The 213,816-nt window shown below is 60.8% G+C and carries 191 protein-coding genes and 14 pseudogenes; 109 read left to right on the top strand and 96 right to left on the bottom strand.

The annotated features are described in order from the left end of the window. The 9 genes from dxs to B0O95_RS07345 form a co-directional block, all read right to left on the bottom strand. On the bottom strand, positions 1-1,038 hold a 1,038-nt coding region (gene dxs / locus B0O95_RS07305), incomplete at its 3' end, for a 1-deoxy-D-xylulose-5-phosphate synthase (protein ID WP_104077310.1). Positions 1,039-1,153: 115 nt separating this feature from the next. Then, positions 1,154-2,233 (bottom strand): 2-aminoethylphosphonate aminotransferase, encoded by a 1,080-nt coding sequence (locus B0O95_RS07310; RefSeq protein WP_104077311.1) that lies wholly within the window; start codon positions 2,231-2,233, stop codon positions 1,154-1,156. After that, positions 2,233-3,402: a phosphonopyruvate decarboxylase gene (gene aepY / locus B0O95_RS07315; RefSeq protein WP_104077312.1), complete on the bottom strand. Its 1,170-nt coding sequence runs from the start codon at positions 3,400-3,402 to the stop codon at positions 2,233-2,235. Before aepY ends, B0O95_RS07310 begins: the two co-directional genes overlap by 1 nt. Continuing rightward, the gene (gene aepX / locus B0O95_RS07320; RefSeq protein ID WP_199180456.1) at positions 3,395-5,089 is read right to left on the bottom strand and encodes a phosphoenolpyruvate mutase; all 1,695 of its coding nucleotides are present in this window, start codon (positions 5,087-5,089) and stop codon (positions 3,395-3,397) included. The genes aepY and aepX overlap by 8 nt, the downstream gene beginning before the upstream one ends. Before the next feature lie 20 nt (positions 5,090-5,109). Continuing rightward, a complete protein-coding gene (locus tag B0O95_RS07325) occupies positions 5,110-5,886 on the bottom strand; it encodes a phosphocholine cytidylyltransferase family protein (RefSeq protein WP_104077313.1) in 777 nt (258 codons plus the stop codon). Positions 5,887-5,972: 86 nt separating this feature from the next. After that, on the bottom strand, positions 5,973-6,998 hold the full coding sequence (locus B0O95_RS07330; RefSeq protein WP_104077314.1) for a lysylphosphatidylglycerol synthase domain-containing protein: 1,026 nt from the start codon (positions 6,996-6,998) through the stop codon (positions 5,973-5,975). Further along, positions 6,995-7,726: a HalD/BesD family halogenase gene (locus tag B0O95_RS07335; RefSeq protein ID WP_233203207.1), complete on the bottom strand. Its 732-nt coding sequence runs from the start codon at positions 7,724-7,726 to the stop codon at positions 6,995-6,997. Before B0O95_RS07335 ends, B0O95_RS07330 begins: the two co-directional genes overlap by 4 nt. A gap of 59 nt (positions 7,727-7,785) precedes the next feature. Then, positions 7,786-8,439: a CDP-alcohol phosphatidyltransferase family protein gene (locus tag B0O95_RS07340; RefSeq protein ID WP_370641781.1), complete on the bottom strand. Its 654-nt coding sequence runs from the start codon at positions 8,437-8,439 to the stop codon at positions 7,786-7,788. Positions 8,440-8,691: 252 nt separating this feature from the next. Beyond that, positions 8,692-10,467 carry a cation:proton antiporter domain-containing protein gene (locus B0O95_RS07345; RefSeq protein ID WP_104077316.1) on the bottom strand — a complete coding sequence of 592 codons (1,776 nt, stop codon included), beginning with the start codon at positions 10,465-10,467 and terminating at the stop codon, positions 8,692-8,694. 190 nt (positions 10,468-10,657) lie between these two features. Here B0O95_RS07345 and B0O95_RS07350 point away from each other — a divergent pair, with 190 nt between their 5' ends. The 9 genes from B0O95_RS07350 (at position 10,658) to B0O95_RS07395 (ending at position 21,063) form a co-directional block, all read left to right on the top strand. Continuing rightward, positions 10,658-11,101 (top strand): hypothetical protein, encoded by a 444-nt coding sequence (locus B0O95_RS07350; RefSeq protein WP_199180457.1) that lies wholly within the window; start codon positions 10,658-10,660, stop codon positions 11,099-11,101. Positions 11,102-11,605: 504 nt separating this feature from the next. Continuing rightward, complete coding sequence (locus B0O95_RS07355) at positions 11,606-12,889, top strand: dicarboxylate/amino acid:cation symporter (RefSeq protein WP_104077462.1); 1,284 nt, start codon at positions 11,606-11,608, stop codon at positions 12,887-12,889. Positions 12,890-12,950: 61 nt separating this feature from the next. Further along, complete coding sequence (locus B0O95_RS07360; RefSeq protein ID WP_104077318.1) at positions 12,951-14,852, top strand: sensor histidine kinase; 1,902 nt, start codon at positions 12,951-12,953, stop codon at positions 14,850-14,852. Positions 14,853-14,898: 46 nt separating this feature from the next. Next, positions 14,899-16,251, top strand: coding sequence for a sigma-54-dependent transcriptional regulator (locus tag B0O95_RS07365; protein WP_104077319.1), 1,353 nt, complete (start codon positions 14,899-14,901; stop codon positions 16,249-16,251). Positions 16,252-16,705: 454 nt separating this feature from the next. Next, positions 16,706-17,422 carry an ABC transporter permease gene (locus B0O95_RS07375; protein WP_104077321.1) on the top strand — a complete coding sequence of 239 codons (717 nt, stop codon included), beginning with the start codon at positions 16,706-16,708 and terminating at the stop codon, positions 17,420-17,422. 19 nt (positions 17,423-17,441) lie between these two features. Then, complete coding sequence (locus tag B0O95_RS07380; protein ID WP_104077463.1) at positions 17,442-18,344, top strand: glycine betaine ABC transporter substrate-binding protein; 903 nt, start codon at positions 17,442-17,444, stop codon at positions 18,342-18,344. A 13-nt stretch (positions 18,345-18,357) separates the two neighbouring features. After that, positions 18,358-19,011, top strand: coding sequence for an ABC transporter permease (locus B0O95_RS07385; protein WP_104077322.1), 654 nt, complete (start codon positions 18,358-18,360; stop codon positions 19,009-19,011). Beyond that, positions 19,008-20,156 (top strand): ABC transporter ATP-binding protein, encoded by a 1,149-nt coding sequence (locus B0O95_RS07390; RefSeq protein WP_104077323.1) that lies wholly within the window; start codon positions 19,008-19,010, stop codon positions 20,154-20,156. Before B0O95_RS07385 ends, B0O95_RS07390 begins: the two co-directional genes overlap by 4 nt. Positions 20,157-20,763: 607 nt before the next feature. Beyond that, positions 20,764-21,063 (top strand): H-NS histone family protein, encoded by a 300-nt coding sequence (locus B0O95_RS07395; RefSeq protein ID WP_104077324.1) that lies wholly within the window; start codon positions 20,764-20,766, stop codon positions 21,061-21,063. Between the two features lie 6 nt (positions 21,064-21,069). Here B0O95_RS07395 and B0O95_RS07400 read toward each other — a convergent pair whose 3' ends face one another. Then, entirely contained in the window at positions 21,070-21,531 is a 462-nt protein-coding gene (locus B0O95_RS07400; protein ID WP_104077325.1) for an NUDIX hydrolase, read from the bottom strand. A gap of 53 nt (positions 21,532-21,584) precedes the next feature. After that, the gene (locus tag B0O95_RS07405; protein WP_104077326.1) at positions 21,585-23,840 is read right to left on the bottom strand and encodes an amylo-alpha-1,6-glucosidase; all 2,256 of its coding nucleotides are present in this window, start codon (positions 23,838-23,840) and stop codon (positions 21,585-21,587) included. A gap of 164 nt (positions 23,841-24,004) precedes the next feature. Between B0O95_RS07405 and B0O95_RS15830 the strand changes: the two genes are divergently transcribed. After that, positions 24,005-24,169, top strand: a complete 165-nt coding sequence (locus tag B0O95_RS15830; protein ID WP_233203208.1) for a hypothetical protein — start codon at positions 24,005-24,007, stop codon at positions 24,167-24,169. Between the two features lie 211 nt (positions 24,170-24,380). Here the strand turns inward: B0O95_RS15830 and B0O95_RS07410 are convergent, their stop codons facing one another. The 5 genes from B0O95_RS07410 to B0O95_RS07430 all read right to left on the bottom strand — a co-directional run bounded on the left by B0O95_RS07410 (position 24,381) and on the right by B0O95_RS07430 (position 30,447). Then, complete coding sequence (locus tag B0O95_RS07410) at positions 24,381-25,547, bottom strand: porin (RefSeq protein ID WP_104077327.1); 1,167 nt, start codon at positions 25,545-25,547, stop codon at positions 24,381-24,383. A 165-nt stretch (positions 25,548-25,712) separates the two neighbouring features. Next, entirely contained in the window at positions 25,713-26,294 is a 582-nt protein-coding gene (kdpC, locus tag B0O95_RS07415; RefSeq protein WP_104077464.1) for a potassium-transporting ATPase subunit KdpC, read from the bottom strand. A gap of 100 nt (positions 26,295-26,394) precedes the next feature. After that, positions 26,395-28,461: a potassium-transporting ATPase subunit KdpB gene (kdpB, locus tag B0O95_RS07420; protein WP_104077465.1), complete on the bottom strand. Its 2,067-nt coding sequence runs from the start codon at positions 28,459-28,461 to the stop codon at positions 26,395-26,397. A gap of 85 nt (positions 28,462-28,546) precedes the next feature. Beyond that, a complete protein-coding gene (kdpA, locus tag B0O95_RS07425; protein WP_104077328.1) occupies positions 28,547-30,355 on the bottom strand; it encodes a potassium-transporting ATPase subunit KdpA in 1,809 nt (602 codons plus the stop codon). Beyond that, entirely contained in the window at positions 30,352-30,447 is a 96-nt protein-coding gene (locus tag B0O95_RS07430) for a potassium-transporting ATPase subunit F (protein ID WP_083813550.1), read from the bottom strand. Before B0O95_RS07430 ends, kdpA begins: the two co-directional genes overlap by 4 nt. Positions 30,448-31,179: 732 nt before the next feature. On the opposite strand from B0O95_RS07430, the gene B0O95_RS07440 reads away from it, so the two are divergent. Next, positions 31,180-31,374, top strand: a complete 195-nt coding sequence (locus B0O95_RS07440; protein WP_104077331.1) for a hypothetical protein — start codon at positions 31,180-31,182, stop codon at positions 31,372-31,374. A gap of 115 nt (positions 31,375-31,489) precedes the next feature. Here the strand turns inward: B0O95_RS07440 and B0O95_RS07445 are convergent, their stop codons facing one another. Continuing rightward, the gene (locus B0O95_RS07445; protein WP_104077332.1) at positions 31,490-31,921 is read right to left on the bottom strand and encodes a CBS domain-containing protein; all 432 of its coding nucleotides are present in this window, start codon (positions 31,919-31,921) and stop codon (positions 31,490-31,492) included. Between the two features lie 226 nt (positions 31,922-32,147). On the opposite strand from B0O95_RS07445, the pseudogene B0O95_RS07450 reads away from it, so the two are divergent. Continuing rightward, positions 32,148-32,786: pseudogene (locus B0O95_RS07450) on the top strand (UdgX family uracil-DNA binding protein); the annotation flags it as partial. Positions 32,787-32,904: 118 nt separating this feature from the next. On the opposite strand, the gene B0O95_RS07455 reads toward B0O95_RS07450, so the two are convergent. The 4 genes and pseudogenes from B0O95_RS07455 to B0O95_RS07470 form a co-directional block, all read right to left on the bottom strand. Continuing rightward, on the bottom strand, positions 32,905-33,210 hold the full coding sequence (locus tag B0O95_RS07455; RefSeq protein WP_104077334.1) for a transposase: 306 nt from the start codon (positions 33,208-33,210) through the stop codon (positions 32,905-32,907). Beyond that, positions 33,207-33,794 carry a hypothetical protein gene (locus B0O95_RS07460; RefSeq protein WP_146064017.1) on the bottom strand — a complete coding sequence of 196 codons (588 nt, stop codon included), beginning with the start codon at positions 33,792-33,794 and terminating at the stop codon, positions 33,207-33,209. Before B0O95_RS07460 ends, B0O95_RS07455 begins: the two co-directional genes overlap by 4 nt. A 92-nt stretch (positions 33,795-33,886) precedes the next feature. Next, positions 33,887-35,677 (bottom strand): cholesterol oxidase substrate-binding domain-containing protein, encoded by a 1,791-nt coding sequence (locus B0O95_RS07465; RefSeq protein WP_104077336.1) that lies wholly within the window; start codon positions 35,675-35,677, stop codon positions 33,887-33,889. Positions 35,678-35,865: 188 nt separating this feature from the next. Continuing rightward, positions 35,866-35,979, bottom strand: a pseudogene (locus B0O95_RS07470) (ATP-binding protein); the annotation flags it as partial. A gap of 103 nt (positions 35,980-36,082) precedes the next feature. Here B0O95_RS07470 and B0O95_RS07475 point away from each other — a divergent pair. The 3 genes and pseudogenes from B0O95_RS07475 to B0O95_RS07485 all read left to right on the top strand — a co-directional run. Beyond that, positions 36,083-36,310: pseudogene (locus tag B0O95_RS07475) on the top strand (IS6 family transposase); the annotation flags it as partial. A 221-nt stretch (positions 36,311-36,531) separates the two neighbouring features. After that, positions 36,532-38,658, top strand: a complete 2,127-nt coding sequence (locus B0O95_RS07480) for a VTT domain-containing protein (protein ID WP_104077337.1) — start codon at positions 36,532-36,534, stop codon at positions 38,656-38,658. A gap of 5 nt (positions 38,659-38,663) precedes the next feature. Beyond that, a complete protein-coding gene (locus tag B0O95_RS07485; RefSeq protein ID WP_233203209.1) occupies positions 38,664-39,491 on the top strand; it encodes an endonuclease/exonuclease/phosphatase family protein in 828 nt (275 codons plus the stop codon). Between the two features lie 50 nt (positions 39,492-39,541). Here B0O95_RS07485 and B0O95_RS07490 read toward each other — a convergent pair whose 3' ends face one another. From B0O95_RS07490 to B0O95_RS07520, 7 genes are all read right to left on the bottom strand, one after another. Further along, entirely contained in the window at positions 39,542-40,249 is a 708-nt protein-coding gene (locus tag B0O95_RS07490; protein WP_104077339.1) for a succinate dehydrogenase/fumarate reductase iron-sulfur subunit, read from the bottom strand. A gap of 212 nt (positions 40,250-40,461) precedes the next feature. Then, positions 40,462-41,220: a 4'-phosphopantetheinyl transferase family protein gene (locus B0O95_RS07495; protein ID WP_104077340.1), complete on the bottom strand. Its 759-nt coding sequence runs from the start codon at positions 41,218-41,220 to the stop codon at positions 40,462-40,464. Positions 41,221-41,248: 28 nt separating this feature from the next. Further along, the gene (locus B0O95_RS07500; RefSeq protein ID WP_233203210.1) at positions 41,249-42,202 is read right to left on the bottom strand and encodes a hydroxymethylglutaryl-CoA lyase; all 954 of its coding nucleotides are present in this window, start codon (positions 42,200-42,202) and stop codon (positions 41,249-41,251) included. Beyond that, entirely contained in the window at positions 42,199-44,217 is a 2,019-nt protein-coding gene (locus tag B0O95_RS07505; protein WP_104077341.1) for an acetyl/propionyl/methylcrotonyl-CoA carboxylase subunit alpha, read from the bottom strand. Before B0O95_RS07505 ends, B0O95_RS07500 begins: the two co-directional genes overlap by 4 nt. A gap of 73 nt (positions 44,218-44,290) precedes the next feature. Continuing rightward, positions 44,291-45,076, bottom strand: a complete 786-nt coding sequence (locus tag B0O95_RS07510) for an enoyl-CoA hydratase/isomerase family protein (RefSeq protein ID WP_104077342.1) — start codon at positions 45,074-45,076, stop codon at positions 44,291-44,293. Between the two features lie 44 nt (positions 45,077-45,120). After that, on the bottom strand, positions 45,121-46,728 hold the full coding sequence (locus B0O95_RS07515; protein WP_104077343.1) for a carboxyl transferase domain-containing protein: 1,608 nt from the start codon (positions 46,726-46,728) through the stop codon (positions 45,121-45,123). A gap of 12 nt (positions 46,729-46,740) precedes the next feature. Further along, positions 46,741-47,922 carry an isovaleryl-CoA dehydrogenase gene (locus tag B0O95_RS07520; RefSeq protein WP_104077344.1) on the bottom strand — a complete coding sequence of 394 codons (1,182 nt, stop codon included), beginning with the start codon at positions 47,920-47,922 and terminating at the stop codon, positions 46,741-46,743. Between the two features lie 200 nt (positions 47,923-48,122). On the opposite strand from B0O95_RS07520, the gene B0O95_RS07525 reads away from it, so the two are divergent. The 4 genes and pseudogenes from B0O95_RS07525 (at position 48,123) to B0O95_RS07540 (ending at position 50,917) form a co-directional block, all read left to right on the top strand. After that, positions 48,123-48,869: a TetR/AcrR family transcriptional regulator gene (locus tag B0O95_RS07525; RefSeq protein WP_104077345.1), complete on the top strand. Its 747-nt coding sequence runs from the start codon at positions 48,123-48,125 to the stop codon at positions 48,867-48,869. Positions 48,870-48,884: 15 nt separating this feature from the next. After that, a complete protein-coding gene (locus tag B0O95_RS07530; RefSeq protein WP_104077346.1) occupies positions 48,885-49,079 on the top strand; it encodes a hypothetical protein in 195 nt (64 codons plus the stop codon). A 38-nt stretch (positions 49,080-49,117) separates the two neighbouring features. Further along, positions 49,118-49,891: pseudogene (gene epsC, locus B0O95_RS07535) on the top strand (serine O-acetyltransferase EpsC); the annotation flags it as partial. A gap of 183 nt (positions 49,892-50,074) precedes the next feature. Continuing rightward, a complete protein-coding gene (locus B0O95_RS07540) occupies positions 50,075-50,917 on the top strand; it encodes a hypothetical protein (protein ID WP_233203211.1) in 843 nt (280 codons plus the stop codon). Between the two features lie 85 nt (positions 50,918-51,002). Here the strand turns inward: B0O95_RS07540 and B0O95_RS07545 are convergent, their stop codons facing one another. Then, a complete protein-coding gene (locus tag B0O95_RS07545) occupies positions 51,003-51,605 on the bottom strand; it encodes a hypothetical protein (protein WP_233203212.1) in 603 nt (200 codons plus the stop codon). Positions 51,606-52,006: 401 nt separating this feature from the next. Between B0O95_RS07545 and B0O95_RS07550 the strand changes: the two genes are divergently transcribed. Further along, positions 52,007-53,407: a GntP family permease gene (locus B0O95_RS07550; RefSeq protein ID WP_104077349.1), complete on the top strand. Its 1,401-nt coding sequence runs from the start codon at positions 52,007-52,009 to the stop codon at positions 53,405-53,407. Between the two features lie 172 nt (positions 53,408-53,579). Here B0O95_RS07550 and B0O95_RS07555 read toward each other — a convergent pair whose 3' ends face one another. The 4 genes and pseudogenes from B0O95_RS07555 to B0O95_RS07575 form a co-directional block, all read right to left on the bottom strand. Then, positions 53,580-54,728: a porin gene (locus B0O95_RS07555; RefSeq protein ID WP_104077350.1), complete on the bottom strand. Its 1,149-nt coding sequence runs from the start codon at positions 54,726-54,728 to the stop codon at positions 53,580-53,582. A gap of 593 nt (positions 54,729-55,321) precedes the next feature. Next, a pseudogene (locus B0O95_RS07565) lies at positions 55,322-55,720 on the bottom strand (transposase); the annotation flags it as partial. Positions 55,721-55,848: 128 nt separating this feature from the next. Beyond that, complete coding sequence (locus B0O95_RS07570; RefSeq protein WP_104077352.1) at positions 55,849-56,346, bottom strand: GNAT family N-acetyltransferase; 498 nt, start codon at positions 56,344-56,346, stop codon at positions 55,849-55,851. Further along, positions 56,343-56,618 carry a type II toxin-antitoxin system TacA family antitoxin gene (locus B0O95_RS07575; RefSeq protein WP_233203213.1) on the bottom strand — a complete coding sequence of 92 codons (276 nt, stop codon included), beginning with the start codon at positions 56,616-56,618 and terminating at the stop codon, positions 56,343-56,345. The genes B0O95_RS07570 and B0O95_RS07575 overlap by 4 nt, the downstream gene beginning before the upstream one ends. Positions 56,619-56,627: 9 nt before the next feature. Between B0O95_RS07575 and B0O95_RS07580 the strand changes: the two genes are divergently transcribed. The 3 genes and pseudogenes from B0O95_RS07580 to B0O95_RS16075 all read left to right on the top strand — a co-directional run. Beyond that, on the top strand, positions 56,628-56,864 hold the full coding sequence (locus B0O95_RS07580; RefSeq protein WP_370641774.1) for an antitoxin: 237 nt from the start codon (positions 56,628-56,630) through the stop codon (positions 56,862-56,864). 14 nt (positions 56,865-56,878) lie between these two features. Next, positions 56,879-57,268: a type II toxin-antitoxin system VapC family toxin gene (locus B0O95_RS07585; protein ID WP_233203215.1), complete on the top strand. Its 390-nt coding sequence runs from the start codon at positions 56,879-56,881 to the stop codon at positions 57,266-57,268. Continuing rightward, a pseudogene (locus B0O95_RS16075) lies at positions 57,199-57,735 on the top strand (helix-turn-helix domain-containing protein); the annotation flags it as partial. The gene B0O95_RS07585 and the pseudogene B0O95_RS16075, both read left to right, overlap by 70 nt. Here the strand turns inward: B0O95_RS16075 and B0O95_RS07595 are convergent. Both B0O95_RS07595 and B0O95_RS07600 read right to left on the bottom strand, forming a co-directional pair. Next, positions 57,717-57,908, bottom strand: coding sequence for a hypothetical protein (locus tag B0O95_RS07595; RefSeq protein WP_199180471.1), 192 nt, complete (start codon positions 57,906-57,908; stop codon positions 57,717-57,719). The pseudogene B0O95_RS16075 and the gene B0O95_RS07595 overlap by 19 nt on opposite strands. 11 nt (positions 57,909-57,919) lie before the next feature. Continuing rightward, positions 57,920-58,531, bottom strand: a complete 612-nt coding sequence (locus tag B0O95_RS07600; protein ID WP_104077356.1) for an alpha-ketoglutarate-dependent dioxygenase AlkB family protein — start codon at positions 58,529-58,531, stop codon at positions 57,920-57,922. Between the two features lie 67 nt (positions 58,532-58,598). Here B0O95_RS07600 and B0O95_RS07605 point away from each other — a divergent pair, with 67 nt between their 5' ends. Next, complete coding sequence (locus B0O95_RS07605) at positions 58,599-58,832, top strand: hypothetical protein (RefSeq protein ID WP_076788704.1); 234 nt, start codon at positions 58,599-58,601, stop codon at positions 58,830-58,832. A gap of 117 nt (positions 58,833-58,949) precedes the next feature. Here the strand turns inward: B0O95_RS07605 and B0O95_RS07610 are convergent, their stop codons facing one another. Continuing rightward, complete coding sequence (locus B0O95_RS07610; protein ID WP_199180458.1) at positions 58,950-59,300, bottom strand: superinfection immunity protein; 351 nt, start codon at positions 59,298-59,300, stop codon at positions 58,950-58,952. A gap of 213 nt (positions 59,301-59,513) precedes the next feature. On the opposite strand from B0O95_RS07610, the gene B0O95_RS07615 reads away from it, so the two are divergent. The 3 genes from B0O95_RS07615 to B0O95_RS15455 all read left to right on the top strand — a co-directional run bounded on the left by B0O95_RS07615 (position 59,514) and on the right by B0O95_RS15455 (position 62,027). Then, entirely contained in the window at positions 59,514-61,343 is a 1,830-nt protein-coding gene (locus B0O95_RS07615; protein ID WP_104077357.1) for an ArnT family glycosyltransferase, read from the top strand. Positions 61,344-61,516: 173 nt separating this feature from the next. Further along, positions 61,517-61,645, top strand: coding sequence for a hypothetical protein (locus B0O95_RS16930; RefSeq protein WP_255779274.1), 129 nt, complete (start codon positions 61,517-61,519; stop codon positions 61,643-61,645). A 187-nt stretch (positions 61,646-61,832) separates the two neighbouring features. Then, positions 61,833-62,027: a hypothetical protein gene (locus B0O95_RS15455; RefSeq protein ID WP_146064018.1), complete on the top strand. Its 195-nt coding sequence runs from the start codon at positions 61,833-61,835 to the stop codon at positions 62,025-62,027. A gap of 215 nt (positions 62,028-62,242) precedes the next feature. Here B0O95_RS15455 and B0O95_RS07620 read toward each other — a convergent pair whose 3' ends face one another. Further along, on the bottom strand, positions 62,243-64,069 hold the full coding sequence (locus tag B0O95_RS07620) for an acetoin dehydrogenase E1 component beta-subunit (RefSeq protein ID WP_104077358.1): 1,827 nt from the start codon (positions 64,067-64,069) through the stop codon (positions 62,243-62,245). 653 nt (positions 64,070-64,722) lie between these two features. Here B0O95_RS07620 and B0O95_RS07625 point away from each other — a divergent pair. From B0O95_RS07625 to B0O95_RS07665, 8 genes are all read left to right on the top strand, one after another. Next, positions 64,723-66,477 (top strand): hydrogenase maturation protein, encoded by a 1,755-nt coding sequence (locus B0O95_RS07625; RefSeq protein WP_233203217.1) that lies wholly within the window; start codon positions 64,723-64,725, stop codon positions 66,475-66,477. Between the two features lie 724 nt (positions 66,478-67,201). Further along, positions 67,202-68,227, top strand: coding sequence for an acyltransferase family protein (locus tag B0O95_RS07635; protein WP_233203218.1), 1,026 nt, complete (start codon positions 67,202-67,204; stop codon positions 68,225-68,227). 304 nt (positions 68,228-68,531) lie between these two features. Then, positions 68,532-68,783 (top strand): acyl carrier protein, encoded by a 252-nt coding sequence (locus tag B0O95_RS07640; protein WP_076788423.1) that lies wholly within the window; start codon positions 68,532-68,534, stop codon positions 68,781-68,783. Beyond that, positions 68,780-70,033 carry an acyl-CoA dehydrogenase family protein gene (locus tag B0O95_RS07645; protein WP_104077359.1) on the top strand — a complete coding sequence of 418 codons (1,254 nt, stop codon included), beginning with the start codon at positions 68,780-68,782 and terminating at the stop codon, positions 70,031-70,033. Before B0O95_RS07640 ends, B0O95_RS07645 begins: the two co-directional genes overlap by 4 nt. After that, the gene (locus B0O95_RS07650; RefSeq protein ID WP_104077360.1) at positions 70,033-70,998 is read left to right on the top strand and encodes an amino acid--[acyl-carrier-protein] ligase; all 966 of its coding nucleotides are present in this window, start codon (positions 70,033-70,035) and stop codon (positions 70,996-70,998) included. Before B0O95_RS07645 ends, B0O95_RS07650 begins: the two co-directional genes overlap by 1 nt. Positions 70,999-71,057: 59 nt before the next feature. Continuing rightward, positions 71,058-72,104, top strand: coding sequence for a DUF1839 family protein (locus tag B0O95_RS07655; RefSeq protein WP_233203242.1), 1,047 nt, complete (start codon positions 71,058-71,060; stop codon positions 72,102-72,104). Between the two features lie 71 nt (positions 72,105-72,175). Then, positions 72,176-74,686 carry a glycosyl hydrolase 2 galactose-binding domain-containing protein gene (locus B0O95_RS07660; protein ID WP_199180464.1) on the top strand — a complete coding sequence of 837 codons (2,511 nt, stop codon included), beginning with the start codon at positions 72,176-72,178 and terminating at the stop codon, positions 74,684-74,686. Beyond that, on the top strand, positions 74,683-76,533 hold the full coding sequence (locus B0O95_RS07665) for an alpha/beta hydrolase family protein (protein WP_104077362.1): 1,851 nt from the start codon (positions 74,683-74,685) through the stop codon (positions 76,531-76,533). Before B0O95_RS07660 ends, B0O95_RS07665 begins: the two co-directional genes overlap by 4 nt. Before the next feature lie 196 nt (positions 76,534-76,729). Here B0O95_RS07665 and B0O95_RS15835 read toward each other — a convergent pair whose 3' ends face one another. Beyond that, positions 76,730-76,903 carry a hypothetical protein gene (locus B0O95_RS15835; RefSeq protein ID WP_158249464.1) on the bottom strand — a complete coding sequence of 58 codons (174 nt, stop codon included), beginning with the start codon at positions 76,901-76,903 and terminating at the stop codon, positions 76,730-76,732. Between the two features lie 583 nt (positions 76,904-77,486). Here B0O95_RS15835 and B0O95_RS07670 point away from each other — a divergent pair. Further along, a complete protein-coding gene (locus B0O95_RS07670) occupies positions 77,487-77,693 on the top strand; it encodes a hypothetical protein (protein WP_104077363.1) in 207 nt (68 codons plus the stop codon). Between the two features lie 309 nt (positions 77,694-78,002). Here the strand turns inward: B0O95_RS07670 and B0O95_RS07680 are convergent, their stop codons facing one another. From B0O95_RS07680 to B0O95_RS07700, 5 genes are all read right to left on the bottom strand, one after another. Next, entirely contained in the window at positions 78,003-78,821 is an 819-nt protein-coding gene (locus B0O95_RS07680) for a helix-turn-helix domain-containing protein (protein ID WP_233203219.1), read from the bottom strand. 132 nt (positions 78,822-78,953) lie between these two features. Next, the gene (locus B0O95_RS07685) at positions 78,954-81,008 is read right to left on the bottom strand and encodes an LTA synthase family protein (protein ID WP_233203220.1); all 2,055 of its coding nucleotides are present in this window, start codon (positions 81,006-81,008) and stop codon (positions 78,954-78,956) included. A gap of 22 nt (positions 81,009-81,030) precedes the next feature. After that, a complete protein-coding gene (locus tag B0O95_RS07690; protein WP_233203221.1) occupies positions 81,031-81,858 on the bottom strand; it encodes an EAL domain-containing protein in 828 nt (275 codons plus the stop codon). Between the two features lie 116 nt (positions 81,859-81,974). Next, positions 81,975-82,982 carry a GlxA family transcriptional regulator gene (locus B0O95_RS07695; protein ID WP_076788709.1) on the bottom strand — a complete coding sequence of 336 codons (1,008 nt, stop codon included), beginning with the start codon at positions 82,980-82,982 and terminating at the stop codon, positions 81,975-81,977. 323 nt (positions 82,983-83,305) lie between these two features. Further along, positions 83,306-84,511: a YadA family autotransporter adhesin gene (locus B0O95_RS07700; RefSeq protein WP_233203222.1), complete on the bottom strand. Its 1,206-nt coding sequence runs from the start codon at positions 84,509-84,511 to the stop codon at positions 83,306-83,308. An 875-nt stretch (positions 84,512-85,386) separates the two neighbouring features. Between B0O95_RS07700 and B0O95_RS07705 the strand changes: the two genes are divergently transcribed. From B0O95_RS07705 to B0O95_RS07710, 3 genes and pseudogenes are all read left to right on the top strand, one after another. After that, entirely contained in the window at positions 85,387-86,115 is a 729-nt protein-coding gene (locus tag B0O95_RS07705) for an HrpB1 family type III secretion system apparatus protein (RefSeq protein ID WP_233203223.1), read from the top strand. 74 nt (positions 86,116-86,189) lie between these two features. Beyond that, positions 86,190-86,288: pseudogene (locus tag B0O95_RS15460) on the top strand (IS66 family transposase); the annotation flags it as partial. A gap of 807 nt (positions 86,289-87,095) precedes the next feature. Continuing rightward, entirely contained in the window at positions 87,096-87,986 is an 891-nt protein-coding gene (locus B0O95_RS07710) for a response regulator transcription factor (RefSeq protein WP_104077369.1), read from the top strand. Here the strand turns inward: B0O95_RS07710 and sctC are convergent. Then, on the bottom strand, positions 87,963-89,873 hold the full coding sequence (sctC, locus tag B0O95_RS07715; RefSeq protein ID WP_338875997.1) for a type III secretion system outer membrane ring subunit SctC: 1,911 nt from the start codon (positions 89,871-89,873) through the stop codon (positions 87,963-87,965). The two genes, B0O95_RS07710 and sctC, sit on opposite strands and share 24 nt — an antisense overlap. 84 nt (positions 89,874-89,957) lie before the next feature. Further along, positions 89,958-91,412 carry a helix-turn-helix transcriptional regulator gene (locus tag B0O95_RS07720; RefSeq protein ID WP_104077371.1) on the bottom strand — a complete coding sequence of 485 codons (1,455 nt, stop codon included), beginning with the start codon at positions 91,410-91,412 and terminating at the stop codon, positions 89,958-89,960. A gap of 334 nt (positions 91,413-91,746) precedes the next feature. Here B0O95_RS07720 and B0O95_RS07725 point away from each other — a divergent pair, with 334 nt between their 5' ends. Continuing rightward, a complete protein-coding gene (locus B0O95_RS07725) occupies positions 91,747-92,457 on the top strand; it encodes a DUF3455 domain-containing protein (protein WP_104077372.1) in 711 nt (236 codons plus the stop codon). 187 nt (positions 92,458-92,644) lie between these two features. Here B0O95_RS07725 and sctT read toward each other — a convergent pair whose 3' ends face one another. The 8 genes from sctT to B0O95_RS07765 form a co-directional block, all read right to left on the bottom strand. Continuing rightward, positions 92,645-93,457: a type III secretion system export apparatus subunit SctT gene (gene sctT / locus B0O95_RS07730; protein WP_104077373.1), complete on the bottom strand. Its 813-nt coding sequence runs from the start codon at positions 93,455-93,457 to the stop codon at positions 92,645-92,647. Next, the gene (locus B0O95_RS07735) at positions 93,454-93,903 is read right to left on the bottom strand and encodes a type III secretion protein SctO (protein WP_233203227.1); all 450 of its coding nucleotides are present in this window, start codon (positions 93,901-93,903) and stop codon (positions 93,454-93,456) included. Before B0O95_RS07735 ends, sctT begins: the two co-directional genes overlap by 4 nt. Before the next feature lie 82 nt (positions 93,904-93,985). After that, positions 93,986-95,365, bottom strand: a complete 1,380-nt coding sequence (gene sctN / locus B0O95_RS07740; RefSeq protein WP_104077375.1) for a type III secretion system ATPase SctN — start codon at positions 95,363-95,365, stop codon at positions 93,986-93,988. Then, positions 95,362-96,426, bottom strand: a complete 1,065-nt coding sequence (sctL, locus tag B0O95_RS07745) for a type III secretion system stator protein SctL (RefSeq protein WP_233203228.1) — start codon at positions 96,424-96,426, stop codon at positions 95,362-95,364. The genes sctN and sctL overlap by 4 nt, the downstream gene beginning before the upstream one ends. A gap of 14 nt (positions 96,427-96,440) precedes the next feature. Then, entirely contained in the window at positions 96,441-97,148 is a 708-nt protein-coding gene (locus B0O95_RS07750) for a type III secretion protein HrpB4 (protein WP_104077377.1), read from the bottom strand. Between the two features lie 5 nt (positions 97,149-97,153). Continuing rightward, positions 97,154-97,909: a type III secretion system inner membrane ring lipoprotein SctJ gene (gene sctJ, locus B0O95_RS07755; RefSeq protein WP_370641775.1), complete on the bottom strand. Its 756-nt coding sequence runs from the start codon at positions 97,907-97,909 to the stop codon at positions 97,154-97,156. 45 nt (positions 97,910-97,954) lie between these two features. Further along, positions 97,955-98,341 (bottom strand): type III secretion protein SctI, encoded by a 387-nt coding sequence (locus B0O95_RS07760; RefSeq protein WP_233203230.1) that lies wholly within the window; start codon positions 98,339-98,341, stop codon positions 97,955-97,957. A 26-nt stretch (positions 98,342-98,367) separates the two neighbouring features. Next, complete coding sequence (locus tag B0O95_RS07765; RefSeq protein WP_104077380.1) at positions 98,368-98,943, bottom strand: HrpB1 family type III secretion system apparatus protein; 576 nt, start codon at positions 98,941-98,943, stop codon at positions 98,368-98,370. A 285-nt stretch (positions 98,944-99,228) separates the two neighbouring features. Here B0O95_RS07765 and sctU point away from each other — a divergent pair, with 285 nt between their 5' ends. From sctU to B0O95_RS07830, 13 genes are all read left to right on the top strand, one after another. Then, positions 99,229-100,311 carry a type III secretion system export apparatus subunit SctU gene (gene sctU / locus B0O95_RS07770; protein ID WP_104077381.1) on the top strand — a complete coding sequence of 361 codons (1,083 nt, stop codon included), beginning with the start codon at positions 99,229-99,231 and terminating at the stop codon, positions 100,309-100,311. A 19-nt stretch (positions 100,312-100,330) separates the two neighbouring features. Then, on the top strand, positions 100,331-102,415 hold the full coding sequence (gene sctV / locus B0O95_RS07775; RefSeq protein ID WP_104077382.1) for a type III secretion system export apparatus subunit SctV: 2,085 nt from the start codon (positions 100,331-100,333) through the stop codon (positions 102,413-102,415). Positions 102,416-102,426: 11 nt separating this feature from the next. Further along, entirely contained in the window at positions 102,427-103,053 is a 627-nt protein-coding gene (gene sctP, locus B0O95_RS07780; RefSeq protein ID WP_104077383.1) for a type III secretion system protein SctP, read from the top strand. Between the two features lie 61 nt (positions 103,054-103,114). Further along, positions 103,115-104,317: a type III secretion system cytoplasmic ring protein SctQ gene (gene sctQ / locus B0O95_RS07785; protein ID WP_104077384.1), complete on the top strand. Its 1,203-nt coding sequence runs from the start codon at positions 103,115-103,117 to the stop codon at positions 104,315-104,317. Further along, positions 104,301-104,951 (top strand): type III secretion system export apparatus subunit SctR, encoded by a 651-nt coding sequence (gene sctR / locus B0O95_RS07790; RefSeq protein WP_104077385.1) that lies wholly within the window; start codon positions 104,301-104,303, stop codon positions 104,949-104,951. Before sctQ ends, sctR begins: the two co-directional genes overlap by 17 nt. Positions 104,952-104,959: 8 nt before the next feature. Continuing rightward, positions 104,960-105,223, top strand: a complete 264-nt coding sequence (gene sctS / locus B0O95_RS07795; protein WP_104077386.1) for a type III secretion system export apparatus subunit SctS — start codon at positions 104,960-104,962, stop codon at positions 105,221-105,223. Between the two features lie 122 nt (positions 105,224-105,345). Continuing rightward, on the top strand, positions 105,346-106,125 hold the full coding sequence (locus B0O95_RS07800) for a hypothetical protein (protein ID WP_233203231.1): 780 nt from the start codon (positions 105,346-105,348) through the stop codon (positions 106,123-106,125). A 153-nt stretch (positions 106,126-106,278) separates the two neighbouring features. Next, positions 106,279-107,478, top strand: a complete 1,200-nt coding sequence (locus tag B0O95_RS07805) for a type III secretion protein SctD (RefSeq protein ID WP_104077472.1) — start codon at positions 106,279-106,281, stop codon at positions 107,476-107,478. 15 nt (positions 107,479-107,493) lie between these two features. Then, positions 107,494-107,727, top strand: a complete 234-nt coding sequence (locus tag B0O95_RS07810) for a type III secretion protein (RefSeq protein WP_104077388.1) — start codon at positions 107,494-107,496, stop codon at positions 107,725-107,727. Between the two features lie 46 nt (positions 107,728-107,773). Then, complete coding sequence (locus B0O95_RS07815) at positions 107,774-108,004, top strand: type III secretion pilus protein SctF (protein WP_104077389.1); 231 nt, start codon at positions 107,774-107,776, stop codon at positions 108,002-108,004. Positions 108,005-108,079: 75 nt separating this feature from the next. After that, on the top strand, positions 108,080-108,535 hold the full coding sequence (locus B0O95_RS07820; protein ID WP_076788468.1) for a CesT family type III secretion system chaperone: 456 nt from the start codon (positions 108,080-108,082) through the stop codon (positions 108,533-108,535). 173 nt (positions 108,536-108,708) lie between these two features. Continuing rightward, complete coding sequence (locus B0O95_RS07825) at positions 108,709-110,364, top strand: winged helix-turn-helix domain-containing protein (protein WP_233203232.1); 1,656 nt, start codon at positions 108,709-108,711, stop codon at positions 110,362-110,364. Between the two features lie 65 nt (positions 110,365-110,429). Beyond that, the gene (locus B0O95_RS07830) at positions 110,430-113,669 is read left to right on the top strand and encodes a hypothetical protein (protein WP_199180459.1); all 3,240 of its coding nucleotides are present in this window, start codon (positions 110,430-110,432) and stop codon (positions 113,667-113,669) included. 64 nt (positions 113,670-113,733) lie between these two features. Here the strand turns inward: B0O95_RS07830 and B0O95_RS07835 are convergent, their stop codons facing one another. After that, on the bottom strand, positions 113,734-114,279 hold the full coding sequence (locus tag B0O95_RS07835) for a PadR family transcriptional regulator (RefSeq protein ID WP_104077473.1): 546 nt from the start codon (positions 114,277-114,279) through the stop codon (positions 113,734-113,736). Between the two features lie 386 nt (positions 114,280-114,665). On the opposite strand from B0O95_RS07835, the gene hfq reads away from it, so the two are divergent. Beyond that, positions 114,666-115,058, top strand: coding sequence for an RNA chaperone Hfq (hfq, locus tag B0O95_RS07840; RefSeq protein ID WP_233203233.1), 393 nt, complete (start codon positions 114,666-114,668; stop codon positions 115,056-115,058). 184 nt (positions 115,059-115,242) lie between these two features. Here the strand turns inward: hfq and B0O95_RS07845 are convergent, their stop codons facing one another. From B0O95_RS07845 to B0O95_RS07875, 7 genes are all read right to left on the bottom strand, one after another. Then, positions 115,243-116,283: an amidohydrolase family protein gene (locus tag B0O95_RS07845; RefSeq protein ID WP_104077392.1), complete on the bottom strand. Its 1,041-nt coding sequence runs from the start codon at positions 116,281-116,283 to the stop codon at positions 115,243-115,245. Positions 116,284-116,320: 37 nt separating this feature from the next. Then, positions 116,321-116,845, bottom strand: coding sequence for a 3-hydroxyanthranilate 3,4-dioxygenase (locus B0O95_RS07850; RefSeq protein WP_104077393.1), 525 nt, complete (start codon positions 116,843-116,845; stop codon positions 116,321-116,323). 96 nt (positions 116,846-116,941) lie between these two features. Beyond that, on the bottom strand, positions 116,942-117,373 hold the full coding sequence (locus tag B0O95_RS07855; protein WP_104077394.1) for a RidA family protein: 432 nt from the start codon (positions 117,371-117,373) through the stop codon (positions 116,942-116,944). Positions 117,374-117,395: 22 nt separating this feature from the next. Then, complete coding sequence (locus tag B0O95_RS07860; protein WP_104077395.1) at positions 117,396-118,886, bottom strand: 2-hydroxymuconic semialdehyde dehydrogenase; 1,491 nt, start codon at positions 118,884-118,886, stop codon at positions 117,396-117,398. 482 nt (positions 118,887-119,368) lie between these two features. Then, positions 119,369-119,905, bottom strand: a complete 537-nt coding sequence (locus B0O95_RS07865) for a hypothetical protein (protein WP_370641773.1) — start codon at positions 119,903-119,905, stop codon at positions 119,369-119,371. Between the two features lie 90 nt (positions 119,906-119,995). Further along, positions 119,996-121,024, bottom strand: a complete 1,029-nt coding sequence (gene tdh / locus B0O95_RS07870; RefSeq protein ID WP_104077397.1) for an L-threonine 3-dehydrogenase — start codon at positions 121,022-121,024, stop codon at positions 119,996-119,998. Between the two features lie 9 nt (positions 121,025-121,033). Then, positions 121,034-122,233, bottom strand: coding sequence for a glycine C-acetyltransferase (locus B0O95_RS07875; protein ID WP_104077398.1), 1,200 nt, complete (start codon positions 122,231-122,233; stop codon positions 121,034-121,036). A 146-nt stretch (positions 122,234-122,379) separates the two neighbouring features. On the opposite strand from B0O95_RS07875, the pseudogene B0O95_RS07880 reads away from it, so the two are divergent. Beyond that, positions 122,380-122,773: pseudogene (locus B0O95_RS07880) on the top strand (helix-turn-helix domain-containing protein); the annotation flags it as partial. A 1,083-nt stretch (positions 122,774-123,856) separates the two neighbouring features. Here the strand turns inward: B0O95_RS07880 and B0O95_RS07885 are convergent. Together B0O95_RS07885 and B0O95_RS16510 are read right to left on the bottom strand one after the other, a co-directional pair. Then, complete coding sequence (locus B0O95_RS07885; protein WP_104077399.1) at positions 123,857-125,026, bottom strand: DNA-binding protein; 1,170 nt, start codon at positions 125,024-125,026, stop codon at positions 123,857-123,859. A 1,335-nt stretch (positions 125,027-126,361) separates the two neighbouring features. Beyond that, a complete protein-coding gene (locus B0O95_RS16510; protein ID WP_146064019.1) occupies positions 126,362-126,544 on the bottom strand; it encodes a hypothetical protein in 183 nt (60 codons plus the stop codon). Positions 126,545-126,917: 373 nt separating this feature from the next. Between B0O95_RS16510 and B0O95_RS07890 the strand changes: the two genes are divergently transcribed. Continuing rightward, complete coding sequence (locus B0O95_RS07890; protein WP_104077400.1) at positions 126,918-128,264, top strand: replication initiation protein; 1,347 nt, start codon at positions 126,918-126,920, stop codon at positions 128,262-128,264. Between the two features lie 38 nt (positions 128,265-128,302). Here the strand turns inward: B0O95_RS07890 and B0O95_RS07895 are convergent, their stop codons facing one another. Together B0O95_RS07895 and parA are read right to left on the bottom strand one after the other, a co-directional pair. Further along, the gene (locus B0O95_RS07895; protein ID WP_104077401.1) at positions 128,303-129,406 is read right to left on the bottom strand and encodes a ParB/RepB/Spo0J family partition protein; all 1,104 of its coding nucleotides are present in this window, start codon (positions 129,404-129,406) and stop codon (positions 128,303-128,305) included. 23 nt (positions 129,407-129,429) lie between these two features. Continuing rightward, positions 129,430-130,089: a ParA family partition ATPase gene (gene parA, locus B0O95_RS07900; protein ID WP_076788492.1), complete on the bottom strand. Its 660-nt coding sequence runs from the start codon at positions 130,087-130,089 to the stop codon at positions 129,430-129,432. A gap of 1,051 nt (positions 130,090-131,140) precedes the next feature. On the opposite strand from parA, the gene arsC reads away from it, so the two are divergent. Beyond that, positions 131,141-131,497 carry an arsenate reductase (glutaredoxin) gene (gene arsC, locus B0O95_RS07905; RefSeq protein WP_104077402.1) on the top strand — a complete coding sequence of 119 codons (357 nt, stop codon included), beginning with the start codon at positions 131,141-131,143 and terminating at the stop codon, positions 131,495-131,497. 1,012 nt (positions 131,498-132,509) lie between these two features. Here arsC and B0O95_RS15470 read toward each other — a convergent pair. Next, positions 132,510-132,908, bottom strand: coding sequence for a hypothetical protein (locus B0O95_RS15470; RefSeq protein WP_146064020.1), 399 nt, complete (start codon positions 132,906-132,908; stop codon positions 132,510-132,512). Between the two features lie 99 nt (positions 132,909-133,007). Next, positions 133,008-134,141, bottom strand: coding sequence for an AGE family epimerase/isomerase (locus B0O95_RS07910; protein WP_104077403.1), 1,134 nt, complete (start codon positions 134,139-134,141; stop codon positions 133,008-133,010). Positions 134,142-134,353: 212 nt separating this feature from the next. On the opposite strand from B0O95_RS07910, the gene B0O95_RS07915 reads away from it, so the two are divergent. After that, a complete protein-coding gene (locus tag B0O95_RS07915) occupies positions 134,354-135,148 on the top strand; it encodes a 5'-methylthioadenosine/adenosylhomocysteine nucleosidase (protein ID WP_104077404.1) in 795 nt (264 codons plus the stop codon). Between the two features lie 221 nt (positions 135,149-135,369). Here B0O95_RS07915 and B0O95_RS07920 read toward each other — a convergent pair whose 3' ends face one another. Further along, on the bottom strand, positions 135,370-135,873 hold the full coding sequence (locus tag B0O95_RS07920) for a Fur family transcriptional regulator (RefSeq protein WP_104077405.1): 504 nt from the start codon (positions 135,871-135,873) through the stop codon (positions 135,370-135,372). Positions 135,874-135,883: 10 nt separating this feature from the next. Then, the gene (locus tag B0O95_RS07925) at positions 135,884-138,157 is read right to left on the bottom strand and encodes a heavy metal translocating P-type ATPase (RefSeq protein ID WP_104077406.1); all 2,274 of its coding nucleotides are present in this window, start codon (positions 138,155-138,157) and stop codon (positions 135,884-135,886) included. 232 nt (positions 138,158-138,389) lie between these two features. On the opposite strand from B0O95_RS07925, the pseudogene B0O95_RS07930 reads away from it, so the two are divergent. From B0O95_RS07930 to B0O95_RS17025, 3 genes and pseudogenes are all read left to right on the top strand, one after another. Continuing rightward, positions 138,390-138,902: pseudogene (locus B0O95_RS07930) on the top strand (efflux RND transporter periplasmic adaptor subunit); the annotation flags it as partial. A gap of 17 nt (positions 138,903-138,919) precedes the next feature. Continuing rightward, a pseudogene (locus B0O95_RS17165) lies at positions 138,920-141,293 on the top strand (efflux RND transporter permease subunit). A gap of 62 nt (positions 141,294-141,355) precedes the next feature. Next, the gene (locus tag B0O95_RS17025) at positions 141,356-141,742 is read left to right on the top strand and encodes a hypothetical protein (RefSeq protein WP_104077407.1); all 387 of its coding nucleotides are present in this window, start codon (positions 141,356-141,358) and stop codon (positions 141,740-141,742) included. On the opposite strand, the pseudogene B0O95_RS17170 reads toward B0O95_RS17025, so the two are convergent. After that, positions 141,699-142,346: pseudogene (locus tag B0O95_RS17170) on the bottom strand (FMN-binding negative transcriptional regulator). The gene B0O95_RS17025 and the pseudogene B0O95_RS17170 sit on opposite strands and share 44 nt — an antisense overlap. 188 nt (positions 142,347-142,534) lie before the next feature. Here B0O95_RS17170 and B0O95_RS07950 point away from each other — a divergent pair. From B0O95_RS07950 to B0O95_RS07960, 3 genes are all read left to right on the top strand, one after another. After that, the gene (locus B0O95_RS07950) at positions 142,535-144,043 is read left to right on the top strand and encodes a DUF1254 domain-containing protein (protein ID WP_158249466.1); all 1,509 of its coding nucleotides are present in this window, start codon (positions 142,535-142,537) and stop codon (positions 144,041-144,043) included. 385 nt (positions 144,044-144,428) lie between these two features. Beyond that, entirely contained in the window at positions 144,429-144,680 is a 252-nt protein-coding gene (locus B0O95_RS07955) for a type II toxin-antitoxin system Phd/YefM family antitoxin (RefSeq protein ID WP_104077410.1), read from the top strand. A 7-nt stretch (positions 144,681-144,687) separates the two neighbouring features. After that, positions 144,688-145,167 (top strand): type II toxin-antitoxin system VapC family toxin, encoded by a 480-nt coding sequence (locus tag B0O95_RS07960; RefSeq protein WP_104077411.1) that lies wholly within the window; start codon positions 144,688-144,690, stop codon positions 145,165-145,167. Between the two features lie 186 nt (positions 145,168-145,353). On the opposite strand, the gene B0O95_RS07970 is transcribed toward B0O95_RS07960, so the two are convergent. The 3 genes from B0O95_RS07970 to B0O95_RS07980 all read right to left on the bottom strand — a co-directional run bounded on the left by B0O95_RS07970 (position 145,354) and on the right by B0O95_RS07980 (position 149,515). Continuing rightward, a complete protein-coding gene (locus B0O95_RS07970; protein WP_104077413.1) occupies positions 145,354-145,587 on the bottom strand; it encodes a hypothetical protein in 234 nt (77 codons plus the stop codon). 104 nt (positions 145,588-145,691) lie between these two features. After that, positions 145,692-146,945 carry a glycosyltransferase gene (locus B0O95_RS07975; RefSeq protein ID WP_104077414.1) on the bottom strand — a complete coding sequence of 418 codons (1,254 nt, stop codon included), beginning with the start codon at positions 146,943-146,945 and terminating at the stop codon, positions 145,692-145,694. Positions 146,946-147,457: 512 nt separating this feature from the next. Beyond that, positions 147,458-149,515, bottom strand: a complete 2,058-nt coding sequence (locus B0O95_RS07980) for a sigma-54-dependent Fis family transcriptional regulator (RefSeq protein ID WP_104077475.1) — start codon at positions 149,513-149,515, stop codon at positions 147,458-147,460. A 476-nt stretch (positions 149,516-149,991) separates the two neighbouring features. Here B0O95_RS07980 and B0O95_RS07985 point away from each other — a divergent pair, with 476 nt between their 5' ends. The 10 genes and pseudogenes from B0O95_RS07985 (at position 149,992) to B0O95_RS17355 (ending at position 158,733) form a co-directional block, all read left to right on the top strand. Continuing rightward, positions 149,992-151,053 carry an ATP-NAD kinase family protein gene (locus tag B0O95_RS07985; protein ID WP_104077476.1) on the top strand — a complete coding sequence of 354 codons (1,062 nt, stop codon included), beginning with the start codon at positions 149,992-149,994 and terminating at the stop codon, positions 151,051-151,053. Positions 151,054-151,080: 27 nt separating this feature from the next. Next, the gene (locus tag B0O95_RS07990; RefSeq protein WP_104077415.1) at positions 151,081-152,064 is read left to right on the top strand and encodes a thiamine pyrophosphate-dependent dehydrogenase E1 component subunit alpha; all 984 of its coding nucleotides are present in this window, start codon (positions 151,081-151,083) and stop codon (positions 152,062-152,064) included. A gap of 132 nt (positions 152,065-152,196) precedes the next feature. Beyond that, the gene (locus B0O95_RS07995; protein WP_104077416.1) at positions 152,197-153,201 is read left to right on the top strand and encodes an alpha-ketoacid dehydrogenase subunit beta; all 1,005 of its coding nucleotides are present in this window, start codon (positions 152,197-152,199) and stop codon (positions 153,199-153,201) included. A 3-nt stretch (positions 153,202-153,204) separates the two neighbouring features. Continuing rightward, positions 153,205-154,317, top strand: coding sequence for an acetoin dehydrogenase dihydrolipoyllysine-residue acetyltransferase subunit (locus B0O95_RS08000; protein ID WP_104077417.1), 1,113 nt, complete (start codon positions 153,205-153,207; stop codon positions 154,315-154,317). 2 nt (positions 154,318-154,319) lie between these two features. Next, positions 154,320-155,303, top strand: a complete 984-nt coding sequence (gene lipA / locus B0O95_RS08005; RefSeq protein ID WP_104077418.1) for a lipoyl synthase — start codon at positions 154,320-154,322, stop codon at positions 155,301-155,303. A 661-nt stretch (positions 155,304-155,964) separates the two neighbouring features. Beyond that, positions 155,965-156,261, top strand: a complete 297-nt coding sequence (locus tag B0O95_RS16100; RefSeq protein WP_199180475.1) for a hypothetical protein — start codon at positions 155,965-155,967, stop codon at positions 156,259-156,261. 199 nt (positions 156,262-156,460) lie between these two features. Further along, positions 156,461-156,788 (top strand): annotated as a pseudogene (locus B0O95_RS08015) (type II toxin-antitoxin system RelE/ParE family toxin). Next, positions 156,781-157,113, top strand: coding sequence for a helix-turn-helix domain-containing protein (locus tag B0O95_RS08020; protein ID WP_370641770.1), 333 nt, complete (start codon positions 156,781-156,783; stop codon positions 157,111-157,113). The pseudogene B0O95_RS08015 and the gene B0O95_RS08020 overlap by 8 nt, the downstream one beginning before the upstream one ends. 603 nt (positions 157,114-157,716) lie before the next feature. Further along, positions 157,717-158,109: a DUF1016 N-terminal domain-containing protein gene (locus B0O95_RS17350; protein ID WP_463605573.1), complete on the top strand. Its 393-nt coding sequence runs from the start codon at positions 157,717-157,719 to the stop codon at positions 158,107-158,109. A 123-nt stretch (positions 158,110-158,232) separates the two neighbouring features. Further along, positions 158,233-158,733 carry a PDDEXK nuclease domain-containing protein gene (locus tag B0O95_RS17355; RefSeq protein WP_463605574.1) on the top strand — a complete coding sequence of 167 codons (501 nt, stop codon included), beginning with the start codon at positions 158,233-158,235 and terminating at the stop codon, positions 158,731-158,733. 25 nt (positions 158,734-158,758) lie between these two features. Here the strand turns inward: B0O95_RS17355 and B0O95_RS08030 are convergent, their stop codons facing one another. After that, complete coding sequence (locus B0O95_RS08030; protein ID WP_146064022.1) at positions 158,759-159,982, bottom strand: MFS transporter; 1,224 nt, start codon at positions 159,980-159,982, stop codon at positions 158,759-158,761. A 157-nt stretch (positions 159,983-160,139) separates the two neighbouring features. Between B0O95_RS08030 and B0O95_RS08035 the strand changes: the two are divergent. After that, positions 160,140-160,893 (top strand): annotated as a pseudogene (locus tag B0O95_RS08035) (AraC family transcriptional regulator); the annotation flags it as partial. 362 nt (positions 160,894-161,255) lie between these two features. On the opposite strand, the gene B0O95_RS08040 reads toward B0O95_RS08035, so the two are convergent. Further along, entirely contained in the window at positions 161,256-161,837 is a 582-nt protein-coding gene (locus tag B0O95_RS08040) for a hypothetical protein (protein WP_104077421.1), read from the bottom strand. Positions 161,838-162,096: 259 nt separating this feature from the next. Between B0O95_RS08040 and B0O95_RS17175 the strand changes: the two genes are divergently transcribed. From B0O95_RS17175 to B0O95_RS08050, 4 genes are all read left to right on the top strand, one after another. Then, the gene (locus tag B0O95_RS17175) at positions 162,097-162,297 is read left to right on the top strand and encodes a LysR family transcriptional regulator (protein ID WP_370641769.1); all 201 of its coding nucleotides are present in this window, start codon (positions 162,097-162,099) and stop codon (positions 162,295-162,297) included. Then, positions 162,281-162,658, top strand: coding sequence for an IS3 family transposase (locus tag B0O95_RS17180; RefSeq protein WP_416171940.1), 378 nt, complete (start codon positions 162,281-162,283; stop codon positions 162,656-162,658). Before B0O95_RS17175 ends, B0O95_RS17180 begins: the two co-directional genes overlap by 17 nt. After that, the gene (locus B0O95_RS17185; protein ID WP_370641767.1) at positions 162,655-163,143 is read left to right on the top strand and encodes an integrase core domain-containing protein; all 489 of its coding nucleotides are present in this window, start codon (positions 162,655-162,657) and stop codon (positions 163,141-163,143) included. The genes B0O95_RS17180 and B0O95_RS17185 overlap by 4 nt, the downstream gene beginning before the upstream one ends. Positions 163,144-163,205: 62 nt before the next feature. After that, positions 163,206-164,123, top strand: coding sequence for a LysR substrate-binding domain-containing protein (locus tag B0O95_RS08050; RefSeq protein WP_104077422.1), 918 nt, complete (start codon positions 163,206-163,208; stop codon positions 164,121-164,123). Positions 164,124-164,177: 54 nt separating this feature from the next. On the opposite strand, the gene B0O95_RS08055 is transcribed toward B0O95_RS08050, so the two are convergent. From B0O95_RS08055 to B0O95_RS08075, 5 genes are read right to left on the bottom strand one after another with little or no spacing between them, the layout of a single operon-like run. Further along, the gene (locus tag B0O95_RS08055; RefSeq protein WP_104077423.1) at positions 164,178-164,747 is read right to left on the bottom strand and encodes a TIGR00725 family protein; all 570 of its coding nucleotides are present in this window, start codon (positions 164,745-164,747) and stop codon (positions 164,178-164,180) included. Continuing rightward, a complete protein-coding gene (locus B0O95_RS08060) occupies positions 164,701-165,519 on the bottom strand; it encodes an ABC transporter permease (protein WP_104077424.1) in 819 nt (272 codons plus the stop codon). The genes B0O95_RS08055 and B0O95_RS08060 overlap by 47 nt, the downstream gene beginning before the upstream one ends. A gap of 3 nt (positions 165,520-165,522) precedes the next feature. Continuing rightward, positions 165,523-166,626 carry an ABC transporter substrate-binding protein gene (locus B0O95_RS08065; RefSeq protein WP_104077425.1) on the bottom strand — a complete coding sequence of 368 codons (1,104 nt, stop codon included), beginning with the start codon at positions 166,624-166,626 and terminating at the stop codon, positions 165,523-165,525. Next, entirely contained in the window at positions 166,623-167,672 is a 1,050-nt protein-coding gene (locus B0O95_RS08070) for an ABC transporter ATP-binding protein (RefSeq protein ID WP_199180461.1), read from the bottom strand. Before B0O95_RS08070 ends, B0O95_RS08065 begins: the two co-directional genes overlap by 4 nt. Further along, positions 167,669-168,433: an ABC transporter permease gene (locus B0O95_RS08075; RefSeq protein WP_233203235.1), complete on the bottom strand. Its 765-nt coding sequence runs from the start codon at positions 168,431-168,433 to the stop codon at positions 167,669-167,671. The genes B0O95_RS08070 and B0O95_RS08075 overlap by 4 nt, the downstream gene beginning before the upstream one ends. Positions 168,434-169,277: 844 nt before the next feature. Here B0O95_RS08075 and ahpC point away from each other — a divergent pair. Beyond that, complete coding sequence (gene ahpC, locus B0O95_RS08080) at positions 169,278-169,841, top strand: alkyl hydroperoxide reductase subunit C (protein WP_104077427.1); 564 nt, start codon at positions 169,278-169,280, stop codon at positions 169,839-169,841. Between the two features lie 116 nt (positions 169,842-169,957). Continuing rightward, positions 169,958-171,556: an alkyl hydroperoxide reductase subunit F gene (gene ahpF / locus B0O95_RS08085; RefSeq protein ID WP_104077428.1), complete on the top strand. Its 1,599-nt coding sequence runs from the start codon at positions 169,958-169,960 to the stop codon at positions 171,554-171,556. 398 nt (positions 171,557-171,954) lie between these two features. Here the strand turns inward: ahpF and B0O95_RS17190 are convergent, their stop codons facing one another. Further along, positions 171,955-172,242 (bottom strand): hypothetical protein, encoded by a 288-nt coding sequence (locus tag B0O95_RS17190; RefSeq protein ID WP_146064029.1) that lies wholly within the window; start codon positions 172,240-172,242, stop codon positions 171,955-171,957. A gap of 107 nt (positions 172,243-172,349) precedes the next feature. Here B0O95_RS17190 and B0O95_RS08100 point away from each other — a divergent pair, with 107 nt between their 5' ends. After that, complete coding sequence (locus tag B0O95_RS08100) at positions 172,350-173,483, top strand: porin (protein WP_104077430.1); 1,134 nt, start codon at positions 172,350-172,352, stop codon at positions 173,481-173,483. Between the two features lie 108 nt (positions 173,484-173,591). Here the strand turns inward: B0O95_RS08100 and B0O95_RS08105 are convergent, their stop codons facing one another. The 4 genes from B0O95_RS08105 to B0O95_RS08120 all read right to left on the bottom strand — a co-directional run bounded on the left by B0O95_RS08105 (position 173,592) and on the right by B0O95_RS08120 (position 179,527). Further along, a complete protein-coding gene (locus B0O95_RS08105; protein ID WP_104077431.1) occupies positions 173,592-174,872 on the bottom strand; it encodes a virulence factor family protein in 1,281 nt (426 codons plus the stop codon). Next, positions 174,869-177,421: a bifunctional lysylphosphatidylglycerol flippase/synthetase MprF gene (mprF, locus tag B0O95_RS08110; protein ID WP_233203244.1), complete on the bottom strand. Its 2,553-nt coding sequence runs from the start codon at positions 177,419-177,421 to the stop codon at positions 174,869-174,871. The genes B0O95_RS08105 and mprF overlap by 4 nt, the downstream gene beginning before the upstream one ends. A gap of 346 nt (positions 177,422-177,767) precedes the next feature. After that, on the bottom strand, positions 177,768-178,193 hold the full coding sequence (locus B0O95_RS15490; protein WP_146064023.1) for a hypothetical protein: 426 nt from the start codon (positions 178,191-178,193) through the stop codon (positions 177,768-177,770). 332 nt (positions 178,194-178,525) lie between these two features. Beyond that, complete coding sequence (locus B0O95_RS08120; RefSeq protein ID WP_104077434.1) at positions 178,526-179,527, bottom strand: hypothetical protein; 1,002 nt, start codon at positions 179,525-179,527, stop codon at positions 178,526-178,528. 653 nt (positions 179,528-180,180) lie between these two features. Here B0O95_RS08120 and B0O95_RS08125 point away from each other — a divergent pair. From B0O95_RS08125 to B0O95_RS08150, 6 genes are all read left to right on the top strand, one after another. Next, positions 180,181-181,719, top strand: coding sequence for an alanine/glycine:cation symporter family protein (locus B0O95_RS08125; RefSeq protein WP_323073987.1), 1,539 nt, complete (start codon positions 180,181-180,183; stop codon positions 181,717-181,719). Positions 181,720-181,728: 9 nt separating this feature from the next. Further along, on the top strand, positions 181,729-182,106 hold the full coding sequence (locus tag B0O95_RS17030; RefSeq protein ID WP_104077436.1) for a hypothetical protein: 378 nt from the start codon (positions 181,729-181,731) through the stop codon (positions 182,104-182,106). Between the two features lie 39 nt (positions 182,107-182,145). Then, positions 182,146-182,385: a hypothetical protein gene (locus B0O95_RS17035; protein ID WP_332908560.1), complete on the top strand. Its 240-nt coding sequence runs from the start codon at positions 182,146-182,148 to the stop codon at positions 182,383-182,385. Positions 182,386-182,714: 329 nt separating this feature from the next. Beyond that, a complete protein-coding gene (locus B0O95_RS08140) occupies positions 182,715-183,110 on the top strand; it encodes a response regulator (RefSeq protein ID WP_076788726.1) in 396 nt (131 codons plus the stop codon). A gap of 352 nt (positions 183,111-183,462) precedes the next feature. After that, positions 183,463-183,699: a hypothetical protein gene (locus B0O95_RS08145; protein ID WP_104077437.1), complete on the top strand. Its 237-nt coding sequence runs from the start codon at positions 183,463-183,465 to the stop codon at positions 183,697-183,699. Positions 183,700-183,819: 120 nt separating this feature from the next. Then, positions 183,820-184,416 carry an AAA family ATPase gene (locus B0O95_RS08150; protein ID WP_104077438.1) on the top strand — a complete coding sequence of 199 codons (597 nt, stop codon included), beginning with the start codon at positions 183,820-183,822 and terminating at the stop codon, positions 184,414-184,416. A 185-nt stretch (positions 184,417-184,601) separates the two neighbouring features. On the opposite strand, the gene B0O95_RS16535 is transcribed toward B0O95_RS08150, so the two are convergent. Next, complete coding sequence (locus B0O95_RS16535; protein WP_233203238.1) at positions 184,602-185,168, bottom strand: DUF2471 family protein; 567 nt, start codon at positions 185,166-185,168, stop codon at positions 184,602-184,604. A 76-nt stretch (positions 185,169-185,244) separates the two neighbouring features. On the opposite strand from B0O95_RS16535, the gene B0O95_RS08160 reads away from it, so the two are divergent. Both B0O95_RS08160 and B0O95_RS08165 read left to right on the top strand, forming a co-directional pair. Further along, positions 185,245-185,520 (top strand): hypothetical protein, encoded by a 276-nt coding sequence (locus tag B0O95_RS08160; protein ID WP_104077439.1) that lies wholly within the window; start codon positions 185,245-185,247, stop codon positions 185,518-185,520. 1,086 nt (positions 185,521-186,606) lie between these two features. After that, positions 186,607-188,712, top strand: coding sequence for an autotransporter outer membrane beta-barrel domain-containing protein (locus B0O95_RS08165; RefSeq protein WP_233203239.1), 2,106 nt, complete (start codon positions 186,607-186,609; stop codon positions 188,710-188,712). Positions 188,713-188,730: 18 nt separating this feature from the next. Here the strand turns inward: B0O95_RS08165 and B0O95_RS16945 are convergent, their stop codons facing one another. Then, entirely contained in the window at positions 188,731-188,856 is a 126-nt protein-coding gene (locus B0O95_RS16945; protein ID WP_255779273.1) for a hypothetical protein, read from the bottom strand. 325 nt (positions 188,857-189,181) lie between these two features. Between B0O95_RS16945 and B0O95_RS08175 the strand changes: the two genes are divergently transcribed. Then, the gene (locus B0O95_RS08175; protein WP_104077442.1) at positions 189,182-189,529 is read left to right on the top strand and encodes a hypothetical protein; all 348 of its coding nucleotides are present in this window, start codon (positions 189,182-189,184) and stop codon (positions 189,527-189,529) included. A 143-nt stretch (positions 189,530-189,672) separates the two neighbouring features. Here B0O95_RS08175 and B0O95_RS08180 read toward each other — a convergent pair whose 3' ends face one another. Next, on the bottom strand, positions 189,673-189,933 hold the full coding sequence (locus B0O95_RS08180; protein WP_104077443.1) for a DUF6356 family protein: 261 nt from the start codon (positions 189,931-189,933) through the stop codon (positions 189,673-189,675). A gap of 166 nt (positions 189,934-190,099) precedes the next feature. Here B0O95_RS08180 and B0O95_RS08185 point away from each other — a divergent pair, with 166 nt between their 5' ends. From B0O95_RS08185 to B0O95_RS08220, 8 genes and pseudogenes are all read left to right on the top strand, one after another. Beyond that, complete coding sequence (locus B0O95_RS08185; RefSeq protein ID WP_104077444.1) at positions 190,100-190,594, top strand: Lrp/AsnC family transcriptional regulator; 495 nt, start codon at positions 190,100-190,102, stop codon at positions 190,592-190,594. Between the two features lie 113 nt (positions 190,595-190,707). Then, positions 190,708-191,136: an HIT family protein gene (locus tag B0O95_RS08190; protein WP_104077445.1), complete on the top strand. Its 429-nt coding sequence runs from the start codon at positions 190,708-190,710 to the stop codon at positions 191,134-191,136. Positions 191,137-191,151: 15 nt separating this feature from the next. Beyond that, positions 191,152-191,778, top strand: coding sequence for a LysE family translocator (locus B0O95_RS08195; RefSeq protein WP_104077446.1), 627 nt, complete (start codon positions 191,152-191,154; stop codon positions 191,776-191,778). A 67-nt stretch (positions 191,779-191,845) separates the two neighbouring features. Further along, the gene (locus B0O95_RS08200) at positions 191,846-192,976 is read left to right on the top strand and encodes a 3-deoxy-7-phosphoheptulonate synthase (protein WP_104077447.1); all 1,131 of its coding nucleotides are present in this window, start codon (positions 191,846-191,848) and stop codon (positions 192,974-192,976) included. A 339-nt stretch (positions 192,977-193,315) separates the two neighbouring features. Further along, entirely contained in the window at positions 193,316-194,812 is a 1,497-nt protein-coding gene (locus B0O95_RS08205) for a succinate CoA transferase (protein WP_104077448.1), read from the top strand. A 120-nt stretch (positions 194,813-194,932) separates the two neighbouring features. Further along, a pseudogene (locus B0O95_RS15840) lies at positions 194,933-195,223 on the top strand (DUF748 domain-containing protein); the annotation flags it as partial. Between the two features lie 48 nt (positions 195,224-195,271). Continuing rightward, positions 195,272-195,520 carry a hypothetical protein gene (locus tag B0O95_RS08215; protein WP_104077449.1) on the top strand — a complete coding sequence of 83 codons (249 nt, stop codon included), beginning with the start codon at positions 195,272-195,274 and terminating at the stop codon, positions 195,518-195,520. A 142-nt stretch (positions 195,521-195,662) separates the two neighbouring features. After that, positions 195,663-195,845 (top strand): RNA-binding protein, encoded by a 183-nt coding sequence (locus B0O95_RS08220; RefSeq protein WP_076787914.1) that lies wholly within the window; start codon positions 195,663-195,665, stop codon positions 195,843-195,845. 292 nt (positions 195,846-196,137) lie between these two features. Here B0O95_RS08220 and B0O95_RS08225 read toward each other — a convergent pair whose 3' ends face one another. Then, positions 196,138-197,094 (bottom strand): EamA family transporter, encoded by a 957-nt coding sequence (locus B0O95_RS08225; protein ID WP_104077450.1) that lies wholly within the window; start codon positions 197,092-197,094, stop codon positions 196,138-196,140. Between the two features lie 854 nt (positions 197,095-197,948). Continuing rightward, a complete protein-coding gene (locus tag B0O95_RS08230) occupies positions 197,949-198,245 on the bottom strand; it encodes an acylphosphatase (RefSeq protein ID WP_104077479.1) in 297 nt (98 codons plus the stop codon). Positions 198,246-198,592: 347 nt separating this feature from the next. On the opposite strand from B0O95_RS08230, the gene B0O95_RS08235 reads away from it, so the two are divergent. After that, positions 198,593-198,916 carry a thioredoxin family protein gene (locus B0O95_RS08235; RefSeq protein WP_104077451.1) on the top strand — a complete coding sequence of 108 codons (324 nt, stop codon included), beginning with the start codon at positions 198,593-198,595 and terminating at the stop codon, positions 198,914-198,916. A 270-nt stretch (positions 198,917-199,186) separates the two neighbouring features. On the opposite strand, the gene B0O95_RS08240 is transcribed toward B0O95_RS08235, so the two are convergent. Continuing rightward, positions 199,187-199,759, bottom strand: a complete 573-nt coding sequence (locus B0O95_RS08240; RefSeq protein ID WP_158249468.1) for a DsbC family protein — start codon at positions 199,757-199,759, stop codon at positions 199,187-199,189. Between the two features lie 183 nt (positions 199,760-199,942). On the opposite strand from B0O95_RS08240, the gene B0O95_RS16950 reads away from it, so the two are divergent. The 3 genes from B0O95_RS16950 to B0O95_RS16540 all read left to right on the top strand — a co-directional run bounded on the left by B0O95_RS16950 (position 199,943) and on the right by B0O95_RS16540 (position 201,336). Continuing rightward, positions 199,943-200,074, top strand: a complete 132-nt coding sequence (locus B0O95_RS16950) for a hypothetical protein (protein ID WP_255779272.1) — start codon at positions 199,943-199,945, stop codon at positions 200,072-200,074. A gap of 9 nt (positions 200,075-200,083) precedes the next feature. Beyond that, on the top strand, positions 200,084-200,242 hold the full coding sequence (locus B0O95_RS15845) for a hypothetical protein (RefSeq protein ID WP_158249469.1): 159 nt from the start codon (positions 200,084-200,086) through the stop codon (positions 200,240-200,242). 638 nt (positions 200,243-200,880) lie between these two features. Beyond that, positions 200,881-201,336 carry a hypothetical protein gene (locus tag B0O95_RS16540; RefSeq protein WP_233203241.1) on the top strand — a complete coding sequence of 152 codons (456 nt, stop codon included), beginning with the start codon at positions 200,881-200,883 and terminating at the stop codon, positions 201,334-201,336. Positions 201,337-201,402: 66 nt separating this feature from the next. On the opposite strand, the gene B0O95_RS08250 is transcribed toward B0O95_RS16540, so the two are convergent. Further along, complete coding sequence (locus B0O95_RS08250) at positions 201,403-202,353, bottom strand: NAD(P)-dependent oxidoreductase (RefSeq protein WP_237577330.1); 951 nt, start codon at positions 202,351-202,353, stop codon at positions 201,403-201,405. An 83-nt stretch (positions 202,354-202,436) separates the two neighbouring features. On the opposite strand from B0O95_RS08250, the gene B0O95_RS08255 reads away from it, so the two are divergent. Then, positions 202,437-203,465 carry an AraC family transcriptional regulator gene (locus B0O95_RS08255; protein WP_104077454.1) on the top strand — a complete coding sequence of 343 codons (1,029 nt, stop codon included), beginning with the start codon at positions 202,437-202,439 and terminating at the stop codon, positions 203,463-203,465. Between the two features lie 36 nt (positions 203,466-203,501). Here the strand turns inward: B0O95_RS08255 and B0O95_RS15850 are convergent, their stop codons facing one another. Beyond that, a complete protein-coding gene (locus tag B0O95_RS15850) occupies positions 203,502-203,669 on the bottom strand; it encodes a hypothetical protein (RefSeq protein ID WP_158249470.1) in 168 nt (55 codons plus the stop codon). A gap of 166 nt (positions 203,670-203,835) precedes the next feature. Here B0O95_RS15850 and B0O95_RS08260 point away from each other — a divergent pair, with 166 nt between their 5' ends. Next, positions 203,836-205,626 (top strand): acyl-CoA dehydrogenase, encoded by a 1,791-nt coding sequence (locus tag B0O95_RS08260; RefSeq protein WP_104077455.1) that lies wholly within the window; start codon positions 203,836-203,838, stop codon positions 205,624-205,626. 79 nt (positions 205,627-205,705) lie between these two features. Next, positions 205,706-206,893 (top strand): beta-ketothiolase BktB, encoded by a 1,188-nt coding sequence (bktB, locus tag B0O95_RS08265; protein ID WP_104077456.1) that lies wholly within the window; start codon positions 205,706-205,708, stop codon positions 206,891-206,893. A 160-nt stretch (positions 206,894-207,053) separates the two neighbouring features. Here the strand turns inward: bktB and B0O95_RS08270 are convergent, their stop codons facing one another. The 3 genes from B0O95_RS08270 to B0O95_RS08280 all read right to left on the bottom strand — a co-directional run bounded on the left by B0O95_RS08270 (position 207,054) and on the right by B0O95_RS08280 (position 209,613). Further along, on the bottom strand, positions 207,054-208,295 hold the full coding sequence (locus B0O95_RS08270) for a hypothetical protein (protein WP_104077457.1): 1,242 nt from the start codon (positions 208,293-208,295) through the stop codon (positions 207,054-207,056). Between the two features lie 150 nt (positions 208,296-208,445). Further along, positions 208,446-208,886, bottom strand: coding sequence for a CBS domain-containing protein (locus B0O95_RS08275; RefSeq protein WP_104077481.1), 441 nt, complete (start codon positions 208,884-208,886; stop codon positions 208,446-208,448). A gap of 175 nt (positions 208,887-209,061) precedes the next feature. After that, positions 209,062-209,613, bottom strand: a complete 552-nt coding sequence (locus B0O95_RS08280; protein ID WP_104077482.1) for a hypothetical protein — start codon at positions 209,611-209,613, stop codon at positions 209,062-209,064. Between the two features lie 38 nt (positions 209,614-209,651). Here B0O95_RS08280 and B0O95_RS08285 point away from each other — a divergent pair, with 38 nt between their 5' ends. From B0O95_RS08285 to B0O95_RS08295, 3 genes are all read left to right on the top strand, one after another. Then, positions 209,652-209,990, top strand: coding sequence for a hypothetical protein (locus B0O95_RS08285; protein WP_104077458.1), 339 nt, complete (start codon positions 209,652-209,654; stop codon positions 209,988-209,990). Positions 209,991-210,005: 15 nt separating this feature from the next. Further along, positions 210,006-210,254, top strand: coding sequence for a hypothetical protein (locus B0O95_RS08290; RefSeq protein WP_104077459.1), 249 nt, complete (start codon positions 210,006-210,008; stop codon positions 210,252-210,254). Between the two features lie 860 nt (positions 210,255-211,114). Beyond that, the coding region (locus B0O95_RS08295; RefSeq protein WP_146064026.1) for a non-ribosomal peptide synthetase at positions 211,115-213,816 on the top strand (2,702 nt) is incomplete at its 3' end.

Raw genomic sequence — 213,816 nt, forward strand, 5'->3', positions numbered from 1 at the left:
CTCCACCAGCCCCGAGCCCTCGCGCATCGCCGGCGTGATGCCCACTACCCGCGGGTCCAGTTCCGCCGCATCGCACAGCCATTCGCCGAAGACCTTGGTGTAGGTTTTCTTAGCGGCGCCGCCAGGCTTGATGCCCTCTTCCGGATTGAACTTGCCCGGACCGTGGTACAGCACCGGATCGGCCTCGGCCAGCTTGTAGCCTTGGCCCTTCTTCGTCACCACGTGTAGGAACTGTGGCCGACTCATCTGCTTCAGGTTCTCGAGCGTCGGGATTAGCGCATCGAGGTCATGCCCATCGATCGGACCGATGTAGTTGAAGCCGAACTCCTCGAACAGCGTCGCCGGCGTGACCATGCCCTTCGCATGCTCCTCGAGCTTGTGCGCAAGTTCCAGCATCGGCGGCGGCAAGATCTTGCGTATGCCCTCCTTCGCACTCGCGTAGAAGCGTCCGGACATCAGCTTGACCAGATACCGGTTCAATGCGCCAACCGGCGGCGAAATCGACATGTCGTTGTCGTTCAAGATCACCAACAACGGGATGTCCTCACACACGCCGGCGTTGTTCAGCGCCTCGAATGCCTCGCCGGCGGTCATCGCGCCGTCGCCAATCACAGCGATCGCACGACAATGCTCACCCTTGAGCTTGCTTGCTACCGCCATGCCCAGCGCCGCCGAGATCGACGTGCTCGAATGGGCGGTACCAAACGCATCGAACTCCGACTCCGAGCGGCGGGGGAAACCTGAGATGCCATTCCACTGGCGCAGCGTGCTCATCTGGTCGCGCCGCCCGGTCAAGATCTTGTGCGGATAGGTCTGGTGGCCGACGTCCCAAACGATTCGGTCCTTCGGCGTGTCGAACACATAATGCAGCGCGATCGTCAACTCGACCGTGCCGAGATTGGACGACAAGTGACCGCCGGTGCGCGACACGCTGTCGAGCACGAAGGCCCTGAGTTCATGGGCCAGCGCCTTCAAATCCGCGCGCGACAGCGAACGCAGCTGGGCGGGATGGTCGATCGTGGAAAGTAGTTTGGTCATCGTGGTTATCCGTACTGACGCCGGTCTGTGCCGGTCTGCTGGGTCGATTCTTCTGTGCCGCCACACCGGAGCCGGGCTGCGCCGCCACGCTTGGGCCGAGGCGATGCACGCCGCCTCACGCCAGCAGCTGCCCGAACGCACGCAGCAACCGGTCCATGTCGTGCGCCGTCAGATTGCCCATCGTCGAGATGCGGAACAACTCAGCCGCCAAGCCGCCCTGCCCCGCATAGATGACGAATCCATGCAGTTTCAACGCATCGTGCAATTGGGCGTAGTCGATCTTCGGCGGCAACCGGTACGCGCGCAGCACGACCGACGATTCCTGCGGCGGCAGTACGCTATCCACGCCCAGTCGCGCCAAACCGTCTCGCACTTGCTCGGCCAGCTTGCGATAACGCGCATGACGCTCGCGCCAGCCGCCCTCGTCCTCAAGCTCGCGCAGTGCCTCGACCAGCGCGTAATACGCGTGCACCGACGGCGTAAACGGCGTATTGCGCTCGTCCTGCAAGCGCGCCAGCCGCCCAAGGTCCAGATAAAACGCCCGGCTTGCTGCGTCGGCCAGCGCCGCGCGACGCACCACGACGAATGACGCCCCGGGCACCCCATGTAAGCATTTGTTCGCTGTCGCCGCGACCGCGACGAGCGCAGGATCGGCAAAGTCGATCGCCTCCGCACCGAAGCTGCTAACGCCATCCAGCAGCACGCCGACGCCGCGTGCGCGGCACGCGTTGAACACGCCCCCGAGGTCGTTCAAGCGGCCCGTAGTCGTCTCATGGTGGACCAGCGCCACGTGGGTGAACGGGCGTTGCGCACGCGCCGCGTCATCTAGCCGTGCCGCCAACGCCTGGACATCCGGCGCGTCGATCCATCGATGTACCGCCACTTCGTGGTTAATCCGATAGTGACGCGCGATATGCGTGATCCGCTCGCCATACACGCCGTTCTCCACCACCAACAGGCGGCCATGCTCCGGTACCAGCGCGGCGACCATGCTCTCCACCGCGCCCGTGCCTGACGCAGTCATCAGGACCGCTTGCCATTCAGCGGGGTCGAGCGCGTAGACGTCCACCAACCGTTCGCGCGCCTCCTGCTGCAAATCGTAGAATTCCGGCTCGCGATGGCACAGGTCGGGCTGCAGCAAGCTTTGTCGCACACGTTCCGTGAGCGTGACCGGTCCCGGGTTCAGTAACAGCATCAGCGGCCTCCCGCACCATGTGCGATGTGGTTCATCAAGCGCCCCTTCACTTGCTCCGGCGTCACGCACGGCCGTGGCAGGCCCTCTGGCGTGCCGGGCCGTATTTTGATACACGCGAAACGCGGCCCGTCGCCGAGCGGCTCGACGTTGAAAACCCGCCGCAGCACACCGAGATCGTCCCCTTCAATCACGAGCCCGTACCCGCACGCCGCGGCCACGCCCGCGAACGACATGCCAGGTGATACGGTCGCCTGGCCACCGGTCGAATCGTGCACGCCGTTGTCCAGCACGATATGCACGAGGTTGGACGCCCCATAGGCGCCCAGCGTCGCAAACGCGCCCATGCGCATCAACGCGGCACCATCGCCATCGAGCGCCACCACACGCAGGTCAGGCCGTGCCAGCGCGAGTCCGAGCGCCATCGTCATCACGCAGCCCATCGAGCCAACCATGTACAACTGGTTTGGCCGGTCGTGCAGCGCATACAGTTCACGACCACAAAAACCGGTGGACGCCAATACCACGCTGCCCTGCACCGGTGTTGCGTCGATCACGCCACGCAGTACGTCGCTGCGCGACGGCAATGCGTCACGGGACGCGCCACACAGCGTCGTTTCGACCGGCACCGCCGCGCGCCGTGCGTGGGCAGTGGTGCCGCGCAGCGGATAGGGCGCGACGCTCCCCTTGTGCATGACCAGCGCATAGGGCCGACCAGTGGCGTCCATATGCGCGATCGCCCGATCCAATGCCGGACCGATATCCGCTGCGTCGGTCGGAAAGGTCTCCCATGCAATCTCCATCGTCTGGAGCATCGCCGGCGTGATCGGCCCCATCAACGCATGCTGCGGCTCGTCGGCCACACCCGGCTGGCCACGCCAGGTGATGATCAACAACTGCGGCAGCCGGAACGTCCAGGTCAGCGAGGTCAGCGGACTGACGGCGTTGCCGAGCCCGGAGTTCTGCATCATCGTGACACCGCGCCGGCCAGCCAGCGTCGCGCCTGCGATCAGTGCGACCGCATCCCCCTCGTTTGCCGCGCTCACATAATGCAGCGATGGAGCCTGCAACACGTAGTTGATGAAAGGTGTCAAAAACGAGCACGGCACGCCCGCGTACCAGTCGAATCCGCGTTCGCGCGCCGCATCGACGAACTGCGCCGCGTCAATCATTGCCGCCTCCGGCGCTCGCCTCCGCGATCGGTACCTGCGTATGGGCGAAATCCGCCGCCCGGCGGAAATCATCCAGATCATTGACGCCACGCCAGTGTCCGTGCACATATTGCACTTCGATCTGCTCGCCGGCGTCAACTAGCGCATTGAGCAGCGCCGGCATATCCAGCGAATCGAAGTCGCCGCGCTCGCGCAGCGTCGCAAACATACGCCGAAGTTTCTCGCGCCCTTCTCCGCGCACGCCCAGCAGGCCGATCCAACGCCCGTGCGGCGCCGTCCCATCCGGCGCGATTGCCTCGCTGCTCACGCGCCGCAGCACGACCTTCTGCCCAAACAGGCCCCGGTCGTCGCCACTCGAGCAGTATGCGAAATCGCGTACGCTCTGGTTGGTCGGCTGCGTCTGCGACGAATCGACGACCACGCAAAAGTGCGCGTCGCTTTCGACCAGGTCGTGCAGGATATAGCTGCGAAACAAGAGATCGCCATACGAGATGACGATATCGTGCTCGAACGCCTGCGTCGCACACGCGAGCGACGCCAGCTCACCGGTCGTCTCGTGCCGCTCGTTGACCACCACACGGATGCCCGCCGTGTCGATCGCATCGGCACGGTAGCCGCCCACGACCGTGATATCGTTCACGCCCTGCTTCTTGAAGCCATCGACAAGCCAGCGCAACAACGGCTTGCCCGCGATCGGCAACATCACTTTGGGCCGCTGTGCGGTGACCGCCTCCAGCCCGCGTCCCCGGCTCGCAGCCAGCACGACCGCCGTGCGCGGCGCACGCGCGGCCAAATAGACCCGCTCGGCGGCTGAATATTCGTCCGCGCCTTGCAAGCGGAAAATCTCGTTGACCGATGCGATCCGGTCCTCGACGCCGACCAGCGTCTCGCTGTCGTGAATTTCTTTGGCGACTGCCTGCATCGCCGACGTGGCCGCGCGTATCAAGTGATTCGCCCAGATCACAATGCTGATACCCGCGTTGCGGAAGACCTGCGTCGGCGTGCTGTAGTACTTCGTCGGCACGATCACCAGCGGCGCGCGATGGGCCCATTCACGTGCGAACGCCACGATTTCCTCGGCCCGCGCCAGCTTGCTGTGGATCAGAATCGCATCGGCCCCAGCCGCGTGATACGCCTCGGCGCGGCGCAGCGCCTCGTCCATGCCCCAGCCGGCAATCAACGCCTCGACCCGTGCGACAATCGAAAAATCCGGGTCATCCTGGGAATCCTTGCCAGCCTTGATCTTGCCGCAGAACTCATCGACGTCCGCCAGCGGCTGCCGTTCGCCGCCGATAAAGCTGTTGGTCTTTGGGAATTGCTTGTCCTCGATGCACACGCCGGCCACGCCGCGCTGCTCCAGCTTTTTGACCAGCCGCCGGACGTTGTTGAAATTGCCGTAGCCGGTATCGCCGTCGAGCAGGATGGGTAGGTCGCTCGCATCGACCATGAATTCCAGCGTGTCGACCACCTGTGTCCAGCTCGCCTCATTGTTATCGCGCACGCCGTATTGCGCCGAGATCGCCAGGCCTGACGCCCAGATGGCATCAAAGCCCGCTTCGCGCACGATCCGCGCGGACAGCCCGTTGTGCGCCTCCATCATGAATTCCAGCTTATCGGAGGTCAGCATGCGGCGCAGCCGCGCCGCACGGCTTTGCGCGCGCGCGACCAAGGTATCGGGGGCATTCATGAGTTCAATAAGCTCCTGTCTCAACGCGACGCGGTCGTACCCGCGGCGAACACCGGCTGCAGCAGGGGCAGCACTTGCGCTCGCGCACGCTCGACGTCCGCGGCAAAATCGATCTCGATCCATGGCGCACCGGTCACGTCGGCCGCTTCAAAGACATGGTTGCGCTCGAGCAGCAGGTCCCGCAGCGCTTCCTCGTGTGGCAAGTTCGCGCGGCCGCTGCCGACATAGTCGGCCGCGATCTGCGCCAGACGCCGCGCGGCCCCCTCGGTCAGGCGGAAAAACCCGACCGACTCGCCCATCGTGTCGTACCGCAGGTCGGCCGCGACCTGCTTGCGCAACTCGACGGGCACACCGTCACGCAAGCATAGCTTGACCGGTTCGTCGCCCGGCTCGAAATCACGATCGATCAGCAACCGATTCGCATGCTCGCCGGCCACCAGCGGCAGCATGAGACGCTCGTCGTACAGCACGTCGGCATCCATCAGCAACACGTCTCCACCCGCGCACAACGCGTCGGATACCGTGTGCACGGTCAGCACGCTGCCCAGCTCGTAGTCCGGGTTAAGCACGAAGCGCGGCGGCGGCGTCCAACCCAGGCGCAGCAGCTCGGCTTCGATCATCTCGTGGTGAAAGCCCAAGGCCAATACGATTTCGTCGACACCGGCCGCCCTGAGTAACCGCAAATGGCGCTCGAGCAGCGTCATGCTGTCGAACTGTAGCAGGCATTTGGGCGACTGCTTGTTCTCGGGCTGGACCAAGCGCAGGCCGCGGCCCGCAGCAAGAATAATGGCGCGCACTGATGCTCCCGTGTGATTCGTCTATGAGTGTTGATTCGCAGCTCCGGGCGAGGCGCTCAAATCAACATGTTGCGCTATCTGGCACGCTAGTCGGCCGCCGGCATCCGCGTAGCCCGGCGGCGTTGCCAGCCGCGCTCAGAAAAATGCAGGTACACCAGGCCCGGCACGCCAAGCAGGATCTCGCGGGCGCGCTTGGCCAGCGACAGCGCGAGGGCCGTGTCCGGCGGCAAGCCGACTAGCGGCGCAAGCAGCAGGTACCCGCCCTCCTGCACGCCGAGCGAGCCCGGGATCATGAACGCCGCGCCGCGGATGGCCTGCCCAATGCTCTCGAGCAGCAGCGCATCGACCCAGCCCACCGGATGTCCAATCAACTGCAGGATCAGCCAGACTTCCCCGGTGCCAACGATCCAGCCGGCCAGGCTCAATGCGAAACTTGCCGCCACCGCACGCGGCTGCCGATACAGCGCGGCCACGTGCGCATCCACCGCATCGGCGCGCTCGAAGAGCACCGACCAGTCGCGCCCCGCCGACAGCTTGGACATCACGCGCGAGAACCGCCCGAACAAGCGCCGCCGTTGCGCCATGTAAAAACCGTACAGCAGCAGCGCAAAGCCCGCGCTCGCGGCCAGCAACGGCGTGCGCAGACCGCCGAGCGCACCATGCGCCGCATCAGCCGCGAACACCGCCAGACCCAGCAACGCGAACACGACTTGTGCGATCGTTTGCCACGTCGTGCTGACGGTCATCACCGCCGCCGATTCCGGCAGCGACAATCGACGCTGCGCCAGATGCCGCACCATCAGCAACGGCCCGCCGATCTGGCCGGCCGGCAGCAGGCTGTTGACCGATTCGCCTGCCCAGCGCGTCAACAGCGCGTCACCGATCGTCACGCCGCCGCGTTCACCCGCCAGCACACCGCCACGCTCACTCGCCAGCACACGGATCGCCGCCGCGTCGACCACCATCGGCAGACCATGGAACGCCGCCACGAGCAGCAAGCCGGAGCCGGCGGCCGACAACGCGGCCATCAACGGTGCGATACCCTGCCATGCCAGCAGCCCGACGAACAGCGACGCGCCGATCGTCAACGAAATCCACGCTGCACGTGTCATGTGCGCGTTCGCTTGCCGTGCCACTGCCGAAATACTTGTCGAAAACCGAAGTAGGCGATTGCGTCCTTCATGTTCGATACGAACCGCTGGAACCGCCCCATGCTCGGATCGGTCACGTACTCGAATGTCAACGATACGCGCCGCTCGTTCGCGCCCAGCGGCGTAATCCGATGATGCAGCTTGTCTCCATCGAAAAAGACCAGAGCGCCAGGCGGCAACTGCACTGCCGCCTCGACGACGGGTATGCCCGGCTCACGAGTGTGCAGCCGGTATTCCAGCTTGCACGACGATTCGTCAACCACGCCCAGCAGCAGCGTGTATCGCCGGCCATTGTAGTACGACGTATCGTAGTGCCAGCCGATATGATCACCGGGCTTGGTATAGAAATAGAGCGCGTATGCGTGAGGATCCGTGTCAGGACAGGCCATCAGGCGGTCCCCGCACAGTGCCTCCAGCCAGCGGATCAACGCCGGCGAACGATACAATTCGGCGATCACCGGTGCAAGCCGGTCGATCGTATGTCTGCTGACACTGCCGCCCTGCTTGTGTCCAGGCAGGTAGTTGCGGTTCACTTCGCCATCGACCCGACGCACTGCATCCACGAGCCGAGCAGTTATGTCCGGCGCCAGAAATGTGTCGAGGAACAGGAACGCGCCCTGGTCAGCGAACGTCTCGCGCAGCAGCTCGGTATCGAGCGCCGCGATGCGCTCGTGCAACGACCTGTCCATTGCCGTGCTGCACTGATGTCCAGCCCCCGCGCCGTCGCGGGCCAATCCGGCCGCGACATTCATGGCGTCGTGCCGTAATGGGTCGCCGCAGCAGCCCCCGTGCCCCGCCGCATTGTGCGGCGATAGTCAATCGCGACCCACACCGCGAACAGCGGTGCGCCGATTGCCGCCGCCAACAGGAACGGCGTCACGCCATCCAGCAACGTGACCAACGGCAGCAGGTAAAGTATGTCCTCGGTTTCAAAGCCGGCCAAAAACGCCTGGCGCGTGCCGGCCTTGCCCGCGCGCTGCTCGATGCGCATGCGCAGAAAGAAAATCAACGCTACGGCTAGGCCGGCCACCCAGCCGAGCCACGCAGGCGCCGCCGGCAGCGATAAGTGCGCATCGGCAGGGACACCCAACCCCATGCCGACGAACAGCCCGATCGTAACCAGCGCGTCCGCCGCGAGGTCGTAGAAGTGGCCCAGGCGGCTCGATTTACCGCTGATGCGGGCCAACTCACCGTCCGTATGGTCAACAAAATTGGACAGCACGATCAGCAACGCGCCGACGTTGGTCCAACCATATCCACCACTGGCCAGCGCGGCCGCGCCGGCCAGGCCGATCAACAGGCGCAGCGTCGTTAGGTAGTTCGGCGTGACCGAGGTGTCCTTCAATGGCATCACGAGCCGGCGAGCGAGCCGCGCATCCCATTGCCGAGGCGGCGGTGGCATGTCGGATGACGTCCCGGATGCCATATTCTGTCTTTTTTCCATCCCGGGAATATAACCCTTCTGTGCGCCCATTGCAGTCCAGGGCCACGTACGCAACGCGGTGATACCGATGAGAACCCCAGATTTACTAGGTTTCGGCTGGGTTCACCACAGGTTTATCCACAGAAACTGTTGATAACTTTTACACGCATTCGGCCAACATTGTCATGCTTCGCCCAATCACTTGACATCCGGTCAAACCCGACGTAGCCATCATCGCGGGTGACCCGACGCACCGGTTGCATCGACACCGCCCACGGTCGCGGCGCTCGTCATCCGCGACAGCACGTGCGAGGTCATGCCGCGCGCCAACTCGCTATCCCCAACAAACACGGTGCCGACTCGTTCCGATTGGAGCAGCGCGGCCTCGTCGTCGTTGTCGGTGCATAACACCGCTTCGATAGACGGGTTCAGCGTGCGGGCGGTGTCAACGATCTTGCGAACATCAAATGTGTCCGGCAACGTCACCACCAGCATCCCGGCGCGAGCGACATGCGCCTGCACCAGCACCATCGGATCGGACGCATCGCCGCACACGGCGGGCACCTGCTCGGCGCGCAGCTTCTCGACGATATCGCGATGCTGCTCGGCCACCACATACGGGATCCGATGTGCGGCCAACGTCTGCGCGACACGGCGCCCGACCCGACCATAGCCGACGATCACGACTTGGCCGGTCAGGTGCGCCTGCGGCACCGTCATCGGCAGCGCGGCAAGCGGATCCTCGCGGCATTCCATCCGTCGCGCCAGGCTGGAACGACTACGGATCCATGCCTGCGCCGGCTCGATCGCGGCGAACACGAGCGAATTCAACGCAATGGAGATCAGCGAGCCGGCCAGGACCAAGTCCTGCCCCTCTTTCGGCAACAAGCCGAGCGACATCCCCAGTCCGGCCAGGATGAACGAAAACTCGCCGATTTGCGCAAGGCTCGCGCCGACGGTCAACGCACTGTTCAGCGGATAGCGGAAGGCGAGCACCAGCGCCACCGCCGCCACTGTCTTGCCGACCATGATGATCGCGACCACGCCGAGCACGTGTAACGGCGCGTTGATCAGCACGTGGGGATCGAACAGCATGCCGACCGACACGAAGAACAGCACCGAGAACGCGTCGCGCAACGGCAGCGTTTCGTCCGCCGCGCGATGGCTGAATTCGGACTCGCGCATCATCATGCCGGCGAAGAATGCGCCCAGCGCGAACGACACGTCGAACAGGCGTGCCGAGCCGTACGCCACACCCACTGCGGCGACGATCACGCACAGCGTGAACAGCTCGCGCGAACCGGTGCGGGCCACCAGGAACAACAGGCGCGGGAACACCCGGCGGCCGACCACCAGCATCAGTGCGATGAAGGCGGCGACCTTCGCGAACGTCACGCCGACCATGGCCCACAAGCTGGGCTGCGGCGCGGCGGCGCGCGCCTCGGTCAGTCCCGCGCCATGATTGCCGTCTGGCGAACCGCCGAGTAGGCCGGCCAACGGCGGAAGCAACACCAGCACGAGCACCATAACCAGGTCTTCAACGACCAGCCAACCGACCGCAATACGACCGTTGGCCGAATCAAGCTGGCCGCGCGCCTCCAGCGCGCGCAGCAATACGACCGTGCTGGCCACCGATAGCGCCAGACCGAAGACGAGCGACACCCCGACCGGCCAACCCCACCACATCGCTGTGCCCATGCCGAGCGCCGTCGCCACCGCGATCTGGACGATCGCGCCGGGCACGGCGATACGCTTGACGGCCAGCAAGTCGTCGAGCGAGAAATGCAGTCCGACGCCGAACATCAACAGCATCACACCGATCTCGGAAAGCTGGCCGGCAAGCGCCACGTCGCCGACAAAACCCGGCGTCGCGGGTCCGCACAGCACGCCGGCCAGCAGGTAGCCGACCAGCGGCGGCATCTTGAGCCACGACGCGGCGTAGCCGAGGATCATCGCGAGCCCGAGCCCGGTTGCGATCAGAGTGATGAGGCTGATGTCGTGAGGCATGCGACTCCTTCAAAAATCCGGGGATAAGCTTACAAAAGCCTTAATGATACGGGAGCTTAGCGCCTTCATGGCGATCGACGTGCTAGAAATGGCTGGAATTACGCACAAAAATGACGCGCGACGAGCTAGCCGGTCGCTGTGCTCGGCACCTCGAGTAAAATTACAGCCTCATCTCAATCAAGGCAGAAGTATGGAGCTTCACGAACAGATCGACGCGGTGCAACGGCTGATTGACCACCTTGCCAGCGCCGGGCCGGCAGCTTCGGCGGCTCTGGCTGACCCGGCAACAAAAACAGCCAATGATTCAACACCGCCTCGGTTGCACTTCAACCGTCCGTCGCAAAACGAAATCGTCGTGACACTCGGCGAGCACTCCGTTACGCTCGGGCCCGCCGATATCTCAGCGATCATTGAGGAGTTAGCGATCGCGCGTGCCTCGATGACGCCTGAGCCGCCCGCTACACTGCCGCCGGGCTGGCGCTTCGCGGCAACGCAGGATCCGGCGATCGCCACGCAATCACATAACAATGGCTCGAAACTGGTCGTGTTCCGCCATACCGGCTATGGCTGGGTGCCGTTCACCTTTACGCCGAACATGGTGATGAACCTGCTGGCCGCGCTATCGGCGAAGTAGCGCATTGCCGCGGCGATACGCCACTTTGCTGCTCGCCGATGCGCCCACCTACGCGCCATACGATCAACGCCGATTCATGCGAAATGCCGCTTCATCTCGCATGAATCGAGGGCCGTGAACGCAACGCTTCAGCGCAGGCTCAGCGCCAACACTCGCGCTATAGCCTTGCCTTTATCCAAGCCAAGGGACTCGTTCAATGCATCTGGATATCCAGATTTTCCCACCGGCATTTTCCGGAAATCCGGAGAACACAGCATTGCACTGCACCCTCATAACCGTTATCAGTCAAATACTTATACCAAACGGACGAGGCTGGCACCGGCCTTGCACATAGAGCGCCCACGGCCGCCAAGCCAGGACACAACTACAGCCAGGAGACATCGCATGTCCGTCCGTCGATCCCGCTCACGCTGAACCTGCCAACGCACGCAACGCGTTATCCGCGCACGCCCGTGACGAAACTGTCCGGGCCTGCGATTCTTGTCACAAACGATAAGGGTATCTATCGTGAAAAAACCCCTCTACAAGGTCCTTTACGTCCAGGTGTTATTTGCCATCGCACTGGGCATCCTGCTGGGCCATTACCATCCACAATTAGCCATACAGATAAAACCGCTGGGTGACGCGTTCATCAAGCTGATCAAGATGGTGATCGGACCCATCATCTTCTGCACCGTAGTGTCCGGCATCGCTGGCATGCAGGACATGAAGAAGGTGGGCCGCGTCGGCGGCAAGGCGTTGCTGTACTTCGAGGTCGTCTCGACGTTCGCCCTGCTGATCGGCCTGGTCGCCTCGCATATCCTAAAGCCCGGTGTAGGCTTGAACATTGATCCGACCACGCTCGACAGCAAGGCGGTGTCAACCTATGCGCAAAAGGCGCATGGCCAGACGACGGTCGATTTCCTAATACACCTAATCCCCGACACATTCTTTAGCGCCTTCGCGCAAGGCGACATCCTGCAGATTCTGCTGATCGCGATCCTGTTCGGCAGCGTGCTGGCCCAGCTGGGCGAGCGCGGCGCCAAGGTGTCCGCATTCATCAGCAGCGTCTCGCAGGTGTTCTTTGGCATGGTGCACCTGATCACGAAGGTCGCGCCGCTCGGCGCGTTCGGCGCAATGGCGTTTACGATCGGCAAGTACGGGGTCGGCTCGCTGCTGCCGTTGCTCAAGCTGATGGGCACGTTTTACCTGACGTCGCTGCTGTTCGTGCTGATTGTGCTCGGCACGATTGCGCGTGTCGTCGGCTTCAGCATCGTGCGTTTTCTCGGCTACATTAAGGAAGAGTTGCTGATCGTGCTCGGCACCAGTTCGTCCGAGGCGGCGCTGCCGCACCTGATGGAAAAGCTCGAGAAGCTCGGGTGCTCGCGCTCGGTCGTCGGACTGGTGGTGCCGACCGGTTACTCGTTCAATCTCGACGGCACGAACATTTATATGACGATGGCCGTTCTGTTCATCGCGCAGGCGACCCATACCGACCTGACATGGGGTCAGCAGTTGACACTGCTGGCCGTCGCAATGCTCACGTCCAAGGGCGCGAGCGGCGTCACTGGTGCCGGGTTCATCACGCTCGCCGCGACGCTAGCGGTCGTGCCGACCATTCCGCTCGCTGGCATGGTACTGATCCTCGGCATCGACCGCTTCATGAGCGAGTGTCGTGCGCTGACAAATATCGTCGGCAACGGCGTGGCAACGGTCGTCGTGTCCGCGTGGGAGCACGAACTCGATCGCGACAAGCTCAAGCGCGTGATGCGCCGGCCGGCAAGCATCGAAGCGGAAGCGACCGCATAGGCGCCCGCACGGCGTTGTGCCACAATGGTGCATCCATCCGCTGCTACCCTGACATCTCGCCGTGCTACGCCGTACCGCCGTATTGCTGGTGCTCGCCGCGGTCGTCATCGCAAGCTGCGTCGCGGCCTGGTCGACCGCGCGCACTCATGCGATCGACCGCTTGCGCGAGGCGTCGGCCGCACGCGCGGCGCGCACAAGCGCCACACTGCAAGCCGCGCTAGACCGCTATGAGCCCCTGCCGTACCTGCTCTCCACGCATCCTCTGGTGCAGGATGCGCTGCGGCAGCCGAACGGTGAAGCGGTCGCCCGCGCGAATCGCTACCTGGAGGAAATCGCACAACGCTCGAAGGCGTCACAGGCCTACCTGATCACCGGCGACGGCCTGTGCGTGGCAGCCAGCAACTGGCGCGAACCCGGTAGTTTCGTCGGAACACGCTATAATTTCCGGCCGTATTTCGTCGCCGCGATCGCGGGACGCGAGGACCACTTTTTCGGGATCGGCACGCGCTCGCATCAGGCCGGCTACTACATTTCCCAGCCGGTCTCACACAACGGGATCCAAGTCGGCATTGTGGTAATTAAAATCGACCTAAGCTGGTTCCCGCCGCAAGACCGGTCCGAGCCGCTGTTCGTCACCGATGCCAACGGTATCGTCATCCTGTCGTCGATCCCATCGTGGAAGTACCATACGACGCACCCGTTGTCGAGCCAGGCTTCGGCATGGATTCGCGACACCGAACAGTACAGCGACGAGCCGTTGACGCCGTTGCCGCTAACCAGGGCGCGCACGCGCGAAGCGAACGCAGAGTTGGTGCGGTTCGGCTCAGGCCAGCTGGCACCGCTGTATCTGCAAACCGAGCAGCCGCTGAGCGAGCTTGGCTGGCGCTTGACGGTACTGTCGCCGCTGGATGATGTCGATGCACGGGCACGCGCCATGACGGTGGCGACCGGCTTGGCGCTACTGATTGCCGCGCTGCTGGGCTTCTACTGGCGGCTGCGAAGGGCCAAGCTGCGCGAAATGGAGTACGGCCGCCGGATGCTGCAGAACGCCTATGCGGAACTGAACCAGCGCGTCGCGGAGCGTACCGCGGACCTGTCGGCGGCCAACGAGCGACTCACGCGCGAAGTCGGCGAACGCACGCGCGCGGAAGCGGAACTGCGCGCCGCGCAAGACGAACTCGTGCAAGCCAGTAAGCTGGCCGCGCTCGGGCAAATGGCCGCTGGCATCACCCATGAGCTGAACCAGCCACTCGCCGCGCTGCGCACCTTTTCCGATAACACACGGGTGCTAATCGAGCGTAACGCGCTGGATGCGGCACGCGAGAACCTACAGGCCATCGCGACACTGATCGACAGGATGGGGCGCATCACGAACCAGTTAAAACTGTTCGTCAGCAAGCGGCGCCCGCGCGATGCGCACGCCGTCGTCGCGCAGGCGCTGCGCAACGCATTGGCGATGTTGCGCGACAAGCTTGCCGGCATCGACGTGCGAGTCGTAAGCGTGCACGCCGGTGGCAAGCGTGCGCCGTTCGATTTGAATGCACTGGATACGTCACCCGCTGTGCGCTGTGATGACCTGCGAGTCGAGCAGGCGCTGATCAACCTGATCGGCAACGCAGCCGATGCGCTCGCCAGCAACCCGGCGGCACGCATTATCATTGAAGTCGACACGCGTCCAGACGTCGTGGCGATCGCCGTCATCGACAACGGTCCCGGCATCGCCGCCGACGTGCTGCCCCGACTGTTCGAGCCGTTCTTCACCACCAAGGAAATGGGGCAAGGGCTGGGGCTCGGGCTGGGGCTCGGGCTGGCGATCGCCGCGTCGATCGTGCGCGACGCGGGCGGCACGCTGAGCGTGGCCACCACGCGCGACGACGATCGCGATGCGCCGGCGCACGGCGCATGCTTCGTGATGACGCTGCCACGCGCGTATGCGCGCTCGGACCAGGACACGCCGGCATGACCACACATCGCCCACGCCATTGTTCACCGCATGGACAACCACAACCATGACCAACGGCTTGCAGGTATTGTTCATTGAAGACGACGAGCTAGTACGGCGCGCCAACGTCCAGAGCTTGATGCTCGGCGGCTTCGACGTGACCGGCTATCCGAGCGTAGAAGCCGCGTTGGACGCGATGCACGCCGCCGGCGCCGGCGTGCCCGGCGCGATCGTCACGGATGTCCGGCTGCCCGGGGCGAGCGGTCTAGAACTGCTGTCGCTGATGCGCGAGCGAGCGCCGGATGTGCCCGTGATCGTCGTCACCGGCCATGGCGATATCTCAATGGCGGTGCAGGCGATGCGCGACGGCGCGTACGACTTCATTGAAAAACCCTTTTCATCGGAGCGCCTCGCCGACGCCGTGCGCCGCGCGCTCGAACGGCGCGCGTTGCAACTGGAGAACCGTGCACTGCGCCGAGAGCTAGCGGCCCAGCGTCCCGGCACCGTGCACATCATCGGCACAAGCGCGGCGATCGAGCAGGTCCGCACGATGATCGCCAACGTCGCGCCGACCGATGCCGCAGTGCTGATCAACGGCGAGACGGGCGCCGGCAAGGAGTTGATCGCACGGGCATTACATGAACAGTCTGCGCGCCGCGACCGGCCGTTCGTCGCGATCAACTGCGCGGCATTGCCCGAGCCAATGTTCGAGTCAGAGATGTTCGGCCACGAGCAAGGCGCCTTCACCGGCGCGACGCGACGTCGCGTCGGCAAGCTCGAATATGCATCGGGCGGCACGCTGTTTCTCGACGAAGTCGAAAGCATGCCGCTCGCACTGCAGGCAAAGCTGCTGCGCGTGCTGCAGGACGGTGTGCTGGAACGGCTGGGCTCGAACACGCCAGTGCACAGCGACGTACGGATCATTGCGGCGGCCAAGGGAGACATGAACCAGCATGTGGCGGTCGGCACGTTCCGACGCGACCTGCTGTACCGCTTAAATGTCGTGACGATCACCCTACCGCCGCTCAGCGAGCGTCGCGAGGACATCGTGCCGCTGTTCGAGCATTTCGTGCTCGATGCCGCAGTGCGCTACCAGCGCCCGGCGCGCGTGCTCACCGACGCGCAGCGGCACGCGCTGATGCAGCAAGACTGGCCGGGCAACGCGCGCGAGTTGCGCAACGCCGCCGATCGCTTCGTGCTTGGCATCGGTTTGGACGATGTGCAGCACGCCGCCCGCCCGGACAACGACGCGCAGCCACTGAAAGAGCGCGTCGAGCAGTTTGAGCGCGCGCTCATCGCACAGGCCCTGGATGCGCACGGCGGCGCCGTATCGACTGCGGCCGAGCGCCTGCAAGTCGGTAAGGCGACACTGTACGAGAAGATCAAGCGCTACGGGCTCGCCACGCGCGGTGAAACATGAGCACAGCTGCCTCTAACGGCGATCGGACAGCGATAACTGCATTTTCCCTGCCAGCGCTGGACTTTTGCGCGGACATTGAATAGAATGTTAGCGTCTGCAATACAAGATCGTGGTAGTTATTGCGTGATCCAAGCCCTTTCGCGCAATTTCAATACGGTTGCATGAAAGATGGGTTCGCATCGGCGGACCCTTTCATCTGCCCGGCCGTACCGGGCGCTTTAGTGGACTCGGCGGCGCGTTGCGCCCGGTCCTTCCGCCAGTCGTCCACGGACGACATCCTGCCCGTGCAGCGGCCATCGTTGCAAATGCGACCGCGCAGCGGGCAACCGTGCAGCATGTGACGGCATTGTGCCGTCCGCCTTCAGCGTGCCGGGCTTCGTGCCCCGCGCGTGGCTCGCTATTATCTTGCTTTAGAGCGCGTGCTGTATCGGCAACCCACGAGGAGAACTCAACGATGACGAGTCGTCGCGCGAAGCTATTGTCGAGCTTCATCGTGCTGACACTGATCGTGACAGCGCTGGTCCGCGCGATCGGACCGGACGTGCTGTGCAAGTATCACACCGACCTGCTGTACTACACCGGCGCACACCTGTTGCTGGTCGGCGCGTCGATGGCGCTCGCGCTGCTCACCGGCATCCCCGCCGGCGTCCTGCTGAGCCGCGCGTCGAACCCGCGGCATGCAGAGCGGCTGATGCAGGTGCTAAACGTGGGCAACACCGTGCCGTCACTGGCGGTGCTCGCGCTAGCACTGGCGGTCCTGGGTATCGGCGCCGCGCCGGCGATCGTCGCACTGTGGCTTGCGTCGTTGCTGCCGATCGCCCGCAACGCATACGAGGGTATGCGCGCGGTACCGCCCGCATGGCGCGAGGCGGCGCGTGGCCTCGGCATGACGTCGCTGCAGTCGATGTTCAAGGTCGAGCTTCCCAACGCGATGCCGATCATCATCGGCGGTGTGCGCACCGCGCTCGCCATCAATGTCGGCACCGCGCCGCTGGCCTTCCTGATTGGCGCCGACAGCCTCGGCACATTGATTTTCCCGGGAATCTACCTGAATGATCCGGCCATGCTGCTGTTGGGCGCCGCATCGACTGCTGCGCTGGCGCTCGCGCTGGACGCACTCGTTGCCGGCATCGCTCGCGCCGCGTTGGCGCGTCGCGGACTGGCACTGTAACGAAAGCGCAGGAGAATTTATGATCCGTTTTCTCAAATGCGTCATGACTTGGCTGCTCGCTGGCTCCGCGCTGGCGAGCGTGGTACCGGCGCACGCCGCGACGCTGGTCGTCGGCGGTAAGAATTTCACCGAGCAATTGCTGCTCGCGGAAATCACTTCACAATACCTGCGCTCTCGCGGCTACACGGTCGAGAGCCGCAGCGGCCTAGGCAGCGTGCTGATGCGCAGCGCGCTGGAGAACCGGCAATTGGATATCGTATGGGACTACACTGGTACGGCGCTGATCGTCTACAACCGAATCCATGAGAAGCTCGATCCGCAAACCGCGTACCGCCGTGTACGCGATCTGGACAAACCGCGTGGCCTGGTGTGGCTCAAGCCGTCGGCGCTGAACAACACATACGCGCTGGCAATGCCTCGCAAGCGCGCCGAACGCGACGGCATCCGCACGATCTCGCAACTGGCCGCGAAGATCCGACAAGACGATCCGCACAAGCGGCACTGGTTTGCGATGGACGCGGAGTTTGCGAACCGGCCAGACGGATTGCGGCCATTGCAGGCGCTGTACGACTTGCGACTGCGCCGCTCGGATGTCAAGCAGATGGACTCCGGGCTGGTCTACACGGCGTTGCACAACGACCAAGCCATGTTTGGGCTGGTCTACACGACCGACGGACGCATCAAAGGCTTCGGCATCACGGTGCTCGACGACGATCTCGGCTTTTTCCCAGCATACAACGCAACGCCGGTCGTGCGCCGTGACGTGCTGGACCAGCACCCGGAACTCGCGAAGCAACTCGATGCACTGTCCGCGCAGATCAACAGCGAAGTGATGTCCGAGATGAACAAGCGCGTGGACATCGACGAGGAGTCGATCAGTGCGGTCGCCGCCGATTTCCTGCGCACACACGCGTTGCCTTAAGCCGGGAGAACCGATGGACCTGATGACCTATTTCTCGAACAATTGGCAGGAACTGGCGTCGCTCACCGTGCAGCATCTCGCACTGGTTGGCACTGCCGTCGGCTGCGCGATTCTCGTCGGCGTGCCGCTCGGCATCCTGATCAACCGATGTGCATGGCTGGCTGGCCCGCTGCTCGGCTGCGCGACGATCGTGCTCACGCTGCCGTCGATTGCGCTGTTCGGCCTGATGATTCCGCTGCTGTCGCGCTGGGGTGTCGGCATTGGCCCCGCTCCCGCGATCGTGGCAGTATTCCTGTACTCGCTGCTGCCGATTATGCGCAACACCTACCTGGCGCTGCGCAATGTCGATCCAAGCATCCGCGAAGCGGGTACCGGCATCGGCATGACGCGGTGGCAACGGCTCACGCTCGTCGAGCTACCGCTCGCCGTGCCGGTGATCATCGGCGGCGTACGGACGGCCGTCGTCATGAACATCGGCGTGATGACCATTGCTGCAGTCATCGGCGCCGGAGGCCTCGGCGAGCTGGTACTGCGCGCGATCAGCCAAAGTAACATGACGCGGCTGGTGATCGGGGCGGTGCTCGTGAGCATGCTGGCCATCGTCGCGGACCTGCTGCTGCACGCGCTGCAGCGTGCATTGACACCGAAGGGAGTAGCGAAAACATGATCGAACTTGACCACTTGACGAAGACCTTCACGCGCAAGGACGGCAGTGCGGTACGGGCGGTCGACGCCGTTAGCCTGACCGTTGCCGAAGGCGAAATCTGCATTTTTCTCGGCCCTTCGGGATGCGGCAAGACCACGACGTTGAAAATGATCAATCGGCTGATTCAGCCGACCGGCGGCCGGGTGCTGCTCAACGGCGAGGACACCGCGAACGTCAACGAAGTGGAACTGCGTCGCCACATCGGCTACGTGATTCAGCAGGTCGGCTTGTTTCCGAACATGACGATCGAGGAGAACATCACGGTCGTGCCACGGCTGCTCGGCTGGGACAAGGCGCGCTATCGCGAGCGTGCGACTGAACTGATGTCGATGGTCGCGCTGGACCCGAAGCTGTATCTGAAGCGCTATCCGCGCGAGCTTTCTGGCGGCCAGCAACAACGCATCGGCGTAATCCGCGCGCTCGCGGCTGATCCGCCTGTAATGTTGATGGATGAGCCGTTCGGCGCGGTCGACCCGATCAACCGGGAGTCGATCCAGAACGAGTTTTTCCAGATGCAACGTGCGCTGAAGAAAACGGTAATCATGGTGAGCCACGATATCGACGAAGCGATCAAGCTAGGCGACAAGGTCGCCGTGTTCCGGCGCGGCCAGTTGGTGCAGTTCGATCATCCCGACACCTTGCTTGCCCATCCCAAGGACGAATTCGTCAGCGCGTTCGTGGGCCACGACAGCACACTCAAACGCCTGCTGCTGGTCAAGGCGAGCGATGCGGCAGCCCACGCCCAGACCGTGCACGTCGATACCCCGCTTGCCCAAGCGCTCGGCGTGATGGACGACACCGACAATCGCTACGTGACGGTCACCGACGACGCACGGCGCGCATTGGGCTACGTATCGCGTCGTGTCGCGCGTGAAGGCGCCTCCACCCCGGCACGTTGCGGCGACAAAATGCGTGAATTCGCGACCACCGTGAATGCGGAGGATAACTTGCGCGTGGTGTTATCAAAGATGTTCGAGGTTAACTCGTCGTGGTTGCCAGTCGTCGATCCGGAAGGCGGCTACCTCGGAGAAATCACGCAGGATTCGATTGCTGAATACCTGAGTTCTGGCCGCTCGCGCGGCGTGCCGACCACCGCTGGCGTGTAATCCTCGCCGGCCTGGCCGGCCGGCAAAGCCCACATCCTCGGCAGACACGCCGGTGATCCGACCGAGGATGCCATGGCGAGGCGCTTTATACTGCGAGCACGTTACTGTACTCGGATTTGACGTAGTCGTGAAATGTGCTTAGATAAAGGTGACTTGTCCAACCACAAGGAGTGCGTCATGTCAGGAGCGAACCGGCCAGCAGGCCCCGCTACCCCAAAATCCCGGCAATTGGCAGAACAGATTACCCGCGACGAGATGGAGCGCAATCTCCCGGATGCATTGTGGGGTCTGGAACGCGACAGTGACAACGGCCACGGCGTACCGGACGACCCTCTGCCTCGCACACGCACCGCCGGTAAGACTCGTCGTTCGGCGAGGACCCCCGACGGCGGTTAAATACAAGGCCGGACAGGGACTAGCTGCCCGTCGCCGCTAGCCCTACCGCTGCGGGCCGCCGGAAAATGCGGCCCGATTCGTTCCCGCTCTGCCCGCCCCGAAGCGTAACTAGAGCGTAACCGAGGCCGACTCGCCTATTCGGTGACAACGCGTCCGCGACACCGCCGGCGCGCTATCATCGCGCATTATTCCACTCGAGCTAAAAAAACTAATGGCAACTTACAAGCAACTCCAACAACAAATCGAAGCGTTGCAGCGGAAGGCCGAGGAGGCCCGTTTGGCTGAGCTAGATGCAGTGATCGCGGACATCCGCGCGAAGGTCGCCGAATACGGATTAAGTCCCCAGGACATCTTTGGCCGACGGCATGCGGCGAACAGCGCGCCGGGAAAGCGTGCCCCCGCGCCGGCGAAGTACCGAGATCCTGCCAGCGGAGCCACGTGGTCCGGGCGGGGACGGGCGCCGGCCTGGATTCACGGCAAGAAGCGCGAACGGTTCCTGATCAAGGAATAACGCAGATCACGCTGCTGCACCGTTCAGTTGGCGGTGCAACGCCGGCAGCGAAAGTTTGGTTTCGAACAGCCTCGTGAGGCTGGCGCTAGTGTAGCGGCTGAGTTCGGTCGGCCGCACCCACCGGAACGCGTCCATTTCGGGAATCATCTTCCCGTTCCGGTGGCTCGGAAACAGGCACGTGCATACGCATTCGCGGATAGCAACGTCGCGCGTCGAGACGCTGGTCGCGAACAAGTGCAATTCCTTGTCAGGGCGATAAGGAAACACCCCCAGCTCGACCAGCGCTGCTGCGTCGAGCACCAAACCGGTCTCTTCGCGGGTCTCGCGTAGCGCTGCATCGATCGGTGCCTCGCCTGGATTGGGTTGCCCCTTCGGGATGTCCCAGTGGCGCGTCTCGGTTGCGTGGCACAGCAACACGCTACCGAGTTCGTTGAGTATCACAACGCCGCACGAGTTCTGTTTTGGCATAACGATCCAGTTTCACGTTCCGGTACAGCTCCGATGCATCAATCCGTACCACGCTAAAGCAACGCGAGCACGCGCGCGTCACCGCGGTCCACAACCGGCACCACCTGCTCCCCCACGCGGCGGAACGTCAACGATACAGTCCGGCTGCCCACGCGCAGATCGCCGACTTCCAGCCAATCGATGCCTGCCGGCAACCGCGGGCGCTCAATGCGGACCTCCTCCCGCTGCGCGTCCACGGTCACGCCCAGGCAAGCCTCGAGCATCATGAACGGCGAACCTGCCGCCCAGGCCTGCGGCAGGCACGCGACCGGATAGGCGGTCGGCGGCTCGCCGCGCCGCCGCGTAAAGCCACAGAATAGCTCAGGCAACCGCATGTCGAAGTTGATTGCCGCCTCGAACAGTGCCTGCAGCAACCGCACCGCCGCGCCCTTTTCGCCGTAGCGCGCCATGCCGCGAGCGCACAGCGCGGTATCGTGCGGCCACACCGAACCGTTATGGTAAGACATCGGATTGAACCGAGGCTGGCCGCCGGCTAGCGTGCGCAGGCCCCATCCGGTGTGGAACAACGCGGACTCGAGAGTATGCGCGACCTGCTCGCCACGCGCCTGGTCCGCTAACCCGAACGCCAGCAGGTGCCCGGCGTTCGAGGCCAGCACACGGCACAACTGACCATGCCCGTCCAATGCCATCCCATAGAAGCCTTCCTGCGGCATCCAGAACATCGCCTCGACTCGTTCGCGCAGCGCTGCGGCACGCGTCGTATAGTTGGCGGCGAGCGTGACGGCGCCACGATGCTGCGCCAACCGCGCCATTGTCTCGAACGCCGCACACGCGTACGCCTGTACCTCGACCAGTGCGATCGGTCCGTCCGGCATGCGCCCGTCTGAGTGAAACACCGAATCGTGGCTGTCCTTCCAGCCCTGGTTGGCTAGGCCGCTGTCCGCCGCGCGCTGATAGTCGAGCAGCCCGAACGGGTTGCGGTCGCATACCCGTGCAATCCATTGCGCGGCCAGCTCCAGCGCCAGCCACAATTCGTCGATTAACGCCGCATCGTCGGTCCTCTCGAGGTAAGCTCCGGCCAACACGATGAACAGCGGCGTCGTATCCACACCGCCGTAGTACAGCGCAAACGGCACTTCCCCAGTCACCGCCATCTCGCTCTTGCGCATCTCGTGCATGATCTTGCCAACCGCGGCATCGCGAAACGCCGAATCCTCGCGCGCCTGATGGGCTGCGAGAAAACGGAGCACGCCACGGGCCAGCGCCGGCTGTACCCACAGCGTCTGCAAGGACGTCATCACCGCGTCCCGCCCGAATGGCGTCGAGAACCACGGAATACCCGCATACGGATAGGGTCCGGTGTCCCGATCCGTGGTCAACAATCCCAAATCGGCAAACGAACGCTCCATCCAAGCATTGAACAACGGATTGCTCGAGCGCAGCCTTGCACTGGCGCGACGCCTATCGCGCATCATCCGGTGCGACTCGGCCAGCGCGGCGCGTACCGCCGCCCGTCCCGCACCGCTCAAGCCGGCTGGCGGCGTCGACACCAGACCGCCGGGCACCTGCGCGGCAGCCTCGTTGATTGGCCGGGTAACGATCGTGACCTGCAGGTAAACCGACAGACACGCCTCGGACGGCAACGTCAATGTATAGTCGGCGCGCCCCGGCAGCAGCTTGTCCGGAGCAGGCGAAAACGCGACGCGCACAACCCGCTCGACGTTGTCCAAACCCTGGTAGCCGAACACGACCTCATCATTGTCAACATAGGGCGGCACCAGCATGCCGCGCCGGCTGCGCGGCGAGCCTCGCACTTCGAATATGTCTAGAAAATCGCTGGCAAACGAAATCGACAGCGGTACGACCGCCGGCTCGGTGCCGTAATGGGTCAGCGCGATCGCCTCGTTTAATACATTACCGCACAGCACCCGCAAACGCTCGACATGGACCACACCCTGCGGCGTATGCTCGCCGCCCAATGGCGGCAGCGACCGGTTGGTCAAGTGCGCGGTAAACGCCGTATTGTCGCTGCTCACGCTGCCCGACAGTAGCGACGGCGCTCGGCCGCCAAATGTGAGCTGCAGTTGCGACAGCACCCGCATGTCGTTGACGAACAAGCCATCGTCATGGCCTAGAATATCGCCGTTCGGATCGTTGACGACAAACGTGTCGCCTGACTTCAGTACATACTGCCGACCGGAGATGACATTCGCGTGCTCCGGCGCAATGAACACGCCGTCGTCGCCGGTCTCAACGCCCTGCTCCGGCAGCTTCGCGAGCCCGCCGGCGATCGGTTCTGGCCCCTGCATGAGTTGGCTCCCCTTTCAAAACACCTGCGTTGTCACAGCACCGCTCGCGTGCTGTCAAGCGTATGACCATTGCACAACGCGATCGTGCGTTCGCACAAGGATGTTCGCCCGCTTCTCCAGTCCCCAAGTCCTCATATAACATGCAAACCCGATACGTTGAATACTTGGCCTTTCCGATGTCGGCCAGACCTCGCACATTGACCGAACATGTTATCGAGCAATTGGTCGTCGCCCTCTCGTCCGGCCAATATCCGGTGGGCACAAAGCTGCCGGCCGGCAGCATGAATCTGGGCGGCGGCTGTGATGCCAAGGCGACTCGCTCGCCGTGAGACCATGACAGGTGACCGTGGCCCAGCGGTAGAACCGGGTGCATGATGCGGCAGTTGGCCACGCAGCGGCAGCCGGCCGCGCGCGGGCCGCGGCAACCGGTCGCCGATGAAAAAAGCAAGCGCAGGTCAAGCCTGCGCTTGCCTGCGCTTTTGTTGCCCCTGCGTCGAACCCGCCACGCCGGTCCCTCCGCAGGAGCAGATTGCGTGTCGCTTAGAACTTGTGGCGCAGGCCCAGCGCAACGTACTCTTGCGCGCCGCCGTTCGCACCGGCAAAACCGTACGAACCGATCGAAGCCTGGGCTTGCGCACCCGCGCCGTCCTGCTGGCCGGTGGCCTTTTGCCATGCGCCGACCAGGTACACGTCGGTGCGCTTAGACAGGCTGTAGTCGGCGCCCAGGCTCACCTGGTTGTACTTGGCCGACGAGTTGCCCGAACCCTTCGTGTAGCTGTAGCCAATGCCCGTGAGCAGCGCCGGCGTGGCCTGGTAGGTCGCGAACACGTTGCCGGTGTTGTACTTCTGCGTCTGGCCGAACGATGAAGCGGAATCCGCCGTGTACTGCGCATTGCTGTACGACGCGCCGACGTTGACCGGGCCGATTGTGTACTGACCAGCGACACGGGCGATCTTGAGCGACGCAGCCGACGTGTAGGCACCGTTGACCGGACCGTTGAAGATCGAGTCGGTCGTCGTGTTGGTCGCCGTCGTGGTGGAACCCGAGAAGTCCCGCACGCCGTTGGTGACTTTGCCGCCGTTGTAGTACTGGTAGCTCGCCGCCACGGCGATCGGGCCGTTCGTGTACGCCAGCGCAGCGCCCCACGCACGGCGGTCGCCGAACGAGCCGGCCTGGTTGCCGAACGCGTACAAGCCTTCGAACTGAAGGCCGGCCCAGACCGGGCTCGCGTACTTGACCGAGTTGTTGACGCGAATGCTATTGTCGTAGTTGTCGACGTCACCCGGCGTTGCGAACGTGGAGCCGAAGTAGTTGTCACCCGTCATGCCTTGTACCAGGTCCGTATCTGGCACGTATTGGCGACCCAGCGTCACCGTACCGTATGCATCGTTCTGTAACCCTACATAAGCCTGACGGCTAAATTCGCGGCCACTTTGGCCCAGACGGCCATCGTTTGGGTTAAAGCCGTTTTCCAACTGGAAGATCGCCTTTAGGCCGCCGCCCAAATCTTCCGCCCCCTTCAAGCCCCAGCGCGACCCCTGCAGGTTGCCGGACACCGTGGACCACTGGTTTTTGCCGCCTTGGTTATGCAAGAAGGTCATGCTTTCATCGATAACGCCATACAATGTCACCGAGCTTTGGGCATGCGCTGCCGAGGTAGCGGCGAGCACGCCGAGCGAAATGGCCGAGAGTACCAGTCGTTTCATCTAATCTTCTCCAAACGGTAGTTCATTTAATTTTCGCTGCGGCCGCAGCATACCTCGACGCCTGGAGAAGAAAGAAATAAAAGCCCGGCCAACGTTGCTAAATTCAGACGGTATGGATTCGCATACCGCCATCTTCAGTAGACGATGTGATAGCCCATGCTGCCCTCAGTGCACCGGCTTGAACTCATCTAGCGCCAGGTTCAGCTTGAGCACGTTCACCCGTGGCTCACCCAGCAAGCCGAACTGCCGACCGGTCGTATTGCGGGCAATCAACTCGTCGACCTGCGCTTGTGGAAGGCCTCGTGCCCGCGCCACGCGGGGGGCCTGGTAGGCCGCCGCCGCGGGGCTGATGTCCGGATCCAAGCCACTGCCTGACGAGGTCACCAAGTCCACCGGCACCGGCGCCGTGTTGGCCGGATCGGCTTTATGTAAGGCGGCAAGCCGTCCCTTCACTTCGTCCGCCAGCGCGGGATGGGTCGGCCCCAGGTTCGATCCGCTCGAGCTTTGCGCGTTGTACGGGTTCGGTGTCGTCGCCGACAGCCGGCCCCAGAAGTAGTCGTTTCTATCGAACTGCTGTCCAATCAGCGCCGAGCCAATCAGCTTGCCGTTCTTTTCGATCAGGCTGCCGTTGGCCTGCGCCGGGAAAACAGCCTGCGCGATCGCCGTGACCGCGGCGGGATAGACGATGCCCGTGATCACCGTCAGCGCAACGAACAACACCAGCACGGGACGCAGTAAAGTGTTCATGATCATGGTTCAAAGTGGAGCAGCGTGCTGCCCCAAAAAAGGCCGGACAAGGGCAAACGAAGAGACGCCGACCCGCCCGGCAAGGGTTTCAAGGAACGGATCAGGCCCAGCCCAAGGCGGTGATCACCATATCGATCAACTTGATGAACGGGAACGGCAGCACAATGCCACCCAGTCCATAGATCAGCAGGTTGCGTCGCAGCAGCGAAGCGGCACCCAGCGGCCGGTATTTGACTCCCTTTAGCGCAAGCGGAATGAGGAACACGATAATCAGCGCGTTGAATACCACCGCCGACAGGATGGCGGAGGAAGGCGAAGTGAGTCGCATCACGTCGAGCACGTGCAGCTGCGGATAGGTGGTCGCGAAGGCCGCCGGAATGATCGCGAAGTACTTCGCCACATCGTTGGCGATCGAGAACGTGGTCAGCGAGCCGCGCGTCATCAACATTTGCTTACCGATTTCCACGATCTCGATCAGCTTGGTCGGATTCGAATCGAGATCGACCATGTTGCCCGCTTCCTTTGCCGACTGCGTGCCGGTGTTCATCGCGACCGCTACGTCGGCCTGCGCCAGCGCCGGAGCGTCGTTCGTGCCGTCGCCGGTCATCGCCACCAGCCGCCCTTCGGCTTGATGCGCGCGGATTGTCGCAAGCTTGGTCTCTGGCGTGGCCTCGGCCAGAAAATCATCGACGCCAGCCTCGGCGGCAATCGCTGCCGCGGTGAGGCGGTTATCGCCGGTCACCATCACCGTCTTGATACCCATCTTGCGCAACTCGGCAAAGCGCTCCTTGATCCCACCCTTGACGATGTCCTTCAGCTCGATCACACCGAGCACGCGAGCCTGGCCATCGGCGCCTGGCTGCCGCTGCGCGACGACCAGCGGCGTACTGCCGCGGCGCGCCACGTCATCGACCGCCGCGCGCACTTCCTGAGGGAAGTGGCCTGCATGCGCGTGGACATACTGCTGGATCGCGTCAGCCGCACCCTTACGGATCTCGCGCTCAGGCAGATCGACGCCGCTCATCCTCGTCTGAGCAGTGAAACCGAGGAACTGCGCATGTAGGCTGGCCATGTCCCGCTCGCGAATGTTGAAACGCTGCTTGGCGAGAACCACAATGCTGCGGCCCTCCGGCGTCTCGTCGGCCAGCGACGCCAACTGTGCGGCATCGGCCAGTTCCTGCTCGGACACGCCCGGCGCCGGCACAAACGCCGACGCCTGCCGGTTGCCAAGCGTGATCGTGCCGGTCTTGTCCAGCAGCAGCACGTCAACGTCGCCGGCGGCCTCGACGGCGCGGCCGGATGTCGCGATCACGTTCGCCTGCATCATCCGGCTCATGCCAGCCACTCCGATCGCCGACAGCAATCCGCCGATCGTGGTCGGAATCAGGCACACCAGCAACGCGACCAGCGCCGTGATCGTCACGACATGACCCGATTTCATCGCAGAGACCGAGAACATCGAGAACGGCAACAGCGTCGCGGTTGCAAACAGCAGCACGAGCGTCAACGCAACCAGCAGGATGGTCAACGCGATCTCATTGGGCGTCTTTTGCCGCTTCGCGCCCTCGACCATCGCGATCATCCGGTCCAAGAAGGCCTCGCCGGGGTTCACGCTGACACGCACCACGATCCAGTCCGACAGCACCCGTGTGCCGCCAGTGACGGACGAGAAGTCTCCGCCAGACTCGCGAATCACGGGCGCCGATTCACCGGTGATCGCCGACTCGTCAACCGACGCGACACCTTCGATGACCTCGCCGTCCGCCGGAATCGTGTCGCCCGCCTCGACCAACACCACGTCGCCGCGGCGCAAATCCGTGGACGTCATGATACGGACCGGCGCTTTCGGGTGAGGCTCGTTCAGCTTCTTGGCCATCACATTGTGCTTGGCACTGCGCAGCGACGCGGCCTGGGCCTTCGAGCGGCCTTCCGCCAGCGCCTCGGCGAAATTGGCGAACAGCACCGTGAACCACAACCATAACGCAATGGCCAAGATGAAGCCGACTGGCGCCTCGGCCTGCCCGGCAAGCGCTGCGATCCACAACACCGTCGCCAGGATGCTGCCCACGTACACACAGAACATCACCGGATTGCGCAGTTGGGTCCGCGGCGCAAGCTTCTTGAACGCATCGACGATGGCGGGCTTCAGCAGCACCGGATCGAACATCGAATGGACTGCGGTACGAGCCTGCCCGAGGTTGTCCGCACGATGAGCAAGCGATGGATTGACGTTAGTCATGCTTTCCTCGAAATCAATGGCCGGCGATCATCATCAACTGCTCGACGATCGGCCCCAACGCCAGCGAAGGCACATAGGTCAGCGCGCCGACCAGCACGAGCGTGCCGAGCAACAACACGACAAACAACGGGCCGTGCGTGGGCAGCGTACCCGGCGTCACGGCAATGCGCTTCTTGTTTGCCAGCGAGCCCGCGATCGCCAACACCGGCACGATCGTCCCGAAGCGGCCAAACCACATCGCGATCGCCAACAACACGTTGTAGAACGGCGTATTGACCGACAGCCCGCCGAACGCACTGCCATTGTTGTTGGCTGCTGAGCTGAATGCATACAGCACTTCGGAGAAGCCGTGCGGCCCGGGATTGGCGATACCGGCCACGCCCAGCGGCGAGAGCGCCCCAATCGACGTGCCCACCAGCACCAGGAACGGCGTAAGCAGCACCACAATCGCCACCATCTTCATTTCGAACGACTCAATCTTCTTGCCGACGTACTCCGGCGTGCGCCCGATCATCAACCCCGCAACGAACACGGCGAGCAACGCGAACACGAGCATGCCGTAGAGCCCAGAGCCGACGCCGCCGAAGATCACTTCGCCCAGTTGCATCAGCAGCAGCGGCACGAAACCGCCCATCGGCGTGAGCGAATCGTGCGTGTTATCCACCGCGCCGCACGATGCCGCCGTGGTCGCCACCGTGAAGATACCGGACTGCGCGATGCCCAAGCGCACTTCCTTACCTTCGGCATTGCCGCCCGCTTGTCGCGCCGACGCCTGCTGGTCCACGTGCAGCGACGCAAACAGCGGATTGCCGGATTGTTCCGCGGAAATTTCCGCAAAGCATGCCACCGCAAATGCGATGGTCATCGCCGCAAGCACCGCATAGCCCTGCCGGCGGTCGCCCACCATGCGCCCGAAGACGATGCACAATCCGGCCGGGATGATCAGGATCGACAGGATCTGCACAAAGTTGGACAGTGGCGTCGGGTTCTCGAACGGGTGGGCCGAGTTCGCGTTGAAGAAGCCGCCGCCATTGGTGCCCAGCATCTTGATCGCTTCCTGCGATGCGACCGGCCCCATGGCCAAGGTCTGCTTGTCCGCCTTCGCGTCCTGCATCACCACATTGCCGTGCGCGTCCTTGACCGGATTGCCTTGTGCGTCGGTCTTGGGCACCGGATAGGTCGTCACCTGCAGCGTCGAGACCTGCTGGTACGGCTTCAGGTTCTGCAGCACGCCTTGGCTCACCAGCACCAGCGACACGACGATCGCCAGTGGCGCGAGAATGTAAAGCGTGACGCGCGTCAAATCGACCCAGAAATTGCCGATGGTGCGCGCGGTATGGCGCGCAAACCCACGGATCAGCGCGACCACCACCGCGATGCCGGTGGCCGCGGACAAGAAGTTCTGCACAGCCAAGCCCGTCAACTGGGTCAGGTAGCTGACCGACGACTCCGGTGAGTAGTCCTGCCAATTGGTATTGGTCACAAAACTGACCGCCGTGTTGAACGCGGCATCGGGCGTCATCGCGCCGAGCCCCTGCGGATTGGCCGGCAAATATTGTTGCAGCCGCAGCAGGCCATACACCACGACGGCACCCAGCGCGTTGAACAGCAGCACCGCGAGCGCATAGTGCTTCCACGACATCTCGGCCTGCGGATCGACGCTCGCGACTCGATACAGCCCGTGCTCCAGCGGGCGGCCCAGCTTGCGCACGAGCACCGACGAGCCATCCAGCACCCCGCACATATAGCGGCCAAGTGGCAGCGCCAGCGCGATCAGCACGATGATGAACAGCGCCGCCTGCAAAAACGAATTGGCGTTCATTCCAAATCCTCCGCGCGCAGCAGCGCATACACGAGGTACACCAGCACCAGCAGCGTCGCAATGCCGGCCAGCCATGTCATCCACGCCATCATGAGCGGCCTCCGGGTGTGCGGCGCAGCTTGTCGCAGCCGGCCGCCAGCGCCATGCACAGCCCCAGGAACAGGACGATGTCGGCGAGGTAGATGAGGTCCATTGTTATGTTCTCCGTTAATGCACCAAGGCATCTGATAGGCTATCCGCAGGGCCATAAATCGTCCGACAAGAGTGGCCCGCGCGGCGTAAAAAGCGCGTAAACGCCGCCCTCCTCCATCACCCCAGACGACGGCACGCATGGTCTCATTAGCCGCTGCGCACGTGGGTGCCGGCGAATCCGTCAACGCGCCGTTGTGCACGGCAATCGCATAGATTCTCGCCAGCATGCATTGCCGCGGGCAGCGTTGCGCTGCATCGTGTGAGATCAGCCGCCCGCACGCGTCGAGATAATCCGAGCCGGTTGCGGTGGCATGCGTAACTGTCACGAGCGCGATATGAATCAGGCGGCGCGGCGGCGGCCTGGATGCCGACGCGCAGCGCGCACTGAATGAGCGGCTCACTACGATTTCCGGCACGATAGCGCGCTAAGCCGCCATGGTGAGGCAGCCAGCCTTCTAACAGCCTGCCCACCACACCAAAGTGAGCGTGACAGTAGCCGTCAACGATGACAGATAGCCGCTAAGATGGCATCTACCGAGTCGGTGCCCAGGGGCGCTGGCCGCTTGGCCAATTGCTCCAGGCACGCCGTTTGCGAAGGCATTGATCGTCTGTCTTATGGAGCCACGACCAATATGTCAACCAAGGAACACATCTCGCGCGAAAAGAAAGAGGAAGCAATCGATAAGTCGGTCGAGGACAGCTTTCCTGCCAGCGACCCGCCCGCGACAGGCGGTGTGACGAAAATCGTGCCCGATGATGATGATAAGTCGCGCGGCAGCCATGACGATAACGGGGCTCCGTCCCCGCAGCCATCAAACAAAAGCTGATCGTTTTCCTGCCCCGTGACGTCGCAATACCGGTGCGGCGGCCGGTCCGGCCGCCGCACCGGCATCGAACACTTGGACCCCATTCGTGCTGGGGCAAGCGCCGCCATCTCCTATACTAGTGACGTCGCGTCTGCGACACACCCTCAAGCGTATTGGCGACCTCGTCATGCGACGCGCCGGCACTGCGCGTGGCAACGTCTCCAAGCGACAGCACGCCCACCAGCTCCTTCTGACGATTGATCACCGGCATGCGACGCAGTTGCGCGTCGGCCATGCGCTTTTGCACGGTATCCAAATCGTCGTCTTCCATACACCATTCAACTTGCGGCGTACAGACCTCACCAACCGGACTGTCGGGGTTTTTACCAGCCGCCAGCGCGCGCACTGCCAGATCGCGGTCCGTGACCATGCCGGTAAGTTTGCGGCTCTCGCATACCGGCAGCACGCCGATATCGTACTGGTCCATCAACTCGGCGGCATGTCGAATCGTGTCGGACGGGCTGATATGGACGACGTCCCGAGACATGATTTCCTGAACGTGGTGCATGGACAACCTCCGTGAACATGAGTGAACGAATGCCTCCATCATCGAGCAACGGACGTGCCGCATGCTCACGCATGCAGTCCCAGCACCGCGTCGCCCGCGACGCCACCGCTTTTTACAATCTTTACAATCCACTAGAAAAATGCACGGCGTACACGCAGCGCCTAGCGTACGGCGACCTGAGACCGCGGGCACGCGTCGTGCAAAGACGTTTGCCAGGAGTTCTGTTATGACCACGCGCAAACCGACGACGCAGGAACACGGAAAGATCGAAATTGAACCGCAACAGCAGCCGCAAGACCTAGACGATTGCCGGCGCTGTGCACTGTGGCACGACGCGTCGCAGCCGGTGCCGGGCGAGGGGCCCGCGCACGCGCCAATTATGATGGTCGGCGAACAGCCCGGCGACCAAGAAGATCGACAAGGCAGACCATTTGTCGGTCCGGCTGGCGTATTACTGGACGACGCGTTACGGGAGGCCGGCGTCGCCCGCGGCGACGTCTACGTGACGAATGCCGTCAAGCACTTCAAATGGGAACCGCGTGGTAAGCGACGCATGCACAAAACGCCCGCACAGCGCGAAATCGAAGCGTGCCACTACTGGCTTGATCGTGAGTTCGATACGGTGGCACCCGCTGTAGTCGTCGCCCTTGGCGCGACAGCGCTCAAAGCCGTGCTGCAAGATCCGACTGTGACACTGCAGCGTTTGTTGGACCACACGATTGAGCACGGCGGGCACTTTGTCATCCCAACTTATCACCCATCGTTCGCCCTACGGGCGCCCGATGAGCCGACGCGGCAGCGCAGCCACCATTTCCTGCCACGAGAGAAACGTGACGTGACTTTCCTTAAAATGCTCACCTCTGGCCGCGCGCTCAAAGGCATTCACGAACCGCTGTCCCATATCACGTGCGCCGCTCACATGGACTATCAGTTTGCTCATTTTCTGCTCCTTTCGCGTTCAACATCCCCCAAAAAGTCTCTCACTATCGGGCATAGCCCGCCGCCGCCCATCTGCTGTTCATATGCCTCACAGTAACGCCAAGCATCGACTTTGCCGGGAGCTTACGCAGTTGGAAGCCGGCGCGGCCATACATTTGGCGCTTGAGGAACTTGAGCCGATTGACATGGCCCTCGACGATACCGTTGCTGTAGGGTGTGAGCCGTGCAGCGTGTACGGCATCGTCGTCGTGGCCAATGCCTGCTGCAAACCGCTGCATTTCTGGTACACCGCTGGCCTGCGCTTGACGCAGCCAGCTTGCCAACGCTTGATGTACGCGGTGCTTGACTATGTCAGTGAATCGAGCGACAGCCGCCGGATTGTTGCTATCTGGGGATTTCGCTCGCCGAGTCGTTGCACAAAGCGCTGGACGTGTCGCTTATTGTCGTTGGTGAGCGACGCCGTGCCCCGACCCATTAACCAGCAGCCTACGCGGCGAGTGCAAGGCACCGCTCGCAACACAGCAGTACGCAGCTGCTGCGTGATTGCACAGGCTTGTCGCCAAGGCTGAAGGGCTTGGCGTACGATGCCGCCACCGCCGTTGAACCCTTGGCTGACGATTTCCCAATACAACCTCGCCGCGTTTTGGCAGCCTTCACGCCAGCGATGGGCAAGATACGCTCGATAGGGATCCAACTTGCTAGCTGCTGGCGGCCGTTGCGCCCGCTCAGCAAACCCACCGGCGTTGATCCAATGCCGCACCGTACGCCAGTCCAATGCCGTAAGGCGCGCAATCGCCCGGATTGCCATCCCGCTTTGATGGTGGCGCATGACCGTCCCATAGCGTGCGAGCCGCGCTTCGCGCCGCTGCGCTTGTTGCTCCTTTGCGCGCGATGTTGTTGCCACGCCGGGTGAATTCGATTCGATCGCTGGCAATGCTAACTTCCTGCGCTTCATTCACTCCGGCTCGCTTCAAGCCTCCGACCTTATTACAACAACACCCGTTATATTTCCAAAAACTCCATCCCTTATACTCCTGAAGGCAATAGCTTGTCGAGCAACGCAGATGAGAAGATACGGTTAGGATCGTATTTATTGAGTGTCTTGATAGCTTTATCCCAATCTTTTTCCTGGCTGATTTGTCCCTCCCTATAAATATTCGGGATTGTTGTGCTAATCGTCGTGTAATCCTCCCAAGCTGCCGAATCTGTATATGCCCAACCCTTAGACCATTCTGGTCGCATTGTCGCATAGGAGCCTGCATAATGTGAAAACATCCACTGTTCTGTTTCGCGATAAAATTTATTCGCGTGAGGTGTTCCAGGCAAAGTCAAAATGTCGAACCAAACCGCAATATCCCAATCTGGTCTATCCAAGCGTGGCTTAATCACAGATAGGGCAGCAGTGGCACTACTAGGGCTCACATCATTCGGGTTATCCAGCCCTGACACCCGAATTTCGAGGGGGCCATTAATTGGGTATTGGTTTTGCTTCTGATACGCATTAATGCGCTCCTGATAGTTCTCGATGAAATCGCTAATGACGCGCTGGACGTTAGCCCGGCTGGTAACCACTGCGTAGCCATTTGCAGTAACTCGCAGTGTACTGGGTCGAATGTATTGTAGTAAGTTTTTTGACCATCCCCAGATATCCAGGCTATGCGTGGCAACCAAGCCTGCAGTTGCAATTGCCAACTGCTTTTGGCCAAAAACCGGGGTAATAGTTACCTCGTTGTCAATGACAATACGCTTGATTAAATCAGATAATTCTATAGAAATCCAGTCTGAAAATGGATAATTATACGCCTTCGTGACAATGCGCGAAAATAATGGCTTATTTGGCCTTACACTCCAGACTTTCAGCCATGGATTGCTTGTAAATGGGAACCATATTACCTCTATCCTACCAGATTTATCAAGAAACGATTCAATGGTTCTCTTGGATCTTCGAAACGATTCAATAGCTCTCCTGGATGCTCCAGGTTTCGCAAATAATTCATTAGCAGAAATATTAATGTAGCTCCGACAGCGTAGGCGCTGATTTTCTCCAACTTGCATCGTTACCTCGACAATGCAAGCTCGTCCGACATGCGCAAGGAATGCACTAATATCTGCCTCTTCACGGGAAAACGTCCTCAATATATATTCTCTCTTTGTTTCATCATACACCACCGCACTTAACGATAGAATAAGATTGCTTAAAGAGCCATAGGTATGCCCTGATAATAATTTCTCCCCTTTTGCTGGCACAGCAGTGCCATGCGCACCAATCGCTAATGCCCCTCCCAACGTAATGTCGCCGGGGGCAGGCACAGCTGTCATCCCCAGGCCTTTTGCTTCCAGTTTTTCGAGCAAAGCCCCCATCGATACGCCTGTTTGCGCAGTTACTCGAGCTGGCTTTGATGCCGTGTCAATTGATACGGCGGTCAGGTTCTTCGTCATGTCAAGCAAAACAACTGAAGAAGCCTTGCTATCCGAGTCCATTGTTAATGGAGACCAGTTATGCATATATCCGCGTGGACGAATCTTATAATCATTTGATCTCGCCCAGTTCACGATGGAAACGATGTCGTCAGGGGTTTTAGGCACCGCTGTCCATACGTTATCTACAAATATTTCCCTGCTCCAGTTCTCGTAAGCCTGCCGATAAATTGATATTCCAACCGGGAAATTCACCAATGTTTCACTTGCGTTGGCTGATATTTGATAAATTGGCGACCATCCTCCAACAACGATACCCGAAGTAGACAACATGACCATATCAGAAATAAACTTCCGGCGGGAACTCGCAAAGCCCTTCTTTTTATAATTCCTTTCCATTTTTAACTCCTATTTTTTAATTAATAAAAAATGAAGAAATGAAGGAAACGAGGCCGTCCGGACGGCCAGTTAAAACCCTTCCACGTTCGGTCGTGCAAATTCCTCTACGTTGTGGGACAGGATGAGGTTGTTATTTAACGCTTTTTGGTCTTTTGTGCAAGGGTTTTAGTAGCCTATTTTTTTGCAGCCTATTTGAGTCGGTAACTGTGTCCGTCGAATTCGAGCAGATGGCAGTGATGCATGAGCCGGTCCGGGATCGTGATACTCATTGTTTTGCTGCCGAAGTAAGCGCCCCAGTCCTGGTCTCGCTATCCATCACGCGAATTGCTTGCCATCAGAGGCGAGACGTGAAAACCATCAGCTTTGTCACGTTGTGTTGTGAAAACGAGGGGATAGGGTTGCGGAATGAAGAAGCCCAAATCTGTCTATCACGGATATCGTTTTCCGTCGTCGATCATCCGCTGCGCAGGCCGGTGGTACTTTCGCTTCAATCTGAGCCTGCGCGATATCGAGGCGTTGCTGCTCGAGCGCGGTGTGACGGTGACGTACGAGTCGATCCGCCGCTGGTGTGAGCGGTTTGGCCCGCAGTTTGTCCACCTGGCCAAAGCGGCACGGTGCAAGCGCGGCTCGACGTAGCACCTTGATGAAATGTTGGTGAATTTGCGCGGCTAGCCGTACGTGCTGTGACGCGTCGTCCCGGCTTGAACCTCATCGCCATCACCGGCATTGCCGACATATTGTCGGCGTCTCCACGCCCCACCGACATATGGCTTACACATCACCGGCACGCAGCTTGCTATGCGCGTTGATAGGGATGCCCGCCTGCGTCATATCCCGCGTTCAGAGGAGTAACGTTGCACATCCGCTCGACCCATGGGCTGCTGGAAGTCGGCCGCAACTGCGATTCGCTGTGCCATGCCGATCGCTTCAGCGTGCTGATCGACGCCGCCGTGTATTTCTCGGCGTTGCGCGAAGCCATTCGCAGCGCGCAGCATACCGTTTTCATTGTCGGCTGGGACATCAACAGTCGAATGAAGCTGGTACCGCAGGGCGCGGCAGACGGCTTCCCGGAGCCGCTCGGTGCTTTTCTGCAAGCCGTGGCCAGCGCCAACCGGCGGCTGCGAATCTACGTGTTGGCATGGGATTTCGCCATGATCTACGCGTTCGAACGAGAATGGTTACCCGTCTATCCGACCGGCTGGCGTTCGCATCGACGAATCCTGTTCCGAATGGATAACACACACCCGCGCGGCGCTTCGCACCACCAAAAGTTTGTGGTCGTCGACGACCGGCTCGCGTTCGTCGGCGGGCTAGACTTGACCCGCGCGCGTTGGGACACGCCGGCTCACGCTGCAAACGATCCTTGGCGCCGCAACCCCGACGGCTCGCCATACAACCCGTTCCACGATGTCCACACGGTCTTCGATGGCGAAGCCGCGCGCGCGATCGGTCAATTGGCGCGAGGCCGCTGGCGCCGCGCGTGCGGCAAGGCGCTGGCGATCCGCGCCGGCTGCAACCTAGACGGCACCGACCCATGGCCGTCGAGCGTGCCGGTGGACGTGCACGACGTCGTGCTCGGCATTGCGTTGACCGCGCCCCCTTACCGCAACGAGCCTGGCGTGCAGCACATCCGTACGCTCACCGTCGACATGATCGAGGCCACGCAACACAATCTCTACATCGAGAACCAGTACTTGACTGCCGCTGTCGTGCGCGACGCGCTGAGCCGACGGCTTGAGAACCCGCACGCGCCCGACGTCGCGGCGGTCGTGCCGCGCAACCACAGCGGCTGGCTGCAGGAAGCCACCATGGGCGCGCTGCGTGCGCGACTGCACCGCGCGCTTACACGGGTCAATCGCCACGGACACTACCGGCTCTGGAGCCCACACATTGACGGGCTGCGCACGGGTTGCCTGAACGTACACAGCAAGCTGATGATCAGCGACAACGAGCGGCTTTGCGTCGGCAGCGCGAACCTGAACAACCGCTCGATGGTGCTCGACACAGAATGTAACGTGGTATTGGACGCTAATGGCAACGACCGCGTGCGTGCGGCGATCGCGTCGGTCCGAGACCGGCTGCTAGCCGAACACCTAGATGTCTCGTCCGAAGCGGTGGCTGCCGCACTGCAGCATCATGGTCGCTTGAACGGTGCGATCGACGCACTGCGGCACGACGGACGCACGCTCACGCCACTGGATCCCACCGTCCCGCCCGAACTCGAGGCGTTGGTGCCGGTCAGCGCGTGGGTGGACCCGGAAGTCCCGGTAGAGCCGGACGCGCTGGTCCGGCAGTTCCTCGACGATGGTCAGGGCGCGCGCCCTGTGGCCCGGTTGCTGATCCTCGGGGCCATCGCACTCGCATTAGCCACACTGGCCGCCTTGTGGCGCTTCACCCCCGCCGGTCAGGCATTGAGCGTGGCCAATATCGTGCATTGGGGTGAACGATTGGCCGCGTTGCCGCTGGCGCCGGCGATCGTGCTGCTTGGCTACGTCGTCGCTTCGCTGGCGGTCGTGCCGATCACATTGATCATCGCCGCCACTGGGCTGGTTTTCGGCGCATGGCCGGGCGCGGCATACGCGCTGCTCGGCACGATGCTGGCTGCGGCGGCCACTTACTACGTCGGCGTCGGGCTGGGCCGCGACGCGGTACGCCGGCTCGCCGGCTCCCGCGCGAATCGCCTGAGCGAGCGCCTCGGCAAGCGTGGTTTGCTGGCCATCATAGTGCTGCGGCTGGTGCCGGTCGCACCGTTCTCGATCGTCAACCTAGTGGCCGGCGCATCCCATATTGGGATACGCGACTTCCTACTCGGCACGCTGCTCGGCATGGCCCCAGGCGCGGTGCTAACCGTGACGTTCGCACACCAACTGATCGCGGCGATCCGGCATCCAAGCGTGGGCTCACTCGCCCTGCTCGTGGGCACCGGCGCCGCGTTGGTAGCGCTGTCGATTCTATTGCACAAGCTGCTGAAGAAACGTTGACCACCATGGCTTACTCAGAACTGCGTATTGCGACCTACAACATCCATGGCGCTGCCGGCCGATGGTGGCAACGCTCAATGCAACGCACCTCAATGCAACGCATCGCTGACGTTATCGCCGAACTGGATGCTGACATCGTCGCCCTTCAAGAGGTCCCGTTGGCCGGGGCCGCCAACGCGCCCGACGTGCTGGACGATTTGCGGCATGCCACCGGTATGGAGGCGGTTGCCGGGCCAACCCTGCAAACCGAGCGTGGAGGCTACGGCAATGCGGTGCTGTCGCGGTTGCCGATTCGCGCGGCACGCACGCTAGACTTGTCGTTCAAGCGGCGCGAACCGCGCGGCGCGCTCGATGCGGACATCGAATATGCGGATGGTGTGCTGCGCGTAGTGGCGACGCACCTGGGACTCTCGGCGATCGAGCGCAGCGCACAGGTCCGCACGCTGCTTGCTGCATTCGACAGCAGCGAAATGCCGGTGATCCTGTTGGGCGACATCAACGAATGGTTCGTGCACGGCCGTGCATTACGCGCACTGGTCGGGCATTTTCGACGGGCGCCGGCGCCACGCACGTTTCCGGCACGCTGGCCGGTCCTCTCGCTGGATCGCATCTGGGTCCATCCCGGGGAATGGCTGGTCGATGTCCAAGTGCATCGTAGTGCGCTTGCGCGCGTCGCGTCCGATCATCTGCCGTTGATTGCGCGCATCCGCGCAAGCGGCAATGGCGCTCATCCTCCCGAGGTGACCGGCGGCGGCGCCCCTACAGGCCTGCGCGGCAGCACAACGCGCACCGGCGAGGATCCGACCGGGGACATCCGTTCGCTGCCGCGATAGCACAGATCAGATTGTCACTGTCACGGACGGGCGAGCCGTCCCGACGACGGCTAGAGCGCACGGCGCGCCAGCATGGAGCGAATATGCCCGATAGCAGCCGCGGGATTCAAGCCCTTTGGACAGACATCCGCACAGTTCATGATCGTCCGGCAGCGGAACAGTCGATATGGATCCTGCAGATTGTCCAGGCGCTCGCCGGTGGCTTCGTCACGCGAGTCCACGATGAACCGGTACGCCTGCAAAAGGCCGGCAGGGCCAACGAATTTGTCCGGATTCCACCAGTATGATGGGCACGCGGTCGAGCAGCACGCACAAAGGATGCACTCATACAACCCGTCGAGCTGATCACGCTCCTGCGGCGTCTGCAGCCGCTCGCGCTCCGGCGGCGGCGTATCGTTGATTAGATATGGACTAACCGAGTGGTACTGGTTGAAAAAGCTGGTCATGTCCACAATTAGGTCGCGCACGACCGGCAGGCCGGGCAATGGCCTGAGCTGGATGTGCGGCGGCAACGATTGCATGTTCGTCAAGCATGCCAATCCGTTCACGCCATTGATGTTCATCGCATCGGAGCCACAAATCCCCTCGCGACACGAGCGACGGTAAGCAAGTGTCTCGTCGAGCGCCTTGAGCCGCCCCAGCACGTCGAGCAGCATCCGGTCCTCGGGCTGCGGCTCGATCTCATAGCGTTGCATGCGGGGGCGCTCGTCCCGGTCGGGATCGTAACGGAAGACATCGATGATGCGTCGCTGGGTCATGGCAACACGCTCCGGAAAATCAAGCAACAGGAAAATGACTGGGCGCAACAACCATTCCCGTGCCGGCGCGGCGTGGCCGCCCCATGGCGACCGTTCGCCCCACCTCGAATGCGTTTGGGTAAGGGCTACCCTGAGCGGGAGCCGCTGCGCAACCCGCGATGCGCAGCACGTCGCGCTCAACGCGATGCTCGATAACGGCCAGTATCGCGAAATCAACCAGAAGTGGCTTGGCGTGGACGTGCGCTGACACTGCCGGGCGGCCCAAACGCGATACAGCCGACATAGCCAGCAAGATCGTCGATCCAGTGCAGCCGCAGTGCCGCGATATCATCCCATTCGCCGCTCGCCGGCGCGTCCACGCGCTGCACGCCCTGGGCAAACGGATCCACCGAAACCTGCTGCAAGCCATACCCGATACCGACGCCCAGCGCCTTGAGCACGGCTTCCTTGGCCGTCCAGCAGCGGAAAAAACCCTGAGCGCCCCGCACGTGGCCGCCCTCGCGCAGCGCACGCTGCTCGGCGTCGGTGCACACCGTTCCGAGCAACGCCTGCCAGTCGATTACACGGTCGATGCACTCGATGTCCACGCCCACGCGGCGCCTGTCCGATAGCGCAATCAGCGCATGCTGGCCTGCATGCGTGACGTTGAACGACAATGTGTCGCCGTAGCCGTCGAGTTCCGGCCGTCCAAACGGCCCCGACGAAAAGCGCAGCGACAGCGGCACACCACCGGTATGCCTGGCGAGCAACGTTCGCAGTACGGCACGCGTCGCGGCAAAGCGCAGCCGATCCTCGTCACGCCGATAGCGCAAGGCCTGCTGCTGTTCATCGGCGGACAACCACGCCTGCAGCCGGTTCCACGCAGTGGGAGCGAGTGGGATTCGCACGTGCCACAGCATCACGTCATCGGGCCAGCACCCGCCGGGGTGCAGCAGGGTTGTCATCGTAATGTGTGTCGCGTCCTCGTTCATCGTTCGTGTGTGGGGTCCTGAGGTTAATCTACGCTGCGTTGGCAAGCAGCGCCCTGCCGGCGCGCGCGCCGTTGGGCTTGCCAATCGCGCGGCTGATGAAGTCGCCCGCCGCGACGACTGCGTTCAGGTCAACGCCTGTCTCGATTCCAAGTCCGTGAAGCAGGTACAACACGTCTTCCGTGGCCACGTTGCCCGTCGCGCCTTTAGCGTAGGGGCAGCCACCGAGGCCCGCAACCGACGAATGAAAAATGGCGATACCGGCCTGCAGTCCCGCGTAGATGTTCGCCAGTGCTTGTCCATAGGTATCGTGGAAGTGTCCGGCAATACGCTCGAGCGGAAAGACATGTGACACGGTCTCAGCCACCTCCAGCACACGGTTTGCAGTACCTACGCCGATGGTGTCAGCAATGTCGATTTCATCGCATCCAAGATCGCGCATCCGGGTCACCACATCGACCACGGCATCGAACGCGACGTCCCCTTGGTACGGGCAGCCGAAGGAGCACGAGATGCTGCCGCGCAACCGCAGTCCGGCCTCTTTGGCGGCCTTCGCGACAGGGGTGAACCGCGCAAGAGATTCAGCGATCGAGCAATTAATATTGCGTTGCGAAAACGCTTCGCTGGCCGCACCAAAAATAACCACCTCATCGAGCCGCGCGGCCAGCGCGGCCTCGAGCCCTTTCATGTTGGGCGTCAACGCCGAATAGAACGTGCCCGCCCGCCGTTGGATGCGGGCCATCACGTCAGCGCCGTCGGCCATTTGCGGCACCCATTTCGGTGACACGAATGACGCCGCCTCGATGTTTGTGAAACCGGCTACGCTCAGCCGGTCGATCAGTTCCACCTTAACGTCGGTCGATACCTGCGCTTTTTCCGCTTGCAGTCCATCGCGGGGCCCCACTTCGACGATCTTCACCCGGCCGGGCAACCCGGGCACGTTGCTGCGGCGCGCGGCCGCCAAGTCGCTCCGTCCCTCCGTCATGCTGTCACCTCTAGAGTCAATAGCTGTGCGCCGTCGGCTACCTGGTCACCGACCGCGTACAAGATCTGCTCGATCTTGCCGGCCGCCGGCGCCGCGATCGTGTGCTCCATCTTCATTGCCTCCATCACGATCAGGGGCGTGCCTTTTTTGACCCGTGCACCGGGTTCGACCAGCACCGCAATCACTTTGCCGGGCATCGGCGCGCTCAGCCGCCCCTCGCCGTGCTCGGCATCCGCCGCGTGGGCCAGTAAATTTTTCCATTCGAACGCAAACGCGTCGCCGCGCGAGAAAACATGGAAGATATCGCGGTCGACGAATACGCGTCCGGTGATGCGCTGTACGCCAAGAGTCATACCCAATTCATGCGCGCCGTCGCCGCCCCACCACGCGAATGGCAAAGCTTTGCCGTTCAGCTCCAGCACCGCGCCATTCGCATCGCACTGGAAACGCACCGCGATCGTCGCATCGTCTGCACGCTCGACGTCGCGCCATTCGATGACCTGCGTGTAGTGGCCATTTAAGCGCCAATGCGACAGCGCGGTCCAAGGCGACGTATCCCGCTCACGCGCCAGCAGCGCGGCGGTGGCGAGCGCAAGGGCTTCGCCAACCGGCTTTTCCCGGCGCGCAAACAATACCGCATGATGGCGCTCGATCAGGCCCGTGTCGAGATCGGCATGCGTGAACGGCTCGCTGGTCGAGATTCGATGCAGGAATTCGATATTCGTATGCGGCCCGACGATCTCGATCTCGCACAGCGCGCGTGACAACCGCGCCAGCGCGTCACCGCGGTCCGCGCCGTGCACGATCAGCTTGGCGATCATCGGATCATAGTGCGGCGTGATTGTATCGCCTTGCCGCACCCCGCTGTCGATGCGCACTGGCGCACGCGATGCCGGGCTGCCCTGTCCGCCGAGTCTGAACTCGACAGCGTCTGGCATCCGCAGATGCAGCAGGGTACCGGTCGACGGCAGGAAGCCGCGCGCCGGGTTTTCCGCGTAGATCCGCGCCTCGATCGCATGGCCACTCACATGCAGCTCGTGTTGTTGCAACGGCAGCTTTTCACCGGCGGCGACGCGCAGTTGCCACTCGACTAGGTCCAGTCCCGTCACCATCTCGGTGACGGGATGCTCAACCTGCAGCCGCGTGTTCATCTCCATGAAATAGAACTCGCCGCCCGGCGTCATGATGAATTCGACGGTACCGGCGCCAACATAGTCGACCGCGCGGGCCACAGCAACCGCCGCCTTCCCCATAGCGCGGCGCGTATCGTCCGACAAGCCGGGCGCCGGGGCCTCCTCGAGCACCTTCTGGTGACGCCGCTGCACCGAGCAGTCGCGGTCAAACAAGTACACGGCGTTGCGATGCTTATCCGCGAAGACCTGCACTTCGACATGGCGCGGGCGCACCAGGTACTTTTCGATCAGCACGCGATCGTTGCCGAAACTGCTTGCCGCCTCGCGCTGGCACGAAGTCAGCGCAGCGGCGAATTCCTCACGCCGCTCGACAACCCGCATGCCCTTGCCGCCACCGCCTGCGCTGGCCTTGAGCAATACCGGATAGCCGATCGCATCCGCTTCGCGCTGCAATCGTGCGCAGTCCTGGTCTTCACCGTGATAGCCCGGCACCAGCGGCACAGCAGCGGCCTGCATCAGAGTCTTAGCCGCTGCCTTCGAGCCCATCGTAGCGATCGCACCGACCGGCGGCCCGATAAATGCGATGCCGGCCGCCGCGCAAGCCTGCGCAAATGCTTCGTTTTCCGACAGAAAGCCATAGCCTGGGTGGACCGCCTGCGCGCCGGTGCGTTGGGCAGCATCGATAATCCGCTCGATGCGTAAGTAACTTTCGGCCGTCGGCGCTGCGCCGATATGGACTGCCTCGTCACAAATACTGACGTGCTTGGCCTTCGCATCGGCATCCGAATAGACCGCCACGCTGTGGATACCCAGGCGGCGGCACGTCGCAGCCACACGGCAGGCAATTTCACCGCGATTAGCGATCAGTATCTTCTTGAACATGGCGTACTATCCCGTTGAACCGCGCCGGCGGCACACCGCAATGGACCGCGGCCAAACCAACGCGCGACCCGTTTCAGATGCACCACCCCGGCGCGCGCTTCTCGAGAAACGACGCCACCCCTTCGCGGCCCTCCGCTGAGGCCCGCACGCGTGCGATCTGCTCGGCGGTCTCAGCCATCAACTCGTCAGTCAATGGCCTGCCGGCGACGTCCCGCACCAGCCGCTTGGATGCGGCGACCGCACCGGGACCGTTGGCCATAAGCGCATCGGCCAGCCGGCGCACCGTCTCGTCCAGCGCGACTTGTGGCACTAGTTCGCTGACCAGCCCGAGCCGCAACGCGGTCACGCCGTCGAACGGCTCGGCGGTCGTGAAATAGCGCCGCGCCGCACGCTCGCCCATCGCGCGAATCACATAGGACGCAATCGTCGCCGGGATCAGGCCGAGCCGCGCCTCGGACAGGCAAAAATGTGCATCTTCCTGCGCGACAACGATGTCCGCGGCCGATATCAATCCCATCCCGCCGGCGTAGACATCGCCATTGACGCGTGCCACCACGGGCTTGGGACAGCGGTAAATCGTTGCCAGCATTCGCGCGAGCGCGCGCGCGTCAGCACGGTTCTCGTCGTCCGAATAGCCGGCCATCTTGCGCATCCAGTTCAGGTCGGCGCCCGCACAGAACGCCACCCCATTGGCAGCGAGCACGATCGCGCGGATTTCGCGGTGTTGGCCCAGCATGTTGAATGCCGACGTCAGCTCGGCAATCATCGTTTCGTTGAATGCATTGCGCACCTGCGGCCGGTTCAACGTCACAGTCGCCAGCGTATCCTCGCAATCGAGTGTCAAGGTGTCGTATTGCATTGCTTCGTCTCCTCGCATCCACTGAACATGGGAGCCGCCAGCGCCTACATGCGGAACACGCCAAAGCGCGTCTCGCCGATCGGCGCATTCATCGCGGCCGACAAGCCTAGGCCGAGCACATCGCGGGTCTGCGCCGGATCGATGACGCCATCATCCCACAGGCGGGCGCTCGCGTAGTATGGGTGGCCCTGATGCTCGTATTGCTCACGGATAAGTGCTTTGAAAGCTTCTTCGTCCTCGGCGGACCAGGTCCCGCCCTTCGCCTCGATGCCGTCGCGACGCACCGTGGCCAGCACGCAAGCTGCCTGCTCACCGCCCATGACGGAGATTCGCGCATTCGGCCACATCCATAGCATCCGCGGCGAGTACGCGCGGCCGCACATCCCGTAGTTACCGGCACCGAACGAGCCGCCGATGATCACCGTAAACTTGGGCACCTGCGCGGTCGCAACCGCAGTGACCATCTTTGCGCCGTGACGGGCAATTCCTTCGTTCTCGTACTTGCGTCCGACCATGAAGCCGGTGATGTTCTGCAGGAAAATCAGCGGGATCTTGCGCTGGCAGCACAACTCGATGAAGTGCGCACCCTTGAGCGCCGATTCAGAAAACAGAATACCGTTGTTGGCGACGATGCCGACAGGATGACCCCACAGGTGCGCGAACCCGGTCACCAGTGTCGTACCGTAGCGCGCCTTGAACTCATCGAACTCCGAATCATCGACAAGGCGCGCGATCACCTCGCGCACGTCGAACGGCTTGCGCGTGTCGGTCGGGATCACACCGTATAACTCGCGCGCGTCGTAGCGGGGCGGCTTCGGCTCACGCAGTGCAAGCGGCTGCGGTTTGACCCAGTTCAGGTTGCCCACAATGCGCCGCGCAATCGCGAGCGCATGCGCATCGTTTTGCGCAAGATGATCGGCGACGCCGGACAGCCGGGTGTGCACGTCACCGCCACCTAGGTCCTCGGCCGTGACGACCTCGCCGGTCGCGGCCCTCACCAGCGGCGGGCCGCCGAGGAAAATCGTGCCCTGATCCTTTACGATGATCGACTCGTCGCTCATGGCGGGAACATAAGCGCCGCCGGCAGTACACGACCCCATCACCACGGCAATCTGCGCGATGCCTTGCGCGGACAGGTTCGCCTGGTTATAGAAGATGCGGCCGAAGTGATCCCGATCCGGGAATACCTCGTCTTGGTTCGGCAGGTTGGCCCCGCCTGAGTCAACCAGGTAGAGACACGGCAGCCGGTTTTCCTGGGCGATCTCCTGTGCGCGCACGTGCTTCTTTACGGTCATCGGGTAGTAGGTGCCGCCCTTGACCGTCGGGTCATTGCACACGATCACGCACTCCTGCGCGGCAATGCGGCCGATGCCGGTGATGATGCCCGCGCCCGGCGCATCGCCGCCGTACATGCCGTATGCGGCCAGCTGCGACAGCTCCAGGAACGGCGTGCCGGGATCGAGCAATTGCGCGATCCGCTCGCGCGGCAACAGCTTGCCGCGGGCCACGTGCTTGTCCCGGGCCGCTTGCCCGCCGCCGTGCGCGAGCGCGGCGATCTTCTCGCGCAGGTCGGCGACCAGCGCCTGCTGCGCCGCCTCGTTCGTACGGAATTCGCCGGAACGCGGATTCAGCTTGGTTTCGAGTACGGGCATCGTTGACCTCCCTCACATCGTCTCGGCAAACAGCTCCCGGCCAATCAGCATCCGGCGGATCTCGCTGGTACCGGCGCCGATCTCATACAGCTTCGCGTCGCGCCACAGGCGGCCAACTGGGAACTCGTTGATGTAGCCGTTGCCACCCAGAATCTGGATCGCTTCGCCGGCCATCCACGTCGCCTTCTCCGCCGTGTACAAGATCACGCCAGCGCAATCCTTGCGCACCTGACGCACGTGCTCGCTCCCGAGCTTGTCCAACTGGCCGCCAATCGCGTACAGGTACGCTCGACAAGCCTGCAACGTCGTGTACATGTCCGCGACCTTGCCCTGGATCAATTGAAACTCGCCGATCGGTTGACCGAACTGCTTGCGATCGTGGATATACGGCACGACCGCGTCCATGCAAGCGAGCATGATGCCGGTCGGGCCGCCGGCGAGCACCGCTCGCTCGTAGTCGAGGCCGCTCATCAGCACCTTCACGCCGCCGCCAACCTGGCCCAGTACATTCTCGTGCGGCACCTCGACGTCCTCAAACACGAGTTCCCCGGTGTGAGAGCCACGCATGCCGAGCTTGTCCAGCTTTTGCGCGACCGAGAAACCCTTCATGCCTTTTTCGACGATGAATGCCGTCATCCCGCGTGCACCGGCCTCCAGGTCTGTCTTGCCATACACCACCAGCGTGTCGCAGTCCGGGCCGTTTGTGATCCACATCTTGGTGCCGTTGAGCACGTATCGGTCACCCTTCTTGTCGGCACGCAAGCGCATGCTGACCACGTCCGAGCCGGCATTCGGCTCGCTCATCGCCAACGCGCCCACGTGCTCGCCGGACACCAGCTTGGGCAAGTACTTGCGCTTCTGCGCCTCATTGCCATTGCGGTGGATTTGGTTCACGCATAGGTTCGAGTGCGCGCCATACGACAGGCCGATCGAGGCGCACGCGCGCGAAATCTCCTCCATCGCCACCATATGAGCGAGGTACCCCATGTTGGCGCCGCCATATTCGTCGGATACCGTCATGCCGAGCACGCCAAGGTCGCCGAATTTTTTCCACAAGTCCATTGGGAACTGGTCGGTGCGATCGACGTCGGCCGCGCGCGGCGCAATTTCCTTCTCGGCAAAATGGGCGACGCTCTGGCGAAGCATCTCGATGTCCTCGCCGAGCGAAAATTGCAACCCGGGAATATGGCTCATCTCTCTCCTCCGAACGGCGCACGACGCGCCAGTGACGTCCACCCGTGCCGTCAACGACATCTTCGCATAGAATTGAGTAACGCTCACCTGCCAAAATGTCCAGCATTGAGCGATTATATAGTGCAATTCTCATACACTCCGGTGCTTGACGCAAAGGTTTTTTGAGTAATACTCACATCACAATCGATTCCACCACTGTCATGAACGACTCGATCGCCGAGCTTACGCCCCCCGCTTCTGGCGGGTCCCCGTCGCCACGGCGCGCCGCCACACGCCGGGCGCCAACGGGCGCCAAATCACAGCAGCGCGTCAAACAGATTCTGAGCGTGGGCCGCGACGTGTTTTCCGAACGCGGCTACGAACATGCGACGACCGCCGAGATCGCCCAGCGCGTGGGGATTGCCGAGGCGACGGTGTTCAGCTATTTCTCCAGCAAGCGTGAGTTGTGCGCACGCGTGATCAGCGATTGGTACGACGAGATCATTGACGCGATCGAGCGCGGCCTGCCGCGCGACGGCTCGGTGCGACAGCAATTCGCGTTCATCGTGCGCACGCACTTGCGGTTGATGCTGCTCAACGGCACCGGGCTATGTTCGCTGGTACTATCCGAGGGCCGCACCAAGCACCACGAATTGAGCAAAACGTTCGTGCAGTTGCAACGCCGCTATACGAAGCCGCTAATGGATGTGCTGGCCCACGGCCAGCGGCTGGGGCAGATCCGGCGCGACGTGCCACTGCGCCTGTTGCACTCGATGATCTTCGGTCCGATGGAGCACGTGTTATGGGATGTGGCACTGGCCAAGCGGGCTGCGGATATCGAGGCAACCGCCGAGCAACTGATCGACATGCTGTGGAGCGCGCTGCAGCCGAGCCACACGGAATGGGCTGCATTGGTGCAATTCCGCGACGACGTCGAGCAGGCGCTGGGACGCCTGCCGGTACGCTGACGTCCCGATATATTCGTGAGCGGCTCGCCCGCGCGCAAGCCGGATGGGACCTACCAGCCGTATGTCGTGATCGCCCGCTGCAGCGACGGGGCGTTGCTGGTCAACCAATTTTTTCCGCCTACCGTACACTTCCCCACTCGAGACGCCGCAATCGAACATGCGCGACAATGGGCGATGGATTGGATCAACCGCGGCGAACCGGCGGTGTAGCGGCCTGGCCGGCCCTGCGCCCTGACCGCCCGAACCACATGGTCGATATCAAACCCAACTACGACTCGACGCACCCGCACTGGAACCTCGATAGCGTCGTCGCCAAGCTTCGCACGTCGCGTGAAGGCAAGCACCGCACCCGGCACCAGAAAGGACTGCGTGAACTGCCGTCGCGCACTGCGTTTTGCCCCGGACAAGGAAGACCTGCCCGAGGACGCGCTGCGCGTGCACGCCGAGACGATCGCGCGGGACTTCGCCGCTTCGCTGCCAGCCACGCGCGCGCTGCTGGTCAGCGACATCCACGCCGCCTATACCGGCGATCCAGCAGCCCAGAACACCAATGAAGTCATGCTGTCCTACCCCGGCGTTGAGGCCATCATCAACCACCAGGTCGCCATACGCTGTACCGCGCCGACGTGCCGCTGCTACCGCGCTTTATCTCGGAGATCGGCCATTCGGCAACGGGCATCGACGTCCATGCTGGCGCGCAAATCGGCAGCAGCTTCTTCATCGACCATGGCACCGGCGTGGTGATCGGCGAGATTGCGATCATTGGCGATCGCGTGCGGCTGTACCAGGCGGTCACGCTCGGCGCAAAGCGCTTCGAGGCCTGCGCAGATGGGGCGCTGATCAAGGGCAATGCACGGCATCCCATCGTCGAGGATGATGTGGTGATCTACGCGGAGGCCACGGTCCTGGGTCGCATCACGATCGGTCGCGGCTCAGTGATCAGCGGCAACGTGTGGCTCACACACAGCGTACCGCCGGGCAGCGCGATCTTGCAAGGCCGCGTGCGGCAAGGCGACACCGACGTGTCCGACGCGGGCGATGCGCTGGGCGCGCGACGGTGCTCGCTGCGGAGGGTAGAGTTGCATAATTCTTTAATAAAGCGCTGGCAAAGCAACTCAATATCGCAGTATTCATAATAGCGTTTTCTGGGCCTGAAAATTGCATGCTCGTTGCATAAGCGAACATCCGCCCAATGGAGTAGTGAAATGAAACACACATTGATCGGCGTGTTCGACAACCGCAACGATGCGATGCGGGCCGAACACGCATTGGCCGAAGCCGGCTTCCCACGTCCAGACATCAAAATCCATGACGCGAGCTGCAGCGCACGCCCACTCGGCGAGAATCGGGAGCAGGCCGAAATGGCGGCGCACGCCGAGCCGGCCCCTGCTGCGCCACGCAATGAGACCGCCACCGAGCACACTACGCGAGACACGCCATCGCCGCTCGGCACCGAACTATCGGCGCCGATTGCGCGTGATGCCGAGACACCGGCAGGCGCTAACGAGCTGCCAGTCCATCTCCCGTGGGAGCCGATCGAGCAATGGCTTGCCGCCGTGTTCCACCACCGACGCTTTCCATTCCAGGCTGCCCGGTATCGGCAAGCGTCGCGTGACGGATCGGTGCTAGTCAGTGTCGACGTCTACGCGCACCTGCAGGTGTCGGTGGCGCGAGACACATTGCTATCCGCCGGCGCACGGTATGTCGACAGCCACATCACCCCGTCACAAAATGACGATGTACTCACGGGCCGCACCGCGCATCCGGCTGCATCACGTGTCGCACGCACGGATGCGTCATGTGCCGAGCCCGCGCCGCCACGGGATCCAGACGGCGCCAATAACACCGCCCGCTCTCTGACCGATGAACTGGGGCTCACCGACCCGCTGGCGGGCAACTCTTGCCGGCTACCGAGTCGCCCGGCCGCGCAGGCCGGCAACGTATGCGCCACACGCGATGCATCACGGGCCGCCCCTGCGAGCGATGGGTGGCACCGTCTGAAAGCGTCGATCCGGCACGGCTGGAACCGCATCGTTGGCCATCGCTGACGCTGACGGTTCAGCGGCGGCGCTCTGAAGCAGCATCTGCGACGTCCGCCTTATGCACGCTCGGGAATCGCCGCGAGCGCCGCGCTCAGGAAGCCCCACGCGCGTCGATGTACGCCTGGCGGGTGCCCATGACCTTGCCAATCTGATAGCCGTACGCCGCACACGCATTGGCCGGCTCAAGGCCGCCCTTCCACTGTAATCGGTAACGTTCATCGGACGGCACGACGGGCGCCGGGTCGAACACCGGCCGGTGCGATGCGCCGTTGTCGGGCGCGCCACCGGAGGCGGCAACCAGGCCATTCCACGTGGTGATATATCCTGTTCTCACACCATCGACGAACGCATCGGCATCGCACACCTGCGCCGGAGGAGTCATTCTCAACGTGACGTGATAGCCCGAATCGCCGCCTACCACGATATCCCGTGCCAAGCCATTCTGTCCTTTTTCGGTATTCGACGACGCGGCTTCGGCGCCAGGTGCCACCGCGAGCGTCGAGGCCGCCGCTGGGGCAGCGGAGGACGGCTGCCCACCGCGCCCAGACCCGGCCCTCAGCGCCGCTACGCCGGCGGGACCCGCGTCGCTCGGGCCGGCGACCGGTGCGCACGCGCCGAGCCACGCCAATGCCGCAACAGCGATCGTTGCGGCCGCGATCGGCCGCCTATGCCGGGAAATCTGCAAAACTGCCACATCCACCTCGCTACTTCGTCAAACAAGGACTCGAAACTTTACCAGCAATCGGCACGGCTTCCGCCACCCGATACCCGATACCCGATACCCGATACCCGATACCCGATACCCCGATACCCCGATACCCCGATACCCCGATACCCAAGCGATTTTGAGTGCCTATCGAAATCCGCGTTCCTGACCCCATCATACCGGCATCATGAGACAATATTGTTGCTTTGCGGCATTATCACCGGTCGATTATCGATACAGCCGGCCTTAGGTGCCCCTTGTCACCGGTGCGATGCGGCTTGCGGCACAATGGCGCGGTCGTGCTTAAGCCAGCGTTGCACCACGCCATGGGCACTGCAAGGAAAATCATACAAGTGGCCTTCGAAGGCCATCATGGAGCGGGAGTCGACATGTCGTTCTTGATCGTAATTGCCGCATTGGCGTTTTTGATGTTTGCCGCCTACCGCGGCTACAGCGTGATCTTATTCGCCCCCGTGGCCGCTTTGGGCGCGGTACTGCTCACCGACCCGACCGCCGTCGCCCCGGTATTCTCCGGTATTTTCATGGAGAAACTGGTCGGCTTCATCAAACTCTACTTCCCCGTATTCCTGCTCGGCGCCGTGTTCGGCAAAGTCATCGAGCTATCCGGCTTCTCCGAGTCGATCGTAGCCGCGGCCATCCGGTACATCGGCCGCTCACGCGCCAACGCCGTCATCGTCGCCGTCTGCGCGCTACTCACCTACGGCGGCGTGTCGCTGTTTGTGGTGGTGTTCGCCGTGTATCCATTCGCCGCCGAACTGTACCGGCAAAGCAACATCCCGAAGCGGCTGATGCCCGGCGCGATCGCGCTAGGCGCGTTTTCGTTCACGATGGATGCATTGCCCGGCACGCCACAGCTCCCGAACATCATCCCGACCACCTTCTTCAAAACCACCGCCTGGGCTGCGCCGGCGTTGAGTATGATTGGCGCAGCATTCATCCTTGTCGTGGGGCTGGCGTATCTCGAATGGCGCCGGCGCACTGCCCTCAAGCGCGGCGAGGGCTACGGCACGTCACTGGTCAACGAACCGGAGCACGTCGAGTCGGCAAACCTGCCACATCCCGCGCTGGCCATCGCGCCGCTAGTGCTGGTGGGAGTGGCCAACTTCGCGCTGACCGAACTGCTCCCACAATGGTACGGCGCCGAATATACAGTGGCGCCCAGCGTGCTGCCCGGCGTGCACCCGCCGCTGAGTATCGCCACCAAGGGGGTGATTGCGATTTGGGCCGTGGAGGGCGCACTGCTGCTGGGCATCGTGCTGGTGCTGCTCAGCGCGTTCAACCGCGTTCGCGAGCGTTTTGCCAGCGGCACCAAGGCTGCGGTGGCCGGCGCGCTGCTCGCTTCGCTCAATACCGCATCGGAATACGGCTTCGGTGGCGTGATCGCGGCACTGCCCGGCTTCTTGGTGGTCAGCGACGCACTGCGCAGCATTCCCAATCCGCTGGTCAACGCCGCGATTTCGGTGTCCTCGCTCGCCGGCATTACTGGCTCGGCGTCCGGCGGCATGAGCATCGCGCTGGCGGCGATGTCCAACATGTTCGTGGAGGCCGCGCAGGCTGCCCAGATCCCGCTGGACGTGCTGCACCGGATCGTGTCCATGGCCAGCGGCGGCATGGACACGCTGCCGCACAACGGCGCGGTGATCACGCTGCTGGCCGTCACCGGTCTGACTCACCGCGAATCCTACCGCGACATCTTCGCGGTCACTGTCATCAAGACGCTCGCTGTGTTCTTCGTGATCGCCGTATTCTACGTCACCGGGCTGGTCTAGAAAAACACAGGCTCTGGCCGTCGCATTCGGTGACCGATACGGCCGGATTGCCGAGATAGAGGCGGGCGGGATCGCGCACGGCATCGGGCGCAACGCCGCGCAGTGCGATCACTACGAATCACGAGCGTGCCACCCGTTGGCGACGCTTCGAGCGAAGCGTCGCGTACCGCGATTAGAACCGATGGCGCAAGCCGACTCCCGCAGCAACCTGGTTGCCGGTAGTCGACGGCGACAGCGTGTTGATTGCGGCGAAGTTCGCGCCGAGCTTACCCAACTGGCCGGACGCATGCTGGTACACGCCTTCGACGTAGACATCGGTGCGCTTAGACAGGCCGTAGTCGGCCTGCAGCGAGACGGTATGCCACTTCGGATCGCCGTTGCCGTTCGCGCCGCTGACGCGCCCGTCAGTGTACGTATAAGCTGCTGCAAGGCTCAGCGCCGGCGTCAGCGCATAGCGGCCGTTGATCTCGTAGTTGTCCATCCCGAGATTCGTGCCACCGAAGCCGCCAAGGGTTTGACCGCCGAGATTTACGCCTTGCATATTGTCAAAGCGCGTATGCGTCCATACGAAACCGACATTCGCCGGGCCGTACGCATAGCTTGCGCCGACGCCATACGTACGTTGAAGCGCGGCAGCTACATTTGCATCGCCATTGTCCAGGGCCACCGCACCGGTATTTGTGCTGCCCGAATTGTTCAATTGCAGATACGCGGCGGCCACGTTGAGCGGACCGTTCGCATAAGACGCGCCGACGCTCCATGCGCGGTTATTCGAGAACTGGCCGGCCGCGTTGCTGAATCCATACAAGCCGCCGAACTGCACGCCGTCATAGTTCGGGCTCGTGTACTTAACCGCGTTCTTGATCGAGAACGAGTGGTCGAGATTGTCGTTGTCGAACGGATGGCCAGCGAGGTTGTTACCATATCCATAGCCCGCCACGGACAGCGGTGCCAAGTAATCGACTACCGAATCGTATTGGCGCCCCAGGGTCAACGCGCCAGACTGATCACTACGTAGCCCGACATAAGCTTGCCGATTGAAGATCGAACCGCTTTCGCTGTATTGCCCATTATTCAAGTTGAAGCCGTTCTCTAACTTGAAGAGGGCATGCAGGCCGGCGCCCAGATCCTCGTCGCCACGCAGTCCGAAATAGGTATTCGATACCGAGCCGCTTGCTTGCTGCCAATTGCTGTGGCCCAGTTGATTGTTGGTATAGACCAGACCTGCATCAAGCGTGCCGTAAAGCGTCACGCTGCTTTGCGCGTGAGCCGAGACAGCAAACGTGCCGCACACCGCGGCAGCCAATAGAGTCTTTTTCATCTGCTTCTCCTATGCTATTCAGATTGAGCCTCCCGAAACCGTGCCGTTTGTGCATTCGGCTAATCGGTAGTCCAGCATGTGCCGTGGGATTGAATCGAGTGTATGCCCACACTGGAAGGATCGCATGCCGCACCGCGCAATAGTCCTTTTCGTTATCTGTGATAAAGCGCCTGACGCGCGTTAACGCCTGAATTTATTGGATTTATCCAAATCATTTGGGCCAGTCAATAACGATATGCAATGCTTTATGTTGCTCGATTGCGACGCTGGGCATCCAGGTTGGAAGTCTGTATCGGTTACCCATTGGATTTTGCAAAACCGAAGAAACCTCAACGAACTAGGATGAAACTGTGACGGCATAACACCATGCTCCGTGCACGAGTGCCCGAGGTCAATCAGTCCATTGCCATTGAGACCCTTCTTGGGGCCACGGCTCAGGCGACGGGCATCCTGAGCCAAATTCGCGACGCGATGCTGGAGCCCTATCCCCGCTAGCATCCACCGACCTTTACCAGTATCCAGGTAACGGCGCTTTGCGGACTAGAGAAGCAGCACTTCCAATATCTCACTACTAAGAGACGGTTTCATAAAGACTATTGCGCTCGCTGAAAGGTGCTCCAGCAGAGCAAGCAACAGCCGAGTTTGAGAAACGCTTCGTGAATGTCAGCGCGACGTTCAAAGCGAATACGCAGACGGCAGAAATGATGCAGCCAAATATGCGTACGTTCAACGACCCAACACACCTTCCCGAGGCCACTGCCGTGTGGGTGGCCTCGTCGAGCAATGCCTGTGGGAATGTCTCGCTCGTGAAGGATGCGTCGGTATTTGTCGTAGTCGCAACCACGGTCGGCATACACACGGCCAGCACGGCTCAGAAGCCGCCCACGTACGCCGCCAATCGGCACGATGGCCTCAACCAGCGGAACCAGTTGTGTTACATCGTGACGGTTGGCGTCGGTCAGGTTTGCCGCGATCGGCGTTCCGTTGGCATCGGACCTTTTTGTGGTTCACACTCGTTTTCGTGCATAAACGCGAACAAACCGTTCGCCGTAAGACAGGCGAGCACTTGGACGAATTCGACGTCGCATTGGCGGCTCGCATCGTCGCAACCAGCGACCCTTTACGGGCGGCTGTCTTGCGGTAAGCGCAGCATTAACGTCATAGGATGCGCTGGCGAGGATTGGAATCCGTAGCGCTCATAAAACTGACGCGCACGCTCATGCAGCGCATGGACAAGCAAGGCCCGAACGCCGACATTTTCCGATACGGCTTGCACCCGGCATACCGCGTCTTGCAGCAAGGCTGCGCCAAGTTTGATGCCCTGGGCTCGTCGATCGACTGCAAGCCGAGCCAGTACCATTACCGGAACCGGGTCCAGCATATTGCGACGAACCGCGCCAGTGGCTTGCTGATGTGAAACCGCCCCTGCTGCCAACGCATAGTAGCCGAAGACGCGATGGTCAGCATTAGCCGCGACAAATGTACGACTGGCCCCGCTCAGGTGGTTGATTAACGCTCGACGCTTAAGCCATTCATTCAAAGCTGACTCGCCACAGTCGAACTCCTCAAGCCGATGCTGAGCGCATAGGGACTGTGGGGCAAAAAGTTCCACACTCACTTCCAGGGGGCTTTAATGTTCATCAAGCGCTTAAGGCCCGGATTGGCACTTTGCGGCGCATCTAAAATTGCCACGAACTGCTGGAACTTGTCAGCGTCCAGATGGAAAAAAACCTGATCCAGCACAGCCGATTGTGCTCGCTCACACGCAACTTCAAGCATGAAGTCAGAGCGGTTCTTGCCGAGTAGGCTTGCGGCATGGTCGATCAGATCGCGCTGTTCAGGCAATGCACGCAGATTGTTGCCAAGCTTTTCAAAAATGGGGCCAGCCAAGCAGTACGCTTGCCGCTGGAATTTCGCTTTGAGGGTGATGAAGTGTACGTCACTCGCGACTATGTGACGGGCGACGTCGTACTCTCCAACCGGCCCGGCGCGAGGACGTGGAACGATTTCTTCGAGTTACTCCGCTCCATTGATATGCCGGACGAATTCCTTGGCGACCGCCCGTTGAACATGGCGCCGCAAGAGCAAGGGATTTTTGACGATGAACTTCCCTTGAAGAAGCAAGGGCACCGGTAACTATGCTGTACCTCTTGGACACTGACATCACCAGCTATCTAATCAAAGGCAAGTCGCCCGCGATTGAGGCCAAATTGGTGAATTTAGTACCAGCGACAGTCTGCATTTCAGTGATGACCCGGGTCGAACTGCTGTACGGCCTGAAGCGTTTGCCTCTCGGGCATCGTTTGCATTTGGCGGTACGTCAGTTCCTCAAAATCGTTCGTACTTTACAGTGGGACGCCGAAGCGGCTGATTGGTATGCTGAGATCCGTCACCAGTTGATCAGCACCGGACAACCTATTGGCGAGATGGACATGATGATTGCCGCGCACGCGCTTTCAGCGGGTGCGATATTGGTCACCAACAACAGTCGCCATTACGATCGGATCGAAGCGCCGCTCATTCTGGAAAACTGGGTATAGTGCCCCGACCAACACTTCGCAAATGGCTACGTCGCTATCAAGAAGCCGGCGAAGCAGGTCTCTAATCCCAGAGCCGCCCGAAGTTCAAGCCAGAAGGTTTCTGAGGCCGATCGAGCAACGATCCTCCGACTGCATGCCGAGCACAAAGGCACGCGGCGGATCCCGAATAAGCTGCGATTGCACGAGCAAAGAGAACTATCCCTCGCGACCATTCACAAGATCTTGTGCGAGGCGCGTGGGAAGCCATTGATTCGACCCAGGCGACCAGCTGGCAGTTCGACTATAACTGGCGCCGCCCGCACGGATCACTCGGTGGCAAGACGCCCGTCAATCGCATAGCAGAACTGGGCGAATTGACACCTCTCGCGCAAGAGGTAGCCTGTGCCTACGACGAACTGAACAGGAATCGACATCAAAGTAGTATCCGTCATTTTCGATTTGATGGACATCACGGTGACAAAGTCAGAAGCCAAGCCGGATAGCCGCATGGGCCTGCCTCATAGACGACGCAGACGTGGCGCGCTTTCGACTGCAGTCGCTTACACAAGTGATCGATGTCCGTCTTCGTGGTGCCGATCTTGCCGAGCAGTTTCACCTCGCCCATGCCGAGCGCATAGGCGACCGTGATCGAGTCTGGCACAGGCGCCGCACTCACGCACGCCCGGCCGCTGTGCGCTGCGTGGGCTCGATCCAACGGAAGGTCAAGTTGAGCCGTTCAGCAGCCAGGCCAGCAGCCTTCGGCACGCGGTGCTTCCATTCAGCCTGCGTCCGGCCTCGCATCACGAGCAAGCTGCCGCTGGTGAGCCTGAGCCTATGCATGACCCCGGTCGCATTATGGCGCAACTCGAAGGTGCGCGCCGCCCCGAGACTGAGTGAGCCAATGATAGGCTGCTGGCCCAGCGACGCTTCGTCATCGGCGTGCCAACCCATGCCATCCTTGCCGTGACGGTAGCGATTGAGTAATACGCTATTGAACCGCGTGACGGCCACGCGCTCCACGATTCGACGCAGCGCCAGCACCGTGGGCGTCCATCGCGCCGGCATGTTCACAATGCCGGAGTATACATAGACGACGTCGGGATCGCCCTGCCAAGCGGTCAACCGCGGCAGCGGAATGCGGCCGCGCGGCGTGTTGATCCAGTCCTGTCGCCACGCGACCTCGTCCGTGAGCTGGCGCAGCGAGTCCGCCGCCACGGCAGGCGTGAGGCAATTCGGATACCAGTCTATGTCCGGTTTCGGAACGTCATCAAAAAGATCCAGCATAGAACGACGAAACGACGTATGAGCCCTGATAGTATCCTTTTTGTCCCAACCATTCAGGATGCACACCATGTCGGTAGAACAGATCCGGGCAGCGGAAACGCGGGCCATGCAGCGCGTGGTGACCGCGACCCTTGGGGTGCAAAGTGCATTCGCCGCGCTGCAGAAACAATTCCCGCCTGAAGGCGACGGCCGCCCATCGGGCTTCGCGCTGAGTACCTTTGACGCGGCACTGCAGGAACTGGAAGACGCCCAACAGGCGTTCGACGAAGTGCTCAGCTCAATGCTCGACGGCTTGGGCTGAGCGCCGCAGCCAGTGTCGCAAGCGCTGCGCCAGCGTGCACGGCGCGATGGGGCGCTGCGCCTGTTTGCCGTGCGGCTCGAGCGGCAACGCGCCGGGGGATGCGGCCGTATTTACGGTTTAAAATTCACCGCGGCGCGCCCGCGCCCGCGCCGCCTTGACGTCCGCTTCCCGTTGCGCGTCGCGCGCATCCGTGCGCCGAGCGCGCTGCGTCAAGCTGATCGACAACATGCGCATGGTCGACGTTCGCCGCCGCACCGTCAACTTGCCGACATCGACCGTATGAGCGACTGGCCCAAGCGCCCATTGCAGCGCAAGCAGCCATCCGAGAACCGTCCACCCCAGGCAGACATTGAACAGAGCCAGCATCAACGTATCCGGCCGCTTGCGCCGGTCAGCCACGATCGACGGGGCAAAATACAACAGCAACACCGCCAGTGCCTGGACCAGTTGAATGATTGTGATCCTCATGTCCGACACTATAGTCGAGCTTGCCCCGTGCCGCAGCACGAGGACCGGCGATGCCCGGCGCCGAACGCCGAAGCCGCGACGAACAGGCGTGCGGTCCGCAATTCGACAAACGGACAGGGCGGCTTCCTGTATGCTCGTCGCTCCCGCCGGCCAACCTGGCCGTCGAAATGGGCAGCAGTACCATCTCACAACGCTGTATGAAGTCCAAGCAGTATGGAATCCAAGCAAATTCGCACGCCGCAGCAGGCGGCTCCCGGCACGCATCCAGTTGCGCCGACGCCGGATGCGCTGTCAGCCACCGGCTCATGGGCCGCGCCACCCCTCGCGCTGCGCCGCACCACACTTATCGTACTCGCCGCCCTGCTATACCTGCTGCCCGGCATACTCGGCCACGCGCCGTGGAAGCAAGACGAGACCTATTCGTTCGGCATGATTCAATCGTTCCTGCACGGCAAGGACTGGATCGTCCCCATCAACGCTGGGCAGCCGTTCATGGAGAAGCCACCGCTGTACTACTGGGTCGCAGCGCTGGTAGCCGGGAGCCTGTCGCGATGGCTGCCGCTGCATGACGGCGCCCGGCTCACGACGGTGCTGTGCGGCGCCGTCACACTGCTGGTGTTAGCGGCGTGGAGCCGCCTGCGCGCGCGCGACAAGAGTCATACCGGCGTCGCGGCAGCGCGTGAGTGCCGCGATCCATGGCAAGCGACGCTCGTCACACTGTCGCTGTTCAGCGGCACCCTGATCATGGTCAAGCACGTACACGACCTGTTCACGGACGTCGCACTGGTAACCGGGACCGTCTGCGCACTGTACGGCTTATATCGGATCGCACTGCGCATGCAGGCCGGTCACAGCGCAACGTTCGCCGACGTGGCATGGTTCGGCATCGGCACCGGCATCGCGCAGATGACCAAGGGATTGTTCATCCCCGGCGTGCTGGCGCTGACCGCGGCCGCATTACCGGCGCTCACGCCCGCGTGCCGCTCGCGCCGCTACGTCGCGGCGGTGGTGGTCGCGGTGGGGCTAAGCATGCCGTTTTTTCTCGTCTGGCCGGCACTGCTCGCCCATCGCTCGCCTGATCTGTTCGTCGACTGGTTCTGGGACAACAACGTGGGCCGCTTTCTCGGTTTTTCGGTGGATCGGCTGGGCTCCGACAACGATCATGCGGTGGTACTGCGCGCGCTGCTGATCGGCGCGTTTCCGAGTGGTCCGCTGGCCCTGTACGCGCTTGCACGCGGCGGCTGGCGCAAGATCACCGAGCCGGCGACCGGCATTGCGCTGATTTTCTGCGTGTTCGGCATCGGACTGCTAAGCCTGTCGGCGACCGCACGGGTGCTGTACTTGTTGCCGTTCGTGGCCCCACTCGCCGTGCTCGGCGCGGATGGCGTGGCCCAATTGCCCGCCGCGCTGCGACGCGGATGGAGCGTGTTGAGCCTCGTGCTGTTTACCGCGTTCGGCGCGTTGGCCTGGTTCGTTTGGGCGGTGATGACGCGGCCGATCGCGGCGCACGGCGCCGCCCGATGGTTACAAAAGTGGCTGCCGCTGGACTACGTGGTTCCGTTCCAGCCGCCAGCGGTGGCGCTGGCCATTGCGTTGTGCATCGCCTGGTTCGCCGCATGCCAATATGCACGACGGCTCGGACCCGCCCAAGCGCCATTTGTCTGGTGCGCCGGCGTGACGCTCGCCTGGGGGCTTGTCTTCACGTTGCTGCTGCCGTGGCTGGACCGCGCAAAGAGCTATACGCCGGTGTTCGAGCAACTGGCCGCGTCGCTCCATGCCGACTGGCGCAGCAGCGACTGCATGACCAGCGTTGGCCTCGGCGAATCGGAAGCGCCGATGCTCGAATACGTGACCGGCATCGTGCATCAGCCTGTGCCGCCCGACATGGCCGCATCGAGCGCCTGCCGCTGGCTGATCGTGCAGGATGATACGTCGATGCCGGACGCAGGCTACGACGGCTGGAAGCGCGTGTGGCAAGGCGCCCGCCAAGGCGATACGCATGAGCGCCTGCGCGTGTTCGTGCGCGAGGACACGCGGTCGTAGGCACACAGGCCGCGGTACGGGCACGCGCAATAGTGTCGAAATTTTAACCAATTAACCAAAACATGCAGAATTGGCGCACATCAAGAAAAAATATGACTGATCTCCGCGCCTCGTTGGCGTACATTCTTACGAATAGCTTTCATCAACGTGGATCACGACTAACTGACCCGACGATGGATCTCGACTTCAACGACGCTTTTAATGCCGTCAAGTTCGCCGTTTATGCCACCGACGGCCGATACTCCGTGCAGGCCGCTGCCGCGCCCCCCGCGGCCCGCGCGCGCCGGCCACGTCGTTTGTAACGCTGCATTGCCCGCGCCAGCAAGCCGGACCACTTATGACGATCTGCCGCCGGAGGTGATCCAGCAAATCGCGTCGTAGCTGTCGTCCGACGATATCGCACAGCTTTCTGCGCTGAACCAACGCTCCTATGAAATCCTGCGCAAATGACGACTGGCATGGCGCAGCTGCCGACGGGCCGAAACGGTCGTGGACCTCGCGTCGCTGCAACAGTTGCTCGACGAAACGCAGGATATCCAGTTCGAGCCCAGCTTGCGCACCGACCCCGTCGTGGCGCTCTGGTACTGGCTGCCACGGCCGCCGAACGGCCGGAGGCCTTCAAACGCCTGTTCCGCGCGGCAGACGGAATCCCCCGACATGGCCATGTCATCCAACAACTCATAATCGTATCGATTGTCCAATACGCACCGCAACAGCGCGTGGAATTATTCGATCGGGACCGTCGCAATTCGCGGCGCGGTAGCAGGGGCGCACGCCTCCCCCGGTGCGCATACAAGCGGTCCACCGGCTGATCGAAACCACGCCCCGGTTCGGCACGCTGTCGCGGCAGGGCAGCGTGCGTATTCTCACGCACGCTGCCCACGCGCACCGTTGAGCGGTTATTTCTCGGGCGAAGCCGGCGGCGTCGGTAGGTTAGGCCAACGCGGCTCTGTCAATTCTGGCTCGACTCGGATCGGCGTCAGCCTTGAGCCCCGTCTGCGCACATCGACGTGACCGGACACCGTCGTCTCCGATACGCTGGTCCGCGGCAGATGGAACGCGCCGTCGTCCCGCGCGAAAACACTGTCGATCGACTGACGTCTTCTCGGCTGGCATGTCGGGCCCGTCCGCAGACAATTTTCGGCTTCTTGCAACAGTGCAAAGGTTACCTGGCACGCTCGTTCGAGGCACTCGTCCTCTGACAGACCTTCCAGGAACGGATTGCTTGGCTGGTCAAGCCAACTGCGGTCCCACTGGCGCGGCGTCAATATCCAGGTGTCCTCCTGCTGCACGGGCACGCTGTCCACCAGTGAGTCGCGCGTCGTGTCACCCATCATGTCCAGCTCCAGGCCGCTATCGCGTTCTTGCAACAATGCATCGGATCGTGCGGTCGTTAGACTTGGCTTCTCCTTATGTAACAAACCGCCAACGGATGCATCGTCGCGCGACGTATAAAGCCACTGGAGGCCTCCTCGGAGTAGTAACCGCGATACTTCGTCCAGGTAAAACAAGTCTCGCCGTGAATCACCCTCTGGAAAGCCGCGATAGCTTTCCACCTGGATTCGATTGACGAGCGCGGGATGCGCATTCAGGCGAATCAGTTCAGACGAAAAAGCCTGCTCCTGGACGTCCGAACCATATGCGATAAACAGCCGAGGCGTGTCGGCTACCGACAACGCATCGACCAGCGCACTTGCCGACCATGACGGTGCCTCACTGCCCGGGACGCAGAACGAATCATTGGTGCAACGCCGGATATCGCCAGCGACGTCGTACGGCGGTTGCCACAGGCGATCGAACTCGGCAGGCAAATGGCGCGTGACGTCAAGACCAAGATCGGCATCCAGGTGTAGGAGCCATTTCACGCCCAGCTCCCACGATATCCTGGCAGGCGGCTCCCGATGTTCAGCACGCCCGTCCGGCCCCAAGACCGGCGAGAGAATCGCCATGCCGGCGAACCCGTGAGGCCTCGTTTTCAATAAATCCATCGCATGACCGGCCACACGTGCACCGTGGGTGACAAGGTACACCGGCGATCCACGCCTCTGATGCGTATCCAGATAGTTATCGATGAAACGCATTGCCGCCCTCCCCGCATGAGGGCTGCCCCAAAAATCGCCAAAGCCCGATCCGGTAGGATGGACGAAAATCAAATCGGACACGTCGAGCAACGTAGAGACGTTGTCATATCGATCCCAGCATTCTCGGCCCGAAAGGTCCCCGACGATAGGACCGACCGTTGCCAGCAACAGATAGCCGGTAGAACGCAGCGGATCATGTCGAACGCTGTCACCGAACAAGAATGTGATTGGGCGGGACGAGAGTTCCGCATCGCGCTGGGTGTAGGCCACGTAGACGATCTGGTCGTCGTCGGATGCGCCCTCAATAGGCACCATGCCGACGGTAGCCGCTAAATCCAGTGTTTCGTCACTGACCTGCATTTGAAAATAACTCGTGACAGCTTCCCCGAACGGCACCGAAGCCGGCTTTTCGGACGACACCGAAGCCGGGTTTTCGGACAACACCGAAGCATGAAGGGCGGTCGCGGTCCGCGTATCAGGCTGACCGGCAACCATCGCGTCGCCGACACCGGATTCGCCTCCCCCTCCGCCACACGCATTCAGGGACAGCGCAACAGCGATCACCATTGCGCTGGAGGATACTCGACCCGGCTTAATCAACCGGCAAAGACATTTATTTAATTTCATTTTCATGATGGTCACCATTTTAAGTGGTCGAAAACAGCCCTCCGAAGACCCGGATAATCTTTAAAAAAACCGATGGCCTTCGATTAAATGTTAGACGCGGAGCAATAGCGCTGCCTCGGCACCGACGTGCGCGTCAACTCATTTGCTGGCTGAACTGCATGTAATGCAATTGAAAGTATGAGGCGCGAAACGTATCACGCGCGAAGCGCCAAGTAAAGATCAATAAGGAAACAATCGTTGCTTATATAACGATTTGGGCGAAATATGTGAACCAATCAAGTCACCCACACCGGTTTTATTGGTATAGTACAAATTGGGTCTGTGTGTTTTGGATTGCTAATTCATCGGACAATATGGATTAATTTTCCGCGACATCACGGTAGCCGGCATGATATGCCTGCTTCGCAGCTCGGTTCCACCGATGTCTCGGCAGTCCGGCCGGGCTGAGCCCTGTACATTTTTCCGGGCATCCGGGCATTACCGGTCGATGTTTCCGAAAGCGGATTTTCTGTTTGCTCAGGCGCCACACAGCACCGTTTCAACGCCCATCACTTCGCCTTCCCGTCGCTTTCTTCGGCATCCCTGTCGTCGCGCGAGGCAGGATTGCTACGCTTCCCGCTGTATTCGCGTTTTCTGATCGCTCAATATCGCAAACACCATCTGGGGGGCGCTTGGATATTCTGCTGTTTGCCTCGGCCTATAACGGCATGGTCCAGCGTGTTCATCGCGAACTCGTTGCACTGGAGCATCGCGTCTGCATTGAATTGTCGCCGGACCCGGACACGATGCTGGCTCGCGCTGAACAGGTCGATCCGGATTTGATCATCTGTCCATTCCTGAAACATCGCATTCCCGACACGGTATGGCGCGCCTGGCCGTGCTTGATCGTGCACCCGGGAATCGAGGGTGATCGGGGGCCGTCCGCGTTGGATTGGGCGATTACCCACCGGCAATCCGAGTGGGGCGTTACCCTGCTGCAAGCCAACGCCGAAATGGACGGCGGCGATGTATGGGGGACGCACCGGTTTGCGATGCGCACGGCCGGCAAAGGCAGCATCTATCGACGTGATGTCATACCCGGCGCGGTGAAGCTCATCCGGCAGGCATTGGTCGATTTCGCGGATCCGCGGTTCCGGCCGCGTCCGCAAGACTATTCTCGCCCGTCGGTCAAGGGCCGTCCCCACGTGCTGATGCGACAGGATACACGCCGCATCGATTGGAGCACAGACGACACCGATACGATCGTCAACCGCATCCATGCGGCCGACGGCTTCCCCGGCGTGCGTGACGAGATCCATGGCCAGCCGGTGTATCTGTTCGGTGCGGTAGCAGATACGGGCATCGCACATGAGGCCACGCCGGGGGCATGGCTGGGTCAGCAGCACGGCGCGGTGTGCCGCGCCACGCGGGACGGTGCCGTATGGATCAAGCAGATGAAGGCGGGGAGCCGCGGTCCAGGCGCCGGCATCAAGCTTCCGGCGATGTTGGCGCTGCGCGCCGCGTTCGGCGACGCAGCCTGGCTCGAGCAGTTACCCGAGATGGACTCGCCTGCTGTCGAGGATATCCGCATCCACGTCGAACATCGGGTAGCATACGTCGAATTCGACTTCCACAACGGCGCGATGAGCACCGGCCAATGCACGCGCCTGACTCATGCGCTTGACGCGCTGAGTCGGCGCCACGACGTGCGCGTGATCGTATTAATGGGCGGCAACGATTTTTGGAGCAACGGCATTCATTTGCACTGCATCGAGGCATCGCCGGATCCGGCCGGCGAGTCGTGGCGCAACATCAATGCGATAAACGACTTGGTGCGCACCATCCTGCTGACCGAACGCAAGATCACAATCGCCGCACTGCGCAATAACGCCGGCGCCGGCGGCGCCATCATGCCACTGGCATGCGACTTCGTGCTGGCCCGCCGCGGCGTCGTGCTCAATCCACACTACCAGACAATGGGCTTGTACGGCTCCGAGTACTGGACTTACCTATTGCCGCGTCGCACCGGCGCCGCACGAGCGAAGGCCCTAGTCGACGCATGCTTGCCGGTGGTAGCGGACGAAGCGCTGGGCATGAACCTCGTCGACCACGTGCTGCCAGAGGATTGGACCGAATATCACGCTTTACTGTCGCGCCATTGCCAGACGATCGCGCAAGATGAACGATTTTCGACGTACCTGAACATCAAGGCGCGCGTGCGAAGCATGGACGAACGGCGCAAGCCGCTGCAGGCCTATCGGGACGAAGAATTGCAGCGGATGAAGGCAGCCTTCGATGATCCGGGTGCCAGCTACCACGCACTGCGCTACCAATTCGTTCACAAAATCCCGTGTGCGGCAACGCCGCCACACCTGCTCGGCGACGTCGACGTGCGGCAGTCGCACGATACGCAGCACCGACGGGAGCCGTCGCCCGTTCAAGCGTAACAGCCGGCCGGCACGGACTCATCGCCATCGCGACATATTGCGACGGCGATGCCGCGTTCAATCCAAAGAACTCGTGGTAACCCTGCCACGCCAGCGACACCGCCAACGCAAGCAATAGATTGGATTCCGACGTCCAGACGGAGCGCACCATCGCTGTCGTGCGCATACAACAGCCACCACGTCCGAAACACCCTGTGTCCAGGCCAACGCGCATCGTAGCATGCTGCATTGTGGCTTGGCGCACAGGCCAAGTTCCGCCCAGCTCGTAAGCTGCAAGCATGCGTAACCTGTTTCGTCCGTTGGCCATCGTGCTGGCCGTGCTAATGTCATTGCATGGCATTGCGTACGCGTTCGCGCCCGGCGCGACGCCGGCGGTGCGCACCCACGGCGCACGCGTTGCCGCGCGCGCGACGGCATGCGCGACGCAAGCGACGGCCCGACCGCAGCGAGCGCACGACAGCGACCGCTGCGGCTGCCCCCACGGACGGCTGTGCTGCGTCGACGCGTGTTGCGCCCTGTCGTGCCGCACGTGCGCCAACGTCCCTCCCGTGCTGTCTGTCCGGCGCTCGCCGCCGGCGGGGACCGATCGGTTCCGTACCTTCATTCCGTCGTTCCCCAAGCGTCCTCCCCGTTTCATTCCCGTCTAGCTCGATCATGGGCGCCCACGCCCGGCATGACCGGGCGTGGGCGGTCCGATATAGGCCACGACGGCCAGCAGCCGGGCGTGCTGCGCGGCGGCGCCAAGCGCTTCTTCGTCAACCGATTGACCAATCTCTATCCCATCCCCTGGATATCGCTGGCGCTGTTCCTGACGGTGGGAGTGGCAGGTGTCAACCCGCTCAACCGCTTTTCGTTGATGACACTGGACAGACAAGCCGGCGGCTTCGAGTACCTGGATGGCATGACCACCTTGGCCATCATCGTCACGACGGTATGGATGCTCCAAGCATGGCAACCGCTATACGAGGCCATCAACCCGCCATCCTGGTCACTGTCCGCGCTGCTGTTCTTCTACGCGTGCTTTCCCTGGCTTGCGCCCCGGTTGCTTTCCCTGCGCCGGCCAGGACTCGCCTGGGTCGCGTTGTGGCTCGGCTATCTGACGCCCGTGGTATTCGCGGTGCAGCACTGGTATGCACCGGCCTCGGTCGGCCTCCTCTATACCAATCCACTGATACGTCTGCCCGAGTTTGCCGCCGGTATCCTGCTCTACGGCCTGTACCGCGAGCGCAGTGTCGACTGGCTCTGCTCGACACCCGCCCGCCGTGCCGCAACGCTCGCTTTCGTCGCGCTGTCCTTCATCGGCGGCGTCAAGGCGCTCGAGCATGGCGGATTTGGCTGGGTCCATAACGGTGCGCTGCTGCCGTCCCAGGCCGCACTGATCCTGGTGTGTGCTCACGTCACAATGCCCGCCGCGGTCGCGCGGCTCACCACCCGGCTCGGCAACGCAGCGCTGTCTCTGTTCGCCATCCATTTGCCATTGTTTCTCATCTTCACCAAGCTGGGAAAGTTGCTGGCGATCGGCATGGACCCGCTGCAATGCGTGCAGCAGTTCACGGCATGTATAAACGCGTCGCGCGACATCGTGCCGTCGATGGCGCTTTACCCGGCCTATCTGGCCGGCGCCGTGGTGACAGCAGTCGTGTTCCAAGAGCAGATCGTCGCACCGTTGCGCGACGCATTGCGCAGCCGGCTGTCGCGCGAACCGCTCCAGCATCGCGCCGCTGACCCCTCAGGCGGGCAGGCCGGGTAATCCATCCCGCTCGCTTCCCGCCGTCTGCGCGACAAGCCATGCCAGGCGGCGGGCGTCACGGTTAAGACATCTAAGCACTGCGCGATTGGAGATGCAGCGCCTCCAAATCGCGTTGCACGGTGCTTCTTTGGCGAATGCTGCGTTTTGCACGCACTTTCTTCGCGCTGTTAGGGGCGCTGGCGTTTTGTCGGGTGCCGCACAGATCTCGCGAGTACGGACTGGTCTACTAGCTTCGCGCACGGGGAGTGCCGCCGCCGGGATTTGAACTACCCGAGCCGGAAAATGATTTATACCGGAGCATCCGATGAAAAACGAATTAAGACAGATCATCCAGGAAGTCGCTCACCTGGAACTATCCGTTGACCGCCTTTCCGACAGTGACGACCTCTACGAAGCAGGTTTGTCGTCGCTGAACACGATTCAATTGATGCTTGCGATCGAAAAACACTTCAACGTCGAAATTCCCGACCGCATGCTGAATCGCCATCTGTTCCAGAGCATCGATTCACTGGCTGAGGCCGTCTCGCAATTGCAGCGCGACGTGCAATCAGCATGAGTGCAATCCAATCCGCCAACAGTGGTGAGCCGGTGCACGCCATTGCATTGCCCGAACCTGACGCGCGCCCTTCGGGCGCCGGCGAGCACGCGTTGGACCAAGCCGCGATCGCGGTGGCGCAAGTCGCGGCGCGTTTCGCCGATGCCGTGGACCGCGAAGCCAGGTTCCCAAGCGAAGCCATCGACGCCATGCGCGAGCATAGGCTGCTCGGCGCGATGGCGCCCGTCGAGTTGGGCGGCATGGGCGCGTCGCTGGAAGCTGTCGCTTCAGCGTGCCGCATTCTCGGCCATGCGTGCTCGTCCGCCGCGATGATCTATGCGATGCATCAGATCGAAGTGATTTGCGTACTGGAACACGCGATGTCGGTGCCGTGGCATCGCGGGTTTCTCCGACAGGTTGCCGAGCATGAGTGGCTGCTGGCGTCCGCGACGTCCGAAGATAGCGTGGGCGGCAATCTGCGCAACAGCCGCTGCGCGATCGAACCCGACGGCGACGGTGCGTTCACATTGCACAAGCTCGCGCCGACGATCTCCTACGGTGCCTATGCCGACGCCATACTGGCGACCGCTCGGCGCTCGCCGGACGCGCCGGCCGTGGAGCAAGTGCTCGTGACGATTCTGAAAGACGACACGACCCTGACTCGCCGCAGCGGATGGGATACGTTCGGCATGCGGGGCACGTGCAGCGAAGGCTTCGTGCTAGAGTCGCGCGGCCGCCAGGAACAGGTCTTCCCCGTACCGTTCGGCGAGATCGCCGAGCGCACGATGGTGCCGGCCTCCCACATCCTGTGGTCGTCACTGTGGACCGGCATCGCCAGCGACGCATTTTCCCGCGCGCATCGCTACTTCCGCACACAGGCACAAGACAAGCCAACCGGCGCATCGCCCGCCGGTAGCCGAATCGCCGAAGCGCTCGGCCTGCTGCAAGCCATGCAGGGACGCATCGACAGCGCGCTGCGCGTCCACGCGCGCGCCAGCGCATCGGCCACGCGCTCGTGGTCCGAGACAATGGCAGACGCGGCTCAGATCAACACGCTCAAGACTTACGTGTCCATCACCGCGCTACAGGTCGTGATGCATGCGGTAATGATTTGCGGCATGGCGGCGTACAAGAACGGCACACCGTTCACGCTGAGCCGGCACATTCGCGATCTCTACTCTGCACCCCTTATGATCAACAATGACCGTATCGATGCCAATACGGCCAGCCTATTGCTGGCGCAACGGCCCGCTTCGCTGGAGAAAGAATAATGGGTGATATCACGTTGCAAAACCCACCGGCGCACGCGGCCGACATCGATGATCGGCACGGCGTGAACGCATTACGCGATGCGCTCGTGGACGCGGGCCTGTTAATCCCGATGGGCGTGCAAGGCCTGTACGGCAGGAGCGAAGTGTTCGAGAACGTGATCGGGGCCATCGATGCATTGGTCACGCGCCTGGGTGCCGATCAGCACGCCGAGGTACTGCGCTTTCCGCCCGCAATGAACCGGACCGATTTTGAGCACAGCGAATACCTGAAGGGATTTCCACAGCTCGCCGGGACGGTCCATAGCTTCTGCGGCTCGGAGCACGAGCATCAACGTGTGCTGCAATGCCTGGACCGGAGCGAGGACTGGACCGAGTTCCAAAAGCCGACCTACGTGGTCATGACGCCGGCGGCATGCTATCCCGCCTATCCGGTCATCGCGCGGCGCGGCGCGCTGCCACCGCAGGGCAGGACGCTGGATCTGTTCTCGTATTGCTTTCGCCACGAGCCGTCGCTGGACGCAACCCGGATGCAGCTGTTTCGCATGCGCGAGTATGTGCGCCTGGGTACGCAAGATCAGATCCTGGCATTTCGCACTGAGTGGATCGAGCGTGGCAAGCGGATGATGGCGATACTGGCGCTGCCGCACGAAGTGGACTTGGCCAATGACCCATTCTTTGGCCGCGGCGGCCGCATTGCCGCGTCGAGCCAGCGTGAGCAAAACTTGAAATTCGAAATGCTGGTGCCGATCGAGAGCGACACCCGACTCACTGCCTGCCTGAGTTTCAACTACCACATGGACCACTTCGGCCTGCTGTGGGGCATTAAGACGAGCGATGCCGACGTCGCGCATACCGGTTGCGTAGGTTTCGGCATGGAACGCCTGGCGCTCGGACTGTTCAAGCATCATGGGTTCGATGTGCAGGCGTGGCCAGAATCGGTACGCAACGCGCTGTGGGGGAGCTAATGAATGACGTCGTCTCGCCCATGGCCACGCCGCACGCACTTGCACGGCCGGCGCCGCCGATGAAGTTGCCGCGCGACCCGGCTGGCTATCGTCCGCATGCGCTACATGACTCAACCATGGTCTGGAAGCAGACCAATTGCTACGTCGACCTGTGGATCGAGCTGCTGGCACAATGGGGTTTCGATCCCCATGCCATGCTGCCCTTCACAGTCACGCAAGACTTTGAGGGAGACCAGTTCACCTTTTTCAAGGTGCCATTGGAAGACTTAGAGCGGCTGTACGGGATTGTCGTGCAAGAGCACGCCATCTTCGAGTCACTGCCGTACCATATCGAGCAGCAGGTCCGGCGCGGCAACGTGATGCTGGTCGAGGTGGACGCGTGGCATCTGCCCGACACCCGTGGCATCAGTTATCAACGCGAGCACACGAAGACGACCATCGGCATCGACGCGATCGACTTGCAAGCCGGCGAAATCGGCTATTTCCATAACGCCGGATACTATCGGGCCGTAGGTGACGACTATCGTGGGCTGTTCGACATCGGCTCCAGTACGTCGCTGGCGCCCTACGTCGAATGCGCGAAGCGGCGCTTCGAGCCGTTGCGCGGCCCGGCGCTGCACGAAACCGCGCTCTCGCTGCTGGCGCGGCACTTCAAACGCCGTCCCGCCAGTAGCCCGATCGCCGCGTTCCGGGCTGCGCTTGCCAAAGACGCTGCAGTCATCGCATCGCGCCCGATCTCGTACTTCCATTCGTATTCGTTCAACACGTTGCGTCAACTCGGTGCGAACTTCGAGCTACTGGGCCGCTGCCTGCGATGGCTGGACGCGCCCGATGCGAACGGTACCGATGGCAACGGGGCCTTTACCGCTTGCGTGGCCGCCTGCAACACGATCGCCTCCGAGGCGATGGTGCTCGAATTCCGGCTCGCCAGGGCTTGCGCACGACGCAACGAGGACCGTTGCGAAAGTACGCTGGAAATCATCGAGCACGCGTACGGGTCGTTGATTGACGAACTGGGTGTGCGGTTGGGCAACAACGACGCACCGCCACGGCTGTGCCGCGACTCGAACACGGCCCGCCCCGACGCCAGGTCCTCGTTGCAATGAATCCGCAGCCTGCCCCGGCCGGGCGCAGCACCACTGGCCCCGGGCCTGTTCATGGGCGCGCGGCTTCGCCCATGTGGCGCTTGTGCACAACCCCGGCCGACGCCGCTACCCGGCCAAGCGATCTGCCGCACGCGGGTGCATCGGAGTGGATCGACGCGCCCGTGCCTGGAACCGTCGGCCAGGCACTCGCGGCCGCGAACCGGCTCACCTCGCTGGGTGCAAGCCGGCTGGGTGAATACGACCACTGGTACCGGCTACCGCTGCGACGCGGCGGCGCCCGCCTGATCCGGTTTGACGGGTTGGCGGGCATCGCGCAGGTCTGGCTGAACGACACTTTGCTGCTGCAGTCGACGAACATGTTCGTCTCGCAACAGGTGCGCATCGACCCGCTGCCTGAGGACAGCGCGTTGTATCTATGCTTTCGGTCACTGGCCCGCCACCTCGATACCATGCCCGCGCCCCGCCGCGCCCGCTGGCGCACGCGTCTGGTCGATGCGCCGGCGCTGCGGGCGGTACGAATCTCACTGTTCGGCCATATGCCAGGCTGGTTTCCGCGCATCGAGCCAATCGGCCCGTGGGGCGCCGTGGCCATCATCGACGCTGACGCCGATACGGCCGCGCAGATCGTGCACCACAAGCTGAGCGCCTCGATCGAAGGCCGCGATGGTATCGTGGACGCGACCATCACATTTGCCGCACCGGTTTCCGGCCATTTGGACGCGGTCCTGGACTGCGAGGGCCATCACGTACGCCTACAGCGCCACGACCGTTTCACGCTGCGCGCGCGGCTCACCGTGCCAAACGCCAGGCGATGGTGGCCGCACACGCATGGCGAGCCGGCGCGCTACGCTGTCTCGCTGCACCTGGGCGACACGACTGTGGCACTGGGATACGTCGGATTCCGCACCATCGAGGTCACGCGCGGCCACGACGGCCAGGGCTTCGCGTTGTCCGTCAACGCGCTGCCGATCTTCGTGCGGGGCGCGTGCTGGAGCACTGCCGATCCGCTGGGGTTGCGTGTGTCGGCGCACGACTATCGCACGTGGTTAACGCTGGCCCGGGACGCCGGCTTCAACATGATCCGCGTCGGTGGCACCATGACATACGAAGACGACGCATTCTATGCGTCGTGCGACGAGCTGGGCCTGCTGGTCTGGCAAGACTTCATGTTCGCCAATTTCGACTATCCGTGCACCGCTCCTGATTTCGTCACATCGGTAAAGCTGGAAGCCAGCCAGTTTCTCGCGCGTACGGCAGGCAACCCTTCGTTGGCCGTGCTATGCGGAGGCAGCGAAATCGCGCAGCAAGCGTCAATGGTCGGCCTGAGTGACGAGCAGCGCGATATGCCGTTGACTGCCAGCTTGCTCGCCGAGCTTGCCGCGACACATCGGCGCGACGTACCGTACGTATCGGACACGCCGTCCGGGCAGGTACTGCCATTTTATCCTCGCACGGGTATCTCGCATTACTATGGGGTCGGCGCCTATCTACGGCCCTTGGACGATGCACGCCGCGCGGCGGTCCGCTTCGCCAGCGAATGCCTGGCGTTTGCACACGTTCCCGCCGATGCAACGCTCGCCGCAATCGGCTCGCCGTCGATGCACGAAATCGCGTGGAAAATGGCCGTGCCGCGCGATCCCGGCGCGCCATGGGATTTCGACGACGTGCGCGATCATTATTTGCGCGAGCTATATGGGCAAGACCCGGCGCGGCTTAGAGGACAGGATCCGTCACGCTACCTCGAACTATCGCGAGTCGCGCTCGCCGACGTCGTATCCGAGACACTGGTGGAATGGCGCCGCACTGCGTCCAGCTGCACGGGCGCACTACTCTGGCAATTCCAGGACGTGATGCCAGGCGCCGGATGGGGCATCGTGGACGCATTCCGGCGTCCCAAGTCAGCCTGGTATGCCCTCAAGCACGTGCTCCAACCGCAGCAGGTATGCCTGTGTGACGAGGGGTTGAATGGACTGGACGTACACGTGTTCAACGACGGCCCCGCCCCGTTGCGGGGACGGCTGGAATTGGTCGCGTTGCGCGACGCCGTCGTGCCAGTCACACGGGCACGCTGCGATCTTCATATCGAACCGCACGGTGCACTCCAGGTCAGCGCGGCGCAGTGCCTGGGACGCTTCTTCGACTTTACCTACGCGTATCGGTTTGGTCCGCGCGAACACGACACGGTCATCGCATCGCTGTACGACCACGAGGAGCGGCTGCTCGCGCAATCGTTCTATTTCCCCGAACGTACCGCGCCGGCCGTCTTCGAACGCGGCGATATCGGTTTGAACGCCTCGCTGGAACAGCGTGACGGCCAATGGTGGGTCAATGTCGGCACGCGCGCGAGCGCGCGCTACGTGCAGATCACTGCGTCAGGCCTGCTGCCGAAGGACGACTGGTTCCATCTGGCGCCCGGCGCGAACGTGTCTGTCCCGCTGCTGCCGGAATCGACACCCTTGCACTCCCCTCTTACGTCATTTCACTTGGGAACCCTGCGTTTGGACACGCACGACGGCCCGAGGACGATCGAGATACGCGCAGTCAATTCCAACAAAGTCATTCGCTTGAGGAAACCATCGTGATACCGATTACATTCGATAATTGCGTCGGATGGCTGCACGAAGGACGCTCGTCACGAGGCGTCGTGCTGTGCACCGCCGTCGGCCACGAAGGCCTGTGGACCCACAAGCTAATGCGTGCGCTAGCGCAGCGGTTGGCGCGCGAGGGCATCTGGGCGCTGCGGTTCGACTACCCCTGCTGCGGCGACTCGGCGGGCGACGACCTGGACAGCGGCCGGTTTGACAAAAGCATTGCCAGTATCGGCCGGGCTGTGCACGCACTGCGCGCCCATGCGCAGCTGACCGATGTCACGCTGGTCGGCCTGCGCACCGGTGCCGCCATGGCGCTATTGGCCTGCACGATGGATACACCTGCCGCCCTGCAGGTCGATGCACTCGTCGCACTGTCGCCCGTCGTACGAGGGCGCACTTATATGCGCGAAATGGCCATGGTCGAGCGTCAATGGCTGGATACGACGCCGCCCGCGGTGCAGCAGGCCCATGCCAAAGAGCCATGCCTGAGCGTGCTCGGGCATCGCTATCCTGCTGACTTCGTCGCCGCGTTGCAAGCAATTGACCTGTGCGCCGCCGTCGGGGGCGCGGCTTCGCTACCACGCTCCGTACTGCTCATCGATACCGATCGTGGTGACAGTGCCGTGCTGCAAACGGCGTTGCAGGCTCGCGGCGTCCAAGCCACCGTGCAGCCGTTTCCCGAGTCCGCCACGACATTGGTCGAAAGCATCCGCTCCCGACTGCCGCTCGCCACCATCAAAGCGAGCGTCGCATGGATCGCCACGCGGCAAATGCACGATGCCCCCGTGGCGCAACCCATGCCGGAACCGGCCGCTTCGTTGCGTACGACGGGTGCGCACCTGGTGCTGCCCGACGCCACCGAGAGCACCGTGCAGATCGGCGTCGCACCGCTGATCGGAACGCTGTGTCGGCCGGCCACCCCGATGCCGGGCCGCTCGGGCATGCCGGCGTTGCTGTTTGCCACGACCGCCTCCAATCCCCGCAGTGCCGATGCACGACTCACGGTGCGTGTCGCGCGGCAACTCGCAGCCCACGGCATCGCCTCGTTGCGCGTGGACGTGAGCGGCGTCGGCGACAGTGGCGCCTGCGTGCTGGACGATCAATCCGTCGTCCCGTACTCCGACCAAGCCGTGACGGACGTGGTTGCGGCCGCGGACTGGCTCGTGGAGCAGGGGTACCGCGATGTCGTGGCGCTCGGTATCTGCTCGGGTGCGTATGCGTCGCTTCAGGCTGCGTCGCGTTCGGCGGCCGTCACCGGGATGATCGTGATCAACTTGCCCCGGTTCATCTGGCCGGCCGGCTTGACGCTCGCGGACGCGATTGCTCAGCAGACCAATTCGGCACGCGGCTACCTCGCGTCAGCACGCAACCCGCAGAAGTGGAAAAGCCTATTGCGACGCCGGCGTGACCTGCGCCCCGTTGTCAAGGCGCTCGTGCGGCTGACGGCCGCCAAGCTACGCGTGCCGGCAATACGGCTGCTCGAACGGGTAGGTTGGCGCCCGCCGGCTCACTCCGAGCGCGGGGTGATGCACGCGTTGGCGCGCCGTGGGGTGAAGGCACTATTGGTCTATGGCGAGTTCGACCCGGGACTGGACGAACTGTCTCGTCACTTCGGGCCTGCTCACCGGGCATTCTGCAGGCAACGGCAGATCGACGTGCAAACCATCGCGCAACTCGATCACTCAGTGTATGGTACACAAGGCACCGATGCGATCATTGAACTATGCATACACACGTTGATACACTGGAGTGCAGAATCTTGCAGCATGAGCAGCTTGCATAGACCAGCACCCGCTACCAACCCCCGTTCGGCGACCGCCTCGATGCATGTCCAATAGTTCGCGCAGCGGATCGGCACGAAGAAGCGCACATTGGATAACTGGCTGCTTTCGCCTGATTCCAGCAGTATCGGAGCATGCCAGTAGTCGCACGCGCCTCAAGCTCACCCAGGCTGCCGAGATTGCCTCTTCATTGTCGCCCTCCGCAAGCAGGAGCGTTTGCCTCGCGCCACGAATGAAGTACTCTGGCGGGTTCTCAATTGTGATCAGGCGAATGCTGTAGTCCGGGCCTTTGAGCGACGCATTCAAGTGTCGTCGACTTGATCGCGCCGGTGAGGCCTGAAATGATGTTGATGCCCTTCGTGCGCCGCGTCATCGTGTTGATCATGGGGATCTGACAACTCGGGTGGTATCCCAGCCCTTCGAGCATCGTCTCTCCTATGCTGCCGTAAAGCAAACGCAGCGCGAGATAAATTTGTCGCGTCCATTAATAGCAAGTTAATTAGCCGCGTAGAATTATTTCAAGATTCAATATGCCGCGGCCCCACCTCATCCCACCGCGCTGCATTTCCGTATCAATGAATGGCAGCAGGATGATTTTTCAAACACCTGCTGGATGTCGAGGTGCCTGCATACAAGTCCCAGTCCACGGTTTGCCGTTCATTTACCTCATTCAAACAGTTCCTACGCTTGTCCATTCATCGCATCGTGTTTTAAGCAATCGTATAATTTCTGGTCAGCTATTGCGGCGCGATTTGGAGAAGATTAATATGCGCTCCTGGCGTCGGAAAACGTTTGTGGTACAACGCAATTCGATCCAGCACATTATTCTGTTCGGGCTGCAATTAATACCTACTCGCTGCGGTTAATCCATTGGATACAGTCAAAAATGCCGTCCAATGGTGGAGGAAGAATTGTTTTCCAGCCACCAGGGGAAATTGGCATATTTAACCGGATTTTTTGCAAGCCCAAGTCATTTCTACAGAACCGGGGTTGTTAGTCAGGAGCCGAAAATGTTGAGTCCACACGAATTCGCGACCCTCATGCTCATCAAGCATTCGCCAGAGCAGATCGATTTGAGTCGCGCCGAACTTGGCACGCTGCTCGAGCGCCAACTCGTCGTATTACACGATCAAGCCTCCGGCGGCCGCTCGCCGCAGCTGACGCGAGTTGGCCAGTCGATCCTCGACGCATGCTCGCGCGTGCGATTTTCCGCGTAGTTCCGCCAGCCAAGTCATCCGAGCCCGCGTTCACCTCTAACGTCCAACAAGCCTATTCATGAGTCTCGTGGCCACGGAACAACTTGCCGATGCGCAAAAATCCGATATCAATACGCTGTTCGGGTTGGCCGGCAAAGTTTTCGATGGTGTCGAAAAGGCGACGGAGTTGAACTCGCAAGCTTGGCGGTACGACGCTGCAACAGACCCAACAAGCCACGCTGCAGGCGTGGTCCGTCACCGGCGTGTGCGAATGGATTGCTCTTATCAGCGCGCCAGACAGCGCCCCCGTCCAGGCGGGCGCCAGCGCACCTAGACGGCGGCGAGCGCAGCCGCATTGAGGATTCGGATGTTCCTGCCCTGCGTGTCGACCAGCCCTGCCCGGCTGAAGCCGGACAATATCCGACTCACGGTTTCGAGTTTCAGGCCCAGATAACTGCCCATCTCCGCCCGAGTCATCCTCAATTGAAACTCGTTCGGCGAATAACCCCGCGCGGCGAAGCGCTTTGATAGGTTCAGCAAGAACGCCGCCACGCGTTCCGCGGCGTTCATCGTGCCCAGCCATACGTTAAGCCCGGATTCGCGCACGATCTCTCCACTGAGCATCCGGTGCAGATGCCGCTGCATCGCCGGCTGCCGATGACAGAACGCCTCGAGCCGAGCAAACGACACCGTACACACCAGGCTGTCTTCGAGCGCAACGGCATCCCAACGATGGCGGTCCGAACACACGCCATCGAGGCCCAGTGCGTCGCCCGGCAAGTAAAAGCCGGTAACCTGCTCGCGACCATCGCGCAGTACCATGACCGTCTTGAACGAGCCGGTCTTGATGGCAAAGATATTGCGAAATGGATCATCGCAACGATACAGCACGTCGCCACGACGCACCAGACGCTTCATGCTGGCAACCTGATGAAACTGCTCGATGTCGTCGCTCGACAATTCCGGCGGCAAGCACAGGTTGCGCAATGCACAGCCCGAGCAGCGCGACACGTCGCGCCGCATCGATTCGCCGCTGTCGACCGCGCCATGCTCATCGACGTGATGCACGCTGTGACAGTTCGCCACATTTGCGCGGTGCGCGGCATCGGCAGGCGGCCCGGCATGGTGTTCGGCTATGGAGAGAATCATGGCGCAAATTATACCGATGCCGGCGGCATGAATCGCGCCCCGCGCCGTGAATGCGACCGCGTGACGCACACAGTTGCCGCCCGGCGCGGCGGGGCGACGCATCGGCCTGCGCCGCAGCCAGCGCGTTATCAGTCAGTATCCTTCTCCCGTGCGCGCACGAATAACCTGGTAGCGCACGTACCAGTCCGCCAGCGCGATCCGCGCCCGCGCCCGTGCGGCCTGCTCACGCAGCAGCGTTGATGGCGCCTCATCCGGCACGAGCGCGTACGTGGGGCCCTGCCAGCGGAATGCGGCTGGCTCGCCGACCAGCGGCATCATCGCGCCGTCGCGGCTGAACATCGTCTTAAAGCCGATCACGGCAAATTGCTCGGTCTGCGGGGCGGGCGCAAACAGACTGTGCCCGAACGCCGGATAGCGCGCGTCGGACAGCGCGAGATGATACAGTGTCGGAAAGAAATCTGCGTGCCCGGCGTATCGTTCCAGATCCGGCACGAAGCGAGGACGGTACGGCGGCGGCACACGGAAGAAACCCGGTACACGATACAGCTCCCGGCTCTGCTCCGGCCGCTGATACCGGAACAGCCCGCGCATGTTGTGATCGCCGGTTGCCGCGATAATAGTCTTGCTGCCGAACGGCGCGGCCTCGACTCGGCTCACGAACATGCCCAGTTGGTGAGTCGCATACTGATAAGTCTGCACCATGCGGCTACCCTTGTCGAAATCGGCCGCAAAATGCCGGCGCATGTCGCTCAAGTCCAGCGGCGGAGGTAAATAATGACTCGGCACCACGTGAGGGGGGCGGTTCGTCGTACTCATGACGAATAGGAAGATCTTCTGGCCCAGCGCGTCGCGAGTGGCCAGCAAATCGAACGCGAATCGAAACAGGTACTCATCGTACACGCCCCAAATCGTGCGTTTTGCATCCGGGTACCTGCCAATGATGTCTGCCATGTCGTACACTTCGTCGAAGTTCTGACGCCGCATCGTACGCGCCACCGACCGCCACGCACCGCTGCCGCCATAGACGAACACGGTTCGATAGCCCTTGGTCTTGAATGGCAGCGCGGCCGATGTTGAATACGTGACAAATCCCTGGTCACCTTGCGTCAGCGGCGAGACCGGCGAGTTGAGCAATAGCACCTCGAGCGCCGCGTGGCCGCCAAGCCGAGCTGGGAAAACATTGCGGAACAGGTAATCGCTTTGCAAGTGCTCTGCCATCACGCCCGCCAGGTCGGTGGAGACCGTGCTGAATTCGAGCGGATGCGCGCCCCATGATTCCATCAGCGCGAAGACCACATGGGGTGGATGCGCGGCCAGAAATCGGTTCTCCGGAGTGCGGCGGAACACCACGCTTTCCAGATCCGGCGGCGCACCGGAGGCAGCGCCGACCGCGCGGGCCAGCTCATCGGTGGAGCGGAATCCGTAACGCGCCAATTGGCATGCGGGGTCTTCGTCGATTTTGGCTTGGCTGCGCCGGTCGGCATAGGCGTCGTATAGCGCCTGTGCTGCGTTGCGCACCGAGTCATTGATCCATGCACGCGTGGAAATCTCCGCCTCGCGCGAGCCGAGCGCAGCCTCGCCCAGGCCACCCCGGGCCAAGCCGAGCAGTAACACGACCAGCACTGCGCCGTCCAGCACGCAACGCATGCGTTCGCGAGGCCGCGCTTGCCCGTTTCGATCGACACGCGCGCTTCCGGAAAGCCGCAGGATGACCCACATCTGCAAAGCGGTAACGAGAGCCATCAGTAGCGCACATCGCACGACCGGGTACTGACTTCGCGCCGCCACCAGTGTCCCCCACGGATCGGCACCCAGCAACCCAAACACCATCGGATTAAATGGGCTGCCATAGAAATCGTAGTAATAGAATTGGCAAGCGGAGCCGAGGTTCACGCACAGCAGTATCGCTGCGATTGACAGGCGCTGCAGCAGCCCGGCGGCGCGCCTAAAGGGGCGCCACTTCGTCACCACGAAGACGGGCAGCAGCGCCACCAGGATCGCGATCGACAGCACCCTCAAGTCAAATCGCCAACCCATCCACAGCGCGTGCAACGTCTCGGCGCCGTGGTCGAACACTTGTGCGGCGCCGCCGTAGTAAAATAGATAAGCAATACGAAATGCCTCGAAGCTGACGCTACCCGCTATCAGCACGAGGAGCGCGGATCTGGCAAATTTCAATGAGCGCATAATATTCGCTCAGCTTGACCGTTCAGGCCGTGTAACGCACGCGTTGCATGGCAAAATACTCGCTCGCCTCGTCCCACGACAACTCCGGTCCAAAATATAGGCCTTGAAAGAAATCGATATCCAGCGTTCTGGCGATTTCCAACTGGTTCCGCGTCTCGATGCCTGCCGCGATGACTTTCAAACCGAGTTTTCGACACAGATCGCACGCGCCGGCGAGAACGACGCGCCCTCGGGCACAATCCGATCCGCAAACAAGGTCCCTATCCAGTTTTACCGAGTCGAAATGCGTACCGACAAGTCGCTGGTAGTTCGTGTAGCCGGCGCCGAAGTCATCAATAATCACTCTTGCACCGCTGTCACGCAAGCGCCCAACACAACTCAGTGTGCTGTCCTTGGCAAGCGACACACCCGCACCGAGTTCTATCTCGACATTCAAGTAGCGCAACGCCTTGATCACTTCGTCAAATGCTGGACCGCATGCCATCGTATCCGAATGAAGCTTAATCGAGACAGCCGGGTACATCTCGCGCTGCGCCCATCGACCAATGGCTTGCTCGACTTCTTCACAGAGCCACACATCCACTGGGCTGACGATACCCGTGCGCTCCAGGCAACCGAGGAAGCTGTCCGTTCCGGCACGCCCGGACGTACCTTTGAGGCGGGCCTGCGCCTCGAATCCGACGCACTGCAAGTTCGACGCGGCGATCTTGGGTGCATAGCGCACATCCAAGCCATCGCGGGCGATGAGATCGATCACGCGGCTGGCATCGATCCATGCCGCTTCAGCCAACGCCTTGGAACGCCTGGTGTAGATATCCAGTTCCCTGCGCAGGCTGTTTTGCATATCCATGATCACTCGTTCACCCGTGCCTCGGGTAAGCCGCCTCCATAATACGGCGTCGCCCGTCGCGGCCGCGCTCATCCGATGGTTGCGTCGCGCTGCGCGTCTGGCCGCGCGCAAAACGATCAGGGTTGATCCATGCGTCTGCGGGCGGCGTTTCGGTAAGACGTCGGCGACGTGAACATGCGCTTGCGGAACAATGTCGCCAGCCGCACACCGCTGCCCAAGCCGGTACGGCGGGCAATTTTGTCGACCGGCAAATCTGAGCGGACCAGCAATTCGCATGCCTTTTCCAAGCGGCAACGGAGCAGGAACTCCGACGGCGTAATACCCATTTCCAGCTTGAAACGGCGCAGAAAATTACGCTCGCTCATAGCGGCTGCCCGTGCTGCATCTGAAATCGATAAGGCGCGCTCGCATCCAGACTGCAACCGACGCGCCGCGGCGCGAATCGTGTCGCTGACTGCCGCGGTCGGATGCCCCATCCATTCGATGACGCGGCGCGCACAACGGGGCATCAGAAACTCAGCTACGTCCCGGACAACCTCTTGGCTGTAATCGCGCGAAACCAGCGACATCGCAGTAAAAAAGCCATCGTTAGATCGATAGCAATCCGAAACACAACCGGACGCGGGCCCGGGCTTTGGCGAGGAGCGGATACGCCGCAGGCTTTGCTCAGGCCAAGCAGGCACGCCGGCTGCTTCCAGCACCATCGAGCCCTCGCCCACCGCGCACACGGTCCGAGTGGACGGACCGATTTTACGCAACCAGCCGACCAGCCCGAAATCCTCAGAAGCCGCGCGGGCGCCTGGGCCGCCGGCAATGAGCACCGTATCCGTGGAAGCGCCGAAATAGCGGGCGTCTAGCCCGTCCGTCCACACACGAATGCCTGAGGTCGACGCCATTACGCCGCCACGCGTGGACATCAGCCTGACCACGTAGCGGTTGCGCCATTCGCTGCTGCGCTCCAGCACCCGATTAGCGACGCTGAGCACATCCGCCACCGCAGCGACGTCCGCCAGCGAGAATGACTCGTAGAGAAAGATCACGACGACCCGGTCGGTTGAGGCTTTGGCTACCCCGACGTCGCCTCTGACTTCCTCCAATAACTCTGTATGTCTTAAGTATCCCATATGGCCTGTCAAAACTATCTTTGGCAAGAGCCAATGCATCAACATGCATCGTAAGCTTCATTGCCGGTTTTCGAACGTTGCGCGTCGGATGAACGAAAACTAATGGCGGGTATCCGCTGATTTGCTTTCATCTTTTCGGCAAGCACCCCTGGCATTGGGCCGGCGCCACAGCGGGCTGCCACGACATGCCCACAGACCCAGGCCCACGCGGTCGCCTGTGCTGCGATTCGGCTCCGTCGTCGCGCCAAGCACGCGCCGAATGGGGGCAGCCTCATCGATCCGAACCACGCGCGACGTCGTGTTACAAGCCATCGACCGCTCCCTCACCACTGAAAACCGCCTGCCGCGACCGCTCCGAAGTAACCTCGTCCATTGGCACTTGCGGCAAGTTTCATCACCCAACGGTTATCCGACGTCACGTGCGATACGCCAAATGCCATGCCCGGCCTACCGCGGTACGACGCACTGGATGCTGTCGCGATGCTTCGTCCAGCAGAAGTGGGTTGCGGCAATCCGGCGACGGCCATCGCCGACGCGATGCCGGCGGACGCGTCGCCATCAACGCGGGCAACAGCCTCATCCAACTGCCCCTTATTGACTGCGTCGGTGGAGTGGGTGCCACGCGCGACATTGACGATATTGCGTTCGCTACCTGGCGCCCCGACGGACACGCGAGCGTCATCGATGCTAATGCCCGGGGGCAACCTCAACGGCGTTGTTGAGATGATCTCGGCGACCAACGAGTGCAGCCATTCGGGATGTAGGGCATAATGAGAAGATTCACCGCTGGGCCTCGATCCGATCGGCACAGGCCGATCCGAGTCCGAATGCCCAGCCTCGAGTAAACCTGCGGGGGAAGGTGTATTGACACCAACGTTGCCGTCTTCATCAGGGGCCGGCCGTGCAGCAGCAATGCTCGCCTTTGCTTTCTCGCGCTTGAGCAAATGCGCGTAGACGTTCTTCATGTGCGTTTCAGCGGCGAACCGCTGACTGATCGCCGCCGAGTTTTCGTTGGCCGCTTCCCACTGCGATATCGCCTTATCGACCAGTTCATGGATCTCCTCCAACATGGATGCGCGCTCCTCCGCGTGGGGCAGCTGCACAGGACGAACATACAGAGGCAACGGGGAGTTCGGCTCCATCATCTCAGGAGCAGGCATTACAAGGGCTGCCGCACCTTCCTCAATCAGCGCCTGAATTTGACGACCCATCCCGTCCAGGCGCGAAACCAGTTCAGGGCTGATCTGATGCTGCGGACTTTGCTGTCTCTCGCGGGTAACGCGTCGCGCCCTATTTCCATTGTTGCCTTCAATGCCAGGACTGGTCAAGTCACGCTGGGTACGGAAATCCAAGCGTCGTGGAAGCGGCGACACCACTGGAGATAACGGGTCAACGTTGTAATGGTCTACGACGTTTCTCGCAGCTCTTAAAAAGGCAGGATCGAACGGGCTGACGCCATTATTAACATAAACATTATCCGCCGCCGCTACCGCTTGTGAGAGCGCTATTCCCACAGCGATGCCAAGCATGCGCAAGTTACCCGATGCTCTAAAGATGGGGTAATTCGAGCGACACCGGGACGCGATCTGTTGCATCAACGTTGGCCTTGCATAACCGAGTCCTTTCATAAATCCGCTCATTCGACCCCCCTTGTAGGCGCTTGACCTCGGAACGGGATGTAAGCGGAATGTATGTCTACGCACTTCCGAATGCAATCGGACAAGAATATTCGTGCGGAAATCAAAAGGGATATGTCGGCTGGGCCATATGCAACTCGTTGAGCAATTTCACAATTTGCCAATAAATCGGGCACGCTCATTAAATTATTCCGCTCACAAAGGCCATATAAGTCGCATCCAAGCAGCAACATATCGCCAATGCCACGCCAGGCAAATGCGATTAGATATCGACTGTTACGGCACGGACCGACCGGTGTATCACGGCGACTGACGCACATCCGGAGTCGTTGCACAGCACACGCCTCCCACAGGAAGGCGCAGTTACGCGAAAGCCGCGTGGTCGCGGCGGTCGGGCCACGCGTTGGTACATTCGCGCTCCGCGCTGACGATGCAGTTGCAAATCGGCTGCAGACAAAGAATGCAATCGCACCACGATGACAGTGTCGAGGCGCAGAAGCTTATTCGACAATCGCGGACCACGATGGCGGTTATGCGAAGCCGTCGACCCAGTCAACGAACCGCGCGACGGCCCGTGCTCGTTCCTGACGCGCAATCACCGGATGACGCGTCGCCGCCGAAGCCACGCCATGACCCAAGCCTTACCATTTCTCCCAACAAATCGCTATCCTTACCAATTATATTCATTAGTACCACTTATAAATATTCAGAAGCACAACACGATACAGGGTTAAGCGACGAAGGTATAAGACAACGGATGGCCCGCGGTGATCAAACCACGCGCCTATCAGCATGAAACGCTCGACGAACAGGCCCACCCAACCACATGCAATCCGTTACGCACGCCGCCAGACGCGAAGTCGGCCTGGCGCGAGCATCTATTTCCGATATCCATACATGAATTCGCACGTATGGCCGGTGCGTTGCGTCTGTCGAGATACCATCGACAGGGTCGTCGGCACGTGATCGGCGACGCGTCAAGTCTAATAACACACTGCGACATCGTCATGAATGCGCTATCGTCCGTTCGCCGCGCCTCCTACCTAAACTGCAGCGACAAGACAGTTGGCGCGCTGCTGCGGCTCTTCGCCTTGGGCATGGCCAGTGTGCCATCCGAAGATCTCGACGACCTACTGCTGGCGTTGCGCGTGCTCAAGCCATCGTCAACCCAAGTCGACTTCAGCGAAGCGAATCTGCGTGTGCGGCAGTCGGACTGGATCGGTGCGTTGCGCGTGCTCAAGTCGATAGAGGCACGGCATCAAGGTGGCGCGGCCTGTGCTGCCCTGATTGCGTGCTGCCTTTATCACCTGCGAGACACTGAATGGCGGCGCTATGTCGAGCTGGTGTTAGAAGACGGCAATCCGGTCGCCCTGTCCGTGGTCGCCACCTTTCTTCGGCTCAATATGCGCCCGGGAGGCGACACCTCGGGCGTGGACAGCGACGCTCACGAGCACATACGCGTACAGATCGAGCATGCGGTGGCGTGTGCACGCTGAACGCCGGTTACCGTACTGGCGCGGCGCACCGCCGGGCACAACCAGCATATCGTGCCGACCTGCCGTCCGCCTAGGCGCTGACACGCTATTGCGATGATAGGCGGCTTGAGATCGACAACCTACCTGTCGAGCGTGCCCTGCGCGGGGTGGCCATTGACCGCCGACTACATCTGAGACGGATGCTGGGCTGGGCTAGTAACTAGAATAGGGCCGGTCATACAACTCCAACTCAGCTTCAGTCGGTCAGGTTACACCGGCGTCTCTGTTATCGTCCTTCGATCAATCTACCCGTTACGCCAGCCGGCTTAATTTATTCCTGCTGGCGCGATGACGCGAACCCAGCACCCTGGGTCCGCGGCCGTGCCTCGCAAGCAATCCATCTTTGCTGACGACAGGGCACGTCAATATGACGCCGCTTTACGCATTATGAGCGCAAAGCAAATCAGCTTGTACTATTCCAATATCAGAATATCAGTTTTCCAGGTGTCGCAATAAAGAGTAATGGTTCCAATGCCGCGATACCTATGCCGACGCGTACCTGCGGTAGGTGGCAGATTTGAGGTACCAACAATATATCGCTGGGTGGAATATCACAATTTCCTTTCAAAATTCATACACATCAATTTAGCGCAGGCTACCCGTAAAACAGCTATCCGCTGTAGCAGCCACCACACTACCGTTACGCTGAGCTTCCCGGCTGCATGGACTCGGAGACGGTCTGCACAGCGGTATCCGATAACACAAACGGTCGCGCCGAGTCTCCAAAAATCTGATCCTGGCTCACAAGACAAATATTGGACAGTGCTCTCGACAACTCACCTACCATGCGGATAAAGCAATGCGCGTTCGCTTGTTTGAAACAACGCGTTACATAGTTGGCACTCGTATTGCCGTACAGTTGGAATGTCGCATCCCTGCCCGCTCCCTGACATAGCGCCAGTCGCGAAAAGCGGTTCAATTAAGAATCTAATGGAGAAGAAATGGGAATTGCCGTTCTTACCGGAAATAGAGTTTTATTTCAGTTTATCGAAGCGTGCTTCAAGGCCGACGACGAGCCATGCCAGCAGTTCGTTGATGATGTAGCGCTCGCCCGTGCGGCCTATCGTGAGGAATTTCAAGCCATCCTGGTCGATTCAGCCATCGGAATTAACCCTTTGCGGCCATTCCTCGCGCGCCGGGCCTGCTATGCGGACCGTCGCGCGCCCTTGATCGTCATCGGGGCGCTCGAGGACCGGGCGAGTATCGTGCACGTGCTGGATGCCGGCGCGGATGATGTTGTGCTCACACCCATCGATCCACGAGAATTGTTGCTGCGGGTACATCTGGCGATCCGGCGCTTCAATGTCACCCGTCGTACAGACCATGCCGGCGTGATCGAGTGCGGCCCTTATCGTCTTGATCCGAATACGTGCATTGTCCGCGTCAACGGCGATGCGGTGCGGCTGACGCCGAGAGAGTTCGCGATTGCCTGGCTGCTATTTTCACACTACGGGGAATATGTCAGCCGTCGGCAAATCGCTGGTGCGGTGTGGAGCAGTTCCGAGGACATCGTGGGCCGGACATTGGAGCAGCATATTTACAAGCTGCGCAAAAAGCTGGAACTGCATGGCACGCATGGCCTGCGTCTGCGCACCATGTATGCACATGGCTATCGGGTCGAAGCCATTGAGGCCGATACCGCGACGTCGGCGATGATGGACAGTCCCCTCGAGGCTCCGCTTGCCACGGACCACATGTCGCTCGGCGACGAAAAGGTTGTACGTCGCCATGACGACGTCAATCCGACGGTGGAATGCGTGCTCGACGCCAGGCACGAATGGCAGTGCCCGGCGTCCGTGGCACCGATCCTAGAACTCAATAATGCGCGGTGACAACAGGAAGATCCTTTCCATATGACTGCGCTGGTCACTACGGTATCTGAACAAGCCGCCGATCAGCGGAATCTTGGACAACAGCGGTATCCCCGTTTCGAGGTTGGACGAGGAGTCTGTTCGGTATCCCGCTATCAGCAAGCTTTCGTTCTGCCCTACAAACGCTTCGGTATTAATCGTACTAGTCGTGACAACAGGGATATTATCTACCAACTGATTGGTCACTTGCCCGTCCTCGATGTGAACTTCCAGCTTGATCTGCGTGCGCCCGCCCTCCTCCACGACCAGGGGCCGAACACGCAATGACACGCCCGTTGACACACTGTACAAGTCTGCCGACGTGTAGCCGGCCACGCGGACGAAAAAGCGTGTCTTATGATCCATGACGGCTTCCGCGTTGCTCAATGTCGCGACCTTCGGGCTTGCGTCGATACGCGCGAGATTGGCACTCTGCAGCGCGTCCACTCGCGCCAGCAGGTAGCGCCCGGCATTGCCCAGCACAGCCGTCAGAGACGCGCCAAGAGGCGCGGTACTGATGACGGTCGTGCCGTCGCTGCTTTTGGATGTAAATGTGGGATTGAGGGTGCCGTCGTATGACGAGGGGCTGTGCAAACCATTGCCAGTCTGCAAATCGACATGACTGTTGTGTGCCCGCCAGTCCACTCCAATCTGCTTGAGCGCGTCATCGTCAACCTCGATGATGTGAGCCTCGATTTCCACCAGCCGTGGTTTGACATCAAGCGCGTCAATCAGCGACTGGTATTGGGCCAGCCGCTCCGGTAAATCGCGGATCAGCACCGAATTGGTGCGTTCGTCCGCCTGGATGACGGGCAGTGACGCGGTATCGGCGGCCGGCCCCAGATCACCGGAGAAGCCAGCCGTGTAGCGTGCGGCGCCGCCACCATAGTCGCCTGCACCTTGCCCCGGCAGCCCGGCCATGCCCCCACCCACGGTACGGCCACCTGAGCCGATCCCGCCCAGCAGTCCAGCCAGGCCTGGCGACACAGTACCCGCGGGCATGTTGTCCGGCAAGGGCGGCATCAACACCGTGGAACCGTTCAGTCCGCCGCCGGCTGCCGTACCGCCGAGATTGCCACCAGCGTCGGCCATTGGATCGACGCGCCGCATGTAAGCCTTCGCGAAGCCGCTCTGCGAGCCGTTTTCCGATCCACTCAGCGCCGCCTTGCTCTCAGGGTGGTATAGCGCTGACAACACACTGGCCACACCAGCAACGACATAGCGCTGTCCGTCGACGTCCACATTATGGTCAGCGGCCCAGGCGTGCTTGAGTGAAAAAACGCGTACCTGCGAACCGGCTTGCCGGGCCACGGCCGCGTCGACTCGCCGCGCAACCTCGGCGATCAGCTGTACGTACTGCGGCGGCCCGTTGACGAGTACCGTATTGCGGGTATCGTCGTAGGACAACGGAAAGGCCGGATTGGTGATCCGCAGTCTGTCGAGTGCCGCCTTCAAGTCGTCGATGGTTGCGTGCTGCAACTGAACGACCTGCCGTGTCACGCCGCTCGAATCGCTGATCGACAACACCGTTCCGTCGTAGAACCAGACGAAGCCAAAGGTCGATGCCAAGGTCTCGAGGAATCGTTGCGGTGGCATGTCGAAACGGCCCGTGACCTTACCGTGAACATCGCCGGATATCGTCGCGGGCACGCCCTGGCTGGACGCCAAGTCTCGCAGGACATCCTTGATATCCTTGCCCTCTACGGACACATGGACCATTCGGCTATGCCAGCGTATCGGTATGTCATCGGCGAAGACCGGCGTGGCGGCCAAAGCAAGCGATGCAATGCATGCCGCACAGACCAGCTTCTTGCGCATCGTGCCCGCGCCTGCTGAAACCACACCCCGAGTTGACTGCATCCAGTTCATTGTTGTCATCGATTTACGCGTTGTCAAGGTTGCATGGATCCTTCACCAACGGTCGGACACGCAAGACGATTAACGGGTATTCGTCTACCGGTCGAGCGTCTCCGACGGCGCTTCCTGAAATTCTTTCCGATACCCGCTCACCAACGTCGACCGGTTCTGCACGCCCCACTTGTTCGCGATGCGCAGCACGCTGCGTTCGCTCTCCAGCGAGTCGCTCAACAGCTCCGCCCGGATGCGCTCCATGCGCTGGCGGCGAATCAATTCGGTTGGAGACAATCCGAGGAAGTTCTTGAAAGCACTTTGCAAGGCCCGCTCGGTCACGCCAACCTCCGCGGCAATCTCGCGCACCGATAGGTCATGCCGATTCAGGTTCTCCTGCATGTATCGGTACGCTCGCCGGTACTTGGCCGGCAGCCGCGCGCTGATGTCGTCCAGCTGACCCGTCTGGGGCGTCGCACGGCTGGAGAACGACACCAACGCCTGGGAGTCGTCCCGCAGGCATTGCGTTGAGACAACCGCATAGCGCGTGTAGTACTGCATCGACTCGTTGACCTTACCCTGGCTTTGCCTGATCTTGGCAAGACAATAGAGATAGTCGATTTGCCGGCGTCCGGTGCTGGAGACGTAATCGACGCGGTTCAGCGACTCCACCACCGACTCGGCAAGCTGGGGCGCGCCTGCGTGCAACGCCGCCAATCCGATCTCGATCCGGGTTGATCGCCCATACTCGAACAATCCGTTACGCGACGCCCAGTCCAAGTGTTGCTGGATGTTCATCATTGCGTCGCGCACGCCGTGCGACAACAGCCGCAAATGGCGCAAATACATGATTCGTTGCTTGAGCAACGGCATCTGGACACGCTGCGCATCGGTCTCCAGGGCTTCGATCAACGCACCAGAGTCACGGCTGCCAAGCGATCGTTCGTCACCAGCACCAGACAACCAGTAGGCGTGGTCACCAAGCTGGGACGATAATCTCAACTCGCGCTGCACCGCGATATCCAGACGCAGCGTCAACACAACCTCCTGCCAGCGCTCCGCCACCTCGGGCGGCGCCTCCTCGGTAAGCTCGATCAGCTGCTTGATCGCATCGCGCAGGAAGCGGCCCTGCCCGAGTTCGTGCAATGTGCACACCAAACCGAACTGAGCCTCCAGGCGCTGCAACGGACCCAGCTCCGTGTCGTCAACCAGGCGGACAAAGCAGGACAGCGCCGTCGCCAGCCGGCAGCGGAACAGCGCCTGCCAGCCGGCATTGCGACAAGAAGCGGCCCGGACTGCATGAGCACACTCTCGCACCGCGCGCTGCGCGCGCCGATACGACGTTTCTGCCTCGTCATCGATACCCAGCGTCATTTGCATATCGGCGTGCAGTTGCAACAGCCCGGCGACCTGTTGATCCTCGCGCTCATCTTCGCCCCACCGGCTTGCCTGGCCACCTGCGGCGGTGAGATTCGCTTCGACCAACTTGTTCATGAACTCGGCTGGCACGTCTTTCGACGACAGGGCTGCAGCCAACGGGAAATACGGTGTTATGAGCATCGTGAGACTCCAATATGCGCGCGCCTCATGGCCTGACGCACGACGTCATTACAAGCGCCCTTGCGGGTCTGACATATCGGAATCTAGTCGAACCATCCTGCAACATTTTCAACAAATCTGACCAAACTGCTATATTTTGAGGACTGTTGAAATTCTTCCGCGCAATCAGGAGCGCGGCACCGGCACAGAGCATATCGGAACCGCCGCTGGTGGGATGTAGACAGCAGCCCATTACTACGCCTGGTTATTCATCGTTTCGCGTGCCGTCCATCGGCCTCGGCCCGATAGCGTTGTACTTCGGTTCTTTCCAGCCGATCTTGACGGATGCCGGACGGTGAATCCTCTTACCTATCTTCTAAACTGGGCGCGGGCACATCGAGTCCCGTCAAGCGGCAACGACGGGCGGCCGGCCGCGCATGGCCAACGCGCCGCCATACTGGTGTCGGGCGCTTGCGCGTTAGGGCTGGCGGCTTGCGCAACGCCCGATGTGCCGCCGTCGAACAGCACGCTGCCCGCCTCGCTCCAAGCCAAGCCAGTCGAGGTATTGCAGGAAGTGTTCCGCGTACATGGGAATGAAACGTATGTATGCCAACGCAACGGTAATCAACTGAGTTGGCATGCAACCGGAACGCTGGCGACACTGGTTGATGCTTCGCGCCACAGCGCCGGAGTTATATCACCAGGCGGATATTTCATAGCAACCGACGGCAGCTACGTCGTGACAAGGTTGCTTGCGCAGGAGATAATCAGTGCATCGACGCTGCCGTGGCAACGGCTGACCGCCGTACAGTCATCCGCGGAACCCGGAGAAGCCGGCAGGTTCGCCAACATCACGTCGATACAGCGCGTGCACACGTCTGGAGGGCTGCCTCCCGATCCCGCCTGCTCGGTTGAACGCACGGCGCTTTATGTACCGTACTCGGCAACCTATTTGTTCTATCGGCGTGGCCAGCCCTTCACGCCGGGTGATGTCACGACCGATGTCTCCCAGCAGGCAGTGGAGGCGAATTGCAAGTCCGAGATGCCTGCGTGTGAGGCGAAATAGTCCCCTCCGGGTGCCGCTTGCTCTTGTCCCGGCCATGACGGGCTGCCGGCTGGCTTTGCCGTTCGGATGCACAGTATGTATGCATATTCACGTCACTGTCGCGCTGTGCGTGATGGCGATGTTGATCGCCGCACGCCGGCGGCAGGATCAATGCCGGCAGTGGGTTTGTTGCTGGCCGGCTCTTTTTTCACCGTGGTTCGTGCGCCAACTCCCGCATATAGTCTGACAGCCCTGCCAGCACGAGTTGACCGCGGACTTGCTCGACAAAGATGCCGACGAATAGCGCGAGAATCAGGACGGTCAATGCGCCTTTGACGGGTTGGCTCAGTTGCATGACTTCTAGCTTTTGCGCCGATTTGGCGACGAAACCAAAAGCCAGATCGACCAGCAGAAGAATGAACATGATCGGGGTAGCCAGCTTTGCCGTCATCTGCATCAACGTATCCGTTTGATGCAATACGAAGCTCTCGAGGATGTTTTCAGCAATCGGTGTACGGGACGTGATCGGCCACCAGTTGTATGAGTCGTATAGCACGCCGAGCAGGATAGGCATGCCGCCAAGGATCCAGAATGCCACGGTAGCGATCTGCATCAGCAATGTACCAGTAGGTGTATTCTGTTCGGAGCGGGCCGGATTAGTAATCTGGATATTGTTGTAGCCGGTCAAATCGTCAATGTACGTCCCGGCACTTTCCGCTACCCAAAATACAATCGACGCCGAAAAGCCGAGTGCAAGCCCGATGACGGCCTCACGCGCGAAGATTTCAACAAATCTCAGGCTCGACATTGATTCAAAGAAAGCCGCGGGCTGGCCGTAAGCGATGAATGAACTGAACAACAGCACAACGCCATTGCGCGCAACGCCTTGCAAAACGCCGTCAGCGGTCGGTGGAAACATGAAGAATAAAATAAAGGCGCGTTCTGAGCATAATGTCAGCATTGCCAAATATCCGTGTATCGCGTCGTGATACTCGCCATAGATTTCCAATAGCTTGTTCATCTCCGCCCCGTTCCTAATCGTATATGGTTTCTAGCTCGTGCCAACGCCGCTTCCTCAGTTTCCTCGTCAGCGATGTCGCTCGCAAGTTCATCAAGTTTGCGACGCAACACCCCAATGCGACGCTCGCATACATCGATCCGACCACGGTTGCTCGCGATGGCCTGTGCAGTACGGGAAATTTCATCGGTCTTTTCCCGATATTGCTGTTCGAGCGCAGCCAACTCACGTTGCAGCACTCGGATACGATCCGTCACAAGATCCATATATCGCATCGAAGCCTGCATTTCAGCGATTGAAAAGCAACTGCTGCCGATCATCATTTGGGCAATGCGCTCTTCATGGGCGCGCACTACGTCCCGCTCCCGCTCGATCTCGTTGCCTTTGTCTTCACAGCTATGGAGCAACGTCGCCTGTTCGTCGCGCTGCCAAGCGAGCATTTCGCGCAATTCGTCTTCTATGCGCTTTCGGCGAGCCACCGCCCGGCGCAATGCAGTGATTCGGCGATCTGAACCTCGCATGACGCTCTCGCTAGTTGCTTACCAGATCGAACAAGCGGGACTGTGTATCGTCGGGGTCCGCCCGCTCATCGGTGCGCTGGCTCAGGAAATCGCGGATTGCGTCAATCTTGGCGATCGCCTCGTCGGCAAGCGGATTCCCCCCGGGCTGGTATTCACCGATCTGCAGTAGCATCTCAACTTCTCGGTGCTTTGCGAGCAGTTCGCGCACGCGCGCGGCGGCGTCCACATACTCTCGGGGCATCACCTGCGACATCACGCGAGACAAGCTTCCGAGCACGTCGATCGCCGGATACTGGTTCCTCGCTGCAATCTCGCGCGACAGGATCATATGGCCATCCAGGATGCCCCGGACTTCTTCCGCTATCGGGTCACTACCGCTCTCGTCCTCGGCCAATACCGTATATAGCGCCGTAATCGAGCCGGTCGCGCCCATGCCGGCACGCTCCAGCAGCCGCGGCAGCTCAGCAAAAATAGAGGGCGGAAAACCGCGTCGCGCCGGTGGCTCGCCCGCTGCCAGTCCAATCTCGCGTTGCGCACGGGCAAACCGCGTCAGCGAATCCATCATCAACAACACGCGTTGACCGCGATCGCGAAAATATTCGGCAATTGCAGTGGCGACATATGCCGCCTTCGCGCGCTCGATCGAGGACCGATCCGATGTTGCACAGACGACCACCGATCGTGCCATGCCCTCCTTGCCGAGAATCAACTCGACGAATTCCCGCACCTCACGGCCCCGTTCGCCGATCAGCGCAATGACTGTAACGTCGCATTGCGCACCGCGCGCGAACATACCGAGCAGCGTGCTCTTGCCGACGCCAGCGGGTGCGAAAATGCCCATGCGTTGGCCCTCCGCGAGCGTCATCATGCTATCCACGACACGCACGCCCGTGGTCAGCGGGTACTCGATCATACGGCGACTCATCGGATCGGGAGGATCTGCAAAGATCGGGCGCTCCTCGTCTGCGTCGATGGAGCCCAACCCGTCGATCGGCTGGCCCAGGCTGTCAATCACACGGCCAAGCAACACATCGCCGACGGGAACCGACAGCGGACGTCCAAGCCCGATCACCCGGGTCGAGCGTGATATGTTCTCCAACCGCGAAAACGGCGACAATAATGCTACGTCGCGCGTAAAACCAATTACCTCGGCATACTGCAGCAAGCTGCCGTCCGCCGCGCGCAGCTCGCATAACTCGCCCAGTGTCACATCTAAGCCGCCGACCTTCACAAGCGTACCGATGACCTCCAGCACCTTACCGTTGCGCGCGATCGCCTGGGTCGACAGAATGGCCTTCTCGATTGCATCGGTCAGGCGATGCGCATCAAGCTCAAGCGCTTTCTCATATTCGGCGTCACCGGTACGGCCGACGTTGTGTGCACGGTTCATGGCGCGCGCTCCGACTCCCCACGAATGAATCGACCCCATTCGTCCGACACGACGTCCGCATCGTCGTCCAACTCGCCTTCGTCCTCATCGACATCCGCGACGTATTCCTCAACATCCGTAGCATCCTCGCCGATATCCGCGGTGTCCTCCTCGGTATCTGCGGCGTCCTCCTTCTCGGCATCCGCAGCGTCCTCGCCGACATTCATGGCATCCTCTTCGGCATCTGTATCATCAACAAGGTCGCCATCCAAAATCTCTTCGTCACCCGCCCCTTCATCACACACATCGTCGCCCAATTGATCTTCATCGCCGTCGGCGGACAGGCGAACGTCTGATTGCGCGACACGGTCCGTCCCCTTTCCGGTTTCTTCCATCTCGACCAACGAACGTTTCAGGGTTCTTGTGATTGCGGTACGCATAGCCCGCAATTGAGTAGCAAGGCTCGCATCTATCGAACCAAAGTCTGATTCGCAAATGCAGCTTCCGGCGGGCAATTGCCGGTCCGCAACGACAGTGAGTGGGAACGGGCACCCCATTTCCCGCCACCGCACTGCCAAGCGCTCAAACGCAACACAAGCCTTGTCGTGATCCATCTCGCTGACAACCACCCGCACATATGCTGCGCCTTCGACAATTCGGTCGACAACCTCCAACGCACGCTCGAACAGTGCGTCGCTATGCTGAACCTGTACGATCTGTTCGACACCGACAGTCACTATCTGCGCCAATCGTTCACGCATGCGGACCTGCATTCGACGCTCGCCGTCGGCCAGTTCCGCCAGCCGCTCCATCCACTCGGACAGCGCGCGCTGCTCTCCTTCCTGATATCCGCGCTCTGCCGCTGTCTCATACTCCCGCTTGGCATCATCGAGTATCTGTTGGGCAGCATCGTGCGCTGCGTCGATCAATGCAGCAGCCTCTTTCTCTGCACGCTCGATTGCCGCGCGCCGGTCTGCTTCCAGCTGCGCATAGGCCTGTTCAATAGTCATCAGTGCGCCAAACTCTTGCGCCGGAATGATGTCGCTGCCGGCGCCAACGCGAGCAACGAGTGTCTCGGGCAAGCAATACGGCGACCTCAGCCAAATAGCCATTTCCACTCCGGTAGCCACGCGCTCAAATGAGTTATCAGATTGCGCGTTCCTTGCTTGTCCAGTCCGCCCACGCGCCCATTGAACCATCGCGACGGACCAGCATCGCGTGGCAGCGCAAGCCGCAAAAGCGTACGGGGTGTGGTCATGGCCGCAGCGCCCTCTTCATCCCGAATCACCAGAAAGTAGCCTTCCTGCGCCAATGTCTGCGCGTCTATTTCATTCAATGGCAGCATTGTTCCACCCAATTCAAACGTCGAGATGTCGGGTGCGCCAGAGGATGCCTGTACAATCGAGTCGAGAGGAACACCCGTCCAGTCAACCAAGCGCATGCGGCTTCCCTTATCAATCAGATGACGGATCTGCGCACTACGGAACAACAGCGCGCGCACTCTGAGCATGCGCAAGCCCTGCTCGGGCGGAAGCGCATCGAACATCGCCGCGCCTGGTGCAAGGAATGAGGCCATGCTAGGCATCGGCACGCCGCTGGCACGACATAGAACGAAGGAAGCTTTGTCCAACTGCGTACGCGGCCCGCTAGACAACGCGGCTCGTAACGTTTCGGCTGCGCGGACATCGATGCTCAGTGCCCCGGCGAGCCACGATGGGTGCGCCCAGCAAATCGCGTCGCGTACGTTACGGTCGTATGCTTGAAGCGCTGCAGCGGCACGGTCGAAAGGCGACATCGCGACCATCCCGCTTACGGAGCTGACGCCGCACCATCCTGCTTCGTTCGCCCGCGCAATAGCCCGGCTATGCGGCCAAACAGCTTACGGTCATCGCTCGCGTCATTGCGAAACAGCCACCAAGCTGTCGGCAGCAGTATCAAAAGCAGTATCGCCGCCACGACGAGCAATATATAAGACTGCTTCTTTGGCATACGCGATAGATCCAGTGGATCCGCCGGGACCGCGGTAACGCTGACCGCCTCATAGGTCAGACCCTCGACACTGTGCACCACCAGCGTCTTAATCTGTGGCACCAATGCCGCCACATCGGAATCCGGCCGGTACTTGATGAATACCGATGCAGACGAGGGCTTGGTCTGCGAGGCAAGTGGATCGTTATTGGGTAATACGATTTGCACCCGCGCGACTACAACACCATCGATTTTGGATAACGTGTTGGATAATTCCTGCGACAGTCCGTATATGAACCGCACGCGCTCCTCAGTCGGCGTGGAAACTAACCCATCTCGTTTAAACAGGCTTCCGAGGTCGTCATACTTGGCATGCGGCAATCCACGTGCACGCAACACCTCCATCGCACGCACAATCTCTGCTTCTTCTACGCTCAACGACCACGTTTTTCCGTTATCTGGCGTGCTCTTGGATACGTCTACGCCGCGCTCCAGCAGAGCGACCATCATTTCGTTGACGTCCTGTTCGGACAGGTTATTGTACAGCTCCTTATGGCAACCCCATAACGAGACACACACCAGCAGAGCCAGCACCATCCGGCTGATTCGGATAATAATAGTTTGTTGTCCCGTCGACATTTGCTATTGATTCTTCAGCAATGTTTCGATAGAACCTTTTGTCGAAGTTGCGAACGACATCGCAACGGTAGTCTCTACATTAAGACTCGCCATCCTGGTCATCACCAAGTTTGATGCCGCAGCCGTCTCACCAGGAGATAAGCTTCCCATATTATGCTGTAATGCATCGACGTCATTTAGCACCTGCTCCATCTGTACATCGTGTGTGCCGACGATCCTGCTTAGCGCCGACATATCACCACTCGGCTCGGTGGTAGGTGCCGCGACGTCGGCTTGCTGCATCAACGTCTGAAATCGACTGACCGCCTCCGGTGAAGGCATCGTCTTGTCAGCGTCCTGAGCCCGGCCCAGAATGGTCTCCATACCTGCCATTTGAAGCGGCTGAGTCATGTCACTGCTCCATATCGGATCAAACACTACAGTCGAAGAAAATTGGTCTGCGGGGTAAACGCAGTACCAGCATCGGTCAGTTCGCTTTTGTCCGGCGCCGTCCCTTGCTGTTCAAGCTCCCGCATTTGTTCTGCACAAGACTCGGGTAGCACAAAGTTACCTGTCCTGCGATACGCATCCATGGCCATACGCAAATCAGCACGGGCGCGCATGGCGCGCACAAGCTTGCGGCTGTCTTCGCCCGCGTCCGATTCATCAATTTCGTCGGCAAGCACCTGCCATGCGGAATCGCCTCTATAAAACAACGCGAGTGCAAGTAATGCCTTTGCATACAAGAAGCCAGGGCGCTCGTGCAGTACCGCTTCCAGCGCCTGTACTGCGTCATCCCATCGTCCCCGGGAGAGCCATAACATGCCTTCCAGCGTTTCGAACTCCGGAGCTTTCGGGCGCATGACCCGCAGCGCGTCAATAACCATTTCCGCATCCTCAGTATCGCCAGATGCAGCCTGAAAATTTACCTGCAGGAAAAGCGACACGACCTCGATCAGTCCGCCGACGATAAGCTTGTCGGCCTTCATGTACTGCTGTGACGAAATGCTCATGGTGTAAGGCTCCAGACAAATCCCATCGCAGGCTCCTTCGATTTTTGTACGACGACGCCAACTCGCCTCATACGCGATGCCGATGCGACAACATTAGCGTAACGGCCGCCACAATCAGCTAGCGGCCGCGAAGCACACGTCGTCCATGCGAAGCATCGCCGGCCGCTTCGCGTAGTCAAGTTCCCGCTTCGCCTTCTTACACCAGGTTCAGCGAGATGTTGTTAATGTGGGCCCTCGCCCAACGGCCTGCCCCCGGTCCGGGACCGGATCGACGGAGAGTGCATCATGAGCGACGAGAAAACCGAGGAACCGACCGAAAAGCGACTACGTGACGCTCGACGCGACGGTCAAGTAGCAAAAAGCACTGACTTGGCCGACGCTGCGGTTATGTGCGCATCCATCGCCGTATTAGTGGCTGCCGCCAGCATGTTCACCGACGTCTTTCGTGCGCTGATCCATACGACGTTGGACTTCGTTACAACGGACCGCAGCAATACGATGCTGGTCGCATCAGCATTCAAGCTCGGTCGCCAATCGTTGACCATCATCGTGCCATGCGTGGCCGCGGCGGCGCTCTGCGCGTTCGCAGCACTGTTCGCACAAGTGGGCTTCCAAATCAGCACGAAACCCGTAACACCAAATCCCACGGCGGTAAACCCTGCAAGCGGAATTAAACGGATCTTCTCGCTTCGTACTGTGGTCGATATGGCCAAGTCACTGCTCAAGGCGGCGCTGGTCGCCTGCGTCATGTGGTACACGATTCGCGGACTGATACCGCTCATCGCCACCTCGCTGTATCAGCCACTCCCTGAACTATCGAGACTGTTCTGGACGGTTCTGCTCAAGCTGTTCTCCGCCGCCGCGCTGGTCTTCATGGTGATTGCGACGCTCGACTTCAAGCTGCAAAAATTTCTTTTCACGCGGCAAATGCGCATGAGCAAGGATGAAATCAAGCGGGAGTACAAGCAGCAGGAAGGCGATCCCCAACTCAAAGGCGAACGCAAGCGTATTGCGCGGGAGTGGGCACAGGAAGCACCACCGAGGCTGCGCGTCGGCCTTGCAAACGCACTCATCGTTAATCCAACTCATTATGCTGTAGCAATTCGCTATGCACCCGAAGAGTGTCCACTGCCCGTCGTGATTGCAAAGGGTCACGATGAGAGCGCAGCCGAGTTAAGACGGTACGCCGCGCAGGCGCGCGTGCCGATCATCGGCAATCCGCCAGTCGCCCGCGCGCTGCACCGCGTGAAGATTGACGAGCCTATTCCAGAAGCACTGTTCGAAGCAGTTGCAGCCATTCTGCGTTGGGTCGACTCCCTCGGCCCAAGGCAAACGGACTCTGGCGGCGCTGCCACTTCGGCCCACTGAGTTCCAGCCCCATACTGTCATGTCGAAAGCACTGAAGCTGCCTGCCGCCGGCGAAATCGGCGTCGCCCTCGTCGTGGTGGCAATCATCTCGCTGATGATCCTGCCGCTTCCGACTCTTTTGATCGATGTACTGCTGGCATGCAACATCGCGATCAGCGTCACATTGTTGATGATCACCATGTACGTACCAGACATCGTAGCGCTATCGGTGTTCCCGTCATTGCTGTTGTTCACGACACTGTATCGCTTGTCGTTGAATATCGCATCGACAAAATCCATACTGTTGCATGCCGACGCGGGACATATTATCGAGGCTTTCGGGCAATTGGTCGTCGGAGGCAACTTGGTGGTCGGCCTGGTTGTCTTTGTCATCATCACCACAGTTCAATTCATCGTCATCGCCAAGGGGTCGGAGCGGGTAGCGGAGGTCGGCGCCCGGTTCACGCTGGACGCGCTGCCCGGAAAGCAGATGAGCATCGATGCCGATCTTCGAGCCAATCTGCTCACCGCTGACGAAGCACGCCGCAAACGTGCAACGCTGGCCATCGAAAGCCAGCTTCATGGTGGCATGGATGGCGCCATGAAGTTCGTCAAGGGCGACGCGATAGCGGGGTTGATCATCACCGGAATCAACATCATCGCCGGCATCGCCGTGGGCGTCGCATACCATGGCATGAGTGCCGGGGAAGCAGCCAATCGGTTTTCGGTCTTGTCGGTTGGCGACGCGATGGTCTCGCAGATTCCGTCGTTGCTTCTGTCAGTCGCTGCCGGCGTCATGATCACCCGGGTAGCCGACGAGCGCGACGCGCATCCTCAGTCGCTTGGCAGCGAGATGGGTAGGCAACTCAGTTCAAGCACGCGAGCGCTTTTTTTTGCAGCGATTTTGTTGCTCGGCTTCGCCGCCGTCCCGGGCTTTCCCGCCCCGCTGTTCCTACTGCTCTCCGCCATGCTGGCATTTTGCGGTTACAAGCTGAACCATAAGCGCCCCCTTTCGGGCGAACATCATAGCGAGCCGGTCACTTCGATGCAGCGCGCAGGTAGCAAGGGGGAAGCAAGCGGCATCCTGCCACGTGCGCCACAGTTCACGCCTGCAGTGGGCGTCAGAATCGCACCCGATTTGATGCCACGCCTGTCCGCTGCCGCGCTGGACCAGTCATTTGCGTCAGAGCGCAACCAACTCCAGGAGGAATTGGGCCTGCCTTTTCCGGGTATCACGATGTGGGTGGGCGAGAATATCCGTGCGTCACACTTTGAGATCCTGATACACGACGTGCCATCCGTGACAATCGAACTACCGCCCGGCAAGGTCATGTTACCACCAGGCAATGGCGATCTCGACGCCAATCAGGCCGATGCAGTGCTGGCTGCATTGCGCGCCCGTGCCGAACCTAAGGCCGGGCTAGACGGTGGCACAGGCCCCACTTGGTGGGTGGATGATAAAGCGGTTCCTCCAAAGGTCCAGGTATGGCGCGCCGAGCACGTCATTGCTCACGGTGCGATTGCGTTGCTGCGACGTCATGCATCACTGTTCCTGGGCATCCAGGAAGTTCAATGGATTCTCGAGCAGCAGGGTAACGAATATCCCGGGCTGGTTGCTGAAGTGCAGAAAGCTGTACCGCCTCAGCGTATCGCCGAGGTATTGCGGCGCCTGCTGGAAGAGCAAGTACCTATCCGCAACATGAGGACGATCCTAGAAAGCATGCTTGCATGGGGAACGAAAGAAAAGGACATGCTGATGCTCACCGAGTATGTGCGGGGAGACCTTGCGCGGTTCCTCGCCCATCGTGCTGCCGCAGGTGCGGGCGTGCTCCAGGCGGTGTTGCTCGACCTGCCCGTTGAGCAACACATTCGTCAAGCGATCAAGCAGACACCCACCGGTAACTATCTGGCGCTGGCCCCCGACGAGGTGACCTTTCTGGTAGACAAGATCCAATCGTTGGCGGGTACTGACGAGCGTGACGGCGTAGCGCTGGTCACGTCGATGGACATCCGACGCTATGTTCGGCGCATGGTAGAGAATCGCATCAGCTGGCTGCCAGTCTATTCCTATCAGGAACTTGGCGAGCACGTCGAGCTGAAACCGCTCGGGCGGGTAACGGCATAGGGTTGCGCACCATGACATCCATTCGACACCGGCCGGTACGAATCATCGCTCGCGACAGTGAACACGCCGCTCCCGTGTACGGTCGCCGTGCGCGGCCCGACTACGCGTCGCTCGCGCGCCGCGGCAGGCCGGCCGACACGCATGAAGACACCTTGCTGGTTTTACATCATGGCATAGCCAGTACAAAACTCGCGCTGACCTATCCATCCGGTCAAGACGCTGACACGAGTGACGATAATTCGCAATCCTCAGAAGACGGCACAGCAGACGCATCGTCCATGGTGGACAAACGGCTACGCAAAGCGCTACAGCCTGTCGTAGCGAAAATCCTTCGAACCCAAGATAAGGTGATGGACCTGGTTTGCAAACTCACGCAGGAAATCGCTGCTTTCTGCGGTGACCGCTCGATTAACGAGACCGGGACCTGGGACGCGCAGTTGCCGCTCGATGCCAGCCTGCTGCGGAACACGACACTCAATTTGACGCTTTCGTATTCGACACTATCACTTCGCTTCGACACAGACGACGACGATATCAAGCAACTACTCTTGACTCATACACCAATGCTCGAACGCGAACTCGACACATTGATGCGAGCATGGGACGTGCCGCGCCAGATCCAGCTCACGGTCTGGTGACCGACTTTGGCCACCGGCGCCGTCACCGCCGGACCTTCACATAATATGACCGCCATAGTGGATGATTGATCCGACCGTCGACTTGCTGACCAGTGACGTTGGCGACACGCGCTGGCTCCCCCGGCCACTACAGCCCGCCATCGCTCGCGCTGCACGCTTGTTTTGCGACAATCGCCTACCCGACACGCTCGAGAGACTGTGCGGCATCGAGCAATGGACCGCGACGCTGGAACCTTCATCCGCACCGGCGATGGACCTCGTCGGCGCAGCCCGGTGGATCGAACCGGCGTGGTTGGAATTCGCGCATCCGTCCGGACGGCTGGGGGTCGGCTTTGACCTGGCCCACTACCCGGCCCTGGGGCCTGTTACCGGCGCGGACGATGTGTCGGACTCGGACCGGTCGCGCGGCGATCCAGCTTTGCAGTTGGCAATCGCCCATATACTGGTCCAACCGGTGCTGGCTGCGCTGGCAGCCATCGGCCTCAAGGAGCTTCGCCTGTCTGGCCTATACCGGGTTTCCCAACGCGGTGGCTTGCCAATTCGACCGTCTGTCGACATACCGATTATGCGGATGACGTTTGTCCATCACGGCCGCACCCATGCGGTAATCGTCGTACCGGATACTCCACTCTTGCAGTTGATGCAGCACTGCTTGGACCAGCACGCTACGACCGCCGCTCAGCGCCCGTCGCTTGACAGCGGTCACCCGCTCGCCGAAGTCCGCGTGCCAGGCAGGCTGATCATCGGATACAAGACCTTGACAGTGTCCACGCTGGACAGACTTGCTCCTAGCGACGTCATCCTGCGCGCGGTATCAGCAGATGTCGAGCCGCTGATAGCCGGCCACCACGCTCCAGTCCATACGACCGTCGCGTGGGGTACGCCCGGGCTCGTCCGCCTCCACGCACAAGCCGAAATAGGCGGCCAGACGCTTTCTATTTTGAAGGACCCGTACATGACCGAACATGTCGATAAGTCGCTCGCCAGCGACACACTTACCGCTGAAGCGCGCGACGAGGCCGCCTGCGTCGACCAACTCGAGTTGCCGATTCAATTGGAGATCGACACCATCGCACTGTCGTTGCACGAAATCTGTGCATTGCGCGCCGGTTACGTCCTTGAACTGCCCAATCCGGTGGACGCTGTCCAGATCAAACTTGTCACGCATGGGCGCACGATAGGCTACGCGGAACTCGTCAGCGTCGGTGATCATCTCGGCATCCGAATCCTCCGAATGGTGCAAAGCAATGCTCCAGCCCAGTGAACTGACGAGCTTGATGCTGATTGTTCTTGCAATCAGCATCGTCCCCCTCGTCGCCGTCGTCATCACGTCATATACGAAGATTGTCGTGGTACTCAGCCTGCTGCGCAACGCACTTGGCGCACAGCAAGTTCCACCGAACATGGTACTCAACGGTATTGCGATCCTTGTTTCGCTCTACGTCATGGCCCCCATCGGCATGGCTGCAGCAAAGCAACTGGAAAACCAGCCGAATGCCGGTACCCCCTCCCAGTCGGTCGTGCAAGCATTCGGTGCGGCGCAGGAGCCATTCCGTGCATTCCTGAAACAACACGCCAACGAGAGGGAAAAGCGCTTTTTCATGCGTACGGCGACTGTCATCTGGCCCAAGGAGATGGCCGACAGCCTCCGTGAAGACGATTTTATCGTACTGGCTCCGGCATTCACCTTGTCCGAGTTGACCGACGCTTTTAAGATCGGGTTTCTTCTCTATATCACCTTTGTGATCATCGACCTGATCATCGCCAATGTGCTGCTCGCGATGGGACTCAACCAGGTCATGCCGACCAACGTCGCAATACCCTTCAAGCTACTGTTGTTCGTCGTGATGGATGGCTGGTCAACGCTGATCCACGGATTGATTCTGACATATCGCTAGGCGCCGCCATGGACATCAATACACTGATCCGGCTAACGATGCACGGCATGCTGTTATGCATGTACGTGTCCCTACCGATCGTTATCGTCGCCGCGGCGGTGGGGTTGGCTGTGTCTTTTCTGCAAGCGATCACATCCATGCAGGACCAGGCGTTGTCCCACGGAGTGAAGCTCATTGCTGTGACGATCGCGATCGTTGTGGGAGCGCCCATGTCCGCCGCCGCGGTACTCAGATTCGCCAACGAAGTGTTCCAGGCCGCCATACCACAATGATAAGCATCCGCAAGTCGGCTCCCACCGATCATGCGGGCGGTCCTACTGGATCTTCCGCCCACCAGCATGTCCGCACACCTGTGCGCCGGCCGCGCAAGGCAGTCCTGCATCACGGATCCATTGTGTTCGCCCATTCCATGACCGCGCAAACCAACGTGCAGCAAGTAAGACGAGCAGCCGCCCGAGCACGCTTGCTGGCATCGATACGTGCGTCGGCGCGCCTGGCTCGCCGCCGGGTGCGCAGCAGGACGAGCCTGCTGGAAAACGACGAGGGTGAGTCGGACGATCGCGCAGCGGATACGCCGGAACGTATCACGGGTATTGGGCAGCGTGCCGGATCAGACGGTGGCGGTGGCGGTGGCCAAGAACGTAGACAGCGTGATCAAGAAAAGGAAAGCGTCGACGCCCAAAGCGAAGTTCCCCGCTTCCGGCAAAGCAGGACTACGCGACGTGTCGGCATATTGGGGCTCGACGCGGGCCCCCTGCACGAGTTGGCCCGATCGGGTAAGACGATCGCCAGCAATGATGTAATGCACCTATTAATCGCGAAACTACGGGATTTGGTTGACCAGTCTCAGCGAAACCCACACGCGAGCATCGATGCCAATATTCATCATTTGATGAGCGAGTGTCTGGACCTGCAAGCCCGCCTGGCGCCGGAACCGCTGTCACTACAGCATGTGATAGAAATGTTGGTTAATACCCGGCAGAAACCCGCTTCAGCTAGCCCACAGAGCCACGCCGGTGAATTGAATCGCGGACAGCGGCTCAATCCCATGATGCCGCTGATCGCATTCAACGCACTGCGGCCGAGAACACCGAGCCAAATTAAACATGCGAAGTGTTACCAAGCACTACGAATTGCTTCAACGATCACCAGGTACGTTGACTCCTTGGCATAGCGCCGGCTCTCACCGATAGCCGATGTGGGCTTCGCGTAATCCACATCCGGTTCGCATCGCGCATTGCTTTTCTGATCCGCCGCGTTAGAGTAGTTGCAAGCCAATATCGCGCGCAAGGGCGAATATACGCCGACCCATCGGAACTTGACGATCATGAAGCTGTTACGCATTCTCACCGGTATCCACGCAGGAGCCCAGCTGAAGCTGGTGCCCGGCGCATATCGGCTGGCAGCAGACGATGACGCCGACATCCGACTATCCGATTGGACTGGCGCGGAGCTTGTCTTGACGGTCGACCCGCAGGACACCGTACATGCACGACGCGGCGCAGCACCGGCAAACGGCGATAATGTCAACGGGCATCACGCCGTAGCCAGCGACAAGCCTATTGAGCAACATGCGAAAAGACCGGCACAGGCGCTGAGCCAACGCACGACCACACCCTCGTCAGAAGTTGCCCAACAGGGCGAGGAACCGATTCTGCTGCTTGACTTCGTGCCAATGCAATTCGACGATACCGTCATCTGCGTTGGCCCGGCAGATTCTGCATGGCCGTCGGACGTCGAACTACTCTCGACGTTGCTAGTTAAGCCGGACCAAGACAGGCGCGAAGCGAAGCGTGCCCGCCATCGCAAAATCGCGGGCATCACGCTTGCCTGTACGGCGATCGGCATGGTCATTGGGCTCAGTGCGCTATTAATGTCGGCGCAGGACAGCCGAGCTGCCCGCAGGCATGACATCAACGATCTTGCGCAGCACATCAATCATTTGCTCGCGGAGCAAAAGCTGACGGAGTTACGCGCACAAGTATCCGGATCTGTCATTCGGGTCACGGGGATGGTTCAAACAGCCGCGGAAGATGCCAATACACGCGAGCTTCTGCAACGTGCCGCAGCCGGCATCGCACTACGGCAGTATGACGTGGCCGAGGTCGATGCGCGCAGCATTGCCGAATCGCTTGGTACACCAGGCGTCCAAATCACCTACGCAGGAAACGGTGTATTTGACGTGACGGCGAAGGTCGCTGACCCCCAACAATTTCGGGAGTCACTCGAGCGGGTAAGGCACGATTTAAACGGGAATATTAGAACGCTGCGCACTCATATCACGACCATCGACAAGGATCTGCTGCCCTCGACGTACTCGGAGATGATCGCCTCCGACGCGATCCAGTATGCCCAGGCCCCCGACGGCACGAAACACATATACGTCGCGCAGCAGCCGAATGATCAGGCCGGAGCACCGGAAAGTGGCGGCATCCCTCCGGACAACGCTCCTGTCCCATCAGGCCGGGATGAAACCGGCACGGCGATTCAAGCCACTGCGTCGCAGCCACCTCAAGTCGGTAAGTAGAGCAGGAGAATACCTATGTACGAAGCACTGGAAGCATGCGCGGCAGATTTCAATAATCTGCCTCAGATCATCACCGATGCGTCCAAGGTCGAAACGATCCGCTCGGCACTTGATGCCACCGCGCGACGGATTGCCGAGGATACAGGTGAAACCGAAGTAGATCGCGATAGCTTGGCTAAACTTTATCGCGGTCTTCTCGCGGCGAGCCGGATCGTCGCGCAGCTGCACGAGAAGCGAAGCACCGGCTGACTCATTGTCGCTTCTCTATCCGACTATTGATTAAATGGAGTGATATATGAGCATCACTAGTGGAATCAACCACGGCACTAACATTGCCGGCACAGCAGAGTCGCTGGCCCATTTTGGCACGAGTGCCGCCGCGGGCAAGACGACCCAAACGGCTGCCAATGCTGAGATGCGAGAGTACGCCAACATGATCACTGAGAGTCAGTTGAATTCTATGGCATGCCAATTCCAGGAGAATTTGTCGCAAGCCGTCAAGGAGGTCGGCGCCAAACAGATATAATGTAATTGACCAGTGCGCATTTGATGCGCACTGTGGTCTACTGTCTCCCAATGCATCTTAAATGAATGGTCCCCAATGAACGGCGAACGGTACGGGGAACTAGTTCGCGAACTGTGTGATGTCGTCGGACTCGCCGATCCAGAATACGTGCTGGAAACGCGGACCATAGAAGTCCAGGGCTACGACGTACGCCTCGAATACTTCGACAACGACCTAGACGCAATCTACCTAAACTTCCATTTCGGCACGGTAACCGCGGGCCGCACGCTGAACGTATTCCGGTTGATGCTCGAAGCCAACTTGCTAATCTACGCGCAAGATCAGGCTCAAATGGGCCTGGACACCGATACCGGCGGCATCATCCTTATAATTAGAATACCGATGGATCCCGACTTGGACGGCGAGACCCTAGCCGACTTGTTGTCTCATTACGCTGAGCACGGTCATTACTGGCGGCGTAACATCATCGAATCGACGGACGAGATGTTCGAAGGCATTGTGGCAGGCGATTTCACGTGGCTACGTGCGTAAACTGCGCATATCTGAGCATGTGATCTATTTTGATATAGCAGTACGACACGCAATTACAACATACTGTTGCCTGCGCATAGTTCGTCACTATCACTGTCCAACTTCCATCCATAGGCTCGCTTCACTGCGGTCGCGTGGACCGTCGACACACCTATAGGGAAAGGCCTGCATCGATGTCAACTCAACCTGCGATGATGGCTATCGCATTCGGGCGATACCAACTGATCCTCGATCCGGCACAACTGAACGTAGACGGGAAACCGGTCGCGATCGGCTCCCGATCGCTCACGATCCTTCGAACACTACTGGAGGCCAACGGCCGCACAGTCAGCACCGATGAGTTGCGCGAGAAGGTGTGGCACAACGCGGACATCAGCGTCAACTCGATTCAGTCCAAAGTTGCCGCACTGCGGCGCGCGCTCGGCGGCGACGAACACTTGATCGCGACAGTCCGGGGCCAGGGATACCGGTTCACCGGCGAGCAGCATCCCATGACGCTTGCGCCCGAAGCACCGTCTGGCGACGGCGCCGTCACAGCGATGGGAAGCGCAAGCACCGTTCAGGCACCGCCTCATCATCGCGTCGAATCGGCACAGGCCAATCCATTTTTTGAAGAGGTGGCCGGCGCGCCGCAAACCCGAACAACCGTGATGCTGCCGCGCGGTACGACACCGTTTGTCGGGCGCCATGCCGAAATATCAGAATTGTTGGCAGTGGTTCCAACGGCACGCGTTGTCACGCTAACCGGCCCAGCGGGCATAGGCAAGACGCGCGTCGCGTTGGAGCTAGTCCGCCGTCTGGGCGCGTTGTATCCACACGGCGCCGCCCTTATGCACTGCGCGCCGCAGCAGCACGTCGATGCATTTGCCCGAGCATGTATTCGGGCGTGGCACATCGAAGCGTACCGCGGCGACGCGCCGGGCCCATACTTGCGCGAATGGCTCAAGCCGCGCCGTATGATGCTGTTGATCCATGACGTAGATGGGCTGTCAGTCGAAACGACCCGGTACATCAACAGACTGATCGACGAAGCGCCAGGAGTGTGCGTGATCGTAACGGCCACAGATGTGCCGGGCATACACGCCGAACACGTCGTGCGCATATCGCCGTTACAGACGCCCTCCCCTTCTTGTGGCGCTTCATCGTTGATCCCGCAATGCGACGCGCTTCAATTACTGTTCGCCCGTTTGCACATCCTGACGAGCCCGCGCGGCGCCACGCAACAAAGACGCCCGCCGACAACTGCCGGTTCGATGTGGTACGCCGACGCAAGCCCGGAGGCCATCGCGATGGCGGCGCGGGTCGCGGCACTGGCCGAAGGCATGCCGCTCGCATTGGAATTGGCCGCGTTTGCACTCGCGCAGCGGATTCGTGCCGGGGAGTCGCTCGAGACAGCGCTGGCGACGCTGGCCGACACGATGCGTCCGGCCGCCGGCAACATCAATACCGGCTACGCAAGCATGGCGGCGCCCGGCGCGGCGGCGTTCCTGCCGCTTATCCGGCAGTGCATGGCCCAATTGGACCCATTAGAGCGCCTTATATTACGCAGCCTAGCCACTTTCGAGCACGCCGTGACATACGATGAAGTGCTGTATCGATTAAGGGGGATACCACAGCTGGCGTCAATGCCGGACAACGCGGTACTCGATGCATCGCTGTCGAGGTTGATCGATTCACGCTTGATACGGGACATCGGCATTGCCGGCCAAGCGATGCTGAAAGTCAATGAGTGGCTCGCCGCCAACGCCGATGCGCCGTTCTGGCGCATCGATGAAAGCACCACCGGAAACCCTTGGCACACTTCGTTCGATGCGACATCGAAGCGCTAAACGTGACGATATGACACACCGGAGTGCAATAGTGAAGCCGTTGACATTTTCAGCCAGCGCCGACCATGCCCGCCGATGTGATCGTTTCGCCCTCCTCAGGCGTCGTGTACACTGCGTCCCCGGCGGGTGAGCACGCCGGCCCGAAATCCAATCACAAAAAATCGCTCGGATTCACCGCTCCCAAGCCTGCTGCCACGTCACGACGCACGGCTGCCCTGCACGAGCTACGTTCTAAAATCGGCGCCCCTCTTCGCGGAAAGCAGCCCCGTCCGTCGGTGGGAGCCGCCATACCGGCCCGTGCGATCGGCGTCACGCCAGCAGATTACGACACGCCCGGCTACAGCATCGACACGGTAGGCGTGCTAGGTGTCGACGAACCGCGCCTCTGGACGCGCGCGCAGTTGCTGAACCACCTTGTCGAAGCCAACTATCCAGGCCCGAACCTGGCAACAGCCGAACTGGCGCACCAGCTCCATACAGGATTGGATGACGGCACGGGCAAGGTGAGCGCCGCGCGCGCCCAGCTGGTCTTGTTTGCGATGCATGAAGCAGGTCTACGCGACAGCACGACAGCCACGATGGTGCTGCGGCAGCTGCGCACATTGAACTTCGATCAGCCTTTCCACGACGCATCCGCCGCAGCGGGCGGCGCCCATTTGCCCGATCAGCAGCAAGCGTGGCGCGCGTCATGGGAAACAGCTCGCGTGCTCGCTCGTACGGAATACGGCTTCGAGACGCTGCTCAAACTGCGCGCAGAGAAGTCCGCGCCGCTGTCCCGCAGCGCGGATCGGGACATGCTCCACGTGCTGTTGGATACGGCCGACCGGATCGAGACCCATGTACGATTGGTCCAGCAGCGCGACGGTCACGCGACGTCGGTGCACGCCGCGCTCGATTTTGACGACCCATCGCCATCGGGAACTGCCAAGCATCAGCAGTGGCTTCAAAGTCACTTGGCAATGAACGGGCAGGACGCCAAAGCTACGCTACTGGCCAGCCAGGTCTTTGCCATCGCCAAGAAATACTTCGACCAAACCGAACCTCCGCACAGCACGAGCGGTTCCACGCCAGAGGACCGCTTCGCCTCGTTCATTAGAACACTCGCGCCCAGCGAAAAAGAGGCATTATTTGACTGGCAACAGCGCTTCCATGAAAGCGGCCGGGGAACGGACAAGGCGAAAGCATCGGGCCGGTTGAATAATGTTAGAAAGGTCGTCACCTCGATCATAGGAAAAGTTGTACCTGGCAAGGTTGCCGCACTTTTCAATCAGCGACCAGGCTTGCACGAAACCGATAAAGCGAAGGCATCGCACCGTTTGAACAAGTTTGTGTCGGAGGTCGCGCCCAGGGATCGCGAACATTGTGGCTCCCACCTAGTACAGCGGATCCGCGGAGCCATGAAAGCCCCGATGATCGCGACCCGCATCCCGTCAGGCGCCAGCAGAGCCGCCGAGAAGTCTAGCGCTGCTGACCTGCAGGCCTCGGCGCCAGACCACGCGTCAGCGGCTTCGACTACAGAGGCTTCCGAGCTGACCCGTGCGGCATCGACCGCGACTCAGTCGGTCACGACTGCTGTTGCTGACGCAACCGATAGCGGCTGGGATGCACTAAAACACATAGTGCCGTCGCTGCGTCCCGGCATGGCGGTCGAATTCAGTGACGGAGGCGAGCTCGCCGTCACGACAGAACGGGTATCAGCGTCGGTAACAGCGGCGGTAAGCGAAGCCGCCCAAGCGAGCCCGGTACCCTTACTCGTGGTGGTCCCAAGCATTAACGCCAAGCGCTCACGCAAACGCAAGGCCACGGTGCAAATGGGGTGTACCGAGCAGCACGCCTGGCTTTTTATCGGCACGGCCCATGCGACGGGCGACGGCGCGGGCGTCGGTGTGCTGGTCGGCGCCTCGTTACCAGGCAGCCTTGTCGGTGGCGCCGTCGGTGTGCAATTCTACGATTCGGAGCACGCGCGCCCCCGCGGCATCCTCGTTCAAGTGGCCCGTCAGCTAAAGGAGGACGGTTCCGGCTACGACGACGAAGTCATGCAAGCTAGAGTGAATCACATCCTCGACACCATGAAGAGCCTGTTACCCGCCGGCGCCGCAGCCAAATCACGCGGCACTAGCGAGCAATGCTGGAACACACTGGCGCAATCGCTGGTCGGCGCCCGCGATGTGTCCGTCGGATGGATCGAGGGCACCGTGGACGAAAAACGTCATGGCGCATCGATGGGGCCCCTCGTCAGCGCCGGCGTTCCCCTCGGGCTTCCGGCACCGTTCAGTACGTCCGTCAGCGCTTCCGTCCCGGTGTCTGGCAAGCACGTGAATAGCATATCGACGTCCCGCAGCGACTCCGGCCGCATGTCAACCGAAAAGCGGCACACGGAGCGCAGCATCGAGGTCAAAATAGAGACCAAGGTCGGCGCTTCCATTTCAGCCACCACCTCAAACAGCCCGAAGAGCGGTGTCAGCACCGGCCCAACCTCCAAACGCTTATGGGACAAGCAAATCTACCAGGTGAAGGTGTCGCTTTCGCGCACGTTACAAACCCACCACGGCAAAATCGACCCGCGCGCCTGCTTTCTGGATGTCGATTTCCCGGACGCAACCGCATATGAATATGCGACGCGCCAGCTGCTTGATCACGATGGCGCCCATGATGATGCCGGAATCAAGGCGGTTGGCACGTATCTCGAACAGAAACGGGCCCAATCTGCTGAGCCGCTAGCGAACCAGGTGGCCAGCGCGGTAAAAAACGTGCTGGAACTGGGCAACGGGACGAGGCAAACGGACAGCCATATCCATCGCTATGCGCTGACGGACCCGGCTGCGGAACAGATCAACCTGTTGCAGGCGCACTTCGAGCAACATTACCTGCGTCCTTGGGAGGCCGGCTCGCGAGAACGCCTGTCCGTGAAGGACCTCGATAGAATGAAACAGGTCATCGAGGCCAAACGCGAGCAGATACTGGCCGATCCCGCTTCATGGAGATTGGCTTCCCTGGTCACGAAAGAACGCAGCGAGGCCCATGAGTCTGCTCCGATCCTGTCCCCGTGGGCAAGAGGCCTGGCGACGGCGCTGCTACTTGTGGATGCCAACGTGGGCGCGGCTCGGGTCGACAACAACGAAGTGGTTCACCACCGCTTTGCAACCGATGTCAATATCAAGCCGTTGGTCGACGTCTCGATGTCCGGGATCACGTTCGACCGGCTGCGTCGCGATGGATCCCATACCTTCATGGGCAAGCCGCGCGCGGCCGCCAAGGGGACAAGGCGTGGTAAAGGCAGCAATGAGGCTAGTTCGCGAATTTAATCGACAAGCGCGACGCCGATGCTGCGCGTTCGCGCCCGATCGCGCAGCATCGCGCGCGATGCGTTCAGTGGCTGAGTTCGTGCAACAGCGCCACGACGTCGTGCGCCCATTCGATCCAGGTTTCTTCGGCACGGATGCCATACCGCAGCACCGCGTGTTGCAGGCGTTGCTTCGTCGAGAGTACGGGGGCGCAGAAATCCCGCTGCTCGATGTTCCGGTAGGTGTCGAGGCGGGCCTGCCACTGCTCGAGCAGTCGCGCCAGCTCCTCCCCCAGCCCGTCCGGGCCAACCACAGCGGCCGCACGAAGCTTGACCAAGAACGCTTGCCGGCAGTTCCGCTCGCCGTCGTCCAATGGCTCGCGGATCCACCGCACGAGTTCTGACCTACCGGTCGGCAGTACCTGATAGCATTTCTTGCGCCTTGCCGGATCGTTCACGTCATCGACGGCCGCCACCCACCCGACGGTCGCCATGCGGGCAAGTTCGCGATAGATCTGCTGGTGCGTGGCGTGCCAGAAATAGCCGATCGAGCGATCGAAGCGGCGCGCCAGGTCGTAACCCGAGGTTGGCTTTTCGAGCAGCGACGTAAGGAGGGCGTGCTGGATGGACATGAGCGGCATTTTATCCGCTTGGCAACGTTAGCGACGCCACATTTGATGATATTGACGCTGTGCTGGGCTGTCCCTGGTGCGCCACCTCGCTTAACCGGTCGCGGCTTCGCATCGGTTGTCACGTCAAAACGACAACCGCCGCCGATGCGCAGCCTGGACGATGCGAGGGGCAGCAGCTCCACATTGTTGCAGATCGGCCACGGGTGCGAAGCAAACACCGGATAACCGCCGCGCCGGAGCGCGATAAAAAGCGTGCCGCCCCGGCGCGCCGCCAGTCTGATACCATTTGGGCTTGAACCGTGGTTCCACTTCGCCGCGTTCCGTATCCATCAACCTCCAGTGGTCATGCACCTGGCATCGATCACTACGCACGCTCAGCACAACGCATGGCGTCAGAATCCGGCCTGTCGCAAAACGACATCCTTAACTCAGCGCGCAAGGAACGCAAGCGCGTCCAGATCTACTTGATCAACGGCATCCGTATCGTCGGCCATGTTGAATCGTTCGATCAATACGTCGTGATGCTTCGTACCCCTAGCGGCATGCAGGTCATCTACAAGAAAGCGATTTCGACGGTCCAGCACGACACGCCCGACAGCCGTGCCGCCCGGTCGTCGACATCGGCATCGGGCCGCGGCACCGGACCCGCCCGCGGGGGGCCGACGTCCCGCCTGTCGGCCCTCCCGCGCGCGGGTGCGTCGGCAGGCACCGCTTCCCGACCGGTGGTGGTCACCCGGAAGCGCCGCGTCACGATTCCAAACAACAATACCGACGAGTAACACTACCACCGCGCTTATCGAGAGTCCGTCGGACACACGGGTAGCCGCGCCACGCTGCCGACCGGCGCTAGCTGAGCGACACGTCGACGAGTTGGATCCAATGAATGACCGACGTGCGCCCCGCGCCATTCAGATGGGCCTAGCACCCGATGTTGGCAGTCACGATCACATCGGGCTTGCTGCTTTAAAGGGCGGCAAGCTTGTTCACCTGTACGGTGGCCGGCTCCGACAAACCAAAAAAGCGCAACGCGTTTTGACCGAGAATCTTGCTCTTCGCGTCATCGCTCAGTTCCGGATGCGTCGCAACCAGTTCGCCGATCAACTGCTCCCCAAGCGGGAACGGGTAGTCGGAGCCGAGTAGCACCCGGTCCTCCCCCATTGTATCGACCAGCATTTTCAGCGCACGTGGATCGAAGACCGCGCTGTCTACGTGAAACCGATTCAAGTATGACAGCGGCGGGTGCGGGCAATTCTCACGGACGATATCCCGATTTTCCCACGCGTTCTGCACGCGACCGAGCAAGAACGCAAAGCTGCCGCCTCCGTGCGCGAAGCACAGCTTCAATGAAGCCGGGATACGCTCGAAGGCACCGGAGAGAATCAACGACACCATGCTCAACTGCGTCTCCGCTGGCATGGCGACAAGCCACGGCAGCATCCATTTCTTCATCCGGCCATCGGTCATCATGTCCCACGGATGAACCAGCACCGGAATCCCATCGTTTGCGCAGTGTGTGAGAAACGTGACCAGTTGCTCGTCGTCCAGGTCGCGCGCGCCGAGGTGGTTACCGATCTGCACACCGTGGTGTCCGCAACGGAACGCGCGCGTCGCCTCGCGGCATGCCAGCTCGACATCCTGCAACGGCACCTGCGCCAGCGCCATCAACCTGTCCGGTGCATATGCGCACATTTCCAGCGCGAGATCGTTCATCCGTCGCGCCCATTCGTCGGCCGCCCTGGCGTCGTAGCGATAGCCGAACATCACCGGCGTTGCGCACATCATCTGGATGTCGATGCCGCGTTCGTCCATCTCGGCGATACGCGTGCGCGGATCCCACAGCGCACGGTACACCGGCCGGAATGACCGGCCCCCCGTCATGATCATGCCATGCTGGCCATCTGCGTCGATATTCAGCCAGGGGGCATGTGTGGCGTCCAAGCGCGCCGCCTCTTCCCGCGTGATGCGCGGGAAGAAATGAGAATGCATGTCGATTCGAAGCTTCATCACGAGTCAGTGTGGCAATCCAGTCAGGTCCGGTTAATTAAGCGGTTTTGCCCGCATGCAATTGGCCGCACTGCGGACATCGCCGCTTGTCCTCGGAGCCATAAAATGCGTCGAACAACGGCGGCAGATCGGTCACGATGCTCTTAAGCTGGACCTCAACCCGATGCACCCGGTGATGGCACGCGTCGCAGTACCACTCGAACCCGTCGAGCAGTCCCGGTGGCCGCTGCCGCTCGATCACCAGGCACGCGCTGCCGGCCTCGGGCCGCTGCGGCGAATGCCGCACATGCGGCGGTAACAGGAATATGTCGCCTTCTTTCAGATCCACACGCTCCTTGCGACCGTCGATCCACAGATACAGATACGCGTTGCCGCGCAGCTGGTAAAAAAACTCCTCGAGTGGATCGTCGTGGTAATCGGTACGATGATTCGGACCGCCCACGACCGTCACGATCAAGTCGCTGTTCTGCCAGACTTGCTGATTGCCCACCGGCGGCTGCAGCAAATGCATGTGTTCGTCGATCCAGCGTTGGAAGTTGAACGGCGTCCCATATCCCAGCATGTTGGTTTCCTCTATCGATGCACGGTACCGCCGCCGCGCCACGCCGGCATAGCCGACGCACCAGACGCCCCACACCCCGTGCCTGACGCCCCGCCCTCAGCGCCGCCGCGGCGCATACGCGACAGCCTTGATCTCGATCAGCAGGTGCGGATGGGGTAGCTGATGGACGGCCACGGTCGTGCGGGTTGGGCCGGTTTCGTCAAAAAACTCGCCATAAACTTCGTTGTATCCGCCAAAGTCATTCATGTTGACCAGGAACGCCGAAATGTCGACCAGATTCGAGAGTTCGGCCCCGTCGGCGCGCAGAATATCGCGAATATTCTCAATCACCGCCCGGGTCTGTGCCCGAATGTCTAGGTTTACCGTACCGAGCGCATCGACCGACGCGCCGACGATCGTATTATCGGGACGGCGCGCGCTGGTGCCTGACACGAACAAGAAGTCACCGGCACGCTGCAGGTGCGGAAATCGGCCGCGCGGCGTGGCCTTGCCTGGCACAACGCGGCCCTGGGAAGTCGATTCAGTCATAACGGTTCCGTATTTCGTGCGTTTATCCGATCTTCACGCAAACATTGGTAAGCTCAGAGTAGAAGTCGAGCGAATGTCGACCGCCTTCGCGACCGATGCCCGACAGCTTGGCACCGCCGAATGGCGTGCGCAGGTCGCGCACGAACCACGCATTGACCCACACAATGCCAGTCTCGATCTGGCGCGCGACACGGTGGCCCCGGGCCAGGTGCGTCGTCCAGACGCTTGCCGCCAGACCGTAGGCGCTATGGTTGACGCGGCCGATCACCTCATCCTCACTGTCGAACGGCGCCACATGGCAAACCGGCCCGAAGATCTCCTCAGTCACGCAGCGCGCGGTGTCCGGCAGGCCCGTCCAGATGGTCGGGTTCACAAATGCGCCACGATCCCGGGCATCGCCGAAATGCGGGACATCGCCGCCGGTCACCACGTTGGCCCCTTCCTCGACGGCCAACCGGAAATACGACAGCACCTTGTCGCGATGGTGTTGTGAAATCAACGGTCCCATCGTAGTGGTCGGATCCTCTGGCGCGCCCACGCGCAGCGCCTGCGCCTTTTGCTTCAGTGCGGCCACGAAGCGCTCGAAGATCGGCCGCTCGACATACACTCGCTCGCTGCACAGGCAGACCTGCCCTGCGTTCGTGAAGCTCGATTTGGCCACACCATCGACCGCGGCATCGAAATCGGCGTCGGCGAACACGACCGCCGCGTTCTTGCCGCCCAACTCGAACGAGATGTCCTTCACGCCATCGGCAACCGTCTTCATGATGGTGCTGCCGGTGCGCGACTCGCCGGTAAACGTGATTGCGCTGATGTCCGGATGACGGGATAGGAACTCGCCTGCCGCGTTGGGCCCATGACCATGGATCAAGTTGAATACCCCGCGTGGCAAGCCAACTTCATGGATCACCTCGGCCAGCAGTGTCGCCGAGCCGGGTGTTTCCTCCGACGGTTTGGCCACCACGCAGTTGCCCATCGCGAGCGCGGGCGCAACCTTCCACGTCAGCAACAGCAGCGGCAGGTTCCATGGCGAAATGATGCCCACCACGCCGAGCGGCTTGCGCGTCACATAATTGATTAGTTCAGCGCCGTCCGCCGTATGAGTTTCGAAAAACTCGCTGTTTGCGGTACGCACCAAGTCAGCGAACATGCGGAAATTAGCGATGCCCCGCGCCACGTCCAGCGCCCGCGCTTGGGCTACCGGACGGCCGGTGTCCGCCACTTCCGCGGCAACGAATGCGTCAAAGCGCGCTTCGATGCGCTGAGCAATCCGGTACAGCCAGTCCGCCCGCTGCGCCGGCGTCGTGTCGCGCCAACCGGCTAGTTGGGCCGCCCGTGCTGCCCGCACCGCGCGGTCCACGGCGTGCGCGTCAGCCTCGCAGACCAACGCAACCTGCGAGCCGTCGACCGGGCTCAAGTCCTGGAACGTGACATCACCCGCCACGAACTCGCCATCGATGTAGTGCCGTAACAAGCGGGGTTGGGGCGACGCGGTGACCGGTTCGATGCTCACAACAACTCCTGCGTATTCAAGGGTTAGGAGCAGTCTATGAGAGGCACCGCGTGCGCGGAAATCAAACATTCGTTATTGACTATATGAATCGGTAATACCAATGCCACAACCGAGCCGGTCCACGACCGCCGTGACGCTTCCACTCGGTTTGAAAGTCTGTGCCCCGCGGGCCCAATTATCAGTATCCGGCTGCAAACCGACCATGACACAGCAGGCCTGCGCTGCTGTACTCAAGCGCCACCGAATTTGTCGGGGCAAGCGAAGGATTTAAAAAGAGATGGAAAAATACCAGCGACTTCCGACGGTGGCGGTAACGCGGGACGATGGCTGTCGCCTTCGTGTCAACCTAAGCGTCCGGGCGGCATCGGTCACACCGGTAGCACTCCCAAAAAATCTCACCTGAATGCCCGAGCGGCTACCAGCCTGTGCTCGCAAATCTTCAAATTCGCGGGCGGCTGCTTCTACTGGATTTCATTAGAGATTCAATCGACACGGACCTTTATTTGGAACCCCACGGTGAACGGCAGTTTCTCCGACGATATCGGCGGAATCAAAATGAAATTCGCGCCAACACGCTTGAAATTCGCCATTAGCACGGGGGCGAGAACCGGCCCGACGGTCCGATTATGTCCCATTCCCCAACGGCCGTAGTTGTACCCAGAAATTACGCCACCCATCGCGGCAACCCGGAACCATCTCCAATGGACAAACTCCGGTGCCCATACGGCACCGCCGTAGAACGATGGACGCCGAATCGAATTGCGAAAGTACCCTGCCGTCGCACCCCACTGCGGCGAGAAATAACACTCGACGCCGATTCCCGGATTAAATTGCTCGAAGTGCTTCGACGGATCGGGATCAATATGGTACGACCTCAGCATTGCGTCGATCCATATACCTTGGTCACACCAGCCGGCGTAGGCACGCGGCGCCCCGAACCCGGATATCGCTATGCACAACAACGTCAAGCTGACGCGCGCGCGAGCATCGCGATGCTGAAACATCGTTCGAATAAGCATGCTCTCTCCAAAGGCAGGCCAGGGCCGGAAAACACGCACTTTACCGCATCCCCCAGCGGGGAACATCTGTTCACACGCCTCGAAAATCGACTACGCCGTCCAATCCAGGATGACCTTGCCACTGCATCCGGACAACATCGCATCAAAACCACTGCGATATGCCTCCACGGGGAAGCGGTGCGTAATGATCGGCGACAAGTCCAGCCCGCTTTGCAGCATCGCGACCATCTTGTACCAGGTCTCGAACATTTCGCGTCCGTATATTCCCTTGATCTCCAGTCCTTTGAAGATCACATGGTTCCAATCGATCGCGGTGCGTGCCGGTGGGATGCCCAACAGCGCGATCTTGCCACCGTGATTCATATGCTCCAGCATCGATGTAAACGCACTCGGCGCGCCCGACATTTCGAGTCCGACATCGAATCCTTCGGTCATGCCAAGTTCGTGCATAACCTGCGTTAATGATTCGCTCGACACATTGACAGTACGGCTTGCGCCCATCTTCTTGGCAAGCTCGAGTCGGTACTCGTTGACGTCCGTGATCACAATATTGCGGGCGCCAACATGGCGGGCGATTGCCGCGGCCATTGCGCCGATCGGCCCCGCACCGGTGATCAGCACATCCTCACCGACAAGGTTGAAACTCAACGCCGTATGCACCGCATTGCCAAATGGATCGAAGATCGCGGCCAACTCGTCATCGATGTCATCCGGTATCTTGAAAGCATTGAAGGCCGGAATCGCCAGATAGTCGGCAAACGCGCCTGCGCGGTTTACGCCGACTCCGATAGTATTACGACACAGGTGACGCCGGCCGGCGCGGCAGTTCCGGCAGAACCCGCAAGTAATATGGCCCTCGCCGGATACCCGGTCGCCCACCTTGAACCCTCGCACTTCCTGCCCGACGTCGACAATTTCGCCAACGTACTCATGACCGACGTGCATCGGAGTCGGGATGGTTTTGCTTGCCCACTCGTCCCACTTCCAGATATGGAGGTCGGTGCCGCAGATCGCCGTTTTGCCGATGCGGATTAATACGTCGTTATGTCCGATCTCCGGTTTTTTCACCCTGGTCAATGTCAGGCCCGGTCCCGGCTCCAGCTTCGCCAGCGCACGCATGGGCGTTCCTCAGATGACATTCAATGCTCGGCCGACGCGCTCGAACGCATCGACGGCCGCATCGATCTGTTCCGGCGTGTGCGCGGCGCTCATCTGGGTGCGGATCCTCGCCCGTCCTTTCGGCACCACCGGATACGAAAACCCGGTTACATATACTCCCTGAGCCAGCAATGCTTCGGCCATCCGGCCGGCGAGTTGCGCATCGCCAAGCATGACCGGGATGATCGGATGCTCGCCCGGAATCAATGTAAAGCCCAGCGAACTCATTGCGCGACGGAAACGGGCGCCGTTCTCGCGAACGCGTTGGCGCAATGCCGCCCCTTCGTCGCTGCACAGCAATTCCAGCACGGTGAGCGACGCATGCGCGATGCTGGGCGCGAGCGTATTGGAGAACAAGTATGGCCGCGAGCGTTGTCGCAGCAGCTCGACGATCGGCGCGCGGGCCGCGACGTATCCGCCAGATGCGCCGCCCAGCGCCTTGCCCAGTGTCCCGGTGACGATGTCGACCCGGTCCTGCACACCACAGTGCTCGGGCGTGCCCCGTCCGTGCTCCCCAATGAAGCCTACAGCGTGCGAGTCATCGACCATGACCAGCGCGCCATAACGGTCCGCCATATCGCAGATCGCCTTCAAATGCGCGATGCTCCCATCCATGGAGAACACGCCATCGGTCGCAATTAGCTTGAACCGCGCACCGGCCGCGTCGGCCGCCTGCAACTGCGCTTGCAGGTCGTCGATGTCGTTGTTCCGATATCTAAAGCGCTTGGCCTTGCATAACCGTATGCCATCGATGATGCTTGCATGGTTCAATTCGTCACTGATAACCGCGTCGTCCTCCGTCAACAGGGTCTCGAACAATCCGCCGTTTGCGTCGAAGCAACTGGAGTAAAGAATGGCATCGTCGGTGTGCAGGAACGAGGCTAGTGCCGCTTCGAGTTGTTTGTGAACCGATTGGGTCCCGCAAATGAAACGTACCGACGCCATGCCGAACCCATCCCGGTCCAATCCGTCCTTTGCTGACTTCACGATGCGCGGGTCATCGGCAAGGCCCAGATAATTGTTCGCGCAGAAGTTCAGTACCTGAGTACCATCCACCAGCGCGATGCTCGATGATTGTGGCGAGGCAATCACGCGCTCCGACTTATAAAATCCGTCTGCACGGATTTGCTCTAGCATAGTGCGCACGTGCGCGAGATAAGCATCGTTCATGAACACTCCTGAGGTGGGATACCGCGCAATGCCGATGCAAGCCACAGCGCTTAGCCTGTTAACATCCAGGCATTCTGGCTTGCTGAACCGATTCAATATCGAATCCATGTTCGGTATATCGAACAATTTACTCTACCGAGACATCCATGACAAGTTCCGGCCCACGCTCGCCGGCGCGCCGTACCACCCCGCGCAAACCGCCAGGCAGCGCGCGGAGCGACGATGGTGTTACGCCTCCCCGTGTCGGCGCCCACATCCAGCCGATTGCGCAACAAACGCAAAATGACGCTCGAGGATTTGTCCCGCGCGGCGGGAGTATCGAAGTCGATGCTGTCCGACATCGAACGCGACAAAGCCAATCCCACGATCGCAGTGGCCTGGTGCCTGGCCAATGCGCTCGGCGTCAACCTGGATCGCCTGTTCGCATCGGCAAGCCATGATGCGGATCCAATACAGGTCGCCGGCCTGCACGACATCCCAACGCTGTCCGGCACGGACACGAAATATCAGCTGCGGGTCTGGGGCCCGATCGAGTTGGCCCGCACGCCATCCGCAACGCAGGCAAGGGCGAAGCCACGGCGCTGTTGGTCGTCGTACACCCATAACGACGGCAACGCGGGCCCCATCCACGTCGGCGAGTCACGACCATAGCTCGCCGATAAAGCCTCCCCCTCTCCCGTAAATCCTCACCTTAGCCATAGAAGCCGCATTCACGCTGGCTGCTCTCCATCTTTTCAAACATTAGTTATCCGATGTTAAATAGAGGTCAGCAATCGTTGGCATATCTGCGATTTTTTGCACGGGATTCTGTTGCTCGCACCACTATCACGTTCATGTTGCCATTTTTTCGGGGGGGCGGGTCGTACATATGCGCACGATTTGCCAAACCTCGCCACGCACGGCAAAGGCCATTTTCTAGTAATGCAGATAGATTCCGGTACTGAACAGCTGTTTGTACACGGCGCCCCAAGGCTATCGACGCGTAAACACTGACGTGTCGAAGGGGTAGGCTTTAGCCAGCGGCTATCCGCCAATTCATCGCGTTTCGCTAATTATCGCGGGGAAGATGACATCCGCGGCGTGGAACGAATTGCCCGGACTTTGCTATAGGCCCCGAAAACCCTCACCTTTATGCTTATGCAAGCAGCAACACGATGACAGTGATCCGTCGATTGTAAACGCAGATGCAGAGGCGACGTGCTCAGCCCCGACATCCAGTCGAACGAGGATACGTGGTCGGGCGCGTTTAGCGAACAACCGAATGGCGCAGCAAAACGGCAGGCCACAGTTCCCCCGTGGCGACTCATGTCCTGATCCTGTAAAAGCTCACCCTTCGGTCCCCGAATATCCTCACCATCGTTTTCTGCGAAAGCTCCTCGATCAATGTCCTGTAAAAGCTCACCTTATCTCCCGAAAAACCTCACCTCAAAAGATATCCAGCGCCGCAATGCCCTTTTACGACCTGTTCAGGTGCGAGCACGGCCGCCCCGCAGTGCACCGAACGATAGCTCCCGAAAAACCTCACCTTTGAATGCAGCGTGACGCCTTGCGTCAGCGCATCGCTCAGCCTAGCTGTATCGTAAGCCGCCAAGCTGACAGCGTTGCAAGCCGCTTGTCCCACGTTCAGCCTGATACCGATGGCGAGACTGCAGCGGCAAATCGATTATAGGCGGACAGCCGAGAAGGGGCTTCGCCGGAGGTGCGCTCGCACGCTGGGCATTGCAATTCGAAGCGTCCATCGTGCTCATACAGTTCAGGCTCCGCATCACCGCATGCCGCACATGTCGATGGCAGTGCGACGAAACCGTCAACAGCGGTACCAATCGACGCAATTTCCTCATGGGTGAGGCGGCCAGCCAGCGCCAGGTCGGCAACTAATTTGCCAAGTGTCGACGGTACGCCCGCTTGTACGCGGAACTGCTCTATTTGCCGACTCAATCGGTCAACTTCGTCTGACTTTGTATCCAGTTGGTTTTGCAGCGTGTCGGCACGCGCCTTGATTGCCGCTAGTTGCTGGACATGCTCGAATTCCTTACGACTTTGCTCGCGCAAGCCGGCTTGGTACGAAGACGCGGCTGAACGTAGCGTGTCCAGTTCGACCAACAACGGCTTGACTCGGCGCTCAGCGTTCGCGATGGCGTCCTTGATCTCGGCCGCGTAGTGCTCGGTGCGGGCTTTCAACTCGGTCTGTAGTGCCTCAACTTTATTGCGTAACGTCGAAATCTTTGTTTCGCTATCCGCCAACCGGCCTTCCAGCAAGACCACTTGTTCGTGCGCCCGTCTGGCCATGGCCCGTTCGGTTGCCAGCCGCTCGGCCGATTCTCCTTCTTTGAGTGCTGCACCAGCCCATGCGTCATGATGCCGTTGCAATTCGGCACGGGCATGCTCATACAATAGCTGCGCATCTCGGGCTTTTTGCTCTGCTGCGGCGATAGTCTGTTGCATCTCGACACGTTTTTGCGCGAGTTCATCCCGTGCTGCAGCAAGTGCGGCATCGTAAAGGCCGCGAAGCAGTTCGCCAGCGGTGCTGTGCAGCGCTGGCGGCAGTACACCGGCATCGATCCGCACCTTTGACGTGTCGCGTACTCGCTCCCAGAAAAACTCGATATCTTTCGGAATGTCACTGGCGCTGCCGACACCGGTCAATTCTCGGACGTTGGCTAGTGTCGGGCGGACCGCGTGATCGAAAAATAGACGCTTACACGCATGCAGCGACAATTCGCGACGCCGGGCGCCCTGCGCTTTCAAGCTCTGCAGTTCTTCCCGTATCACCTGCTTCTCTTCGTCATTCATCGGAGCAAGCATAGCATGATCAATTGGAGCAATCATAACAAACTACGTAATTTTTGCTACCAATTTATTCGCTGAGTGTTGCTCTCCCCGCCATGGAGCTAGATCACCGTATTTTGAGTCAGAGGAACCAGGATCGGCGTGAAACATTAAGCAGGGTTGTCAGAAATACCCTTATTTTCCAAGCACTTGGCGCACTTCACAGGATTTTTCTTAATGTTTCACGAGCCCGGTTAGCACAGTTGGTCAAGCTCGTTGATCCACGCTGGGCGCTCCCAGAGTTCTGACTAGCTAAAGAGAAAAAGTGTAGCGGTTGCTACTCCGATAATCGCAGTGGTGCAGGGCAACCGCAGTAGCATGTTATGCCATAGTTTTCTTCAGAGTCTCGCGGGTTTCTTGAGTCAGTTAATAGAAACACGTAGAAGTACCTTTAAAAACGTTAACGCCAGCTCAAACCCTTGTCCCGCATGGCTTTCCGGGCGACAAGGTGAGGGTTTTCGGGAACTCAGGTGAGACCTCACGGGATGCTACGGTGATGGGGTTCGGGGAGTCCGGTGAGGAGTGACGGGAAGCATCGTGAGCGGATTCGGGGGCAGGTCATGCAGCTTTGACGACTATAGGTGAGACTTTTCAGGAAGATACCCGCGTGGACCCCCAACTAGTAAAGCGTTGGTGCGGTGGAGTATTCGGTTGGAAAACATTACGGTGAGAGTTTTCAGGAGGCGGTGATCGACGTGTGGGGCTATCTCTCGTTGCTCAATTTTTAGGCAAGGTGAAGTTTTTCGGGACCAGAGCGCCTTCCAAGGTGAGCCAATACGGGAGTAGACGTAAGGTGGACGGCGTTCTGCGTATCGTGGCGCTGCAAAGGTGAGCTTTTTCGGGGGCGGTGGTTTTTCTCTTCCTCTGCGGATCATGGCTCGTCTCCGAACGGCATGAAGGCGTATTGAGCGGGACTTCAGTATGAATATTTCGCTGAAATAAGCGTGGCGGCACCGTTAGGTGAGTCTTTTCGGGAGCCGGATTGCAGCTTAGGTAGGCCGCTCAGTGGGCGTTGCCGGGCGACAAGGTGAGATTTTACAGGATCGGTCAGCGTGAGCATACAATGCCATTTCGGCCGTTCCGTTACGTGGGGTGAGCAGCCACTTTTCATGAAGTAGCTGATTTATAAGGGATTCCGAGTGCCGAATTATTGCCGTTACACTATGAAGGTGAGCTTTTTCGGGGCCTCAGAGCAGAAGGAGGGGGCACTGCCGCTGGGGTTGATGCTGCTCAATGTTTCTGCGTAAGGGTGAGGATTTTCGGGACCCATAGCGCGTGCTCCCGAAGTCGCATGCAGTTTTAACGGGTAGGTGCCCCTTTTTCGAGCGCTGTGATGAGCGTTTTCGGCGTGTTATATGGCCAATGACGGACCGTGGCGGCTTTCCTTTCGACAAAGGTGAGCGTTTTCGGGAGTTTCTGCCGCACAATAAGAGAGCGTTGTTCTGCCGATCCCCCGCCAGCGTGGCGCAGATCGTCGATCAATGGTGAGCGTTTTCAGGAAAGGCTTGCAATAAACCCTTGTTTATCTGCGATCGTAATAAAAACCGCTTTAAGGACAAGGACATGCAGTCCATCTCAGCCAGCGTATGAATTTCGCGACAGGTCAAAGGTGAGGATTTTCGGGACTCAATTTTAGGGTTCGTAGAGGTGGAGGCGGTTATGCATACGTCTGCAGCCTCGACTACAAGCGGCGTCACCGTATCAGCCTGATTTTCAAAGGTGAGAATCTTCGGGGGGACATCGCGGTGAGGTGGGTATTTTCGCGGCGTCTCACCCATCAGGGGTGAGACGATGGATGTAGACGGCTCTCACCATAGCGGGTATTCTTCAAGCAACCACTGTCCGGACCTGACACATGGCCACCCGCGTTGCAAAGAAGAAGACCGATGTCGTCAGCCCGAACTCCTCGGAGTTGCGCAAGGCCGTCGAAGCCATCGCGATTCAGCCCAAGAACGGTAAGATTACCTTGCTGACTCGCAAGCTGTTCAATGTGCTGTTGGCTGTCGCGCAGCAAGCCGATGAGTCGGGCGACACCTATCGAGCGTTGCTTTCGGATATCGTCGCAAATTCCGCGTTCGACTCTAATGACACGGCGCTGGTCAAGGAACATTTGCGTCGGATGGTATCGGTGCAGGTCGAATGGAGCACTGGGACATCGAGCCAGAAACCGGGGCGCAAGTGGGGCATCTCAACGTTGATCGCGGACGCCGAAATTCTCGAGGATGCGACTACCCGGCGCGTATGGGTCGAATTTTCGTTCGCTCCGAAGATCAAGAAGAAGCTTCTCGACCCGGTCCAGTATGCCCGCCTGAGCCTGCAGTTCCAAAGCCAACTGCGTAGCAGTGCCGGGTTGGCGCTGTATGAGATCTGCGTACGCTACTTAACCAATCCAAGCCATCTTACGATGCGTGAGCCATGGGAGTGGTGGCGTCCCATCTTGTCCGGAACACCGGACTCGGAGGCTGGCGATGAAGCCAAGCGCGAATACAAGTATTTCAAGCGCGATTATCTTCGTCCTGCCATCGCGGAAGTAAATGCGGTAACCAATATCAATGTCGAATTGATCGAGCATCGTGAAGGACGGCGTGTATCGGAAATCCAGTTCCGAGTAGCGGAGCGCAAGCAACCGATGCTGGCGCTCGATGAACATCCAAACGTGTTCGACAGCACGCTGGTCGATCGCATGGTCAAGCTCGGTATTCCGTTAAAAGAGGCGCAGACGCTGTACGCCGACAGTGAAGAAAATCGCATTCGCGCCGCGTTGCAGATGACCGAACAACGGATGCGCAGCACGACGCTGCCTGCGGTACGCAGTGCTGCGGCGCTGTTCAAGGACGCCCTGAAGAAAGGCTACGCGCCGCCGGTCGAGGAAGTCCCAACGCTGCAAGTTAAGAAGGTCGCTGGAGAAGAGGATCCAAAAACCCGGCTATTGGCTGAATACGCTGCGTATCGTCGCAAACAGGCGCGTGAGCTTTATGACGAGCAGGATGATGCGGGGCGGGATCTCGCCCGGAAATCATTCGAGGACGAAGCGTTGCCGGGTCTGGGTGCTCACCTGCGGGACGAATGGCGTAAGCGTGGCATCGCGTCAAAGATCGCCGAGACGGCCTTTTTTGATTGGCTGGCGCTGAAAACGTGGGGCGAGCCGACGGATGGCGACCTGCTCGCGTTCACGTTGAATCACGCACGCGCCGCGGCATAATCGTCTTGCGGAATGCTGCCGGTGGCGCGTGCGGGGTGTTACGCGTCGGTTGTGTTGGCGCCGCGGCCGTCGGTGTCCGAGGTTTTTGGCATCAATAGCGCTTCGATCTGTGCCAGCAATTCGTCGCGCTTTTCCCGTGCCAATCCCTTCAACTTCAACTCAAGGCGGTCGTCACCATATGACTTTAGGTCGCCAAGCGTCGCTCCGCCGACTTTGATTTCCAGCCGTTGCGCGTAGCGCTGCCGGCGCAGCGGCTTGGGCGCGTCACTAGACACTGCCCTGCCCTTGACGATATCGGCAACTTGCCGGGTGCTGAGGTCGTCGGCGACGATTTTGTTGATCAATCGAAGCGTGGCATCTGTACCCTTTGCGGAATGATATCGAGCAACTTGGTACGCCATGTTAGAGCCAAACCGATCCGGCCTAGCTACCATTTCCTGCATGACGGCTTCCGGGAGTTTCGCAATGCCTAATGCGACGGCAACTGTCGACTCATCGATGCCGAGATGCTCGGCAAGTTCGCGTTGACTTTGGAAATGCTGCTCATCGAGAAAGCGTCGCCATACGATTGCGTTGTCGAAGACTGTTTGCGAGTCCCGCTGGACGTTCAAATCATAGCCGAGCTTATAGCTCTCAATGCCAATGGGCAAGTCTACGACGATTGCCCTGACACTTTCCTTGTTGGCTTCTCTCAATGCCCGCACGCGGCGGCCGCCGTCACTGACGAAGAATGTACCGGGGTTTTGATGATCCGGAATGACGTGAATGGCCTGCTGCTGACCTTGCTTGGCAAGATTCACGGCAAGTTCGGCAATCGACGACTTCAGGTAGAAATGGCGCGGATTGAAGGGACTGGGTTTGATCGCTTTCAGTGGTAGCTCAATGACCTGTCCCGGCGTGTATCCATTTGCGGTACGCCACGCGCGGTACGCCGCCGATTCGTTAGGGTCCGGGGTGACGGTCTCGGACGGATCAGGCGCCCCGTCCTTTTTAGCAATCGTGACCGGTTCGGGCGTATCGGGGCTACTGGGCTGCTTGACCCACGTGTCGATCGCGTTGAGACGTTCCAGTGCCGTTCGCTTTTCGCTGGTTGTCGTATCCGGCCGTGCCTGGAAGCCTCGGGCGAGTTGAGAGGGTTTCATACGGCTCCTTTATGCGCATAAAGTCACTGCAACAGCGCCGCGATTTCATCGGCGCAGGCTCGGATTTCGGCGCTTGCCAGCTTGGCGCCACGGTCCGACATTTGCAGGACGGTTTGTCCCAATGCCATCGCCTGCTTGTAGCACTCTCGGGTAGGGATCTGAGTCTTCAGAAGTGGGAAGCCGAGTTCCTCGAGCGCGCGTTTCAATTCGCGTGTCAGCATCCGTTTTTCTTCGGTCTTGTTGAGGAGGAAGACGGCTTTCAAATCTTCGTTCATTGTCTGCGCTTGCTGGATCAGCTTGACCAGACCAACGCTCGACCAATAGTCGGCTGGCGACGACGACGTTGGCACAACCGCGATACTGGCCGCCAGCAGTACGACGCCGGAGACCTTCTCTGTGATCGATGGCGGGCAATCCACAATGATGAGATCGTAATCATTGACGAATTTCTTGATTTCTCTATGGATTTGGCCGCCTGCTTCCGCTAAGTTCACAATCGGGAACGGAATGCCTGATTCTTCACTGGCGGCGCTAGACCAGTGGACCAACGTATTTTGCCCGTCCGCGTCGACGACCAAAACTTTCTTTTCTCTTTCGTGGAACGCTGCGCCAAGATGCATTGCGATCGTGCTCTTGCCCACGCCCCCCTTCTGCTGAGTAACCGCAATGATTTCAGCTGCCACTCGTTACTCCCTTAGATAAACTTTAAGGAGTATATCGGAATTTGCGATTGAAAATCCATAGTTCGGAGGATGTTGTTTAGCCGAGACTTTATGCGCATAAATTAGGACGGGGGACTCAGAGGCAGGCAGGCGGGCGTCGCGTGCGCTGCCTATGTGGTGGTCGACAAGGTACGGTTTGACGGAGCCCGCCTGCCGGTCGGGGGCGAGTAACAGCGGCATCGGCGACGGCTTGTCTGATTGTTTTGTAAAGGGTGTCTTGGGACTTACTGATAGTTGCGTTATATCAGAAGCCGAATGGCTGGAGTCGCTTGGTCTATCCAACCGATCCAGGTAACCACCAATAGGTCTCACTGACAGTGAATGCTGTGCACTCCTGGAGGATGTGATTTGACAGCCTATTGGCGATAAGATATTCGATGCTCGACGATTTCCTCTTTGCCGCGGCGAATGCTCTGTCAGCTTTGATCGGACATGATTTCCGATACGCAGGGGAGTGGTGCGGAGGCCATGTCAAGGGGCGGGTCAGTGGCTTTTGCATGAATCGTGAGCATGCGGTGAAACTAAGGCATGTGTTGATCTCCAGCTGCGAAGCAAAGCCAACGTTTTGGCGAGACGTTTTGCGTGGGAGTACCAGAGATCGACGTCAAAAGCTAACTCCAGTCGCCAAGGCAGACGGAATGGGTGAACGGCTGCCACAATACATACGGTACTGACTTTATGCGCATAAAGCTTTGTCTCCCCTATTGGTTCGATGCACTCCTAGAGATCAGTCATTCATCGCTGCCGCTGGTAACCAGGGATTTGATGCAGTATTGCTTTACTACGCAGTGGCTAATTCTCACGTGCCACAATTGGCTCTAACATCACAGGTCTCAACGATCGCTTTCATTCGATTTATATCGACGTGGTTTAATTTTTATAAAATTATATTGCTGATAGCACTGCGGATAAGCGTTCGCAATGGTGCGATGTGTGACGTGCGTGCTTGCAGGCTATTCACAGTGCACAATGATGCCCTTCATTTTCTCATCATGTCGTGACCGAGGTATCCATGATTACGATTTACCATAATCCCCGTTGTTCGAAATCACGCGTCGCCTACGCCTTGCTGGTTGACGAATTGGCAGGACGCGAGGAAGTCCGAACGGTCGAATATTTGAAAACACCCCCTACACTCGACGATTTGAAACAGCTGCATGCATTGTTGGGTGTGCCGGTGCGCGAAATGATCCGGGATAATGAGCCGACTTTCGCCGAACTTGGGTTGGACGATACCTCGCTATCTGAGGACGCGCTTCTCAAAGCGGTTTCCGACCATCCGGTATTGTTGCAACGCCCGATTGTTGTTCGCGATTCCCGGGCTGTGATCGGACGGCCGCCCGAGCAGATCGCCACACTGTTCGATTAAGCGACGCCAGCTTTGACAGGTATCGCCAACGTGCTTGCACGAATACATCTGGTGTCAGTATAAGAATCCGATAACAGTTGGCAGCGTGCAATCGAGGAACAGCGTGAGCGCATTGCGTTGGCCCTGCCCCGCACACTTGGCACGACGAGAGATGGGCCTTGATCTGTTGATCGATGACTGCCTGTGGCCAATGGAGCAAACACTGGAGTTTGAGTGTTTCACAGTAGTAGGCAACAGATGCCATCGTTACATTTCCGTCTCCGGCCTAGACTATTTCTGCTCGTGCGCCGTGACGCTGACCTGTGCCGCCTGTTCGAGTCCCGGCGCTATGTGCGATTCTCAAGCGCATGCCGGCTGCAGGTATTGCGGCACAGTATGACAAGCTGAAACGTATGCTGGCGACTGTGGAGCAGCCAGCTCCTCGCATATTTATAACAACATCATGTGTAGCGGATAGCGCAGGCGCTTCAGTCTCTTGGCAATGCCAGCGGCGGGTTTGTTTTTGGTTTCGGCATAGCTGCCGCTGAGTTTCGGTAACTTTCAAGGCTTGCCCGATCGCCAACTTCGCTCTCAATAACGAGATAGGAGGGGATACCGGATATTGCATGGCCAAGCTTTGTCAATGGCGTGACACTTGGGATGTTAAAATTCAATGTTAATCGCTCGATGACCGATGGCAGGCCGTTTCACGCATTAAGGCAGTAGCTTACTCAACGCTTGCTTCAACTCGTCGCTTCCTTGGGCCTTGGGGATCTCCCGTTTTACGCGGATTTTATAAATAAGTTTTATATTATTGTCATTGTCGAATGCTTTCAATAACCTGTCAGAGTGAAACTGGGAGGTCGAATTTGCAATGATTTGCGCCGCAGACGAAACGCTTAAAACGCCTCGCTTATCGCGGTGTCGCTGTCTTGCCTATGCGAGTTCGTTTGGGTGTTGCGCAAGCTCTACGGCTTTAATCACACCGATATCATCGCTGTAATTCGCGTGTTGGCTGCGACACAGAAGGTTGTCATAAACTGGCTTGCCGTCGAGATAAAAAGGCGGTGGTTTTATTAAACCAGCACGGACATACGATGTAACGGCCATAGACTGACCGTTTGCTCGCACCGGTACTTCGTTTCGAAAGGCTGACAGTGAACTTGGGCTGAATATTAAAAACTGCTGGTGCATAGGCCGTGCGGCGGAACTGTAAGCTCGTTCCGCGCAGCACGAGACGATCTAGACGTACAGCATGGACGAGATCGCTCAGATGGGATAGACGGCCGGTTTTGCTCGCGTGGGTGGGCTGGACGGACGACATGTAGCCGTTTGCCGAGACCTTGTTCGTGGCGCAATAATAGTCGTCGCGACGGCGAGACAGCGTCATCGAGTGATGCACCGACAAGCTTGCTAGGGCCTCGCCCGGCATGTTCGCAATGCCGTCGCTTCGAGGAAGCGATAGACTAATTGACCAGGTGCCAATACGAGCACCCCATTGCTGGGGTTCCCGTCTGCGAAAGGGCCGGCGTCACGACCCCGTGCGCAAGCGGGCAACCGCGTGGTACATGGTCGCCATGTGGTAGGGCGTCGTCGACGGCATGTCCGCGCGCACCACGGCGCCGTCCTGCGCAATCGATTCTACCCAGCCGTAGTCGCGCAAGAAACGCTGCTTGAAACGGCCGAGTTGAGTTTTCAGGGGCACGTGCGCATCTTGCGCTTCGCTGGCGCCGCGCAGCGCTTGCGATGTGGCCAGCGCGCGGGCGAATTCGGTTTGCGCCCACAACCGCTCGTTTGGCTCGATCACATGGCCATGCTCGTCCAACGCAGCGCACACTCCGCCGGTGACAGGCGACACGCCGTGCCGGAGCGAGAACATATAGGCCGAGCCGAGCCACTTGGGCAGGTCGCTGTGTCCAAAGACATCCGGCGCGCTCGACGCGAGATAGAACCATTCGAACTGGTGTCCGGGTTCGATGCGCAAGGCGCTGCAGCCGATCGGCAACTCCGCGATGCAGCCGGTCGGGCGATGCACGAATGTAGCAATCATCTGTTCCGCGATACGCTGCAGCGCATCGGAAAACCACGCGTCGCGCTGCACGTCGCGGGCGGACAGGTAGGCTTCGGCCAAGTGCATGATCGGGTTCTGCTGCGGGCCGTCGACGAGCGTCCGAAAGTCGGCGGATAGCACCGCGTTGTACAGACCGGCGTCGGTCGCGAAGCGCGTTTCAATCACGTGCAGTGTCGCTTCGAGCAGATCCAGTGCATCCCGGTTGCCCCGGTGCCGGAAATATTCCGCGCAACTGAACACGATGAATGCATGCGTGTACAGATCCTTTTGCGTCTCTTGCGGCACGCCTTGTACATCGATGCTGTAGTGCCAGCCGCCATGTGTCGTATCCACGAACCGGCTGCGCAGCGATTCGAACAGGCGGTCTGCGTGATCGTGCCAGCCAGCTGCGCTGAACACGTAGAGTTGGCGCGCACATGCCATAGCCCGGTAGCGCGTGGGCGGCAACGCAGGCTGTCCTGGCGGCGCGATCACGTCATAAGGCAGGCCTAATGCATCATTGAAGCCCCGGGTGGCCCACAAGGGCAAAATCACGCTGGCCAGGTGCTGGTGCAACTCGTCGATGGTTGCGCTGGCGTAGTTTGGCTGGTTCATGCAACAGGCCTTTTTCCGGGAACGGCTGGGATGCGAGTGTACCGCAACTGTCGCCCCTTCCCGCTGTCGGCGTGGCGATGGAGTGCGCACCCGTCGCGCGCGGCCGGCAGCCTGCTATGCTAGCGGGCTCGGCATCGCCAGAGCCCGACCTGACCCGACCCACGGGCGGCCGTGCCTGGCTTGGCCGGTGCACGCAACGTCCCTTCCGACCTATGAATACAGTACAAGAATCAAACGCTCGTCCGCTCGGCATCATGGCTGCGTTGCCGGAGGAAATCGCCCCCCTGATCGACGAAATGCGTGCCGCGCCGGACTGGCGCACGGTGACGCTGGGCCGCCGCGAATACGCGCTTGGCACGCTGCGCGGCCTGCCGTGCGTGATGACGCTGGCGCGTGTGGGCAAGGTAGCCGCGGCGACCACCGCGACTGCGATGATCCACCAATTCGGTGTTGACGCCATTATTTTCACTGGCGTCGCGGGTGGTGTCGCGCGGCAGGTGCGGGTGGGTGACATCGTCATCGCGGATGCGCTGATGCAGCACGACCTGGACGCATCGCCGCTGTTTCCGCGATTCGAAGTGCCGTTGCTCGGCGTGTCTCGCTTCGGCACTGACGATAGCCTGTCGGACGCGCTTGCAGTGGCCGCGGCATCGTTTGTGCGCGCGCAGGCGACGCAGCTCGTCCAGCGCTACCGTGGTGTGATCGACGATATGCCGCGCGTGCATCGGGGGCTCGTCGTTAGCGGCGACCGGTTCATTGCCGACCATGCTGCACGCGAAGCCGTGCTAGCGGCCGCGCCGGACGCATTGGCGGTCGAAATGGAAGGGGCTGCGCTGGCGCAGGTCTGTCACGAGTACGACGTGCGCTGCGCGGTGGTCCGCACGATCTCGGATGTCGCTGACGCACACGCCGCGGTGTCGTTCTCGACGTTCCTCGCCGAGGTGGCGAGCGCGTATTCGAGCGGCGTGCTGCAGCGTTTTCTTGCGCAGCACCGGGTGCAGCAATAGCGGTCGCGACGCGTAGCCGTCCCGCATGAGCCGGCGGTCTTCGGGTGGCGCCGGCCAATTGGGCTTGGAGCCTGCTATGCGAAGGCTTCTTTGAAGGAAGCAAGAACGGTATTCAGTGCCTTGATTCTCATGGCTCACCCATGGATGGCTCGGATGATATGGACTATCAGGCAACGATCGGCCGGTCGACGGCCCGATCCTTGGCGCAAAGCCGCTTTACTTTACGCAGCCTTTGCCGCGCATTCTGCGCACAAGCCCTTGAGTTCAAGTTCGCCTCGGACAAGTGTGAAGCCGGTCGATTCAATCTTATCCACCAGCGCGTGATGAACACCCGGCGCATCGATTTCCGCGACTGCGCCACAGGACTGACAGACGATCAGGATTCCGTGCCGGCAGTGCGTCAAGTCATGACATACCGTGAACGCGTTGATCGACTCGATCCGATGCACCAATCCCACGGACTGCAGGAAATCGAGCGCGCGGTAGACGGTCGGCGGCGCGGAGCCCGGGTGAATCTTGCGCATTTCGTCGAGCAGCGTGTAGGCCTTGGTGGCGCGGCCGGATTGCAGCAGCAACGACAGGACTTTCTGGCGTAGCGGTGTCAGCGATTCGCCGCGCTCCTGGCAGTACGCGTGCGCGAGCTGCAACGCCTGCGCGACATCGGGCACCGGTGGACCGGCCTGCGCCGCGCGAGCAGTGGGAGTACGGGATGGAGTGTTGGGCATGCCAATGATTCTACATGGGCTGGCGCGCCCGTGCGTTGCTGCTGCGCCAGCGCCGCAGCAGCAACGCATTGCCCACGACGCTCACGCTGGACAAGGCCATCGCTGCACCCGCGACCATCGGATTGAGCCACCCGAGCCCGGCCAATGGCACGCCGACGATGTTGTAGACGAAAGCCCAGAATAGGTTTTGCCAGATTTTGCGATATGTACGTCGTGACAGGTCCAGTGCGTCGGCCACCAGTGCAGGATCGTCACGCATTAACGTGATGCCGGCAGCGTGCATCGCAACGTCCGTGCCGCTGCCGATCGCGATGCCCAAGTCGGCGGTGGCCAGCGCCGGCGCATCGTTGACACCGTCGCCGACCATCGCCACCACATTGCCTTGCTCGCGCAACCGCGCGATCATCGCGGCCTTGTCTTGCGGCGACATGTCCGCATGCACTTCGGCGATGCCAACCGCCGAGGCGACTGCCGCTGCGCTGCCGCCGTTGTCACCCGTCATCAGCAGGGTGCGCATGCCCGATGCGGCGAGCCGGGCGAGCGCCGCCTGGGCCGATGGCCTGACCGTGTCGCCGAACGCGATTAGCGCCAGCGGGGCAGGCGATGGCGCCACGCGCACCAGCCACGATACGGTGTTGCCGGCCCGCTGCAGTGCGTCCGAACGCCCCTGCCGCGCCGCGTCGGGCACGATGCCAAGCTCGCGCAGCCATCGCGTGCTGCCAATGCCAAAGATCGCGTCGCCGATCGTTGCCTGAATGCCACGTCCAGCGATGGCGCGGGTGTCGCGCGCCTTGGCGGCAACTACCTGCCGCTGCTGTGCCAAGGCAACGATTGCGCGCGCCAGCGGATGTTCGCTGTGCTGCTGCACACCGGCGGCAATCGACAGCGCGTCCTCGTCTGTGCCCTCTAATGCATCGAAGGCCACGACGACGGGCTTGCCGTCGGTCAACGTGCCGGTCTTGTCGAGCGCGATGACGTTAACCCGATGCGCAAGCTCCAGTGCCTCGGCGTCCTTGATCAGCATCCCATGTCGGGCCGCGACGCCGGTGCCGGCAAGGATGGCGGTTGGCGTCGCAAGCCCAAGCGAACAGGGGCAGGCGATCACCAATACGGCGACTGCGTTCAGGATCGCGTGTTGGACCGGTGCGCCGGTAAGCAACCAGCCGTACAGCGTGACCAGTGCAATCGCGATGATGGCCGGCACAAATACGGCGCTGACGCGATCCACCAGTCGCTGGATGGGCGCCTTCGCGGCCTGTGCGGTCTCGACCAGCTGGATGATCTGCGCCAACATCGTTTGTGCACCGACCCCCGTCGTCTCGATCACGACCGCGCCTTCGCCGTTCAGCGAGCCGGCGTGCACTGTGTCGCCTTCATCTTTCGCCACGGGAAGGCTCTCACCGCTCAGCATGGTTTCATTCGCGTGCGTGCGGCCGCTGACGATGCGGCCATCAACCGGGAATCGCTCGCCGGGACGCACGATCACTTGCATGCCGACGCGCACGTCGGACAGTGGTAGCGCACGTTCGGTGCCCTCGATACGCACGCGGGCTGTATCAGGCCGCAGCGCGTTTAGTGCGCGAATCGCGGCGGTGGTCTGTCGCTTGGCGCGGGTTTCGAGCCACTTGCCGAACAGCACCAGCGTGATGACTACGGCGGATGCCTCGAAATAGAGGGGGGCACCGCCATGTGGGTGGGTCGCCCATTGGTAAAGGGACAATCCATAAGCGGCCGATGTGCCCAGCGCGACAAGCAGGTCCATGTTGCCGGATAGCGCTCGCACGGCCTTGTAGCCGGATACGTAGAAGCGCGCGCCGAGCACGAACTGGATCACGGTCGCCAGCACGGCTTGCAGCAGAATCGGCACGCTTGGCGCGCCGTGGCCTGTCGCCGCCTGTATGTCCGCCATCGGCTCGCCGGAGGAATGGGGCGATGGCGCGGTGCCCGCCAGCATCTCGATCATGGGCACCAGCAGCGGCAGTGTCAGCAAGGTGGAGACGATCACCGCCGCCAGCAGCCGCATTGCGTTCTCGTGTGAAGCCGCAGCGGGCGTCTCGGGCGTTAGATGTGCGTCGTAGCCAACCTTCTTGACGGCGGCGACGAGTGTGGGAGCCGCCACATCGGGCCCGGCCGTGACCGATGCCCGCTCGGTCGCCAGATTAACGGTCACATGGAATACCCCCGGCACCTTGCCGAGTGCGCGCTCGACACGCGTCACGCAGGAGGCGCATGTCATGCCTTCAATATCCAGCGATGTCGTGTAGGTCGGGGAGGCTTTCATCATGTCGGGGCGCGATACAGGATGGATGCAGTATCAGCCTTCTCATGATGGGAGAGTCAAGGTCACACGGCGACCCGTCACGCCGCTGCCACGCGCGACAGAACAACACTACGATGCCCATCCCGGGTCCGGCGTCGCGACCGAAGGGGCTACCGTCGGTCGATACGGCATCCAGAGCGGCGTGCTCAGGGCCCAGTCTTCGAGCGACGAAAACGCATCGGGCGGGTTCGATGACGTATCGGTGATGCCGATCTACGTATCGTTCGACGTCGACGAGCAGACGTACTTGCAGTATTTGAGCCGTGACGGTCACGGCGGGAGCAGCGTGCCGGTGCAGCTGGATCTGGCCAATGAGGCGGGTTACTCGCGCAATGGTGTCATCGCGTCGGTCGATAACCGGCTTGACACGACATCCGGCACGATCCGCGTGCGCGCGCGCTTTGACAACGTGGACGGCTCGCTGCTGCCCGGTCTGTATGCGCGAGTGAAAGTCGGCGGCGGCGCGCCGCATCCGGCCGTGATGATTGGCGACAGCGCAATCGGCACAGACCAGGACAAGAAGTACGTGCTGGTGGTCACGCCGCAAGGCCGCGCCGAATATCGTGAAGTGCAGTTGGGCAACCAACAGGATGGCTTGCGCGTGATCACCAAGGGGCTCAAGTCCGGTGAGCGCATCGTCGTGAACGGACTGCAGCGGGTGCGTCCTGGCGAGCCGGTGAAGGTCAATGCCGTGCAGATGACGAGCTGATGTAAAAGGAAATCAGCGTGAATATTTCAAAGTTCTTTATCGACCGGCCGATCTTCGCCGGGGTGCTGTCGGTGCTGGTGTTGCTGGCCGGCGTAATTGCACTGTTCCAGCTGCCGATTTCCGAGTATCCGGAGGTCGTGCCGCCTTCGGTGATCGTGCACGCGCAGTATCCAGGCGCGAACCCGAAGGTGATTGCCGAGACGGTGGCCTCGCCGCTAGAGGAACAGATCAACGGTGTCGAGAACATGCTGTACATGCAGTCGCAGGCCAATAGCGACGGCAACATGACCACGACAGTGACCTTCAATCTCGGCACCGATCCGGATAAGGCACAGCAGCTGGTGCAGAATCGGGTGTCGCAGGCATTGCCGCGATTGCCCGAGGACGTGCAGCGGCTCGGGGTGACCACGATCAAGAGTTCGTCCACGTTGACGATGGTCGTGCATCTGATTTCGCCGAACGACCGCTACGATATGACGTATTTGCGTAACTACGCGTTGATTAATGTCAAGGACCGGCTAGAGCGGATCTAGGGCGTCAGCCAGGTGCAATTGTGGGGTTCCGGCGACTATTCGATGCGTGTTTGGCTCGATCCGCAAAAGGTCGCGCAACGCGGCATGGCCGCGAGCGACGTGATCAACGCGATTCGCGAGCAGAACGTGCAGGTCGCCGCCGGCGTGGTCGGCGCCTCGCCGGCGTTACCTGGCGCGCCGTTGCAGCTGTCGGTCAACGCGCAGGGTCGGCTGCAGACCGAAGAGCAGTTCGGCCATCGTGCTGAAGACCATCGCCTGATGGCGGGGTGACACACCAGCGAGACGTGGCGCGCGTGGAACTCGGCGCATCCGAGTATGGGCTGCGTGCGTTGCTCGACAATAAACCCGCGGTTGCGATCGCGATCAACCAGTCGCCGGGGGCGAATTCGCTGGCGATCTCCGAGCCGGTGCGCAAGACGATGGCCGAACTCAAGGCCGACATGCCGCCGGGGGTGGAATACCGCATTGTCTATGACCCGACGCAGTTCGTGCGGGCCAGCATCAACGCGGTCGTACACACACTGCTCGGGCGAGCGCGCTGGTTGTGATCGTGGTGATCGTGTTCCTGCAGACCTGGCGGGCGTCCATCATTCCGTTGATCGCGGTGCCGGTGTCGATCGTCGGCACGTTTTCACTGCTGCTCGCGTTCGGTTTCTCGATCAACGCGTTGTCACTGTTCGGCATGGTGCTGGCGATCGGCATCGTCGTCGATGATGCGATCGTGGTGGTGGAGAACGTCGAGCGCAACATCGCCTCCGGGCTATCCGCCAAGGAGGCGACCTATCTTGCGATGCGTGAGGTGAGTGGGCCGATCATCGCCATCGCGCTGATGCTGGTCGCGGTGTTCGTGCCGCTGGCGTTCATGAGCGGTCTGACCGGGCAGTTCTACAAGCAGTTTGCGATGACCATCGCGATTTCCACGGTGATCTCCGCGTTCAATTCGCTGACGCTATCGCCGGCGTTATCCGTGCTGCTGCTCAAGGCCCGTACCGTCGCATTGCGTGAGCAGGCGCTTCAGCTCGTACAGCATCGCTTCGACGAGGGTGATATCAGCGAACTGGACGTTGCGCGCGCAACGTCCGAATTGGCGACGGCCCGCTCGGATGCGATAACGCTCGCCCAGCTTAGGGCTGTCTCGGAGCACAGCCTGGCGATTCTGCTTGGCAAGCCGCCAGCGCAGATCTCGCTCGCGCCGCGGCCGCTGGAGCCGGTCACGGTGCAGATCCCGGCCGGCTTGCCATCCGCGCTGCTCGAGCGCCGCCCGGACATTGCAGCCGCCGAGCGCGCGATGGCGGCGGCCAATGCCCGGATCGGCATCGCCAAGGCTGCGTTCTTCCCGAGCCTGACGCTGACCGGGGCCGGTGGGTTCGAATCGGCCAGCCTCGGCGATCTATTTCGCTGGACCAGCCGCACGTTCCTGCTCGGCCCGATGGTCGGCACCGCGCTGACGATGCCCCTGTTCGACGGTGGCGCGCGCAGCGCGAACCTGGCCAATGCGCGCGCCAAGTACGAGGAGGATGTCGTGAACTATCGGCAGCAGGTGCTCGTCGCGTTCCAGGAAGTTGAGGACAACCTCGCAAACTTGCGCATCCTGACCGACCAGATCCAGGCGCAGAACGACGCCGTGCAGGCATCGGGTCGGGTTGCACAGTTGTCGCGCGCGCAGTACCGCGAGGGCTCAGTCAACTATCTGGACGTGATCGATTCGGAGCGCACGGTGCTACAGAGCCAGCGTGCGGCCGTGCAGCTGACCGGCGCGCAGGCGGTGTACACGGTGAACCTGATACGCGCGCTGGGCGGCGGCTGGGACGCGCCAACGTCCCCGACGCAACCGGCCTCGCCGCTGGCTGCGCGCTAAAGGTTTTTCGCCGGCCGCCATGGAGCGGCGCCACGGTCACCGACGGATGGCCGCCGCGCCGATTGTTCATCCAATCCAACAAGTCCATTCCGTTGCAGCCGATTTATCCGTTCTCGCGTGGTTCCTACAATGCCATGCATCGACGTAGGAACAGCGATATCGTGCGGCTCGGTGGCCGCGATGCACGAGGCGATATCGCATCGCAAGTGGAGCATCTGATGAGAGCGCTGATCGAACGCCAGTTGTACCACCCTGCATTCATGCTGCCGATGATCGCACTGATGCAGTTGATGGTCGCGCTCGACTTTAACCTGACGCAAGTTATCCTCATCATGGTGACCAAAGGTGTGCAAAGCGGCTGGCACGTGTTGCACCATGCGGTTGTGCACCTACTGGGCTGCTCGGTCAAACCACTCGGCGATCGCGACTGCCTCTGCGGTTACCATTGAACGTAACCCCGTGCGAACGCAACCCCGCGTTCGCGCCTGCCCGATTCTGCGCGCTGCGATGCTGGCTAACCGTCCACTGACCGAGCAAATGGGTAACCGTTAATTCGATGCTGACCACTTGGTTGGCCAACTGATCGAGAAAATCAGGCGGCGCGTCGTCCAGTTTCCATGGTGAGTCCGTCACACGTACCTGCATCTGTCGCATGAGCCGGGCGAGCAGCGCGCGCACCTATCGCGGATCGTCATGTACGACGAGGCGGTCCTAGGCGTGCATCGCTGCATAAGTCGCAGGTCGGTGCGAGTCGCAGGCCGTTGCGGCACGATGAGCCTGTTGTTTGCTCGGATACCAGTCTGGCGACACGTAGGCGCTTGAGCCTTGCAACAAAGCGAGCGTGTCCGAATCAGTGCGCGCGTCGCGGATTGGCGTATGCGATGGGGCACTTCGGCGTGTCGAGCCATTCTGCGCCGGCATCGATTTCGAAAGGTATGGGGTTGGCGCCTCCGGCCCGTTGCCGCTGAGCGTGACGAGCGTGCCCCACGCAGGCTTGGCGATCAGCCTGTGCAGCACATCGACGCATTTTTTTGAATGGTGGTGCAGAAACATGGGTGTCGTCCATGGGTAGGTGCAGCATGTGTTGGCCAATTGACAAGAGCCAGCCGCATGTCAACAATCTTGTCGCGGTTCATAGTTTGCAGCCGGCCGAGGACCACGGCCGCAGGTCGCAGCACGGGGTCCGGGGCGGAATGGGCCGCATCGGGTGGTCTGCGAATAACAAATACGAGGCAATCCTGATGATGCAACTCAAGTCGCTGCCGCATGCGTCGCGCGTCGTCGCACGCGTGCCTACTCCTGTTTCATATTGTGGCGCATTGGCCGCCGCCGTGCTGGCCATCGGCTGCGCGGGGCCCCCGACGTCGGGCGCGAGCAATGCCGGTTGGACGGCGACAGAGGTGGCCGATTCGTATGTGTTCGGCTATCCACTGGTGGTGATGGACGTGCTGCGCGAGGCGCAGACGGCGACGCGTCCGGTCAACCAACTCTATACGGGGACGTCGGGTGAGCCGGGCTTTGTCAGCAGCGGGTGGCTGGATCTCGGCCCTGAGCCGGTCGTGCTGTCGCTGCCCGACGCGCATGGCCACTACACACTGGTGCAGGCCAATGACATGTGGACCAACGTCGCCGTGTCGGCCGGCACCCGCACGACCGGCTCGCGCGCGCAAACCATCGCGTTCGTCGGGCCGGGCTGGATGGGCAGCTTGCCGCCTGGCGTCGCACGCGTGGATTCGTCAACCCGTTATTTGATGCTTCGCGTGGTGGAGCCGGGTGTGGCGCGCGGCGGCACACGGTCGCACAAGCCGAATGCAACTCCACGGGTCGCGCCACTGACCGCGTGGCTGGGCAAGCACGGCGCCGTACCATCGTCGGTGTTCGCCCGCGTTTCGCCGTCGCCGGCCGGCACGTCAACAGGCAGCCGCATGGCCGGTAGCGCCGCGCGTGGCGCGTGGCGCCCGGCCGATGATGGATCGACCGTTGCCGCCGCGCTCGCCCGCGTCGACCAGATGAATGCTCAGGCCTTCTTTACCCGCTTGTCCGCGGCGCTGGTCGATAGCCCACCTGTGGCGGACACGGACGATCACGCGTTGCAAATGCTCAAGCAGCTCGGCATCGTGCCGGGCCAGTCTCTCGCACTGTCGCCCGTCTCGGCCAAGGCATTTGCGGCCGGTATCGAGCAGGGCACGGCACGCGTGCGTAGCGTGCCCCCGAACGGTGTCGTGGCGGCGAACGGATGGCGTTGGTTTGATGACGATGCGGGCAGCTACGGACAGGATTATGCGTATCGCGCGTACGTTGCCACGGTGATGCCCGGCGCAGGTCTGACGGAGGATGTGCTGACGCCGGTCGCCGATGTGGACCGCGACAACCGCCCGCTATCGGGGAAGAATGGCTACATGATGCATTTCGCGCGTAACCAGTTGCCCGTCTCGGCCGGCGGCTGGACGCTCGTCGCGGAGCCGTTGGATGACGACGAAGCCAGCGGCGTCGGCGCGTCGTCCAGGGGCGACGCGCGTAGGCCGGGGTGGCGTAACTGCCATGTCGTGCTGACCGATCGCGATCATCTAGTGCGCAGCCGGGACGGGGCGATTGATATCACCGTGCAGCCGACCGCGCCAGCGCGCCCTGCCACAGCGAACTGGCTCGTATCGCCGACCGGCCGTTTCAGGATGGTCATGCGGATCTATGGCCCCAGTTCGGTGATGCGCCGCTCGAACTGGCGGCCGCCGGCATTGGATCGCCAGTAGCCAGCCGCTCTCTGTTACCTGCGTCGGCCCACCGCCCATCCCGGTTCGAGTGCGGATCGGCTGTGCGTGATCGTTGTCTGCGGGAGCTGGTAACGTAGAACGTGCGGCGACGGGTTACCACGTGTTTGTCATGCTTACCGGCAACGTCGTTGTTGGCTATTACACGTCGTTAGCCGCCGGTGTCATGCGCGGATTTGTCGCCTGACGCGGCGCTTAACCTGCCGCGGTATCCGTCCATCGCGGCGATTTGGAGAGGGCGATGAGCCGTCAATTTCAACTACGGGGGGCAGGGGGACTATTTCCAGCGGCAAGCCGTCGTGGAGGGTGGCACACTGTCTTGTAAAGTAGTAACGTTACTACAAAATGCTTTTGCTGGAGATTCGTCGTGACCATTACGACTGTATCAAGCCGAGAACTCAATCAGGATGTGACTCGGGCCAAGAAAGCCACGAAGGACGGTCCCGTGTTCATCACGGATCGGGGCCGGCCGGCCCACGTGCTTTTGAGTTTTGAGGAATACCAGCGTCTCACCCAGCGGCGTTGCAACATTGCCGACGCGCTTGCCATGCCTGGAGTCGAGGACATCGAATTTGATCCGCCACGCGTCAACATCACGCCCCGGCCAGCCGACTTCTGACCTGCTAATGTTCGTCCTCGATACCAATGTGGTGTCCGAACTGCGCAAGGTACGGGCGGACAGAGCCGATCCCAACGTCGCGGTGTGGTCGGCGACCGTAGACGCGTCCGAACTGTTTGTTTCGGCCATCACGATCATGGAACTGGAGACCGGCGTGCTACAGATTGAACGGCGGGATCCTGTCCAGGGTGCTGCGCTCAAGGCGTGGCTGGATGGGCGTGTTTTGCCTGAATTCACGGAGCGCATTTTGCCGATTGATACAGCCGTCGCGCAGCGCTGCGCGCGACTTCATGTGCCGGATCGACGCTCCGAACGTGACGCGCTGATTGCCGCAACGGCACTGGTGCACGGCATGACGGTGGTGACGCGCAATGTGGCCGGTTTTGTTGAAACCGGCGTGTCCGTCGTGAACCCGTGGGACGCGCCGAAATCATTGTGTGAGTTGGCCCTGCCAACAGGCGTGCGTTTCGATCAGCAGCAGCGGTGACGGATATCCTGCAGCTGGCCGCGTTCGCATTGCCGCCAATGTTTCCGCCCGACGCAGTGCAGCAGGCCTACGTGACTCACGCTCGCCGATAATGCCAGTGGGCACCCGATCGCCGGTAGCGTCAAATAGGCCTTCGATTCGCCATCGCGCGAGCCGGCTCGTGGCACCGCTATGCCGAATGTCACCTCATGCTGCCTTGAGCCGGTGCTGCGTATCAATCCACAGTTTTCCCCAGCGCAATGCGTACGCGGTGGCCTGTTCGGCCTCGAAAAAATAGTCGAGCGCCTCGAAGTGCTCCACGTGCGCCCGTGTGCCATGCTGCTGGCCTTCGAGGTCGAGATTGGCGGCATACAGGCCATTGCCCAGCGGCTTTGCGCTGGGCAATATCGTGTAGCCCTTGTAACTGCGGCATATCTCCATGGGTATTTTGCAAGCTAGCGTGACGCCTATAGCATACGCCGGACAAAATCGGCCGCGAACGAATCAATAGCGCAATTGATATGAAGACGGCTGTTCGACGCTGGTCAGGCTATTCTGGCAGCCGGCACGGCGCGTTTGGATGCGAGGATCGCGTCAACATACGCTTTCAGCCTCGCGTTGCTTGCGTCGATGCCGTAATGTTGTGCTCGCTGGCGAGCGCGTCCGGCGAGCCCGGTGCGCAGCGCGGGGTCGGTCAGCACCGTACGCATTGCGTCTACCATCGCGTCGACGTCGCCGACCGGAACGAGGATGCCGGCACGGCCGCCATCGAGGATTTCACTGGGCCCGGTCGGGCAGTCGGTTGCGATAATCGGCCTGCCCAGCGCGAGGCCCTCGAGCAGCACCATCGGCATGCCTTCGTAGCGCGAACTCAGTATCTGGAGTGTCGCGCCGGCGATCACTGGATGCGGGTTGTTCAATTGACCGGTGAAGTGCACACGCTCGCTGATACCCAACTCGCGCGCCAATTGCTCGAGTTCGGCGCGAAACGCTCCGTCTCCCACCATCACCAAATGCTCGCGTACGACGTGCGCCATCACCAAACGTTGATATGCTCGCAACAGCGTGCGATGGTCCTTCTGGATCTCGTCAAGGCGGGCTACCGAGACGATGTAGGGCTCATCAGGCATTGACGCGCTGCCGACCTGATGGGACGCACGTTCGTGGATCGCCGCGATATCGATCGCATTGGGCAGCACCAGCAGCGGAGGTAGCCGCGAGCCGAACATCGCCCGTGCTTCATCGGCCATGTGCTCGGTCAGCGCCGCAATCCGGTCGTAGGCTTGATATTGTTTCAGCAAGCGCCGGACCTTGTGAGGCCGGCCACCCAGCCGAGCATCGAAGCTGAAGTGATTTACTCCGAGCCATCCGACGCCGTACCGGCCTGCGATGCGGCGCAGCGACATATCGAAATCGACGATTAAATGATGCTCGCGGGCAAGATGGGCGATGCGCTGTGACACATAACGGCGCACGACAACCGTATTGAAGATGTCGCGCGCGATGCGTTCGAGTTTGCTGCGCTTGTGCAGGTGACGTCGTGTTTGGAAAAAATTCAGCCATCTGCGATCGACCAGCGACTCGATGCGCACGTCGGCCGGGATCGACGCGCGGAAACGACGTTCCAGCGCAGCCGACGTGAACATGACTGACAGCGTCACATTGAAATGCTTGCGATCGAAAACGCGCAACCATTGGATCAGTGCGCTTTCAATGCCGCCGTCGTTAAATTCGGTGATGTGGAAAATAATCCGGGCGCACTGTGCCGTGCCGGCTTCCCTTGATGATAATCGTTTCATGAGCAACGTGTGGTGAATGGCTACGACGACTCGACGCCACGTTGATGGCGTGAACGCATACCCCTAGCCGCGAAGCGTTATACCACAATCCTGTGCGGACCCTTTCCGTTCGCGCGCGCGTTCATGCTGCACCGCAAAACTTTATGCGCAAAAAGCTTGTGTGAGGGCCCGCGGTCGATGTTGATGCCAATGATGGATGAAGCCCTATCTCGATCGCCATCAACGCCGCCGCCCACTAACCTTGTCTTGGCGGCATCGCGGGCCAAAGCGCGAGCGACATATGACGCCGAACAGCGTTGCAACCAAACAGCGGTGCCATCAAGAAATAGGCGCCAGCGCAGGCTGTGCCCAGTTGCGCAATGCGGCGAAGAATAACACCAGGCTGACGCCGTACCCGGCACAACCTGTCAGCGCGCGGCGGTGACGGCCCAGCACAAGCATGCCGCCGCCCGGCGAGACGCGTAAGACAGACGCCCAGCTAAATGACAGGATACCGTATGTTTTGCGTGGACCTATGCGGCCGGCAGTCGGTGGGGTGGGACGATGCCCAGCTTGGCGATGCGCCGGTACAGCGTTGCGCGCGATATGCCGAGTGCCTGTGCCGCCGGAATGGGGCGCCACTGGTGCCGCGTCAGCGCAGCGACGATACGTTCGCGCTCGTCGGTCAGTGATTCGAGCGTCACCGGCGGCGTTGCTGGTGAGTCCAGTTCGGATGCGATTTCGGCTGGCAAATGGTGCCATTCGACCCGGTTTGTGTCGGTCACGGCGCATGCGTAGCGCAATGCGTGGCGCAGTTGCCGCACGTTGCCGGGCCACGGATGATGGCACAGGCGTTCGAGTACCGCAGGATCGAGCACGAGCTTATGCGGCACGGCGCGCGCTTCGTCGTCGAAAACGGCCTGTATCAGCGCCCGAATGTCGATACGTTCGCGAAGCGGCGGCAGCCGTAGTACCGCCCCGCTGAGGCGGTAGTACAGGTCCTCGCGGAACGTGCCTTGCGCGACCATTGCGTCCAGGTCGCGGTGTGTCGCGCAAATCACGTTCACATCGACGCGGGTCGCCGTCTCGGCGCCCAACGGTAGTACCTCGCCGTCGGCTAGTACACGCAGCAGCCGTGTTTGCAGCGACAGCGGCATGTCGCCGATCTCATCTAGGAACAGTGTGCCGCCATGCGCGAGCGCGATCTTGCCGCGCGTGCCTTTGCTGCGTGCGCCCGTGAACGCACCGGCCGCATACCCAAACAACTCGCTTTCGATCAGCGACTCCGGCAGCGCACCGCAGTTAACCGCCACGAAGGGTTGCTGGCATCGGATGCCCGACTCATGAATCGCGCGCGCGAAGACCTCTTTGCCGCAGCCGCTTTCCCCGAGAATCAGGATCGGCAGGCGCCGCTCCGCGACGCGCAGCGCAATGCTCGCCGCCTGGGCGACCCGCCGGTCCTGGCTCTGCGCGAAGACTCCCAGTGGTCCAGTGCCGGCCGGCGTATCGGACAGACGACCGGCTGGCATACCGGGCCGCATACCGGATGGGCCGGGTGCTCGACTATCGTGCGGCAGCGCGCCGTGCAACGATGACGCAAGCCGTGCTGACGCCGCTGGTCTGGCAGCACGCGCTGAAGTCAAGACGCCCGCCGCGTGCCCACGCCGTTGCGGTCTACGGATTCGCGCATATAGAATCGTACCCGACGCGCACAGCCGCAACGGCAGCACGTCATGCAGATTCGACGCATCGAGCATGCGCGCAAGCGGCACGTCGAACAAGTCAGCCAGGTGGCCACGGGCGCCGCCGGTGAGCCCTGGAATGGTCTCGCGAGCGTGGGCGTTGGCCGCAACAAGGTTGCCGCCCTCGTCGAACGCAATCAGTACCTCCGGCCACGCCTCGACGAAGTGCCGGCTGATGTGGCCGAACAGGATCCAATGGTGGGTGGTCTGGTTCAGGAAGTAGGCGTCCTCGATCAATCGGGCGTTTTGTCGCACCAATTGGTAGATCAATCCCTGGCTGTCGCGATTGTCCGGCGAGCGGATCGCCGACGCATCGAGCACGCCAATCAGACACCCGTCCGGCGCGAAGATCGGCGCCGCGCTGCACGTAAGCGTGGTGAATGCGGCGCGGAAATGATCCGTCTTATGCACGGTAATCGGGGCTAGGTCGGCGAGCACGTTAGCGATGCCGCACGTGCCTTCCTCCTGTTCAGACCAACACGATCCGATGTGCAAGCCCGCATGCTTGAAGTCCGCGCGACGATCGCGGTCGATCCGATAGTCGATCGTCACGCCATGTGAATTAGTTAGTAATACACAATAGTCCGCGGTGCGGACCGTCTCGTGCAGCCTGGACAGGCACTGGCCCGATGCACGCAAAAATGCCTCTTCGCGCTCGCGCAACTCGCGCAGTTCGCTAGCGCTGACGACGCGCGGCCCCACGCGCGAGGACGGATCGAGCCGGTACTGCTCGAGCGAACGTTGCCAAGATGAAACGAGGCGCGACGCTTCGTTGTTGAGTGGTGCGTTGCGACTTTCGATCGCGCTGTGTACGCGCTTGATGTGCTGGTTAAATGAGACGTACGGCATCGCGAACTCCGGCAGAGAACCTGCAGCTTGAGCCGTTTTTAGCACATTCGTCGCCTTCGGCACACGTTGCAATGCAACATGCCCAGTGGCGTGAGACGACCGTCTCATCAGGCAGCGCCACGCGTCTCACGCTCATCTAGGCATGTTGCGCTGGTGCGCCAACTTGTCCCAACCCCGTCGCAGCGGACTTGTCCCGGCTTGATGCCGTCACGCTTTGCCGCCCCTCGATGCGAGCGAGCGCATACGGACGACGACGCATTGAGACAGCCAAGTAGACGCTCAGCGTGGCGCCACCGCGCGTGCAGTTTCTTCGTATGGGCTGCGCAGCCCCATTGCGATGGGCTTGCGCGGCTGGCGTGAACGTGGCTTACTCATATTGGCATGCACATTGCAATGACAGTGTCTGCCAGCAACATGTCCGCTCATGCTGATGAGCGGTGACGCCGGGTGGCAACGCCGGGCAAGGAGACAACGCTGTGTCAAGCACCGTTCCGGTGGTCGGTATCATTGCTAATCCTGCATCTGGTCGCGATATTCGTCGCCTGACCACGCATGCGTCGGTGTTCCCGACTGCCGAAAAAGCGAACATGGTGGTCCGGCTACTTGCAGGGCTGGGTGCGTTGGGCGTGCGTCGCGTATTGACACTGCGGGACAAAACGGGTGTCGCGGCGCTCGTGTTGCGCGCTGTGCAGACGCAGGCGGCCCTGGGCGGACGCGAGCGGTGGCCGCAGGTGGAGTTCGCCGACCTGCCGATGACGCAGAGCGTGGCCGACACGCATGCGGGTGTGGCGTACATGGTCGAGCGCGGCGTATCGCTGATCGCCGTGCTGGGTGGCGATGGCACCCATCGCGCGGTGGCGATGCATTGCCGCGACGTGCCGCTGCTCACGTTGTCCACCGGCACTAACAACAGCTTCCCGGATCTGCGCGAGGCGACCGTGGCGGGCCTGGCCGGTGCCCTGGTCGCGATCGGCGCAGTTCCTCCGGACACGGCACTGTCGCGCAACAAACGCCTCGTGGTGCGCTGTGTATCTGGACGCAAGCGCGGACATGAGGAGATTGCGCTGGTTGACCTGTGCGTGAGCCGGCAGCGCTTCGTCGGCGCGCGTGCGGTATCCGATCCGTCTGACATTCACGCCTTGTTCCTGACCTTCGCCGCCGCCGATGCCATTGGCCTGTCGTCGATCGGCGCCGCGTGGGCGCCGGTGGCCCGCACTGCGCCGCATGGCTTGCAGATGACATTTGCCGATGCACCGCCGGCTGGCGTGCCGCTAGTTGCACCCATCGCGCCGGGCCAAATCGGCACCGTGTGGATGACTGACTGTGAGCGGTTGGAGGTCGGCCAGCAGGTCATGCTCGACGCCGTTTATGGCACGTTGGCGTTCGACGGCGAGCGCGAGATCGAAATTGAAAAAGGTGAAACCTATGTCGTTTCGCTCGACTGGGAGGGACCGCTAACGGTCGATGTCGAGCGAACCCTGCGTTTTAGCGCGGCGCGGCAATTCCTGCGTGAACGCGCAGCAGCGTTGTTCAACTAGCACGATCCAATCATAGGAGGTCTAATTATGTCGATATCGAACCAGCTTACCCGCGAGACATTGCTCGACGCGTACCGGTCGATGCGTACGATCCGCGAGTTCGAGGAGCGTTTGCACGTCGAGTTCGCGACCGGTGAGATCCCGGGCTTCGTTCACCTTTATGCGGGCGAGGAAGCGTCCGCGGTCGGCACGATGATGCACCTGAACGATATCGATTATGTGGCGACGACGCACCGTGGCCACGGTCATTGCATTGCCAAGGGCGTCGACGTGCATGGCATGATGGCCGAGATCTACGGCCGCCGCACTGGCGTTTGCCGGGGCAAAGGTGGCTCGATGCACATCGCTGACCTGTCGCGTGGCATGTTAGGCGCGAACGGCATTGTTGGCGCAGGCGCACCGCTGGTGTGTGGCGCCGCGCTATCCGCCAAGTTCAAGAAAACCGGTGGTGTTGGCGTTTGCTTCTTCGGTGACGGCGCGTCCAACCAGGGTGTGATTTTCGAATCGATGAACCTGGCCTCGGTCTGGCGGTTGCCGGCCATTTTTGTGGCTGAGAACAATGGATACGCTGAAGCGACATCGGCATCGTGGTCCGTCGCGGCCGACAACATTGCCGACCGCGCCAATGGCTTCGGCATGCCCGGCGTGATTGTGGACGGATTCGATTTCTTCACTGTGTACGAGGCGCTGGGCGAAGCCATCAGCCGTGCTCGCCACGGCGGCGGCCCGACGCTGGTCGAGGTTAAGTTCACGCGCTATTACGGGCACTTCGAGGGCGACGCGCAGACGTACCGGGAGTCAGGCGAAGTGCAGAAGGCTCGAGAAGAAAAGGACTGCTTAAAGAATTTCGAGGAGCGCGTGGTACGCAGCGAACTGGTTCGAGTGGATGAGCTGCGCGCAATCGATGAGCGCGTCAAGGCGCTGATCGACGACGCGGTGCGCAGCGCGAAGGCCGCCCCGCTGCCGACCGAAGCGGACTTGCTGAGCGACGTCTACGTCGCCTATCCGTGAGGACGGCGTAATGGATGCGATGCGCAGCGGGACGATGCCCCGTCAGACGTCGCGGCACGATGCGAGAAGCGACGCGCGGTGTGTGCGCGCCGCGCTCCGATCCAATTCGAAACTAGCTACCAGGAGACGGCCATGGCCAGGAAGATCACTTACCAACAAGCTATAAATGAGGCGTTGAGCCAAGAAATGGCGCGTGACGAAAACGTCATCGTGATGGGTGAGGACAACGCCGGCGGTGCGGGCTCGCCCGGCGAGCAGGATGCGTGGGGCGGCGTGCTCGGGGTGACCAAGGGGTTGTTCCATCGATACCCTGGGCGGGTGCTCGACACACCGCTGTCCGAGGGTGGGTTCATTGGTGCGGCGGTTGGTGCCGCCGCGTGCGGCATGCGGCCGGTCGCCGAACTGATGTTCATTGACTTCATGGGAGTGTGTTTCGACCAGATATTCAACCAGGCGGCCAAGTTCCGTTACATGTTTGGCGGCAAGGCGGTTACCCCGGTGGTGATCCGCACGATGCAGGGTGCGGGACTGCGCGCCGCCGCCCAACACTCGCAAATGCTCACGTCGCTGTTTACGCATGTGCCCGGGCTGAAGGTGGTATGTCCGTCCACGCCCTATGACGCGAAAGGGCTGCTGATCCAGTCGATCCGCGATGACGACCCGGTGATTTTCTGCGAGCACAAGCTGTTGTACAGCCGAGAAGGGGACGTGCCGGAGGAGTCTTATGCAATTCCGTTTGGCGAGGCCAACGTGGTGCGCGACGGCGACGATGCGACGATTATCACCTATGGACGGATGGTGCACCAGTCGGTGGAGGCGGCCAATGCGCTGGCCAGGCAAGGCATTGACGTCGAAGTGATCGACTTACGCACGACGTCGCCGCTGGACGAGGAAACGATCCTGGAGAGCGCGTCGCGCACCGGTCGGGTGGTGGTCGTTGATGAAGCCAACCCCCGTTGCTCGGTGGCGACTGACATTGCCGCGCTCATCGCGCAGCGTGCATTCAAATCGCTCAAGGCGCAGATCGAGCTGGTCACCGCGCCGCATACGCCAGCCCCGTTTGCCGGCGTGTTGGAGGACATGTACATCCCGTCGTCTGAGAAGATCGCGGCGGCCGTGACTAAGGTAAGGAGCTGATCGATGCCGATTCACATGATTACGATGCCCAAGTGGGGGCTGTCGATGGAGCAGGGCCAGGTCAACGGGTGGCTCAAGCAGATCGGCGACAAGGTATCTAAGGGCGATGAGTTGCTTGACGTGGAGACAGAGAAAATTTCCTCTGGCGTGGAATGTGCATTTGACGGTGTGTTGCGCCGGCAGATTGCCGTCGAAGGCGAAACGCTGCCGGTCGGCGCCTTGTTGGCGGTAGTGGCTGATACCGACGCGAGCGATGCCCAAATCGACGCAGCCGTTGCGGCGTTCCAGCGCGATTTTGTGCCGGCCGCGGCCGATGCGGCTGACACGGGACCGCAGCCGCAGAAGCGCATCGTCGGCGCGCATACGATCCGCTACTTGAAGCAGGGCGATGGCGGCGTTCCGGTGTTGCTGATCCACGGGTTCGGTGGTGACCTGAACAACTGGCTGTTCAACCACGCCGAGCTGGCGGCGCGCCGCGCAGTATGGGCGCTGGACCTGCCGGGGCATGGGGAGTCGAGCAAGCCGCTGAAAGCCGGCACATTGGACGAGCTTGCCCAATATGTGTCCGCGTTCATGCGCGAAGAGGGGATCGAGCGTGCGCACCTGGTGGGCCATTCGATGGGCGGCGCCGTTGCGCTGCAGATCGCCAGCGTGGAGCCGCAGCGAGTCGCGTCGCTGGCACTGATTGCCAGCGCCGGGCTAGGTCGCGAAATCGACGCAGATTACATTGGCGGATTCGTGGCCGGGACCAGCCGCAATACGCTCAAGCCGCATCTGCTGAAGCTGTTTGCAGATCCCGCGCTGGTCACTCGCCAATTGGTCGAGGACATCGTTAAGTACAAGCGTCTGGACGGCGTAAACGAGACGCTCGCCAAGATCGCGGCGGCGACATTTGGCGACGGTGTTCAGCGGCACGTGTACCGCGACCGGCTCGCCGAGCTAGCGCCGCGCACGCTGGTGATCTGGGGCAGTGAGGACCGCATCATTCCGTCGCTGCATGCACAGGGGCTGCCTGCGGGCGTGCAGTCGCACGTCATCGAAGGCAAAGGGCACATGGTGCAGATGGAGGCGGCTACCGAGGTCAACCAGGTGTTAAACGCGTTCCTCGGAGACTGACGATGGGAACGGTGACGCCGTACCGGAGCCTGACCGCGCTCGGACAGCGCGGCGCGCGCAGTCACGACAAGCTCGCTCGCATCCCGGTGAAGGTCGTGCATCCGGACGGTGCGTCGTTGCCGAAGCCGGCATGGCTGCGGGCGCGGCCGATGATGAGCGAAGCCGTCGCACACGTGGCCGCGGTGCTGCGTGAGCACGGCCTGCACTCGGTATGTGAGGAAGCGATGTGCCCGAACATCGGCGAGTGCTTCGCCCAGCGCAGTGCGACGTTCATGGTGATGGGCGGCATTTGCACGCGCCGGTGCCCGTTTTGTGACGTCGCCCATGGCCGGCCACCGCCGCTGGATGAGCAGGAGCCGGCGAGATTGGCCGATGCAGCGGCCGTACTCGGTTTGCGCTACGTCGTCGTGACCTCGGTGGATCGCGACGACTTGCGCGATGGTGGCGCGGGACACTTCGCGCGCTGCGTGCAGACATTGCGTGCACGCGTGCCGGGCGTGAGCGTGGAAATCCTGACGCCGGATTTCCGCGGCAGGACCCATCGAGCATTGGACGCACTGTCAATGTCGTGGCCGGATGTGTTCAACCACAACATCGAAACCGTTCCTTCGCTGTATCGTGTCGCGCGGCCGGGCGCCGATTATGCCGGATCGCTGGCGTTGCTCGCACAGGTTAAGACGCGTAACCCAGCGCTGCTGACTAAGTCAGGCCTGATGCTCGGCCTTGGCGAGCGTGACGACGAGGTTATTGCGACGCTGCAGGACTTGCGCCGGCACGGCGTGGACATCATCACGCTTGGGCAGTATCTGGCACCGTCGCCGGGGCATTTGCCGGTGAAGCGCTATGTGAGCCCCGCGGCGTTCGACGCGTTGCGCACGACGGCGATGGAACTCGGTTTTCGGCAGGTGATCGCCGGGCCGTTGGTGCGCTCCTCGTACCACGCGGCGCAAACCGTGCAGGGCGTCGAACGAGTCGACTCTATTTAGCGCAGCGCTGACTGCTGCCGGCGCGTAGCTGGATCCTCAATATTGCACCAGTATCGTCGCGCGGGTTGGCTGCGCGAATTGCTGCATCGTTGCCGATAGCCAGCGGGACGTTGTCGGGGTGCGCCCCACGGCGGCAAGCCGTCGTGGGGTGATGCCGTACGCCACCAGCAGGCGTACGACGGCGCCGGCACGGGCTGATCATAGTTCCCAATTCGCTGCGGATCTGGCCGTGGGGGAGGATATCGTCGGTGTGGCCTTCGACGAGGATGTCGTAAGCACTGTGCCGCTTGAGCATGCCGGGTGAATGACTGCGTTATCGATCATTTTCAGCGGCGTGTCGGTCGCGACGATCGCCTACGGCATCCCGCACCGTTCGGACGCAAGCGTGACGCCTACAGTCCGGTGATTTCATCAACCACGCGTTAACGACCGACAGTGATTGCCAGCGGTCGACCTGCGACAGCGTGAAGCCAGCGTCTTTCCTGACTCGGCAAGAACGGCCGTAAACGATTCGATTCCGGTTGATCTGTGCGCGAATCTGCTACTAGCCAATGCGGCAGCGCATCCAACCAATGGCTTTTCAGTGATTCACTGCGCGTCCGCCGCGCGCAACATGCCGCCGCTCGGTGACGTCATTTCAAGGGCCGGCGGAATAACATATGTGCGTGACCGTGCCAAACTCGATGCCGAGCTGGCCAAACTCGGTGACAAGCGGCTCGCGGCACTCAATAGAACGCTGCTCGAGGCCTACCGCTTTGCATTCGACGATGCAACGGTATTCCTCGATCATTATGCCCGCCGTCCGCTCACGTGGATGGACGATGAGACACGAACGCGGTTTCCGACGGATGTGGAAAGCATCGAATGGCCAACGCTGATCGATGCGATGCTTGCGCAGCTGCCGCTCAACAGCACTTACCGAACTTCCCGCCGTACCGACCTTGCTGGCGCTCTGTAGCCGCGCTGACCATCCCTGGAGCAATGCCTTACTCTCGTAGAACGCTCGCGCAGCGGGCGACTTGACCGACAACAGGCGCACATACACGGACCACGGCAGCGCGAAACGCGTGGCCAGTTGCGCGAACTGCGGGAGTAACATCATCCCATGAGGCAACACGCCAGTTTGCCGAAAATTAGCAAATTGCTATGATTGCTCCATGAATTGGGCTGTCACCTACTATTAACGAACGCGTCAAACGCGACGTTTTCGCCATGCCAATAGGCATCCTCGCTGATTACCGGCGATTGCTCTCGCTAATGGAAGACCATGGCGCGGATTTACGACTGCCCCATTTGCGTGCGATGGGGGAAGGCTTGTTCGAACTACGCCCGAAGGGGCCTGAAGGCATCGGGCGCGTGTTTTATTGCACGCAGGTGGGCCGGCGCATTGTCGTGCTGCATTCTTTTACGAAGAAGACACAGTGGACACCGGAGAGTGAATTGTGCATTGCCCGCAAACGTCTCAAGGAGATAGGCAATGGTTAAGAACCGATTGAAACAGGAACTCGAGGAGCGGTACAACCCGGTGCCGCACACTGCGGAGGATGATGCGCGTTTGTTTGCAGACCCGACGTTCAAGGCAGCATACGACGCACTCGAAGAAGAGTACGCGGCACTGCACGCGCTGCTTGCCGCTCGACGGGAAGCTGGACTTACGCAGGCCCAAATCGCCGAGCGCATGGGCACCACGGCATCCGCAGTGTCTCGACTCGAAGCCTCGCTCGCTAGCGAGAAGCATTCGCCATCGTTCGCAACGATGCGCAAATACGCCGCCGCGTGTGGCAAGAAGCTTGTGATCTCGTTTGCTTGAACAGGTAGGCGTCGAAAGACGTGAGCTTAGAGCCGAGGAAGTAGCGGGTCTTCCATGGACTACGCGGAATGCTCGTCGTTGTGGTTCCCGAGTGGTTCGTTCCTGGCTGCGCGATGGTGGCTCGGGCCTTGCGCGGTGGCACAACGCGACATATACCTCGGGCCGTGCCGTCAGGTAGCCTGACGGAAACGTCGGCGTGGGCTGTGCTCGCGCAAAAGGGCAATCTCCTGGGCGAGCGTATCGCGCTCGCGCCTCCTCAGTTTGCACCATGACGCCGTTTTGCACGCCCTCGAGTCGCACGGTGTTCGTGTCGATGTGTGTGCGCAAAGTGGTCTCCCGCTCAACACACTCAGCCCGTAGCGCATCGAGCTCGCGAGCTTGCGCCGCGCGCAGCACACCTCGCTCTGGTCGCGTTCAGCGATCGCACCCTGCGTGGCCTGGATAGCCGCGTCGCGCTCGGCTTGGGTGGGTATTCCGGCCCAACGTGACAACACGACGGCAATGGATAGAGGCGGTCGGCGAGCGGTACCGCCGTTCTGATCGGAGCGAGAAGCGCGCGATACTGGACGAGTTTGTCCAGGTGACGGTCGGCGCATCGTCACGGTGGAGCAGCATGGCGCCGAAAGGGCGACGTATGGGCAGGTGTTGCTGACGCGCCTGGCCGAGGACTTGACCGGCCGGTTTGGCCGCGGTTTCAGTCGAGCGAATTTGGTCAGCATGCGTGCTTTTTACCCGGCTTGGCCGCCGGAGCAGATTTGTCAGACACTGTCTGGCAAATCTGCTGACGCGGAAAAAGGCCAGACACCATCTGGCAAATCCCTGTCGGCTGCGTCCGGCACGGCGTCGCCCCCGCAGTTCGCGCAACTGGCCGCGTGTTTCGGGCTGCCGTGGTCCGTGTATGTGCGCCTGTTGTCGGTCAAGTCGCCTGCTGCGCGAGCGTTCTACGGGAGTAAGGCATTGCGCCAGGGATGGTCGGTGCGGCAACTGGACCGGTAGATCGGCAGCCAGCTGTATGAGCGGCTTGCACTGTCACGCAACAAGGTCGCGCTACTCGACAAGACTGGGAAGTCACACCCGGAGGATGCGCTGACGCCTGAGGAAACGATCCGCAACCCGTTCGTGCTCGAGTTCCTCGACCTGAAGGACGAATATTCTGAATCGGATCTCGAACAAGCGTTGATTCAGCATTTGGCGGATTTCCTGCTCGAATTAGGCGATGATTTCGCCTTCGTCGGGCGGCAGCGCCGTCTTCGGATCGAAGATAGCTGGTTCAGGATCGACTTGCTGTTTTTCCATCGACGCCTTAAGTGCCTGATCGTCATCGACTTGAAGGTTGGTCGGTTCACGTATGCTGACGCCGGTCAAATGCACATGTACCTGAACTACGCGCGCGAGCATTGGATGAAACCCGGCGAGAACCCGCCGGTTGGACTGATACTGTGCGCGCAAAAGGGCGCTGCTGAGGCCCATTACGCGCTGGGAAACCCGCCCAACACGGTGCTGGCCGCTGAGTACCAGATCATCCTACCCGATGCGGCGCTGATGGTCGAGGAGCTTGAACGCACGCATGCGGAACTGGACAGGCGTAACGCCGGAAAGCGGATCGCCACGGACCGGTGAAGGGGTAGACATCGCTAAGGTTGTCTCAGGGGGCGCGACGCGAAACCTGCGTTGCGGCGACGGCCGAACCGCGCATCCGTGCGCTGAATAGCCACGGTACCACTAACAGATAGCTTGCCGCACCCAATGCCCACGCCAGTCCCGGGAACCATGCCACGCTCCACGCATATACCGCGGTGACCGCAACGGGCCCGCCTACTCCTATCAGGCTGGACAGGCTGGCAAGGGCGCCCTGTAACTCGCCTTGAGCCTCATCGCTAACCTGGCGCGCGATCATGGCTTGCAGCGCCGGCATCGTCATCCCGCCTGCCGCGAACAGCGGGAGCAGGGCGAATGGCACCCATGCGCTGGAGGCTACCGCCAGCAGCGCGAGTCCCGCCGCGTCGGCCGCCACGCCTAGAAGCAGTGAACGCCATTCTCCGACCCGTCCGACCAGTGGTCCAATCACGAATGCCTGTGACAACGCATGGCATGCGCCATATCCTGCTAGCGACAACCCGGCTACGGAGGCTCCCCAGCCGAACTGGTCCTGGCCATACAGGATCCAGAGCGTGGCGGGCACCTGCGACGCGACCACGATCGTGGCATAGATGCCGATCAGCGGCGGCAATTGTGTGCCGGCTCCAAGCCGATTCAGGCTCCCGCCCCAGTTTAGCTTCAAATTCATTTTCCACCCCGTCGTCGTGCCGCGGACGTGGCGTGATTCCGGCAAGACGAGCAATGCGAGCAGCAGGTTCAGGCCGTTCATTACGGCTGCCGCGACGAACGGCGCACGCAGGTGCAGCGCACCCAGCAGGCCGCCGAGCAGCGGTCCGCCGATTAGGCCGACGCCCATCATCGCGCTCAGTTGGCCGAAGCGCTGTGCGCGACGCGGTTCCGGGGTAATGTCGGTGATGTAGGCAGTCGCGACGGCCGCTGTCGCGCCGGTGATGCCTGACAGGGCCCGGCCCACGTATAGCCACGGCAAACTGGGTGCCCACGCCATCACAACATAATCTGTCGCTGCGCCGGCCAACGAAAGCAGCAATACCGGCCGACGTCCGAAACGGTCAGACAGCGCGCCCAGTATCGGCGCAAATACGAACTGCATCAGCGCATACAACGCGAGCAGTATGCCGTAATGGGCACTACTGCCCGCCTGCGTGCCGCCCAGCGAACGCAGCAACGCGGGCAGGATCGGCATGATCAACCCGATGCCGGCAGCGTCGAGCATCACGGTCGCTAGGATGACGAAAAGAGGTTTGGTCACTATGACACTTTATCGGTGACAGAGTTTTGATTATCGCCAAAATACTTTTTCATTGATAGAAAGGGCGGAGAACGCTCCGTCCAAGCGTGGATTCGCGCGGTAGGCGCGCATCGCGTGTCGAGCGGTTCGCCAGGCCAGCGCGGATCCGGCGCGCCGGTCTGGGCCGGACGTGACCAGTCGATCCATCACGGCGTTCGAGGCGGCCACGCTGTGCAAGACTGTTGCGTTGGTGGACGCGGTGCCGCGTTGTGCGACGCAGGTGGCGGCGCAAGCGCAAGGCCGTGACGACGCCGGCGACACGCCGGACGATGCGTTGATCTTCAGCGCCTGCATGGAGTTTGACCTCGGTAGCATGCAGCCGCTGGTCGCGTCGATGCCCGAAGTCATGCTCGTGGGCACATTGCTCGAGCGCTATCCGGAGATTGGGCCGATGCTCGGCGCGATGGAACGGAAGTTTTGCGGTGAGCGGGCAGGATTCGCGGGGATACTGTCCCGGCTGGCCGACGTCGTTGCGGCCTTCGTCGTCCGGGGCTGGGTCGAATGCGGTTGTGGCGACGCGACGGGTTGGGTACAGGCGTTGCGCGACCCGCGTTTGAGCCCGGGCCATTGTCGCATTGCACCGCGAGCCGGGACGCAACTGGACTGTTGCCGAACTGGCGGCGCAGACAGGTTGTTCCCGTTCGGTGTTTACGCAACGGTTCGTTGTTGCCACCGGCATGACGCCGGTGCGCTATTTGACGCAATTGCGGATGCGCCTTGCCGCCCAGTGGGTCGCGCAGGATCGTCAGCAGATCGAGAGTGTGGCCTATCGGCTCGGGTACGGATCGCTTGCCGCCTTCAGCCGCGCCTTCAAGCGCATGAACGGCCGGCCGCCGGGTGCGCTGCGCGCGCCGTCGGCAAGCGGCGCTTGACGGGTTCCGGCCTGTTCAATATCCCGTACAGACTGAGGGACACGGGCAGGACACGTTGTGCCGGTTCTTCGCCGAGATCAACACGCGCAGTAACACCACTGCGACGAGCGGCAGGAACCGCATCAACCGCCCGTCGTGCTGCATGCCCGGTGGTATCTGTCCGACGCATTGAGGCGGCACAACCATGATCACAGTCCGGTGCGCACGTGTAGCAGGCCGGCGCCAATACAGAAGAGCTAACCGCGCCGGTGACTGTGCGGATGGTATTTGCGCGAGCGTGCCACCCAGGCGTTGGCGTTGTCCTGCTTCGCGTTCGGTCAAGTGGCTTGGCTGATGATGTTAGTAGTGCGATGACACGGCGTTTAAACGAATTCTCCGTTGCGATAGAAAAAGTACCGCGTTACAGGTATCCAATCGCCATGGTACGACCAATCGATTTTTATTCCAACGGGATTGATTCCCCAATCGATTCCGATATGGCGCGATGACTGTGCTGCACTTCTTTCCAAATGGATGTCTTTCATGCAGCTTTCTACAATTAAGGAAAAGACGGGTTCTGCAGTGTCATCTTTTATCCGCAACACATAAAGGACACCTTCATCTCCCGAAGAGCAATAGTGGTTCGGACGCCGGTGGGAACGATGGTTGATCACCGTGAGGACGTATTCTTCTCCGTCAATGATCTTTGAATGCATTGTGGGGAACGTGAAGCTCGACGCGGTTAACAATTTTTTGCGTAACATTACTGGTATCTGCAGTACCATGCGCTGACTGCCGTTGTCCTTTAGTACCGTTAGCTCATTGTTAATATACTGGAGAACCCTGCCGTCACGAAGGCCGACGTATTCCGACGAATTATATTGGTAGGCGTGGGTTGAGATGCTAAATCCGTATAGAATCTGGACGAGAAATGCTTGGACCGTCCTTTTCAAACTGTTTAGCATGCTTAATCCTAAGTATCGCTAAAAAGTTAATATGGTAAATAATTCGATGTGCTTGCCGACCTTCATCAGGGAGATCGGTGGTTCGCTCGCAACACCAGCAGATGCTGTCCGTCGGCACGAGCCGCCGTCTGTTTCAAAGCAAAAATGCTGTGGTCGAGATGAAATGTAATTGACAAAAGGCATCTCGACCATTGAATATTTGGATGTCGATTGTTGAACAACAGAAAACTGTCCACTACTCAAAAGAGCATGTCCCACGATGCAGGAACTATTGGCGTTCGACGCTGCCGCTAGGCATGAGGGCCTTACTCGAGCAGCAAGCTCCTTATGCATTACCGTCAGTGGCGTGAGTGAGCAAATTTCCACGTTGAAGGCTTTCATCGGGCGGCTGAAGAAGCTGTTGGCCGCAGCGATGCTCGACATGGAAGCGCTGAAGGTTATCATTGAGGCAAAGCCCTGAGCCCGCAAGTCAAACGCGAGGCAGTGGCGGCGATCCGGAGAAGGTCAACATCTCGGAGCGCTGCGCCTGCCGGCTTGCCGGGCTTTCTCGCAGCGTGTTGCTTGACGAAACGAAGCCTGACTACGAGAACGAAATGCTGATGTCGAGTTTGGTGAATTTGGCGCATGAACGTCGGCGGTTCGACTATCGGCGATTACACGCGTTGATGAAGCGCGACGGTATCCACGCGAACTACAAGCGCGTGCATCGTTTTTATCGTGAAGCGGGGCTGGCTGTGCGGTGCCGTTGCCGGTACCACGGTGTCGTGATTGAACGCGAGCAACGGGCCTTGTCGAGCGGGCCACGAGGCTGGGCCAATTGATTTCGTGGTGGACGCATTGTCGAACGAGTGGCGTCCGAAGTGTAACCATCGTTCACGATTTCCCCAAGAACGCTGTCGATATCGTCGTGAACTCCGGCATCTCGGGCCTTGTATGTCTCTCGAGCGTTGGCCGAGCAGCGCGTGTCCGGGGCGATCCCAAAGCGCTGCGAACGGAACAGGGATCGGAATTGACGAGCCAGGCGCTCGGCCAATGGGCGTACGCCAATGACGTGACGTTGAAATTGATTGAGCCGGGCAAGCCGACGCAAAATGCCTACATCGAATTGTTCAACGGTAAGTTCCGCGTCGAATGTCTTAACGAGCACGGATCTACGACGCTGGCCCACGCCCGCGCAATCACCGCGGCATGGCGTCAGAACTATAACGAGGAATGGCCACGCAGCGCACTAAACTACCTCTCGCCTGGGAAAATTAGTGGTCCCTTGTGGCTCTTTTTGTATGATCTTTTAGCTAAAGTTGACTAAATCACTTGCGACCATTGAATATATGACCGTCCAAGGTTGAGTGACAGGAAATAATTAGGCCAATGAAGAGAGCATGCCCAACCATCCAGGAGTTGCTTGCGTTTGATGCAGTCGCCAAGCATGAGAGTTTCACGCGTGCAGCTAACGTACTGTGCGTTACGGTCAGCGGCGTCAGTAAACAAATTGCCAGCCTAGAATCCTTCGTGGGGCGCCCTCTGCTTCAAAAAGCGGGACGCGGAGTCACACTGACCGCTGTAGGGCGGGAATATTGGAGAAAAATATCCCCAAGTCTGCGCGTTATTGAATCCGCAACCTTTGAAGCCAGACTAGACGAGTCTAGCGCAGGTGTGCTGACCCTAGCTAGCGTACCCACCTTTTTAACAAAGTGGCTTATCCCGCGGTTACCCAGCTTCCGCAAGCTTCACCCTGGCGTCACCTTCAGTTTTGGCCAGCATCTCAGGCTGAATGACTCGCAGCCAGCTGACATTGATGCGGCTATCCGTTTTGGCCCAGGTAATTGGTCATCTGTCATCTCAGATTACATTGCAGGCAAAGAATTCATCTGTATCTACGCTGCTAAACTGGAGCAACAACTAGGTCACCCCATTAAACAGAGCGACGTATTAAAGCAGACTCTACTACACCACGAAGAAGCGCCTTTTGTCTGGCGACAATGGGCAACGCATTGGAATATAGACGAAACAATTACTCTTTCAGGCCCACGCTTTACGCAATATTCCGCCATAATCCAGGCAGTCGTAAACGGTCTAGGGGTGGGCCTCGTGCCGCAGATTCTTGTAGAAGAAGAACTTGCGCAAGGCATCGTGATGCAATTGGGACCAGCGATAGAATTTGATCTAGGGCATTACCTGTGTTTCAATCCAAACCGGATGAACCGACCGATATTTGCAGCGTTCCACTCTTGGATGCTTACGCTTAACAAAGCAGAACAGTCATGTTACAAGGTTCCGGTGGCATAATTTAATAAAGGTGGCGTTGCCAACGGCTAACGAAAAAAGCAAAGATCGAGACTATTATTGAGTGCGAGCATCAGACTCACGAACTAGATATTCGACCACCCATTCGAGAAGCTGATCGGTACTTTCAGCTGCCTGGGCACCGGGTAGCTGAAATTCTTCGTATAATGTAAAAACGGCTTTGCTCCACTTTACGCCCAACGCCATCTCAGAAAGTGTTCCCATTCCACCCCCAATGGCAACCACGCACACGCTACCGCGCACGACCAGCACATTGCGTATTTCACCAATCCCTGTAGGAAGCGCCAATGTAACATATTTGTTAGCGCTACACCGGTCTTCTTCTGGGAGAATGCCAATGGCTATTCCACCCATGTCATATGCGCCATGGCATGCAGCTTCCATTACACCGCCCCGTCCTCCACAAATGATAGGCACGCCGGCACTTGCCAAGACGCTTGCCACTTTGTACGCTGCTGAGCGGCATGCCTCGTCACAAATACTTGGTCCAATTATTCCTACAGGCTGGGGATTACGACGCGGCCCCGATTGAATTTCAATTAACCGGCGAAGCTGCTTGTTAATTTTTTGGGATAGCGGCGTATTCACGCCGGCTTGTAAAAACATTACCCACTCCCAAGACAAAAACACAAAGAGCCAACAGTATTAGCGAAATGGCTGATGCTGCAGCCAAATCAGCGTTACTATCGTTGATTTTGGCAAACAAGAGCAATGGAAGAATATTGAGTTGCGTTCCCACTAAAGCAAGCGCGGTACCATAAGTGCCCATGGCTAAAGCCGCAGCTAGGCAAGCGTTTGCAATGATCGATGGCGCAACCTCGGGTATGACCGTATCGAAAAACGCGCGTGTACGCGAGGCACCGAGTGTACGAGCTGCGAGCCACGGGCGTTCATCCAAGTTGGCGAAGACTGGATAAAGTGATAATGCCACGCGGGGAATCAAATAATACGCGTAAGCTAAAGTAAGCCCGACAGCTGAGTACAGCCATCGCCCGCCCTGGGCAGGGTCGCCACCAAGCATCACTATAAGCTGTGTCACGAAGCCCGCTCTACCGTAAGCTAAAATAAAACCATAAGCAATAACCAGACCTGAAAAAGCAAGTGGGATCCCTAGCAACATCATTAGCCACTGGCGGCGGGATTCCGGCTGCCTCGTCAGTTCGATGGCAATCGCAGTACCTACGATAGTCGAGAGGCAGCCGGAGAACAGGCCGAGCATCACCGTATTCCTAAATGCGCTTAGGAATAAATGATCGGCAATCACTTGACCGAATGCTTCGCCACCGCTCCTAACGGTCTCGGGGACGAGAGCAAGGAGCGGCAGAACAAAAAACAAGCCGAGAAAGGCCCAGGCTGGAAGTAGGCCAAATCGCTTCATGAATTAATTTTTCAAAACGGCCTTTGCCCATAAACGATCGACTTCGCTCTTGCGAGCAGATGCCTTAATCACATCAAGAGGTCGTGTTTGTGGTGCGTCTGGCATCTTTTGCTGAATATCGGGAGGCAGTGAAATACTCTTCACCGAAGGTCGGACAAAGCCCTTGGCAAACAGTTGCTGTCCGATTTCGCTCATGATGAAGTTAAGCCACAATTTTCCCGCATTCGGGTGCGGCCCATTCTTCACGAGGCTAATGCCATAAGGTGCCGCAACACTCGCTTCTTTAGGAATCACGACATCAACAACATCGGTCATGCCTTTTTCTGTGTATTTAGCCTTAAGTCCATCATTCTCGTAACCGATCCAGATCGGTATCTCGCCCTTCATGAACTTCGAATAAGGCGTTGTTCCTTCAGTTCGAATGACATTGCCCGCAGCATGCAGTTTCCCCAAATAATCGATGCCGGGCTTAACGTCGTCTACGGAACCTCCATTGGCGTAGGCTGTAGCGAAGGCGACAACCTGCCCCACACCCGCGGAGCGTGGATCGAGGTAGACGATGCTATTCTTGTACTCTGGCTTGAGCAAATCAGCCCAAGAAGTGGGCGTATTACGCACAAGTTTTTTGTTCACAATAAATGCCACGTTCAGCGTATGGATGGTGAACCACTTGCCCTCCGGATCTCGAAACACCTCGGGCAGCGTATCGAAGTGGATCGGCTTAAAAGGCGCCACCACGCCCTGTTTTACAGCGTCCACCGCGGATGCTGCAAAATAATAAGCCGTGTCTGCTTGAGGCCGACGCCGGCTTTTATTCAGTGCAGTCACAGTCGCAGCAGAACCCAAATCATTATAGTGCAGTTTGATTCCGGGATAGCGCTTGTTGAACGCATCGAATAGCGCCTTCCAATTGGCCCATGTTGGCCCCGTATCCCACGAAACGACCTCGCTTTCTTTTCTGGCAGCCTCGTAAAGTGCAAGTTCACCAGGATAAAGCTGCACTTTTTCCCAAACGATATCAGAAGTAGAGGCTGCAGTGGAAACAGTAGTCCCAAACCCTGCAAATGGCACTAGTGCTGCCGATTGAACAAAGCGTCTGCGTTTCATAAGACCTCCTGTGAAGGGTCGTCGTCAAGCAGTTGAACACACTGCGGTGGAATAGAAATGCCGCTTACCGGCACCTCGATTGCTTCGCCTACGATCGGTTTGGAAGCGCCGTTTACTTGAAAGTCGTACCGAACCACTGAGCCCAAGTAGCGCTGGTTAACTGTACAACCTGTCAAATAGTTCAGTGTTCCTTCTGGAGGATCCTTTACCACATGCTCGGGACGGATCAGAACAAGTACCTTTTCTCCCAAACGTCGCCCATCAGTATTGGCAGCGATTTGAGCAAATCCTAAATCCACCTGATTATGTGCTGAAATTTTTGCGGGGAGTAATGTCGATAACCCCACAAACTCGGCTACCGCTCGGCTATTTGGATAACAGTAAATATTTTTTGGCGAGCCAAACTGTAGAAGCTTACCGTCTTTGAGCACGGCGACATAATCGGATAGCGTCAACGCTTCCTCTTGATCATGTGTGACCAATATAGTTGTTGCGTTAAATTTCTTCTGAATTGACCGGATCTGATCGCGCAAATATCCTCGAATACCTACATCGAGTGCCGCCAATGGCTCGTCGAGCAATAACGCTTTGGGATCGATTGCCAAAGCTCGAGCCAGCGCAACTCGCTGCTGTTGCCCGCCTGATAGATTGGAAACTGGCCTGGTGGCAAAGTTTCCTAAACCCACTGTTTCTAATAATTCGGCCGCTTTAGCTAGTCGGTTTTTTAACGGGATCTTTTTTAAAGCGAGTCCGTATGCTACGTTCTCGATCACATTGAGATGTGGGAAAAGCGCATAATTTTGGAATACCATTCCGATATTGCGCTTATGCACAGGTTTTCCTGCTAAATTTTCGCCGTCTAGGGTGATCGACCCCGATGCTTCGCTAATTAGGCCAGAAATAACCTTCAGAAGCGTTGACTTGCCAGAACCGCTTGCGCCAATCACGGCCACCATTTCACCGGTCTCGACCTCAAACGAAATATCAGTTAACCCATGTCCGGTCCCCGGGTATTGGTAACTCACTCTATCCAGAACCAGGCTCATGATTTTTTGATAGCGGTAGAAGAAACAAATGCCGCTGTGCTGGCTAACACAAGAAGAATAACGGTGGCCGCACAAGCAAAGCCAGTTGTACCATAAAAAGCTTGCCACAAGACAACCGGATAAGTGCGATTTTGGAAGCTGGCAAGTAAATTGGATAAACCAAATTCACCTACCGAAATGGCAGAAACCATCATAAGACCGCTTAACAGGCTTTTCCGTAAATTAGGTATGGCAATCCCAAAAAACTGCTGTAGTTCCGTAGCTCCCAACGTCGCGGCTGCGCGTTCTAGCGTCGCCAAATCGGAATGCCGAAGATCGGATAACAAAGTATTAGTAAGGTAAGGCAACGTATGAACAGCGTGTACTACGATCAGCAATGGCAAGGTTCCGAGCCAAGGGAAAACATCTGTGTTAAATACAATGATATAGCCAAAACCCAACGTGATGGTCGGTACGACTATAGGCATCATACTCACAATTTTAGCTGCGGCGCTCCCACCCCGGCCAGCTTTATGGTATAAGGAGTAAGCAAGTGGGAGGGCTAAAATCGTATTGATCGCGCACGCGCTCAGCGCCACCACGAGGCTCGTCGTAAACGCACTACGAAAAGACGAATCCAACCAAATATCGACGTACCATTGAACTGTTATCCCGCTAGGAAGTAGCGAGTTCATCCATAGCTCACCCACACTACCAATGCTCAACAACAGGATGGGCAGTAATAGGTAAATTGCGTAGACAGCAGCAATGCCTCGAACCACTATTCTCTCCACTTCAAGCAACCACCCAATACGCTTTGCTACTACGCAATCCTGATAATGCTGATAAAAGCGAGCCGCCGCTTCCCCTCCATATAGGGAACAGCACATCCCGAATTGGTTTAAGTTGAGGCCGTCACAGTAACATCGTTGACCATTTACGCCCGACAGTTTGCCTTAGACTTTGGCGGAGCGATAGGCTGTGTCAATTAGCCTAAATTATAGTGAAATCCGCCATATTTCAAACTAAGCTTTTGATTTTTATGGAAAAGTTAACGTTGAATCGAACGGAGAGACGGCGCCAAAGACTCATCATGTAATCACCTTACCGTCGAACATCCGCCATTGTGCGAAGTCGTTGAACTGCTCGCTCTTGGGGGTTGATGCATGAGTCGTGCGATGCGGATAAGTGGCCCCTATTGTTTGGATAATGTCATGAGATTTTTAAGTGGAACATTCGGTTAGTCACGTCGCCGATTAACTGTAGGCAGCGTCGCGAAGGATGCCTTGTCCGCGTCTGCTCGGCCAGATTGGAACGGGACCGTTTCCCGTTGTACAGGCTGAATTACTTGGCGACGGAGTGCGACGGTTCGTGCTCGACGGTGACACACGCGGCACTGGCGTGCCACCACCGAGTGCGGGCCGCCTATCGAGGTGGTTGACCGCAGGTAGAGCGAGTCGCCATCGTTCATGCCGCGAATGTGCCCCGCACTGCGTTTCATAATACGAAAAATTCTCGGCGATAGATGTAGCCAATCGGTCCGATACAACTAAACGACTTCACCGCGCCGCACCATTTGTCGTAAGCTTCGGGGTAGTCGTCTTTAACCCAAGAAGGAAAAGCGCAATGTCTCTTATCAACACGCAAGTCAAACCGTTCAAGGCAACTGCCTACCACAATGGCAATTTCGTGACAATCACGGAGGAGAACCTGAAGGGCAAGTGGTCGGTCGTCGTGTTCTACCCGGCTGACTTTACGTTCGTGTGCCCGACCGAGTTGGGTGATTTGGCAGACCACTACGCTGAATTCCAAAAGCTCGGTGCCGAGATCTATGGCGTGTCAACGGATACGCATTTCACGCACAAGGCCTGGCACGACACGTCGGAAACGATCGCCAAGATCAAGTATCCGTTGGTGGGCGATCCGACGGCCACGCTGGCCCGCAACTTCGAGGTGCTGATCGAGGAAGAAGGCCTGGCGCTGCGCGGCACGTTCGTGATCGACCCGGAAGGCCAGATCAAGCTGTACGAGATTCATGACAACGGCATCGGCCGTGACGCGAAGGAGTTGCTGCGCAAGGTGCAAGCTGCGCAGTATGTCGCGTCGCACCCCGGCGAAGTGTGCCCGGCCAAGTGGACCCCGGGCGCTGAGACGCTGAAGCCGTCGTTGGACCTGGTTGGTAAGATCTGACGTTTATGCGCCGTCCTACACCGGACGGCGCATGACGCGGCCGTCGCGGCACTGCGCCGTGACGTGCCGCCTGCCCGGCGCGCCCCTTCTTTGCTTCCTCCGTTGGAATCCTCGCGATGCTCGACGCCAATCTCAAGACCCAATTAAAAAGCTACCTGGACAACGTTACCGAAGCGATCGAGATCGACGCGTTCGTGGATGACAGCGACAAATCGGATGAACTGCGCGCACTGCTGCAGGACATCGCATCGCTGTCCACGCGCATCGTGGTGACGGAGCACACGGGTAATGACGTGGAGCGCGTGCCATCATTCGCGATCCGGCGCGTTGGCACGGATATCGCTGTGCGCTTCGCCGGCATTCCGATGGGTCACGAATTCACGTCGCTAGTGTTGGCGTTGCTGCAAGTCGGTGGCCACCCGGTCAAGCTCGAACCGGATGTGATCGAGCGGATCCGCAGCTTGGACGGCGACTATACGTTCGAGACCTATGTCTCGCTGTCTTGCCAGAATTGCCCTGAAGTCGTCCAGGCATTGAACGCGATGTCGGTAATCAATCCCAGGATTTGCCATGTGGCAATCGATGGCGCGCTGTTTCAGGACGAAGTGCAGTCGCGACAGGTCATGGCGGTGCCGACCCTGTATTTGAACGACGAAGTGTTCGGCCAGGGCCGCATGGGTGTCGAGGCATTGTTGGCGAAGCTGGACAGCAGCGGCGCCGCGCACGTGGCCGACAAGCTCAACGCGAAGGAAGTGTTCGACATGCTGATCGTCGGCGGCGGGCCGGCCGGCGCCGCCGCAGCGATCTATGCCGCGCGCAAGGGCATCCGCACCGGTGTGGTGGCCGAGCGTTTTGGTGGGCAAGTATTGGACACACTGGCAATCGAGAATTTTGTTTCGGTTCAGGAAACGGATGGACCGAAATTTGCGGCGGCGCTCGAGCAGCACGTGAAGTGCTACGACGTCGACGTGATCGATTTGCAACGCGCCGAATCGTTGCAGCCGGGCGACGTGACCGCGGTGCAGTTGGCCAGTGGTGCACAGCTGCGTGCGCGCAGCGTGGTGCTTGCCACAGGTGCGCGCTGGCGCGAGATCGACGTGCCCGGTGAGCGCGAATATCGCAACCGTGGCGTCGCGTACTGCCCGCATTGCGATGGTCCGCTGTTTAAGGGCAAGCGCGTGGCGGTGATTGGCGGCGGCAATTCCGGTGTCGAGGCCGCGATCGATCTGGCGGGCGTTGTCAAGCATGTGACGTTGCTGGAGTTCGATGGCCAGCTGCGTGCCGATGAGGTGCTGCAGCGCAAGCTGCGCAGCCTGGACAATGTGACGGTGCACACGCACGCGCAGACGACCGAGGTCACCGGCGATGGCAATAAGGTCGATGGCCTGACTTACGTGGACCGTTCGTCGGGCGAGCGTCACCATCTGGCGCTCGAGGGCGTGTTCGTGCAGATCGGCTTGGTGCCGAACACCGAATGGCTCAAGGGCAGCGGCGTCGCGCTGTCGCCGCGCGGTGAGATCGAAATCGATGCCAAGGGTCAGACGTCGGTGCCGGGTGTATTCGCGGCTGGCGATGTAACGACGGTTCCGTACAAGCAGATCGTGGTCGCCGTGGGCGAAGGCGCGAAGGCGGCGCTGGGCGCGTTCGAGCACCTGATTCGCACCTCTGCGCCGACCGATGCGGCGCTGCAGCAGCCGATCGAGGCGACCGCGTAGTCTGTCCCCGCGGCCCGGCCGATTCACGACTCGGAATAGGCGAGCCGGTGGCGCGTATCTGAAGTCAGATAGCAGAGACCTGCACTCACGCCGAGCATGTCGGCGGAAACCAGCACGATCCACGGGATACCGCTAACGAGCCGCGCGCCGGTAAACACGTGTGCAGCGAGTAACCCGTCTCGAAACAGCCGTACAGTTGCGGCGATGCGCCATTTAGCAGTGACGCTTGGAGGTTGTCGGTGTATCGTCACGGGTCGTTAGCTATCAAAAGCCGTCAGGCCACGCGATGACAAACGCGTCTTAGTGCTTTGCTTTTCAGTCGTCGCGCGTCAAGGATCGCTGCCGGGCTGCTTAGCGCTCGCGTCCGCGCGAGGCTGCGCCCTGGTAGCCGTGAAGGCCTACTTTACTGCACATCGACGAAATCGGGATGTCCACGTTGTGGGAATGACGGACACCGCCCGCCGATTCGTCAGCTTTCGTGCAGCGAGTTTCTCTACGTGCCCTGCTGGCGTAGCGCGCATGCGCGTTACACCGGACTCGACTTTCAACATAGCAAATGGATCGCGGACATGTTCCGCAAGGTGGACCTGTGCCCGGTAATCGGTAAAGCGGACCGTGTGCACGAGTCCGGGCCGGCCCTCGATGAAAAAGATTGGCGCATGAGCGTTGCGCGGATAGTCACCGATGACCTTGGGTTGATCGAATTCGACGCCGTGTCGCGCGCCGTCGGCAGGGCTGGGGTGCCCAGCTAACGGTGCACAGGAAAGTAAATTAGGTAAGGCTTATTGATTAGATGCTGAGTAGAGCTATATTGACCACGAGCACCACTATCTGCGCGGTATTAGCCACGACGGCCCAAGCGCAGCGTTCCGTGGCGCTGCATGGCACGGTGGACACGGGCATCGCGTACATTCGTCACAGCGCGGGGCAGCACTCGCAATGGAAGATGTCACCCGGAACGCTGTCATCGAACGAATGGGGATTGCAGGGTACCGAAGAGCTCGTTGGTGGCCTCGCGGCCCACTTCGCGGTTGAGAACAGCTTCGACATCGGCCACGGGCAGTCGATCAGCAGTGGCCAGATGTTCGGGTCCAAGGCGTTCGTGGGTCTGTCGCACGAGCGTTGGGGCGCGGTGACGTTTGGCCGGCAAAGCGACCCGGTGGCGGAACTGCTGCAGCCGCTGACTGCCGGTTCGTACAGCGGGGTGTTCGTGACGCCGGGTGATGTCGATAGCTGCGGCGGCAGTGCCACGTTCAACCACGCGGTGAAGTGGACGAGTCCGAATTGGAGCGGGGTGACCGTTGAGGCCATGTACGCGTTTGGCGCAATTGCCGGTGCACCCGGGTCCGGTCAGGCGTATTCCGGTGCGCTGGTGTATGCGGGTGGGCCGCTGAGCTTGGGCACTGGCTTCCTGCATATCGATAATGGCAATGCGGCGCGCTCGATGCGGGGCGTGTCCTCGCCCGATTCGCTGTTCAACACTTCGGTCAATTCGGCATATGCCCGCGCGCGTTCGGTCGGCATCTTCAGGGCAGGCGGGCAATACGTGTTCGGCCTCGTGACAGTGGGTGCCGCTTTCAGTTTTTCACAATACAATCCGGACGCCTCGTCTGGGTTCTCCAAGGTGCAAAAGTATGGCAACGGCTCGGTATTCGCACTTTGGCAGGGGGCGACATCGCTGCAGGCGCTGGTGGGATACAACTACACTCGGTCCAGCGGCGCCTCGTCGGCCGCGTACCAGCAGGTCAACGTCGGCGTCGATTACTTGCTGAGCAAGCGCACTGATGTGTATTCGATGCTCGGCTATCAACATGCTTGCGGTCAGAACGGCCTGGGGCCCGCGCAAGCCGTGATCGGTTCGTACAACGTGGAGGCCGGAGCCAACTCTCAACTGCTCGCCATTGTGGGGGTTCGTCACCGGTTTTGATCAGCCAGGCGTGCGTCGTCGCCGACGCACGAGCATGTGCGCACGGGGCGGCACAACCGAGCGCCACTGACGGCGTAATCGAGCACTGCGGACGGCGCAACCGGCAAACTAGTGGCGAAGCGTGATTTGCTTTTTCCAGCTGGCCAGGATCCGTTGCGTCAACGTATCGTAGTCGCGTCCGAAATGGTGATCGCCGGGCATTTGCACCACGTCGACGCCGGTGCCGGCCAGCGCTGGACACAGCGTGTCGGTTTCGTGCTCGCCATACACGCATTGAACGATCGATGCGGGCAGCTTCACGACCTCGGGCTTGGCGGGCAGTGCGTCTGCGCTGGCCGGCATGCCGAGCCAGCCCGTGACGCGGATCTGAAAGTCGGCGGCCGGCGCGAAGCCAAGCAACGACACGTACGACACGCGCTCGCGCAACGGCTGCGGCAAGCGGTTATACAGGAACGGCATGACGTCGGCGCCAAACGAATAGCCGATCAGCGCGATGTCGCGCGCCTGCCAACGGGCGCCGTAAACGTGCAGCACGCGTGCGAGGTCGCGTGTGGTCTGCTCCGGTGTCTTGCGGCTCCAGAAATAGCGGAGACTATCCCAGCCGATCACCGATACGCCGTCTTTTTGCAGATTTTCTGCGATGGTCTTGTCTAGGTCGCGCCATCCGCCGTCGCCGGACATCACGATCGCCAGCATGTTGGAAGGCTTAGGCGCCTGCAATTCGACCAGGGGCAGATCGGACACGTCCTCGTCGCTGATGGCCGGCGCACGCAGGTACGGTGCCGCCCATGCGCGCAGCCGTTCCGCCTGGCTCCTGCCCGCGGCTGTGCCGGTCACGAAAAAGCCTGGCAGCCCGGCGCCGCGGCTCACCGTCGGGTCGGGCGGGCACGGCTGGAACCGCGCGTCGAGCGTAGGCGCCGGATCGAGCGACAGTGCGCCGGCCACCGTATTCGCTGGAGCCTGGGCGAGCACTTGCTTGGCCAGCGTCGCGCCTTGTCCGGTCCCCGCGACGATCGGCGCAAAATAGCGAGACGAATCCAACTGCCGCTCCAGCTGGTGGCTCAACGCTTCGGCGTCGCCGACCAGATGCTCGCAGCCTTGCGGTTTGGCGGCCAGATTTGCCGCATAGCGACGGGTATCGACGCCGACGACCAGCGCGCCATCGCGCGCTAACGCCTGTGCGGTGTCGTGGTCCGATGCGCTCCAGCCGTTTGCGTCGGAGAACAGCACGACGAAGCCGCGCAAGGGGCCGTGCGGACGGGTCAGCGAGACCTCTCCATAGCGCCCGCCGGACAGTGTGCTGGTGGTGGCGGCGTGGGCGCCGGGCAGCGCGAGCGCGTATGCGACGATTGCGCGAGTCGCGGCGATGATCAAGGAACGGATTTTCACGAGCGCCAGCCTCCTGCCAGCAGCGAGATGTCGGCCAGTGTCACGAATAGGCCGAGCGAGCCGGACACCGCCAAGTAACGCGGCTCCCAGCGCGGCTGAAACTTGCTCTTGAATCCACGCAGGCCGCGGAAATTGTAGAAGCGTCCGCCAAGGTGCCACGCCAGTCGCGCGACGCGCTGCCACAGCGACGGAAACGGCGTCGGCTGCACGCCCGACAGCGGCGCGATGCCCAGACTCAACGTGCGCAGTCCCGCCTCCTTTAAATGCAGGGTCAGCTTAGTGAACAGATATTCCATCGCGTACCCGGAGGCATCCGGCAGGTGGCGCATCACGCCAACGGTCGCCTCGGTGTGCACGTCCGTCGTCATGAACGTGACGAACGCGACCGCACGGCCGTGCTGGCGCAGCAACATGACCGATTGCGCGGCCAGATACGACGGGTTGAATGCGGCCACCGAAAAGCTCTTTTCTCGCGCCACGCGGCTTTGCAGCCATGCGTCGGAGATTGACTTGAGCGTCGGCAGGCATTCCGGCATGCGCGTCGGTTCAACCACTTCGATGGCCAGCCCGTCGCGTTCACCGCGCTTGAGCGCGTAGCGAAGATGGGCGCGGTGGGACCCCTTTAGATCGAAGTCGGCTAGCGCGATGTTCGCCTCCTCGCCCAGCTTCAGCAGGTGCAAGCCGGTATCGAGGTAGAACGGCAGTGCGTCGGCGCGTACCTGGTAGAACGCGGCGCGGCCGCCGTGCGCGTGCGCCAGCGCGACGAAACGGCGGATCAGTTCGGGCCATTCGCCGCGCGGGCCGACTGGGTCGTGCAGCGCCACCCACGTGCGTCCACGCTTGGCATACATCAGGAAGGCCTGGCGCGATGCGGAGAACAAGAAGCTCTTGTCGCCCATCATCGCGAGACCTGCGTCGCTGCGTTCCTGCGCGCGCACGATGCGTGCCGCGTCAGCAAGGTCTTGTTCGGCCGGCTTCACGAAGCGGCCGGCCGCTGGCCGCAGCAACTGCCAGAAGGCCAGCGCCGCCGCGCACAGCGCGGCCGCCAGTGTAGCACGCAACGCGCGCGGGGCCCGGCCGTCGAACGCGAATTGCCACCATAGCTCGCGTGTGTACGGCACGTCGCGGAACGCGTACAGCATGATCCACGTCGCAATCACGATTACGATGCCGACTGACACCCGCCAACTGGGCGTGAAGCGTTCCGCGAATAGCGACGAGCGGCGGTTGAAGTGGTGCCGCGTCGCGATTAACAGCAGCACCAAGATCCCGAGCACGCCGGCTTCGATGAACGCCAGCCCCTTGGTCAGCGATAGCCCGAGGTTGACGCTGGCCAGCAGCAAGGCTAGCCACCATGCGGCATCGAGCCGGCGCAGCAGTCCGCGGGCGACGAATAGCAGCAGCACGCCGAGTACGCTGGCAAGCAACTGCGAGCTTTCAAGGACCCACAGTGGCACGAGCGTGCTTAGCACCGCAATCCGGTGCATGAACGCCGGTGTTGCGCCGGAGACAATCAGCATGCAGCCGACTGCGAACGTGATGGTGCTCAGCAGTAGCGGCGCGAGCTGTGTGAGGCTGTGTGCGGCGTGCAGCGCGGGAGAAGTCATCACTACGCGCTTGAGCGTGCGTCCTTCGAACATGACCAGCGCGCCACCGCAAACGAGCAGCGGCAGCCCGAAGTAGATGGCCCGGTAGGCGAGCAACGCGGCCACCAGTTGCGGCATCGGCAGTTCTCGACCAAAGGCGATCAGCACCACGCCTTCGAATATGCCGACGCCGCCAGGGGTGTGGCCGACCATCCCGAGCAGCAACGCCGCCGCATAGACCGTCATGAACGTGGCGAAGCCAATCAACGCATCCGGCAACAGGACCCACAGCGCCAGCGCGGCGCCGGCGACGTCGACAATCGCCCAGCTCAGCTGGGCGATCAAATTGCGCCGCGACGGAATCGTCAGCGCGAGCCAGCGCCGCGTGCCGCCGCTGCCAATCGTGCGTGGTTGGCTGCGGCATGCCACCACCAGTGCTGCGATCGCCGCGAGCGCGAGCACGCCCGCGCAGCGCAGCATTGATGCCGGCAGGTGCAGCACCGACTCGAGTTGGCCGACTGCGATCAGCATGCCGGCGGCGCTCATTAGCACCAGCGCCGTGGCCAGGCCGATGCCGGTGAAGACGGTCAGGCGCCCGACTTGTGCCGGCGTCACGCCCGCCGCGCCGTAGATCCTGCAACGTACGGCCCCGCCGGTCAACGCGCCGAAGCTCGTTGCGTTGCCGATGGCCGAGCCGACCGTGGCACCGAGCAGTAACAATGCGCGCGGCACGCGCGCGCCGATGTGGTGCAGTCCGGCCATGTCTCGCCCGACGAGTCCGATGTAGCTCATGACTGTAGCGGCGAGCGCGCCGGTCCATTCCGCGGCGCTTAGTTGGCGCAGTTGATGGATCACCGAGCGGTAATGGACCGCGTAAGACAAATGTTGGAACAGGACGAGCAGCAGCGCGCAGCCGCCCAATGCAATTGCTGGGGTGACCAGGTGTTGCGCGTGTCGCAGCATGGTCCAGCGGTTGGCCCCGGCGCGTGCGGTCGAAAGAGTCAGTTTGATTTGGGGACGCATGAGTAGTGCGCGACTTCAAGGAATCCACGGCTTGGCCGTCCGAACGCGACGGCTAAGCTGCGGAAAGACGTCAACAAAACGTCTATATCGGCACTTGCGTTGACAGTGTTGACTCATTTGGTGTGCCCGGCTTCCACCTCACACGCCTTTTTGGACCTGCGGGCGTCTTCATGAAGGGATTGCCGGGCGCCAGAGCCGACTACCGACCGACTGGGACAGCGGTGTGAAGTTTGTCGGCTGGCTAAAAGATGGATGGGCGCAGCAGCGATGAAGAGGGAGCCTCCGGTTACAAGAGAAGCGGGTTTTTTCCTTTAGCTTCCTTGGGCTGTGCGAGATCTGCAGCGGATATTTTTTCTATGTTGTACTTTTTTACCTGTTTCCAAGCCTTATCCGCTTTTTCATGCTTGGCTCTAAGCTTTTTTTGTTCTTTTTCTTTCGGCTTTTGCATTTTGTGATATTGGGATATGTTCGATTTTTCCCAATTTTCTACCGTTTTTGGCCACTCCTTCTCTACCTTTTCCTGGTAAAAAGCGTCGCGTTCTTCTTTGGAGAGATGCTTGCGAGAGAAAAGTCCACAGAATACACCAGTATTTATTGAGTTGGGCTTGGCTGCGCGCCGCCCTGAAGCTTCATTCGGTTGTGTCGACGTGTTAGCTGATGAAATCAGTCTATGGGTAGAATTGAAGAAGTTTTGCGAGATCTGAGGTTTCATATCTGTTTCCTTACCTGTTTTTCGTGATGCAATGAAAGCCGGATTACCAATCATGTCGGTGAAATGGACGAAAGGAGTAACGGATTCGTTCCACCCTGATCACCGTCGATACTTGAGAAAGTAGGAGTAGCGTAACGGCCGTTAGACCGTCCGTTTCGGCCACATCCGACGTATTGGCGAGCGAAGCGAAGCGTGGTGTGTCCAGAGGCAGCCATTAACACGTCGCTGTGGAGCCATGCGGGTTGGCATGCCGCCCGATGCTTACCGCTATGCGCAGAACTCCGGTTCCTGCCGCTTCGGGAAGGACCCATATGCGGCAGGTTTCCCCTGGGTCAATCCATTACGGAACCTTTATTCGATTTGCTCAGGCCTGTTGGTGGAGCGTGATTTTCAGGCTCGACGGGTAGCCAACGACCCGTCTTTTTCGCCGTTTTCAGCCCTTCGATGATCAGGGTCTTTTTGCGTAAAGACACTGTTTTCATTTTTTCGGTGGCGAGTAGGACCCTTTGTGAGGGTCTTTTATCCGATTTCGGCGGACGGGGCGGTGCTGCCTGAGTGGTTTGCTTCGATGAAATGTTGTCTTCGGTAGGACGGAAAGCTGGGACGGCAGGAGTTGTAGGGAATTTCTTAAGGAGCTCGGTCTCCGTTTCTGTTCTATCTTCAATGTCTTTTGAGGCAACGTTATCTTTGCCTCTCTGATTTTTCCGCATAGCTTCCTTCGCCGTTTTCTTCGCTTCGGAGATCACAGTCTTTGTGCTTAACAACTCTGCCTTCATTGTTTTGACTTCGACTTCGACTTTTTTGAATTCGACTTTTTTGACGTTGACTTGGCCTATTTTTACCCTCGCAAACGCCTCGTTTGACGAAGTGCCACTGCTTCGGGTAGCCAGGTCAGCCCCATGGACGTCCAGATGCGTACGTGGGTCCTTTCGTTCGAGTGACTTGATGTCTGAAGGAAAACCCTTTGTCGTGCTGGTTTGTGTAGAAGCTTTTGTTCCAACGCCGGTGCGATTGTTAGCGGGGGCAGGGCGTGATGGAACTTGAGGAAACTGCTTAATAAGCTTGCTCTGCGACGAGCCGCATGGACGGAAGGCCTTTTTCAGCTGCTTGGCCACATTCCGGACTGTTTGTGACGTTTTCGAGTCGGTGGAGGCTAGCTTTTCCGTTGGCGGTTGCGTCGATATCGTCTTTTTCTTGCGCGAAAACAATCCGTCGAATTTGCTGTGCCAAGATCGCTCGCGTCCCGCGGCGGTGTTGCCGGATGTCGTTACATTGCCCCGGGGTGTCGGATCGGATTGGCGTGCTTGGCGGAATGGGTTGATCGTTATGCTCATGACGGTGGAGAGAACAGGAGGTGGGGTCTACATTACGCCGCCATCAGTATCTGTTTGAATGTCGGATCCGCATAAACGTTTCGGGAAACGAATGGCCACGTGCTGTTGGATGGCTGGGATGTATACTTTGCGTGTCAGCGTTCTCTAGGTGTGGCCGGCAAATCAAATGGGCATCCGACGGAGAATTCGTTGACTATTCAATGTGTTTCGCCGAACAGCAATGCATTCAATTTCCATCCGCTGCGGTTTGCCCAGACGCGAAACAGGATGTGTTTTTTCTCCACGCGCGGACACACGAGGGTAGCCAACGGTTCGGGGCGACGCGACAGGCGACGTCGATAACGAGAATACCCGCGATCATCGATGAACCAAGTTCCGGCGTTCTCAACGATACTCTATCGCGCTGTTTGTAGCCCTGGCTGGCACCATACGGGAACGTCGATAAGCCGCAATGGCTGCGATGCGCACGGTGGCCGCTGCTACTTCGAAGTCGAACTCTTTCATTGTTAGGGTTTTCGGTAATTAATACCGATCCGTGCAGCGGTACAGCAAATACCCGTAATTAATTCTCCTGGAACCACCCCTACGGCGGCTCGTTATGTGTAAAATTCGGACGCTGAAATCAATTCGTAAGGGTTGTAACAGGAATGAGCGTGGAAGTTTTTCTGGCATCGGCCATTGGCCACCTGAACGGAGTGTTGTGGAACTACATGCTGATCGCGCTGTTGTTAGGTGCGGGAGCATGGTTCACATGGCGCTTTGCCGGCATCCAGCTTCGCGCGCTGCCGCTGAGCGTGCAGACGCTGTTTCGCGACGATGGCGAAGGCAAGCGCAAGGGCGATGGCATTTCCTCGTTCCAAGCCTTTGCCACGGGGCTTGCGAGCCGGGTCGGCACGGGCAACATCGTGGGTGTTGCCGTTGCGTTGAGCGCGGGCGGTCCCGGTGCGATCTTCTGGATGTGGCTGACCGCGCTGCTCGGCATGGCGCTCGCATTCGTTGAGGCCACGCTCGCTCAGATATTCAAGGTGTCCCATCACGACAACACCTTTCGTGGCGGCCCGGCCTACTATATCTGGGTTGGATTGCGTTCCAGGCGGCTCGGGATGGTGTTTGCCGCATCGTTGATTCTTGCGTTCGGCCTCGTGTTCAACGCGGTGCAGGCCAATTCGGTCGCGGACGCGCTGCATGCGTCGTTCGGCACGGACCGGGTTGTCACGGGAGCCTTGCTGATCGTGTTGATCGCGCCGGTGATCTTTGGCGGGATTCGCCGCATTGCCCGCATCGCGCAGTTCCTCGTGCCGGTGATGGCCTTCGGCTACCTTGCACTGGCCGGCTACGTACTGTTGGCACACTTGAGTTCGTTCCCGGCGGTGATCGCGTTGATCGTGCGCAGTGCGTTCGGCCTCGAGCAGGCGGTCGGCGGCGTCGCAGGCTACGCCATCAGCCAGATCGTCGCGGTCGGCATCAAGCGCGGACTGTTCTCAAACGAGGCGGGTATGGGTAGCGCGCCGAACGCGGCAGCGACCGCCACCACGCGCCATCCTGTCACGCAGGGCCTGATCCAGATGCTCGGCGTGTTCGTCGACACGATCTTGATCTGCAGTGCGACGGCATTGATCATTTTGTTGTCTGGCGAGTACCAGCCTGGCGCGCCGGTCGAGGGTGCAGTGCTCACGCAGCGCGCGATGTCCAGCCATGTCGGCGATTGGGGCGCGACGTTCCTGACGTGTGCGATCTTCATGCTCGCGTTCTCGTCGATCATGGGCAACTACGCGTGTGCCGAGGGCAACGTCATGTTCATCACACGGCGCAAGGATGTGCTGGTCGGGTTCCGATGCGCGGTGCTCGGCATGGTGATGTTTGGCAGCGTCGCGAAGTTGCCGCTGATCTGGTCGATGGCCGACTTGAGCATGGGGCTGATGGCCACGATCAACTTGTTGGCGGTCTTGGCGCTCGGCAAGTATGCGCGAGCCGCATGGCTCGACTATTGTGCTCAGCGTAACGCTGGCATTGCGCAACCCGTGTTCAACAGGCACACGATTACCGGCTTGGATGCGCTATTGCCGGAGGGCGCATGGAGTGGCGATGCATATCGCCCTTCCACCGTCCGACAGAGCATTGGCGCGCAATCGGTTTCGGCGAAAGGAGTGCGCTCGCGCTCGGTGCCGGCTTGGGCAACCGACTCCAAGTAACTGGCGATAATGTTATCGGCGCTGCGGGGCTGCGGCGTCGCGTGGCTGGAAGCCGTAGCCGTGACGCCCGCGGCGGCGCTACGCGCGGTTGACGGCACGGCTGCCACAGGCACCGTACTGCTGTGTACTGTGGCGGCATGGGTGGCGCAGGTGCGCTGGCCCGATCGCAGTGAGTCGGGCAAACATCTGCTGGCCGGCAGCGCTGCTGCAGGGCTTCCATCTTGGCGCGGGCTATTGTGGGCGGTTGAGCAGGGACTCGGCGCCGCCGTGATGGCCCTGTTAGGTGCGCTGCAGCCGCTATTGACGGCAGTTGTGGCATCGCGGTTGTTTGGAGAGCGACGCTCGCCGCGAGGTTGGCCGGGCCTGTTGGTGGGCTTGGCGCAGTGACGCGTCCTGCTGCTTAAACTCGCTGCACATGACGCCGCTGTGCTGCCCCATGCGGTCGCTGGCGCGACCGGCACGGCGCAGTGGATCGTGGTGACTTCGGCGATCTTCGCGGTATTGTCGATTACGGCAGGGACGCTGTATCAAAAAACTTCGTTGTCGAATGCGCATTTGACCAGCGCCGCCGCGTTACAGAACGCCGGCGCTGCGCTGGTCGCCACCGGTTTCGTGCTGGTGCTTGGCGAGCGCCGCTGTGTCGCCGCGCCGCAACTGTGGGCGTAGCCTGGCATGGGGTATCGTGATGCCGTTGGGTTTCGCGACGACCCTGCTGGTCTGGATGGTGCGACGCGGAGACGCTGGGCGACGGCCCTGCTGTTCCTGGCGCCACCGTTGGCCGCGTTCAAAAGTTATCTAGGCGTTTGGCGAAACGTTGCTGCCAGTGCAATAGATTGGATTCGCCGTCGCATTGGCGGGCGTGCTGCTTGCTCGGACACGAGCGTCCGTCTGCTGAGCCGGTCGCCGATCGTGCGCGCGGATGTTTTCTTATATGCTTGAGTGCACGCGAGTTGCCGCATCCGGGAGCGGCGGCACTCGGATGGTTGGAGCTAAACGTGACGACGACTGTACTCCTTGTCGACGACGATCCGGAAACCCTCGCTGCCTGGGCCATTTGCTGCACGCAGCAGGGCTACGGGGTGCAGAGTGCCACTGACGGCGGGCATGCGCTGGCACTGCTCGACGCGACACAAATCGATATTGTTGTGGCCGATTGGCGCATGCCCAGGATGTCGGGGAGCGCATTGTGTCAGGCGATACGTAATCATCCCGTGCTTGCCGACACGCTGTTCATTCTTGTGTCGGGCGAATCCAGTCCGCCCGCGTTTGTCCGCTACGACGCGTTCCTGCGCAAGCCGCTGGATTATCCTGAATTGTTTTCGACGATGCGTCGGTTGCTTGACGCGCGCGCCGAGGAGCGCGCCGCGACGCGTAGGCTGCCGAGCGTCTGATGCCTTCCGCGGCGTGGCGTTTGCCACTGGCCGCTACGTGTGCCCGGCCATTGGCGCCGGTGCCTGCAAGTGATCATTAGGTCCCTGGCCGCTGGGCGCTGCACGGCCTTGGTTGGACGGCTGATTGAACCTGCTGGTCGCCGCTCTGCCCGGCGTGGGTGCCGCGCGCGACGATGCGATTGTGTTCGCGTTGACCATTCAGTTGGCGTTGCACGGTGCCGCTGACATGATCTCATAGCGCCATCGTCGTTGCCGCAGGCCCCGGACGACTTGCTATTGCGTGTTGCTTAGCTGTATGACGGCCATCCGCCGCAACTGCACCGCCTGATGCAGGCGTGCGCACTGGCGGTGGATGGCCGACTTGAACGATGGGACCGCGGCGGCAGCAGCGGAAACCTTCGCACTGGACTCGCAATACATCAAGCGGACGCTGCTCGCGCAACACGGCGTATTGCGGGCAGCAGCCGAATGCCGCGTCCAGACGGGCTTGTCAATGGTTGATTTGCAAATAGTCGAGCCTGCGGTAGCTGAACCCGCGACCGACTGGATTTGCGAGCGGCTCGATCTGCGGGTGGCTGGAAACGGCTGAATCCGCAGGCAGATGAGTTTGCGGGCAAAGGTGTCTACGCATGGCTGAGCCAGCGGAGCCTGCAAATGGTTGTATGTGCAAATGGTTGAATCTGTGAAGGATTGAATCGGGACAACGCCAATGGTCGACAATGAGTTCATCTGTGTGGACCGCTTCCATGTGATTACCGGGGGACCAGGATCGGGCAAGAGCACGCTGCTCGACGCACTGCAGGCGGCTGGCTATGCGCGTTCGGTCGAAGCAGGCAGGGGGGTGATCCAGGACCAGGTACGGATCGGCGGCCCAGCGCTGCCGTGGCATGATCCCGCGCTGTTTGCGCAGTGGATGTTGTGCTGGGAGATGCGCTCGTATCATTTGGCTCGTGAGCGCCGCGTGCCGGTATTGTTCGATCGAGGCGTGCCCGACGTCGTCGGTTATCTTCGTCTCTGCGGCTTGCCGGTGCCGCCACACGTGCTACGCGCCGCGCAATCGTTTCGCTATAACCGCCAGGTATTCATTGCGCCTCCTTGGCGCGAGATTTTTGTGCAGGATGTCGAAAGAAAGCAAGATTTCGACGAAGCACGGCGCACGTACGACGTGATGGTGTCGTCATACGATGCGCTGGGCTACCGGTTAGTCGAGCTGCCTTGCGGGCCGGTGAGTGAGCGGGCCCGGTTTGTCATTGAGCAGATCACGCGCGGCGACCACCGCGGCGGTCACGAGGGCTGTCGATCTTAGTGGATCGCCCTAGCGTGCCGGCGCAGGTCTTCACCGCTGCACGGCGCGTTGATGCGAACGGTCAGCACGAGTCACAATAGGATCGCTCGTAACAAACCTCCTCCCTCGGACGTATCGCTGGCAACTCGCCGTACGCCATTCAAATGCGGTGTAGTACTGTGCGGCACTGTGCATGCATACAGTGCCTAGGTGCAATCTGGTACGTCACGTTGGCGCGACCGGCAGCGTTTGCACGCGGTGCGATCGGCGGCGGCGATTGCCGTTCTGTCAACGGCTTGCGCTGCATATGCCCAGTTTATCCACAGCCTTCCCAACACATTCTGGGGATAACACGATACCGCGGCAAGGTATCGGTTCGCACCGTCGTCCCGCGCAGTCCCTGCGCAATACGGCATCGCGACCGTTTCGCATTGGACTTGCGGTGGCCGGGGCGTCGGCATCGCGATCAGACCATAGACGTCGAACACGAACCACGTGATCAGCGGCACGCGTTGCACGCCTGACACGCATATCGCCTCGTCCGAGTGCGGAAAGTCGTGCTCCGGCGATGGTGAGAACAGAGCAAGCAACGAGGCATCGTGGCGGCCGCTCAGTCCGAGGTCGGACAGCGCCTCTGCTTCGATGTCGTGAAGGCGCCGCCATGTCAGTGGCTCGTCGCGAACCCGATAGCGTCCGGCGATCGCATGCACGATTCGCCGCAAATCGGCGGCGGCGCGATCAAACGCCCGTTTCGAGAAAAATGCGTCGTCCATTTTCATCTCCTTGCGTTCGTATACTGTATATTTATACAGGTAATGGGGCAAGTCACGTTTTTCCGGAGGTGCCGCAATGCCCGACAAACCCATGCGTCGCTCGATGCCGCAGGTGGCGGCATTCGTGGATGCACTACGGGCGGCGTTCGGCGACGTGGAAATCGATTCGATGATCGCGCGCGGCATGGCCGGAGAGCCGGTGTTCTATGCACGGGAAGGGGGCGAGTCGATCGGCACGCCTGTGCCGTGCAGCAGTGAAGGGTGGCGTGGTGCCGGCCTGGCCGCACGCCACTATTGTCCCGGTTGCAGTGGCGATTGCGTCGGTACCGCACGCCGCTGCATCAAGCCGTAGCAGCCCCGTTTCCTGTTGGCGCGACAGGCACTTAGCATGCGTATCCAATGGTTGTCCACATCGTTGCAAACAAAATTTGTGAATAAGCCGGTGTAGACTTGAACGTCGGTGGCTGCGCCACCCGTCGGGTGTCGAGCGATATCGTTCAATCCAATGAGAGTCCGTTGTGAAAACGATCTTCGCTTGCCGGCCTCGGCTCGCGTGCCTGTGGCTCGTCGTGGTGTTTTTGCCGCCGCGCCACTTGTGCTTGCGCATGTCCATTCCACTCGGCAGTCGCCAGGGCCCAACGACACGGTCAGTTCCGCGCAGCAGGACGTATGAATTGCACCGCTTGGGTCGGTGATCATTGAGTTGACCGACGTAGCGTGAAAGCGGTGCCGGCCGGCACGAACTGCGCAAGGTCAGCTGTTCGTTGCACGTTATTGCGCGGTGGGGAACAAGTGCCGCGGGCTCAAGCACTTGCGCCGCTTGTCCCGAGGATATTCACAGGGACGTTCACAAAATCTGTGGAGAACTGCGCCCCCTAGTGTCCGCGCATCACGTCCAAGTGTGATGTCGTCGTCACCGTGCGGTCAGCGCCGAAGTGTACGTTGAAATAACCTCCTTGCGTCACGATACCCTCGCGCCATGTTCAGCTTTGCTTTCAATGTGTGCATGACTTGGCCGTTGGCGGATTGTCGCAGCCGATGATCAGTAGAGTACATCCGAGTATAGCGGCGAAGACTAGGCCGGGGGGCGACAAGCGCAAGCGTCGTGTCCATGCGTTTCGGCGTTTATTTTTCTGAAAATCCCGTAATTAATGTCGGAGTTGGATCTATTACGCGGGTTTGTAGAGGGCATCAGTCAGGTAGCGCTCAACGCCTTCGATACTGAGAAGATCATTTCAGGTTCTTATCCGCCATTTTCTTACCTAATGGCGCAGTCGCTGTAAGCAAATCGTCAGTAAGTCGTTAGAGTGCTGTCGGGCATCGTCGACGGTTTATAGATCGACATCGTGAAAGAACCGGTGTGCTGCTTGTGTAAGCATGAAAAAAGAAGTCGTCTTATGTGGTTTTGGGATGATCAGTTAGTTGGCTTGATAATAAATTGACGTTATTTGAAGATATGAATTCAAAAATTAATCGTGGTCAATGTGCAGAACGTATCCGTTTATTTTCATCGAACCGGGTGCTGCGCGTGATTATGTCGTGCGCGGCCGTCTATTTCGCAGTAGATAGCACGGACGTAAATGCTACAGAAGAAAGAAAAAATAAATTACACGTATCAGGTTCTTCCAACTCTGAGCCGCCTGCAGGGCCACGTAAAAAGGCGCAGAAGAAGCCGCGGAGAAAAGGGCAGGAAGTGCGGCAGTTAGATCCAGATGAGCAGGCAGTGCAGCGGATATTCAAAGAGTTGCATGAGTCCGTTTCAGAGGAGCGGTTAACACAAAGGCAGGAAGGAGGCCAACAGAAGGAAGCGTCGAATCGCGTCGAAGAGAAAGCGGAGCAGCGTCAAGAGATCCGGAGTTTCGTCGAAGAGAAAGCGGAGCAGCATCAAGAGATCCGGAGTTTCGTCAAAGAGAAAGCAGAGCAGCATCAAGAGATCCGGAGTTTCGTCAAAGAGAAAGCGGAGCAGCATCAAGAGATCCGGAGTTTCGTTAAAGAGGAAGCGGGGCAGCATCAAGAGATCCAAAGTCTCGTCGAAGAGGAAGCAGGGCAGCTGCAAGAGATCCAGAGTCTTGTCAAAGAGGAAGCGGGGCAGCTGCAAGAGATCCAGAGCCTCGTCGAAGAGGAAGCAGGGCAGTACCAAGAGATCCAAAGTCTCGTCGAAGTGGAAACAGGGCAGCACCAAGAGATCCAAAGTCTCGTCGAAGTGGAAGCAGGGCAGCACCAAGAGATTCAAAGTCTCGTTGAAGAGGAAGCGGGGCAGCTGCAAGAGATCCAAAGCCTTGTCGAAGAGGAGGCGGGGCAGCTGCAAGAGATCCAGAGTTTTGTCGAAGAGGAAGCGGGGCAGCAGGAAGAAATCCAGAGTGACGTAGAAGAGGAACCGACGCAGCAAGAGAGCACGGCCGTCGATCCGGAGTCGCGCGAGACCGCCGCATTGATCGACGACAAGCCTTCTCCCGACGATCGTCTGCGCGAAATGATCGCCTCGTACCCTCTGCTGGAGGGCAACGCGCTTTACAGTGCCGAGCGCATGTCAGAAGATGGCACCATCGTGGTGGGCGAAGGCCTCATCAACGGACGCGCACAGCCATTCATTGCGCGTGACGATGGAGGCAAGGTCGGGATTGTGGGCTTGTTCGACCTGAACGACTCGCTGAACAACGCGACCTTGTACAGTTCCGTGTTGCAATCCGCGGTGCAAACGTTCGTCCAGGACGGCATGCGTTGCAGCAGCTTCGACCAATACGGCGTGTGCATCTCGGCTGGCGCGCTATACAGCCACAATGCGGGCAAAGTGAACGGTGCGAACTGGCAGGGCGAATTCAGTGCGGCATACCGAATCAACGACGACTGGGTTGCTGGCCTAAGCTACCAGGCGCCGAGCTATCGCTTTGACGTAAGCAACGACACAATGCGTAACCGTGCCAGCCTGTTCGGGTTATTCGCCGAGTACGGAACCCGTACCCGTCCGGGCGTGTTTGCCCGTGTCGCGCTAGGCTACCAGCAAGGTGACTTGTCCATCGATCGGTCTTACCTGACTGCCTCCGGCGTGGACCGGTCCAACGGCGACACGACGGTCGCACAGCGCGCCGTGTCGACGCAGGGTGGCTACGTGTTCGCCGTACGGAACGCCAGTATCATGCCTTACCTGGGCATTGACTACTTGCGCACAAAACTCGGTGACTACACTGAGACATCCGGCCAGTTCCCGGTTCGTTTTAATGCCCGTACCGACGAAAACGTATATGGCACAGTGGGACTTAGCGGTCACCTGCGCTTCACCGATCAAACGGTCATTTCGGCGGGCGTCAAGCACGTCCAACGATTGAGCAGGAGCAACGATCCGGTGTCGGCCAGCGTGCCAGGGTTCGATCCATTCGTGGTCGGCGCGCAGTCAACACGCCAATGGAGCGAGTTTAGTGTCGGTGGCCGGTTTGCGACGCCCGTAAAAGCGTCAAGCTTGGATATCGGATACCGCCGTCGCTTCGCAAGTGGTGCGGCGATCGCGCAGGACATGGGGTCGGTGTTCTTCACGATGGGCTTCTGATCGTCACTGTAGCGCGGGCTACTGTGGACGGCGCGTGGCGCCGGCGCACACGGATGCACCGCGCACCTCGAAGCGCACGGCATCGACCACTTTGTCGTGCGCGTCCATCTGCTCTAGCAGACGACGGCCGTGGCGACCAGTCAATGCGCCTTACGGAACCGAATGGCTTGCTGCTCAGTCGTCAGAGCACTGCCTCCAATGCGCCGGCTGCGCGCTCGAAGCCGATGTGTTGCCGGGCGGCCGGGATGTCGGGGGGTAGCGCAAAGACGTGCCGTCGGGTGGTGTGCCGATACACGTGACACTCTGTGCCGTGAAGTGCGTTTTTGTCGTGCGCGCCGCGGCGGCGAGCGAGGCTGTCGACGTCTGCGTCTCGCGCAGGAACCACTCATCGCGCGCGAGCTTGATTGCGTTTTCGAATGCGTGCGGGCATGGTTGTTAAACAGCATCATCGCGACAATGATGCTCGCGTTTGCAGTTTGATCGCACGAAGGTCACTCCCGAGCCGGTTTTCGGGTCGTCGATGCGCGTCGAGACGAACAGTGAGAAAACGCTGTCGTCGCCACAGCGCTTGAGCGGCTTCAGAGGCTTGTCACTCTTCGGCAGTCTTTGGCGATCGGTGCGGCCCGACGTCAGTTCGTTTCCGTTGCAGTCGCTGACTGCACGTGGGCGTTCGCGATTGGCCGCACACCTGATCCTGCTGCATGAACGCGACGCGCAAGGAGCATGGTTCCACCCTCCGTCCGGCGTCGAGCCATCTCAGGCAGACGCTTACGTGCGGTTCGATACGATCGCACGATTCTATGCAAGAGCGGGATGACGGTGACATGCCCATAGGTGCCTCATCAGGCAGTCTGGGGTTGCAAAATCGTGCAAATCCGACGTGCGAGTCCGCCTGGCTGGGACAACGTCGCGACTGCTCGGCTGTGCCGCGTGGTGGCGTGGGTGCGGCACAGGGGTGGTTCAGGTGAGCGGCGGCCGGCCGGATGTCGGCTTACGCCGGAGAGCACCGCCCGACCGGTTGAGCACCATGCGCTCGTAGAGTCGGGACACGGTTGTGCTGCCCGTCTTGACGAACAGGAACGGAAACAATCCATGCACGAGCGCAGCGAACGCGGCCAGTAGCATCGGGCCTCCGAACGAGAACGACGCTCTCATGTGTTGCAGATAGCTTTCGCCGACGGAGGCCGGGTGCCGCGTAAACGCGCCGAACAGGGTTCTCATGGGCAGCGCTCGAGTCGATGGGTTTGATGCAACGGGCCGACGCTCATCAAGCCGGCGGCCGTGTGCAGAATAAAGGCAATCTTATAATCGGGGGCGTGAAAAAGGATTGCAAATTTGTGCACGGTGGTAAGTGAAAGTAGAAAAAATTCCTAATATTGACCCATCCATGGACAAGATAGACGCCAAGATATTGTCGCTGCTGCAGCACGACGCATCCCTCGGATTGAACGATATTGCCAAGGCGGTGAATCTGTCACCGACGCCGTGCTGGCGCCGCATACAGAAACTGCGCGAGGACGGCGTGATCCAGCGGCAAGTCGTGTTGTGCGATCCGATTAAGCTCAATCTCGGATTGACCGCATTCGTGACGATCCGCGCGAGCCAGCACAACGACGGATGGACGAGCCGTTTTCTTAAGGGGGTGACGGCGATCCCGGAAATCGTCGAAATCTACCGAATGACCGGCGACGTTGATTACTTGCTGAAAGTGGTGGTGCCCGACATCGCCGGCTATGACAACGTGTATAAGCGCCTGATTAAGGTCGCCGAGTTGCTCGATGTGAGCGCGAGTTTCGCGATGGAGGTGGTCAAACATACGACCGCTTTCCCACTGGACCATGTCACTGACCGCAGCACACGAACCACGTCTCGACGATTGTGAACAGCCGCGCTGGGTGCCGGACTAGTGTGCCACGCGGCAATTCAGATGACGGAATAGGTGGAACTCGGCTACGCTTACGTTCTGCATGCCTACGACTCGGAGTGAAAGCCGCGATGTCCTATGACCCCAATAACCCATTCGCACGCATCCTGCGTGGCGAGTTGCCATGCGTCAAAGTCGCGGAGACCGGCGACGTGCTGGCTTTCATGGACCTGATGCCACAGGCCGACGGCCACGTACTGGTGGTGCCGAAGGAAGCGGCGGCGCAGATCTTCGACCTGTCGGATGCGGCAGGGGCAGCGTGCCTTCGGATGGTCCGCCGGGTCGCCACCGCTGTGCGTGCTGCGCTGAAACCGGAGGGCATGTTGGTGGCCCAGTTCAACGGGGCCGCGGCCGGGCAAACCGTGCCGCACGTGCATTTCCATGTGATTCCACGTCGTGCCGGCGAAGAACTCGAGCATCACGCGCGCGTGGCGGCCGAGCCGGGCAAGCTCGAGGCGATCGCACAGCAGATCCGTGCTCAACTCGAGTCAATTGACTGATTCAGGGAGCGTGCGATGTTTGAACTTTCGACATTGGGCACGTTCGTCGTAGTCGTGCTCGGCCTGTTTCTGATACCGGGGCCGGCTGTGCTGCTGGTGCTCACACGCACGGTGCAGGGCGGGCGCAAGACCGGTGTGCTGACCGGGCTGGGCGTGGCAGTCGGCGATTTCATTCATACGGTGTTTGCCGCCGTGGGCCTGTCGGCATTGCTGATGACGTCGGCGCTGGCGTTCAACATCGTCAAGCTGGTCGGCGCCGCCTATCTGCTGTACCTGGGCGTGTGCGCGCTGCGTAAAAAAACCGCCGACGGACACGCGCCGGCGCCTGCGGCAGTCGAGATCTCGCCGCTGAAGGCGTTCCTTCAGGCCGTGCCGGCTGAAGTGCTGAATCCGAAGACCGCATTGTTCTTTCTTGCCTTCCTGCCGCAGTTCGTGCAGCCGGAGCGCGGCGCGACGTTTGTCCAGTTTACCGTGCTGGGACTGATTTTCGTTGCGATGGGTGCGGTGTACACGACGTTGCTTGTCGTCGCGATGCGGCCATTGGCGCGCCTTGTCGCGAAGCTGCATTGGCTGCGTCGCTGGCAACAGAAGATCATCGGTGTGATCTTTATCTCGCTGGGATTGAAGGTCGCGATGCAGTAACGATAGAGCATCGGGCCGCGCACCAATGTGATAATGTCGTCTTGCCGCTAGTTTCCTGGAGACGATTTTGACTCGCATCGACAACCCGTCGCACGCTCAGGAGGTGGGCGTGGTCGACGCCACGCAGGACACGACCCGCATCGACGACGTGCGCATCGGCGCCGTGCGGCCGTTGATCTCGCCGGCGTTGTTGCTGGACGAGTTGCCGGCGCCGGCCTCGGTGCAGCAACTAGTCGAGCACAGCCGCGCGCGCATTGCCGATGTGCTCAATGGCCGGGACGACCGGTTGGTTGCGGTGGTCGGCCCATGCTCGATCCACGACCACGACCAAGCGCTCGACTATGCGCGCCGGCTCAAAGGTGCCGCTGATCGGCTGCACGAGGATTTGTTGATCGTGATGCGGGTTTACTTCGAAAAGCCGCGTACCACGGTTGGTTGGAAAGGCTATATCAACGATCCGCGCCTGGACGGCAGCTTTCGAATCAATGAGGGGCTGCGCCGCGCGCGCGAGTTACTGCTGCAAATCAACGGCCTTGGGCTTCCGACTGCCACTGAATTCCTGGATCTGCTCAGCCCGCAATACATCGCGGACCTGGTGGCGTGGGGTGCAATCGGGGCGCGCACCACCGAGAGCCAGAGTCACCGCCAACTGGCGTCAGGCTTAAGCTGTCCGATCGGATTCAAGAACGGTACCGACGGCGGCGTGCAGGTTGCCACAGACGCGATTGTGGCCGTCCGCGCCCGCCACGCATTCATGGGCATGACGAAGATGGGCACGGCGGCTATCTTCGAGACGCGCGGCAACCGTGACGCGCATGTGATCCTGCGCGGTGGCAAGAAAGGGCCGAACTACGATGCTGCCGCCATCGAGGGAAGCTGCGCGGTGCTCAGGGCGGCAGGGCTGCGCGAGCATGTGATGGTCGATTGCTCACATGCGAATTCCGGCAAGTCACATCTGCGCCAGCTCGATGTCGCGCGGGACTTGGCCGCGCAACTGTCGCACGGTGAGCGTCGCCTCAGCGGTGTGATGATCGAGAGCCACCTCGAGGAAGGACGCCAGGACTTGAAGCCCGGTGTGCCGCTGCGATGGGGTGTATCGATCACCGACGCGTGTCTGGGCTGGGCGCAGACCGAGCCGGTGCTGGAGATGCTGGCCAGTGCGGTACGGGCCCGACGCGCCGCCGCGGCGCGGCGGTAAGTACCGAAGTCGGTGATGCGTTCGTTGCCGGTGACGGCTGGACGGCTAAGCCGCGATGGCGGGCCTGACCAGAGTGAAGTTTGCGGCCCGATCCGCCGGCGGATCCCGCTACTCGGCGCTGTACGCGTCAAGCAAGCTCGTGTCGCGCGTGACCTGTTCCGGTATCAACGCGCGCAGAACGCGCGTCAGCGTGCTGTTGCGCAGGCCGCAGGATGTAACGCGACGAAGGAATGTGTCGGTCCATGCCGCATGTCGCCGCGGGTTGTCGCACAGGCCAATCGACCATAGATCGAGTGTGGCCGCAGCAGGTCCCCGTCAGGTTATTAGAGCAGAGACGCTATGTATGAAGAACGCATTCGGTGCGCGAGCCTGCGCAACCGCATCATTTCCGCACGCGACGCGGCGGCCCTAGTTCACGATGAAATGCGCGTGGGCACCAGCGGCTTCACGCGAGCCGGCGATCCAAAGGCGGTGTTGCTCGCGTTGGCCGAGCGCGCCCGCACCGAGCCGACGCCGCCTCGCATCACGTTGATGACGGGCGCTTCGCTCGGTCACGATAATGACAAGGCACTGAGCGAGGCCGGCATGCTGGCGCGCCGTCTGCCGTTCCAGGCCGACCCGACGTTGCGTCGCGAAATCAATTCAGGACGCGCATTGTTTGTCGATCAGCATCTGTCCGAGACGGTCGAGATGCTGCGGGCCAATCTGCTCGGCCAACTGGACGTGGCCATCATCGAGGCCACCTGCATTACCGAGTCGGGAGGCATCGTACCCAGCACGTCCGTTGGCAATTCGGCCAGCTTTGCCATTCTGGCCAAACGGGTGATCATCGAGCTGAACTTGGCCCAGCCGTTGGAGCTGGAAGGCTTGCACGACATCTGGATCCCGGCTCGTCGGCCCGACCGCGCCCCAGTGTCGATCACCGACCCGCGTGACCGGATCGGCACGACCACGATCGACATCCCATTGGACAAGATCGCGGGCATTGTCATCACGAACGACGAGGACAGTTCCTCGGTCGTGTTGCCAGCGGACAGCGACACCACGCGCATCGCGCAACACTTGATCGAATTCCTGCAGCATGAAGTGTCTCGCGCACGCCTGCCGGCGCAACTGCCGCCGCTTCAGGCCGGTATCGGCACGATCGCCAACGCGGTGCTGGGGGGATTATGCGCTTCGCCATTCGAAGCGATGACAATGTACTCGGAAGTCCTGCAGGATTCCACGTTCGATTTGATGGATGCCGGCAAGCTGGCGTTCGCGTCCGGCTCGTCGATCACGCTGTCGGCGGCGCGGCAGCGCCAGGTGTTGCGTGAGCTGGCGCGTTATCGCGATCGTCTGGTGTTGCGTCCGCAAGAAATCAGCAATCATCCGGAGGTCGTGCGCCGGCTTGGCGTGATCGCGGTCAATACCGCGCTCGAAGTGGACCTGTACGGTAACGTGAACTCCACGCATGTTGGCGGGACCCACATGATGAACGGCATCGGCGGCTCAGGCGATTTCGCGCGCAACGCATGCTGCGCGATATTTGCGACCAAGTCGGTGGCCAAGGACGGCCGGATTTCAAGCATCGTGCCGATGGTGCCACACTGTGACCACAATGAACATGACGTGGATATCGTGGTCACCGAGCAGGGGCTGGCTGACCTACGTGGGCTGGCGCCGCGCGAGCGAGTGGGTTTGATCATCGAGCGATGCGCGCATCCACAGTACCGCGATTTGCTGCGCGACTACTATCGCGACGCGCTCAAGGGTCAGGGGCACACGCCGCATGACTTGGCGCAGGCGTTTTCGTTCCACCTGCGGCTGGCGCAAACCGGTACCATGCTGCCGTAAGTCGCCGTCGCCATCGCTGTTCTGGGTACAGCCGCATCGTTGCAGCGCCCCGTTGCCTCCAGCCTTGCGTAGGGTCTGCTCCGATGTGCGGCACTCAATAGCGCGCTGCCACGAGTCTACAAGGCGCTGCCACGGGTCTACAAAGCCGCGGACTTCAAAAAGGAGGAGCGCAACTTTATCGGCTTCGCCAAATCGTTGCCTGCCGAGCAGAGGCGCGAGTTGCTGGCCGGGCATGCGTCGGTCGGTGAGCAGAAGCTGCGCGCGTTGGCGCAGGACCGCACGGCAGCGGTGCGGCAATGGTTCGAAGGCAAGGTAGACGCCGCGCGGATTTATACTGTCGCGCCGAAGCTGGACGCCGATGGGATCAGCGATAAGGGGGCCACGACCCGTGTCGATTTCAGCCTTCACTGAATCGACGCGCGTGTCCGAAACAAGACGTACGACACTGAGCGAGGTGAGATGAAGGCAGCACGATGGATCGGGGTACTACTGCTGTTGTCCGGCTGCGGATCGTCGCAGCCGCTGTTCACCGGCGATGGCCGGCTGACGCAATTGATCCGGTGCTCCGCCGCCGAGGGGTGGCCGTCCTGCGATGCGCGTGCGCAGGCCCAATGCGGCGACGCCGGCTACGACACGCTGCAGCGCAACCGCTCGGACGGTACGCTGTCGATGCTGATTGCGTGCAAGCGTCTGGCGGCAGCATATTGACACTCGTGGTGACGCGTCGCTGCGTTCCGCCCGTCACATTCGGTTACGAAACCGCACATAATTGCTACACCGGGCATGCGGATTGCGTTGCATCATGGCTTTCACATCGCGTCTTTCACGTCGCGTTTCAACGGAGACCGAGATGCAATTCATCATTTTCAACTTGCCGGCCGACTTGAGCGAGGAAGCGCTGCGCGACCGGCTTGCCCCGATCGGTGCACGGCTTGTCGAGATTATTCGTGACAATGTCGAACGTGCTCGCGCCATCATTGAAGTCGCCCACATGGCGATGGCCTCGCGCGCGCTGGCGCTGAACTTCGATTGAATCCGGTAGCGGCTGAGCCGACCTGCTCGAAAGTCTAGCCAGGCCTCGCCGACAATAGACTGGCCGAGCTGACCCTGGTGGCTGACACAGCCGCGCGGCTCAGCCGCCTATCGTGCGCTCAACCGACCTCGTCGCGCCCTCAACCGGCCTTGTCCGACGGCTCAACCCATTTCGCCGAACGCGCCGATCAGCGTGAGCACCGTCAGCACAGCGACGAAAATGAATTTCACTCGTTGCTCCATTTCGCCTCGCCTTTCAATTTGAAAAAATGGCACTGTCTCACGCCAAAAACTCACGTATCTTTTACGGTGCCGACCGGCTGGCGCCACGTCCCCCAGCCGAGCACCGCCAGCGCGCACAGAATCAGCACGATGGCCACCAGCGTCTGCGGGGCAATCCGCTCGCCGCCCAGCGCCGCGCCCACCAGTAGCGCGATCGGCGGATTGGCGTAGCCGTAACTTGTCGCCAGCACCGGTGTGGTGCGACTGGCCAGGTACATATAGGCGGAGAACGCCAGCAGCGAGCCCATCGTCACCAGGTACAGCCACGCCGCGAGCGGCGCGCCGCGTGGCACGGTCGCAAGCGACTCGCCGCTGAGCGCCGAAGCCATCGCCAGCATCATACTGCCGACGAGCATTTCGATTGTCACGGCCAGCGCCGGCGGCGGCAAGTCCAATGAGCGCGACAACTGGGTGCCCAGCGACCAGCAACTGATCGCCAGCAGCAGTGCGCCGGCACCCATGGCGCTGGTGCGGAACTCGGCGCCCGACATCAGCACCAGCACGCCCACCGTGCCGATGGCGATCGCGGCCAATTCGTGGCCGCGCGGGCGAATACCGAACAGTCGTTGCCAGACGATCGCAACGATCGGCATGGCGGCGATCATCACGGTGGTCGCGCCCGATGAAATGGTCTGTTCGGCCACCGCAGTGCCGCCCATGCCACCCAGCAGCATCAGCGCGCCGAGCATCGAGCCGTTGCGCACCTGCCGCCAGCTCGCCCGCGCGCGGCCCCGCACAAGCACGAATAGGCCGAGGCACAGGCCCGCGACGGCGAAGCGCGACGCCATCAGCATGAATGGCGGCATCGCTCGCAAGGCGACTGAGATCGCGAAGTATGTGGTGCCCCAGACGACATAGGTGACCAGCAGGCACAGCAGCAGCAAAGGCGTTAGGCGGGCGGTCCGGCTTATGATCGGCAACGTGTCAGAAAACGTTCGATTGTCCGTCCGATCCCGCTGCTCATCCATAGTGTTTCAATCGTCTTTGAACGGATGCGGCGATAATCGATAGGAAGTTGGCCCGTAAAGCTTGATCGTACAGCTTGGCCCGTAAAGTGCCGGATTGGCCCAGCGTTAGCTGGGCACAACCGCGCGAGGATGCGCGTGGTGATGTGCAGGCCGCCGTCTGCCCGATGGGAGCGGTCGGTGGCATCGATGCCCGGCAGCAGGGCAAGCTCGGATGGCACCCGTGCCGGAAGGCCACAAGGTGCTCCGGTTGCCCTGCACGGTTATCGCGGGTCCGTTTTCTGTGCGTTCTCGCGCTAGTGCGTTATGGTGCTTGTTGTCGTCAACGCCGCATGATGCCGCTCAGGCGGCTAGCAGTGTCGAGCGCAGGTGCGTGTTGACCTGCGCGCGGCCGTCGGCGGGAATCCGGCGCGCTGGCCGAGCGCGCCGAGGCGCTGGACTTCGAAATGCTGCTGCGCATGCGTGGCGTCGAGGGGACCATCGTCCCGCCGTCCAAGGTTATTGCTGCCGCCGAGGAGAATGGCAACATCTTGGAACTCGACAAGTAAGTGTTGACCACGTCGCCTGCTCGCCCCGAAAGTGTTTGACAAGGCGCTGCGCGCGGCGGCCTTCATCGCTCAGTCGGGTGACGCGCGAGGTGCTGCTTCCCGTCTTGAAGGAGTCCGGTTTGTATGCCTGAGATCTGCTTCAACGGCGATCGGCGGGACGCGCTGCAGGCATGGCCGCAGCCCGTCCCGACATGCACGGTTACCGTGTTATTCAACGAGGCCAATGCCGCGTTGTACACCGCGGAGCGGCAGGGTGGGACCGCTAGGTGGTGTTCGGCCACATCGTAAGCGCTTGATCTGACGCCGCGCTCAATGCTGCTCGAAGCGATCGTAGCGGCGCTCCGAGTAGCCCTCGTTCGCGATGAACTCGGACACCCTGGCCCGTGGCGGCCCGCGCCGCAGGAATTCCAGCATCCGGTCCACCTGGTTGGCCGGTCCCTGCACGACCGCCTCGACCGATCCGTCGTCGTGATTGGCGATCCAGCCCCGTACCTGCAGCGCATGCGCGCGGCGCACCGCGGCATGCCGGAACCCGACTCCTTGCACTGCCCCGCGAATCTTGACAGTGTATGTTTCAACCCTGGTATCGAGATCGACTCCACTCATCGAGCATCCCTCCTGTCGCGCAGACGTCACTGAACCGTTCAAGCCGCGGATTGTAGTCGCGCCGCGCGCATCGTGCACGGGCTCCGCAACCTGAATGCGGCCAAGCAAGCACTGTGCCCTTGCCGGCGCGCGCGGCTTGCTGCACAGGTGGTTGACCTTCTGCCGGCCCGCCACCTGGCCGGTTGCCCTTGTGCTGGCTCATTGCCCAACCGGTTGCCCTCGTGCCGGCTTGCTGCCCAGCCGATTGCCCGCGTGCCGGCTCGCCGCTCAGCCTGCTGCTTTCCTGCTGCAGGTTTTGCCGCATGCGGCTATGCTGTGACGAATGCAACGTATGGCGGGAGTGTTGACTGGTGGAGCCATTTCCCTACACACCCGATGCGCCGGATCGCGAGCAGTTGGACACGCTTGCCGGCGTGACGGTTATCGAATTCGGCACGAACTGGTGCGGTTACTGCCAACGCGCGCAGCCAGTGATCGCCGAGGCGCTTGGGCGCCATCCGGCGATGCGCCACCTGAAAGTCGAGGATGGGCCGGGGCGGCCGCTGGGACGGTCATTTCGTGTGAAACTGTGGCCGACTTTGGTTTTTCTGCGCGACGGGCAGGAACGGGCGCGTGTCGTGCGCCCGACCCGCGCTGAAGAACTGGACGACGCATTGGCCACGCTGCGATAGCGTAGTTTATGATGCGCTGGTCCTGTTGCACGTTGGCTTGTTGTTGCTGACCACGCCTATTGAATCACGGTGTACTGGATGGCTGCGCGTTGGCTACTGTGGGGCTGCCGCGTGCCGCGTGCCGCGTCGTTGCCGGTTGCGCCATTGTGCGCCACGCTGTTGCGCGGCTAAGCGGCTAAGCGGCTAAGCGGCTAAGCGGCCGTACTGCCGGGCGGCGCTAGCGGGTCGAGGCGGCGCGGCTCGGCCTGGCGGTGACCGCTAGTGCCTGTTCTAGCTCGGCCGCCGACGGCACGCGGTTGATCCGTTGACCAGCAGCAGTGTGGGCGTTCCCATCACACGCAATTTGCGCCCCAGCATCAGGTTACGTGCCAGCACTGTCGCCGTTGCATCGCAAGGTGCGGTAACGGGCGGCGGCGCATGATCCTCGAGCATCCATGCCGACCACGCGCCGGTGCGGTTGTTGGCGCACCAGATCCGGGCGGACATCGTTTTCGAGTCCGGCGTGAGGATTGGGTACAAGAACGTGTATACGGTGACGTCGGGTAGTCCTGCAAGCATGTGCTCCAGTGTTTTGCAGTAGGAGCAATAGGGATCGGAGAATACGACAATCCGGCGTGAGCCATTGCCGTTGACGCTGCGCAGCGCATCGTCCAGCGGCAGCGTGCCGAAGTCGACGCCGCGCTTATCGAAATGCACGATTTTGTCGAGTTTTTGCTCGATTTCGAATAGTAGCCCGCCGTGGCCCGGCCGGTTCAGGTACAGCCACGCGCCGCCGGCGAGCGCGGCCGCCACGGCCAACGCCGCGAGCAGCGTGGCGAGCATGCGTACGGTTCGCGGTGTCATCCGTGTTGTTGTCCCGGGATTCAATGAAGCTGCCGATTGTCGGCGTTGCGCCATCGCGCTGTCTGTGGCCTGCCGCACAGCGGCACGCCAACTGGCGAGCGGAGCACGCCAGAGGCAAGTAAGTGTTGCTGTCATCATGTTGGATCGCAACGCTGGTACGCAAAAGCGTGTCTGGTGCAATACATGAAGCTTGGCAACACTGGGCTGACGATCTCGCGCCTGCGCATGAGAACGATGACGTTCGGCGTGCAGACCGATGAGGACATTTCTCTCGCAATCCTCAATGCCGTCAAGCTCTACCAGGAGCGTTACTAACATGATCTGGTGTACACAGCAATTTCACAATTGCAAGACGTGGTGGGGCTGTTCGGGCTCATGCTGACGACCGCCGCGGTGGCATGGGTGCTCGCCAGCCTGGTCGCCACCTGTGCGAGCATCGTTGCGAGCCGGTCCGAACAACTCGCCGATACGCTGACGCGCTGACGCGGTGCGTTGGGGCGGTGCGCCTGAATGGCGCTGGTGCTGCCCCACGCTTCGCTTCTGCAGGCCGGGCGCTCGTGATTGTCAGTCCTTCCGACATGAAGGTGCGGTACGCTGCGTACTGGAGAATTGCCGTGAGGGAGCGCTTGATGCCGAATGTGTTTTCGTCGATCTGTTGCTGGCCTTTGCGCACCTGGAGAAAGTCATCTGGCGCGCCTGCGGCGCGCAAGGGGCCACAGGCTGCTGAAAAAGCTGCACCGCGTGCTCGCAGCGCACACCCGACACTCGATACGTTATTCAATGTATCCCGGATCACACCGGGATGTCGCCGCGACAGCCCATCGGCGTATGCGAAGGAGATGAGAGGAAATCAGGATGCCATATTGCTTACGTTGATGTTTATGTGCCCGGTGCAGCAGTCCGCTGCACCGGCCAATGGTGGTCGTGCCGATTCCGCATCGTCGCCTCCCAAAGAGCTGATCACGCTGTCTGATTTATGCGATGACATTGAGCGTTATGTGAGACGACAGGGTATCAATCGCGCTGTGACGCCCGAACTGCGGCAGTTCATGACCCGGACGGCAGCAATGCAGAATGTCCTGGTCCAGCGTGGAGAGCCCGCTTGGGGGCGACTGCAGCAAATGCTCGACCGGCTGCAACAGAGGATAGACCTACCGGATTCCAACGCAGGCCCAGCGCATGCGTTCGGCAATCAGGACGGGCATGCTCGTCACGACGCTTGCACCGTGTTCGAGTCGTTTCTTGATGTGTTCGATGACAAATGGATTCCGTCGCTGTACAAACTCAAAATTTCAGATGCAGATGTGCAGAAGGAAGGACAAGCTAGGCTGAAGTCGGCTTGCGGGCGGCTCAGCATGGGTGAAAAGTGGCAGGTCAGTCAAATGATTGAGGCCCGGAAACGACAAGGAAAACTCGGCGCATGGGGCACGATACTGCAGCAGGCGCTCGGCCCGGTGACGCTTCAGTTGCCGCCGGTTGCAACGTCAGGATTCTCGCTCGACGTAGATGCGGTATTCAAACGGGCGCGGGAGGATGCGGCCGTTGACGCGTTTCGCCGGGTGTGCGTTTTGCCTTGATCGAGAACGAATCGCGAATACGGCAGGCGGTGCGCGGGATCAAGGCGATGTTCAAGGCTGACGCCGTTACGCGCTGAGCTGACGCAGTCGCACGATCAGGCTCGATGTATCGTAGCGTCGGCCGCCGAGCGCCTGAACGTCGCCGTAGAACTGATCGACCAGCGCGGTGACGGGTAGCGACGCGCCATTGCGCTTGGCCTCATCCAAGCAGATCGCCAGGTCCTTGCGCATCCAATCGACCGCAAAGCCGAAATCGAAGCGGCCTTCGATCATCGTGTTGCCGCGGTTGTCCATTTGCCAACTCGCGGCCGCGCCTTTGCTGATGACCTCGAGTACGCGCGGCATGTCTAGCCCGGCGTGTTGCCCGAAGTGAATGGCCTCTGACAGCCCCTGTACAACGCCGGCAATCGCGATCTGGTTGACCATCTTGGTCAACTGGCCCGCGCCGGATTCGCCCAGCAGCGTGACCGCGACGCCATAGTGCCGCAGCGTGGGTGCGACGCGCTCGAACACTGCGGCGTCGCCGCCGCACATGATCGTTAGCTTGCCGTTCTGAGCGCCGGCTTGTCCGCCCGATACCGGCGCGTCGATGAAATGCAGGCTTTGTTCACGGGCGATCGAGAATAGCTCCCTGGCGACATTGGCCGAGGCGGTCGTATGGTCGACGAACGCCGCGTCGCGCGACATGCCGGCGAATGCACCGTGCCCGCCCAGCGTCACGCTGCGTAAGTCATCGTCGTTGCCCACGCACGCGAGCACAATGTCGGCGTCCCGTGCGGCCTCGCGGGGCGTGGTCGCCAACCGGCCGCCGTATTCGGCAACCCACTGCTGCGCCTTGGCCGCCGTGCGGTTATACACTGTCACGTCCAGCCCGGCTTTGGCGAGATGGCCGGCCATCGGGTAGCCCATCACGCCGAGCCCGAGAAACGCGACGCGCCGTGGCGTCCCGCTCGATGAAGGAGATGACTGGTCGGTCACTTCGTTTCTCCTGTAAACAATATCGGGGGAAACCGGCATTATCGCAGGCGCCGGGTGAGGCGGCGGTCCGCCATGATGCTTGTGACACAATACCGGTTCAGCGTGCCGTTGCCGCCGTGCTTATGCCTGTTCGTCACATGTCTGATGCCGCGAATCCGCTCGTTGCCACCGTGCCGATCTCTCTGGTGAACGGCTTTCTTGCCGGCGCGGATCCGCACGTCGTTGCCCGACTTGCCGAACGCTCGGGTATCCCGCGTCCGCTGCTCGAGAAGCCGGACGCGCGGGTTACCGAAGAGCAATTCTCCACGTTATACCGGTTGCTTGCCACTGAGTTGGACGACGAGATGCCCGGCATCTTCAGCCGTCCGCTGCGCAACGGCACGCTCAAGTACCTGTGCCTGAGTTTGCTAGATGCGCCGCGTCTGGAAGTCGCGCTGCATCGCTTCGGCCAGTTCTTTCACTTGATCCTGGACGACTTCCGCCTACAGTCCCATCGCGAGGACGGTATTGGACGCGTGACGCTCGTGGTGGGCAACTCGAACTCCGGCGCTATCCGGCCGCTCGGCCGCGAGTTGATGCTTAAATTGGTCCATGGTGTCGCGTCGTGGTTGGTGGCGATGCGCATTCCGTTGATCGACGTGGAGTTTGACTGCCCGCGCCCGCCGCACGCGCGTGACTACCTGTATCTGTTTCCTGGTCCAGTGCGCTTTGCCGCTCGGTGTACCAAAATGCGTTTCGCGGCGACCTATCTGGACATGCCGATACGGCGTCGTAAGGCCGATCTGCAGCGGTTTCTCGCGCGAGCACCGGAGGATTGGATCTTCGTGTCATTTGGCCAAGAGCTGGTTTGCCACCGGGTGCGCCAGTTCATCGCACAGAGCTTGCCGACGGTACCGACGGTCGATGCGGTTGCCGACGTGATGCATTGGTCGGTGCGCACACTATGCCGCAGGTTGGCGGCGGAAGGCACGACATTCCAGGGCATCAAGGACGAGGTACGGCGCGACATCTCGATCCAGCGGCTGACCCGCTCGCATGATGCGATCGCGGCGATCGCCTACGATGTCGGGTTCGACAATCCGACCGCTTTCCACCGCGCGTTTCGCCACTGGACCGGCAGCACGCCCAATATGTACCGGCAGATGGGATAGCGTCGGACTCCCCGTCGCGTACCTCGTGCGCCTCGTTCACGTATCGTAACCGAGCCGCTCAAATTCCCGCGCATGGACCTGCATGCTCCCTCGTTCAATCGCGCCGAGCCATACCGCGTCAGTGCCAATAGCCGAGGAGATTGCGCACTCGAGATAGCGCTCGCGGCCGTTCGCCGCAGTCGGTAAATCACCGGCGCGCGGCACGTTTTGTCAATGAAAAGGCAGCTTTGGATAATGGCCTCGCAGCCATTCGTCGTTACGATGGTGTGTGATCGAACGCCGTGTGCGTTCGGCGCGTACGGTGGCAAAGCAGCGGCAGACCGTGCGCTTTCGGTAGACAACGCTGCGATGCTTGAAAAGGAGCCAGGCGATGAGCTATCGTGCACCGGTCAAGGATATGTTGTTTACGATGAATGCATTGGCGGACATCGATGCGGTTAGCCGCCTGCCCGGCTATGAGGAGGCGACGCTTGAAACCGCGCAAGCCGTGCTTGAGGAAGCCGCGAAATTCGCCGAGCAGGTGCTCGCGCCGCTGAACCGTACCGGGGATACGCAGCCGTCCACATGGGCCGACGGGGCGGTCACCACGACTGCGGGATTCAAGCAGGCCTATAGCCAATACACGCAAGGCGGCTGGCAGGCCGTCGTGCATCCGCCTGAGTTTGGCGGACAGGGCTTGCCCAAGCTCATTGCGACCGCATGCAACGAGATGATCAATGCGGCGAACCTGTCATGGGCGCTCTGCCCGTTGTTGACCGATGGCGCGATTGAGGCGTTGTTGACCGCCGGCAGCGACGTGCAGAAGGCGCGCTACCTGCCCAAGCTGATCGCCGGCGAATGGACCGGCACGATGAACTTGACCGAGCCGCAGGCCGGCTCGGACCTGTCGCTGGTGCGCACGCGCGCGGAACGCCAGGCAGACGGCACCTACAAGCTGTTTGGCACGAAGATCTTCATCACCTACGGCGAGCATGACATGGCGGACAACATCGTCCATCTCGTGTTGGCCCGCACACCCGACGCGCCGCCGGGTGTCAAGGGCATGTCGCTGTTCATCGTGCCGAAGTTCCTGTTCGGCGGTGACGGTGTGCCGGGCGGACGCAACGACGTGAATTGCGTGTCGATCGAGCACAAGCTCGGTATCAAGGCGAGCCCGACCGCGGTGCTGCAGTTCGGTGACCACGGGGGGGCGCTTGGCGAGCTGGTCGGCGAGGAAAACCGCGGTCTGGAGTACATGTTTATCATGATGAACTCGGCACGGTTTTCGGTCGGCATGCAGGGCGTGGCGATTGCCGAGCGCGCCTACCAACAGGCCGCTGCGTATGCGGCCGAACGCGTGCAGAGCCGCCCGGTCGATGGCTCGGCCAAGCAGGCGGTGACGATCGACCAGCATCCGGATGTCAAGCGGATGCTGATGACGATGCGCGCATTGACCGAGGGCGCCCGTTCGCTGAACTACTTTGCTGCGTCCGCCTGCGATATCGCGCATCGGCATCCGGACGCTTCGGTGCGGGAACAATATGCGCGGCGCTATGAGTTCCTGGTGCCGATCGTCAAAGGCTGGAGCACCGAGCTGTCGGTTGACGTTGCCAGCATGGGCGTGCAGGTCCACGGTGGCATGGGTTTCATCGAGGAAACCGGCGCCGCGCAGCATTACCGTGACGCGCGTATCCTGCCGATTTACGAAGGCACGACCGCCATCCAGGCGAACGATCTGGTGGGTCGCAAGACTGTGCACGACGGTGGCGCGGTCGCTCGCGGGCTGTGCGAGCAGATTGCGCTCACCGAGCGCGAGTTGGCTAATCACGAGGAGCCGGTATTCGCGGCGATGCGCGAGCGCCTGGCGGCGGCGCGCGCTGCGCTGGCCGAATCGATCGAGTTCGTGATCTGTCACGCGAAGACGGATCCGAACGCAGTCTATGCTGGCAGTGTGCCGTACCTGAAGCTGTGCGGCATCGTGCTGTGCGGGTGGCAGTTCGCGCGCGCGATGCTTGCAGCGCATGCCACACGGGCACAGGATCCGTCGTTCTGCGACGCGAAGATCGCGACCGCGCATTGCTTTGCCCATCACGTGCTGCCGCAGGCGGACGCGCTGCGTGTGGCAATCGTCAGCGCCGCGAATGGCGAAGGTGCGTTGGCGCCAGTACGGCACTCGGCATGAGCGGTACGACGAGCGCGGCGCTACACAAGCCGGGGCGCAGCAGTGCGGCATACACTGGACCATCTGACAGGAGGCTGTCATGCAAAGAGAAGTCGTGATCGTTTCAGGCGTACGCACGGCGATCGGCACATTCGGCGGCGCGTTGAAGGACGTGCCGCCGACCGTGCTTGGCGCGACGGTCGTGCGCGAATCGCTGGCCCGCGCGGGCGTCGCGGGTGACGAGGTCGGGCATATAGTGTTCGGTCATGTGGTCAACACCGAGCCCAAGGACATGTATATGGCGCGCGTGGCGGCGTTGGATGGCGGCGTGTCGCAGCATGCCCCCGCGTTGACCGTCAACCGGTTATGCGGCTCCGGGCTGCAGGCCGTGGTGTCGGCCGCTCAGTCGATCCTGCTTGGTGACGCGGACGTTGCGGTAGCCGGCGGCGCGGAAAACATGAGCCGGGCGCCGCATTCGACGCAGGTTTCGCGCTGGGGCCAGCGCATGGGCGATTTCAAGCTGGTCGACATGATGACCGGTGCGCTGACCGATCCGTTCCATGCGTATCATATGGGGGTGACCGCCGAGCATGTCGCCGCCGAGCACGGCGTCAGCCGCGTTGACCAGGATCAACTCGCGGTCGAAAGCCACCGGCGCGCTGCACATGCGATCAAGAACGGCTACTTTGCCGATCAGATTGTGCCGGTTGTGCGCAAGACCCGCCAAGGCGAAGTCGTGTTCGATATCGATGAGCACGTGCGCCCCGACGCGACGTTGGAGGAACTGGCCAAGCTACGCCCAGTATTCTTGAAGGAGAACGGCACGGTGACCGCGGGCAATGCGTCGGGTATCAACGATGCCGCCGCCGCGCTGGTGCTCACCGAGCGTGCCCATGCGCAGCGCCGCGATCTGAAGCCGCTTGCGCGGTTGGTGAGCTATGCGCATGCCGGTGTCGATCCGCGCTACATGGGAATCGGCCCGGTACCAGCATCGCGGCTCGCGTTGCAAAAGGCCGGTATCCCGGTCGGCGCGCTCGACGTGATCGAGGCGAACGAGGCGTTTGCCGCCCAGGCGTGCGCGGTCACCCGCGAGCTTGGGCTGGATCCTGCAAAGGTCAACCCGAATGGCTCAGGTATCTCGCTCGGCCATCCGATCGGCGCGACCGGCGCGCTGATCGCCGTCAAGGCGATCCACGAGTTGCAGCGCATCGGCGGTCGTTATGCGCTGGTGACGATGTGCATCGGCGGCGGCCAGGGTATCGCGGCCGTCTTCGAAAACTTGCAGTGAGCGCGTCTTGGCGTTTGCATGACACAACAAAGGAGAAACGCATGGCGATCAAGGCTGTCGGCATCATCGTGCCGGCGCCATGGGTAGCGGTATCGCGCAGACGATGAACCTCTATACCGGCGGCAGCTACGAAGCGCAGCCTGCCAACTTGGCAGAACACTTAATGCTGAGGCTCCAAATCTAAGGGTCCGTATTGATCGTTGATCGGCGCTGCCGGTTCGTCGTTGATTGAAGCCGCAGCGTCGGTATCGGCAGGCGGCCGCGCGGTCGCCGGGCGCGTAGCCGCGGCGGCCGGCCGGATCGTTTGCGGGGACGGTAGCGCGACGGCTTGGGCCGTCAATGCCGCAGTTGCTTCGGCGGCGGATGGCGGGGCATGCAGACCGGTTGCCTCGGCAGCATGCGGCACGGCGGCGGCCGGCGGGCGGGGCACGGCCGCGGCGGTCGAGGGGACCGTCTGTACGCCATAGACAACCGGCGGCTGGGTCGGGTCAACGCGAGCGGCTTGCGGCGGCAGTGGCGTGATCGCGTCCTGTGTCAAAGCGTCGGTTGCCGCGCGCGCCTCGGCGCGGGACACACTCGGCGTGTCGGCGGCTGGCTGCATCGGCTCGGCCGGCACTGCGGCGGCCACCGCATGTTGGGTGGGATGTGCCCCGACCGGTACGGTGTGCGCGTCGGCGTCTTGCGTGGCCGGGGCGATGGCTCTGCGTGCCCTCGCATGGAATGCCCGCGGCAGGTTGCGCTGCACGGAGCCCGAGTCCATGCTCGCGGGGCTCGCGCTGCGTGCTGGCGGTATGCTCGCGAGTGCCACGGTATCGGATGTCTGCACGCGCGTCTGTGCCGACGGCGGGGTGCTCGACGGTGTCGTGACGGTCTGCAGCGGTGCTTGTGCGCTCAAGTGCGCGGTATTACTTGCAAGCACGGCTGCATCGAACAATGGGACGATGCTGGCGCTCACGCTGGTTTGCGTCGGCGCTTCGCGGCTCATGGCATCGGCATACCGGTGCGGCTCGGACGGCGTCCTGTCCTGATAGAGCTGGCTAAGCGTCACCCCCAAAGCGCCGGCGCCCAGCGCCAGCAAGGCGGCGAGTGCGACTGTGTGGCGTCGCGCGAGCGGAGCGCGTTGCAAGCCGGTCCACGGTGGCGTAACGAACGATGGCGGCGTGGTATCGAACGGGCGTGTCGTGGCGTACGCCGGTTCGGCCACCTGCTGTCGCGCGTGGTAGAAACCCCCGTCGCTTGCCGGTGAGTCGGCGTGCGAGCGGGTATCGGCGGCGCGGGTCCCTGCCGGCCCCAGCCGGGGCTCGATTCTGCGCGTGATGCGCACCTGTTTGCTGCTGCGCGCCGATCCCCGTCTAGTGAAGCCCGGCGCCACGCCATGGGGCGTTTTTAATCTGGCGCTCATGGTCTTGGTGGTGACAGTCCGTGAATTAGCCGATCTTAGAGGGGCGATTCAGGGTTTTATGTGCGGGCGCGCACATTGCTGCGGCGCGCTGGCGCATCCACGCGCGCTCACGCGATGGACCATTTCGCAAGCTGGCCCACGCGCGCGAGTCTATGCGCGCTCGCCGCGGATGTAGAGCTCCAACTGCTGGATCGTAAACGCCTGGTCGGAGATGATGCTCTTGACCAAGTCGCCGATCGAGATCATGCCGACGAGCCGTCCTCCGTCGATGACAGGCAGATGCCGTAGACGTCGCTCGGTAACCAGGGCCATGCAGCTTTGCGCACTGTCCTCCGGGCGCACGTAACGGACTTCACGGGTCATAATGTCATGCACCGGTGTGGCCTTCGAGGAGCGGTCCATCAACACGATCTTGCGTGCGTAGTCGCGCTCGGTGACGATGCCGACAATCTTGCCGTCCTCGGTCACGACCAGCGCGCCGATCTGCTTCTCAGCCATACGCTTCATTGCATCGTAGACCAATGCGGACGCGTCGATCGTGTGCACGGTAGCGTCCGGCTTGCTCTTCAAGATCTGTGCAACGGTAGCCATCGGATGCTCTCCTTGCGCCGGCGCGGCGCGGGGCACGCGGCGGGATCGAATGCACCGTCCGCGCGGACCGTGGGGCGCCAACAAAGTGTATGTTACATACAAGTATAGGACACAGTATCGGCGGGCACGCGTGTGCGGCACCGCGGGCGTTGCGCGGCGCCGGGGAAGGCTGCCGTCACTGGATGGCACCCGTCGGCGTCCTGGCAGCGGGCGCGCCCGATAGGGCTGGCGGCGGTGCAGCGGGCATGGGCGGAAGTGGCAACACCGGCGTGGCAGGGGCAGTGCGGATCGGCACCGTCGCGCCGGCGCCAGGCGTGTCACTGTGCGTCGCGGGCTGCATCGCGCGTCCGTACCGTATGAACTGCTTGAAATTCGCGCCAGCCTCCCGCGGATTCGGCAGGCATCCAAGCATATTGTTGCACTGCGCGGAAAAACCGATGGTCGCCGAGCCGTCGTTGTTCGGTGTTTTCGTGATTACATAGGCGAGATCGCGACGCGTGGCCGACGGACCCTCCGTTTGGATGACCGAGTCGGTGATCGTCGCGATTCGATATGCACTATGCTCGGATATCCAAACCTGGGCACGTTGCCACCATGCATCGCACTGCACCTTGCGCGTGCAGCTGAGAGGCGCGACGGCCTGCGCCATCGTCTGCGAGCTGATCTGATTCTGGGATGCGCAGCCTGCGGCCGCGACCGATAGTGCGGCGATGATTGCTTTTTTCATGAATTCCTCCGTCATACCGACCGATAGGACCGCGCCGCGTGGCGGGCGGTTTCGCGGGCTGGCGCACTGACGGCGCGGCATTTGGGCATCGCTTTACAGCGCAGAGCCTGCTGCGTACGCTGCTGATTTATCTGAGCGAAGACTGTTCGATGCGAGAGGCAGCGCAGCGTGTACGTCATGGGGAACTGGCTCAGATCTCAGGTGTTGGTCTGCTCAAACGGATGAACAAGTCGGCAGCCTGGTTAAGCTTGATATGCGCGCGACTAATCGAAGAGTCGTCACCAGCGAGCATGCAGTGTCCAGTGCTGCAAGGCCGACGGATGCTGGCAATCGATGGTAGTGTGGTGACTGAACTGGGGGCGACGGGGTCAACATGACGGCTGCATTATGCGATGAACATTGAAACTCTTTGGTGCAAAGAGGTTGAAATTACACCGATTGCGACGGGAGAAACGTTGACGTGGTTCACGGTGCGCGCAGGGTACATTTTCATCGCCGATCGAGGCTTTGCCAATTGCAACGGCGTCAACCACGTGTTGGACCGCGGCGGTGATGTCGTGCTGTGCCTGGAGCTGCGCAATCTGCCGCTCATGAGTGAGACAGGCGAGCCCTTTAATCAACTCGCCGTCTCCGTACCTTAGGCGAAGGCAAAACAGGCGAATGGCCGGCCACGATGTTAGGCACGAACGGCGCTGTTGCGGTGCGTGTGTGCGCCTGGCGCGCCCTTTAGCCAGAGGTTGCAGAGCGAACATAAGTTGCACCAGGACGCGCAGTACCCAAGCAGTCTCAGCTAAACGCGTGCCAAGCCCCGCCGATAGGTTGGTACAGTGGCGAACTACAACGGCTTGTCTTTCGTTGTTTGTTGCAAGTTTCGGCTTTATCGTTTCGCTCGTTCAAGACTTGTCGTTTAAGCAAAGGTAATGGACTTGAGTGCATCATGGCGGGCGCTTTACAGTTTTTCAATCCGGTGCTAAGCGCCGCGATTACCTGAATCTTTGTAGCGGTTCCTGACAGCTGGGCACAGTGCTTGCGAAAGGTGAAGCAGGTAACGTCGAGCCGATGGGTCAGCGAACGGGTGCGTTGCCGTGGCCGTATGGCTAAATAAAGTGATGTCTGGAGGGAAAAATGAAGAAGTGCCCCAGTTCTGGACCCAATGGCATCGCGCTGGTTTGCCCTGTTCTTTTTAACTGTCTTGCTTGACCGACTGTCATGCCGATCCGCGCGCAGTATCACGCGCGTTATGCTCAGTGTTTTCGCTAAAGATTGGCATCAATTGGTCTTTTCATGATCACTGGCCGGCCAAGTGACACGAGTGGCGCACTGACGCGTGCCGATGAGTGACCTTGATCGTCGCAGTGAATGGTTAAAAATTGCACGCGACGTGTCATAAAAGCCCGTAGTGGTTCCCGACGAGCAACGATAGGTTCTGATTGCGTCGTCGTATCGTTTAGTACGCCTATTAAATATCAGGCTGCTCGGTCGCCTGAATCGGAGTTTTGTTATGGATGCTAGCATCACGCCCGTTACGTATGCATTAACCACTGCCCAAACGGAAATCTGGCTCGCGCAGCAGCTGCACCCAGACAGCCCCGTCTACAACATTGCGCAGTACACGGTGATCGAAGGCGTGATTGATGCGGCCGTCTTTGAAGCGGCATTGCGTCAAGTGATCGATGAGGCCGACACTTTGCGCCTGCAATTTGTCGACAGCGATGACGGGCTGCGGCAGAGGATTGGTGCACCCGCATGGTCGATGCCGGTGCTGGACCTCACGGCACAAGCCGATCCTCAGGCAGCGGCCGACGCGTGGATGCGCGCCGATTATCAGCAGCCAGTCAATCTGATGCAGGGACCGCTTTTTTGCTATGCGTTGCTGAAAGTGGCGCCCGCGCAATGGATTTGGTATCAGCGCTATCACCATATCATGATGGATGGATATGGCCAGTACCTGATCGCACAACGCGTTGCACACGTGTATAGCGCGCTGTGCGCGGGGAATGAGCCAGCGTCCTGTACGTTGGGCTCGGTGCTGAATTTGTTAGAAAGCGATGCGCAGTATCAAGCCTCCGCCCAGCGGGAGAAGGACGAAGCGTATTGGCTTAAGCACTGCGCCAATTGGCCTGAGCCTGCGACGCTGGCAAGCCGCGCAGCCCCTGCTTTACAGCAGCGGCTGCGTCAGACGACTTACCTGGCCACCCAACTGGTGGAAGACTATGTGCTGGATGCGGGCCGGCTGGCGCAGTTTTTGAGCGCTGCACTGGCCGCGTATCTGCATCGCATGACTGGCGCGCAGGACGTGGTGTTTGGTTTTCCAGTGACTGCCCGCTTAGGGGCAGACTGGCACATTCCTGGCATGGCTGCCAATACGGTTCCGTTGCGGTTCAGATTTGAGCCGGAGATCAACTTATTGTCGTTGATGCGGCAGGCGGCGAAGGAAATCCAAAGCGCACTTCAATATCAACGCTACCCGAGCGAAGCGCTGCAGCGTCAACTTGGGCTGGCGCCCGGGCAGTTACTATTCGGCATCAAGGTCAACGTGATGCCGTTTGACTACGAGCTGTCGTTTGGTGGGCATTCATCGACGAACCATAATCTGCTCGCTGGTCCGGTTGACGATTTGATGCTCGGTGTCTATTGGACACCCAATAGCCGTCAATTACGAATTGACTTCGACGCCAATCCTGCGTGCTACACCGCGGAGATACTCGACGCACATCAGCGCCGGTTTATCCGGCTCATGCAAGCGCTCGCTGCCGATACTGCGCAGCCGATTGACAGTATCGATCTGCTCGACGCTGACGAGCGGCATCGGCTGCTGGTGGAATGGAATGCGACGCAAGGCGATTATCCGGCGCACCAATGCATTCACCAACTGTTTGAAGCGCAGGTCGAGCGCACGCCACAGGCGCTGGCACTGGTTTATGAGGACCAGACGCTGAGCTATGCAGAGCTAAATGCGCGGGCCAATCACTTGGCGCATCAGCTCATCGCACTCGGTGTGCAGCCGGATACACGGGTGGCGATCTGCGTAGAGCGCAGCCCGGCGATGGTGGTGGGGCTGCTGGCGATTTTGAAGGCAGGTGGTGCGTATGTACCACTCGATCCCGCCTATCCAGGCGAGCGGCTCGTGCATATTCTCGCGGATGCGGCGCCCGAAATTGTGTTGGCCGATGTGGTGGGCCGGACAGCACTGGGTGAGGCGGCCTTGGTTAATCGCACGGTGCTCGATCCCAATGTGATGCCGGCGCAGCCGCAGACGAATCCATCGGTGCCAGCGCTCACGTCCCATCATCTAGCGTATGTGATCTATACGTCCGGTTCCACAGGCGCGCCCAAGGGCGTGATGGTTGAGCACGCGCAGGTGGTGCGGTTGTTCGATGCGACACAACCTTGGTATCACTTTGACGAAAATGATACTTGGTGCCTGTTCCACTCCTTTGCCTTTGACTTTTCCGTGTGGGAGCTCTGGGGAGCATTGCGCTATGGTGGCAAGCTCGTCATGGTCCCCCGTCATATTGCCCGTTCACCGCAAGACTTCCACCGATTAGTCTGTGAACAGGGCGTCACTGTATTGAATCAAACCCCAAGTGCATTCAAGACATTTATTGGCAGCCAAGCGCAAAGCGCCTTACAAGGTCAACTGCGTTATGTGATTTTTGGCGGTGAAGCACTAGAACCATCCATTTTGCAAGAGTGGTATGCCACACGTGCAGAACAGAGTCCGCAACTGGTGAACATGTATGGAATTACCGAAACGACCGTACATGTGACCTATCGGCCGCTTCGGCCACAGGACAGCGAGCAAGCGGGCAGCCCGATTGGCGTGCGGATTCCTGATTTAAAGCTCTATTTGCTAGACGCCTATCAGCAGCCGGTGCCGCTGGGCGCGGTCGGTGAGTTGTATATTGGGGGCGCGGGCGTGGCACGGGGCTACCTGAACCGCCCGGCGCTAACCGCTGAGCGCTTTGTGCGCGATCCGTTTGTGGACGAGCCGGATGCGCGGATGTACAAGACGGGTGATTTGGCGCGTTATTCACCGGACGGCAATCTGGAATTCTTGGGCCGCAACGATGAGCAAGTCAAGGTCCGCGGCTTTCGCATTGAACCGGGTGAGATCGCAGCGTGCTTAATGGCGCATCCGCAAGTGCGTGATGCGGTGGTGCTGGCAACCGGTGAGGGCTCGGCTAAGCGGCTGGTGGCGTA

The organism is Mycetohabitans endofungorum, assembly GCF_002927045.1.
In the GTDB taxonomy this organism is placed as follows: Bacteria; Pseudomonadota; Gammaproteobacteria; order Burkholderiales; family Burkholderiaceae; genus Mycetohabitans; species Mycetohabitans endofungorum.

What these genes read in the sequence shown, in the direction of transcription:
- B0O95_RS07335 (WP_233203207.1), bottom strand. Translation starts at nt 7,726, where the DNA reads ATGGACAGGTCGTTGCACGAGCGCATCGCGGCGCTCGATACCGAGCTG.
- B0O95_RS17175 (WP_370641769.1), top strand. Translation starts at nt 162,097, where the DNA reads ATGCAGGAACTATTGGCGTTCGACGCTGCCGCTAGGCATGAGGGCCTT.
- B0O95_RS07525 (WP_104077345.1), top strand. Translation starts at nt 48,123, where the DNA reads ATGAACGACTCGATCGCCGAGCTTACGCCCCCCGCTTCTGGCGGGTCC.
- arsC (WP_104077402.1), top strand. Translation starts at nt 131,141, where the DNA reads ATGATTACGATTTACCATAATCCCCGTTGTTCGAAATCACGCGTCGCC.
- B0O95_RS07750 (WP_104077377.1), bottom strand. Translation starts at nt 97,148, where the DNA reads ATGGTCGCGATGTCGCCTTTCGACCGTGCCGCTGCAGCGCTTCAAGCA.
- B0O95_RS07510 (WP_104077342.1), bottom strand. Translation starts at nt 45,076, where the DNA reads ATGCAATACGACACCTTGACACTCGATTGCGAGGATACGCTGGCGACT.
- B0O95_RS08220 (WP_076787914.1), top strand. Translation starts at nt 195,663, where the DNA reads ATGCAATTCATCATTTTCAACTTGCCGGCCGACTTGAGCGAGGAAGCG.
- sctR (WP_104077385.1), top strand. Translation starts at nt 104,301, where the DNA reads ATGCTCCAGCCCAGTGAACTGACGAGCTTGATGCTGATTGTTCTTGCA.
- B0O95_RS08260 (WP_104077455.1), top strand. Translation starts at nt 203,836, where the DNA reads ATGAGCTATCGTGCACCGGTCAAGGATATGTTGTTTACGATGAATGCA.
- B0O95_RS07685 (WP_233203220.1), bottom strand. Translation starts at nt 81,008, where the DNA reads ATGCGCTCATTGAAATTTGCCAGATCCGCGCTCCTCGTGCTGATAGCG.
- B0O95_RS08020 (WP_370641770.1), top strand. Translation starts at nt 156,781, where the DNA reads ATGGTTAAGAACCGATTGAAACAGGAACTCGAGGAGCGGTACAACCCG.
- B0O95_RS08270 (WP_104077457.1), bottom strand. Translation starts at nt 208,295, where the DNA reads ATGAGCGCCAGATTAAAAACGCCCCATGGCGTGGCGCCGGGCTTCACT.
- B0O95_RS08250 (WP_237577330.1), bottom strand. Translation starts at nt 202,353, where the DNA reads ATGCCGGTTTCCCCCGATATTGTTTACAGGAGAAACGAAGTGACCGAC.
- ahpF (WP_104077428.1), top strand. Translation starts at nt 169,958, where the DNA reads ATGCTCGACGCCAATCTCAAGACCCAATTAAAAAGCTACCTGGACAAC.
- sctQ (WP_104077384.1), top strand. Translation starts at nt 103,115, where the DNA reads ATGATTGATCCGACCGTCGACTTGCTGACCAGTGACGTTGGCGACACG.
- aepY (WP_104077312.1), bottom strand. Translation starts at nt 3,402, where the DNA reads ATGATTGACGCGGCGCAGTTCGTCGATGCGGCGCGCGAACGCGGATTC.
- B0O95_RS15470 (WP_146064020.1), bottom strand. Translation starts at nt 132,908, where the DNA reads ATGCCGGGCGAGGCCCTAGCAAGCTTGTCGGTGCATCACTCGATGACG.
- B0O95_RS16950 (WP_255779272.1), top strand. Translation starts at nt 199,943, where the DNA reads ATGAAGCTTGGCAACACTGGGCTGACGATCTCGCGCCTGCGCATGAGA.
- bktB (WP_104077456.1), top strand. Translation starts at nt 205,706, where the DNA reads ATGCAAAGAGAAGTCGTGATCGTTTCAGGCGTACGCACGGCGATCGGC.
- B0O95_RS07520 (WP_104077344.1), bottom strand. Translation starts at nt 47,922, where the DNA reads ATGAGCCATATTCCCGGGTTGCAATTTTCGCTCGGCGAGGACATCGAG.
- B0O95_RS07850 (WP_104077393.1), bottom strand. Translation starts at nt 116,845, where the DNA reads ATGCTGGGATATGGGACGCCGTTCAACTTCCAACGCTGGATCGACGAA.
- sctT (WP_104077373.1), bottom strand. Translation starts at nt 93,457, where the DNA reads ATGAACAAGCTATTGGAAATCTATGGCGAGTATCACGACGCGATACAC.
- mprF (WP_233203244.1), bottom strand. Translation starts at nt 177,421, where the DNA reads ATGCTGCGACACGCGCAACACCTGGTCACCCCAGCAATTGCATTGGGC.
- B0O95_RS07605 (WP_076788704.1), top strand. Translation starts at nt 58,599, where the DNA reads ATGTCGGTAGAACAGATCCGGGCAGCGGAAACGCGGGCCATGCAGCGC.
- B0O95_RS07465 (WP_104077336.1), bottom strand. Translation starts at nt 35,677, where the DNA reads ATGGAAAGGAATTATAAAAAGAAGGGCTTTGCGAGTTCCCGCCGGAAG.
- B0O95_RS07500 (WP_233203210.1), bottom strand. Translation starts at nt 42,202, where the DNA reads ATGACGGAGGGACGGAGCGACTTGGCGGCCGCGCGCCGCAGCAACGTG.
- B0O95_RS07805 (WP_104077472.1), top strand. Translation starts at nt 106,279, where the DNA reads ATGAAGCTGTTACGCATTCTCACCGGTATCCACGCAGGAGCCCAGCTG.
- B0O95_RS08120 (WP_104077434.1), bottom strand. Translation starts at nt 179,527, where the DNA reads ATGAGCATAACGATCAACCCATTCCGCCAAGCACGCCAATCCGATCCG.
- aepX (WP_199180456.1), bottom strand. Translation starts at nt 5,089, where the DNA reads ATGAATGCCCCCGATACCTTGGTCGCGCGCGCGCAAAGCCGTGCGGCG.
- B0O95_RS07760 (WP_233203230.1), bottom strand. Translation starts at nt 98,341, where the DNA reads ATGACTCAGCCGCTTCAAATGGCAGGTATGGAGACCATTCTGGGCCGG.
- B0O95_RS16930 (WP_255779274.1), top strand. Translation starts at nt 61,517, where the DNA reads ATGGATCTCGACTTCAACGACGCTTTTAATGCCGTCAAGTTCGCCGTT.
- B0O95_RS08000 (WP_104077417.1), top strand. Translation starts at nt 153,205, where the DNA reads ATGCCGATTCACATGATTACGATGCCCAAGTGGGGGCTGTCGATGGAG.
- B0O95_RS07865 (WP_370641773.1), bottom strand. Translation starts at nt 119,905, where the DNA reads ATGCTTATTCGAACGATGTTTCAGCATCGCGATGCTCGCGCGCGCGTC.
- B0O95_RS07830 (WP_199180459.1), top strand. Translation starts at nt 110,430, where the DNA reads ATGCCCGCCGATGTGATCGTTTCGCCCTCCTCAGGCGTCGTGTACACT.
- sctN (WP_104077375.1), bottom strand. Translation starts at nt 95,365, where the DNA reads ATGAACCGTGCACACAACGTCGGCCGTACCGGTGACGCCGAATATGAG.
- B0O95_RS07615 (WP_104077357.1), top strand. Translation starts at nt 59,514, where the DNA reads ATGGAATCCAAGCAAATTCGCACGCCGCAGCAGGCGGCTCCCGGCACG.
- B0O95_RS07990 (WP_104077415.1), top strand. Translation starts at nt 151,081, where the DNA reads ATGTCGATATCGAACCAGCTTACCCGCGAGACATTGCTCGACGCGTAC.
- ahpC (WP_104077427.1), top strand. Translation starts at nt 169,278, where the DNA reads ATGTCTCTTATCAACACGCAAGTCAAACCGTTCAAGGCAACTGCCTAC.
- B0O95_RS07375 (WP_104077321.1), top strand. Translation starts at nt 16,706, where the DNA reads ATGACGAGTCGTCGCGCGAAGCTATTGTCGAGCTTCATCGTGCTGACA.
- B0O95_RS08180 (WP_104077443.1), bottom strand. Translation starts at nt 189,933, where the DNA reads ATGAGAACCCTGTTCGGCGCGTTTACGCGGCACCCGGCCTCCGTCGGC.
- B0O95_RS07490 (WP_104077339.1), bottom strand. Translation starts at nt 40,249, where the DNA reads ATGACCCAGCGACGCATCATCGATGTCTTCCGTTACGATCCCGACCGG.
- B0O95_RS07390 (WP_104077323.1), top strand. Translation starts at nt 19,008, where the DNA reads ATGATCGAACTTGACCACTTGACGAAGACCTTCACGCGCAAGGACGGC.
- B0O95_RS07680 (WP_233203219.1), bottom strand. Translation starts at nt 78,821, where the DNA reads ATGATTCTCTCCATAGCCGAACACCATGCCGGGCCGCCTGCCGATGCC.
- B0O95_RS07410 (WP_104077327.1), bottom strand. Translation starts at nt 25,547, where the DNA reads ATGAAACGACTGGTACTCTCGGCCATTTCGCTCGGCGTGCTCGCCGCT.
- B0O95_RS08070 (WP_199180461.1), bottom strand. Translation starts at nt 167,672, where the DNA reads ATGAGCCTGGTTCTGGATAGAGTGAGTTACCAATACCCGGGGACCGGA.
- B0O95_RS07995 (WP_104077416.1), top strand. Translation starts at nt 152,197, where the DNA reads ATGGCCAGGAAGATCACTTACCAACAAGCTATAAATGAGGCGTTGAGC.
- B0O95_RS08060 (WP_104077424.1), bottom strand. Translation starts at nt 165,519, where the DNA reads ATGAAGCGATTTGGCCTACTTCCAGCCTGGGCCTTTCTCGGCTTGTTT.
- B0O95_RS16535 (WP_233203238.1), bottom strand. Translation starts at nt 185,168, where the DNA reads ATGGACGACGCATTTTTCTCGAAACGGGCGTTTGATCGCGCCGCCGCC.
- B0O95_RS07855 (WP_104077394.1), bottom strand. Translation starts at nt 117,373, where the DNA reads ATGACTGAATCGACTTCCCAGGGCCGCGTTGTGCCAGGCAAGGCCACG.
- sctV (WP_104077382.1), top strand. Translation starts at nt 100,331, where the DNA reads ATGTCGAAAGCACTGAAGCTGCCTGCCGCCGGCGAAATCGGCGTCGCC.
- B0O95_RS07815 (WP_104077389.1), top strand. Translation starts at nt 107,774, where the DNA reads ATGAGCATCACTAGTGGAATCAACCACGGCACTAACATTGCCGGCACA.
- B0O95_RS07820 (WP_076788468.1), top strand. Translation starts at nt 108,080, where the DNA reads ATGAACGGCGAACGGTACGGGGAACTAGTTCGCGAACTGTGTGATGTC.
- B0O95_RS07340 (WP_370641781.1), bottom strand. Translation starts at nt 8,439, where the DNA reads ATGCCACCGCCGCCTCGGCAATGGGATGCGCGGCTCGCTCGCCGGCTC.
- B0O95_RS07330 (WP_104077314.1), bottom strand. Translation starts at nt 6,998, where the DNA reads ATGACACGTGCAGCGTGGATTTCGTTGACGATCGGCGCGTCGCTGTTC.
- kdpB (WP_104077465.1), bottom strand. Translation starts at nt 28,461, where the DNA reads ATGTTCGATCCGGTGCTGCTGAAGCCCGCCATCGTCGATGCGTTCAAG.
- B0O95_RS08215 (WP_104077449.1), top strand. Translation starts at nt 195,272, where the DNA reads ATGAAGGCAGCACGATGGATCGGGGTACTACTGCTGTTGTCCGGCTGC.
- B0O95_RS07695 (WP_076788709.1), bottom strand. Translation starts at nt 82,982, where the DNA reads ATGGGATACTTAAGACATACAGAGTTATTGGAGGAAGTCAGAGGCGAC.
- B0O95_RS07960 (WP_104077411.1), top strand. Translation starts at nt 144,688, where the DNA reads ATGTTCGTCCTCGATACCAATGTGGTGTCCGAACTGCGCAAGGTACGG.
- B0O95_RS07645 (WP_104077359.1), top strand. Translation starts at nt 68,780, where the DNA reads ATGAGTGCAATCCAATCCGCCAACAGTGGTGAGCCGGTGCACGCCATT.
- B0O95_RS07950 (WP_158249466.1), top strand. Translation starts at nt 142,535, where the DNA reads ATGATGCAACTCAAGTCGCTGCCGCATGCGTCGCGCGTCGTCGCACGC.
- B0O95_RS07655 (WP_233203242.1), top strand. Translation starts at nt 71,058, where the DNA reads ATGAAGTTGCCGCGCGACCCGGCTGGCTATCGTCCGCATGCGCTACAT.
- B0O95_RS07400 (WP_104077325.1), bottom strand. Translation starts at nt 21,531, where the DNA reads ATGCCAAAACAGAACTCGTGCGGCGTTGTGATACTCAACGAACTCGGT.
- B0O95_RS08190 (WP_104077445.1), top strand. Translation starts at nt 190,708, where the DNA reads ATGTCCTATGACCCCAATAACCCATTCGCACGCATCCTGCGTGGCGAG.
- B0O95_RS07825 (WP_233203232.1), top strand. Translation starts at nt 108,709, where the DNA reads ATGTCAACTCAACCTGCGATGATGGCTATCGCATTCGGGCGATACCAA.
- B0O95_RS07555 (WP_104077350.1), bottom strand. Translation starts at nt 54,728, where the DNA reads ATGAAAAAGACTCTATTGGCTGCCGCGGTGTGCGGCACGTTTGCTGTC.
- B0O95_RS08145 (WP_104077437.1), top strand. Translation starts at nt 183,463, where the DNA reads ATGGCCGACTTGAACGATGGGACCGCGGCGGCAGCAGCGGAAACCTTC.
- B0O95_RS07700 (WP_233203222.1), bottom strand. Translation starts at nt 84,511, where the DNA reads ATGCTTGGCATCGCTGTGGGAATAGCGCTCTCACAAGCGGTAGCGGCG.
- B0O95_RS07970 (WP_104077413.1), bottom strand. Translation starts at nt 145,587, where the DNA reads ATGGAGATATGCCGCAGTTACAAGGGCTACACGATATTGCCCAGCGCA.
- B0O95_RS07765 (WP_104077380.1), bottom strand. Translation starts at nt 98,943, where the DNA reads ATGAGCATTTCGTCACAGCAGTACATGAAGGCCGACAAGCTTATCGTC.
- B0O95_RS08185 (WP_104077444.1), top strand. Translation starts at nt 190,100, where the DNA reads ATGGACAAGATAGACGCCAAGATATTGTCGCTGCTGCAGCACGACGCA.
- B0O95_RS16540 (WP_233203241.1), top strand. Translation starts at nt 200,881, where the DNA reads ATGCTCGACCGGCTGCAACAGAGGATAGACCTACCGGATTCCAACGCA.
- B0O95_RS07380 (WP_104077463.1), top strand. Translation starts at nt 17,442, where the DNA reads ATGATCCGTTTTCTCAAATGCGTCATGACTTGGCTGCTCGCTGGCTCC.
- B0O95_RS08195 (WP_104077446.1), top strand. Translation starts at nt 191,152, where the DNA reads ATGTTTGAACTTTCGACATTGGGCACGTTCGTCGTAGTCGTGCTCGGC.
- B0O95_RS07810 (WP_104077388.1), top strand. Translation starts at nt 107,494, where the DNA reads ATGTACGAAGCACTGGAAGCATGCGCGGCAGATTTCAATAATCTGCCT.
- B0O95_RS07670 (WP_104077363.1), top strand. Translation starts at nt 77,487, where the DNA reads ATGTTGAGTCCACACGAATTCGCGACCCTCATGCTCATCAAGCATTCG.
- B0O95_RS07600 (WP_104077356.1), bottom strand. Translation starts at nt 58,531, where the DNA reads ATGCTGGATCTTTTTGATGACGTTCCGAAACCGGACATAGACTGGTAT.
- B0O95_RS07385 (WP_104077322.1), top strand. Translation starts at nt 18,358, where the DNA reads ATGGACCTGATGACCTATTTCTCGAACAATTGGCAGGAACTGGCGTCG.
- B0O95_RS07910 (WP_104077403.1), bottom strand. Translation starts at nt 134,141, where the DNA reads ATGAACCAGCCAAACTACGCCAGCGCAACCATCGACGAGTTGCACCAG.
- B0O95_RS07925 (WP_104077406.1), bottom strand. Translation starts at nt 138,157, where the DNA reads ATGATGAAAGCCTCCCCGACCTACACGACATCGCTGGATATTGAAGGC.
- B0O95_RS08240 (WP_158249468.1), bottom strand. Translation starts at nt 199,759, where the DNA reads ATGACACCGCGAACCGTACGCATGCTCGCCACGCTGCTCGCGGCGTTG.
- B0O95_RS08255 (WP_104077454.1), top strand. Translation starts at nt 202,437, where the DNA reads ATGCCTGTTCGTCACATGTCTGATGCCGCGAATCCGCTCGTTGCCACC.
- B0O95_RS07710 (WP_104077369.1), top strand. Translation starts at nt 87,096, where the DNA reads ATGGGAATTGCCGTTCTTACCGGAAATAGAGTTTTATTTCAGTTTATC.
- B0O95_RS07875 (WP_104077398.1), bottom strand. Translation starts at nt 122,233, where the DNA reads ATGAACGATGCTTATCTCGCGCACGTGCGCACTATGCTAGAGCAAATC.
- sctC (WP_338875997.1), bottom strand. Translation starts at nt 89,873, where the DNA reads ATGAACTGGATGCAGTCAACTCGGGGTGTGGTTTCAGCAGGCGCGGGC.
- B0O95_RS07640 (WP_076788423.1), top strand. Translation starts at nt 68,532, where the DNA reads ATGAAAAACGAATTAAGACAGATCATCCAGGAAGTCGCTCACCTGGAA.
- sctS (WP_104077386.1), top strand. Translation starts at nt 104,960, where the DNA reads ATGGACATCAATACACTGATCCGGCTAACGATGCACGGCATGCTGTTA.
- B0O95_RS07845 (WP_104077392.1), bottom strand. Translation starts at nt 116,283, where the DNA reads ATGAAGCTTCGAATCGACATGCATTCTCATTTCTTCCCGCGCATCACG.
- B0O95_RS08055 (WP_104077423.1), bottom strand. Translation starts at nt 164,747, where the DNA reads ATGTTTTTACAAGCCGGCGTGAATACGCCGCTATCCCAAAAAATTAAC.
- B0O95_RS07515 (WP_104077343.1), bottom strand. Translation starts at nt 46,728, where the DNA reads ATGCCCGTACTCGAAACCAAGCTGAATCCGCGTTCCGGCGAATTCCGT.
- B0O95_RS07440 (WP_104077331.1), top strand. Translation starts at nt 31,180, where the DNA reads ATGTCAACCAAGGAACACATCTCGCGCGAAAAGAAAGAGGAAGCAATC.
- B0O95_RS07980 (WP_104077475.1), bottom strand. Translation starts at nt 149,515, where the DNA reads ATGCCGTACGTCTCATTTAACCAGCACATCAAGCGCGTACACAGCGCG.
- B0O95_RS07445 (WP_104077332.1), bottom strand. Translation starts at nt 31,921, where the DNA reads ATGCACCACGTTCAGGAAATCATGTCTCGGGACGTCGTCCATATCAGC.
- B0O95_RS07915 (WP_104077404.1), top strand. Translation starts at nt 134,354, where the DNA reads ATGAATACAGTACAAGAATCAAACGCTCGTCCGCTCGGCATCATGGCT.
- B0O95_RS07430 (WP_083813550.1), bottom strand. Translation starts at nt 30,447, where the DNA reads ATGATGGCGTGGATGACATGGCTGGCCGGCATTGCGACGCTGCTGGTG.
- B0O95_RS07540 (WP_233203211.1), top strand. Translation starts at nt 50,075, where the DNA reads ATGAAACACACATTGATCGGCGTGTTCGACAACCGCAACGATGCGATG.
- B0O95_RS08275 (WP_104077481.1), bottom strand. Translation starts at nt 208,886, where the DNA reads ATGGCTACCGTTGCACAGATCTTGAAGAGCAAGCCGGACGCTACCGTG.
- B0O95_RS07495 (WP_104077340.1), bottom strand. Translation starts at nt 41,220, where the DNA reads ATGAACGAGGACGCGACACACATTACGATGACAACCCTGCTGCACCCC.
- B0O95_RS07610 (WP_199180458.1), bottom strand. Translation starts at nt 59,300, where the DNA reads ATGAGGATCACAATCATTCAACTGGTCCAGGCACTGGCGGTGTTGCTG.
- kdpC (WP_104077464.1), bottom strand. Translation starts at nt 26,294, where the DNA reads ATGAACACTTTACTGCGTCCCGTGCTGGTGTTGTTCGTTGCGCTGACG.
- B0O95_RS07505 (WP_104077341.1), bottom strand. Translation starts at nt 44,217, where the DNA reads ATGTTCAAGAAGATACTGATCGCTAATCGCGGTGAAATTGCCTGCCGT.
- B0O95_RS08065 (WP_104077425.1), bottom strand. Translation starts at nt 166,626, where the DNA reads ATGAAACGCAGACGCTTTGTTCAATCGGCAGCACTAGTGCCATTTGCA.
- kdpA (WP_104077328.1), bottom strand. Translation starts at nt 30,355, where the DNA reads ATGAACGCCAATTCGTTTTTGCAGGCGGCGCTGTTCATCATCGTGCTG.
- sctU (WP_104077381.1), top strand. Translation starts at nt 99,229, where the DNA reads ATGAGCGACGAGAAAACCGAGGAACCGACCGAAAAGCGACTACGTGAC.
- B0O95_RS07975 (WP_104077414.1), bottom strand. Translation starts at nt 146,945, where the DNA reads ATGAAACGATTATCATCAAGGGAAGCCGGCACGGCACAGTGCGCCCGG.
- B0O95_RS07310 (WP_104077311.1), bottom strand. Translation starts at nt 2,233, where the DNA reads ATGCTGTTACTGAACCCGGGACCGGTCACGCTCACGGAACGTGTGCGA.
- tdh (WP_104077397.1), bottom strand. Translation starts at nt 121,024, where the DNA reads ATGCGTGCGCTGGCGAAGCTGGAGCCGGGACCGGGCCTGACATTGACC.
- B0O95_RS07890 (WP_104077400.1), top strand. Translation starts at nt 126,918, where the DNA reads ATGGCCACCCGCGTTGCAAAGAAGAAGACCGATGTCGTCAGCCCGAAC.
- B0O95_RS08205 (WP_104077448.1), top strand. Translation starts at nt 193,316, where the DNA reads ATGTATGAAGAACGCATTCGGTGCGCGAGCCTGCGCAACCGCATCATT.
- B0O95_RS07620 (WP_104077358.1), bottom strand. Translation starts at nt 64,069, where the DNA reads ATGGTGACCATCATGAAAATGAAATTAAATAAATGTCTTTGCCGGTTG.
- sctP (WP_104077383.1), top strand. Translation starts at nt 102,427, where the DNA reads ATGACATCCATTCGACACCGGCCGGTACGAATCATCGCTCGCGACAGT.
- B0O95_RS07395 (WP_104077324.1), top strand. Translation starts at nt 20,764, where the DNA reads ATGGCAACTTACAAGCAACTCCAACAACAAATCGAAGCGTTGCAGCGG.
- B0O95_RS07720 (WP_104077371.1), bottom strand. Translation starts at nt 91,412, where the DNA reads ATGCTCATAACACCGTATTTCCCGTTGGCTGCAGCCCTGTCGTCGAAA.
- B0O95_RS08230 (WP_104077479.1), bottom strand. Translation starts at nt 198,245, where the DNA reads ATGAGTGGAGTCGATCTCGATACCAGGGTTGAAACATACACTGTCAAG.
- B0O95_RS07550 (WP_104077349.1), top strand. Translation starts at nt 52,007, where the DNA reads ATGTCGTTCTTGATCGTAATTGCCGCATTGGCGTTTTTGATGTTTGCC.
- B0O95_RS17030 (WP_104077436.1), top strand. Translation starts at nt 181,729, where the DNA reads ATGTTATCGGCGCTGCGGGGCTGCGGCGTCGCGTGGCTGGAAGCCGTA.
- B0O95_RS15835 (WP_158249464.1), bottom strand. Translation starts at nt 76,903, where the DNA reads ATGCTCGAAGGGCTGGGATACCACCCGAGTTGTCAGATCCCCATGATC.
- B0O95_RS07885 (WP_104077399.1), bottom strand. Translation starts at nt 125,026, where the DNA reads ATGAATGACGAAGAGAAGCAGGTGATACGGGAAGAACTGCAGAGCTTG.
- B0O95_RS08040 (WP_104077421.1), bottom strand. Translation starts at nt 161,837, where the DNA reads ATGCTAAACAGTTTGAAAAGGACGGTCCAAGCATTTCTCGTCCAGATT.
- B0O95_RS08225 (WP_104077450.1), bottom strand. Translation starts at nt 197,094, where the DNA reads ATGGATGAGCAGCGGGATCGGACGGACAATCGAACGTTTTCTGACACG.
- B0O95_RS07405 (WP_104077326.1), bottom strand. Translation starts at nt 23,840, where the DNA reads ATGCAGGGGCCAGAACCGATCGCCGGCGGGCTCGCGAAGCTGCCGGAG.
- B0O95_RS15490 (WP_146064023.1), bottom strand. Translation starts at nt 178,193, where the DNA reads ATGAAACCTCAGATCTCGCAAAACTTCTTCAATTCTACCCATAGACTG.
- B0O95_RS08150 (WP_104077438.1), top strand. Translation starts at nt 183,820, where the DNA reads ATGGTCGACAATGAGTTCATCTGTGTGGACCGCTTCCATGTGATTACC.
- B0O95_RS08280 (WP_104077482.1), bottom strand. Translation starts at nt 209,613, where the DNA reads ATGAAAAAAGCAATCATCGCCGCACTATCGGTCGCGGCCGCAGGCTGC.
- B0O95_RS07690 (WP_233203221.1), bottom strand. Translation starts at nt 81,858, where the DNA reads ATGGATATGCAAAACAGCCTGCGCAGGGAACTGGATATCTACACCAGG.
- hfq (WP_233203233.1), top strand. Translation starts at nt 114,666, where the DNA reads ATGGCGTCAGAATCCGGCCTGTCGCAAAACGACATCCTTAACTCAGCG.
- B0O95_RS08100 (WP_104077430.1), top strand. Translation starts at nt 172,350, where the DNA reads ATGCTGAGTAGAGCTATATTGACCACGAGCACCACTATCTGCGCGGTA.
- B0O95_RS08050 (WP_104077422.1), top strand. Translation starts at nt 163,206, where the DNA reads ATGAAGAGAGCATGCCCAACCATCCAGGAGTTGCTTGCGTTTGATGCA.
- B0O95_RS07835 (WP_104077473.1), bottom strand. Translation starts at nt 114,279, where the DNA reads ATGTCCATCCAGCACGCCCTCCTTACGTCGCTGCTCGAAAAGCCAACC.
- B0O95_RS07920 (WP_104077405.1), bottom strand. Translation starts at nt 135,873, where the DNA reads ATGCCCAACACTCCATCCCGTACTCCCACTGCTCGCGCGGCGCAGGCC.
- B0O95_RS08290 (WP_104077459.1), top strand. Translation starts at nt 210,006, where the DNA reads ATGAACATTGAAACTCTTTGGTGCAAAGAGGTTGAAATTACACCGATT.
- B0O95_RS07345 (WP_104077316.1), bottom strand. Translation starts at nt 10,467, where the DNA reads ATGCCTCACGACATCAGCCTCATCACTCTGATCGCAACCGGGCTCGGG.
- B0O95_RS07350 (WP_199180457.1), top strand. Translation starts at nt 10,658, where the DNA reads ATGGAGCTTCACGAACAGATCGACGCGGTGCAACGGCTGATTGACCAC.
- lipA (WP_104077418.1), top strand. Translation starts at nt 154,320, where the DNA reads ATGGGAACGGTGACGCCGTACCGGAGCCTGACCGCGCTCGGACAGCGC.
- B0O95_RS07660 (WP_199180464.1), top strand. Translation starts at nt 72,176, where the DNA reads ATGTGGCGCTTGTGCACAACCCCGGCCGACGCCGCTACCCGGCCAAGC.
- B0O95_RS08160 (WP_104077439.1), top strand. Translation starts at nt 185,245, where the DNA reads ATGCCCGACAAACCCATGCGTCGCTCGATGCCGCAGGTGGCGGCATTC.
- B0O95_RS07365 (WP_104077319.1), top strand. Translation starts at nt 14,899, where the DNA reads ATGACCAACGGCTTGCAGGTATTGTTCATTGAAGACGACGAGCTAGTA.
- B0O95_RS07650 (WP_104077360.1), top strand. Translation starts at nt 70,033, where the DNA reads ATGGGTGATATCACGTTGCAAAACCCACCGGCGCACGCGGCCGACATC.
- B0O95_RS07485 (WP_233203209.1), top strand. Translation starts at nt 38,664, where the DNA reads ATGGCTTACTCAGAACTGCGTATTGCGACCTACAACATCCATGGCGCT.
- B0O95_RS07895 (WP_104077401.1), bottom strand. Translation starts at nt 129,406, where the DNA reads ATGAAACCCTCTCAACTCGCCCGAGGCTTCCAGGCACGGCCGGATACG.
- sctJ (WP_370641775.1), bottom strand. Translation starts at nt 97,909, where the DNA reads ATGGTGCTGGCTCTGCTGGTGTGTGTCTCGTTATGGGGTTGCCATAAG.